The 230,686-nt window shown below is 61.5% G+C and carries 180 protein-coding genes, 1 tRNA gene, 1 rRNA gene and 1 pseudogene (2 of these 183 only partly in view); 80 read left to right on the top strand and 103 right to left on the bottom strand.

Translation table 11 applies throughout. From position 1 onward, the window contains the following. Nucleotides 1-1,266 carry the 5' portion of a pentapeptide repeat-containing protein gene (locus AC6H1L_RS01135; protein WP_497599717.1) on the bottom strand. It extends 51 nt beyond the left edge of the window, so the window shows 1,266 of its 1,317 coding nt (coding positions 1-1,266); it begins with the start codon at nucleotides 1,264-1,266; its stop codon lies beyond the left edge, outside the window. Nucleotides 1,267-2,432: 1,166 nt separating this feature from the next. On the opposite strand from AC6H1L_RS01135, the gene AC6H1L_RS01130 reads away from it, so the two are divergent. Then, complete coding sequence (locus tag AC6H1L_RS01130) at nucleotides 2,433-3,287, top strand: alpha/beta fold hydrolase (RefSeq protein WP_497599716.1); 855 nt, start codon at nucleotides 2,433-2,435, stop codon at nucleotides 3,285-3,287. 121 nt (nucleotides 3,288-3,408) lie between these two features. On the opposite strand, the gene AC6H1L_RS01125 is transcribed toward AC6H1L_RS01130, so the two are convergent. The 3 genes from AC6H1L_RS01125 to AC6H1L_RS01115 all read right to left on the bottom strand — a co-directional run bounded on the left by AC6H1L_RS01125 (nucleotide 3,409) and on the right by AC6H1L_RS01115 (nucleotide 7,781). Beyond that, nucleotides 3,409-4,122 carry a PQQ-binding-like beta-propeller repeat protein gene (locus tag AC6H1L_RS01125; protein ID WP_497599715.1) on the bottom strand — a complete coding sequence of 238 codons (714 nt, stop codon included), beginning with the start codon at nucleotides 4,120-4,122 and terminating at the stop codon, nucleotides 3,409-3,411. Nucleotides 4,123-4,651: 529 nt separating this feature from the next. Then, nucleotides 4,652-6,361: a DUF2357 domain-containing protein gene (locus AC6H1L_RS01120; RefSeq protein WP_497599714.1), complete on the bottom strand. Its 1,710-nt coding sequence runs from the start codon at nucleotides 6,359-6,361 to the stop codon at nucleotides 4,652-4,654. Beyond that, on the bottom strand, nucleotides 6,336-7,781 hold the full coding sequence (locus AC6H1L_RS01115; RefSeq protein ID WP_497599713.1) for an McrB family protein: 1,446 nt from the start codon (nucleotides 7,779-7,781) through the stop codon (nucleotides 6,336-6,338). Before AC6H1L_RS01115 ends, AC6H1L_RS01120 begins: the two co-directional genes overlap by 26 nt. Nucleotides 7,782-7,972: 191 nt before the next feature. Here AC6H1L_RS01115 and AC6H1L_RS01110 point away from each other — a divergent pair, with 191 nt between their 5' ends. From AC6H1L_RS01110 to AC6H1L_RS01090, 5 genes are all read left to right on the top strand, one after another. Further along, entirely contained in the window at nucleotides 7,973-13,291 is a 5,319-nt protein-coding gene (locus tag AC6H1L_RS01110) for a DEAD/DEAH box helicase (RefSeq protein WP_497599712.1), read from the top strand. Beyond that, nucleotides 13,288-16,191: a DUF8741 domain-containing protein gene (locus AC6H1L_RS01105; protein ID WP_497599711.1), complete on the top strand. Its 2,904-nt coding sequence runs from the start codon at nucleotides 13,288-13,290 to the stop codon at nucleotides 16,189-16,191. Before AC6H1L_RS01110 ends, AC6H1L_RS01105 begins: the two co-directional genes overlap by 4 nt. A gap of 121 nt (nucleotides 16,192-16,312) precedes the next feature. Beyond that, a complete protein-coding gene (locus tag AC6H1L_RS01100; RefSeq protein ID WP_497599710.1) occupies nucleotides 16,313-20,320 on the top strand; it encodes an Eco57I restriction-modification methylase domain-containing protein in 4,008 nt (1,335 codons plus the stop codon). A 355-nt stretch (nucleotides 20,321-20,675) separates the two neighbouring features. Further along, on the top strand, nucleotides 20,676-21,716 hold the full coding sequence (locus AC6H1L_RS01095) for a zinc-dependent alcohol dehydrogenase family protein (RefSeq protein ID WP_497599709.1): 1,041 nt from the start codon (nucleotides 20,676-20,678) through the stop codon (nucleotides 21,714-21,716). A 545-nt stretch (nucleotides 21,717-22,261) separates the two neighbouring features. Then, a complete protein-coding gene (locus AC6H1L_RS01090) occupies nucleotides 22,262-23,080 on the top strand; it encodes an SDR family NAD(P)-dependent oxidoreductase (RefSeq protein ID WP_497599708.1) in 819 nt (272 codons plus the stop codon). A 122-nt stretch (nucleotides 23,081-23,202) separates the two neighbouring features. Here AC6H1L_RS01090 and AC6H1L_RS01085 read toward each other — a convergent pair whose 3' ends face one another. The 19 genes from AC6H1L_RS01085 to AC6H1L_RS00995 all read right to left on the bottom strand — a co-directional run bounded on the left by AC6H1L_RS01085 (nucleotide 23,203) and on the right by AC6H1L_RS00995 (nucleotide 49,063). Then, nucleotides 23,203-23,763, bottom strand: coding sequence for a MauE/DoxX family redox-associated membrane protein (locus tag AC6H1L_RS01085; protein WP_497599707.1), 561 nt, complete (start codon nucleotides 23,761-23,763; stop codon nucleotides 23,203-23,205). A gap of 45 nt (nucleotides 23,764-23,808) precedes the next feature. Continuing rightward, a complete protein-coding gene (locus AC6H1L_RS01080; protein ID WP_497599706.1) occupies nucleotides 23,809-25,464 on the bottom strand; it encodes a hypothetical protein in 1,656 nt (551 codons plus the stop codon). 133 nt (nucleotides 25,465-25,597) lie between these two features. Continuing rightward, nucleotides 25,598-26,371: an ABC transporter ATP-binding protein gene (locus AC6H1L_RS01075; protein ID WP_497599705.1), complete on the bottom strand. Its 774-nt coding sequence runs from the start codon at nucleotides 26,369-26,371 to the stop codon at nucleotides 25,598-25,600. A gap of 34 nt (nucleotides 26,372-26,405) precedes the next feature. Next, nucleotides 26,406-26,720 carry a hypothetical protein gene (locus AC6H1L_RS01070; protein WP_497599704.1) on the bottom strand — a complete coding sequence of 105 codons (315 nt, stop codon included), beginning with the start codon at nucleotides 26,718-26,720 and terminating at the stop codon, nucleotides 26,406-26,408. 48 nt (nucleotides 26,721-26,768) lie between these two features. After that, the gene (locus AC6H1L_RS01065) at nucleotides 26,769-27,020 is read right to left on the bottom strand and encodes a hypothetical protein (protein ID WP_497599703.1); all 252 of its coding nucleotides are present in this window, start codon (nucleotides 27,018-27,020) and stop codon (nucleotides 26,769-26,771) included. Between the two features lie 479 nt (nucleotides 27,021-27,499). After that, the gene (cas6, locus tag AC6H1L_RS01060; RefSeq protein WP_497599702.1) at nucleotides 27,500-28,591 is read right to left on the bottom strand and encodes a CRISPR system precrRNA processing endoribonuclease RAMP protein Cas6; all 1,092 of its coding nucleotides are present in this window, start codon (nucleotides 28,589-28,591) and stop codon (nucleotides 27,500-27,502) included. Nucleotides 28,592-28,712: 121 nt separating this feature from the next. Next, on the bottom strand, nucleotides 28,713-29,450 hold the full coding sequence (locus AC6H1L_RS01055; RefSeq protein ID WP_497599701.1) for a hypothetical protein: 738 nt from the start codon (nucleotides 29,448-29,450) through the stop codon (nucleotides 28,713-28,715). Nucleotides 29,451-29,490: 40 nt separating this feature from the next. Beyond that, a complete protein-coding gene (locus AC6H1L_RS01050; RefSeq protein ID WP_497599700.1) occupies nucleotides 29,491-30,483 on the bottom strand; it encodes a DevR family CRISPR-associated autoregulator in 993 nt (330 codons plus the stop codon). Between the two features lie 71 nt (nucleotides 30,484-30,554). After that, on the bottom strand, nucleotides 30,555-32,459 hold the full coding sequence (locus AC6H1L_RS01045) for a hypothetical protein (protein ID WP_497599699.1): 1,905 nt from the start codon (nucleotides 32,457-32,459) through the stop codon (nucleotides 30,555-30,557). Between the two features lie 172 nt (nucleotides 32,460-32,631). Further along, nucleotides 32,632-35,214, bottom strand: coding sequence for a CRISPR-associated helicase Cas3' (gene cas3, locus AC6H1L_RS01040; protein WP_497599698.1), 2,583 nt, complete (start codon nucleotides 35,212-35,214; stop codon nucleotides 32,632-32,634). 12 nt (nucleotides 35,215-35,226) lie between these two features. Then, the gene (locus tag AC6H1L_RS01035) at nucleotides 35,227-36,306 is read right to left on the bottom strand and encodes a helix-turn-helix transcriptional regulator (RefSeq protein ID WP_497599697.1); all 1,080 of its coding nucleotides are present in this window, start codon (nucleotides 36,304-36,306) and stop codon (nucleotides 35,227-35,229) included. Between the two features lie 205 nt (nucleotides 36,307-36,511). Next, complete coding sequence (gene cas4, locus AC6H1L_RS01030; RefSeq protein ID WP_497599696.1) at nucleotides 36,512-37,147, bottom strand: CRISPR-associated protein Cas4; 636 nt, start codon at nucleotides 37,145-37,147, stop codon at nucleotides 36,512-36,514. Between the two features lie 284 nt (nucleotides 37,148-37,431). After that, nucleotides 37,432-37,734: a CRISPR-associated endonuclease Cas2 gene (gene cas2 / locus AC6H1L_RS01025; RefSeq protein WP_497599695.1), complete on the bottom strand. Its 303-nt coding sequence runs from the start codon at nucleotides 37,732-37,734 to the stop codon at nucleotides 37,432-37,434. A 31-nt stretch (nucleotides 37,735-37,765) separates the two neighbouring features. Continuing rightward, nucleotides 37,766-38,788: a CRISPR-associated endonuclease Cas1 gene (gene cas1 / locus AC6H1L_RS01020; protein ID WP_497599694.1), complete on the bottom strand. Its 1,023-nt coding sequence runs from the start codon at nucleotides 38,786-38,788 to the stop codon at nucleotides 37,766-37,768. 368 nt (nucleotides 38,789-39,156) lie between these two features. Further along, nucleotides 39,157-41,718, bottom strand: a complete 2,562-nt coding sequence (locus tag AC6H1L_RS01015) for a glycoside hydrolase family 31 protein (RefSeq protein ID WP_497599693.1) — start codon at nucleotides 41,716-41,718, stop codon at nucleotides 39,157-39,159. A 248-nt stretch (nucleotides 41,719-41,966) separates the two neighbouring features. Then, nucleotides 41,967-45,416 carry a malectin domain-containing carbohydrate-binding protein gene (locus AC6H1L_RS01010; RefSeq protein ID WP_497599692.1) on the bottom strand — a complete coding sequence of 1,150 codons (3,450 nt, stop codon included), beginning with the start codon at nucleotides 45,414-45,416 and terminating at the stop codon, nucleotides 41,967-41,969. A 129-nt stretch (nucleotides 45,417-45,545) separates the two neighbouring features. Next, nucleotides 45,546-46,556, bottom strand: a complete 1,011-nt coding sequence (locus AC6H1L_RS01005) for a carbohydrate ABC transporter permease (RefSeq protein WP_497599691.1) — start codon at nucleotides 46,554-46,556, stop codon at nucleotides 45,546-45,548. 2 nt (nucleotides 46,557-46,558) lie between these two features. Continuing rightward, nucleotides 46,559-47,572: a carbohydrate ABC transporter permease gene (locus tag AC6H1L_RS01000; protein WP_497599690.1), complete on the bottom strand. Its 1,014-nt coding sequence runs from the start codon at nucleotides 47,570-47,572 to the stop codon at nucleotides 46,559-46,561. A 120-nt stretch (nucleotides 47,573-47,692) separates the two neighbouring features. Further along, complete coding sequence (locus AC6H1L_RS00995) at nucleotides 47,693-49,063, bottom strand: ABC transporter substrate-binding protein (protein WP_497599689.1); 1,371 nt, start codon at nucleotides 49,061-49,063, stop codon at nucleotides 47,693-47,695. A gap of 637 nt (nucleotides 49,064-49,700) precedes the next feature. Between AC6H1L_RS00995 and AC6H1L_RS00990 the strand changes: the two genes are divergently transcribed. From AC6H1L_RS00990 to merA, 4 genes are all read left to right on the top strand, one after another. Next, the gene (locus AC6H1L_RS00990; protein WP_497599688.1) at nucleotides 49,701-50,714 is read left to right on the top strand and encodes a LacI family DNA-binding transcriptional regulator; all 1,014 of its coding nucleotides are present in this window, start codon (nucleotides 49,701-49,703) and stop codon (nucleotides 50,712-50,714) included. A 499-nt stretch (nucleotides 50,715-51,213) separates the two neighbouring features. After that, nucleotides 51,214-52,074: an aldo/keto reductase gene (locus AC6H1L_RS00985; protein WP_497599687.1), complete on the top strand. Its 861-nt coding sequence runs from the start codon at nucleotides 51,214-51,216 to the stop codon at nucleotides 52,072-52,074. Nucleotides 52,075-52,439: 365 nt separating this feature from the next. After that, nucleotides 52,440-52,595 carry a hypothetical protein gene (locus tag AC6H1L_RS00980; RefSeq protein WP_497599686.1) on the top strand — a complete coding sequence of 52 codons (156 nt, stop codon included), beginning with the start codon at nucleotides 52,440-52,442 and terminating at the stop codon, nucleotides 52,593-52,595. Next, complete coding sequence (merA, locus tag AC6H1L_RS00975; protein ID WP_497599685.1) at nucleotides 52,562-54,034, top strand: mercury(II) reductase; 1,473 nt, start codon at nucleotides 52,562-52,564, stop codon at nucleotides 54,032-54,034. The genes AC6H1L_RS00980 and merA overlap by 34 nt, the downstream gene beginning before the upstream one ends. 219 nt (nucleotides 54,035-54,253) lie before the next feature. Here the strand turns inward: merA and ulaA are convergent, their stop codons facing one another. The 3 genes from ulaA to AC6H1L_RS00960 form a co-directional block, all read right to left on the bottom strand. After that, the gene (ulaA, locus tag AC6H1L_RS00970) at nucleotides 54,254-55,681 is read right to left on the bottom strand and encodes a PTS ascorbate transporter subunit IIC (protein ID WP_497599684.1); all 1,428 of its coding nucleotides are present in this window, start codon (nucleotides 55,679-55,681) and stop codon (nucleotides 54,254-54,256) included. 129 nt (nucleotides 55,682-55,810) lie between these two features. Beyond that, on the bottom strand, nucleotides 55,811-56,083 hold the full coding sequence (locus AC6H1L_RS00965) for a PTS sugar transporter subunit IIB (protein ID WP_497599683.1): 273 nt from the start codon (nucleotides 56,081-56,083) through the stop codon (nucleotides 55,811-55,813). Nucleotides 56,084-56,118: 35 nt separating this feature from the next. Beyond that, complete coding sequence (locus AC6H1L_RS00960) at nucleotides 56,119-56,598, bottom strand: PTS sugar transporter subunit IIA (RefSeq protein WP_497599682.1); 480 nt, start codon at nucleotides 56,596-56,598, stop codon at nucleotides 56,119-56,121. 564 nt (nucleotides 56,599-57,162) lie between these two features. Here AC6H1L_RS00960 and AC6H1L_RS00955 point away from each other — a divergent pair. The 4 genes from AC6H1L_RS00955 to ptsP all read left to right on the top strand — a co-directional run bounded on the left by AC6H1L_RS00955 (nucleotide 57,163) and on the right by ptsP (nucleotide 60,722). Next, complete coding sequence (locus AC6H1L_RS00955; protein WP_497599681.1) at nucleotides 57,163-58,134, top strand: MerR family transcriptional regulator; 972 nt, start codon at nucleotides 57,163-57,165, stop codon at nucleotides 58,132-58,134. Nucleotides 58,135-58,216: 82 nt separating this feature from the next. Beyond that, nucleotides 58,217-58,618, top strand: coding sequence for a PTS sugar transporter subunit IIA (locus AC6H1L_RS00950; protein WP_497599680.1), 402 nt, complete (start codon nucleotides 58,217-58,219; stop codon nucleotides 58,616-58,618). Nucleotides 58,619-58,660: 42 nt separating this feature from the next. Next, nucleotides 58,661-58,960, top strand: coding sequence for an HPr family phosphocarrier protein (locus AC6H1L_RS00945; protein WP_497599679.1), 300 nt, complete (start codon nucleotides 58,661-58,663; stop codon nucleotides 58,958-58,960). Nucleotides 58,961-58,967: 7 nt separating this feature from the next. Then, on the top strand, nucleotides 58,968-60,722 hold the full coding sequence (gene ptsP, locus AC6H1L_RS00940; protein WP_497599678.1) for a phosphoenolpyruvate--protein phosphotransferase: 1,755 nt from the start codon (nucleotides 58,968-58,970) through the stop codon (nucleotides 60,720-60,722). 18 nt (nucleotides 60,723-60,740) lie between these two features. Here the strand turns inward: ptsP and AC6H1L_RS00935 are convergent, their stop codons facing one another. The 8 genes from AC6H1L_RS00935 to AC6H1L_RS00900 all read right to left on the bottom strand — a co-directional run bounded on the left by AC6H1L_RS00935 (nucleotide 60,741) and on the right by AC6H1L_RS00900 (nucleotide 72,595). Further along, nucleotides 60,741-61,478, bottom strand: a complete 738-nt coding sequence (locus AC6H1L_RS00935) for a response regulator transcription factor (protein WP_497599677.1) — start codon at nucleotides 61,476-61,478, stop codon at nucleotides 60,741-60,743. Beyond that, complete coding sequence (locus tag AC6H1L_RS00930; RefSeq protein ID WP_497599676.1) at nucleotides 61,423-64,206, bottom strand: sensor histidine kinase; 2,784 nt, start codon at nucleotides 64,204-64,206, stop codon at nucleotides 61,423-61,425. Before AC6H1L_RS00930 ends, AC6H1L_RS00935 begins: the two co-directional genes overlap by 56 nt. Before the next feature lie 318 nt (nucleotides 64,207-64,524). Further along, entirely contained in the window at nucleotides 64,525-65,565 is a 1,041-nt protein-coding gene (locus tag AC6H1L_RS00925; protein WP_497599675.1) for an ABC transporter substrate-binding protein, read from the bottom strand. A 190-nt stretch (nucleotides 65,566-65,755) separates the two neighbouring features. Continuing rightward, on the bottom strand, nucleotides 65,756-66,646 hold the full coding sequence (locus tag AC6H1L_RS00920) for an ABC transporter permease (RefSeq protein WP_497599674.1): 891 nt from the start codon (nucleotides 66,644-66,646) through the stop codon (nucleotides 65,756-65,758). Continuing rightward, entirely contained in the window at nucleotides 66,621-67,484 is an 864-nt protein-coding gene (locus tag AC6H1L_RS00915) for an ABC transporter ATP-binding protein (RefSeq protein WP_497599673.1), read from the bottom strand. Before AC6H1L_RS00915 ends, AC6H1L_RS00920 begins: the two co-directional genes overlap by 26 nt. Nucleotides 67,485-68,095: 611 nt before the next feature. Next, nucleotides 68,096-69,616, bottom strand: a complete 1,521-nt coding sequence (locus AC6H1L_RS00910; RefSeq protein ID WP_497599672.1) for a carboxylesterase/lipase family protein — start codon at nucleotides 69,614-69,616, stop codon at nucleotides 68,096-68,098. A gap of 336 nt (nucleotides 69,617-69,952) precedes the next feature. Further along, complete coding sequence (locus AC6H1L_RS00905; RefSeq protein ID WP_497599671.1) at nucleotides 69,953-70,834, bottom strand: PHP domain-containing protein; 882 nt, start codon at nucleotides 70,832-70,834, stop codon at nucleotides 69,953-69,955. 114 nt (nucleotides 70,835-70,948) lie between these two features. Beyond that, nucleotides 70,949-72,595 (bottom strand): ArnT family glycosyltransferase, encoded by a 1,647-nt coding sequence (locus tag AC6H1L_RS00900; protein WP_497599670.1) that lies wholly within the window; start codon nucleotides 72,593-72,595, stop codon nucleotides 70,949-70,951. Between the two features lie 406 nt (nucleotides 72,596-73,001). On the opposite strand from AC6H1L_RS00900, the gene AC6H1L_RS00895 reads away from it, so the two are divergent. Continuing rightward, nucleotides 73,002-73,601 (top strand): HD domain-containing protein, encoded by a 600-nt coding sequence (locus AC6H1L_RS00895; protein ID WP_497599669.1) that lies wholly within the window; start codon nucleotides 73,002-73,004, stop codon nucleotides 73,599-73,601. A gap of 402 nt (nucleotides 73,602-74,003) precedes the next feature. Then, nucleotides 74,004-75,290 carry a Bcr/CflA family multidrug efflux MFS transporter gene (locus AC6H1L_RS00890; protein WP_497599668.1) on the top strand — a complete coding sequence of 429 codons (1,287 nt, stop codon included), beginning with the start codon at nucleotides 74,004-74,006 and terminating at the stop codon, nucleotides 75,288-75,290. Between the two features lie 253 nt (nucleotides 75,291-75,543). On the opposite strand, the gene AC6H1L_RS00885 is transcribed toward AC6H1L_RS00890, so the two are convergent. After that, on the bottom strand, nucleotides 75,544-76,551 hold the full coding sequence (locus tag AC6H1L_RS00885) for a cation diffusion facilitator family transporter (RefSeq protein ID WP_497599667.1): 1,008 nt from the start codon (nucleotides 76,549-76,551) through the stop codon (nucleotides 75,544-75,546). A 32-nt stretch (nucleotides 76,552-76,583) separates the two neighbouring features. Further along, entirely contained in the window at nucleotides 76,584-77,033 is a 450-nt protein-coding gene (locus tag AC6H1L_RS00880; protein ID WP_497599666.1) for an ArsR/SmtB family transcription factor, read from the bottom strand. A 268-nt stretch (nucleotides 77,034-77,301) separates the two neighbouring features. On the opposite strand from AC6H1L_RS00880, the gene AC6H1L_RS00875 reads away from it, so the two are divergent. Both AC6H1L_RS00875 and AC6H1L_RS00870 read left to right on the top strand, forming a co-directional pair. Continuing rightward, nucleotides 77,302-77,688, top strand: coding sequence for an ACT domain-containing protein (locus AC6H1L_RS00875; RefSeq protein ID WP_497599665.1), 387 nt, complete (start codon nucleotides 77,302-77,304; stop codon nucleotides 77,686-77,688). Nucleotides 77,689-77,784: 96 nt separating this feature from the next. Beyond that, nucleotides 77,785-78,195 carry a GlsB/YeaQ/YmgE family stress response membrane protein gene (locus AC6H1L_RS00870; protein ID WP_497599664.1) on the top strand — a complete coding sequence of 137 codons (411 nt, stop codon included), beginning with the start codon at nucleotides 77,785-77,787 and terminating at the stop codon, nucleotides 78,193-78,195. Nucleotides 78,196-78,375: 180 nt separating this feature from the next. On the opposite strand, the gene AC6H1L_RS00865 is transcribed toward AC6H1L_RS00870, so the two are convergent. After that, nucleotides 78,376-78,813 carry a helix-turn-helix domain-containing protein gene (locus tag AC6H1L_RS00865; protein WP_497599663.1) on the bottom strand — a complete coding sequence of 146 codons (438 nt, stop codon included), beginning with the start codon at nucleotides 78,811-78,813 and terminating at the stop codon, nucleotides 78,376-78,378. Nucleotides 78,814-79,057: 244 nt separating this feature from the next. Here AC6H1L_RS00865 and AC6H1L_RS00860 point away from each other — a divergent pair, with 244 nt between their 5' ends. Further along, nucleotides 79,058-79,363 carry a hypothetical protein gene (locus AC6H1L_RS00860; protein ID WP_497599662.1) on the top strand — a complete coding sequence of 102 codons (306 nt, stop codon included), beginning with the start codon at nucleotides 79,058-79,060 and terminating at the stop codon, nucleotides 79,361-79,363. Between the two features lie 94 nt (nucleotides 79,364-79,457). Further along, nucleotides 79,458-80,084, top strand: coding sequence for an ATP-dependent Clp protease proteolytic subunit (locus tag AC6H1L_RS00855; protein WP_497599661.1), 627 nt, complete (start codon nucleotides 79,458-79,460; stop codon nucleotides 80,082-80,084). Here the strand turns inward: AC6H1L_RS00855 and AC6H1L_RS00850 are convergent. Together AC6H1L_RS00850 and AC6H1L_RS00845 are read right to left on the bottom strand one after the other, a co-directional pair. Then, entirely contained in the window at nucleotides 80,081-80,905 is an 825-nt protein-coding gene (locus AC6H1L_RS00850; protein ID WP_497599660.1) for a hypothetical protein, read from the bottom strand. The two genes, AC6H1L_RS00855 and AC6H1L_RS00850, sit on opposite strands and share 4 nt — an antisense overlap. A 26-nt stretch (nucleotides 80,906-80,931) precedes the next feature. Beyond that, nucleotides 80,932-81,912 (bottom strand): GAF domain-containing protein, encoded by a 981-nt coding sequence (locus tag AC6H1L_RS00845; RefSeq protein ID WP_497599659.1) that lies wholly within the window; start codon nucleotides 81,910-81,912, stop codon nucleotides 80,932-80,934. A 475-nt stretch (nucleotides 81,913-82,387) separates the two neighbouring features. On the opposite strand from AC6H1L_RS00845, the gene AC6H1L_RS00840 reads away from it, so the two are divergent. Next, complete coding sequence (locus AC6H1L_RS00840; RefSeq protein WP_497599658.1) at nucleotides 82,388-83,233, top strand: hypothetical protein; 846 nt, start codon at nucleotides 82,388-82,390, stop codon at nucleotides 83,231-83,233. Between the two features lie 90 nt (nucleotides 83,234-83,323). On the opposite strand, the gene AC6H1L_RS00835 is transcribed toward AC6H1L_RS00840, so the two are convergent. Next, a complete protein-coding gene (locus AC6H1L_RS00835) occupies nucleotides 83,324-83,773 on the bottom strand; it encodes a hypothetical protein (RefSeq protein ID WP_497599657.1) in 450 nt (149 codons plus the stop codon). Between the two features lie 594 nt (nucleotides 83,774-84,367). Here AC6H1L_RS00835 and AC6H1L_RS00830 point away from each other — a divergent pair. After that, nucleotides 84,368-84,763 carry an ArsR/SmtB family transcription factor gene (locus tag AC6H1L_RS00830; RefSeq protein ID WP_497599656.1) on the top strand — a complete coding sequence of 132 codons (396 nt, stop codon included), beginning with the start codon at nucleotides 84,368-84,370 and terminating at the stop codon, nucleotides 84,761-84,763. A 308-nt stretch (nucleotides 84,764-85,071) separates the two neighbouring features. On the opposite strand, the gene AC6H1L_RS00825 is transcribed toward AC6H1L_RS00830, so the two are convergent. The 4 genes from AC6H1L_RS00825 to AC6H1L_RS00810 all read right to left on the bottom strand — a co-directional run bounded on the left by AC6H1L_RS00825 (nucleotide 85,072) and on the right by AC6H1L_RS00810 (nucleotide 89,892). Continuing rightward, entirely contained in the window at nucleotides 85,072-86,298 is a 1,227-nt protein-coding gene (locus AC6H1L_RS00825; RefSeq protein WP_497599655.1) for a glycoside hydrolase family 53 protein, read from the bottom strand. Between the two features lie 160 nt (nucleotides 86,299-86,458). After that, the gene (locus AC6H1L_RS00820) at nucleotides 86,459-87,385 is read right to left on the bottom strand and encodes a carbohydrate ABC transporter permease (RefSeq protein ID WP_497599654.1); all 927 of its coding nucleotides are present in this window, start codon (nucleotides 87,383-87,385) and stop codon (nucleotides 86,459-86,461) included. Then, nucleotides 87,385-88,356: a carbohydrate ABC transporter permease gene (locus tag AC6H1L_RS00815; RefSeq protein WP_497599653.1), complete on the bottom strand. Its 972-nt coding sequence runs from the start codon at nucleotides 88,354-88,356 to the stop codon at nucleotides 87,385-87,387. Before AC6H1L_RS00815 ends, AC6H1L_RS00820 begins: the two co-directional genes overlap by 1 nt. 213 nt (nucleotides 88,357-88,569) lie before the next feature. Further along, the gene (locus AC6H1L_RS00810; RefSeq protein ID WP_497599652.1) at nucleotides 88,570-89,892 is read right to left on the bottom strand and encodes an ABC transporter substrate-binding protein; all 1,323 of its coding nucleotides are present in this window, start codon (nucleotides 89,890-89,892) and stop codon (nucleotides 88,570-88,572) included. 592 nt (nucleotides 89,893-90,484) lie between these two features. Here AC6H1L_RS00810 and AC6H1L_RS00805 point away from each other — a divergent pair. Next, nucleotides 90,485-91,624: a LacI family DNA-binding transcriptional regulator gene (locus AC6H1L_RS00805; RefSeq protein WP_497599651.1), complete on the top strand. Its 1,140-nt coding sequence runs from the start codon at nucleotides 90,485-90,487 to the stop codon at nucleotides 91,622-91,624. Nucleotides 91,625-91,903: 279 nt separating this feature from the next. Continuing rightward, entirely contained in the window at nucleotides 91,904-94,315 is a 2,412-nt protein-coding gene (locus tag AC6H1L_RS00800; protein WP_497599650.1) for a beta-galactosidase, read from the top strand. A gap of 15 nt (nucleotides 94,316-94,330) precedes the next feature. Here AC6H1L_RS00800 and AC6H1L_RS00795 read toward each other — a convergent pair whose 3' ends face one another. Further along, nucleotides 94,331-95,590 carry a glycoside hydrolase family 18 protein gene (locus AC6H1L_RS00795; protein ID WP_497599649.1) on the bottom strand — a complete coding sequence of 420 codons (1,260 nt, stop codon included), beginning with the start codon at nucleotides 95,588-95,590 and terminating at the stop codon, nucleotides 94,331-94,333. Nucleotides 95,591-95,815: 225 nt separating this feature from the next. On the opposite strand from AC6H1L_RS00795, the gene AC6H1L_RS00790 reads away from it, so the two are divergent. The 7 genes from AC6H1L_RS00790 (at nucleotide 95,816) to bcp (ending at nucleotide 103,125) form a co-directional block, all read left to right on the top strand. After that, a complete protein-coding gene (locus AC6H1L_RS00790; RefSeq protein WP_069801309.1) occupies nucleotides 95,816-96,229 on the top strand; it encodes a secondary thiamine-phosphate synthase enzyme YjbQ in 414 nt (137 codons plus the stop codon). 231 nt (nucleotides 96,230-96,460) lie between these two features. Continuing rightward, a complete protein-coding gene (gene nadB, locus AC6H1L_RS00785) occupies nucleotides 96,461-98,185 on the top strand; it encodes an L-aspartate oxidase (protein ID WP_497599648.1) in 1,725 nt (574 codons plus the stop codon). After that, nucleotides 98,178-99,020 carry a carboxylating nicotinate-nucleotide diphosphorylase gene (gene nadC / locus AC6H1L_RS00780; RefSeq protein ID WP_497599647.1) on the top strand — a complete coding sequence of 281 codons (843 nt, stop codon included), beginning with the start codon at nucleotides 98,178-98,180 and terminating at the stop codon, nucleotides 99,018-99,020. Before nadB ends, nadC begins: the two co-directional genes overlap by 8 nt. A gap of 207 nt (nucleotides 99,021-99,227) precedes the next feature. After that, a complete protein-coding gene (nadA, locus tag AC6H1L_RS00775; RefSeq protein ID WP_497601490.1) occupies nucleotides 99,228-100,286 on the top strand; it encodes a quinolinate synthase NadA in 1,059 nt (352 codons plus the stop codon). A gap of 342 nt (nucleotides 100,287-100,628) precedes the next feature. Then, on the top strand, nucleotides 100,629-101,306 hold the full coding sequence (locus AC6H1L_RS00770) for a TMEM175 family protein (RefSeq protein ID WP_497599646.1): 678 nt from the start codon (nucleotides 100,629-100,631) through the stop codon (nucleotides 101,304-101,306). 140 nt (nucleotides 101,307-101,446) lie between these two features. After that, on the top strand, nucleotides 101,447-102,433 hold the full coding sequence (locus tag AC6H1L_RS00765; protein ID WP_497599645.1) for an amidohydrolase family protein: 987 nt from the start codon (nucleotides 101,447-101,449) through the stop codon (nucleotides 102,431-102,433). 182 nt (nucleotides 102,434-102,615) lie between these two features. Then, nucleotides 102,616-103,125 carry a thioredoxin-dependent thiol peroxidase gene (gene bcp, locus AC6H1L_RS00760; protein ID WP_497599644.1) on the top strand — a complete coding sequence of 170 codons (510 nt, stop codon included), beginning with the start codon at nucleotides 102,616-102,618 and terminating at the stop codon, nucleotides 103,123-103,125. 91 nt (nucleotides 103,126-103,216) lie between these two features. On the opposite strand, the gene AC6H1L_RS00755 is transcribed toward bcp, so the two are convergent. Further along, nucleotides 103,217-104,050 (bottom strand): phosphate signaling complex PhoU family protein, encoded by an 834-nt coding sequence (locus AC6H1L_RS00755; RefSeq protein ID WP_497599643.1) that lies wholly within the window; start codon nucleotides 104,048-104,050, stop codon nucleotides 103,217-103,219. Nucleotides 104,051-104,625: 575 nt separating this feature from the next. Here AC6H1L_RS00755 and AC6H1L_RS00750 point away from each other — a divergent pair. Continuing rightward, complete coding sequence (locus AC6H1L_RS00750) at nucleotides 104,626-105,261, top strand: hypothetical protein (RefSeq protein WP_497599642.1); 636 nt, start codon at nucleotides 104,626-104,628, stop codon at nucleotides 105,259-105,261. Between the two features lie 105 nt (nucleotides 105,262-105,366). Further along, entirely contained in the window at nucleotides 105,367-105,921 is a 555-nt protein-coding gene (locus AC6H1L_RS00745; protein WP_497599641.1) for an acyl-CoA thioesterase, read from the top strand. A gap of 32 nt (nucleotides 105,922-105,953) precedes the next feature. Here the strand turns inward: AC6H1L_RS00745 and AC6H1L_RS00740 are convergent, their stop codons facing one another. Then, nucleotides 105,954-107,312 carry an MFS transporter gene (locus AC6H1L_RS00740; protein ID WP_497599640.1) on the bottom strand — a complete coding sequence of 453 codons (1,359 nt, stop codon included), beginning with the start codon at nucleotides 107,310-107,312 and terminating at the stop codon, nucleotides 105,954-105,956. 353 nt (nucleotides 107,313-107,665) lie between these two features. Between AC6H1L_RS00740 and AC6H1L_RS00735 the strand changes: the two genes are divergently transcribed. Beyond that, a complete protein-coding gene (locus AC6H1L_RS00735; RefSeq protein ID WP_497599639.1) occupies nucleotides 107,666-108,520 on the top strand; it encodes an SDR family NAD(P)-dependent oxidoreductase in 855 nt (284 codons plus the stop codon). A 104-nt stretch (nucleotides 108,521-108,624) separates the two neighbouring features. On the opposite strand, the gene AC6H1L_RS00730 is transcribed toward AC6H1L_RS00735, so the two are convergent. The 3 genes from AC6H1L_RS00730 to AC6H1L_RS00720 all read right to left on the bottom strand — a co-directional run bounded on the left by AC6H1L_RS00730 (nucleotide 108,625) and on the right by AC6H1L_RS00720 (nucleotide 111,983). Next, complete coding sequence (locus tag AC6H1L_RS00730; RefSeq protein WP_497599638.1) at nucleotides 108,625-110,796, bottom strand: putative glycosyltransferase family protein; 2,172 nt, start codon at nucleotides 110,794-110,796, stop codon at nucleotides 108,625-108,627. A gap of 233 nt (nucleotides 110,797-111,029) precedes the next feature. Further along, nucleotides 111,030-111,125: transfer RNA gene (locus AC6H1L_RS00725), tRNA-Sec, on the bottom strand. A 186-nt stretch (nucleotides 111,126-111,311) separates the two neighbouring features. Next, a complete protein-coding gene (locus AC6H1L_RS00720) occupies nucleotides 111,312-111,983 on the bottom strand; it encodes an HAD family hydrolase (RefSeq protein ID WP_497599637.1) in 672 nt (223 codons plus the stop codon). A gap of 209 nt (nucleotides 111,984-112,192) precedes the next feature. Here AC6H1L_RS00720 and AC6H1L_RS00715 point away from each other — a divergent pair, with 209 nt between their 5' ends. After that, nucleotides 112,193-113,545, top strand: a complete 1,353-nt coding sequence (locus tag AC6H1L_RS00715) for a phenylacetate--CoA ligase family protein (protein WP_497599636.1) — start codon at nucleotides 112,193-112,195, stop codon at nucleotides 113,543-113,545. Between the two features lie 166 nt (nucleotides 113,546-113,711). Here the strand turns inward: AC6H1L_RS00715 and AC6H1L_RS00710 are convergent, their stop codons facing one another. The 10 genes from AC6H1L_RS00710 to AC6H1L_RS00665 all read right to left on the bottom strand — a co-directional run bounded on the left by AC6H1L_RS00710 (nucleotide 113,712) and on the right by AC6H1L_RS00665 (nucleotide 130,063). Continuing rightward, the gene (locus AC6H1L_RS00710) at nucleotides 113,712-114,617 is read right to left on the bottom strand and encodes a CPBP family glutamic-type intramembrane protease (RefSeq protein ID WP_497599635.1); all 906 of its coding nucleotides are present in this window, start codon (nucleotides 114,615-114,617) and stop codon (nucleotides 113,712-113,714) included. A gap of 1,403 nt (nucleotides 114,618-116,020) precedes the next feature. Beyond that, nucleotides 116,021-116,485, bottom strand: a complete 465-nt coding sequence (ndk, locus tag AC6H1L_RS00705; protein WP_497599634.1) for a nucleoside-diphosphate kinase — start codon at nucleotides 116,483-116,485, stop codon at nucleotides 116,021-116,023. Between the two features lie 101 nt (nucleotides 116,486-116,586). Next, the gene (locus AC6H1L_RS00700) at nucleotides 116,587-116,940 is read right to left on the bottom strand and encodes a roadblock/LC7 domain-containing protein (RefSeq protein WP_497599633.1); all 354 of its coding nucleotides are present in this window, start codon (nucleotides 116,938-116,940) and stop codon (nucleotides 116,587-116,589) included. Nucleotides 116,941-117,169: 229 nt separating this feature from the next. Beyond that, the gene (locus AC6H1L_RS00695; protein ID WP_497599632.1) at nucleotides 117,170-120,277 is read right to left on the bottom strand and encodes a tetratricopeptide repeat protein; all 3,108 of its coding nucleotides are present in this window, start codon (nucleotides 120,275-120,277) and stop codon (nucleotides 117,170-117,172) included. Between the two features lie 24 nt (nucleotides 120,278-120,301). Then, nucleotides 120,302-121,579, bottom strand: coding sequence for a M16 family metallopeptidase (locus tag AC6H1L_RS00690; protein ID WP_497599631.1), 1,278 nt, complete (start codon nucleotides 121,577-121,579; stop codon nucleotides 120,302-120,304). A gap of 350 nt (nucleotides 121,580-121,929) precedes the next feature. Continuing rightward, nucleotides 121,930-122,964 (bottom strand): zinc ribbon domain-containing protein, encoded by a 1,035-nt coding sequence (locus tag AC6H1L_RS00685; RefSeq protein WP_497599630.1) that lies wholly within the window; start codon nucleotides 122,962-122,964, stop codon nucleotides 121,930-121,932. 494 nt (nucleotides 122,965-123,458) lie between these two features. Beyond that, nucleotides 123,459-124,574 carry a sigma-70 family RNA polymerase sigma factor gene (locus AC6H1L_RS00680; protein ID WP_497599629.1) on the bottom strand — a complete coding sequence of 372 codons (1,116 nt, stop codon included), beginning with the start codon at nucleotides 124,572-124,574 and terminating at the stop codon, nucleotides 123,459-123,461. Nucleotides 124,575-124,932: 358 nt separating this feature from the next. Continuing rightward, a complete protein-coding gene (locus AC6H1L_RS00675; RefSeq protein WP_497599628.1) occupies nucleotides 124,933-125,262 on the bottom strand; it encodes a hypothetical protein in 330 nt (109 codons plus the stop codon). Nucleotides 125,263-125,604: 342 nt separating this feature from the next. Further along, nucleotides 125,605-126,477 carry a heme NO-binding domain-containing protein gene (locus AC6H1L_RS00670; protein ID WP_497599627.1) on the bottom strand — a complete coding sequence of 291 codons (873 nt, stop codon included), beginning with the start codon at nucleotides 126,475-126,477 and terminating at the stop codon, nucleotides 125,605-125,607. A 754-nt stretch (nucleotides 126,478-127,231) separates the two neighbouring features. After that, nucleotides 127,232-130,063 (bottom strand): dynamin family protein, encoded by a 2,832-nt coding sequence (locus AC6H1L_RS00665; RefSeq protein ID WP_497599626.1) that lies wholly within the window; start codon nucleotides 130,061-130,063, stop codon nucleotides 127,232-127,234. A gap of 335 nt (nucleotides 130,064-130,398) precedes the next feature. Here AC6H1L_RS00665 and AC6H1L_RS00660 point away from each other — a divergent pair, with 335 nt between their 5' ends. Both AC6H1L_RS00660 and AC6H1L_RS00655 read left to right on the top strand, forming a co-directional pair. Then, entirely contained in the window at nucleotides 130,399-131,163 is a 765-nt protein-coding gene (locus AC6H1L_RS00660; protein ID WP_497599625.1) for a PIG-L deacetylase family protein, read from the top strand. 91 nt (nucleotides 131,164-131,254) lie between these two features. After that, nucleotides 131,255-132,493: an NAD(P)/FAD-dependent oxidoreductase gene (locus AC6H1L_RS00655; protein ID WP_497599624.1), complete on the top strand. Its 1,239-nt coding sequence runs from the start codon at nucleotides 131,255-131,257 to the stop codon at nucleotides 132,491-132,493. A gap of 20 nt (nucleotides 132,494-132,513) precedes the next feature. Here the strand turns inward: AC6H1L_RS00655 and AC6H1L_RS00650 are convergent, their stop codons facing one another. Together AC6H1L_RS00650 and AC6H1L_RS00645 are read right to left on the bottom strand one after the other, a co-directional pair. Beyond that, nucleotides 132,514-133,359 (bottom strand): methylated-DNA--[protein]-cysteine S-methyltransferase, encoded by an 846-nt coding sequence (locus tag AC6H1L_RS00650; protein ID WP_497599623.1) that lies wholly within the window; start codon nucleotides 133,357-133,359, stop codon nucleotides 132,514-132,516. After that, a complete protein-coding gene (locus AC6H1L_RS00645) occupies nucleotides 133,352-133,957 on the bottom strand; it encodes an RNA polymerase sigma factor (RefSeq protein ID WP_497599622.1) in 606 nt (201 codons plus the stop codon). Before AC6H1L_RS00645 ends, AC6H1L_RS00650 begins: the two co-directional genes overlap by 8 nt. A gap of 56 nt (nucleotides 133,958-134,013) precedes the next feature. Here AC6H1L_RS00645 and AC6H1L_RS00640 point away from each other — a divergent pair, with 56 nt between their 5' ends. The 7 genes from AC6H1L_RS00640 to AC6H1L_RS00610 all read left to right on the top strand — a co-directional run bounded on the left by AC6H1L_RS00640 (nucleotide 134,014) and on the right by AC6H1L_RS00610 (nucleotide 141,343). After that, entirely contained in the window at nucleotides 134,014-134,226 is a 213-nt protein-coding gene (locus AC6H1L_RS00640; protein WP_497599621.1) for a hypothetical protein, read from the top strand. Between the two features lie 102 nt (nucleotides 134,227-134,328). Next, nucleotides 134,329-134,604 carry a mycoredoxin gene (locus AC6H1L_RS00635; RefSeq protein ID WP_497599620.1) on the top strand — a complete coding sequence of 92 codons (276 nt, stop codon included), beginning with the start codon at nucleotides 134,329-134,331 and terminating at the stop codon, nucleotides 134,602-134,604. 474 nt (nucleotides 134,605-135,078) lie between these two features. Then, the gene (locus AC6H1L_RS00630) at nucleotides 135,079-136,581 is read left to right on the top strand and encodes a pyridoxal phosphate-dependent decarboxylase family protein (protein ID WP_497599619.1); all 1,503 of its coding nucleotides are present in this window, start codon (nucleotides 135,079-135,081) and stop codon (nucleotides 136,579-136,581) included. A 72-nt stretch (nucleotides 136,582-136,653) separates the two neighbouring features. Further along, nucleotides 136,654-137,838: a cysteine desulfurase family protein gene (locus AC6H1L_RS00625; RefSeq protein ID WP_497599618.1), complete on the top strand. Its 1,185-nt coding sequence runs from the start codon at nucleotides 136,654-136,656 to the stop codon at nucleotides 137,836-137,838. A gap of 531 nt (nucleotides 137,839-138,369) precedes the next feature. Next, complete coding sequence (locus AC6H1L_RS00620) at nucleotides 138,370-139,575, top strand: aminotransferase class V-fold PLP-dependent enzyme (protein WP_497599617.1); 1,206 nt, start codon at nucleotides 138,370-138,372, stop codon at nucleotides 139,573-139,575. A gap of 60 nt (nucleotides 139,576-139,635) precedes the next feature. Next, nucleotides 139,636-140,106, top strand: a complete 471-nt coding sequence (locus AC6H1L_RS00615; protein WP_497599616.1) for a hypothetical protein — start codon at nucleotides 139,636-139,638, stop codon at nucleotides 140,104-140,106. Further along, nucleotides 140,051-141,343: a WD40/YVTN/BNR-like repeat-containing protein gene (locus AC6H1L_RS00610; protein WP_497599615.1), complete on the top strand. Its 1,293-nt coding sequence runs from the start codon at nucleotides 140,051-140,053 to the stop codon at nucleotides 141,341-141,343. Before AC6H1L_RS00615 ends, AC6H1L_RS00610 begins: the two co-directional genes overlap by 56 nt. 85 nt (nucleotides 141,344-141,428) lie before the next feature. Here AC6H1L_RS00610 and AC6H1L_RS00605 read toward each other — a convergent pair whose 3' ends face one another. Further along, nucleotides 141,429-141,893 carry a hypothetical protein gene (locus tag AC6H1L_RS00605; protein WP_497599614.1) on the bottom strand — a complete coding sequence of 155 codons (465 nt, stop codon included), beginning with the start codon at nucleotides 141,891-141,893 and terminating at the stop codon, nucleotides 141,429-141,431. A gap of 400 nt (nucleotides 141,894-142,293) precedes the next feature. Here AC6H1L_RS00605 and AC6H1L_RS00600 point away from each other — a divergent pair, with 400 nt between their 5' ends. Both AC6H1L_RS00600 and AC6H1L_RS00595 read left to right on the top strand, forming a co-directional pair. Beyond that, nucleotides 142,294-142,704: a response regulator gene (locus AC6H1L_RS00600; RefSeq protein WP_497599613.1), complete on the top strand. Its 411-nt coding sequence runs from the start codon at nucleotides 142,294-142,296 to the stop codon at nucleotides 142,702-142,704. Nucleotides 142,705-143,113: 409 nt separating this feature from the next. Next, a complete protein-coding gene (locus AC6H1L_RS00595) occupies nucleotides 143,114-143,851 on the top strand; it encodes a ZIP family metal transporter (RefSeq protein WP_497599612.1) in 738 nt (245 codons plus the stop codon). 66 nt (nucleotides 143,852-143,917) lie between these two features. Here the strand turns inward: AC6H1L_RS00595 and dgoD are convergent, their stop codons facing one another. Next, nucleotides 143,918-145,132: a galactonate dehydratase gene (dgoD, locus tag AC6H1L_RS00590; protein WP_497599611.1), complete on the bottom strand. Its 1,215-nt coding sequence runs from the start codon at nucleotides 145,130-145,132 to the stop codon at nucleotides 143,918-143,920. 136 nt (nucleotides 145,133-145,268) lie between these two features. Between dgoD and AC6H1L_RS00585 the strand changes: the two genes are divergently transcribed. The 6 genes from AC6H1L_RS00585 to AC6H1L_RS00560 all read left to right on the top strand — a co-directional run bounded on the left by AC6H1L_RS00585 (nucleotide 145,269) and on the right by AC6H1L_RS00560 (nucleotide 152,162). Then, nucleotides 145,269-146,066 carry a FadR/GntR family transcriptional regulator gene (locus AC6H1L_RS00585; RefSeq protein ID WP_497599610.1) on the top strand — a complete coding sequence of 266 codons (798 nt, stop codon included), beginning with the start codon at nucleotides 145,269-145,271 and terminating at the stop codon, nucleotides 146,064-146,066. A gap of 324 nt (nucleotides 146,067-146,390) precedes the next feature. Then, nucleotides 146,391-147,485 carry a sugar ABC transporter substrate-binding protein gene (locus tag AC6H1L_RS00580; protein WP_497599609.1) on the top strand — a complete coding sequence of 365 codons (1,095 nt, stop codon included), beginning with the start codon at nucleotides 146,391-146,393 and terminating at the stop codon, nucleotides 147,483-147,485. Nucleotides 147,486-147,915: 430 nt separating this feature from the next. Further along, entirely contained in the window at nucleotides 147,916-148,944 is a 1,029-nt protein-coding gene (locus AC6H1L_RS00575; protein ID WP_497599608.1) for an ABC transporter permease, read from the top strand. Beyond that, nucleotides 148,941-149,729, top strand: a complete 789-nt coding sequence (locus AC6H1L_RS00570) for an ATP-binding cassette domain-containing protein (protein WP_497599607.1) — start codon at nucleotides 148,941-148,943, stop codon at nucleotides 149,727-149,729. Before AC6H1L_RS00575 ends, AC6H1L_RS00570 begins: the two co-directional genes overlap by 4 nt. 171 nt (nucleotides 149,730-149,900) lie before the next feature. Beyond that, on the top strand, nucleotides 149,901-150,890 hold the full coding sequence (locus AC6H1L_RS00565; RefSeq protein WP_497599606.1) for an LLM class flavin-dependent oxidoreductase: 990 nt from the start codon (nucleotides 149,901-149,903) through the stop codon (nucleotides 150,888-150,890). 291 nt (nucleotides 150,891-151,181) lie between these two features. Beyond that, entirely contained in the window at nucleotides 151,182-152,162 is a 981-nt protein-coding gene (locus AC6H1L_RS00560) for a S1C family serine protease (RefSeq protein WP_497599605.1), read from the top strand. A gap of 217 nt (nucleotides 152,163-152,379) precedes the next feature. Here the strand turns inward: AC6H1L_RS00560 and msrA are convergent, their stop codons facing one another. Then, on the bottom strand, nucleotides 152,380-152,931 hold the full coding sequence (msrA, locus tag AC6H1L_RS00555) for a peptide-methionine (S)-S-oxide reductase MsrA (protein ID WP_497599604.1): 552 nt from the start codon (nucleotides 152,929-152,931) through the stop codon (nucleotides 152,380-152,382). A gap of 288 nt (nucleotides 152,932-153,219) precedes the next feature. On the opposite strand from msrA, the gene AC6H1L_RS00550 reads away from it, so the two are divergent. After that, entirely contained in the window at nucleotides 153,220-153,549 is a 330-nt protein-coding gene (locus AC6H1L_RS00550; RefSeq protein ID WP_497599603.1) for a hypothetical protein, read from the top strand. Between the two features lie 62 nt (nucleotides 153,550-153,611). On the opposite strand, the gene AC6H1L_RS00545 is transcribed toward AC6H1L_RS00550, so the two are convergent. The 6 genes from AC6H1L_RS00545 to AC6H1L_RS00520 all read right to left on the bottom strand — a co-directional run bounded on the left by AC6H1L_RS00545 (nucleotide 153,612) and on the right by AC6H1L_RS00520 (nucleotide 161,195). Further along, nucleotides 153,612-154,541, bottom strand: coding sequence for a class I SAM-dependent methyltransferase (locus AC6H1L_RS00545; RefSeq protein ID WP_497599602.1), 930 nt, complete (start codon nucleotides 154,539-154,541; stop codon nucleotides 153,612-153,614). Nucleotides 154,542-154,841: 300 nt separating this feature from the next. Beyond that, entirely contained in the window at nucleotides 154,842-155,594 is a 753-nt protein-coding gene (locus AC6H1L_RS00540) for an SDR family NAD(P)-dependent oxidoreductase (RefSeq protein ID WP_497599601.1), read from the bottom strand. A gap of 236 nt (nucleotides 155,595-155,830) precedes the next feature. After that, nucleotides 155,831-156,451 (bottom strand): TetR/AcrR family transcriptional regulator, encoded by a 621-nt coding sequence (locus AC6H1L_RS00535; RefSeq protein ID WP_497599600.1) that lies wholly within the window; start codon nucleotides 156,449-156,451, stop codon nucleotides 155,831-155,833. A gap of 271 nt (nucleotides 156,452-156,722) precedes the next feature. After that, nucleotides 156,723-158,672, bottom strand: a complete 1,950-nt coding sequence (locus tag AC6H1L_RS00530) for a hydantoinase B/oxoprolinase family protein (protein WP_497599599.1) — start codon at nucleotides 158,670-158,672, stop codon at nucleotides 156,723-156,725. Nucleotides 158,673-158,820: 148 nt separating this feature from the next. Further along, on the bottom strand, nucleotides 158,821-160,851 hold the full coding sequence (locus tag AC6H1L_RS00525) for a hydantoinase/oxoprolinase family protein (RefSeq protein ID WP_497599598.1): 2,031 nt from the start codon (nucleotides 160,849-160,851) through the stop codon (nucleotides 158,821-158,823). Between the two features lie 122 nt (nucleotides 160,852-160,973). Next, nucleotides 160,974-161,195 carry a hypothetical protein gene (locus AC6H1L_RS00520; protein ID WP_497599597.1) on the bottom strand — a complete coding sequence of 74 codons (222 nt, stop codon included), beginning with the start codon at nucleotides 161,193-161,195 and terminating at the stop codon, nucleotides 160,974-160,976. Nucleotides 161,196-161,846: 651 nt separating this feature from the next. Between AC6H1L_RS00520 and AC6H1L_RS00515 the strand changes: the two genes are divergently transcribed. The 7 genes from AC6H1L_RS00515 (at nucleotide 161,847) to AC6H1L_RS00485 (ending at nucleotide 170,946) form a co-directional block, all read left to right on the top strand. Beyond that, nucleotides 161,847-163,424 carry an acyl-CoA synthetase gene (locus AC6H1L_RS00515; protein ID WP_497599596.1) on the top strand — a complete coding sequence of 526 codons (1,578 nt, stop codon included), beginning with the start codon at nucleotides 161,847-161,849 and terminating at the stop codon, nucleotides 163,422-163,424. Nucleotides 163,425-163,899: 475 nt separating this feature from the next. Further along, entirely contained in the window at nucleotides 163,900-165,276 is a 1,377-nt protein-coding gene (locus tag AC6H1L_RS00510; protein WP_497599595.1) for an MmgE/PrpD family protein, read from the top strand. A gap of 122 nt (nucleotides 165,277-165,398) precedes the next feature. Then, complete coding sequence (locus AC6H1L_RS00505) at nucleotides 165,399-166,385, top strand: thiamine pyrophosphate-dependent dehydrogenase E1 component subunit alpha (protein WP_497599594.1); 987 nt, start codon at nucleotides 165,399-165,401, stop codon at nucleotides 166,383-166,385. Nucleotides 166,386-166,433: 48 nt separating this feature from the next. Next, the gene (locus AC6H1L_RS00500; RefSeq protein WP_497599593.1) at nucleotides 166,434-167,411 is read left to right on the top strand and encodes an alpha-ketoacid dehydrogenase subunit beta; all 978 of its coding nucleotides are present in this window, start codon (nucleotides 166,434-166,436) and stop codon (nucleotides 167,409-167,411) included. Nucleotides 167,412-167,474: 63 nt separating this feature from the next. Continuing rightward, nucleotides 167,475-168,812 carry a dihydrolipoamide acetyltransferase family protein gene (locus tag AC6H1L_RS00495; RefSeq protein ID WP_497599592.1) on the top strand — a complete coding sequence of 446 codons (1,338 nt, stop codon included), beginning with the start codon at nucleotides 167,475-167,477 and terminating at the stop codon, nucleotides 168,810-168,812. A gap of 148 nt (nucleotides 168,813-168,960) precedes the next feature. Further along, nucleotides 168,961-170,130 carry an acyl-CoA dehydrogenase family protein gene (locus AC6H1L_RS00490; RefSeq protein WP_497599591.1) on the top strand — a complete coding sequence of 390 codons (1,170 nt, stop codon included), beginning with the start codon at nucleotides 168,961-168,963 and terminating at the stop codon, nucleotides 170,128-170,130. A gap of 30 nt (nucleotides 170,131-170,160) precedes the next feature. Further along, nucleotides 170,161-170,946, top strand: coding sequence for an enoyl-CoA hydratase-related protein (locus tag AC6H1L_RS00485; RefSeq protein WP_497599590.1), 786 nt, complete (start codon nucleotides 170,161-170,163; stop codon nucleotides 170,944-170,946). Between the two features lie 644 nt (nucleotides 170,947-171,590). On the opposite strand, the gene AC6H1L_RS00480 is transcribed toward AC6H1L_RS00485, so the two are convergent. Further along, the gene (locus AC6H1L_RS00480; RefSeq protein ID WP_497599589.1) at nucleotides 171,591-173,210 is read right to left on the bottom strand and encodes an aminotransferase-like domain-containing protein; all 1,620 of its coding nucleotides are present in this window, start codon (nucleotides 173,208-173,210) and stop codon (nucleotides 171,591-171,593) included. A gap of 392 nt (nucleotides 173,211-173,602) precedes the next feature. Between AC6H1L_RS00480 and AC6H1L_RS00475 the strand changes: the two genes are divergently transcribed. Beyond that, a complete protein-coding gene (locus AC6H1L_RS00475) occupies nucleotides 173,603-174,616 on the top strand; it encodes an NAD(P)H-dependent flavin oxidoreductase (RefSeq protein WP_497599588.1) in 1,014 nt (337 codons plus the stop codon). A gap of 93 nt (nucleotides 174,617-174,709) precedes the next feature. Here AC6H1L_RS00475 and AC6H1L_RS00470 read toward each other — a convergent pair whose 3' ends face one another. Both AC6H1L_RS00470 and AC6H1L_RS00465 read right to left on the bottom strand, forming a co-directional pair. Continuing rightward, a complete protein-coding gene (locus tag AC6H1L_RS00470; protein ID WP_497599587.1) occupies nucleotides 174,710-176,194 on the bottom strand; it encodes an acetate--CoA ligase family protein in 1,485 nt (494 codons plus the stop codon). Further along, nucleotides 176,195-177,190 (bottom strand): PAC2 family protein, encoded by a 996-nt coding sequence (locus AC6H1L_RS00465; protein ID WP_497599586.1) that lies wholly within the window; start codon nucleotides 177,188-177,190, stop codon nucleotides 176,195-176,197. A gap of 265 nt (nucleotides 177,191-177,455) precedes the next feature. Here AC6H1L_RS00465 and AC6H1L_RS00460 point away from each other — a divergent pair, with 265 nt between their 5' ends. Beyond that, nucleotides 177,456-178,445, top strand: coding sequence for an RluA family pseudouridine synthase (locus AC6H1L_RS00460; protein WP_497599585.1), 990 nt, complete (start codon nucleotides 177,456-177,458; stop codon nucleotides 178,443-178,445). A gap of 183 nt (nucleotides 178,446-178,628) precedes the next feature. Here AC6H1L_RS00460 and AC6H1L_RS00455 read toward each other — a convergent pair whose 3' ends face one another. Then, a complete protein-coding gene (locus tag AC6H1L_RS00455) occupies nucleotides 178,629-180,206 on the bottom strand; it encodes a phytoene desaturase family protein (RefSeq protein WP_497599584.1) in 1,578 nt (525 codons plus the stop codon). Nucleotides 180,207-180,985: 779 nt separating this feature from the next. Here AC6H1L_RS00455 and AC6H1L_RS00450 point away from each other — a divergent pair. Continuing rightward, nucleotides 180,986-182,230: a glycoside hydrolase family 3 protein gene (locus AC6H1L_RS00450; RefSeq protein ID WP_497599583.1), complete on the top strand. Its 1,245-nt coding sequence runs from the start codon at nucleotides 180,986-180,988 to the stop codon at nucleotides 182,228-182,230. Between the two features lie 57 nt (nucleotides 182,231-182,287). Here AC6H1L_RS00450 and AC6H1L_RS00445 read toward each other — a convergent pair whose 3' ends face one another. After that, a complete protein-coding gene (locus AC6H1L_RS00445) occupies nucleotides 182,288-183,181 on the bottom strand; it encodes an NAD(P)-dependent oxidoreductase (RefSeq protein ID WP_497599582.1) in 894 nt (297 codons plus the stop codon). A gap of 362 nt (nucleotides 183,182-183,543) precedes the next feature. On the opposite strand from AC6H1L_RS00445, the gene AC6H1L_RS00440 reads away from it, so the two are divergent. The 3 genes from AC6H1L_RS00440 to AC6H1L_RS00430 all read left to right on the top strand — a co-directional run bounded on the left by AC6H1L_RS00440 (nucleotide 183,544) and on the right by AC6H1L_RS00430 (nucleotide 186,936). Then, complete coding sequence (locus AC6H1L_RS00440; RefSeq protein WP_497599581.1) at nucleotides 183,544-184,386, top strand: SIR2 family NAD-dependent protein deacylase; 843 nt, start codon at nucleotides 183,544-183,546, stop codon at nucleotides 184,384-184,386. Between the two features lie 125 nt (nucleotides 184,387-184,511). Beyond that, nucleotides 184,512-185,837 (top strand): family 4 glycosyl hydrolase, encoded by a 1,326-nt coding sequence (locus tag AC6H1L_RS00435; protein ID WP_497599580.1) that lies wholly within the window; start codon nucleotides 184,512-184,514, stop codon nucleotides 185,835-185,837. Nucleotides 185,838-185,907: 70 nt separating this feature from the next. After that, a complete protein-coding gene (locus tag AC6H1L_RS00430; protein WP_497599579.1) occupies nucleotides 185,908-186,936 on the top strand; it encodes an N-acetylglucosamine kinase in 1,029 nt (342 codons plus the stop codon). A gap of 175 nt (nucleotides 186,937-187,111) precedes the next feature. Here AC6H1L_RS00430 and AC6H1L_RS00425 read toward each other — a convergent pair whose 3' ends face one another. Then, nucleotides 187,112-188,008 carry an amidohydrolase family protein gene (locus tag AC6H1L_RS00425; RefSeq protein ID WP_497599578.1) on the bottom strand — a complete coding sequence of 299 codons (897 nt, stop codon included), beginning with the start codon at nucleotides 188,006-188,008 and terminating at the stop codon, nucleotides 187,112-187,114. Between the two features lie 192 nt (nucleotides 188,009-188,200). Here AC6H1L_RS00425 and AC6H1L_RS00420 point away from each other — a divergent pair, with 192 nt between their 5' ends. Next, nucleotides 188,201-189,079: a hypothetical protein gene (locus tag AC6H1L_RS00420; RefSeq protein WP_497599577.1), complete on the top strand. Its 879-nt coding sequence runs from the start codon at nucleotides 188,201-188,203 to the stop codon at nucleotides 189,077-189,079. 88 nt (nucleotides 189,080-189,167) lie between these two features. Here AC6H1L_RS00420 and AC6H1L_RS00415 read toward each other — a convergent pair whose 3' ends face one another. Beyond that, on the bottom strand, nucleotides 189,168-190,028 hold the full coding sequence (locus AC6H1L_RS00415) for a 3-hydroxyacyl-CoA dehydrogenase family protein (protein WP_497599576.1): 861 nt from the start codon (nucleotides 190,026-190,028) through the stop codon (nucleotides 189,168-189,170). Nucleotides 190,029-190,443: 415 nt separating this feature from the next. Here AC6H1L_RS00415 and AC6H1L_RS00410 point away from each other — a divergent pair, with 415 nt between their 5' ends. From AC6H1L_RS00410 to AC6H1L_RS00390, 5 genes are all read left to right on the top strand, one after another. Next, nucleotides 190,444-191,799, top strand: coding sequence for a flavin-containing monooxygenase (locus tag AC6H1L_RS00410; RefSeq protein ID WP_497599575.1), 1,356 nt, complete (start codon nucleotides 190,444-190,446; stop codon nucleotides 191,797-191,799). Nucleotides 191,800-191,884: 85 nt separating this feature from the next. Further along, on the top strand, nucleotides 191,885-192,703 hold the full coding sequence (locus AC6H1L_RS00405; protein ID WP_497599574.1) for an SDR family NAD(P)-dependent oxidoreductase: 819 nt from the start codon (nucleotides 191,885-191,887) through the stop codon (nucleotides 192,701-192,703). Then, entirely contained in the window at nucleotides 192,703-193,296 is a 594-nt protein-coding gene (locus AC6H1L_RS00400) for a TetR/AcrR family transcriptional regulator (RefSeq protein WP_497599573.1), read from the top strand. Before AC6H1L_RS00405 ends, AC6H1L_RS00400 begins: the two co-directional genes overlap by 1 nt. Nucleotides 193,297-193,417: 121 nt before the next feature. Further along, nucleotides 193,418-194,203, top strand: coding sequence for an alpha/beta fold hydrolase (locus AC6H1L_RS00395; RefSeq protein WP_497599572.1), 786 nt, complete (start codon nucleotides 193,418-193,420; stop codon nucleotides 194,201-194,203). Between the two features lie 52 nt (nucleotides 194,204-194,255). Next, entirely contained in the window at nucleotides 194,256-195,623 is a 1,368-nt protein-coding gene (locus AC6H1L_RS00390; RefSeq protein WP_497599571.1) for a cytochrome P450, read from the top strand. A 27-nt stretch (nucleotides 195,624-195,650) separates the two neighbouring features. On the opposite strand, the gene AC6H1L_RS00385 is transcribed toward AC6H1L_RS00390, so the two are convergent. The 9 genes from AC6H1L_RS00385 to AC6H1L_RS00345 form a co-directional block, all read right to left on the bottom strand. Continuing rightward, nucleotides 195,651-195,797 (bottom strand): hypothetical protein, encoded by a 147-nt coding sequence (locus AC6H1L_RS00385; protein ID WP_497599570.1) that lies wholly within the window; start codon nucleotides 195,795-195,797, stop codon nucleotides 195,651-195,653. A 170-nt stretch (nucleotides 195,798-195,967) separates the two neighbouring features. After that, nucleotides 195,968-196,888, bottom strand: a complete 921-nt coding sequence (locus AC6H1L_RS00380) for an alpha/beta fold hydrolase (RefSeq protein WP_497599569.1) — start codon at nucleotides 196,886-196,888, stop codon at nucleotides 195,968-195,970. Beyond that, a complete protein-coding gene (locus tag AC6H1L_RS00375) occupies nucleotides 196,857-197,606 on the bottom strand; it encodes an HIT family protein (protein WP_497599568.1) in 750 nt (249 codons plus the stop codon). Before AC6H1L_RS00375 ends, AC6H1L_RS00380 begins: the two co-directional genes overlap by 32 nt. A 250-nt stretch (nucleotides 197,607-197,856) precedes the next feature. Beyond that, the gene (locus AC6H1L_RS00370; RefSeq protein ID WP_497599567.1) at nucleotides 197,857-198,333 is read right to left on the bottom strand and encodes a flavin reductase family protein; all 477 of its coding nucleotides are present in this window, start codon (nucleotides 198,331-198,333) and stop codon (nucleotides 197,857-197,859) included. A 96-nt stretch (nucleotides 198,334-198,429) separates the two neighbouring features. Beyond that, nucleotides 198,430-198,930 (bottom strand): YbaK/EbsC family protein, encoded by a 501-nt coding sequence (locus tag AC6H1L_RS00365; RefSeq protein WP_497599566.1) that lies wholly within the window; start codon nucleotides 198,928-198,930, stop codon nucleotides 198,430-198,432. A 67-nt stretch (nucleotides 198,931-198,997) separates the two neighbouring features. Beyond that, a complete protein-coding gene (locus AC6H1L_RS00360; RefSeq protein ID WP_497599565.1) occupies nucleotides 198,998-200,284 on the bottom strand; it encodes an adenylosuccinate synthase in 1,287 nt (428 codons plus the stop codon). Nucleotides 200,285-200,575: 291 nt separating this feature from the next. Then, the gene (locus AC6H1L_RS00355) at nucleotides 200,576-201,913 is read right to left on the bottom strand and encodes a zinc-ribbon domain-containing protein (RefSeq protein ID WP_497599564.1); all 1,338 of its coding nucleotides are present in this window, start codon (nucleotides 201,911-201,913) and stop codon (nucleotides 200,576-200,578) included. A 215-nt stretch (nucleotides 201,914-202,128) separates the two neighbouring features. After that, nucleotides 202,129-202,671, bottom strand: a complete 543-nt coding sequence (locus AC6H1L_RS00350; protein WP_497599563.1) for a M67 family metallopeptidase — start codon at nucleotides 202,669-202,671, stop codon at nucleotides 202,129-202,131. 105 nt (nucleotides 202,672-202,776) lie between these two features. Next, nucleotides 202,777-203,466, bottom strand: coding sequence for an HAD family hydrolase (locus AC6H1L_RS00345; RefSeq protein WP_497599562.1), 690 nt, complete (start codon nucleotides 203,464-203,466; stop codon nucleotides 202,777-202,779). Here AC6H1L_RS00345 and AC6H1L_RS00340 point away from each other — a divergent pair, their 5' ends adjacent. Next, a complete protein-coding gene (locus AC6H1L_RS00340) occupies nucleotides 203,467-203,655 on the top strand; it encodes a hypothetical protein (protein WP_497599561.1) in 189 nt (62 codons plus the stop codon). 213 nt (nucleotides 203,656-203,868) lie between these two features. Then, on the top strand, nucleotides 203,869-205,209 hold the full coding sequence (locus tag AC6H1L_RS00335) for an ATP-grasp domain-containing protein (protein ID WP_497599560.1): 1,341 nt from the start codon (nucleotides 203,869-203,871) through the stop codon (nucleotides 205,207-205,209). Between the two features lie 136 nt (nucleotides 205,210-205,345). Here AC6H1L_RS00335 and AC6H1L_RS00330 read toward each other — a convergent pair. Both AC6H1L_RS00330 and AC6H1L_RS00325 read right to left on the bottom strand, forming a co-directional pair. Further along, a pseudogene (locus tag AC6H1L_RS00330) lies at nucleotides 205,346-206,815 on the bottom strand (CUAEP/CCAEP-tail radical SAM (seleno)protein); the annotation flags it as partial. Beyond that, nucleotides 206,812-207,138, bottom strand: a complete 327-nt coding sequence (locus AC6H1L_RS00325; RefSeq protein WP_497599559.1) for an oxidative damage protection protein — start codon at nucleotides 207,136-207,138, stop codon at nucleotides 206,812-206,814. The pseudogene AC6H1L_RS00330 and the gene AC6H1L_RS00325, both read right to left, overlap by 4 nt. A 64-nt stretch (nucleotides 207,139-207,202) precedes the next feature. On the opposite strand from AC6H1L_RS00325, the gene AC6H1L_RS00320 reads away from it, so the two are divergent. Then, a complete protein-coding gene (locus AC6H1L_RS00320) occupies nucleotides 207,203-208,249 on the top strand; it encodes a methionyl-tRNA formyltransferase (RefSeq protein ID WP_497599558.1) in 1,047 nt (348 codons plus the stop codon). 29 nt (nucleotides 208,250-208,278) lie between these two features. On the opposite strand, the gene AC6H1L_RS00315 is transcribed toward AC6H1L_RS00320, so the two are convergent. The 4 genes from AC6H1L_RS00315 to AC6H1L_RS00300 all read right to left on the bottom strand — a co-directional run bounded on the left by AC6H1L_RS00315 (nucleotide 208,279) and on the right by AC6H1L_RS00300 (nucleotide 211,999). Continuing rightward, nucleotides 208,279-208,695, bottom strand: coding sequence for a response regulator (locus AC6H1L_RS00315; RefSeq protein ID WP_497599557.1), 417 nt, complete (start codon nucleotides 208,693-208,695; stop codon nucleotides 208,279-208,281). A gap of 443 nt (nucleotides 208,696-209,138) precedes the next feature. Next, on the bottom strand, nucleotides 209,139-209,645 hold the full coding sequence (locus AC6H1L_RS00310) for a universal stress protein (protein WP_497599556.1): 507 nt from the start codon (nucleotides 209,643-209,645) through the stop codon (nucleotides 209,139-209,141). 116 nt (nucleotides 209,646-209,761) lie between these two features. After that, nucleotides 209,762-211,072 carry an SLC13 family permease gene (locus AC6H1L_RS00305; RefSeq protein WP_497599555.1) on the bottom strand — a complete coding sequence of 437 codons (1,311 nt, stop codon included), beginning with the start codon at nucleotides 211,070-211,072 and terminating at the stop codon, nucleotides 209,762-209,764. A 240-nt stretch (nucleotides 211,073-211,312) separates the two neighbouring features. Then, nucleotides 211,313-211,999: a hypothetical protein gene (locus tag AC6H1L_RS00300; RefSeq protein ID WP_497599554.1), complete on the bottom strand. Its 687-nt coding sequence runs from the start codon at nucleotides 211,997-211,999 to the stop codon at nucleotides 211,313-211,315. A 345-nt stretch (nucleotides 212,000-212,344) separates the two neighbouring features. Here AC6H1L_RS00300 and smc point away from each other — a divergent pair, with 345 nt between their 5' ends. Both smc and rrf read left to right on the top strand, forming a co-directional pair. Then, a complete protein-coding gene (gene smc, locus AC6H1L_RS00295) occupies nucleotides 212,345-216,217 on the top strand; it encodes a chromosome segregation protein SMC (RefSeq protein WP_497599553.1) in 3,873 nt (1,290 codons plus the stop codon). 192 nt (nucleotides 216,218-216,409) lie between these two features. Further along, nucleotides 216,410-216,526, top strand: a 5S ribosomal RNA gene (rrf, locus tag AC6H1L_RS00290). Nucleotides 216,527-216,758: 232 nt separating this feature from the next. Here the strand turns inward: rrf and AC6H1L_RS00285 are convergent. After that, nucleotides 216,759-217,928: an aminotransferase class V-fold PLP-dependent enzyme gene (locus AC6H1L_RS00285; RefSeq protein ID WP_497599552.1), complete on the bottom strand. Its 1,170-nt coding sequence runs from the start codon at nucleotides 217,926-217,928 to the stop codon at nucleotides 216,759-216,761. Nucleotides 217,929-218,241: 313 nt separating this feature from the next. On the opposite strand from AC6H1L_RS00285, the gene AC6H1L_RS00280 reads away from it, so the two are divergent. Then, nucleotides 218,242-218,802 carry a GNAT family N-acetyltransferase gene (locus tag AC6H1L_RS00280; protein WP_497599551.1) on the top strand — a complete coding sequence of 187 codons (561 nt, stop codon included), beginning with the start codon at nucleotides 218,242-218,244 and terminating at the stop codon, nucleotides 218,800-218,802. A 78-nt stretch (nucleotides 218,803-218,880) separates the two neighbouring features. Here the strand turns inward: AC6H1L_RS00280 and thyX are convergent, their stop codons facing one another. From thyX to glnA, 4 genes are all read right to left on the bottom strand, one after another. Continuing rightward, a complete protein-coding gene (gene thyX, locus AC6H1L_RS00275) occupies nucleotides 218,881-219,801 on the bottom strand; it encodes an FAD-dependent thymidylate synthase (RefSeq protein ID WP_497599550.1) in 921 nt (306 codons plus the stop codon). Between the two features lie 381 nt (nucleotides 219,802-220,182). Beyond that, entirely contained in the window at nucleotides 220,183-220,413 is a 231-nt protein-coding gene (locus tag AC6H1L_RS00270; protein WP_497599549.1) for a helix-turn-helix domain-containing protein, read from the bottom strand. A gap of 264 nt (nucleotides 220,414-220,677) precedes the next feature. Beyond that, nucleotides 220,678-221,670, bottom strand: a complete 993-nt coding sequence (moaA, locus tag AC6H1L_RS00265; RefSeq protein WP_497599548.1) for a GTP 3',8-cyclase MoaA — start codon at nucleotides 221,668-221,670, stop codon at nucleotides 220,678-220,680. A gap of 392 nt (nucleotides 221,671-222,062) precedes the next feature. Next, complete coding sequence (gene glnA / locus AC6H1L_RS00260) at nucleotides 222,063-223,493, bottom strand: type I glutamate--ammonia ligase (RefSeq protein WP_297159391.1); 1,431 nt, start codon at nucleotides 223,491-223,493, stop codon at nucleotides 222,063-222,065. 449 nt (nucleotides 223,494-223,942) lie between these two features. Between glnA and AC6H1L_RS00255 the strand changes: the two genes are divergently transcribed. Next, nucleotides 223,943-224,821, top strand: a complete 879-nt coding sequence (locus tag AC6H1L_RS00255) for a hypothetical protein (protein ID WP_497599547.1) — start codon at nucleotides 223,943-223,945, stop codon at nucleotides 224,819-224,821. 115 nt (nucleotides 224,822-224,936) lie between these two features. On the opposite strand, the gene AC6H1L_RS00250 is transcribed toward AC6H1L_RS00255, so the two are convergent. Further along, complete coding sequence (locus AC6H1L_RS00250; RefSeq protein WP_497599546.1) at nucleotides 224,937-225,854, bottom strand: class I SAM-dependent methyltransferase; 918 nt, start codon at nucleotides 225,852-225,854, stop codon at nucleotides 224,937-224,939. Nucleotides 225,855-226,589: 735 nt separating this feature from the next. On the opposite strand from AC6H1L_RS00250, the gene AC6H1L_RS00245 reads away from it, so the two are divergent. Continuing rightward, complete coding sequence (locus AC6H1L_RS00245; protein ID WP_497599545.1) at nucleotides 226,590-227,642, top strand: FTR1 family iron permease; 1,053 nt, start codon at nucleotides 226,590-226,592, stop codon at nucleotides 227,640-227,642. 239 nt (nucleotides 227,643-227,881) lie between these two features. Here the strand turns inward: AC6H1L_RS00245 and AC6H1L_RS00240 are convergent, their stop codons facing one another. The 4 genes from AC6H1L_RS00240 to cofD all read right to left on the bottom strand — a co-directional run. After that, complete coding sequence (locus AC6H1L_RS00240; RefSeq protein WP_497599544.1) at nucleotides 227,882-228,283, bottom strand: PPOX class F420-dependent oxidoreductase; 402 nt, start codon at nucleotides 228,281-228,283, stop codon at nucleotides 227,882-227,884. Nucleotides 228,284-228,462: 179 nt separating this feature from the next. After that, on the bottom strand, nucleotides 228,463-229,485 hold the full coding sequence (locus tag AC6H1L_RS00235; RefSeq protein WP_497599543.1) for a TIGR03557 family F420-dependent LLM class oxidoreductase: 1,023 nt from the start codon (nucleotides 229,483-229,485) through the stop codon (nucleotides 228,463-228,465). Next, a complete protein-coding gene (gene cofC, locus AC6H1L_RS00230; RefSeq protein WP_497599542.1) occupies nucleotides 229,455-230,165 on the bottom strand; it encodes a 2-phospho-L-lactate guanylyltransferase in 711 nt (236 codons plus the stop codon). Before cofC ends, AC6H1L_RS00235 begins: the two co-directional genes overlap by 31 nt. A 34-nt stretch (nucleotides 230,166-230,199) precedes the next feature. Next, a protein-coding gene (gene cofD / locus AC6H1L_RS00225) for a 2-phospho-L-lactate transferase (protein WP_497599541.1) crosses the window boundary here: on the bottom strand, nucleotides 230,200-230,686 show its 3' portion. Its footprint extends 446 nt past the window's final position; the window shows 487 of its 933 coding nt (coding positions 447-933); its start codon lies off the right edge, out of view; the stop codon is at nucleotides 230,200-230,202.

Below are 230,686 nucleotides of genomic sequence, written 5' to 3'. Positions count from 1 at the left end.
GACCACAGCGAAGTAATCAGCGACGTAATCGAGGGAGAGGTAGTGGACGAGCCTGGCGGGGAAATGTGGGGCGTAGAGGATCACCCGTTGGGAAGAGGAAGCTTGATGGTGGTAGATCGCAAGCTCCTCCGTGGGGATAGTGCGATCGAGGGAGACCATGATCAGGGCCTTGGGCAGGACGAGATCGAGGATCGCAGGACCGTAATGAGGGTGAGTAACGGGTTGGCAGAAGGCGACCAGGGAGCCCAGGAGGGCCTGGGCGAGCAGGCCCTTGAGGCGCACGAGGGTCTGGAGCCGGGGAGCGCTGGGATTGGTGTAGGAGGAGGCGGCGCGGATCTGGGCATGGAGCTGGTAGAGCTGCTGGGGGGAGAGGCCCAGCCAGTCGGTGCCATACTGGAGAGCGGCCTTGAGGCGGTTGAGGAGGAGGAAGAGGGGGGCAAGGCCGGTGTGCCAGTCAGCCTGCAGGAGGGAGGAGATTTCCTCCTGGGAGAAGCCGGCCTGCTGCAGCAGTGCGCCAGCGGTGACCGAGGGGCGGAGGATGGTGGCCGAGAGCAGCCAGCGGCGGGCCTGCTCGCCGTAGAGGAGCTGGGGGGGACCATCGTCCTCGCTGATGTCGATCCAGTCAGCCTGGACGGTGTCGAGGTCGCGAGCGCCGAGGAGGGAGGCGCTGCCCAGGCGGGCGCCGGTGAGATCGGCGCAGGTCAGGAGGGCCCCGGTGAGCAGGGCCTGCTGCAGGTTGGCGCCGCGCAGGTTGGCGCCGCTCAAGGTGGCCCACCGCAGGTTGGCGCCGCGCAGGTTGGCTGCTTCCAGGCAGGCCGAACTCAGGATCGCCCTCTGCAGGTCGGCGTAAGAGAGGTCTGCGGCCTGCAAATCGGCGTTTCTGAGGTTCACGCGGACGCCCCGGAGGTGGCGCAGGCGGGCCTGGCGCAGGCGAGCGCGGAAGCAGTCGGCCTTGGCCAGGTTGGCCTCATCCAGGATGGCCTGGTCGAAGCAGACTCCCTCGGCGTGCGCGTAACTCAGCAGGGCCCCCTGCAGCTGCGAGCCGGTCAGATCGGTCGCGGCGAGCCAGCTCTCGCACAGGTTGGCTTCTGAGAGGTTGCAGTCTCTCAGAGAGGCGAAGGAGAGCATGTAGTTGCTGAGGTCAAGCTCGTGGAGATCAGCCTGGGGGAGGCTCAGGCGGTGACCGGCGCTGCCGCGGCTGTCGAGCCAGCGCCGGTGGGCCTGCAGCTGCTCCTCCAGCTCGGCTGGCAAAGGGTGAGTCGTCATCAGGCGTGCTCCTTGTGTTGTATCCGGTAGCGCGTAGGTCCTTCTCTGTAAGGGAAACGATGGCTCACAGGCCAAGATATAGCTAAAATACTGTGGCCAGCAGTCAGCTCTGGCCTGCTGGCATCAACCCGCCGTAGGAGCCTGAGCAGCCAGCCCTGGCGCTTCCGTACGCAGCCTCGCTCTATTGCTGATCGGGGGCTGGAGATGAACGCGACAGAAGCGGACACTGTCCGCCAGCTCGTGAAGTGTCCCCCCGGCACACTGGCGTTGTGCCTGGATAGACTGAGCGGGGCAGCTTCGGGGAAGTCCTCGGTCAAGCGCTCTGAGGAAGAGCCTGCCGTGGGGGTTCAACCTGGCAGCCAGTGCCTGAAGAGCAGGAATCAGACTGTTGCCACCTCTGGCGACAGGCGGGAGAGACTCACTCTCTCTAGCCCGAAGGGAAGCTGTTGCTCTAACAGTAACAGAGCTGCCGGTAGAACTTCTTACAGAGTAGCATCTAAAGTGACCTCTGTCAAGCCAACTTCATACGCTAATCTCTAAAAATTTATCTGCCATCTTTCTTATGTGGCCCCGCTCGTGTTGGCCCCGAGTGCTCCCTCATGAGCGAGCAGGTGACAGATCTCCTCAGCGGACCACCAGGCAGAGCGACCGTCATGGTCTCGGGCTGGGCTCCTTTCGAGCGAGGCTGGCCCCAGTCAGGAGGCTGGCGGCTCACGAGCGCGGCTTTGAGGTGGGGCAGCTCAAAGCGCTCGGGTAAGCGCTTCCCAGGAGGAAGCACGAGCGCCTGAGCACGGGGGAGCAGCCACGTAGGCCCATCAGCTCAGGCGTTTCTCAGTTCTTCCGGAATCATCGATACGTCGATGAGAGCGCCTTTTCGGCAACACCCCCGAGGGACGGGCCAGCGTCATTGCCCAGGAACCAGTTGAACGGATGGGCAAGCCCGAGGAAATCGCCGCCGCGGTCATCTGACACTCTTGGGAGGCCGCCGCCGGCATAACTGGGCACGCCCTGCTTGTCGATGGGAGCCAGACCAGACCATCGAACGCGCGCCGGCTCAGAAGAGCGCCTCCCAACGGACCCGGGCCTGCAAAGCTGCTCTCCTGCTGCCTGCCTGGTGAGATACAATGAGCGAGAATAATAAAAAAAGAAGAAGATAGGAGCCAACAATGGGTAGCGCATGGACGGAAGGCGACATCGAAGCCAACGCCATCCACCTCCACTATTCGCGCACCGGCGACCAGCAACGGCCTAGTATCCTCCTGCTGCATGGCATCACTGACAGCGGCCGCTGCTGGTCGCGCGTAGCCACCGACCTGGCGACCAGCTACGATGTCATCATGCCCGATGCCCGTGGACATGGGCAATCAAGCCTCTCGCCCGACGTCGTCTCGATCGCCCTGCTGGCCACGGATGCCGTCGCAGTCATCCGGGCCCTGTCCCTGGAGAGGCCCATACTCATCGGGCACTCGATGGGAGCGGTCACGGCCGCGATGGTCGCCGCCAGCTATCCAGACCTCGTGCGGGCCATCGTTCTCGAAGATCCGCCCCTGCTCGACTCGCCTGACATCCCGGCTCCTCCCTCGACCTGGCAGTGGCTCTTTGATCTCAGGACCCTGTCGCCCGAGGAGCGCCTGATCAAAGCCCGCGCACTGCAACCGACCTGGGCCGAAGAAGAGATCGGCCCCTGGGCTGCCTCCAAAGCTGAGGTACAGATCGCCGTCCTGGATGCGGCCCATGCGGCGATAGGTGCCTTTCCCTGGCGCGACGTCTTCCCCCGTATCCAGTGCCCCATGTTGCTGATCACCGGCGATCCCTCCCTGGGAGCCATCGTCACCGCTCCAGTGGCCCGGCAAGCTGTGGCCCTCACCCGACAGGGACAACTCGTCGAGATTGCGGGGGCCGGCCACAATATCCACCGCGATCGCTATGACCAGATGATGAGGGCCGTCAAGGCATTTTTGAGCAGGGTCGAGTATCCTGGCCCTCCGCCCGAGGCGGCGATGCCTGTACCATCACCGTAGGTGTGCCTCCAGCTTTGCTCGCCAGTTGTCAGGACATGGCCATCGTGCTGCCTGGCTTCACTGCTAGCTTGTAGAGGGCTTGAGCGAATGCGGCTGCATCGACTGCCCGGTAGGGAAATGCTCAAGGCTCGGGAGAGGAGGCCGGCAACAAGACAATTGAGGAGGGACGCATCGAGAGATAGGCAGTTGACTGTACCTCAGCCGCAACAGCCGTTTGCCAGAGCAGCTGCCCATCTCGCAGGCGAAAGGCGGACACCTCGCCGTTATTATCGCTGATATAGACCCGCCCAGCTGCTCCGATAGGCAATGAAAACCAGGTCCCACTGAGGTGAGAAGACCAGAGAAGAGCCCCGTCGGCGGGCTGATAAGCGGAGAGAATGCTGTCTGGGCCGCTCTTCGCGCCAACACAAAGCACCCTGCCAATCAGCGCTGCTACTGTCGGCCATTGGGCCGCAGAAGTCCCACCGACGGCTTGTTGCCAGAGGAGCCTCCCATTCCTTGCCTGCAGAGCGTAGAGGACCCCTTCGGTCGTACTGACGTAGACGCCGTCACGGGCGAGGGTAGGGGCGTGAGCAAGCGGGCCTGCGACCTGATAGCTCCACAAGGCCCAGCTATCGTGTGCCCGCACGGCCTGGACAGACGAGTCTGGATGACGATTCACATTGAGATAGAGTGTCCCTCTGGCGAAGGCAAGGGCAGCACTCCCTGAGACTGCATACTGACGGCGCACCTTGCCCGTCCTCGTATCGAGTCCGTAGATGCTTCCCTGGCTCACATAGAGCGTCGAACCGGCGAGCACTAATTGTGGAGGAAAGGTCGTCCAGAGCGATTGCATGCTCTCTCCTCTCTCCTTCATTCAGGTCAGAACAGCGGTCTCATGAGTGTCTGAGCGGACTCCTGGTCTCTGTTCACCTTTGTTATCTCGTGCAACGTCCTGCAGCTCCCCTTGTTTCCTCTCACCTATCAATGATACCAGGGTGAGCCATCAGTCACGGGTGTTGCTGAGGAGATTCCACGCCCTTCCCTGACAAGAGGGGGAAAGGAAGAGCGCGAACCACAAGCTGGCGTGCCCGAGACAGAAACCGGAGTTCTTAGGGGCGAGGTGGTACAAAGGGATGTGGGTTATTTGACAGCCTCACGTTCGCAGGGCCTGCATTATTGACGGCCTCTATACCATCTTGCCTTTCTTAATTTTAATATAGTTATCTTTTTTTCAAGATTATCAACCCAGCGGCCTTCCAGCTTCCCTGCTGCATATGAGCATCAGAGCTGAGGTACACTCGCTAGGAGTGCAAAACTGCTCACTCAGGGCGGTCACCGCCGCGATGGTTGCCGCTCCCTGGCTGGTGAGCTGGAGGCTTTTCTCACAGCTGGGCAGCCGTCAGCAACTCGCTGAGCTGTCTCCTGATCGCCTGTAAGCGCCCCTGGGCCAGTCCAGGGACCAGGGGAAAAGCCCTGATGTGTCCGTCGTCCTCCTCTTGTAATTCTGTGCCTGGGTAGAGGATAGAAGCACTGCTCACAATCCTTTTGCACTGAAGCTGAGCATCCCCAGAAGTACGCCTCAAATACTGGTATCTAATATTAATACGATAGCTGATCATCTTATTGATATCGTCTTCTCTGGCGTAGTAATGGCCGCTAGGCGAGCGCTGCCAGCGATATTTCGCGTCGAAAACCAGGACTCGCAGCGGTTCGCCCTGGCGATAGACCTCGATGGCCATATCGGGTGTTAGCGGGCCGCCGCTGGAGAGCGTTGAGACCAGGGCTGGCGCTGTCCCCACCGTTGAGGCATGAGGATAGTATGGCTCGTACTTAAAGACCACCTCCAGATCGTCCTTGGCCAGCACGATGCTAGCCACGTTCTTGCGAACCTCGAATTCAAAGTAGCGCTTCTCAACCTCGTAGAAGGTCGTATTCGAGACCAGGCGGTAGCCGCGCGCCTCCAGTAGCTCCACGGCCAGATGTGTGATCGTGAAGACGCTCCACATCTCGTACAGCTCGCTCACTCTGCGCTGGCCCAGCTCGTTGACGTAGCGTTCGGTGTTGACGACCATCAAGCGCTGCTGAAACTGCAGGTAGAGTTGAAAGAGGCGGCTGTAGGCGGGATGCTTGAGGAGCACCTGGGTGGCCTTGCCCGGCAAGACCGCCGGCTGCACCGTCTTGAGGAACGGCTCACTGCTCCAAAAAAGGCAGCGCTGCCGCATCTGTTGGCACTCAGCAATCACGCGCTGCAGACGCTCTAGCAGGGCGCGGTCTTCCTCATTGTGGTAGCGCTGGTAGATAGCCGCCCGGCGCTGAGCCTCAGCGCTGGCCCGCTCCTCGATCAGGCTGAGTCTGGCCGGGAGCTGCCTCTGAAGAAAGTGCTTGAGCAAGCGATTCTCATAGACGTCGTAGGAGAGCTGGCTCTCCTCTACCTGCCACTGCTGAGGAAGGTGACGCACATATCCAAATGGACGCTGCTCAGCAGGGAGTTCCAGAGAGGGGCCAGGCAGCGGCTGCGTCCCGCCGCCTACGTGTGCCAGCTCCTGCCAGCTGCAACGACGCTGCACCGGCTGCAGGCTGCAATGAGGCCGACGGCGGATGTGCAGCATCACGGGGCGGAGCTTCTCGATCAGAGTACGAACTTGCTTATAGTCATGTAAGGGGGAAGTCTCATCCAGGCGCCGGGCGAAGGCAGCCCGCTCAACGGCGGGCGAGAGCAGGCGAAACCACAGGTCCAGCGAGAGCGCTGCTAGCTCGCTCCTCATCTGTTCGTAGAGGCGCTGGCTCAGCTTCTGAGGAAAGACGCGCAGCCAGGCGCTGCGCGGCTCCACGCCGGGCGCGCTGGCTGTCAGGCTATAGAGACCGGCGTAGTGCTCGGGACGCCACTGCCAGAGGCCATAATGCTCAGTGTGGAGCGGCACCTCATCGATCTGCAGACTGAGAGGATGCGGCGCCGCAGGCGTCACCTTGATAATGTAACTCTGATACTCACGAAGGTTAAGAGCTGCATTGTCATCGTCAGGCGCAAAGCTGAGGGGCTGGCCGTTCATCGTCAGCCAGGGGGCATCAGCGCCAGAAGCTGGTGTAGCCATCGCGTTTCAACCTGCTTTTCATCTCCTCCAGGCGCTGGTGAGAGCGCGGCAACTGCTGATCGCGGGTCAGGGCCAGCAGCTCATTCAGCACACCCTCAATGACCTCCGTTCCCCGCACGCGCGGCAAAATGCGCTGCTTGATCTGCAGATCCAGTGCCGCCTGCGGCTCCAGCAGACCAGCGCTGTTGGCTAAATACAGCTCGATCTCGCGGACAACGCGGTAGCCTATGCCGATCTCGACCCGATTGAGGATAGTGTTGATGGCGCGCAGCAGCTCACGATAGCGGCTATCCGGTTGCTGGGCCTTGTAGCTCTGCCAGGTAAGGGCCGAAATAGGCACGGGGTCCGGCGGGACCCTGGGCTGCGGAATCTTGTCCAGATCGATCGAGAAAAATTCGATGGTGTTAGCGCGGTCAAGTACCTTATCGCTGATAGGCTGGGTGGTCTCATCGATATTGACGGTGCCCGTAAAGAGCAGATTGGGGGTTAACGGCAGCTCAGGCGGGATCGTCAGCCCTTGTCTTTGCTGTTTCAGCTCCTCGTAGAGACGTTGGCTCATCAGGGTGATACGCCGGTCAGTGGGGCGCTCCTCTTCGAAAGCACTGAGAAATTGCGAGAAGTAGTATTCAACATGCGCCAGGTTCATTTCGTCGAGACAGAAGAAATATAGCTCCTGCTCCTTAGCGCTGGCCTCTAGCAGAAAATCAAGGGCCGGCTCACTGATATAGCTGCCGCTCAAGGTGTTGAAGTATCCCAACAAGTAGCGATCGTCGTTCCAGTTGGGGCGCACGGCCAGCCGCAGATAGCGCTCGCGCGGTACCCCCAGGGCCTCCGCGTAGAACTGGCTTAGCTTCGATTTGCCTGTTCCCGAAAGGCCGGCAAGGATCACGAAAGGGCGCGTCTTCAGACAGATATGATAGTTATAGAGCGTCTCCTCATCGAAGTAGTAGCCTCTGGCAGAGACATAGCTGTGGATATGCTTGAGCAAAGCCTGCTCTTCTAGTCTTGATCCTCCCATTGATCCAGTAATAGCCTCCCAACGTGATTTTGTTAATGGAAAGAGAGAAATAGGACTGTAATTATATGACTGCACTTCTTCCGCGATCGCTTGCTCTCTGAGCAGTTTGCTCTCTGAGCTGGTCTGGTAGATATCGCCGTTCAAAGCGTTTAAGTTAGCGGGGTGGTTATAGCGCTCGATCACCGCGAGAGTGGCCGTCTGGGCTGGACTATTGACGGAGACGACGCTCAAGACAAGAGGCAACACGATCGGTGACGGCTCTCGCTGCATCACCAGGCAGTGATCGCCAACTTGCAGTGTGGGAGGAGCAACCTGCTGGATAGTGAGGCGCGCCTGCCCATCTATGATGGCCTGCAGAGAGCTGCTTGCCCTAGACAAGGAGAGCAGAAAGTATTTGCTCATGCGGGGCCATACCTCATCGGCTGAACTTGTCAGCAAAGGACCATTTGGACAGCAAGCGAACCAAACCAGCCCTATTCTAGGCCTGTGTCAGAGTCGACGTCAAGTGAGATGCTCATCGCTGGTAGGAGTTGTTTCTAGCCGGCCCTAAACGTTATACTAGGTACTACAGGCAAGCCCTCCAGGAGGTCACGATGAACATCTTCGAGCTGCGGGAGCATCTGATCAGCGACTACGCCTCCTACGTCCAAAGCTTTCTTCAGATTCGCGACCCCGGAATTCGATCCCACGTCACGCAGGAATTTGAGCGAGGGCTGCTCTGGCCAGAGCCGCTCATCCAGCTCAACCCGCGCTTCAAGCCGGGGGCCACCATCGACGAGCTGGTCGCTGAGGGCCTGCTCCATCCCGCCTGTGCCCGGATCTTCCGCCGCGGCAAGACAAGCCGGGAGCCGGAGGGGCAGCCGCTGCAGCTCTACCGCCACCAGGACGAAGCCATTCGCTTGGCGGTTCAGGGCCACAGCTATATTCTTACCACTGGCACCGGCTCCGGCAAGAGCCTGGCCTACATCATTCCGATCGTCAACTACGTCCTGCGCCATCGTAACCAGCCGGGGATCAAAGCCATCGTTGTCTACCCGATGAACGCCCTGGCGAACAGCCAGAAGGGAGAGCTAGAAAAATATCTTGGCCTGGGAACAGCCAATCACAACGTGCGCTTCCGGCGCTATACCGGCCAGGAAACCGCTGCCGAGCGAAGCGAGATCATCAATCATCCTCCCGACATCCTGCTGACAAACTATGTGATGCTAGAGCTGATCATGACGCGTCCGCACGAGCGCCCGCTGCTGGAGGCCGCCAGGCTGCGCTTTCTGGTCCTCGATGAGCTGCATACCTATCGCGGGCGCCAGGGTGCCGATGTTGCCCTGCTTGTGCGCCGCGTGCGCGACAGACTGACACCGCCCGGCGAGACTCTGCAATGTATCGGCACGTCAGCCACGCTCATTAGTGCTGAGCAGCACCAGGACCAACGACTCGCTATTGCTGAGATGGCCTCGCTGATCTTCGGTACCCCAATCCTGCCCGAGCATATCATCGGCGAGACGCTGGAGCGCGTGACTGAAGAGGTCGATACTTCCTCTGCGGTCTTTCGTAAGCGCCTGAGCGCCTGCGTCTGCGATCCCAAGCGCAGACCGCCTGAACGCTATGAGGATTTTGTGCGCGACCCACTGGCGATCTGGCTGGAGGAAACCTTTGGTATCGCCCGCCGCCCTGATGGCTACGTACGCGCCCAGCCGCTCCGCATCGCTGGCGAGGGCGAGAGCGCGGCGGCACTCCTGGCCCGCCTTACCGGCGCCTCGCCCGAGACCTGCGCCGCCAAAATCAAAGCCTGGCTGCTTGCAGGCTATGAGCAGGTGCGCGACCCTGAGACCGGCAACCCGCCTTTCGCTTTCCGGCTCCATCAGTTCATCAGCAAAGGTGATACTGTCTATGCCTCGCTAGGCCTTCCCCAAGAGCGCTACGTGACGCTGCAGCCTCAGCAATATGTGCCCGGCAGCCGCGATCAGCTGCTCTTTCCGCTGGTCTTCTGCCGCCAGTGTGGCCAGGAGTACTACTGTGTGCGCTGGCTGGATGATCAGAGACTGATCGCGCGCGATGTGCAGGATCAATATGAGCAAGAGAGCGAAGTTGAGAACAACGCAGAGGACGGTGGCGGTCGCAAGGCGAGAAAAGGCAAACGCGCCGGTCAGATCGGCTTCCTCTACCTGAGCCAGGAACGAGCCTGGCCTATCGCCCAGGACAAAATCGAAGAGCGCCTGCCAGACGATCTGAAGGAGGTCATCAACGGCAAAGAGCGCGTCATTCAGTCTGCCCGTAGCGCTGTTCCTCTGCCCCTCTATCTGCGGCCCGATGGCACCCTGGTTCGGCATGAAGGAGAGGGCTTCCTCTGTCACTTCATTCCCAGTCCCTTCCGCTTCTGCCTCTGCTGCGGGGTCACCTACAGCGTCTACCAGCGCAACGACTTTTTCAAGCTAGCCTCCCTCAGTTCGGAAGGGCGCAGCACAGCGACCACCCTGCTTTCGCTCTCGACGATTCTCCACCTGCGTGAGAGCGACCACCAGGCTGGTGACCAGTCCGAAGGCCAGCTCATGCCCGCCAAGCTGCTGAGTTTTACCGACAATCGCCAGGATGCCTCACTCCAGGCCGGGCATTTTAATGATTTCGTGGAGACGGTTCTCCTGCGGGCGGCGCTCTACAAAGCGGTCAAACGGGCGGGCGAAGCGGGTCTCTCGCACGACGACCTGACACTCAGGGTCTTCGAAGCCCTCGAACTGCAGTGGACGCAGTATGCTGCCAACAGCGAGGCGGCCTATACCCCCTACAGCATTCGCCTTAAAACCGACGAGGCCCTGCGTAACGTCCTCGGCTATCGCCTCTATCGTGATCTCCAGCGCGGCTGGCGCATTACCTCCCCCAACCTGGAAGAGTGTGGCCTGCTGATCATTGACTATCCTGATCTCCCCTACATCTGTGCTGATCCAGCGCTCTGGCAGGAGAGTCATCCGGCCTTACAGGCAGCCTCACCCGACGTGCGTCGCAAGCTTTGCCGTACGCTGCTCGACGAGTTGCGCCGCGGGCTGGCCATCAAAGTAAATTATCTGGACCCCCGCTTTCAGGAGAAGATCAAGCAGCAGAGCAGCCAATTCCTGGTACCTCCCTGGGGACTGGATGAAGATGAGGAGCTGCTCTATGCCAGCCGCGTCTTTGCTCATCCGCGCAGCCGGACCCATGAGCGGGAGTCGGTAAGCAATCGCTATCTTTCTGGCCTGAGCCGCTTCGGACGCTACGTGCGCCAGGAGTTGATGACGGCCCTGGGGGCTAACCTGCAATTGACGGCGGATGACCGGCAGCAGATTATTCGGCAATTACTTGCCGGCCTCTGCAAGGCCGGGCTTGTTGAAGCCGTGACCGAGGACGAGCGTGGCATGGGACCCGGCTATCAGCTCTCCGCCGCGGCCATGAGCTGGCGTCCTGGCGATGGCAGCATACCCTATCACGATCCGCTGCGCATCCTGGAATTGCCGAAAGATCAACCCATGCCCGTCAACTCCTTCTTCGTCAACTTCTATCGACGCTGTGCCGAGAACATCCATGCCCTGCAGCGAATCCAGGCCCAGGAGCACACAGCCCAGGTGCCGGCGGCGCGGCGCCAGGAGCGCGAGGAGGCTTTTCGCGAGGCAAAACTGCCCATTCTCTATTGCTCACCCACAATGGAGCTGGGGATCGACATCGCCGACCTCAACGTCGTCAACCTGCGCAACATTCCGCCAACGCCCGCCAACTATGCTCAGCGCAGCGGACGCGCCGGACGCAGCGGTCAGCCCGCTCTGATTCTGGCCTACTGCTCAACCGGCAGCTCGCACGATCAATATTTCTTCCGTCATCCTGAAGAGATGGTCAAGGGAGCGGTGACGCCGCCACGCATCGATCTGACCAACGAGGACCTGATTCGGGCCCATGTGCACGCCATCTGGCTGGCCGAAACAGGCCTCCCGCTGGGGCAGTCCCTCAAAGACCTGCTTGACCTCTCCGGCGAGCCACCGGCTCTGAGCATTCTGCCCCGGGTGCGTCAGCATCTGGAGGATCAGCAGGCCCGTGAACGTGCACGGGCGCGGGCGGCGCGAGTCCTGAAGACCCTGCACAAGGACCTTACGGAGGCGCGCTGGTATAGTGAGAACTGGCTTGATGAGGAGTTGGGTCACATTGCCCAGCGCTTCGATCAGGCCTGCGAGCGCTGGCGAGGCCTCTACCGCGCGGCGCTCTCGCAGCGCAACACCCAGGACCGCATTATCACCGATCCCTCTCGCAGCCACAGCGATAAAGAACGGGCCCAGCGCCTGCGCGCCGAGGCAGAATCGCAGCTCTTGCTGCTGACCAGTGGCGATCAAGGAGACGACGTCGATGTCGAACAATCTGACTTCTATAGCTATCGCTACTTTGCCAGCGAAGGTTTCCTCCCGGGCTACAACTTCCCGCGCCTGCCGCTCTCGGCCTATATTCCGGCGCGTCGCAGCAAGCAGCGCGATGAATATCTCTCGCGTCCGCGCTTTCTGGCGATTGCCGAATTCGCGCCGCGGGCCATCATCTATCATGAAGGCTCACGCTACGTCATTCATCGCTCGCTGCTACCGAGGCAGGCCGATGGCTCGGGCCTCATCACCTCGTCGGCCTACCTCTGCTCGCATTGTGGCTACCTGCACCCGCTGACCGAGGAGTGCAGTCGCGAGGTCTGCGATGCCTGCCGAAACCCGCTGGGCAGGCGACTGGATCAGCTCTTCCGTCTGCAGAACGTCTCAACCCGGCGCCGAGACAAAATCACCTCCGACGAAGAGGAGCGTTTGCGTCAGGGCTACGAGATCTATACCGCCCTGCGCTTCGCCGAGAGCCGCGGGCGCCCCCTGCGCCTGATCGCGCGCATAGAGAGAGGGGGCCAGACGCTGGGCTATCTGACCTATGGCCAGTCGGCAACGCTCTGGCGCATGAATTTCGGACGCCTGCGACGGCGCAACGAGGCCATGCGCGGCTTTGTGCTCAACAAAGAAACTGGCGAGTGGGGCAAAGAGGATGCCATTGCCAGCGATCCGACCGATGCCCTGGCGGCTGGCACTATTCGCGTTATTCCCTACGTCGAGGATACGCGCAATTGTCTGCTGTTGAAGCCAGAGCGCGAACTTGATGCGGCACAAATGGCCTCGCTACAGTCGGCACTCAAGAGCGCCATCCAGATCTGCTACCAGCTTGAAGATAACGAGCTGGCTGCGGAGCCATTGCCGCATGCTGACCAGCGTCAGCTTCTGCTCTTCTACGAGGCTGCCGAGGGCGGGGCTGGTGTCCTGCGTCAGTTGATCGATGTGCCCGAGGCCCTGGCGCGAGTGGCGCGCGAGGCCCTGCGGCTCTGCCACTATGACCCCGAGACGCTGGAGGATCAGCGCCGGGCCGAACGCGCTCGCGAGGACTGCGAGGCAGCCTGCTACTACTGCCTGATGACCTACGCCAATCAGCGTGACCATCGCCTGCTAGATCGCGCACTGATTCGCGATCTGCTGGCCGAGCTGAAAGAGTGCCGCGTCGTGCTCGTGGAGGAGACCGATCCCACGCTCGCCGCCGCTGCGGCAGGTGATTCATTGGCCAGGCTGCTGAATGAAGCCCGCAAGGAGGTCGAACGCGAGTGGCTGCGCTGGCTGCAGGAGCAGGGCTATCGCCTGCCGACGCGCGCCCACTGGCAGCCGCCACACTGCTCGGCGACCCCTGATTTCCTCTATGACGGGGGGCCTGGTGCGGCGGCGATCTATGTCGATGGCGAGGGGCCTGCCGGCGCTGAGCGTGCGACGCGCGACCTCGAGAGCAGTGAGGAGCTGCTTGATCAGGGCTATCTGGTGCTGCGCTTTGGGCCGCGGGCCCAGTGGGGCGCACTCTGTCGCCGTTATCCAAGCATTTTCGGGAGGGAGCCATGAATTACGCCGTCGGTTCGCTGGTCAAGGTGCGCGGGCGTGAGTGGGTGGTGCTGCCAGAATCGACCCCTGATCTGCTGGTCTTGCGTCCCCTGGGCGGTACGGATGAGGAGGTGACGGGAGTCTATCTGCCACTGGAGCCGGTTGAGCCGGCGCAGTTTGCCCTACCTGATCCGCGCCACTGGGGCGATCATCGATCCTGCTCCTTGCTGCGCGATGCCGTGCGCTTCGGCTTCCGCGCGAGTACGGGGCCCTTCCGCTCGTTTGCCCATCTGGCGTTTGAGCCGCGTCCCTATCAGCTTGTGCCGCTCTTGATGGCTTTGCGTCTCGATCCGGTACGCTTACTGATTGCCGACGATGTGGGTATCGGCAAGACCATCGAGGCGGGCTTGATCGCTCGCGAACTGTTGGATCGGCGCGAGGTGAGGCGCCTGGCGGTGCTCTGTCCGCCGCACCTGGCTGAGCAGTGGCAGGCTGAGCTGCGTGAGAAGTTCCACATCGAGGCGGAGCTGGTCCTCTCCAGCACGGTGGCCCAGCTAGAGCGCAAGCTGCCCGAGCGCGACCTCTCGCTCTTTGAGCACTACCCTTTTGTCATTGTCTCCCTCGATTTTATCAAGGCTGACCGGCGGCGCGATGAGTTTCTGCGCACCTGTCCCGAGCTGGTGATTGTCGATGAGGCCCATACCTGTGCCTTCCCCGGTCATGAGCACAGCGCGCGCCATCAGCGCTATCAGTTGGTCGCCGGGCTGGCGGCTGATCCGCGGCGCCATCTGATTCTGGCTACGGCGACACCCCATAGCGGTAAGGAGGAGTCCTTTCGCTCGCTGCTGGGCTTCCTGAAGGATGAGTTCAAGGATCTGCCGCAGAATTTGAGCGGGCGCGAGAACGAACGTCACCGGCTCCGTCTGGCGGAGCATTTTGTCCAGCGGCGGCGGGCTGATATTCGCTCCTATTTGCATAGTGAGACGCCCTTTCCAGAGCGCGATGAGGAGCTAAAAGCCTATAAGCTATCGGATCGCTATCGCCGTTTGATGCAGCAGGCCCTCAGCTATGCCGGTGAGGTTGTGCGCGACACCAGCGGCGGGCAGACACGGCGCCGGGTGCGCTGGTGGTCGGCGCTGGCCTTGCTGCGCTCGCTGGCCTCCAGTCCGGCGGCAGCGGCGGCCACCCTGCGGAGCCGGGCCCAGGTGGCTGGGGCGGAGAGCGTCGAGGAGGCCGACCAGATCGGACGCCATACGGTACTCGACCTGCTCGATAGCGATGCGACAGAGAGTCTGGATGTAGTCCCAGGCAGCGACTTCGAGGAGGAGGACGCGCATGAGGCGGATGCCAGCGAGGAGCGCAAGGTCCGGCGCCGCTTGCTGGCGATGGCGCGCGAGGCTGAGGCCATTACCTTCGCTCAGGATACGAAGCTGCAGGTGGCGCATCAGTTGATCGCTGATCTGCTGCAGCAAGGCTACCGGCCGATTGTCTTCTGTCGCTTCATTCCTACGGCTGACTATGTGGCCAAAGAGTTGCGCCAGCACCTGCCCAAAGGGGTGGAGGTCGCTGCCATTACGGGCCTCTTGCCGCCAGCCGAGCGCGAGCTGCGTGTAATGCAACTGGCCCAGCACGAGCGCCGGGTGCTGGTCTGCACCGATTGTCTGAGCGAGGGTATCAATCTTCAGGAATATTTCAATGCTGTGCTCCACTACGACCTATCCTGGAATCCAACGCGCCACGAGCAGCGCGAGGGGCGTGTCGATCGCTTCGGCCAGGCCAGCCCGCGGGTGAAGGTGGTGACCCTCTTCGGCGAGGACAACCAGATCGATGGGGTAGTGCTGCGCGTCTTGATCCAGAAGCATCGTGAGATCCGTTCGAAGCTGGGGATCTCGGTGCCGGTGCCGCTGGATACGGAGCAGGTGATCGAGGCCATCTTTGAGGGCTTGCTCTTGCATGAGAGCCTGACCAGCGCGCAGGCGGGGCAGTTGCTGCTGCCGGGCTTTGAGGATTTGTTGAAGGGGGAGCAGAAGAATCTCTACCGTGAGTGGGAGGCGGCTTCTGATCGTGAACGTCGCTCGCGGACACTCTTTGCACAGCATGGTATCAGGGTCGATGAGGTAGAGCGGGAGCTACAGGAGGTACGGGCGGCCATCGGGTTGAGCGAGGATGTGGAGCGCTTTACGACGCAGGTGCTGCAGGCGTACGGGGCTTTTCTGAAGCGGCCCGCTGGGGAGCCGGATGTGTTGGAGGTGGACCTGCGGGAGACGCCGACGGCGCTACGCGATGCCATCGATCTGCTGCGCTATGCCGGTCCCAATGGTCAGCAGCTGCGCATCAGTTTCAGGCGCATGGGTCTGCCGCGCACGCTCTATCTGAGTCGTACGCATCCGCTCATTGAGGGACTGGCGGCCTATGTGCTGGATACGGCTCTTGACCCGGTTGATGACGCTCAGAATCCACGCCTGGCTCGCCGCTGTGGGGTCTTCCGTACCAGTCGTGTGCAGACGCGTACGACGCTGCTGCTGGTGCGTCTGCGTTTTCAACTGCGGATGGCGACGCGTGGTAAGGAGGAGGCGCTGTTAGCGGAGGAGTGCCAGCTCTATGCCTTTCGCGGTGCGCCGGCGCAGGCAGCCTGGATCGAGGACGCTGCCGAGGTTGAGGCGCTGGCGCAGGAGCCTGCTGAGGCCAATCTGGCGCCGGAGCAGATTACGGATTTTCTGCAGCGAGTCATCGATGGTTACACGCAATATCTACTGCCGTACCTGGAGGAGCGGGCGCGGGAGCGGGCTGAGGCGCTGCGTGAGTCGCATCGGCGCGTACGGCAGGTGGCTTCATTGAGTCTGCGTCATCTGGCGGTTGAGCCGCTGTTGCCGCCGGATGTGCTGGGTATCTATGTCTATCTTCCGTTGCCGGCCCGCTAAGATGCGCATCTGGTTTGAAGGTGGTGTAAGGTAAGGCTGGTACCAGGCTAAAGATGATCCGTCATGCTCTTTTCTGAGCACAAGCGCTTGATTCCAGAGACGAAAGGCTGAGGCTCCCACTATGCAGCAACGGCAAGAAATGGTGTCCTCGACAATCGAGTCTGAGGGGGCTTTGCTGCCCCAGGATCTTCTGGCGCGTATCGCTCAGCAAGATGAGTCCCTGGGGGGCCTGAGTGCGGCTGATTATCATCGACAGGGTGAGCAGCTCAATGAGGTGATCAGTGATGCCTGGGCTCGCATTCGCCTCGCCTGGCTGCGCTTTCATGAGGCGCGGGCCCGTGCGCCGCAGGGAGATGATGCGCGGCTGACGCGCGAGCGCTGGCTGTTGCCGCTCTTCCGCGAGTTGGGCTACGGTCAACTGGTTGAGGCGCCTCCGCAAATGATTGGGGCGAAGAGCTATCCGATCGCTTATTTCTGGCAGCAGGTGCCCATTCATCTGGTGGGCTACCGGACCGATCTCGATCAGACGCAGCGTCTGCCGAGTGGTAGCCGGAGCAGTCCTTTTAGTCTGGTTCAGGAATGGTTGAATCGTTCGTCGGGTCATTTGTGGGGCATCGTCTCAAATGGGATGCGTTTGCGTTTGTTGCGGCGCAATGTCAGTCTGACGCGCCAGGCCTATCTAGAGTTCGATCTTGAGACGATGCTGAGCGGGGAGGCCTACGCCGATTTTGTGCTCTTCTGGCTGCTCTGCCATCAGTCGCGCTTTGAGGGCAAGAATCCCGCTGACTGCTGGTTGGAGCGCTGGTCGCGTCAGGCGCATGAGGAGGGGGTGCGTGCGCTGGAGCATTTGCGTGAGGGGGTGACGACGGCCATCAAAGAGCTGGGGCATGGCTTTCTGGTGCATCCGGCCAATCATGCTCTGCGCGAGCGCCTGCGCTCCGGCGAGCTGAGTGCGATGGGCTATTATCAGCAGCTGCTGCACCTGGTCTATCGGTTGATTGTGCTCTTTGTGGCGGAAGATCGCGACGTGCTGCTGCGGCCCGATGCCGCTGCGGAGGCACGCTCGCGCTATGTGAACTATTATTCGACGGCGCGGCTGCGTCGTCTGGCGCGCTGGCGGATGGGAACGCGGCATGGCGATCTCTATCGGGCGCTGCGTCTGGTGATGGAGCGCCTGGGCAGCGAGCAGGGGTGTCCGGAGCTGGGGCTGCCGGCGCTGAATGGGTTTTTGTTCTCGCGCGAAGCGCTGCCCGATCTGGCCGATTGCGAGCTGACGAATTATGCGCTGCTGGTGGCGGTGCGGGCTCTGGCGACGGTCCAGGATGAGCAGAAGGTTTATCGCGTGGTCAACTACAAGGATCTGGGGTCCGAGGAGCTGGGGAGCGTCTACGAGTCGCTGCTGGAGATGCATCCTTTCATCAACCTGGAGGAGACGAGCTTTGAGCTGAAGGTGGTCACGGGGAGCGAGCGCAAGACGACGGGGAGCTACTATACGCCGGGCGACCTGATTGAGTGCTTGCTCGATTCGGCGCTGGAGCCGGTGCTGGAGCGGGCGGCTAAGCAGCCTGATGCTGAGCGGGCCATTCTGAATCTGAAGGTTTGTGATCCGGCCTGTGGCAGTGGCCATTTTCTGATAGCGGCGGCCCATCGCATAGCGCGCCGGCTGGCGGCGGTGCGCACGGGCAGCGAGGAGCCGGGACCGGAGGCGCGGCGGCGGGCTTTGCGCGATGTGGTGGGGCATTGTCTCTATGGGGTCGATGTGAATCCGATGGCGGTGGAGCTGTGCAAGGTGAATCTGTGGCTGGAGGCGATGGAGCCGGGCAAGCCTTTTTCATTCCTGGATGCCCATATTCAATGTGGTAATAGCCTGATCGGGGCGACGCCGGCCCTGCTGCGCCAGGGCATTCCTGATAGCGCTTTTGAGAAAGTCGAGGGCGATGACCCTGCGATGTGCCGGGAGTACAAGAAGCTCAATCGGGCCCAGCGGGCAGGCCAGCTCGACCTGTTCACGCTGGATGCGCAGCTCTGGGAGGACCAGCACGTCATCGAGGAGAGCCTGACGCGCATGGAGGCGATCGGCGATGACGATGTCGAGCAGCTGCATCGTAAGCAGGAGGGCTATCGTCAGTTGCTGAGTTCGCGCGAGTATCAGCGGGCGTGCTGGCTGGCCGATGCCTGGTGCGCGGCCTTTGTCTGGCAGAAGCGGCGGACGGCTGAGCTGCCGTATCCGGTGACGGAGGGGATCAGGCGCAAGTTTGAGGAGGCGCCTGCGCAGGTGCCGCGCTGGATGAAGGCGGAGATTGAGCGCCTGCGTGAGCAGTATCGTTTCTTTCACTGGCATCTGGCTTTTCCGGGGGTTTTTCATCTGCCGGCGCCGGGCGAGGAGCCGGAGAATGCTGAGACCGGCTGGTCGGGCGGCTTCGATGTGGTGCTGTCTAATCCGCCCTGGGAGCATGCTGAGCTTAAAGAACAAGAGTGGTTTGCGACTCGTGACTCATCGATTGCTGAAGCAGTGGGGGCAGAGCGCAAACGGAAGATAAAGGCGTTGAAGGAAAGCAACTCAATTCTATATCAGCAATTTCTGGAGGCTAAGAGGCAAGAAGATAGTTTACGTCATTTCATTCGAGATTCTGGCCGCTATCCTCTCTGTAGCAGTGGGCGTATTAACACTTATGCTGTTTTTGCCGAGACCATGCGCCATTTGATTGCTCCGCACGGACGCCTGGGCTGCATTGTGCCCTCTGGCATTGCGACCGACCATACGACGAAAGAGTTCTTCCAGGCGATCATCTCCTCGCGCTCGCTGCTCAGCCTCTATGATTTTGAGAACGCTACTGGCATTTTCCCTGCAGTTCACCGGAGCTACAAATTCTGTCTGCTGACGCTGACGGGCTCAGCGGAGCCGGTCTCGCAGGGGGCGACCTTTGCCTTTTTCCTGCACAAGGTGGCGGAGCTGCAGGCGCCGGAGCGCTGTTTCTCGCTCTCGGCTGCGGATATTGCCCTGATCAATCCCAATACGCGCACCTGCCCCGTCTTTCGCTCGCGCCGCAATATGCAGTTGACGAAGGCTATCTATGAGCGCGTGCCGGTGTTGGTGAAGGAAGGCCCGCCGGAAGAAAATCCGTGGGGAGTGAGATTTCGCCAGGGTATATTCAACATGACCAGCGATTCACATCTCTTCCGCACGCGCGAGCAATTGGAGCGCGAGGGCTGGCGGCTGGAGGGGAACATCTTTCGTAGGGGGAAAGAGGCTTATTTGCCGCTCTACGAGGGTAAGATGATCAATCACTTTGATCATCGATTTGCAAGTTCCTTTGATGCTGTAGAAAAAGAAAAATTTAGAGAGACAACAGTAGATGAGCATCGAGATCCCTGCTACCTATCATTATCACGTTATTGGGTTTCGCTCTATGAAGTAGAGAAACGTCTCAAGGACTGGGAAAAGTATTGGATACTGCTATATCGGCGTATAGCACGAAGCTCTGATGCAAGAACCTATATCGCTGCGATTGCACCAGTGGCAGCCGCCGCAGATACCTCTCCTGTCTTACTGATCCCGGAGAGATTAATACGCTTAGTGCCATCATTGCTTGCTAACCTCAACACTTATCCCTATGATTTCGTAGTGCGTCAAAAATGCGGAGGCATTCACCTGGACTTTTATCTGGTCAAACAGCTCCCCGTCCTGCCGCCCGAGCGCTACAGCCAGCCGTGCCCCTGGGACAGCCATCTCACGCTCGGCGACTGGATCAAGCCGCGCGCCCTTGAACTGACCTACACCGCCTGGGACCTGGCCGACTTCGCCCGCGACTGCGGCTACGACGGCCCGCCCTTCTGCTGGGACGAAGCGCGGCGTTTCCTCCTGCGCTGCGAGCTGGACGCCGCCTACTTCCACCTCTACGGCATCGCCCGCGACGACGTCGACTACATCATGGAAACCTTCCCCATCGTCAAACGTAAAGATGAGCAACAATACGGCGAATACCGCACCAAGAGAGTCATCCTGGAAATCTACGACGAGCTGCAGCGCGCTAGCGAAACGGGCCAGCCCTATCGCACACGCCTCACGCCGCCACCCGCCGACCCCGCTGTCGTCCATCCGCCGCGCTCGCCTCTCGCCCAATCTTAACCCGGGTACAGATACCGACCCTGTCCGCCCGCGCTCTTCAGCGCCTGGCCCGGCTCCCAGGCCAGGCCGCCTGACCCGCGCGGGCAACCTGCCTGACCTGGGCCTGCCATTCCCACGAGACCACTGAGACAGGTCCAACTCCCAACCGCACGTGCTGCCTACCTTCTTCCGCATCATCCATATCGCTCCCTGCAGAATTCGCCAATCATTGACGAAGATTATTCTATTACCCTTCCCGACAGCGTCTCTATAATACCCAGCGGAAAAAGAGAGAAGCAAAGCAAAGACGCACTCCTCACAAAACCATTACCGAACATTCCTGTAGATGAGCGAGTAAGAGAAGGGAGAGATAGACGTGAAAGCAGCCATCTTTCGTGGTGCTGGCAAAGTAGTAGTGGAAGAGCGACCAGATCCAGTCATTCAAGAGCCGACCGACGCCATCGTCCGCATCGTTCGGGCCTGTGTCTGCGGCTCCGACCTCTGGTATTATCGCGGTATTGCCTCCCATCCCGAAGGTTCCATCGGTCACGAATTCATCGGCTTTGTCGAAGAAGTGGGGCCCGAAGTCAAGACCATCAAGCGCGGCGACTTCGTCATCGCCCCCTTTGCCATCAGTGATGGCACCTGTCCCCACTGTCGCGCCGGCTTCCACACGGCCTGCATGCGCGGAGGCTTCTTCGGCCAGGGCATCGAAGGAGTCGCCGGCCAGGCCGAGCGCACACGAGTGCCCCTGGCCGACGGCACCCTTATGGCCGTCCCAGGAGCGCCGTTCTCCGATGAAGTCCTGGCCTCGCTGCTGACCCTCTCCGACGTCATGGGCACTGGCTACCATGCCGCCGTCTCTGCCGAGGTCAAGCCTGGCCAAACCGTCGCCGTCGTCGGCGATGGCGCCGTTGGCCTCTGCGCTGTCCTCTCGGCGCGCCTGCTCGGGGCTGAACGCATCATCGTCCTCAGCCGCCACCCCAAGCGCCAGGAACTGGCTCGCGAATTCGGGGCCACTGACATTGTCGCCGAACGTGGCGACGCAGCAGTCCAGGCCGTCTTGAGCCTCACAGATAACGTCGGAGCCGATGCTGTCCTTGAATGCGTCGGCACCAACGAAGCCAATCAGACCGCCTTTGCCATCGCGCGCCCCGGGGCTATCGTCGGGCGTGTCGGCGTCCCGCACGAGGTCGAGATTCCTGCTGAGACGACCTTCTACCGCAATATTGGCATGCGCGGCGGTCCGGCTCCCGTCCGCGCCTACCTGCCCCTGCTAGTAGAGGCCGTCCTCTCCGGCCAGATTAACCCGGGCCGCGTCTTTGACTTCACCACCGACCTTGATCATATTGCCGAGGCCTACGCCGCGATGGATCAGCGCCGCGCTATCAAGTCCCTGCTCATCGTCAGTCAGTAAACCCACTGGCAGCGGCTCGCCTGGCAGGGGCCGCGGACCTTCGTGGCAGTCCCTGCGCTGCCATTCCGCTAGAGTGAATCATCTGGGTTTCCCCCTGACGAGGAGGGAGCAGCAGTAAGAAGCTGCTGCCCCTTCTCGCCCTGACTAACAGCCACCCTGCCCCCAGCCCTCAGCGGGCGCACTCGCGCCATAAAACAGCTCTGGCATAGGAGTGCAGCCCAGACAGCAGTGTAGCCCGCGAGCGCGCAATCGCATCGCGTATCCCTCAAGCGTATGCGCAAGACACTAAGCGGCCTCGGAGTGGAGCCTGCCGCATGGCCTGACATCGGTGAATGAGAGGCAGGAGAGAGCGCGGCGGGGTGGCCTCTTCTACCCCGGAGGCAACATCAGGTCAGGAGAGGAGGCTAACACTGGCTCGCATCCAACCTCGACTTGGGGATATGCTATCTATTGGTCCCACCTTCCGCCGGAACTCAACGGAGCGGAGTAGCCTCGGCAGTCTGGCTGAACAGACCATAGTAGCAGACAAGAAAGGAGTACCAGGAATGGCGATCCCCGATGTGAGCAACAAGAGTCTGGCTGAACTGATCTCACTGCGCGGGCGCAACGCCGTTGTTACGGGCGGCGCCCGTGGAATTGGCCTGGCCATTGCGGAGCGTCTGGCTGAGGCGGGGGCTGGGGTGCTGCTGGGCGACGTGCGGGCCGATGAGGGCCAGGCTGCGGCGGAGCACATTGCTGCGCGCTACCAGGTGCAGGCCCTCTTCGCGCCTGTCGATGTCACAGACAGCGACTCGGTACGCGGCCTGGCACAGCGAGCCTTGCAGGAGCTGGGCAGCCTGGATATCTGGGTCAACAATGCCGGCATCTATCCAAGTAGCCCAGCGCTAGAGATGCCCGATGAGCAGTGGGATCGCGTGCTGGCTATCAATCTGCGAGGGACTTTTCTGGGGGCGCGGGAAGCGGCGCGCTGCATGATCCAGGCCCAGCGCGGCGGCGTGATTATCAATCTGGCCTCAACGGCTGGCTATCAAGGAGGGGCCGGCCTGGCGCACTATGTGGCCTCAAAGCATGCGGTACGAGGCCTGACGAAGAGCCTGGCCATTGAATTTGGCCCCTACAATATTCGGGTGCTGGCCCTGGCTCCGACGCTGATCCGCACGCCTGGTATTGCCGAGCTGCGGCAAGAGATGGCGGCTGTCGGTGCACCGGACGTGCTCGGCGACTCTTTCGGTGAAAGCCTGCCGCTGGGGCGGGCGGGTGTCCCTGATGACGTGGCGCGGGTGGCTCTCTTCTGCGCCAGTGATCTATCGCTGTTGATGACTGGTAGCACACTGCTGGTGGATGCCGGCGCCCTGGCCGGCTAGTGTTTGCCTGTGAAGTGAAGCCCTCTGATAAAAAGCAGCCTGGTTCCTGCGGATGAGAAACGGCCATCCGCCTGAACCAGGTCCCTGCCAGCAAAGCTCTGCTACGGTATCGCCCGCTGCCATTACTCAAGAACCTGCTGCTTCCTGAAGCTGGCGCCAACCGTCCAGAGCGCCAGGGTGGTCACTAGGAGTGTCAGGGCCATCAAGGCGCCGAGCAACCCCAGCTGATAAGAGCGATCGACCAACAGGGCTGGAAACAACAGCCGGAGAGCTGGGGCAGGTGCCAGCCCTATTCCCAGAGCCACTGACCCTAAACCCGCATTGCGCAATAAAGAGCGAGGAAAAGAGCTGACCTCTCCCGGGCCGGCCTCTCCAAAACAGTGGCAAGCGAGAGAGAGATGGCGCCACCAGGCCGTTGCCAAAGCCCCAGAAAACACCAGGAGCAAGCTGAGCAGGGCGAAAGCCATCCAGCGTGTTGCTATTCCCAGCAGCAGGGCCAGAGCGCAACCTACCTCAACTGCGGGTAAAAGTCGCGCCAGTAGGCGAGCGAGGTACTCCGGCACAAGCTGAAAGGCCACAATAGTAGCGTAGAAGTGTTCCTGTATACGTATCTTCTGCAGTCCGGCATAGAGAAACAAAGCCGCCAGGCCAAAGCGCATAGCGATAAAGACGATGACCGGCATGCTACATCCCCTTTCCTCACTCTCTGGAGCGAGAGCGCCCGGAACTCAAGGAGTCGGGCTGAGAAGCTCATGCACTGTCCTGGCGCTCCGCGCGGTCAGAACGGCCAGGAAAACAACAGTAGCCGAGGGCAGTCCCCAAAAAAGCAGCCTTTGGAGCCAGGGAGGCAAAGCGAGATGGAACATGGATTCCAGCAAAGCCAGCACCAACTGGCGTGAGACTGGGTCAAGCCCCATCAGCGTCGCCGTACCGAGCGGAAGCAAGGTGCTTAGGGCCAGGCCCAGACCACCCAGCAGAAAAAGGAGGGCACTGGCCCGCTGGCTCCCTCCGAGGCTCACAGTGCGCATTGTCGCGCAGCCTGTAGTGACCGCAAGCACACTGAAGCCGAGGCCGCTGCCGACGAGGCAGAGGCCGAAAAGGCAGGCCAGCGTCAACGTGAGAGGCATCAGCGCCAGGGTCAGTACAAAAAGGCAGCCATTCACAAGAAGCAGAGGCAGCCCAACTGCCAGCGTGCACGACCACAGCAGAGTCACAGCCGTAGTCGGAGTCATTTGCAACAGAGAGCGGGCCTGCAGCAAGCGTTGCAGGGCAGGCAATCCCACCATACGCGCCACCAGCGCATCAAGGCTCAGGATCAAAGCCAATGCGAGAGGGAGCGCCAGCGGACCACTCAGGGTGGTGCGCCAGCAGGCGGCGAGCAGGAGAAAGGCTGAAATCACAATGCTGGAGAGGCGGCGCCAATCGTAGAGGGTATCCTGCCAGCAAAAGCCGACCAAAGCAGCTACAGCGGGAGACCCCAGACGCAAATTCCAGGCCAGCTCCCACAAGCTTCCTCCGCGCAAACGACTGCGGAGCGCTGATCCGCGCAGAGTCCCTTGACCAGAAGCGATCAAGGTGCCCTCCCAGCCAGCACGATAGCCGCGCTTGCCCACCAACAGGCAGGCCCCTCCCAGGAGCAACAGGGACCCGATCATGGCCGTCAATAGGGCCAGCGAGGCTAATGGTGGCAACGGAGCAGGCGAGGAAGCGGCTGCGCTCCCGGCGAGAGTCAAGATCAGATCTGTCAGGATAGTTCCAGGCCACACCATGCCCGTCGAGAGGAGCAGCGCTCTCAGATGCTCGCCGCCTGTGGGGAAGAGCGTCACAAGAAATAGCCCTAGTGGCAGGCAGCAAGAGCCGACCGCCACACCAATAATGAGCTGCCGCAGGCGACGCTTGCCGAAGTAGGAGGCCAGCCACAAGGTTAGCAACAGGGCGAAGAGCGTCGAACAGAGTGCCTCATAGAGGAGCAGTAAGCCGAGAGAGAGGAACAAAAGCGGCGAGAGATGTAGGGCTGCCAGAGCCAACACCCCCAACGCCAGCAGGATCATCCCTATACCGCGCAGGGTAGCGAACAGGCGCAGACTGGCGCGCATCAGGACGAATGCTAAGGGCACTGGAGCGGTCAACCACCATTCCAGATCGGGCCAATCCCAGAGGGCGGCTGGAGCCTGTACAACTTGCCAACTGAGACACAACAGCCATAGCCCAGTCAGGCCGCCCGGCAGAAAGGACGGCAGCACCCGACCCGCTAGAGTCGGCGGCAGGGCGAGCTTGTGCCCCAGCCACCAGCAGAAAGCCAGCAGGGCTAGCGCCAGAAAGCTGACAGTAAGCCTGTGGAAGCCGTGCTCTCTCTGGCGGTGCCAGCCCATCTTGCTGTACACATAGAGGAGCCTCCAGCCCTGATGTAGAGTTTCGGGCCAACTGGCTCTTCGTCTCGAGAAGAAGCCATCAGCGGGCAAAGTGGGCCTCCCGTGATCCTGTATACGCTAGCGCTTGACAAGGCCAAACAGAGCTTCACGATTCACTGTGAACTACCCCGTGATCAGAAGCAGTTAAAGCAAAGAAGACGGCTTCTAGTGAGGCTTCAGCTCCCTGGCTGGCCTGACGGCGTAGCTCTTCAAGGGCTCCATCGGCAATCACGCGGCCATGAGAAAGAATAATGGCGCGAGAACAGAGACGCTCGGCGACATCGAGCAGATGAGTCGAAACAAGGACGGCGCTCCCTTCAGCGCAGAGTTCGCTCAAGAGGAGTTTGACCTCACGGACGCTGGCCAGATCAAGGCCATTCAGTGGCTCGTCTAGCAGCAGCAGACGGGGAGAGTGCAGCAAGACGCTGCAGAGAGCAAGGCGGCGTCGCATGCCCTGCGAGTAGCTCTGAATACGGCGCTGGGCCACCTCGCGCAGATTCAAACGGGTGAGTAGCTGCTCCGCGCGCTGCTGGCAAAGAGAGCGCGGCAGACGGTGCAAAGCGCCTACTAGCTCAAGGAACTCGAAGCCCGAGAGAGTCTCGTACAGAAAAGGGTCCTCTGGCAGATAGCCCATGAACTGTTTCATCTCCTTGGAGCCCCAGGCAATCCGTCCGCCCATTCCTTGAATCAGGCCGGCGTCAGGCGAGAGCAAACCGGCGATCAGTCGCAGCGTCGTCGTTTTCCCTGCGCCGTTCTCTCCCAGCAGGGCTACCAGTTCCCCTGGATACAGGACAAAGCTCACCGCGTCCAGGGCTCGCAGACTGCCATAAGAGCGGCTGACCTTCTCCAGTACGAGCGCAGGCGATTCCTGATCCTTCACTGATCTTCTGCTCCTCTTTTTCTCGCATGCAATATCATAAAAAGGACGCGATATTCTGTAGCAAGAATACGAGCGCCAGGATAACTACAATGAGCCCAAGCAGGAATAAACCGGTATTGCCCGAGAGACCTCCCCTCTGAAGGCGCGCCTGGGGAAGCTGGCGTCTGGTGTAGGCCAGCCAGAGGGCAGCTAAGCCCAGGGCCAGCAAGAGAATGGGCAGCACCCAAGAAAGGACGCCGACGGCTCCTTTTAAGGTCCCCTGTGCTGCCGAGTACTGGAGAATAAGATTCACCAGGAGCAACACAAAGAGAATAATTGCTACCTGGAGCAAACGGTTACGCCATTGCATCAGAAACTCTACCTACCTTGCTGCTTCTCTAACGATGCCTGTTGAATCTCAAATCCGCTTCAGTCTAACCGAAGTAGCGGGCATTTTCAAGCCTGGCGCCACTGTCTGAACCAGAGCTGTGATCTGTTCTTGAGAGCTGACTGGTCCGCTGCCACGCACAATACCAGTAGCGTCAATGGCGATGCCCCAGGGCCTTCCCAAAATGCCGTAGCGGCGGCTGACCTGCCACTGCTTGGTCTCTTCTTCCCCAGCAGCATAGTGGCTGCCAGGCAGAGCATGAAGCACCATGAGAGCGGTCAAAGGCAAGGCGGCGCAAAGTATCCATACGCTGGCTCTCCCTGAGAGCTGTTTTGAGCCGTTGCTGTAGGGTAAGGACGCCTTCCTTGCTCTCCTGAATACTCACATGGGGAGGCCTCCTGCCAGGAGGAAACCGGAATCGTGACGCTACCTCCTTGATCCGCCGCCGTTCTTAACGGCAGCCACGCACCTTGTCCCATACTAAATGCCAAAATGATAAGCAACGTGCAAGGCTCAATTTGGGGCTAGACAGGGGCTTTTGGGGGGACAAGCCATTATAGTATTATGCTCTGCAATTAAAAATTGTTGTGCTTTTCGGGCTTATAAGGAATGAGCTGGCGCTCAGCAGCAGAGCAAGCATTGAGGCGCGGGCATCTGAGCCTGCCAGAGCCAGAGCTGCCTGTGGCAGAGAGATCCGCTGACTGAGGAAGTGAGCAGCCCACCCTACCAGGACAGGCCAGCTCTGACCGAATCAGATGCCTTCATCCATCATAGCCCCAACTAAAGGAAGCATGGGCATGACTCTGGAGCCAGGGGAAACAAGCCGTGGGGAGGCTGTCCCCCTTCACTGAACTGCTGACGCGATACCAGCCATCCCCCTTCACCACGTCCTTCCCCACGTGAACCAGCTCACCCCACACGAGCAGCTCCCGCAGCCCTGCCAGCTCGCCGACAAAGGTTGCTTGCCCCACCAAACCGCCAATAGGAGTGGCGCGTCGCAGGCGACGGGAGTAGCTGGGCATATCCTGCCAGCGAGTAGTGTGCTTCTCACAGCGCACCGTCGCCGCCAGGGCCAACAGACGCCCACGCTGGGCCGCCAGAGCGCGCGCCTCTTCCGCGTCGCCGTAGGCCTGCCCCAGTTGCTCCAGACGCTCAAGCAAGCGCTGCACGAGCGTGGCGAAATCCGGCTCTTTGCAAAGCGTGCCATGCCGTACCAGGCGCAGGGGAGTCAAGAAAGCCAACGTCACTCGTTGCTCCGACAACGCTAGCGCCCGCTGGCGCACGTCCTCCGCCCGCACAGCCAGCGTCGGCGTCGTCACCTGGCGCTCCCCGGCCCGATAGAGCTGCTGCCGTTCCCCGCTAAACGGATGGTAGGCCTCGATCTGTTCGATGCGGAACTCACCGCGCCGGGGAGGCGAGCCATTCTCTGGCAAAGGCCGTCCAAGCCCCTGGCGTTCCAGTTCCTGGCTGCTGAGCATAACGTAAGGCAGCAGCTCCACGCGCCGGCCAATGAGCGTCATACCAAACACGAGCTGCTCGCCCGGCTCGTAGCGTCGCCCAACCTCTAACGGCGGCTCCAGCACATAAGGACGCGGAATATCGCGCCCCCAGGGCTGGCCATTGAGGCGCTGCAGCGTCGGTGCCCGCAGATCATCAGCCGGCGCCAGGAGCGCGCTGACAGGACAAACCTGCAGGAGCTGACACTCCAGGCAGGTACGCGCCTGCTTGTTCATGCAAAAGCGACGCCAAATTGCCGAAAAAAGCGCGCCGCGCAGCGCCGTCCCTGGAGAAGCGTCCAGCTCCAACGGCGTCTCAACGCGCATGGTCCACAGCAGGTGATAGGTTGTCAGCATAGGCTCTCCCTTCCATGTCAGGAATGGCACATCCATAAGCGGAGCCTCTGCCCTTCCCTGGCCGGGACAGAGGACGGCGCTGCTCCAAAGCTGCCCCACTGGCCGCCTGCTCTTGCCTCTCTCACGACAAAGGCAGGCGGCGATACCAGCTATAGGCGTGTGAGGAGCGCCAGCGCTGATACGGAAGCACCACGTGACGGAGCACGCGGTCCCGGTTCAGTACTATGCGCTCATCAGTATAAATGTTGGCCTGAGCGAACGTCAGCTTCGGCCCGCAGTCATCGAGCACCTGCAGCGTTCCCTCAATGGGAAATGCCTCCTGCCGCGAAGCGGTCAACAGCAGGAAGGTGCCGGCGGGCAGCTCCGCACGTGGCTGAGGTGGCTCTACGATCTGGACAAAGCCGCCGCGCTTGCCCAGATAGTTCAGGCCAATCAGCAGCTCCGGCAGCACCGCTGCTAAAGGACTCTCTTCAGCGACCTCGCAGGCCAGGCGCAGGCTTCCATAATAGCTGACGTATTCACGATAGGCAATTGTCGGCTGAAAAGGATACTCTTTCTCCAAACGAGCGCGAGCGGCCTTTTCTGGATTGCTCTTGTCCTTCAACTCGCGGCGGATCTTGCTAAAGCCCTTGATGACGACCGCCTGCTCAGGCGGTTCAAGAGCGATGGGCAGATCGCGTAGAGAGGGGAACAGGCGTTCCCCTTCTGCCAGCCCACGAGTGCGGATCAGCGTACTGAGCAGAGCCATCTTGATGGCGAAGGGGGTCGGCACCAGCAGCGTCTGACCACCCGAGGATGTAGCGCTGGCCGGTCGCAACGAGAAAAAGGAGACCGGCAGGTATTGCGCGACAATCCACATTGGTCGTCTGCCTCCTTCCTAATGGAATATACCGACCGACCTAGGCCGAGGCCGCCTCGGGAGTAATGCTGTCGATGAGCGCGCGCATCTGCTGAGAGAACTCAGCCAGGGTGTCAAAGGTCTGCAAGCGCACATGCTGGGGACCATCGCCATTGAGGGCGCGAACAATGGCCGCTGCCTGCTCGCGGTAGGCCTGCGGCTCGTCGCTACCGCCGAGCAGCGGGCTGACCAGTGGCGCCGGCGTAGCGGTCTCGCTGGTGCTGATGAAGCCTTCCAGTGCCAACAGGTGGGGAAGCTGCGTCGAGCGCATCGCTCCGTTCAGCTCCAGGAAGCTATAGAGCAGGCTTTCCAGGAGTACTCGGCTGCGGCGCTGGCGTTCCTCGGCGCTGATAGCGTAGCTCTGCGTGATATCGTTGTAGCCCACGCGATTCAGTTCGACATGGCAGACCACGGCGTAGACGCCGCTAGAGGCCGGGCGATGAAAGATGCTCTGACCAAGATTGGCCCCTCTGTGCTCATCTCCCTCTTCCTTGCGGGCGGCTCCCGGTCCGCGCTCCAGGGCGTACTTGACGTGGAAGTAGCTATCGGTACGCACGCGCTCAGGTAGGGCCACCACCCAGCCGAATTCACAGACGGACTTGCGGGGGACCGAACGCCCGCCTTCTGTCACCAAAATCCCGCCAACGTCGTCCATGGCGCAGCGCTGCAATAGGGCATCGATGAGCGCCGCGCCTGTGTTGCCTGCTCCCTTGATGAAGTCGCTATCGGCATTGATGCGGTTGGCATCGAACTGCTGGCAGCCGGCGCAGAGGCTCAGGCCCTCCTCGCGGGCGCGGCGGTAGAAGTGCTCCATGAGCACGTGCTTGAGCATGTCGCCAGAAATGGCGTTGACGGTGTGCAGCAGACCGTCGTCGCCGACGATATCGACCATGCGCGTCTGAATCTGGTTCCCCTCGCCTCCCTCGTTGTTGAGGCTGTGCATGTTCAGGGTCATGCGGGCGGCGATTGAGAGCGAGATGGGCATGTTCGTCATAGTTTGCTCCTGCCTTTCTATTCTATCTATGATTGGTGATAACTGTGCTATCTACTACCAAAAGGTTGGGGTCACTGAGCCTGAGCGGCGGCTGTCTCTGTATCCTCTTCGCTCTGGCCGCTCTCCTCAGCCTTGCCCCAGCGGGCGTAACCGTAGGAGAGCAGCATCGAGGCCACCAGCTCGCAGGGATACTGGTCGAAGAGCGTCGTGAACTCGTCAATGTCGCTCGTCGTGACAGGGTAGCGCAGATGGTGGTGGCGGTAGTCCTCTGGACGCAAGGCATGTCCCAGCTTCTGCGCCAGTTTCTCCTCTTCGCGCGCCGTCTCGGCATTGTACTGCAGCAGGAATTCGCTGAGCGCCTGCATGAATTCGTCGCGGCGATGAATCTTGCGCAGCAGCTCCTGCCCCAGTCCGTAGCGCACCTCGTAAGGATAGTTGCTATCCTGGAAGCGGCGCCGCTGGGCGTTGACCGTGGCCTCACGAATGGCCGAGGCGATGCGCTGGAAGCCCTTATTCTGAAGAATGGGGCTTAGTTTCAGGTCCTGTGTTCCTTTTTTCGTTTCCATTGCTGCACTCTCCAATAATACAAGTTTGTCAAGTCCCTGGCTGGAAAACTGTCTCAGCCAGCGCTTTTCGTTTTTCTCGCGTTCCCGCTGTCGAAAAAGGTAGGGGCCATAGCTGGCTGCGAAGTACCAGAAGAGGCGAAGATCATGACTGGAAAGGAAATCGCGATAGATGCGCAGCAGCTCTAGCTCTTCGCTCCCTTCTTTCCCCTGTGATCCCTCGATGCGGTTGATGATGGCGATGTGCTCGTCGAGCAGGTCATCGATCTGCATGGCCTCGGCGACGGAGCGCGGTCGCGGAGGCAGCCATGACGGCAAATTGATGGTTGAGACATTCATCACCGCGTGAGCGCTGCCCATATCCTTGTAGAAGGCCACGTCAAGCCCGTGAGTGATACTGACCAGGGGAGGAAGCTCGTCCGGGTCAAGATTCTGGTTGCTCGCCAGCTCGTTGCGCCGGTGGTTCACCAGGACCTGGGCCAGGCGCAGCGCGGCCAGAATGTCCTGTTTGATGGCGGTGCTGGACCAGCAGATCTCACGGAACTTCTGCATGATGGCCCTGAGCGTCTCCAACTCCACCCTCTCGGGCAACACGACAAAGGTTTTGCGGTCCTTGCTGCCGCTGAGGGTATAGGGGGCGGCGCCCAGCATGAAGCCGCGAAACTTGACCAGTTCCAGCAGCCAGAAATTTTCCAGGCCGCCGACCGCCAGACGGTTGCTTTTAGGAGCATTGGCCCCCTTGCCGCTGGTCGGGTTGAGGAGCTGGACGGCGGTGGCCTGGGCCTTGCTACTGAGGCCCTGCTCCTTGGCCCACTTTTCCCAGGTGTGTTGTGCCTGCTCAACGTCGTTGAGCGGCGCGGAGAACAGGCGGAAGAGCAGTCGCACGGCAAACCATTGCTGCTCGGCGCTCAGGCTCACCCAACGCAGCGCCAGCTCGTTGAAGGTGTCGGCGACCTTCATGACGTTAATAGCTTTGTAGTGCTCCAGCTCGGGGCTGGGGCCGTTGCTGAGAATCTCTTGCAGCTCCGGCGTGGGATTGAGGCGCGCTTTGGGAGATCGCTTCTCCGGCGGCAGCTTGGCAAGCTGCGCCTGAAGCTGGCGCTGTTTCTCCTGCTCGGCTTCGTAGTCGAAGATCTCGACCTCGCTGAACGAACGGCCCTTCTTGGCCTGCCGCTCCTGCTGCTTGGCCGTGCTCAGCGGTCGCAGCAGGGCGAGGCGGTCACTGCTCGTCAGGTCGCTTTCTGCAACGGCAGGGAGCTGGATCAGAAAGCTCTGGCCGGCATCGTAGATCTCCGGCGGCTGCTCCAGACGACCCAGGCGCGCCAGGCAGAGCCGCATGAGGTCGGCCATGCCCAGGGCGAGCAGGGTGTCGGCGAATGTCCCGCTCGCTTTGTTGATGTAGAGCGTTGTCATACACTATCCTCTGTTAGGCGATTGTGCACTATTTTATAGAAAGAGCGAACAGCAAATGCTAACTTAGCAGGTATTTAGTACACTATCTGGCGCATGGTATGGACCTCTCTTCTTGTCCCCCTTTCCGGCGAGCGTACCGCAAAATGGTCAGGGAACTGACAAGCTAGCTTTGCTAGCGATAAGCGTCGGCGCGCTGGTCGGCCAGGCGCAGGGCGCGTGTCATGACAAAAGCCAGCCAGGTTTCGTACTGGGGTTTGTGGAGATCCAGCGCGGGCTGACTGAACTTCCCCGACGTGGCATGCTCTGGGAAGAGGTCGCCTTGCTCACACGCGGGCGCAATCAACTGCAGATTCGCGCGCCGGGGAGCGGCCTCGCGCTGCACCAGCTCCAGGGCCTGCCGCACCGCCTCCAAAGCCCCTGGCGCCAGCCTGGTGGCCCCATACTCATGGGCCCCTGTGGTATGATGATGGGCGATAGCATAGCAGGTAGCTCGCACCACTGGCGCATAGGGACTGGTCGGCGTTGTCGCCCCCAGACAATCCCCGATAAAGCGACGCGCCAGGGCCACGCTCTCACAGGCGTGATTGGGACGGCGTAGCGGTAGCTCCTGCTCCCACTGTCGCTCTTCGCGCGCCCGCACGTCATAGGTCGTCTTCGCGAAGAGATAATCGGCTGCCGGCTCCTGATAAGGCAGGCCTTTTTTCTCGTGATAGAGACGCTCCCAGGCGCGGGCCCAACGCTGCCAGCCTTCAGCAAGCTTGCCCAGATCATGCAACGCCAGCGCGAGCTGAATGGCCTGATCAATCGTGCCTGCCGCCAATCCCATCCGCTCCTCCAGGCGGCGCAGCCCATAGGCCAACTCGTGATAGAGACCGTAGTGGTAGGCGTTGGCCAGTCCCCCAATGTGCTCCTCGTAGCGCTGCCGCGAGACCGTCTGACCGGCCCCGCCTGAACGCCGCCGCTCCAGCGGTCGACTCTGGTAGCGCGTACCCTCAAGGCGCTGCTGCCAGCGTGCAGGCAGCGGCAGGCGTCCGTCGCGGAAGACCAGGCCGAGATCACGATCGTAGGTCACCAGCGCCTGCGGGAAGGCCAGCACCAACGCAGTACTGATCTGGGCCGGGTTGGTCACCGGCTCCCACGTATACAGCGGTTCGCGCCGACTATCGTCCTCACCCTGGGCCACCGTCCCGCCGCCTGTATCCATAAGCACCGCTTGTTTGCAGACCCAATCGAGGCCCAGGGCGGCGGCGCGCTCCTGCAACGCCTGCCAGTGTTTGCCCTGCAGCAGACTGGGGCGCAGCGTAAAGAGCTGCCATTGCCAGGGCGCCGTGACAATCTCCTCTTCGGGCGCATCATGCACCAGCATCGCCACCTGCAAATCATCGCGGATCAGCGTAGAGCGCACGCTGGGATCGGGTCGCCTCAAGCTGGCAACCATCTTATCAAGCAACTCTTGCCGTTGTTCCTCGTAACGCGCCAATAACTGGAGATCGCTCTCACAATGAACCGTGTCGAGCAGGCGGCGCTCCTCTTGAAAGCGCACTACCTGGCCGTCGTACTCGGCCAGCGCCTCCCAGGTGCGTTGACAAGGGGCCGGCTCATAGGGCAGCGTCTGCGGTTGGCCCTGATCATCGACGGGAAGCGGATAGATGAAGACCTGCCCCTGCTGATAGGGAAAACGCGCGCAGCGTCCGGCACGCTGGATCAGGCTATTAGCCGGCGATAGCTCGCTATGCAGCGTCTCAACTGAGATGTCAAGCCCCACCTCGACCACCTGCGTCGCCACCACGATCACATTCTCGCCCCGATAACGACCGCTCTTCTCGTCCCAGGCGGCGGGACCAAGCAAACGCTGGAGTTCCTCGCCCTGACGGCGCCGATCCTCATCGCTAAAGCGGCTATGCAGCAACTGCAGGCGGATAGGCTGACCGCGCGCTTGAATCAGCTCGTCGAGCTGGAGATACAGCTCCTGGGCTCGCTCGACACGGTTACAGACCACCAGAGAGCAGCGCTGATGATGCTCCAGGACCTGCTCAGCGCTGAGCGGCTCTGCGACGCGTCGAAAAACGCGCTGGCGTCCCCTGGCTAACGTTTCCAGCTCCGCATCGCTGGCCTCAATCACCTCGGCCTCGACCATGTGCGCCAGTTGCTCCACCAACGGTCTGGAGAGCGTTGCGCTCATGAAGATAAAGCGAGTCAGATCTTTGAGCTGACGCAACAGCTCGATCGTCGTCGTCAACGCGCCAAAGCAGCTCTGACCCTGCCGGTTCAACGGGTAGAGATGCGGCTCATCCAGAATAAGGTAGGCGCTGGCGAGCAGACCGACATTGATATTGGCACGCGCCCCATCGACGCTATAGGGCACACCGAGAGCGCTCGCCAGAAGCTGATCGATCGTGCAAGCCGTGATCAACGACTCGAACTGAGGATCATCGGGCGACTCGCCAGTCTGTAGGCTAAGCAGCGGGCGATCGAACTGGGCATAGCGCTGGCGCAGCGGCTCAATCAAGAGAGGGTTCAGCTCCTCCTCCAGCAACTGACGGCAGGTTCCCATAAACTGCGCTGCCAGCACCCGCATCGGCGTGACATAAAGCGCCTTGCTGGGCAAGGTTCCATCGTTGAAGGCGCAGCTTTGCAGGAAAGGCAGCAGCGCGGCCAGCGTTTTCCCTCCGCCGGTCGGGATGACCAGAATCACATTGCGGCCCTGGGCCAATACCTGTAGCACACGCTCCTGATAAGGGTAGAGAGTCTTCATAACGGAAACGGCTCACTCCTTTCTGTTCTGATCTGATGCCTCATCTGGTCGTGCGGGACGGCGGAAGAGATCCGGGTTGAGCCTGCCTGGCTCGTGGGCGGAGGCAGGTGCAGGCTGCAAACCATACTGCTGGCAGGCGCGTTGGACATGGCTGATCACCCGGGCGCGCAGCTCTTCCGGCTCTAATACCACGCAATCAGCACCCCAACCGCGAACCCACGGTTCGATCTCGACCAGATCGCCGATCAGGGCCGTCCACTCGCAGCCGTCGCGCGTCAGGCGAATTTCCTGCGACGGATGCCAGCGCGTCTCACGCACCCGCTTCACTACCTGGCTGCTGAAGTGCAAGCGCACCCTGACCGGCTCCTCATCGCCATACATCACGCCCCAGGCTCGTTGCAGCAGCTCCTCAGCCTTAAAAGAAGGGTCAGGGTCAAACGACTCGCTGGTCAGCTTCGCGTGCCGAATGCGCTCCAGCTTCAAGGTACGCAGAGCCTGCACGGCGTGACTATAGCCGAGCACATAGATGGTCCGCCCGATGGCCGATGGCTCCAGCAGGTAAGGATCGAAAAGCGTCTCAAAGCGGCTCTTGCGCGGCGGCTCATAGGTGAGTTGTACGCGCCGGTGCTGGACCCAGCCGCAGGCCAGTGCCAGAAAAATGGCTGAAAAATCTTCCCTTTCCGTGTCTTCCGTCAACAATAGGGCTGCAATCGTCCCCTGCTGCTCGCGCACGGGAGCGGGCAGGGCCTCTAGCAACTTGTGCAGGGCCATCGTCAGATGCCAGTTGCGCTCATCGCGCGTCTGGGCCAGGAGGCGGCCAGCCAGATAGAGGCCCACCGCCTCGGGATAGCTCAGTGAGAGCTGCAACCTGGGAATCACCGCCCCTTCCGGCAAAAACCAGTAGAGGCCCTCTTTCGTGATAGGCAGCAGGCCGGTTACCTGCAGCTCATTCAAGTACTTGTTCGCTGTGTCCTCATTGATGCCCAGCCGCTCGGCAATCTCGCGAGTGCGCCAGCGCCGCTGCGCCTGACTCTCGAACAGGTGAATGATCGCCTGCAGGCGATGAACCCGCTTCATGGTCTCGATATTCAAGGCAGCATCTCCTTTCCTTTCTGGTCTCGTCTCATCCGGTCTGAAGCGAGGCTTTGACACCGAGGGGCCTGCTGCCGGAACGTGAACCGGCCTGCTGCTCTGGGAGGAGTATAACCCGGCGATTCCGCTAAATCGTCGGAATTCTGGCCCTTTCCCTGGGAAGGCAGGTGTTTGCTGCTGCGCTCGCTCGCTCCTATCTACCTGCCTACACCACATCGTTGCAGAAGCGCCGAAACTCGCAGAGCGGGCAGCGACGCTGCTGCGCCGTGGGGGCGGGCAAGCTCTCTGTCTGCAGGCTCTGGCGGATCGCGTCCACCGTCGCCTCAACGCGGCGGCGCAGCGCGCTGGTCAACGGCACCGGCCTGGCCTGGCGCAGTGGAATGCTGTACAGGAACGCCCTCTTGACGGTAAGGCCTAGCTCTTCCTCGACCATGAGAGCATAAGCTGCTAGCTGCAGCGTAAAGTGAGCCTGGGTCTGCCGCTCTGAATCCTTGTATTCGACGATAGTCGCCTCACGCACCGAGGCAGTGAGCGAGGGTGACACAATCAGCAGATCAACGCGTCCCTTAAGTCCCAGCCTTCTGGAGATTAAGGGCTGGTGAAAGATCCGCTCGCCCTCACTGAGGCCGTAGCGGTGCAGGCTGCGGCGTACCTCATGGTGCAGAGCCTCTGCCCGATGGCTCTCCTTGCCGGCCTGCATAGCAAAGGTCAGCGGGCGAATCGTCGGCAAGGTGTAGCGGTAGTAAATCAGACGGGGACAGCAGGTATACTGCTTTAAATCAGTCACATCGAGCCAGCAGATTTCTTGCTCTTCCTCATGATCGACACTCTTCTCTTCCATACAGGCATGCCGCCGGGGACCCCTGGAGGAATCCAGAGGAGGAAGGCGGCTTCCTCCTTTCTCTATGGAGTTGACACCTTCGGCTCTCCTGATGTATCACTTCTCCTCGTGAGGCCAAGGGCACTGGCCGAACGGTCAGCAACGGCTTCGCCTCACCGGGCAGGGGAATGGGTCAACCCGGCCCGGTCACCGTGCACTGCTGTCCTGGGCGGTGGGCTGCCGTCAACCAGCCCTGAAGCCCGGGTCGATGCGGCTGCGGGCAAGTCCCTGGCTTGAGCCAGGCGTCACTGACCATCGTCCCCCTCGTCTTCTTTTGAATGATCTTTATCGAGTGAAACCGGCTCGGCGCGGATAATCACGCGGCGGCCAGCCCAGGCCCGTTCATCAAGAGAGAAGAGCTGAATATTCGCCCCATGTCGTCCCAGGCGCTGACGCATTTTGAGAAACAGCTCCCGTTGCTGACTGAGTGATAGCTCCCCGATAAAGGCGCTCTGCTGCAGGCGCTCCAAGCCATAGTCGAGGCAGGCATCGGCGATCTTCGTGCGTGTACCGTCATGAGGGATGTCATAAATGACCAGTGTGCGCATGGAAGAAACTTCCCTTCTCTTCTCCACCTGATTACCAACTAGCGACAAAGGGTGTATAGGTCTCTCGCTCGCCGCGCAGGAAGGAAGCTAGATGGCGGGCCTGCTGCTGGAGAATGAAGCGGAGAGCCTGGCGCTTCCCTTCATACAGCTCGCTACCGCCGTTCAGGCGTTCCAGCACCTTCTCAGCCACCTTGCGGCGCGTCTCAGCGGTCAGCAATCCCTCGCCATCCTGTTCCAAGGGCACGCGCCGATTCAACAATCCGACCAGTGTCCGATCAACCGTACACTGACGGAACTCCTCGATCAGATCGAGAACCAGGCTCGGTTTGCCGGGACGATCGGCATGGAGAAAGCCGGCATAGGGATCAAGCCCTGCCAATAGAATGGCTTGCTCGATCTGGGCATAGAGCACTCCGTAGCCATAGTTAAGGAGAGAGTTGAAAAGGTCGGTGGCTCCCCGCGTCTGGCGTCCGGGCCAGTGGAGTTGCTCGGGCAGAACATGCCTGAGACCTGTCCAGTAGTGCTGTGCCGCTCGGCCCTCCAGCGAGAGCAAAGAAGGGCGCAGCTCCGCAATTCCCTGTTTCTCGATGAGCAAGCCGTCTATCTCCCCAAGCAGATCGTGGATAGCTTGCGCCGACTGGTGTAGCTTCTGGCAAAGCTCCGGCTGCTCGTCTTTGCGGCTCCGTATGAAGTAGCGCAGCAGATTGATCTGATTCGCCAGTTTGCCCCGGGTAAAGGCCCGGGCAAGCTCGCATCCCTTGGCAGTGCTGAAAGCCAGCAGCTGCGCGCGGCGGGTGAGCACCGTGCCTGTTAGCCCAGCAGCGTAGAGTGAGGCGCTCACCATGCCATTTTTCTCTAAGAAATGGAGCGGAATCCCTTCCTCGCTGTAGAGCTTCACCACATCGCTGGAAATCCCAATGCCAGTATCAATGACCAGAATTTGATTGAGATGGATTAGAGGCACTTCCTCCACGACCTGTGACCCCCGAACCAGGCGAATTCTCCCCTGATGTTTGCTAATAAAGATGCCTTTCCCTTCCACAATCAGATTCATTGTTGTCCCATCTGTTAGACGCTGGTTTCTAGCATTTTTATCGGAATAATGAGGCTATTGTACTGCAGCTGTCAGGCCAAGCTGTCCTCAGCGGCAGCACGCTCTTATCCAGAAGAGTAGTGAGCGGATTCCGCTAAAGCGTCGGAATCCTGGAACAATGCTTGAAAAGACAAACAAAAGAAGAGTGTTAGCATAAAAGCCAACACTCTTCTTTTGTTGCTCTGGCCATAGCGAGGAAGGGGCTGATCAGACACCAGCGAAAATGCTAGTCGGCCCGCACTAATTGCCCGAGCGAGCAGCTAGCTGACTGCTCAGTCAACAGGGCGAGGCACTCGGTTAGCCAGGAAGGTCACCAGCTTCCCGGCAGCTCAAAACCGATCGGCAGGTCCCTCAGCTCTGTGCTCGCGCCTGGGATTGAGGGCTGTCTCAGTAGCCTTCGCTGCCAGGCGGATGCTAATCTCTTGAGCCTCGGCCTGCTCGCGCAGTGTCACCAGTAGGCGGCTTTCTTCCTGGTCATAGGACCACTCGACCGGGCTGGCGGGGGCACCGTTGTCGCTGCTCCATTCAACGCTACGCGGCGTCCGCTCAAGAGCGCGTAGCTCTAACACGATGCGCTGGCGCTGCGGCACAAAGTGGCCTTCTCGCGGACCGATGAACAGGCGGATCTCGTCGCCCTCGACCTCGCAGCTAATGCTCCGGCGAGCATACTCCCCCTGCTGATAGCCGTAGCCATCGCCGGCATCCTCATAGAGGTTGCTTGTGCCTCTTCCTTCGGCTGGATAGAGGAGCAGCGTCAGCGGGTCAGGTGGCAGTTCTCCCACAAAATTCATCTCGGGCCAAAGTGGCACGGCTGTATTGGCGCGCACATAGATCGCGGGTTGCCCAAGGGGGGCATAGGCCACGACGTGGGCCGGACCGCTGAAGCGCTGGCCGCTCCAGAAGTGGAACCAGGTGCCGGCGGGCAGATAGACATGGCGGTGACTGACAGCAGGACGAGTCACAGGGGCTATGAGCAGGGCATCGCCGCAGAGGGCCTCATCGTCGTAAGCCCAGGCGGCTGGGTCCGTTGGCGCGATCCAGAAGAGCGGGCGCAGCACCGGCGCGCCAGTGCGGTGGCATTCCTCGAAAAGCGTATACAGATAGGGCAGCAGGCGCTGCCGTAGCTTGAGCATCGCGCGACAGACCGACTCGTACGGCTCACCAAAAACCCACGGCTCTTGACGGCGCGTCTGTTTCTCCGAGTGGTTACGGCAAAAGGCCTGAAAGATCCCGAACTCTGTCCAGCGAGCCAGCAGCTCGCCGCTACAATCGCCGTAGAAGCCGCCGATATCGCTGCCGCACCAGCTTACGCCAGAGAGGCCCAGATTGAGCAGTTGCGGCACGCTCTGGGCCAGGTCTTCCCATGTTGAGGCGTTATCGCCGGTCCAAATCAAGGCATGGCGCTGAATGCCGGCGTAGCCGGCGCGCGAAATCACAAACGGGCGCTCACCCGGGCGCAGGCGTTGCAGCCCCTCGCGCGTCGCCTGGACCAGGAGCGAGCCATAAGCGTTGTGAATCTCGAGGTGCAGACGCGGGACCCCACCGCCGGGGTGAATCGTCTCGGGGGGCAGCGTCCCATGTACGGGAATAAAGACTGCCGGCTCATTCATGTCGGTCCAGATCCCGGCTACCCCGGCCTCGAGGAGCGGGCGATGCTGCTCCCCCCACCAGGCGCGCACCTCCGGGTTGGTCACATCGGGAAAGACACAGAGGCCTGGCCAGACTGCGTTCTTATAGTCCTGGTAATCGGGCGTTTTACAATAGACATCGCGCCGCTTCCCGTCCATATAGACCGTGTAATTCTCATCGACCTTGATGCCGGCGTCGACAATGCTCACCACATGGAAGCCCTGGGAACGCAGCTCGGAGAAGAGGCCGGAGGGATCAGGAAAGCGCTCCCGGTCCCAGGTGAAGACGCGGTAGCCGTCGAGCGCATCGATATCCAGATAGAGCGTGTCGCATGGAATATCGCGCGCGCGGAAGGTAGCCGCCACCTGGCGCAGCTCTTCTGCAGAAGCATAGCTAAAACGGCTCTGCCCGTTCCCAAGCGACCAGAGTGGCGGCAGAGGGGTGCGTCCGGTCAGAGCGGTATAGCGCTCCAGCACCGCCTGTGGTGTTGGACCGCAGAACACATAATAGATCAGGTCGCCGGTACTGGTCCCAAACCAGGAACGCCCTGGATGCTCATGGGCCAGATCGAAGGCCACGCGCCCCGGGTTGTCCACGAACAGCCCCCAGGCGAGGCCGTTGGCCAGCACCAGCGTAAAAGGGATAGAGACGTACAGATTGTTCTGGAAAACGCTGCGCCCAGGCGGAGGGTCCGTATTCCAGAAGAGCTGATAGCTCCCCGTCTTATCAAGGCCTCCGAAGCGCTCGCCGCAGCCAAAGTAGTGCTCCTCGGGCAGGTGCTGCTTATAGACACGCAGCGGCAAGCCGAGCGTCCCCACCACATTAGCCAGGGCCAGAGGCGCATCCTCAACGGGCTGTTCGAACCAGCCCATGCCAAACTCGGGATCATCAGCGGCAAAGACCCGCCCGTGCCGATCAGAGAAACTGATGCGCAGAGGGTCAAGAGAGAGGTGCGCCGTCGCGAGCGTTGTGGCCATGCTCACCCGTCCCGCCTCCGGTCCGCTAATGGTTACTTGGTCAAGCTGCCACTCCTGTTCGACCACCGCCGGCGATTCGTAGCAGCGGGGACGGCCATGCAGAAAAAGACCGACGCGGAAGAGGTCAGGCGCGAGGGCCGTCACCTCGACAGTGGCCGGGCCGCTGCGCAGGCAAAGGCTGGTGGCGTCCCGCTGGCAGATCTGCGCCTGACCCAGGGCTTGATAGCCATCTGGCCAGGCGGCGCTTAGGTGAGCATTGGTGGCTACTGGCTGTGCCCTCTCCATGAACGTGGGTTCCTTTCCACTCTGGTTGGTTCAATCAATAAAGACTTTATCGCTAGTCTTCGATTCACTACAGCACAAGTGTTGAACGCTGCTGCTCCGCAACGGCGTTCAGAGAACTGACTAAAACCAGGCCCCCCCGAAGGCGGAGCCAGCGCTCCGCGCTCCGAGCGGGGCCGCGCCAGGCAGGCCAGAACCAGTTGCGCAGGCCATTCACGAAGCCTTGAAGCTGATCCCTGCCATCCAGACATCTAGGCCTGATAAACCTCGATGCCGTTGACAAAGGGATTATCGGCGCTGCCCTGAGTGAAGGCGATCACGATCTGGCCGCTGCTCGTGGCCGTCACCGTAAACTGTTTCTGCAGAGCGGTCTTGTAGCCCGCCGTAGCGTAGACATCAAAGTTGCTCAGCACCGTTGTCCCATTGATCGCCACATTAAAGACGCGCTGGCCGGGTGCCTGGAAGGTCAGCTCAGCCCAATCCAGTTTCACGGTATAACGGGCTCCGGCGAACAGCCCGGTGAGGGTATAGGTAAAGGAGCTGTTCCAGCGGCAGGACTGCCAGACCGCCTGCGGAGCGGGATTGCTTACCCCACTGGTGTTGATCGCCGTCGAGGTATCGCTGTACTGATTGCCCTGGTTATAGCCCGTATCCGCCATGAAATTGCCCGTCGTTGTTCCACCGGCATTAATGGCGGTGATCAAAGTCCCCACCGGTGGCGGCGTCGGCGAGCTGGCTGGCTTCCAGATCTCGATACCGCTGATGAACGGATTATCGGCCTTCGCCGTCCCCTGCGTGAAGGCGATCACGATCTGGCCGCTGCTATTAGCCGCCACATTGAACTGGCGCTGCAGAGCGGTCTTGTAGCCCGCTGTGGCATAGACATCGAAATTGATCAGGGCCGGGCTGCCGTTAATCGTCACGTTAAAGACGCGCTGGCCGGGCGCCTGGAAGGACAACTCGGCCCAGTCCAGTTTCACCACGTAGATTGTGCCCGCCGTCAGACCAGGGATCGTATAGGTAAAGGAGCTATTCCAGCGGCAGGACTGCCAGACCGCCTGCGGGGCGGGATTGCTCACCCCGCTGGTATTGATCGCCGTCGAGGTATCGCTGTACTGGTTGCCCTGATTGTAGTCGGTGTCGGCGACAAAATTGCCCGCCGCGCCGCCACCAGCATTGATGGCCAGCACCAGCGTTCCCGAAGGGGCAGGGGTAGGTGTCGGCGTGCTCGTCGGCGTCACCGTCACCGTTGGGGTCGGCGTCGCCGTGCCGCCCGCGGACTGCCAGATCTCGATACCGCTGATGAAGGGATTATCAGCCCCGCCCTGAGTGAAAGCGATCACGATCTGGCCGCTGCTCGTGGCCGTCACCGTAAACTGTTTCTGCAGAGCGGTCTTGTAGCCCGCCGTAGCGTAGACATCGAAACGACTCAGCACCGTCGTTCCGTTGATGGCCACATTGAAAAGGCGCTGGCCGGCAGCCGTCCAGGTCAGCTCAGCCCAATCGAGAGCCACTGTATAGCTGCTGCCCGCGCGCAGGCCACCGATGGTATAGGTAAAGGAGCTGTTCCAGCGGCAGGACTGCCAGACCGCCTGTGGAATGGTCTCGGCTACACGACTGGTATTAATGGCCGTCGAGCTATCGCTATACTGATTGCCCTGGTCATAATCGGTATCGGCCACAAAGTTGCCTGCCGCACTGCCACCGGCATTGATGGCCAGTACCAGCGTCCCTGTCGGCGCGGGCTGCGGCGAAGGGGTCGGCGAGGGGGTCGGTGTCGGTAGCGGGGCCGTTGGCGAAGGCGCTGGGGTCGGCGTCCCCGTTGGGAAGCCACAGACCTGGGAGCTGGGGCTCCAGCCGGAGTTACCGCTGCCCAGCGTGATATTCCAAGAGCTAGCGCTCTCGCAGCTCTGGATACTGGCCACCGTCAACCCACTGGCTGTGACGTTGCTTGCCGAACCCGTAATCTGGCTCACCTTGTTCGAAAAGGCGAACTCAGCACCGTTGATATTGACTCCATTCATGTTCACGGTACTGATGGGGTTGCCACCATCGAACGAGATCGCCATATACTGGCTGTTATCGATCTCCACATTCGAGACCGTGAACGTCGCGTTCATTGCTCCGCTATCGGCCCAGAACATCAGAGCACCAAACTGCTGAATGCCCTGGTCGCCGATGCCCGCCGTCTGCCGGATCGTATCATTGCTCACCGTCGTCGTCCCGGCAAAGGGAGCGGTAGCATTCCCGAAGTCCTCATAATCGATCATGATGCCGCCACCGCGATACTGCGAGCCGGTCACCAGGTTGTTGGTCACACTATTGCCATTGCCGCCGTAGATCGCAATCCCGTTGGCCAGGTACGGAGACTGTACCGTATTGTGATCAAAGGTATTGTTACTATCGCCAGTGGCGGGCACGTTATCGGTAGCCGACCACATGGCCAAGCCATCATCGCCCGTACCGCGGACGATAGTCTGCGTCACACTAGAGTTGGTCACGTTACGGTGAAAGTTGATGCCGTCGGCCAGCACACTATCGATGCGGCAACCGGTAATCTTGAGGCCACTCAACGGGCCATCAAACCACATACCGACCTTAGTGTGTTCGATCCAAATGTTCGAGATCGTCGAGTTATTCAGTGTGCCGCCGATGCCGTTGTCCTGGAGGCAGTCGACGCGATTCGTAATCTGTCCCTCGATTGCGAAATTCGACAGTGTCACATTGGAGCTGGTGCGTCCATCGTAAGCGTCATAGCCGTAGACGCCAACGCCGGTGCCGTTGCTCCCGACGGGGGCACCCGTCAGCACCGTATACCAGGGACCAGCACCGGTCATAGTCACATTGTCGACCAGGATATGGCTGGTCACCAGATAGGTGCCCCTGGGCAGCCAAACCGTCTTGCCCTGGGCCGAGGCGTCACTCACAGCCTGCTGAATGGCGCTCGTCGCATCGACCTTGCCCGTCGGATCGGCATTGTAGGGCGGAGCAGTTACCGAGAGCGAGCCGGCAGGCTGCGTCAGAGGCGCGGGCACCTGCTCAAAGTCGGCCACATCGATAGCGTACCAGGGAGCCGTGTTCTCGGGATCAACTTGCAGTTTCACCGTTGTCCCCGCGCTCATCTGCGGCAGCAGGACATGCACCTCATCGAACTGATGATGCGCTGTACCGCCGGGCGTATCGTTCCAGTCATTCGCATTGCAGTTCGAGAAATTCGGCTGCCCGTAGAGCCAGCTATATTTCGAGGTCAACTGCAACTCCTGCGGCTGCTTCACCCCATTGATATAGATGCTCAGCGTCGCAGAAATCCCGCCGCCGCTGGCCGAATCGGGAATACTGTAGCGCAGATTCAGCGCATTGGCGGGCTGCGTTAAGGTAAACTGCACATATTGACCACTGGTCAGCAGCACTGCCTGACGATCGACAGCATCGGAGGCCAGGCTGCCGAGCGTAAAATCGGGTCCCAGAATACTACCGTTGGTAGTTGCCTGATGGGCCTCCATCTCCACATAAGGGAGCGTTGCCCCGGCGCCACCGGTCACCGCCGCGCTGCTGGCCCGGGCCGTCCCCGTCAGGTGTGGCAGCGTCAGCACCAGGCCCAAACTGCCCAGCACCAGCGCCAGGGTAGTCAGCAACAGGGCCAGCCGGCGGCTCCTGCCGCAGCGGAGCAAGGCGCTTGCTCGCCGCTGTACATCCTGCATCAGATACCTCCTTTCTTGTTAACAGCCCCGTTCCCTGGTAGAAAAAGAGAGAGCACACACCTGCCTTCCACCAGAGGCAGGCAGAAGGAGCGAAAAAGACCACCCTTCCCGGCGGTCCTCCCTCCTGATCTAGCCCTTCAGACCGGTCAGATTAACGCCCCGAATGATCTGGCGCTGGAAGAGCAAGAAAAGCACGATGGGGGGGATGCTGGCGAAGACCAGGCCGGCCATCAGGTAGCTAAAAGGCAAATTGGCGTTCAGACTCGACTCGTGATACAGCGCTACCAGCAGCGGCTGCAGATTGCTGTTCGAGAGCACCAGCAGCGGCCAGAGAAAATCTTTCCAGGAAGCGATTACCGTAAAGATCGTAATCACCGCCAGGGCCGGACGCGAGAGCGGCAGTACGATGCGCGTAAAGACCTGCCAGCTACTGGCCCCATCCAGGCGGGCCGCGTCAATCAACTCGCTGGGGATCGTATCAAAGAAGCTCTTCAGCACCAGAATATTGAAGGCATTGGCCGCTTCCGGCAGCCAGACCCCGGCCCAGGTATTGATCAGCGACACATGGATCAACGGCAGGTCGCTGATATTGACGAACTGGGGAATCAGATAAACGACCGAAGGCACCATCAAAGTTGCGAAGAAAGCGAACTGGATCGCCTGCTTACCCCACAGGCGCAGCTTAGAGAGAGCGTAGGCTGCCGTCGCTGAGACCAGCAACTGCAAGACCACTGCCCCGGCAGCCAGGATCAATGAGTTCCCCAGGTAGAGCGGCAACTGCAGAATCCGCCAGGCATTGCTATAGTTGCTCCACTGAGGATGAGCCGGCCAGAACGTTGGTGGCGTCTGAAAGATCTCCACATTTGATTTCAGCGCCCCGCTCACCATCCAATAGAGCGGGCCAAGAGTGGTCAAGGTAGCCACCAGCAGCAGCGAGAAGATCCCCCAGTAGAGCACGCGCACCAGCGGGCGCCGGAGCATCAAAGGAGAAATGAGCGTGCGCTCGCTGCTGACCAGCGTATCTGCCGAAGAGCGGCGCCCGCCGAAGCGGCGGCGCCAAGCTAGCCAGCGGCGTCCACCGACCGCCAGCGGCTCCTGTTCATCTAGCCCATGCAGTGCGTCAATGCGCTCCATCTCCATAGTCAGTCTCCTTGTAGCAGGCGGCTTGTCATCCGCATATAGACGAGAGCGAAAGCTGCCAGCACCAGGAACAACAACACGCTCAGAGCGCTCGCCTCGCCGAAATCCGCATTCTGGAAAGCATAGGTATAGATCAGCAGCAGAACGCTTAGTGTGGCATGCTGGGGGCCGCCGCCAGTGATCGTGAATGGCTCGATAAAGACCTGCATGGTCGCGATGATCTGCAGGACCAGCATCAGCAGCATAATAGGACGAATGCAGGGCAGCGTCACATGCCAGAGGCGGCGCCAGAAACCGGCGCCATCGATCTCCGCCGCCTCATAAAGCGAGGCCGGCACCCCCTGAAGGGCGGCCAGGTAGATCAACATCGTCGAGCCGGCAGCGCTCCAGGTAGCCACCACCACCAGACAAGGCAGCGCGGTCTGCGGATCTTCCAGCCAGAGCCGACCTGGCAGATGAACCAGGCTCAGCAGGGCGTTCAGCAGGCCCGAGTCGGGGTCATACATCCAGCGCCACAGAAAGACCGTCACGATCGGCGGCAACATCACTGGCAGATAGAAGGCCAGACGAAAATAGCTCTTGCCGTGGCGCATCTCGTTGATCGCCAGAGCCAGCACCAAAGGCACCAGGTAACCAAAGAGCAAGGCATAGCCAGTAAAGGCCAGCGTATTGCGCCAGGCCAGAGCAAAGAGGGGGTCGGCGAGCACCCGGCGATAGTTGGCCCATCCTACCCAGCTTGCGGGATTAATCATATCGACACTCTGAAAGCTCATCAGGAAGCCCAACACCACCGGGTACCAGACAAACAGAGCGAAAATCACCAGGGCTGGCAGCAAAAAGAGGTAACCCTGTGCCTGCTGCCGCAGCGCCCGAAGCCGCGGCGAGCAGCGGCCCTCACTGGGAACCGCGCGCCTCGCAGGCCGGGTCAGAATGGCTGACTCGCAAGGCGCAGAGGCCGGGACCGAGGCAGGAGCCGACGAGAGCGGCGATGACGAAGATGAAGAAGAAAGCGACATGCTGCACCCCTTCACAGGGCCGTGTGCGCGCAGAGGGAGCCTGCGGCTGAGGCCGCAACCGCGCTCTCTGCTCTACGCTCTGCACACGGCCACACGGACTGACGGATGAATCACGCGCGTCTACGACGAAGCCGACTGGTCAAGAATCTGCTGGAACTGGTGCGCGGCCTGGTTGAGCAGCGTCTCCGGGTCAGCCTTTGGATCAGTCAGAATTGCCTGCATCACCGGGTCGAGCGTCGCGTACATCTTCTGGGTCTGATTGCGTGGCTCCGGGCGGAGCTGCAGCTCGGCATTCATGAAAGAGGTATAGTTTTCCAAGGGGACCGTTGCATATTTGCGATAGAGGGCCGATAGCTGCTCCTGAAAGCTCCCCTGGAAGAGCACCGCGGTCGGCGCACCCACAGCCTGGCCGGCGGCGGCCTGCTGAGCCAGGCTCCGCTCAACGACCTCCAGATTGAAATTGGAATAGATCACGTAGTCGAAGGCCGCCTTGATCACCTCGGGGGCTGACTTCGGATTAAAGACCCAGAGATTGCCGCCAGTCAGGGCCGCATTGCCACCGTTCTGAGGCATCGGACCAATCCCGAAATCCTTCAAATTGGCCTGATACTGAGCCTGCAGCGCATTAAGCTGGTCCGGGGCCATCACCACCATCGCCACCTTGCCGGTCGCCAGCAACTGCAACGTATCGGCCTGCGTCAAGAGCTGCTGCTGCGTCATCGAGCGATCGGTGAAGCGCATAGCTTTCAGGAAATTCAGCACACTGACCCCCTGGGGGCTGTTGAAAACCGCCTTGGTGCCATCGGCAGACTCTAGATCGCCGCCAGCGGTGTACATCCAGTTGGTAAAGTGCCAGCCACCCTGGTTGGCCGTACTGGTTTCAGCAAAGCCGGCTACCTTCGAACTGGTGAGCTGTTTGGCGTAGCCACGGAACTCCTCCCAGGTCGTGGGAGGCTTATCGGGATCAAGGCCAGCCCCCTGGAACAGCTTGCGATTGTAAAAGATGCCAAGTACATAGCCATTCACTGGGATACCGTAGACACGATCGCCGCGCGTCACAATGGAGGCAATGCTTGGAATGTAGTCCTTGAAGGAGGGCCAGCTCCTGGCCAGATTGGTAATGTCGGCGACAGCATGCCGGGCGATGAGCAGAGGCGGCTCCGTAAAATAGCTTTGAATGCCGTCCTCTAGCTGGCCGGCGGCCAGTTTGGCAAAGTAGGTTGTGGGATCATAGGGGTCGTTTTTGCCGACAATGTGCTCATGGGGGTGGGCTTGCTCAAAATCTTTGACAACCTGATTGAAGACATAGACCGCGCCAGGGTTGGTCGACGGCGGGAGGGTGTTGACGGTGGCGGTCACAGTCGTGGTTGAGCTGCTGCCGCCGCCGCAGGCAGCCAGCAGCTCCAGGCCAACCACTCCGGCGCTCAACTCGAACGTACGCCGCAAGAAGCGGCGACGATTCAGCTGGGAGCCTGTGCCTTGCGTGCCCATAGGATGACCTCCTTATAAAATAGACAGAATATCCCTACGTCATGCCATACGGATGTCTGAATAAAAGCCGGCGCTGCTCATGGCATGACGGTAATCCCGGCCATAGCCAAAAGGACTGCTACATGCTGCGCCTGGCCGCGCTGGTCTGCCTGGGAAAGAAGCGGGAGTCAGAAGCGAGAGCGAGGCGCGGAAGAGGATGGCTCACTTACGATAGATGAAGCAAGCGGGGAGAGGCAACGAGCGCCATAGCTGAGCAACCTCCTTCAGCAGAACTGTCGTTGGCAAACGGTGGCAAGCGTTGGCTCTCGTCAGACGCTGACGAGCGAGTGTGAGCCGCTGCGGTCGTAAGGTTAACGTTTACTCTACATTCTGAGGAAGAAGGTAGCATAGAAAAAGGGGATTGTCAAGGGGGAAAGCGGGTACTCGTTTTCTTTTTCAATCAGGGCCATCAGGGCCGGTAAGACCTTTGATCAGGGACTGAGCACTGCTCATGACATCCTGCGCCTTACGTAGTCGGCGCGTTGACACAGCCCGGAAGGCATGGTACCATTGAAGTAACTTCGTTAGAGTTATCGTTTACCTTAGCAGGTCAGGGGAGGGGTTGCCACTGGAACCAAAACGACCAAAGCGCTTAACCATGGTGGAGATCGCCAGGCGCGCTGGCGTCTCTACAACAACCGTCTCCAAGGTCCTCAATCACCGACCCGGCGTCGGCGAGAAGACGCGGGCCCGCATCCAGCGTCTGATCGAGCAGAGCGACTACGTCCAGAACCACGCTGCACGTCATCTGCGCCAGGGACGCAGCGGCTTGATCGATCTGGTGCTGATGCGCCTGGAAGGCGGCTACGATCTCGGCATCATGCAAGGTGTGCAAGAGGTGCTTGAGCAGAGTGGCTATCGGCTGGTGGTCTTCGCGACCAACGAGGACGAGGCCACCGAACGGCTCTGGCTGCGGCGCCTGCTCGATCAGTCTAGCGATGGCGTGCTGCTCTTGCTCCCCTATGAGCGCGTCGGCATCGCGGAAACGCTGCTAGAGCAGGGGATTCCTTTTGTGGCTATTGGCGATCGCAATGAGCCAACGACGGCCTTTCCGACGATCGGGTCGACCATCTGGCTCGGCGGCTATACGGCCACCGAATATCTGCTTTCGCTGGGCCACCGACGCATTGGCATTATCACTGGCCCCCTGCATCTGACGACCTCACGTGCGCGCCTGGCGGGCTATCGCGAGGCGCTGGAGCAGGCCGGTATTCCTGTTGATCCGGCCCTGATCTGTGAGGGCAGCTATCTGCTTGGCGATGGCCTTCGTCAGACCGAGGCCCTGCTTGACCTGCCGGACCCGCCAACTGCTATCTTTGCGGGCAATGATGCCCAGGCGGCGGGCGTCTATCAGGCGCTCTACCGGCGGCGTATTCGTATTCCCGAGGAGATGAGCGTCATCGGCTTCGATGATGTGACCTATGCTGCCCATATGGCCCCGCCGCTGACGACGATCCGCCAGCCTCTGGAGGAAATGGGACGCATGGCAGCAGAGATGCTGCTGCGCTTGATCGCTGGCCAGCCCCTGGAGACGCATCATGTCGAGCTGGCCACCTCGCTGGTCATTCGCGAGTCCTGTGGACCCCCGCGCCGCGGGCCACTCGCTCGATAGGTGAGGAGCAACGTCTAGAGCGCCAGGGCGCTGAGTGGGCCGGCTGCGACAATAGGCATGTGCAGGCAGGCGGGCCTTTCCCTCGCCTGCCCTGGGCTTATGTTTGCCCGTTACTGTCTTGGTCAGGGTCCCTCTTCCTGACCGGCTTACTGATCTCGCTTGCTCCCCTCTTCTCTCTGTTCTGGCTTCGGTGATAGCACTGGCGGCTGTTCGGCTTTTCTGGGCGCGCTTGCCTCTAAAGAACACAGGAAGCGGAAGCGTGGCGGCTGAGATAGCGGCGCGACTGAATGAGAGCAGCAAGCAGGTCGCGGCTGAGAACGGATCGGCCTGCTCTGATTTGAAGAGAATCCGCCAATGTCTTGCGAGGATCTTCCTATCGCTGGCGGCTGCCGACTGGTTATACTCCCTGACTGGAACGCCCGCGAGCTGTATCCCTGACCATCACCACTGTCTACGAGTACGGAAACAGCTAAAGAGAGGAGGAAGCACCAGCAGAACGATGCAAATGCACCAGATGCATGCCGATATTCCCTGGGTGACTCTCAACAATGGCGTGCACATGCCGCAGCTTGGACTCGGAGTCTTCTTGACGCCAAAAGAGCAGACGATCGACAGTGTGCTTGCTGCCTTCGAAAACGGCTATCGCCTCATTGATACGGCCGCCGCTTATCACAACGAAGAGGAGGTTGGGGAGGCGATTCGCCGGAGTGGGCTGCCGCGCGAAGAGCTGTTTATTACTAGCAAGCTCTGGAATTCGGATCACGGTTATGACCAGGCCCTCAAGGGCTTAGAGACAAGCCTCAAAAAGCTGGGGCTTGATTACCTGGACCTCTATCTGATTCACTGGCCGCTCCCTATGAAGGGGTTGACTGTCCAGACCTGGAAGGCCTTAGAGCGGGCCTACAAAGATGGGAAAGTGCGGGCAATTGGGGTCAGCAATTTCAAGCCGGCCCATCTTGAGCGCCTCCTGCAGGAGAGCGAGATAGTTCCGGCGGTTCTTCAGATTGAGCTTCATCCCACGTTCACCCAGGAAGAAACCCGGAATTATGCTCGGGCGCATGGGATTCAAGTCGAATCCTGGTTCCCGTTGGGTGGGCAGCGCAGCAAAGACACGCTGCTGAATATGCCGCTGCTCACGCAATTGGCGGCCAAATATGGCAAGACTCCGGCGCAAATTGTGCTGCGCTGGCACATGCAGCTTGGTTTGGTGGCTATCCCTAAGTCGGTGCGCCCTGAGCGCATCAGGGAGAACCGCGAGATCTTCGATTTCGAGCTGAGCCAGGAGGACATGGCCGCCATCTCGGCTCTTGATACCGGGGTGCGTCTAGGCCCCGACCCTGACACCTTCGACGCCGAGTAAATGCGCTGGGGAGGGTTGCCGGCGACATCTCAGGGGCGCCGGCAGCCTTCTCTGTGAGCTGCTGGGATCGGCCAGGGGCGATCATTCTTCCTCATCCCCAAGCCTTAGTGCTGCCCTCCTCAGCTAATGCTGGCTCTCTTCCTGGTTCCCTGGCGCCATCGCCTTGGGTGCGCGAGCCGCCCGCCTGCCACGGCCAAGCGTCTCGGGAGCCATGCCAGCTCAGGCCATCCGCGTCTGCCTCTGCTCTTGACAGAGTCTCGCTTCCATAGCTATGATTAAGATATCCGAATAAGCAGATATGTTTTGCGGCCAGCGACCCTTACCAGGCTGGACCTGGCTCTGATCTGCGGGCGGAGATGGCTGTCTTGACCGAGGTTGTGGTGGGACGGGACGCGCGTGAGGGGGCGAAGCGCACGCTCAAGGTCAGCCACTATGTCGCTGGGCAGCTCTACTATCTGCTGCCGCCGAAAGGAGAGGCTTCCAGACGATGCCCGCGCCTGCCGCCGAACCCGATTTACTGATCCTGGGCGGCGGCTCTACCGCCTTTGCTGCTGCCCTGCATGCCGCCGACCTTGGCAAGAGCGCCCTCGTGATCGAAGGGCGTCTCATTGGGGGGACCTGTGCCAATCGCGGTTGTCTCCCCTCTAAGCACCTCATAGAGGCCGCTCGTCTTCACTATGAAAGCGCCTGGCCTCGCTTTACGGCGCTCACGCCACTGCAGCAGCCGGTCAACTGGGCCGCCCTTCTGGAGCAGAAAGACGCCCTCGTCTACACCTACCGCCAGCAGCACTACGAGCGCCTGCTAGAGGAAGTTCCCGGCCTGAGCCTGCTCGCGGGTCAGGCCCGCTTTCTTTCGCCCCACGAGATCGCGGTTGCCCGGCCCAATGGTGACCATCAGCGGCTGCGTGCCTCACGGATTCTCATTGCTACCGGCTCCCGTCCTTATCTCCCTCCCATTCCCGGTCTGCAAGACGTTCCCTATCTCACCAGCGACTGGTTGAGCACCCCTGACGATCCCTGGCAGACCTCGCTGCGCCAGCAGCCGCGCTCTCTGCTGATCATCGGCGGAGGGGCCATTGCTCTGGAGCTGGGTCAGCTCCTACTGCGCCTTGGCACCCACGTGACCCTGCTCGTACGCCGTCCGACGGTTCTCGCCGACTCAAGCTGGGAGCCAGAGCTACGCCAGGCTCTCACAGAGCAGTTGCAAGCCGAAGGGCTGCAACTGCTCACTCAGGTCCAGGTCCTCCGCGTTGGCGCCGGGCCTGCTGGGGTGGAAGTGACCATTCAAGACGGTGCTCAACAGCGCACCCTGGAAGCTGAGCGTTTGCTCATCGCCACCGGACGCCGTCCCAACAGCGAGCATCTGGCTCTGGAGCGTGCCGGCGTCGCGGTCGACGCCCAGGGAGCAATACGGGTTGATGCCACGCTGCGCACTACCGTTCCCCACATCTGGGCCGCTGGAGACGTCATCGGCACCGCCTGGGGCAACCAGTTTGCCACCCCTGTAGGAGCTGCCGATGGCCGGCTGGCTGCTCACAATGCCCTCTCAGGTGAGCCAGCGCGCCCTGTTGATCATCGCGTAATCCCGCGCTGCCTCTTCACTGATCCCCCGTTCGCCAGCGTTGGGCTGACCGAGGCCCAGGCCCAGGCTGCCGGTCTCGCTTGCGCCTGTCGGGTGCTGCCCGTGAGCCTCGTGCCGCGTGCCGGCGCTATAGAGGACAGGCGCGGCCTCATCAAGATGGTGATCGAGCGTTCCAGCCGCCGCGTGCTCGGTGTCTCGCTGCTCGCGCGCAATGCTGAAGAAGTCATTCACGAGGCAGCGATGGCTCTGCGCTTCGGGGCTACCCTGGAGGACTTCACCGAACTCATCCATGTCTACCCAACAATGGCCGAAGCCCTCAAGCTGGTAGCTCTCTCCTTTACTCGTGATGTGCACCTTCTCAGCTGCTGCGCCAGTTAGCCCGCGCCAGCGCACGGCACTGGCCGCGGGGTGGCTCGCGCCAACTGGGAACCCTGGCGCCAGCCGAAATGGTTCCCTCAGCCAGTTGAGTTGCTCATCTCGGGGTCTCTCAGCGCTCTGGCAGCAGCTTAACAAGCAGGGGCTGCCTGCTCGTCGTCCAGGGCCGGGCGAACAGGCAGCCCCTGCGCGCGTGTCTCTCTCTTCCCTTGCCACCCCAGATCAGACGGTCGTATCAGCAGCGGCCTGAGCCTCCTCTGCGGCCTCCTCCTGGGGTCCACTGCGCGGCGTAATGCGCAAGGTCACAAACGAGGCCAGGGCCAAAAGCACGAGGGCCAGCACCACGACAACGGCATAAGAACCAAAGAACCCCGCCTTTGCTCCCAGGCCTGTGATAATGCCAGCCAGGCAGAAATCGGTATCACCAAAGGTCGTATTGGCCAGACCGAACGACCCCATGAAAGCCAGCAGCAAGGCGGGCAACAGCGTAATCAGCAGCCCGTTAATGAATGAGCCGATGACCGCTCCTAGCCAGCCGCCAGTTGAATTGCCATAGACGCCCGAAGTGCCGCCATCAAAGAAATGGGGGACCATGCCAGGAATGATCAGGGCCAGCCCCAAAGGCCCCATCAGGAACAGCCCCACAATGCCACCCAGCAGACTCATAATAAAACCGAGCAGGACCGCATTCGGCGCGAAAGGAAAGGTCGTCGGGCAATCCAGGGCGGGCAGGGCATTGGGCACCACCTTCTCGGCGATGCCGCGGAAGGCCGGTACAATCTCGGCCAGAATCATCCGCACCCCCACCAGGATAATAGCGACACCAGCGCCGAAGGTCAGGGCCTGCGTCAAGGCGTACATAATATAGTTGCCGCCGCCAGCGGCCTGCGTCAGTGCCGCTGGCCCGGCGATAATCGCCAGCACCACATAAATGATCACCATTGTCAGCGTCGTCATCACCAGCGAATCGCGCAGGAACGCGAGGCCCTCGGGCACGGTCAGATCTTCTGCGCTGGCCCGCGGTGCCCCCAGGCGACGTACCAGCTTACCCACCAATCCCGAAGTGATATAGCCAAACGTATTGAAGTGACCTAGAGCAAAACCGGCGTCGCGCGTCACCTTGCGTGTGAACGGATGCACCAGCGCCGGCATCACGGTGCCAATTGTCCCCAACATCAGCGCTCCCAGAACCACCTGGTGCACGCCTGTGATCCCCGCGCTGCCCAGAACCACGGCCAGCACCGTTGCCATATAGAACAAATGATGACCGGTCAAAAAGACAAACTTCACGGGAGTCAGCCGCGCTAAGATCAGGTTGACCAGAAAACCGAACGCCATGATGAGCGCGGTAGGCGCGCCAAAAGCCTTCTGCGCTAGGCTGACAATTGCCTCATTGGTTGGTACCACGCCCTGCAGATGAAAGCCTGCCTGGACCATCGTCCCCAGAGGGGTCAAAGCCCCGATCAAAATATTGGCCCCACCGGTGAGAATCAAAAAGCCCACAATAGTTTTCAGTGTTCCCGCGATGACCTCGCTCGGCGGGCGGCGCAGCACTAACAAGCCCAACAGCGCAATCAATCCCACCAGCAGCGGTGGCTTGCTCAAAATCTCCGAGACAATGAACTGAACAACTGCGAGCACGATGTTCATTGTTCACCATCCTTCCTCTGGCTCGCCCGGAGGACTCTCTCCAGAGCGGCGCCCTGCTCTTCTGTCCTGCATTGGTAGGTCTGGCTGCTCTGGTCAGGCCAGTACGGCAAGCGCTGACTGGCCTGACCTTCATGAACCTTTCAAGAGAGGCAAAAGTTTCTCTTTCATCTCCTTTCGATCAACGTAATTTTTGATCACGACAATAGGGATGCCTCTATCGGCTAGTAAGCGAGCAAATTCGGCAGAGGTGACGATGATATCGGCCTGCTCTGAGCGCGCGGTCCCGATGTCGCTCACAACCACCTGAGCCTTAAGACCTGCTGCCCTGAGAACGTCCTCAATAGTCATGCGTAGGACCAGGCTGCTGCCGAAGCCCATACCGCAGACGGCTAAGATTTTCACAGTGCATTCCCCCTGATCGGCTCGTGCGCCCTCGCTCACTGAGCGGGCGACGCAGCGGCAATGATATCCATCACCTCCTCAGCGGAGGTACTGGCCTGGATTGCTGAGAGCGCCTGCTCATTCGCCAAGAGCTGGGTCAGCATAGTGAGCGCCTGCAGATGCTTCTGACGATCAACCGCGCCGAAGGCGATGGCGATGCTCACTGGATCGTTGTCCTCATTACCAAAGAAGACGGGAGGCTCCAGAGTCAACAGGCTCATACAGGGGCGCTTGACGCCATCGCTTGGGCGCGCGTGTAGCAAGGCCACGCCTGGCACGATGACCATGTAGGGACCATAGGTTTGCAGGGCCTGCTGCATGGCCTCAATGTAACGCTCCTCGATGGCGCCCTGGGTCAGCAGTAGCTGCCCAGCCTCCCGAATGACCTCCACGGGGTCGCTGGCCACAACGTGCAGGCGGATTGTGGCAGGCGTCAGCAGCTCTTTGAGCTGGAAAGGCTCATCGGATGATGTCACAGTCGATCTCTCCAGGATCGAAATAGCGAGCGAACGAGCGAGAAAACACCACGGCCATCTGCCTGATTCTGAGGCGCGCCTTGTCTCGGCTTTGGCCGGGTCAGGCCCTTCCCATGCTGCTGCTCCCTCTCTTGCCTCTAAACGCAGCTCATCTGCAGGTCGGCGCTGGAGCTGCACCAGGTACCAGGTGGGCGCCTCTCGCGGCTGGGACCTGGCAGAGCAAAGCACGGCAAGGCAAGGCGGGCCAGGACCCGGCGCCGATCCACGCGGCTGCTCGTAGCGCAGGGAGACGGAAGGGCCTGCTTGCTACTAGGATAAACTTTGCCGTCGTGTCAAAGTCAAGGAGTCGCGCCGACCTGATCGCAGAAAAGGGATCGCCCCCATTGAGAGAAGTCGCGGGCGGGATAGGAGCAATGCCGTGTGATCATGATGCGGAGCGAGAGCAGGTGAACCGAGCTGGGCCAACCAGGGCCGGCGCTCAGGATGCCTCAGCTCTCTGCTCAATTGCCTTGACCTTCACGTCGCGGCAAGGTTTATCCTAAAAGAAAAGCGCCTGTTCTCTCTGTGGATGCAGGTCAGAGCGCCTCCTCAGAGACGAGGAAGGAGGAGAGCAAGCCGGTGCTCAAAATCAGCGATTTTGCCAGACTTGGGCAAGTTTCCGTGCGCACTCTGCGCTACTACGATGAGATCGGATTGCTCAAACCGGTGCAGGTTGATCCCCTCACTGGTTACCGCTACTACGCCGTTGAGCAGCTCACGCGCCTTCACCGCATCCTGGATCTCAAAGAGATGGGCTTCGAGCTGTCTCAAATCGTGCACCTGCTCGATGAGCAGGTGACTCCTGAGCAGCTCCGCGCCGTCCTTCAGCAGCGGCTGGCGGAGGTGCAACAGACGATTGTCATTGAACAGGAGCGCCAGGCGCGCATAGAAGCTCGCCTGCAACAGCTCATGCTCGATGACCAGCAGGCTCACTACGACGTCGTGCTCAAGCGGATCAAGCCCCAGCTTGTAGCGACCAGTCGGACAACTGCCCCAACGCGGGCCCAGCAGCTGCACTTTGCCCGGCAGATGCTGCAGTTTCTCAAAGAGTGCGGCGTCAAGCCCGATGAGCAATGGCTCCTGCTCACCCCTGACGCCACAGGGGAAGGCGAAAGAAGCATCGTCGAGGTCGCCATTCCAGTGGAAGGGGCCTCGCTGGGCAACATCGTTGAGCGCAGTGGGGGCCACATCACTATTCGTGAGCTGCCCGCTGTGACCGCAGCGACCTTGCTCTATCGAGGCAGCCCCTACAGCCTGAGCGGAGTTTACCAATCGCTGGGGACCTGGATCGAGGCGCACGGTTATGCCATCGCCGGACCCTACCGTCACCTTCTCTTGCGGCAGGCGGATGAGCCAGAAGGCTGCCTGATCGAGGTTCAGCTGCCGGTCGAGCGCAGGGAGGGAGGAACGGGTCGCCTCTTCCTCCAAAATAGCAGGCGCATACCGGAGATAGAGAGCCTGGCGCTGGTAACCCGCGCCGCCTCGTCAGGCTCGTGAAGCAAGCAGAGAGGCTCTCGGGTCTCAGGTTGATCCAGCCCACTGGGTGCCTGCCGTCTAGCGTTGAAAGAGGAATGGCCACGTGATCGGTGTTGTGCTCGTTTCTCATGGCTCGTTAGCTGCCGGCCTAAAGGACGCGGTCGAAATGATCGCCGGCCCCCAGGAGCGCTTTGTGGCCATCGGCATGCCAGCGGGCAGCTCACTGGAGCACTTAAAGCGGCAGATTGAGTCTGCAGTCCGCGAGGTGATGAGCGATGGGGGCGTGCTCATCCTCATCGATATCCTGGGGGGCAATCCTGCCAGTGCCTCCTTGCAGTTGGCGCAACAAGGCACGCAAGTGATTTGCGGCGTCAATCTGCCAATGTTACTGGAAATTCTCGTGCAACGTGAATATATGAGCTTGCGCGATCTCACGCCCATCGCCATTCAGGCTGCAAAGGAAGGCGTGATCAATCTCACCCAGCGTCTGACTGACCGTGGCTAAGAGCCGGGTCAGCCCACGTGCTGAGTAGGAAAGGGGAAAGGTTTGGCTGCATCAACCGAAGTTGTTGTGGCGTACCGCGACGGCCTGCACGCCCGTCCGGCCACGCTGCTGGCCAAGACAGCGGCGGCCTTCTCATCGACGATCACCATTGAAAACCTTACCCAGGGGAGCAAGCCGGTGAACGCTAAAAGTCCGCTCACCATTCTGTCCATCGGTATTCAGCGCAACGATCGCCTACGCATTGCCGCCGCTGGAGAAGATGAGCAGGAGGCCGTAGAGGCCATCGCTCGGCTGATCGCCAGCAATTTCGGCGAGGCCGAGGGAGACGAGCGGCAGGAGTAAACCAGCGATGAAAGAGAAACGCATCCGTGGTGTTGCGGCCTCCCCGGGGATTGCGATCGGCCCGGTCTACCGCTATGAGCCGGTCCCGATCCACGTGGAGGCTGAGACCTGCCAAGACGTGTCGGCGGAGTTGGCGCGCCTCGAAGCCGCTTTGGTGGAAGCGCGGCAGGAGCTGCGTCTCTTGGCGGAGCAGGCAAGCAAGAGTGTTGGCTCCAAGGAGGCGGCCATCTTCTCCGCTCATGAACTCTTCTTGCAAGATCCCGAGTTGCTGCAACAGGTGCAGCAGCGCATCCGCCAGCGGCAGAGCGCAGCTTTTGCCTGGCAAGAAGGCTTTCAGTATTATATTCAGCAACTGGGAGCGATTCAGGACGAGTATTTACAGGCCCGCGTTCTTGATCTAGAGGACGTGGCTCAGCGTGTGCTCCGCCATTTGACAGGCCAGAGCGAACAGAGTCTGCAGCCCAGCGCGCCGGCGATCATCGTGGCGCGCGAGCTAACCCCTTCGGCGCTGATGCGCTGCCCGCGAGAAGCAATACTGGCCTTGTGCACGGCCCAAGGAGGACCGACCTCCCACGTGGCCATCCTGGCCCGGGCCCTGGGGGTACCAGCGGTTGTCGGTCTGGGAGAGGAGGATCTAGCCGCCTTGCGCAGCGGGCAGGTAGTGATCGTTGATGGCGAGCAGGGGCTGATCGTGGTTGAGCCGAAGGAGCACGAGCTGCTGATCTATCAGCAACGGCGCCGGCTGCTCCAGGAGCAGGCTCTGCAAGCAGAGCAGAGCAGGCTACTGCCGGCCTGTACCAGCGATGGGCGCTGTTATCCGGTGCGGGCGAATATTCAGGCGCCGGAAGAGGTGACCGAGGCGCGTGCCTGCGGAGCCGAAGGCATTGGTCTGCTGCGTACCGAATTCCTCTTTCTCGACCGCAGCCAGGCCCCCAGCGAAGAAGAGCAGCTAGCGGTCTATCGCGCTATCATTGAGGCGACGCAGCCGGCTCCCGTCGTCTTTCGTACCTTCGACATTGGTGGCGACAAGCCGGCTCCTTATCTCTCCCTGCCGCGCGAGCCCAACCCTTTTCTAGGTGTCCGAGGCGTGCGTCTGGGGCTGAAGCAGCCGGAGCTCCTGCGGACCCAGTTACGGGCCTTGCTGCGAGCTGGCGCGGGACGTGAGTTGCGCATTCTCTTTCCAATGGTTAGCTCCTTCGAGGAGATCGAAGCCCTGCATCAACTCACCCAGGCGGTCCGGGAGGAACTACGCCAGCAGGGGCAGCCTCTGGCTGAGCGCCTTGAACTGGGCGTCATGATTGAGGTACCGGCTGCGGCCCTGCTCACCGAGGCCTTTGCCGAAATTGTCGACTTCTTCAGCCTGGGTACTAACGATCTCACACAATACACGCTCGCTGCCGATCGGACCAACGAAGGCACGGCCTCCCTGGCTGATCCTTTCCATCCAGCCGTGCTGCGTCTCCTCCAGCTTACCATCGAGGCCGCCCATCGGCGTCAGCGCCGCGTGGAGATCTGTGGAGAACTGGCCGCCGAGCCCCTGGCGATCCCCTTGCTGCTGGGCCTGGGAATCGATGAGCTCAGTATGGTTCCCAGAGCGATCCCGCGCTGTAAGCAAGTGATCCGTCGCTGGACGCAGAGCGAGGCCCGCCAGGTGGCACTGCAAGCGCTGCAAATGCGTACCGCGGCAGAAGTGCGCTCGTACGTTCGCGCCTGCTCTACTGATGAGCTGGCTGCCAGAGCTGATGATGGGAGGGAGGCGTAGATGGGATGGCCTGCAAGCCTACCTTGATTCAAGATCGGGGTTCACGAAGCGATAGCCCACCCCTGGCTCAGTCAAGAAGTAGCGCGGATGGGCCGGATCAGGCTCCAGTTTCTGGCGCAGGCGATTGAGATAGACGCGCAGATACTCCACCTCGCCGCCGTACTCCGGTCCCCAAACGCGCTGCAGCAGCCAGCGATGAGTCAGCACCTTGCCGGCCTGGGTGATGAGCTGCTCTAGAATAGCAAACTCTGTGGGCGAAAGGCGAACCTCCTCGCCGCTGCGGCGCACGAGCCGGCGGGCTAAGTCTACCTCAACCTCGCCGAAGCGCTGCACTCCCTGGGCCGGCTCCGCTGGCGCCCTGCTTTCCCACTGTACTCGTCGCAAGACGGCGCGCACGCGTGCCAGCAGTTCTTCGACCCCGAAAGGCTTGGTCAGATAGTCATCGGCGCCCAAGTCGAGGGCGGCCACCTTATCGCGTTCGGCATCGAGCGCCGTTAGCACGATGATCGGCACCGTCGAGCGCTCGCGCACGCGTCGGCAGACCTCCAGGCCGTCCATGCGCGGCATCATCAGATCGAGGATCAGCAGATGCGGCTGCTCTCGTTCAAAAAGTGCCAGGGCCTCTAAACCGGTGGCAGCCTCCAGGACCTCGAAGCCGCGCACACGCAGATTGCGGCTAACAAAGTCACGCAAGGCCTGCTCATCCTCGGCGAGCAGAATGCGCCTGGCCTTCCCGATTGTTGCTGTCGCCATCATGGGTCTCACTCTCTTTTTCTGCGGCTCCCTCCTCATGCAGGGCCGTCAAGGCCGACTGTGGGGCCAGCGGCAACGAGAAGCACAGAGCCGTTCCCTGGGGGCCACTTTGAGCCCAGATGCGTCCTCCGTGGGCCTCTACGAAGGCCTTACAGATCGCCAAACCCAGGCCGGTACCGGCGGTATGCTGACGACGTCCCCGAGGAGCACGATAGAAACGCTCGAAGATGTGGGGCAGCTCCTCGGGAGCAATGCCCGGTCCGTCATCGATGACGGCCAGAATCAGCGCCTCTTCGTCGGCTGGACGCCAGGCCTTGATCTCGACCTGGCTCGCCCCATAGAGCACGGCGTTGTTAATCAGGTTATGGAGCACTACCTCAATGCGCCCTCGGTCCACCAGAAGCGGCGGTAGCTCTGCCGGAATCGCGACCTTTACGGTCGCAGAGCCTGGCGGAGTGCGTTCACAGACTGTCAGCACCAGCTCTCGGGGATCAACTGCCGTACACCGGAGCTGCAGCAGGCCGGCCTCCTGCCGCGAGAGGTCCAGGAGATTGCGCACCAGTTGCGTCAGGCGATCGGCCTCCTGCATGATGGTCTGCAAAAAATGCTGCTGCTCCTCTGGCGGCCAGGTGACGTCTGGCTGCAGCAGTGTTGAGGCATAGCCCTTAATGGCGGCCAGCGGGGTGCGCAGCTCGTGCCCGACCGCGGCCAGCAGCGTCGTCTTAAACTCATCAAGCTCGCGCTCGCGCGTGACGTCGCGTACCAGTAGGCCACGCCCGATTGTCTCGCCGCTTTCGCTCTGTACGGCGAAGAGCCGAAGCTGCAGGGCGCGGGCCTGGGTTCCCTCGCGATTCTCGATCAGGAACATGGCAGGCTCCGTCTGATTCAAGGCCCGTGCGCAGGCGGCGGCCTCGGCCCCGGTCGCCTTGAGGGCCTCATAAAAGGCCGCAATGGAGCGCCCCTCCAGGGCTGTCCGCGGCAGACCGGCGATGCTACAGGCCGCCTGATTGGCATAGAGAATCTGTCCCTCGATGCCTAACAAGAGCAGCCCATCCTGCATGCTCTCCATGATGGCTGCCAACCGTTGTTTCTCCTCTGTAGCTCGCCGATAGAGGCGTTCATTCTCTTGGGCGACTGCGCGTAGCCGCTCATCGCTGCGTTCGTAGAGTACGGCATGTTCCCAAGCGAGCGTCGCGTAGTTCGCGAAGGTTGACAGGAGCTGAATCTCATGCTCCTCGAAGAGGCGTGGCTCACGCCGGTGGACTACCAGCACGACGCTGCCAACGTGATGGCTAATGATGGGCAGCGCCAGGACCGCGCGGAAGCCATCCTCGTAGGCAAAGGAGGGCTGGCTGCCATCGAGCAACTTCTGTACAGGCTGGCCGCTGTGCAAGGCCAGCACTGCCGCCGAACTGACACGCTCGGGCGAAAGGGAGAGCTGGCGATCGTAGCGCTCGCTATGGCCGCTGCTTTGCAGTACCCGCAAGACCCCTTGCTCATCAGGCAGCAGGACCGCCACCGCCTGGACATCGACCAGGCGCTGTACTTCATGCATGATCTCCTCAATGACGGCGCGCGGATCAAGCGAGCGAACCACGGCGTTCGAGGTCTCTAGCAGCGTGTGCAGCTCGCTCAGCTTGCGCAGACCATCGCGCTCCAGACGAATCAACGAGCGGGCCAGATCGCCGATCTCGTCGCGCTGGCGGGCGAGCTGTAGGGTGGCCGTGGGGATTGCTTCGGCGCTCGCCGGCAAAGCCTGATGCTGACTGGCTAGCGTCTGTAGGGGGCGGATCACACGCAGGTGTAAGAGCAACCAGAAGAGCAGGCCGCCCAGGGTGAAGAGCGAGGCGACGAGTAATAGCCAGAGATGGAACTGATCGACGACGGCCAGCGCCTCGCTCGCCGGTCGCTCGACCACCACCGCCCAGCCGATCTTCGGCACCGGTACAGCACTAAAGAGCCAATCCTGACCGTCCGGTCCGGGTCCTGAACGGGAAAGGCTCTGGCCCTGCAGCGCCTGGACCGCACCCGGTAGCTCGCTGAGAACTGTCTCCAGCAGGCGCCTGCGCTCGGAAGCGGCCACCACGACGCCATTACTATCGATGACCGTGATCATCAGGTGCTTACTTTGTCGCTGCTGGGCCTGGACCACGTTAGCCAGTGGCAGGCTCAGCTCCGCCAGCGAGAAACTGGCAGCGACCAGCCCGCGCAGATGGCCCTGAGAGCGCACGGCCTGGGCAATAATGACGCCCGGGCTGGCGAGTCGGCTGGAGGCTAGTCCTACAATGCCTACCTCGAACGCGGGCTGATCGCTCTTAAGGGCCTGCTCAACGACCGTGGGCGGCGAGAATTCGGCTCCCGCCACAACATGGTCAGCCGGCCAGGCCACCAGTACTGCACCGAAGGGATCAAGCCAATAGACGTGATCAACATCGCTCCGGGCACCGTGCCAAGCCTGGAAGAGGCGTTCAAGCGTGGCAGGGGCTGCGCTCGGGGAAGCCAGTACCAGCCGGCCCAGGCTCTGTATCGCTTGCTCGGCCCCTAGCAGCTGCAGACTGGTCTCGCGGGCGATCTCCTCAGCCAGCGCCTGATCAGCAGCTTGAACATCGCTGCGCAGCCGCTGCTCAACGAGCATGTTGATCCTTGCTCCACCAAGCAGGACGACTAGCACGAAAAGGAGATAAACCGTGAGCAGACGCGTCAGTAGGGAGCGACGAACCACAGGCCGCATAAGCCTTTCTCCACGGTGAACCTGGGTGGCTGGCTTCTCGCTCTGGTCGTAGGTCACCCAGGTCCTGCGCCTTTTGCTGGGTCGTTTGGGGCGAAAAGCCCCTGCCATACCCCTCCTGTTTGTCCCTGCCCCCGTTGCCTTCGGGGAGGGCCAAAGGCTGACAGCCGGGGGCCTCCGCTCTGCGGAGAGAGGGCGGGAGGAGGCTCTGCCCTCTGCATTTTGCTTGTGCTCCTTCAAGCAGGGGCAGAGCCAACACCCCCATTATACTATGGTTGATCCTCTGGGTCTGTCTTGCATTCGGGCGGCTCTATTTGTCCCCTAGCTGGCCTTGCTGGCGAACTCGTTCGTGTAGGTGGCGCTCAAATCGATCTGCTTACCCTGTACTGAGGCATTCGACTGCTGCTCGGTGCTCAGCACGAACTCTGGTCCACCCGCGGGCATCAGGCCATCGGGGCTAAAGATTGCCAGCTGATTCCGCAGCGCCGTCACGTAGAGCTGCTTGTTGCCGGCATAGTAATCGGCAGGCATCATATCCGCGATCTGCTCCGCTGTGTGACTGTGAATCCACTTCAGCGTCTTGACATAGGCATTGACGAGCTTCTGCACCACATCCTTATGAGCATTCACATAGTCGTTGCGCATGAAGACGCAGATAAAGGGATAGGGGCCGCCAAGGGCTGCTTGCGTTGTCTGGGGCGTGCGCAGATCGACCAAGACCTTACCGATGCCGCTCGCCAGGATGCGAGAAATGGTCGGCTCGGTCGTCATGCCAGCGTCGATCTTGCCTTGCTGCAGAGCCGCGATGAAGGTATCTCCGGCTCCTACTGGGACGAAGTGGACCTGAGAGGGAGCGATGCCCACCTTATGGAGCAGCACGGTCGTCAGGGTCTGGGTTCCTGAGCCCAGCTCAGTGACCCCGAGATTCTTCCCTTTGAGGTCGCTCACCGAGCGGATCTGGCCAGCCTCGCGCGTGGCCACGATCTCGGCCTCACCCGGAGCGATGTCAAGTTGAACCACACACTCCATTTGCTTCCCTGCTGCCTGCAGCTCAATAGTGTGGTTATAGGAGCCGGAGCCAGCATCGACCTGGCCGGCTAGGACTTCGTCCTCAGCAGATTGGCCGGAAGCTTCATCGATGAGCGTGACGGCCAGTCCTTCCTGAGCGAAATAGCCGAGTCGTTGGGTCAGCATATTGGGCAAATAAATCTGCTTGCTCAAGCCGCCAACCATGATCTTGAGCTGGATCTTTCCATTGCTCACCGTTGGGCCGCTGCTGCTGCCGCAGGCGCTGACCAGCATGGCCAGCAAGAGCATGAGCACAGTGATGGGCAGGCGTAGCCACTGTCGCGTGACACTCATGGTCTTCCTCTTCCTTTTTCCTTTCAGAGATGGCCTTCATTGCTATCGGCTTGCTGCTAGTCGCTCAAGTGTCTGTCGCCTCTCTCGCGGGCGTGCCTGGCGGGCGAAGGCACGGGCAACGCTGCCCGTCCACTTCGGACAGGGGAAAACACGGGCGAATGCAGCCACCCCGGACCGGCTTGGCGCGCCCCTACAGAGTGACCTCGCTCAGGGAGGTCGGACGCCAGCGCAGCAGGCGTCTCTCTAGCGCTGTGATAATGACCTCGGAGAGGAGGGCAACGGCTGCGAGAATCAGCATCGCCGCAAAGACACCGTTGGCATTAAAGGTCGCGCCGGCATTTTGGATCATCAGGCCAATGCCCTCGATGGAGCCAACGAACTCGCCGACTACTGCCCCGACCAGCGCAAAGCTAAAGCTCGTGTGGAGACTGGCAATGATCCAGGTCAGTGCCGAAGGCAAGATGACCTCACGGAAAAGCTGCCAGCGATTGGCTCCGAGGATGCGAGCGTTGGCCAACAAGTTCCGATCGACCTCGCGCACGCCCTGGAAGGCATTGAAAAAGACGATGAAGAAGACCAGGACGACTGCCAGGGCGATCTTTGACTGGCTGCCCAGGCCCAGCCCGATGGCGAAAAGCGGCGCCAGGGTCACGCGGGGGATAGAGTTAGCAGCCTTAATGTAGGGGCCGAGCAGCTCGGCGAGAAAGGCGTTGCGACCAAGTAAGACGCCGAAGCTGATCCCAAGCACAACACCGATCAAGAAGCCAATCAGGGCCTCCTCCAGAGTCACAGCAATTTGCACCCAAAGTGGCCCCTGAGCGGTGCCGTGGAGCACCCAGGTCACAAGCTGCTGCCAGATCCCAGACGGGCGCCCCCAGAAGAAGGGGTCAATCAGGCCGAGGCGGGCCCCCAGTTCCCAGCCGCCGATCAGTCCCACCAAGAGCAACAGGCGCAGCGCCTGAATCAGCCAGCGCCGGCGCCGGCGTCGGCGCGTCAGGGTCGCCAGAATGGCGCTATCGGTCCCTGCCTCCAGATCGGCAGCGCCCTGCCGCTGCTCAAGAAGATTGCTTAGCTCGTTCATAGCTAATCATCACCTCGTCGCGGAGGTCCTCCCAGATATCGTGATAGAGCTGCACAAAGCGCGGATCGAAGCGGATTTCGGCCACGTTGCGCGGACGGGGCAGGTCGATAGGATAGATGCCCTTGACCGTGGCCGGACCGGCGGTCAGCACGCAGACGCGATCGGCGAGGGCGATCGCCTCTTCGAGGTCGTGGGTCACAAAGACCACCGAGGCGGAGAGCGCCGACCACAGCTGCAGCAGCTCGTTCTCCATCAGAGTGCGTGTCTGCACATCGAGCGCGCTGAAAGGCTCGTCCATCAGCAGAATCTGCGGCTCGTTGATAAAGGTCTGGGCGAGGGCCACGCGCTTGCGCATACCGCCCGAGAGTTGATGGGGATAGCGATCCTCGAAGCCGGCCAGGCCGACGCGAGCGATCCAGGCACGGGCCCGTTCCATCGCTTCCCGCTTGGGCACGCCGCGAAAGAGAGGGCCAGCGGCCACGTTGTGTAGCACGTCCTTCCAGGGGAAGACGGCGTCGGTCTGAAAGACGTAGCCAATGCGCGGGTCGTTGCCATGCACCTCCTCCCCCATGACCAGGACGCTGCCGGCACTCGGCGTATCCAGTCCGGCGATGAGGCTCAACGTTGTCGATTTGCCGCAACCGGTGGGGCCGATAAGAGCGCAGAACTCGCCTGGGGCCACACTCAGGCTCAGGTCGCGCAGCGCGGTATAGGTCTGCCCGCTGGGCGTCAGAAAGCGCTTGGTGACCTGACGCAGCTCAATCGCCGGGGGGGTCCCCTGAGCATCCCTGGCGCCGCTACTAAGAGCGTTCGCTACCTGTGATGGCGGGCGTGGCACAGGGGGCGAGGTGGGTGAGATCTTTCTCTGTGAGTGTTGCATTGCTGATATTTCTGACTGGCAGAGAAAAGGCTGTCTATGTCCAAATCACTACTAGCTAGCTAGCCAGTAAGCCAGTCGGCCAGCAGAATGGACGGCCAGCATGGTCATCCGACGGACCGACTGGCTCCGTTCTCAATGGCTCGCGGACACTTTAAATTTACCTGGTGATGCATAAATAAGGCATAAATAGGCCCCCAGCGGAGTTAAACGTTGCATAAATGCGCAGAGAGTCTGAGGCTCATGATGCCTGCCAGGCGCGCCAGAGGCCAGCCCATTCTCCTGGGTGCTGACCTCTGGCCTTGAAAAAAATCCGAGAGGGAGGCAAGAAGAGAGACCACAGAGAGTAGCGAAACTGGTCTCTGGCATCTCTAATCTGCTGTGCTGGAACCTGCTGTATCGCCGTCTGGACTGGTTAGCGATATCGGCAGGCTCCGGAGGAGGCGGACGACTCGCAGCGCGAGGTCCAGGCGTTACGTTAAATACGCCTTGCCTCGCGCTGACCTGCGGCACACTGGGCCTCTAGCCCGCTGTGGGGAACTGTTTATACGCTCGCCTGCCCTTTTAGCGATTCACGCTTCCGAGACCAGCCTGACCCCTTCCCACAGAGTCCGTAGCTCCCCTTGGGGGTCCTCGGCGAGAGAGGGGACCTCATCCCAGATCAGCGTTGCGCGCCGCTCCAGATCGTAGCGGGGCCAGTCGGGCAGCCCAGGGATCATCGGGTTTCCCTCGCGGATGAAAGCCGCCCACGCGGCATGCATCAGATCGGCCAGCGCCTGCCGGCTGGGAGCCGTCCCTGTAAACAGGCGTGAAAGTCCCACATCGAGCGTATTGAAGACAAAAGGAATATCCATCGCATGCGCGGCCCCCAGCGCGCCACCGAAAGCGGGTGACTTCCAATCAAAGCGGTACATCCAGACAGGTGCTCCCTGTCGAACCTGGGCTTCGGCTAAGCGAATAGCCGGAATCCGAAAAACCAGATCGCCCATGAGATCGATCCAGGCCAGCTCGGGTGAGCGATCCTCGCGCGCCGCCGTGTAAAGTGCGAGCACCTGCTGAGCGGAATCGCCGAAGAGCCGCTTGAGGAGCGCCTCATCGATCTGCGTCCCGCCACCCATCAGGGCGAACAGCCGCCATTCATCACGATTCGTTCCCACCAACACGGCCACATCTCTGGCTAAGCCCTGGGCCAGCATCGCCAGCGGATGCCGCGGCAGCGTCTCACCATCGATGACAGGGCTAAAAGCGCGGACGCCACCGAACTCCCGTCCCAGCTCCGGCTGAACCTTGAGCAGGGCCTCTAGCGGCACCTCAGCCAGGGCCTCAACCTGCGAGGGCTCCAGGCCAAGCTTGGCCAGCAGGGCCTGAGCCACGCGCGTGGCCTCGGCACCGGTGGGTAGATCACCGGCGGCCCCGCTTTGCAGAATCGCCCGCTGAAAGAGACCGTGCGCTGCGGGCATACCCAGCAGAGCCGCGATGCTCATGGCTCCTGCCGATTCCCCCATCACTGTCACATTTTCAGGGTCTCCGCCAAAAGCCTCGATATTCTCGCGCACCCAGCGCAGGGCGGCGATCTGATCGAGTAGCCCACAGTTGCCGCTGTAGCTGGAGCCAGCCCCAGCCAGCTCCTTAAGATAAACGAAGCCCAGGATTCCCAGCCGGTAATTGAGCGAGACTACTACGATATTGTGCCGCTCTGCAAATGACGTGCCGTCATACCACGGATCGGAGGCTGAGCCGATAGTGAAAGCGCCGCCGTGAATATAGACCATTACCGGACGCTTCCCCTGGTCCGCTGCAGGAGACCAGATATTCAGATAGAGGCAATCTTCGCTGATCGGACGCGGATCAACAACGCGCTCGGCGCCCATTGCTCCTACCATGCTGGCCCCCATCTCTGGAACCTGGGGAGCCATCGGGCTAAAGGCTATCGTCGGGCGCACACCCGCCCAAGGCTCAGGTGGCTCAGGTGCGCGGAAACGCCTGGTCCCCACCGGAGGCCGGGCAAAGGGGATACCCTTCCACACGCAAATGCTCCCTTGCTGGTAGCCCTGAACCTTGCCATAGCGGGTTTCGACAATGCATTGGCTCATGTTTCTACTCCTGCTCAGCGATGCAGATAAGCTGTAGTGTAGTGGTGGCCTCAGTGCCGCCAGGCCCCGCTTTCACAGAGGGCGGACTTTGCCGGCGCAGCTTTGTGGGCATCCCGCGAAAGCGCTGGTGACCGGCTTGCTCTCCTCCGTAGAGACATCAAATCAAAGAGGAGGTGGCATCGTGGCCATTATCATCTTATCACCTGTTCATCGCCGTTCCCGGTATCGCCTTGCCGGGCACCTGCCTTAAGGAGCCTTGCCCTCCTCATAAGGCTGCTGGGGGTGACGTGGACCTGTCAGGTGAGCAAAAGGACAGTCTCCTCTCTCCCTTTACCTTTAGCTGCCAGCGGCTGTCGTCTCTGACTCGACCACGATCCCTAGCCGCTCCAGTAGCGCCCGGCAGCGCCACGCCGGGTAACCGACAGGCAGGCGACCGGGGGGACCATGCGAATCCGAGCCAGCGCTCATGACCAGTCCATGACGCCGGGCATAGGCTTCATAGATAGCCTCTAGCTCTGGCTCGTGGGTGGGATAGTAGACCTCTAATCCATCGAAGGCGACCTCAGCTCGTACCCGATCCAGTAGCTCGGGGCTGTAGAACGTGAATTCTGCTGGCTCACGCAGGCCGCGACCCGGGTGGGCGATCAGGGCCAGGCCTCCACTACGGTGGAGCGCGTCGACTGCCGCGGCCAGATCCGCTTTGATCTCCCGATAGCCGGCGTCGCGAATCACGGCGAGGGCTTCCCTCCAGTTGGAGACATAGCCATGCTGCACCAGGAGGAACCCGCAGTCACCAGCGACTCGCAGCCGATTCCCCTGTGCTGCAAGGAGCCTCTCCCGCTCAGGAAAGGAGTAGCCGCGACGGAGCAGCTCGGCATAGACTTCCTCCGCATTAGCTCGCTGCCCCTCACGTACTTGCTCCACTAGCCGCCGCAGATCCGGCTGCTCAGGATCAAAGCCATAGCCAAGCACATCGGCCATCTGACCTTGCCAGGCAGCGCTGATCTCGACGCCGTTGAGAACGGTGACCCCCTGCTCCTTCGCCAGATGCTGCAAGTGGGCGATCGTATCCACCCGGTCGTGATCCGTGACAGCAATCAGTGTAAAGCCCCGCTCGCGGACATGAGCTAAAAGATCTGCCGCAGTCCAGCGCCCATCGCTCCAGGTCGTGTGCAAATGGAGATCGATCGAGGCCTCCTCAGAAAGGCGTCGCTGCAATTGATACCTCCTTCTCCTGATCTGACCAACAGAGCGGACCCCTCTCCTGTTTGTCCACAGCACAGGCGCTGCTCTGAAAGCCGCTTGAGTCTCCTGCCCTGCCAGCCAGGGTTGTTATACCACTGGTTGCACAATAAAGTAGTCTCCGTAGAGCGTCAGGCGATAGCGCCGGTTCTGCTGGGACATCAACGCGTGTAGGGCGGACTCGTACTCGCCACGTGGCAGCACGTAAGCGGCATGGCGATCGGCGTGGGTCGCCCAGTAATAGGGCCAGTAGCGAATATAGCCCGGCTGTAGCTGCTGATTGACAACCCCGCAGGTCATGCGCTCCTGGCTGAGAAAAGCCACCTTATAGCAGGTCCAATAATCGCTATAGAAGTGGGTCACCCCCAACTCCTCCAGCCGTTGTACAAAAGCCATATCTTGCTGATAGTACATCTGAGCCGTGGAAGTTTCACTAAAAGCCTGGGCTGTCCCAATACCATAGAAGAGCAGCAGCAACAGGAGCAGAGCGAGACAGAGGGCGCGACCGGGCTGGCGTAGCCTGGGAAGAAAGGACCACGTGGCCCGTGCACCCTGCCAGAGGGGCCAGAGAACCGCGGGGAGCGCAATCCAAAAAATGATCAGGTAGCGCCCATGAAGAGAGGGCCACTTGAGTGGCGCAAGACTGTGAATGAAGAGCACCAGGGTAATGGCCGCAGCCATCAACAGCAGCAGGCGGGCGCTGGCCCGCACCAGGTCAGCCTGCCTGTTGGCCTTGCCCTCCAGCCAGGAATGCCGTCCGAGGTGCCACAGATCCCAACTGGCCAGTCCCAGGGCCACGAGAAAGAGCAGCAAAAAGCCAGTCCCCCAGCCGAGATGGATCAACCGACAAGCCAGCGTAGGGGCACTGGTGGGGTCCCGCAGGACCGGCACTTCGCTGACTGGACAGAAAGGATTGCCGCTAATCGTGGGCAGAGAGAGCTGGATAGTGGCCTTGATCTGCTGCCAGACCAGGGCTGGCGTATAGTGCAGCGGTACCGGCCCTTGCTGCTGGGCGATCACAGCGCTGAGCGTATCAAGACCTGGTGGAGCGTGCAAATTGTAGGCCAGCAGCGGCCACATTCCCAGGGCCAGGCCGCCCAGCATGCAGACAACGGGTAAAAGGAGCACTAACTCACGCCAGCAGAAAATAACGATCAACAGAAAAGAGAGGGACATCAGAGGTAAGATAAGCATATCGCTCCAGAGGCCCAGACCCACCACGATGCCCCAGGCCAAATAGACCCCACAGCGGAGCAAGAAACGGCGCCGGGAGAGCCCAGGATCAGCGGAGAGCGCTAACCAGGTAGCAATCAGGAAAGCCAGTGTCCCGCAGAGCAGGATCTCCAGATAGCCCCCATAGGAGCGCAGCTGATAGGTGAGCATATAAGGCGAGCCAAGGCTCAGCAACGTCAGCGTCAGCAAGCCCAGCCCTGCTGTATACAGTGTTCGGGTCAAGAAATAGAGAGCCACCAGAAAGAGAGCAAAGAGCATTACCAGGCCAAGTCGTAGAGCAAGAAGCGATGATCCGAACAAATGAAAGAAGACGGCACCCAGATAAGCCTGAAGCGGTCCCATATAGAACGAGCCATACATAAACGTTGGGCGCTCACCCTGATAGGCAATATGGCGCGCCATCAGGCCAAAGATCCCCTCATCGCTATCGGTCCACGGCCAGTGCTGCTTGAGCAGCATCAGGCGCAAGCTGACCCCAACCAGGATCAGGCCGAGCGCGGCCAAGTTCCATCTCTCTACGAGAACCGATCTACGCAATTTCTCGCCAATAGTCACCATAGTTATGCACTTCGATAGAAGATATAATGGTAAAGAACCGATTTTGCCGTTGATGGTAGCATGGATAAAATGGGGTGTCAACCGACCAGAGACGGGGAGGCTATTCGCGGCGCGGCATAGTCAGAAAAGGAGCTACAGCAAAGAGAAGCGGCTGAAAGCTTCTGATCTGGCGACGATCACAATCAGCAAACGTCTGGCGGCCTTCCGGTGGAGGCCCGGCCATCGCTGCCAGGCTCAGGGGGCAAACCACGGCACCAGCCCTCGAGCGAGCTTGACAGAGGTAGTTAAGCTTAGAAATAGTGAGCAGTGCTTCCTTGCTTGTGTTGATCTCGATAAGGAAAGGGCGAGACCATTGAAGGAGAGCTTACTGGCGTGCGCTCGCTCCTGGGTCAAGGAGCATGCCGGTTCCCAGGTTCCCCATCTGCTAAGGGCAGAAGAATGGCTGCGGCAGATCAATCCGGCTGCCTCGGAGGCCATGCTGCTGGCAGCGCTGACCCACGACATGGAGAGAGCCTTTCCCGGGCCCGATAGCCCAAAGCAAGATCCCTCACGTGGGCCGGATGATCCCCTCTATCTCCAGGCGCACTCTGAACGCTCGGCGCGCATCGTGGGCGGCTTTTTGCGCGAGCAACAGGCACCAGCCGACCTGATAGAAGCGGTAACGGCCCTGATCCGCGTGCACGAGGTAGGAGGATGGCCCGAAGCCGATTGGGTTCAGGCGGCGGACAGCCTCAGCTTCCTGGAGGTCAACGTCCGGCCCTTTCTTAGCATGATGAGCAATAGCCGGGCTGGCTGGACACCTGAAGCTGTTCGCGCTAAGTTTTCCTGGATGTACACCCGGATACGGCTGCCGGAAGCCCGCCGCTGGGCCGAACCTCTCTATCAGCGGGCGCTAGAGCAACTGCAACGCCAAGAGGCGCGTCTGAAGCAGGCCGAGAAGCCCGGATCTTGAGCACTGCGAAGAGAGGCGTAATCCAGGCGACAGGCATCGTCAGCGCTTGCCGGGCCTGGACCTGATCCCCTCCCTCACGCCGGCAGGCTGGGAGGAAGAGCCTGCTGCTACTCCTTCCTGGCCTCGCTCTTGACCCTGTCTTTTCGGGAAAGCGGGGAGCGCAAGCGACTCTCACAAGTTCCCTCTCTTCAGGCTGGACTATGCAACGGCGGTCAGAAGCGCTCTCTCTGGCGAGCAAGAGCGCGTGAAGTACCTACCCGGCTCCTATCTTAGCCAGGGATCAGGGCCGCAACTGTCGCCCGCAATCTTCATCGGTCCCTCTTGCAGGGGAGGCACCCTCGACAGCACGCTCAGGATTGATTTATAAACATATATATCCATATTTTAGTGAGCATGAGAAGCATGAGCCGATCATCAGTTGAAGATACAGAGCCCAGCACGCAGCGGACAGAGCCAGCCAGAGGATGGCGCTATATCCTGCTCATCGTCATTCTAGGATCGCTCTCGGCCTTTGGTCCGCTCTCCATAGACATGTATCTGCCCGCGCTGCCCCTCCTCAGCCAGGACCTGGGGGCCAGCGCCTCGGAGGCCCAGCTCACCTTGAGCGCCTGTCTGGTTGGGCTAGCCCTTGGTCAGATACTGGCGGGTCCACTGAGCGACAGCTTTGGGAGGCGGCGGCCCCTACTGATTGGGCTACTGGCCTACATACTCGCCTCGCTCTGCTGTGCCGTAGCGCCATCGATCACGCTCCTGATTGGCTTGAGGCTGATCCAGGGCATGGCTGGCGCTGCGGGCATCGTCATCGCCCGCGCTACCGTGAGAGACAAATACAGCGGCATCCTCATGGCCCGCTTCTTCTCCATGCTCATGCTGGTCAGCGGCATCGCCCCCATCGCGGCCCCACTCATTGGGGGCCTCTTGCTTCGCCTCACGACCTGGCGCGGTATCTTTCTCTTTCTCACCCTGCTCGTAGTCCTGATCTGGCTGGCGGCCCTCCTGGGCCTACCTGAGAGCCTGCCGCCGGAGCGACGGCAAAGCGGCAAGCTGGAAACGACCCTTGGCACTTTTCGGCGCCTGCTCACAGACAGATCCTTCCTGGGCTACGCGCTCTCCTGCGGCCTCTCGGCGGCGGCCATGTTTGCCTACATCTCCGGCTCTCCCTTCGTCACCCAGGATATCTATGGCCTCTCGCCCCAGGCCTTCAGCCTGGTCTTTGGGACCAACGCCCTGGGCATTGCTATCATGGGCCAGATCAATGGGCGCCTCGTTGGGCGCATAGCGCCGCGTAAACTACTGGCCGGCGCCTTAACCGCCGTGGCAGTGGGCAGTGGAGGTCTCTTTCTGGCCGTAATCAGCGGCGTCGGCTTGATCGGCATCCTGCCCGCACTCTTCGTCGTCGTCGCCAGCCAGGGCATGGTTTTCCCCAATGCCGCCACCTTAGCCCTGACCGACCACCCCCGCGAAGCTGGCAGCGCCGCGGCCCTCGTAGGCTTACTCCAGTTTGTCCTTGGAGCAATTGCCTCGCCGCTGGTCGGCATCGCTGGCTCTCAGACGGCTCTACCAATGGCGAGCGTAATCGGCGTGCTCGGCTTCTCGGCCCTCCTCACCTTCTGGCTCCTCGGACGGAGGCAGCCACTAAACGCCGCCTCTTCTCTTGCTCCAGAAATCGAGCGCCTGGAGGGCCGCTGACCTGCCGTAGGCGCTCTCAATCTCGCCCGGGTCCCGCCATGACAGGACGGTGGAGAGTTGGAGAAGCGTGCCCGGGCCAGATAGACTGGCAAAAGTGGCATAAAAGAAGGGCGGGATCAAGTAGGCAGGCAGATGCTCTACCCACTTCCTGGCTCGGGCTTCCTCTCTCTCGGCCCTGAGCATCCCTTGCCTGCTCTGATCTCGCCTTCGCTCTTCTTCAAACGTCTTCAGTTCCTGCCTCGGCTGCGGGAGCCTATGCCTGACGCGCGCGTCGTGAGGGATCGAGACAGCAATAGAGGCTCTGGCCGTGGCAGCAGCTCTGGCGATCCTTCTCCGACTCGAACTGGATCGTAGCGTGATCGATATGGTACTTCTCCGTCAGCATCTGGGTCAGCGCCTGCCGGATCGAAGCGCTGCGGGACGGCGTGCCATCCTCAATGGTAGCATGGCAGGCCAGCGCAGGCATTCCGCTGGCGATCGTCCACACGTGCAGATCATGCACCTCGCGGACCCCCTCAACCTGCAGCATATCGTGCGCCAGTTGGGCAACTGAAAGGCCCCGCGGGGCCGCCTCTAGCAGAATATCGGTCGCCTCCTGAACGACCCGCCAGGCGCCAAAGGCCAGCAGCAGGGCAATGCCTACCGACAGCAGCGGATCAACTGCGCTCCAACCGGTCAAGAGCAGCACCAGGCCACCGGCGATCACTGCCAGCGAGGCCCCTACATCGCCGAGTACGTGCAATAAAGCTGCGCGCGTATTCAGATTATGCTGACTCTGGCGCTGCAGCACCACGCTGATAAAGAGATTGATGGCGATGGCGATCAGCGGCGTTACGAACATCGCCAGCGGCTGAACCTCAGCCGGGTGGCGCAGGCGCCCAATGGCTTCGATCAGAATAGCCACCGCGATGGCGATCAAGGTCACCGCATTAATCAGGGCCGCCAGGATACCAACGCGATGATAGCCAAAGGTACGACGCGCATTGGCAGGACGCTCCGCCTGCACTGCGGCAAACCAGGCCAGGCCAAGCGCAAAGAGATCCGTCACCACGTGACCGGCCTCTGAGAAGAGCGCCAGCGAGTTAGCCAGCAAGCCACCAACAAGCTGACTGAGCAGAATCAGCGTTGTCAACAGAAAGGCCAGACGGAGGCTCCGCCGCGGCAGATCATGAGCGTGGGCATGAGCGTGATGGCCCTGGTGAGAGTGATGCTCTTGGTCGCCCTGCCCACTTGCGCTGTGTGCAGGCATCTTTTCTTTCATGGCAGACTCTTCACAATGACCAGCATACATAGTTATGCGGATACCTCCACCCCATGTGAGACAGCGGCTGGCCCGCCCGCCGGCTCGCTCGCATGAGCCAGGCCCAGCTCAAGCAATTGACGCACATGGTCATCAATCAAGCGATAGTACACCACCCGCCCAGCTTTGCGCAACCCAACGATCCCATGAGTGCGCAGCACCCGAAGCTGATGAGAGATGGTCGTGTCATCGCGGCCAAGGCCGGCGGCCAGGTCGCAGACGCAAAGCTCACCGGCCGGCGCATGCAGCAGCGCAAAGAGCACCTGTAGACGCGTCGGATCGTTTAGAACGGCAAAGAGCGCTGCCGTGCGCATGGCACTCTCGAACGGCAGCAGGCTTTGACGCACGGCCTCCACCTGCTCTGGATGAATAGCCCGCACCTGACAGAGATCCGCCTCCTCAGCGCGCCTGTTGGCTGCGCACGCTCGTGGACGGGCGGTCATCGCGGCTCGCTCCTTTCGTATTCGAAAACCTGTACAGCTATGCAGCTTTCTTCTCTTACTACTATAACATCGATACCGCTTGCTTGCAATCCAAGAAGAGAGGCGCGGGAACCTGCACAGGACTGAAGGGCTATGGCTATGCTATGGTAAAGAATGGCTGCTTTGGAATTGCTCGCTTAAGCCGCTGGCTGACGAACCAGGCCAGCCGGGTGGGGCGGGCGATGGTAAAGCGCTATGAAAACGAGCGAGAGAGGAGGCAGTCCTCAGCATGCAGTTACTGATAGCCGCCCGCAGGCTGGCTATTTGCCAGCTTGCCCCTGATGATCCCTTACCGGCCTGGCTCTCGGCTGCTGAGCGCACAGCGTCATCTTTGCTAGCGTTAATCTGGACCCCTGATGAGCTGTCTGTCGTCTGTCCTCAAGAGTGGGTGCCCGAGGGGGTGCGCTGTGCCCCGGATTGGGCTGCGCTCAAGGTCGTGGGTCCTCTCGATTTCGCTTTAACGGGGATACTCGCCGCGCTGCTCAATCCTCTGGCCGCCGCCGCCATTCCGGTCTTTGCTCTGTCAACCTACGATACAGACTATCTGTTGGTTCGCGAGCCGCAGCTCGATGCCGCTCGGGCCGTCCTGCTGGCTCAGGGTCATGAATTCTTATAGTCTACTATCATGCCGTCATCAGGGGGGGGAGAAGGCGCCGCGGCGGCCCCTCTCGCTGACCAGGGCGGGGCCTGAAACTAACAGAGCGGTAAGCGCGTGATTCTCCCAGATGCTGTAGAAGCGAGCATCCAGGGAAAGCCGGACGAGGCCGGCTTCGGCAAGGAGGTGACTATCATCATGACCATCAGCCTGGAGCAGCTCATCATCTGGGTCATCATCGCGGCCATCGTAGGAGTGGTTGGGGAATTCATCGCGCGCCGTCATGCCCCTGGCGGCATTATCGGCGCTATTCTCCTGGGACTCCTGGCCATCTTTCTGGTCGATGGCGTCCTGCACTGGCATATTAGCGGCGAACCTTACCTGAACGGCGTTCCGCTCGTCACATCGGTGCTGGCAGCCGCAGTTCTAGTTTTTATCTGGAGCGCCTTCGCCTACCGCCGTCTCTCGCCCTACTACTATCGCCGCGGTAGCTATGTTCAGCGACCACGGCGCTGGTGGCGCGGCTAATGCGGTTCAGGGAGCAGGCGGCTCGCGAAGGCTACTGCTAGGCTGCCCCTGCCCCGGGCCTTGTCAATGAAGACCAACAGTCAAAAGCAGGCAAAGCAAGAAGAATGGAGGAGGGTGCTCGTGTTCTGTGCTTAGGCGAGCTAGCCCCCCTCTCTTTTCTACTCTATATTCAGGCTGAGGCTAGCGGCGCAGGCGCGAACGCTGCCAAGAAGCCTCTCCCAACTGTCCCGCCAGCAACAGCGAACTGAAACCTGCTACCGTCAGCACCTGCTGAGCTGCCAGCGGCTCGCCCTGTCCCGGCCTCTGCTCTCGACGGCCTGCAGCGCTGTGAACAGGGGCAGGCGTCCCGAAGCCGGTCTGGGAATGTCCGCTGTGAGCGGCCTCCGAGACCCCACGTAGCTCGGCAGCCACCAATTCCAGCAGCTCGGCCACCTCCAGATCAAGCGCCGCCGCCACGCTCTCCAGCACGCGCGCCGAAGGATATTTCTGCCCACGCTCAATTTCTCCAACGTAGATCTCCGAGAGGCCAGCGCGCTCACCCAGCTCGCGCATCGTGAGCCGCCGTTGCTGACGCTCTCGACGAATCACTTTCCCCAGCGTCTCCTGAAGATCGGCCATCCCCACGCTCCTTTCTGCTCTCCCCTTTGCTGGTTTCCGGGGAGTCTCTCTCATCTCTGCCACCTACGACAGCTATGCTCATAGCATAGCTGCCCGTCAGGCTATGCTAACAGCATCGCTTTTTGCTATCACTATATCCCCCCGCCTTGCTATATTCAAGGTGTTCCCTCCTTCCCATCTGTGGGGAGCAGAGGGACCCCGCCAAGATCAGAGCACACTGGAAACCGCAGAAAGGAGTGTGTCCATGCTGCCCCGTTCCTCATGCCAGTTCCTGTCATACACACAAGAGCATATCCTGTCAACACTGCATATTCCGATCGTCTATGAAGAGCAGCAGCCAGATCCCCCGCGCTGGGAGTATCGCCTCATCAGCCTGCAGCCACCCAAAGAGCCGCTGCTCTCCGAAGAGCGCCTGGCCAGGCTCGGGCAAGAGGGCTGGCTGCTACAGGCGATCATCGACGAACGCGCCAGCGGCAGCGGCTCCCAGGTGCACTACTACTTTGTACGCCGTCTGCTGAGTCCGGGGCGGGAGCTGATGGAAGGAGAATAGCCTGCGGCACCGCTGAATACAAAGGTTTGTGAACAGAAATGTGCAGAGGGCAGAATTCAGGCGAACATCAAAGGAAGAAGGAAGGAAGGTTACCATGAGTGCTACTCTCTACGTCCCCACCGTCATCGAGGCCACCGGACGCGGCGAGCGAGCCTATGATCTCTACTCGCGTCTGCTCAAAGAGCGCATTATTCTCATCAACGGCCCCATTGAGGAGCAAATGGCAGGACTGGTCATTGCCCAGCTCCTCTTTCTGGCTGCTGAGAGCAGCGAGCGAGAGATCAATCTCTACATCAGCTCACCGGGCGGCGTCATCACTGCCGGCCTGGGCATCTACGATACCATGCGCATGCTGCCCTGTCCCATCGCCACCACCTGTGTCGGCTATGCCGCCAGCTTTGGCACCATCCTGCTGATGGCCGGTGATCGCGGTCGGCGCCGGGCCTTGCCGCACGCCCGCATCCACCTGCACCAGCCGTGGACCGCCAGCGGCGTTAGCGGCCAGGCCAGCGATATTGAGATTCACGCCCGCGAAATGTTGCATACTCGCGATATGCTCAATGAGATCATCCAACTGCACACCGGTCAGCCGCTGGAGCGCATCAAACGCGACACCGATCGCGACTTTTTCTTGAGCGCCGCTGAAGCTGTCGAATACGGCATCATCGACGAAGTGCTGGAGCCACCGACCAAAGACTTCAAAACCTCGCCACTCCCTTAGAGTGGCTCGATGCGTACATAGTCGAGATCCAGCCACTGGCGCCCCGTCGCGATCGTGCCAAAGCGCAAGGTGCCGCGCGGCGTTGCAAGCGCGTACTGGTTGTCCACCCAGGCCACGAAGCCCAGTGGATGCGTCGGGGGTGCGGGAGCGGTAAAGAGGAGGCTGCCGTCGACAAAGAAGCGGGCCTGTGACGGTAGCCACTCAAGCGCATAGCTGTGCCAGGCTGTCAGCTCAACCTCCTCTAACAGACGCTCCTGAGCGCCTGTCAGACGCTGCAACCAGCGTGCCGCCGGACGCAGCTCGCCGCTAAGACGCCCCCACAGGGCTGCCAGGGCTGTGGGCAGGGCCGCGGCCAGAAAGCCCGGGCGTAGCGCATGCACCACCTGCGCTTTCCAGCCCCAGCCCGGCACGCCCGGCACCAGGGCCATGTTCGAGGGCGGCGAGGCATAAAAGAACCAAACCGCCTCGGGAAGCATGAGCACATCGCCACGTAGCGAAAACGGGTAATTCCAGAAGCCGAAACCAGCAGTCCCACGGAGCAGGCCGGGCGTTTCCACTGTGCTGGCCAGCGTCGCCGCCGCGTGGGAGAGGCAGGCCCGCACTTCCATGCGCAGCGGAGGGCGCCAGGGGAAGGCGCGCCGTGGCAGCTCCCCGTAGTCATCGATCTGCGCGTCGCTGTACTCCCCCTCGCGACTGGCTTCCAGCTCTAGCCGCAGACGCGATTGCTCCACGCTCAGGCGCCCACCCCCGAGACAGGTGCGCCGCCAGCGAGGATCAAGCTCACCGCTTTCCCGGCCTCTCGCCACAAAATCGTCGAACATAGATGATCTTCTATGCTTTGATCTCTTCAATTGAGCCGTAGGGACAGTTCGAGCAGCTCATCTTCCAGCTCTTGCCAGACCAGTTGTTCCGCCTGCAGATTATTGAGCGAGCGGCCCGAGCGGGTCGCCTCCATCATGACTTCCGAGACGCGGCGACGGAACTTCATAAAATACTTGCGCTGGATGCTTTGATCTGGCATGACCCGCAATTCGATGTCTTTAGGATCATAGAACTCCTGGGGGTCAAAAGCCAGAGCCAGCAAATCGGCATAATGCTGGATGAGGGTCAGGCGAGCCTGGGAGAGGAAATAGTAAGGCTGAGTGCTCGAAACCAGGAAGCAGCCGGCGACGCGCCCGGCGTAGAGAATCGGGTGAGCAGCGGCGCTGCGCTCGTGGGGATCGCGATGGGCAGGGATCAGCGAATGCTCCTCATCGATGTTCTGGATCGCATTCGGACGACACGAGCTGACCACGTAGCCCGAGAGCGACTCAGCACTTAAGAACATGGCCTTGTGCTCCAGCTCGCCTCCCCAAGGTGGCGTACCCAGCCCGAGCCACTCGCGTAAACTGCGGATCTTTCCCTCCTTGGGAGGCATGCAGCGCACTACACGCACGGCCATGCCCAAATGATCGGGATCGAGCTGTCCCAGCGCCTGCTGAAGAATCAAATTGCTCAGCGACCAGTAACGCATCGCCTCGGTCGTCGTCGCGCGGGCGCGGAAGATGCGCGCATAGAAAGCGGCAGGAATCTCAAGGGACGAGTCATCGGAAGGCGCCGCCACGAAATCCTCGAACTCGGCCTGAATCAGCTCCTGCAGCTGCTCGCGGTATTGAGGTAGCGCCTTAAGCAACAAGCGAAGGTTCTGAGGCCGGGGGTCGGAAGCACCGGAGGCCCAGCGATTCAAGGTAGTGGAGGTTACTCCCAATTCCTCGGCCAGGCGCTGTCTCTCGTGGCTATCAGCGATGATGGTTCCTAGCAGTTCGCGCCAGGTGCGTGGTTCATCCATAGCATGTTGCCTTGCTGCTGAATTGGCTCTTGCTCCGATCTTCCGTCATGATAACAGCTTAACGCCCGACCGTCAACTCTTCTGCCGCCTGAGCCTGTGCTCCGCGCCTGGTTCCTGTCGACCTGTCTCCGCTCGTCAGACAGCGAGCAGGGGCGCTCAGCTCGGCCCTACAAGACGCGCGAGCCTGCTCCTCCTGTCCCGCTTGCTCTCCCCCTGGAGATGGCAGTACAATAGAGGCACAGTGTCTAGAGATGTCTCTTCTTGAATCGTTGTATCTCTGAGCAGCCCTTGTAAGTGAATGACTCACGCTCCATCTGATCGCTCGCTCAAAGGAAGGTAGGGCCAGGTGAAACGAGCGATCAGACAGGGCGGGCAGGTAGAAGGCGGAAACCAGTCGGGCGCCCTGTCTGTCAGTCATTCAACCGGTCAGTAAGCCAGTTAGTGAGCCAGTCCATGCTCTGAGGGGAGGCGAGCCATGTACGCACGGCGAGCAACCAGCGATGAGGCGACAGAGATGCTGGTCGAGCAGAAGCTGAACGCCTTCGCACGCTTGCGCCCCGAGTTTGAAACCTCGTTCCTCTTTGTTCAGCAGGTACAGGGTCAGGAGCGCTTTGCGCGCTTCCCCGTCGAAATGACGGTGCGCTATTTCCATGCCCTCTGGATCTGCGAGTGCAAAGACCGTCTGTTGAGTGTCCCCAGGACCATCGAGCGTTACGAAGGTGAGCGCTGTCTCCGGCTCCTGCGCGCCTGGCAGGAGGAAGGCGAGACCGCTGAGGTGGTCGCTTTCTTGCAGCGGCGGCTAGATGCCATGCCCTTTGCCGATCTTACTCGCCAGATCCAGGTGATGGGCCGCCAGGCTCACGGAGAGCAGGAGGTATTGCTGCGCCGGCTGCGGCATGGCCGCGCCGTGCTGCTCAATCGGGTGATGAATCTGTTGCAGGCACTGGATGCGATCTTTGCCCTGGACGAGGAGGCCTTACAGGAGCAGGTGCGTGAGGCTTGCCGCCGCTATGGTCATGAGCCGGAGCAGATCGAGGCTCAATTGGCTGAGCTACGCTCGCCGCTCTATGCTTATGTCCCTCATCGCCTGCTGGCCCGCGAAAATATTCTGCTGATGAATCGCCTCGGGGCCAGCACCTGTGCTGATCAGGAGCGACGTCGCTGGGGGGAGGCTCGGCCTGCGGAGGAGGGGGGGCCGCGGGCCTTGGCCCTGATCGATGGATACCAGGACCTGACTTCGACGCGCAATCCTTTGCGCATGAGCCGGACTCTGAGCCAGCTCGTCGGCAGTGGCCTACTGCTGCCCACGGGAGCCGGCTGAAAGCGCAGGCGTTCAGCCTTGCTCCTGTTGCGCTCCAGGCCGGCGGAGAGGCCGAACGAAAGGGTAGAGCCTTGCCGCTGTGAGCTTCGCTTAGCGCCGCTGCCGGTCTCGGCCTCTCTCGCTGGTCTCTACTTCATCCAGCGGCTGAAAGATCAGGCCATCCGTCAACTCCTCTTCGCTGGCGCTGATCCGTTCGCTGCTTGTCCCTGCGGGCCTCGACCCGGCTATGGCGCTGAGAACGTGCCCAATCAGGGAGAGGAGCAGGCTGTAAAAGATGGTCGTGGCGATGGTGCCGAAGAGAAAGGCCACCGGCCCCACAAGGTCCAGCCAGCTTACGCCGCCCATTCGCACGTAGGAAAAGCCTTGCGGGATAGAGATGCCGTCGCTGAGAGAGTAGCCTGACTGCAAGATATAGTGGTAGGTATTCCAAAGCAGGTAAATCTCAGCCGCGGCGGTGACCAGCCCAAGAACGAGAATGAGTCTGGCGGCTAGCTGGCAGAGCCGCGCCATTTTTCCTTGAGCGAGGTGATCTTTCCACATGCGTTGTGCGCTTCCCTTCCAGGAGGAGGTAGGAGCTGCTCTCTGGCCCTGTTCGCCGGGCGCTGGCACGTCGCTCGCTCGCCTCGCCTCGTGCTGCAACGAGGCGGCGGCCAGCTCAGGGCTCCTGTGCGGGGCGGGTCAGCTCTGACCGCACTGCAGAGGCCTACTTCCTCCGATGCTGGAGAATAAGGCTGCCTCTCTAAAAAAAGAGATATGTCTCATCAGTCACAGATCTGCTGGTTGCGTCGCCTGTCCGGTCGGCGTAGTTATAGTATAGTACATGTTCCATGAGGCCGTTTTCCCTCTTCGCCTTTCTCTCCCCCTCTGACTCTCCTCTGATTGATTGACCAGGCCCGGCTTCCCGATCGCTCGGCAGGTCCGCATCCATGCTCGACCTGTCTCCTGGCCCCGTCCGATCCGCCTCCGTCGGTTCCCTTGACGGGCCTGCTGCCTGATGCTATCATCCCTCTATCAGCCCATACATATACGTAATAAATAATAGTCACAAAGTGGGTAATCAGGTAAGAACTGAGGCAGGGCAAGGATATGAGGAGCAGAGAAGGCGGGAACAGTGCAGGGGGCGCAGCACCGATCATGACAACGGCTGACCTGGGGGGGCAGCCTCGCCGCGCAGCGGAGGAGCTGCCGGGGCAAGGAGTGGCGCTGACGGCTGAGGTCGCTGAGCTATATGCGCGCTTCTTTAAGGTGCTCAGCGATCCGACCCGGCTGCGACTGCTGGCGCTGTTGCTGGAGGCTCCAGCTCAGGGGCGCACGGTGAGTGAGCTGGTAGCGGCCCTGGGGGCACCGCAGGGGCGTGTCTCAACGCACCTCGGCTGTCTGCGCTGGTGTGGGCTGGTGCAAGCAATACGCGAGGGAAAATATGTCTATTATCGTCTCTGTGATGAGCGTATTCGCCTGCTCCTAACCACGGCGGGGGCCCTTCTTCAGGAGCACGCGGCTAACATTGCTTCCTGCGGCGTTATTCGCTAGCGGCCAGCCCTCACGAGCAGGACGCCTGGATATGAGGAAGAGACGAAGCGGCCCAGGAGTAGCCGCCAGCCGAGACGGCGGCAACAGGCGGGAGAGAAGAGCAAGCGTGGAAGAAAGGCGAGCGGCTTTCTTCGCCTGGCAATAAGGCACAAGAAGAGAGGCAAGGAGGCAAGCGGCCCAATCCTTGAACCGGTTGCCGGTAGACTGGGCCGCTTGTGTGGGCGCGTCACATTGCGACTGTGTCGGTAGCGGTTGGGCTTGAGCACTCGGTCGTAAAGAGGGGAAGGGATGTTCTCTGCCTGGCCGAGCTACTCATAGCAACGGATCGAAGGCAAGGCCCGCCCCTGCCGATCGAAGAGGGTCAGATTGTCCCAGGCGTCGCCGGCCCCCGGCTCCCAGCCCACGCCAGGTATCCAGGCCGATTCCCAATAGACCAGCCCGCGCCCGCGACCCTGCGGCACCTGGTCCACAATGGCCCGCACGGCCCGAATATAAGCGAGCTGGCCTGCGGGTGTGGGCGGATAGCCCGGCAGGAGCGTTGTCTGCGCATTAACAATATTCGGCTCGCTGTCGCCGTCGGTCAAGGTCCAGGGATAGGCCGTCTCCACAACCACCAGGTCCTTGCCATAGCGTGGCGCCAGATCGTTGAGGTTGGCCTGCAGCGCTGAAAGTGGCCCATGCCACCAAGGATAATATGACAGCCCAATGACATCGAAATCCACCCCCTGGGCCAACACATGGTCGAAAAAGTAGCGACTACCGGCGTTATCGCCGCCTCGATCGATATGGACCATCACCTCAATAGCGCGGCTGGTATCGCGCACAGCGGCGATAGCGGCCTTCAGCAAGGTCGCGAACTGGGGCCATCGCTCTGTCCCATTCACATAGATCTGGCCCTGGGGCCAAAGCATCCCCGCCGTCACCTCGTTGCCCGTCTGCACTATCTCCGGCAGCGTGCCCTGACGGGCCAACGCTCCCAGCACCGAGCGCGTATAATCATAAACCGTCTGCGCCAGCGTCGTCAGGTCCTGGCCCTGCCAGCTCTGGGGCGTCGTCTGATGGCTCGGATCGGCCCAGAAATCGGAGTAATGGAAATCAAGCAAGAAATGCAGGCCGGCGGCCTTAATGCGGCGCGCCATCGTCAAAATGTGCGGCAGATCGTTGTACGGAATCGGCGGCTGGACCCACAGCCGTTCTCGGATAAAGGTGGCGCCGTGGCGGGCCACGATCTGCTCAGCGGGCAAGACGCGACCCTGATCAGAGAAACGTTTGCCGATATCCTCCAACTGTTGCAGTGTCGACAGATCGTGACCCAGGACGCGCGGCCGGCTGCCACTGGTCTGCCTGGGGGTGGGCAGCGGTGCGGCCAGGGCCGCTGGTAAGCCCTGGCTGAGACCCAGGCCACTGCCAAGAGCTGTAGCCGCTGCCAGTTGGCCAAGAAAGCGCCGCCGACTCAGGCTCAGTCTGGGCACAGGCCGCGCGCGCAGCTCAGCTCGCCCTTCTTCAGAGAGAGGCGTTTGCTTCTCAGGGTGCATAACTGCCTACCTTCCTTGATGACATACGATCACGATCAGGCGGTGAAGATGCATCCTGCGCTGCCGTTGCAGAAGGTCTCTCACGCGCGCAACAGACCGGCAGCCTTCACCGCCAGCCTCAATCAGAGCGGATCGACAGCGCCTGGCCGGCCGAGAACCCCTAAGAGCGCAGGCTCCCAAAGGTCAGGCCTCCTTGCCAGTAGCGCTGCAAAAAGAGGAAGCCGATAATTAGCGGAATCACCGAAATCAGCGAGCCGGTAATCACCAGCGTGTAGAGAATGCGCGACCCGCTGAAAGCCTGAGACAGCTGATTCCAGTTGGCCAGACCAACGGTCAGCGGGTAGTAGGCTGGGTTATTAGTCACCACCAGGGGCAGGAAAAAGTTATTCCACGTGCCCACAAAACTCAGCAGCAGGACCGTCACGAAGCCGGGAGCCAGCAGCCGCAAAGCAATGCTCCAAAAAATGCGCCACTCGCTGGCGCCGTCGACGCGCGCCGCATCCAACAAATCATCGGGAAGCGCCTGCTCGGCATAGACGCGCATGAGATAGACCCCGAAGGGGGTCACCAGCGAGGGCAGGATAATCGCCAGCGGCGTATTGACCAGGCCGACCTTGCTCAGCAGCAAATAGGTGGGAATCGCCAGCGCCGTATTGGGAACCATGATCGTGCCCAGAATAATGGCAAAGACCAGTTCGCGCCCCGGAAAAGAGAGCTTGGCGAAGGCATAGCCGGCCAGCGTAGCGATCAGCGAAGCCCCCAAGGCACTGACCACAGCGTAGTAAGCCGAGTTCGTCAGCCAGGTCAGAAAGATCCCATTATCGTAGGTAAAGACGTCGTGCAAGTTCTCCAGCAGATGAAAGTCTGGGGCGAACCACAACCCGAAGGTTGAGAACAGCTCATCGTTTGTCTTGGTCGCCGAGACCACCAACCAGAAAAGCGGAATCACAAAGTAGATCAGCATCAGTACCAGGAAAAGCAGCACCAGACCGCGCAGCGTCCAGCCCTGGCGGCGCGCTCCCGCGCGTGTCGCCGGCTGCTCCCTGGTGGCCAGGCGGCCAGCCGGAAGCGATCCAATGTGAGCCATCAGCGTTGCCCCCTACGGTAGGTCACCAGCATAAAGATGTAGGAAAAGACGAAGACCACCGCGCCGAGCACGAACGAGACGGCGGCGGCGTAGTTATACTGCTGGTTCGTAAAAGCCAGGTTGTAAGCGTACAGGTTCGGCGTATAGTGGTCCTGAATCAGATTAGGCACAATGGCCGCCATGATCTGTGGCTCGTTAAAGAGCTGAAGCGTGCCAATGATCGAGAAGACCACCGTGAGCACAATGGCCGGGGCAATCAGCGGAATCTTGATGCGGCGCGCGATCTGCCAGCCGCTGGCGCCGTCGACGCGCGCGGCATCGTACAATTCCGGCGGGATCGCCTGCAGAGCTGCGTAGAGGATCACCATGTTATAGCCAGTCCACTGCCAGGTCAGAATGTTAGCGATCGATGGCAAGAGACCGGCGGCAGTCAGGAAAGGCGGCGGTGGCCAGTGCAGCAGCTCCGCCAGTTGAGCAAAAGGACCGATATGGGAGCTATAGAGATAGCCCCATAGCAAAGCGCCGATCACACTGGGGATCGCATAGGGCAGAAAATAGCCCAGGCGAAAGATCGTCTTCAGGCGCACAATCTGGCTATCGAGCAAAAGCGCCAACAGGAGAGCAAGCCCCAGCATCAGCGGCACCTGGGTGAACAGGAGCAGAAGGACATTGCGCACTCCCTCCCAGAAATTGCTGTCGTGCACCACCTCCTGATAATTCACCAGGCCCACAAAGGTAGTGCCGCCGATCAGGCGCTCCACAAAGAAGCTGGTCCACAGTGCATAGAGCAAAGGCACCAGCAAAAAGAATGAGAAGAGCAGCAAGAACGGAAGCAGGAACAGATAAGGCGTAATCACGCGTCGGCGCCAACGTCGCCAGAGCCGCAGGGCACCGTGGGCGCGGCTGGCGGGGACCAGCTCCTGCATCTCGATTACCTGCTGCGTCGCTTCAAACTGACTCTGCTTTGCCATATCTTGTGACAGTATCATGATATGTATACAGCTAACCTTTCACACGGGCGAGGAGAGCAGAGCACAGAGGGGAAACCGGCCTGCGTGCAGGACTGAACTGGTAAGCCGCGCCGAGAGGGGCCGCAGCGCGCCTTTGGCCTGTCATGAGCCGGTGTAAAGCCCGGCCGGCCCCATCCCGACGCCGGCTCGCGGCGAAGCCTCGATCTGGCCTGCTCACGCGATGACCGTGAAGCCCTGCGAGCGAGCGTAAGCCACGACCGCATTCTGCGTGTTATGCATAGCCTGCTCAAAGGAGATCTTACCGCTCACCGCTGCCGCTAACTGATTCTGCAGTTGCGAGAACACATAATCCTGGAAGGGACTCCACTGGAAGGAAGTATTCACCTGCTGAGCGGACTCCACAAAGATGCGGTTCACCTGCTGACCGCCATAGAAGGTATTGGCCGTATCGAAGCTGGGGTCCTCAAGAGCACTCTTCTGAGCGGGGAAGAGATAGAGCTTCTGCGTCAAAATCTTCACCGACTCAGGATTCGTGTTCAGCCACTTCACAAACTCGGCGGCCTCTGCTGGATGCTGACACTGCGTCGTCACAGCGTCGGTCGAGCCACCCCAGTTAGCCGAAGCATGCTCACCGGGATTCCACTGCGGCAGCGGAGCCACGCGCCAGAGACCGGCGGACTTCGGCGCGAAGCCTTCCAGGTCCGAGGGAGCCCAGGCCGCCGTGATCCAGGTCGCCAGCGTCCCGTTTTGCAGAGCGGCATACCAGTCGTTGTTCCAGTCGGCGGCAGTGCTCACGGCGCCGCTCTTGACCAGGTTGCCCCAGTAGTTGGCTACCTTGAGCGCAGCGGCGTCGTCCAGATGGATTTTAATCGTGGTCCCGTTGACCTCGAAAGGCTGAGAACCGGCCTGCCAGAGCAGCGAAAAGAACCAGGGGCCATCACTAGGGGAGAAGTCGGTGATGTAGATTTTGGGATTGGCCTTATGGAGCTGAATAGCCTCCTGCGCGTACTGGTCCCAGGTCGTAGGAACCGGTAGGTTATACTTCTTGAAAATGTCCTCACGGTAGAGCAGGCCCATCGGGCCGGTGTCCTGGGGGATGGCGTAGACTTTCCCGCCGCTTGAGACCTGGGCCCAGGTCCAGGGTACGAACTGATCCTTCACATCGTTGGCCCCGTACTGCGAGAGATCGACCAGCTTGCCGCTGAGAATGTATTGGGGGAGATAGGCGTACTCAATCTGAACGATGTCGGGAGCGCCCGAGCCAGCCTTGAGAGCCGTCGTTAGCTTGGTGTATTCCGTACCGCCCGATCCGACGTTCTGCCATTTGATCTTGATGTTGGGATGGCTCTTCTCAAAGAGGTCAATCGCTTGCTGGAGATTGGGCACCCATGACCAAAACGTGAGAGTGACTGGCCCGGAACTGGCGGGCGTACCACCACAGGCCACCAGATAGCTGCTGATGCTGAGCGCCAGGAGCAGCAGCAGGCCGGCCTTGGCCATCCCCCTGGCACGGCAAAATAGGAGACCGCGGTTCATCTTCTCGTTTCCTCCTTGACTGCACTGTAGGAGCTGACGCCTGCTGAAGACACCGCAGACGCGATCAACCGAGTGACCGATTGACCGGACCGAGCGACATTGGTTCGTTCATGCGCCCTCTCGGCACTGGCACTGGCCCTCTCTCTTCCTTACCTCCCCCTTCCGCTGTGATCCGTCCATCCGCCTGTCCCATCTGCCTGTCCGTCCATGCCGTGCGTCCCTTCACGGCTCATGCTGTTCTTGCAGCTCGCGACGCGAGCGCGAAGACGGGGCGCCGGCTTCCTGCCAGGCCGACCGACCTGCTTGACCGCTCCCTCCCTCACCTGACTGGCCTGACGCTGGGCTGCTTGCTCATTAACCACTCGATCAGTCAGCCAACGCCTGGGGTGCCTGGCTCTGCCTCCCCAATTCGGGGTGCCAGCGCTGACGACCTCTGGCCGCTCTTCTCTTCAGCCCGGAGGGGAAGGTGGAACGGTCCACACGCGAAAAGTATAGAAGATGGACCGGTCCATGTCAAGGGTGAAAGGCGTCTACTTGACATGGACCGGTCCATCTTCTATACTCTAAGCGAAGAGAAGAGGACAGACATTCGATGAAAGAATCGCGCTTTCAGCAGCAGCCTGCCCAGCCTGCGGCGGTCAGGAAGGGGCACATGGTCACGATTTATGATATTGCCAAAGCGGCGGGGGTTGCCAAGAGCACTGTCGCCAATGTCCTGAGCGGTAAAGGCAAAGTCAGCGAAGCCACGCGCGAGCGTGTACTTTACTATGCTCGGGAGCTTGGCTATCGGCCCAACTTGCTCGCGCGCAACCTCTCACAGCACCGAACCTTTACCATTGCCCTGATTCTGCCCACGATTGCCAACCCCTTCTATCCCGAGATCATGGAAGCCATCGAAAGCATTCTCCGTCAGCGGGACTATCAGACCCTCTTCTGCAACACGCACGGCGATTTTGCACTCGGACGGCAGCAGATGGAGCGACTGATGAGCCGCTGGGTCGATGGCTACATTATCATGGGGTCGAGCATGGACATAGCCGACATTACCCACTATTTCCACCAGGGAGTGCCTATTGTACTCTGTGACTGGCAAGAGAACGAGTCACCGGTAGGCATTCCCCAGGTGACAGTTGACTTTTACCGGGCAGGGCAACTGGCTGCAGAACATCTGCTAGCCCTGGGACATCGGCGTATTGCGGTCATTGTAGACGAGCCGCAACAGCATCTACGCTTAGAGGGCTTTCGCACAACGCTACAACAGGCGGGCCTGGAGCTACCGCCGGCGCGTATTGCCCTGGGTGACTCCTCACTAGAGAGCGGCTATGCAGCCGCTCGCCAACTTCTCAGCCCTGATCAGGAGCTGGCATTGCCCACAGCGATCTTTGCGACCAACGACTGGATGGCTCTCGGGGCGATGGAGCTTGTCCTTGATCGCGGGCTGCGTGTGCCCGAGGATATCTCGATTATCGGTCTTGACGACATTGTCGTCTCTGCCCATTTGCGCCCGCCCCTGACGACCATCGCCATTCCAAAAACGCGCCTGGCACAGGAGGCAACGGAGCTGCTGCTGACTCAGATAGAAACGGGAGGCGAGGGGCAGCGGCCTGAATCGTCGGCGGCTCGCGAGGGCGCTGATGGTGCAGCCCAGCACGAAGAAGAGACGGCCCCGCTGCGTCTGGTCCCACCTTATCTGGTAGTGCGCCAGTCCACCGCGGCCCCTGCTTCTTCCTAGTCGGCAAGCTTTCTAGCTGCGCCTGGTCTGTCGGGCTGCTGGGGCCGGGTGCCTGCCTGTACGCCTGTTTATCTGTGGTTGCTCGTCGGACTTTGGTCGCCGTTGTCAGCTAGACAACTATAGTTCCTGACAACAGATCAACATGACGAAATGAGGCCGGCCCTGGTAGCGAGCCACGGGCGCTCAAGACAGGGGCCGGCCCTTCTGGGAGTGCTCAAATATGAGCGAGCCAGCCAGCTAGCTCGTAAGTAGGAGCGAAGAGCAGGAGGGAAAAGCCCATTGTCCGCCACATCCTTACCGTCGTACCTATCCACTGATGATCATTCCTACTATCAGCTTGATCTGCGAGCCTCTGCAACAGCAGAAGAGGCTCAGTGGCAGCCGCGTCTCCTGGCGCGCTCGCCACGTGGAGAGACGCTAGCTCTCGGTCAGTTCTATCTGCTCCGCAATGGGAAGCCCTGGCTTCCTGTGATGGGCGAGTTCCATCCCTCACGCTATCCGCGGCGCTACTGGCGCGAAGCCTTGCAGAAGATGCGCGCCGGCGGCCTATCCGTGGTCTCGATCTACGTCTTCTGGATTCATGTCGAGGAGGAGGAAGGTCACTTTGACTGGTCGGATAATCGCGATCTGCGGGCCTTCGTGCTGTTATGCGCTGATATGGGACTAGAGGTTCTGTTACGCGTGGGGCCGTTTGTGCATGGTGAGTGCCGCAATGGAGGGCTGCCCGACTGGCTCTACGGGCGAGCGATCGCTGTGCGCTCTAACGATGAGCGCTATTTGTTCTACGTGCGGCGCTACTTTGCCGAGGTCGCGCGTCAGGTGCGGGGTCTCTTTTTTCAGGATGGGGGGCCGATTCTCGCTGTGCAGCTAGAGAACGAGTATATGCATGCCGGCGCGCCCTGGGAGCTGACCTTTCGGCCCGGCAGCGAGTGGGTACCGCGAGGGAGCGATGGGCCTGCCCATCTGGAGCGCCTGCGTGCTCTGGCCCGCGAGGTGGGTCTAGAGGCGCCGCTCTACACCTGCACAGCCTGGGGCGGGGCCGCGGTGCCCGCCGAAGGCTTTTTACCGATGCATGCCGCCTATCCTTTCACGCCCTGGGTCCCTGACCCTGCCTTCGAGCCGGTGCCGAGCCGCGAATTTCTCTTTCGCTCGCCGCAGCAGCCAGCAAGCGACTGGTGGCGGGCTGGAGCTTTCCGCTATCCGATAGAGCGCTATCCCTATGCCTATTGTGAGCTAGGGGCTGGCATCCAGATGACCTATCTTCATCGTCCGCTCGTACCGCCCGAGTGTACGCAGGCCCTGGCCGTAGTGGCTCTGGGCAGCGGCTGCAACTGGCTCGGCTATTACATGTATCATGGCGGATCGAACCCGGCGGGCCGTCATGGCTTCCTCAATGAATTTACCGTCCCCCGCCTCTCCTATGATTTTCAGGCGCCGCTCGGTGAGTATGGTCAGCTTCATGCTTCCTATCATCATCTGCGTCTCATCCATCTCTTTTTGGAGCAGTTTGGCAGTCAACTCGCGCCTCTGCCCGTGGTGCTCCCGCCGGGAGCGAGCACTTTGGAGCCGCAGGAGACCGGCGTGCTGCGCTATGCGGCACGTGCGCAGCAGGGGCAAGGTTTTCTCTTCGTGAATGCCTATCAGGATCACGTCGAGAGGCGCGATGTGGAGGGAATTGTCCTGGAGGTGCTCCTGCCACGGGGGCGGCTGCGCCTGCCGCGCGAGGGCAGCCTGAGACTGCGTCAGGGGGTGAGCGCGATCTTGCCCGTAGGATTGGAGCTGAGCGGCGGCCTGCATCTGCGCTATGCCACTGCCCAGCCGCTCACGGTTCTGCAGCAGGCTGACGGGCGAACGACCGCGGTCTTTTTTGCTCCCGAGGGGCTTGAGCCTGAGTTTGCGCTGACGCGAGAGAGCTGCCGCGCTCTGACGGTCCAGGGTGGGCGCAGGGCAGAGGAAGAGGAGACCCTCTATGCCTGGCCACAGCCTGGCCTGGGAACACGTCTGGAGGCGACGGGAGCTTCCGGGGAGACTGTGGAGCTACTGGTTTTGTCTCAAGAGGAGGCTCTGCATTGCTGGAAAGTGAAGCTGGCCGGCCATGAGTATCTGCTGCTCACGGAGGGCGAAGGAGCAGCCTGGGTGGATGCTGATCCTGCTGAGGCGCGGCTTACGGTCTGCTGGCAGGGAGAGGCCCAGCTTGATCTGTTGAGCTATCCACGTTTACCCGTCTCGCTCGTGGCTTCGGGCTTGCTGGAAGACAGGGGCGCGGCGGGACTGTTCTGGCGCTACCGTCTGCGGCGCTCTCCCTGGAAGGCGCGCTGGTCGCTGGAGCAGCCCGAGCCGCAGGTGGTGCGCCTGCGCCTGGCAGCAGAGGCCCTGGAGGGGGTGCGCGATCTCTTTCTGCGTGTGGACTGCGTGGCCGATGTGGGGCAGGCCTTCGTCGATGGGCACCTGGTGGCTGACTACTTTGGTTCCGATCTGCCGTGGGTGATTGGGCTGAAGCGCTTTGCCCAACCGGGGCGCGAGCTTGAGCTGATCCTGCGCTTTACGCCGTTGCGGGCCGATGCGCCGGTCCTGCGTTACTTCGCCAGGGAGCGGCTCCCCTTGCCGGCCAGCGATGGCACGCTACCGGTGACTGTGCGGGGAGTTCAGCTAATGCCTGAGTATGGAATCGAGCTGCCCTGGCGCGCGTGAGTCTGCCGACATGGCTCACGCCGCTCCATTGGGCAGCACCGGTAGCAGCGCGCGCCAGAGTGTGCCCGGCTCCCACGTCGCGCGATACCAGACGGCGATCTGTAAATAGGCATGGGCGCTGCTAAACTGGGGCGTCTGCTGCAATATAGCGCGAAACTCGCGAATGATGCGTAGCAGATTGGCGGCGGTGTGGTACCAGATGGCGTGCCTGACCCCGTTGCTATCGGTGTAGACCAGATGGGCAGCGTAGGGGTCGTTCAGGTTGCTGGCCTGCTGGTCGATCTGGTTGGCGGGAATACTCTTAACCAGGGCCACGGCGTCGGCGTAGTTGATCCCTCCGTCAAAGATCCAGTGCCCATCGGCGGCCTGGTGCCAGCCTGCGCCATAGAGCGGAAACTCCCAGACAATGCGCGGCAGCATCTGGGGCATGGTCTTGAGCGCATAGGCCAAAATCTGCTTAAGCCAGGGCACGCTTACGGTCGGTCCCGGGGTGAAATAGGACTGGTCCAGCGACATGATCACGAGAAAATCGGCGCAGTGCCCTAGCAGCGACCAGTCTTCAAAACCGTTGAGGTTGTAATAATCGTCGCGGTCGGCCACCTTGTGAATGAGGGCGATGCCGTAGGGCTTGTTGATGGCCTGCATGGCCTTCCAGACCAGACGGTTATAGTCCGCAAAGAGCTGCTGAATCTGCGGATAGGTGCGATCGGCTCCCTCCAGATCCATGATCACCCCGTCGTAGCTGCCCTGCTTGACGACGTTGACGATCGCCTGAATATAGGCCGGCTGTTGAGTGGCCGTCTTAATGTAGTCCGACTGCTGCCGGGCTGTCCAGCCGTTAGCGTCGGTCTCCATTGTGACCGTCAAGTAGGCTTTGCCTCCCTTGCTATGGATCAGGCGTACAACGTTCTCCATGCTGAGCGTCCCCGCCTGGCAGTTATTGCTCTCGCCGTTCATGAGCTGCCCTGTCAGGGGATTCACCCAGCCGCTGCCGACGAGAGCGGCATCAGGGTTAATGTCGGCGGTCTGCAGGTATGCCTGAATGCCGCGCTGGCAGTCGCGCCCGACGATCCAGCCGAGTGAGGCCAGCTTCCCATTGAGCAGTGGAAGGGACTGCACGGTGCTCTGATTCTGTTGTTGCAAGGTTACATCGCTGCCGGTCCAGAGAAAGCTGAGTGGAGCACGTGCGCGCACGGCCCCCATCAGCAGCGTCAGGATAATCGCCAGGGCGATCAGCAGGAAACCGGTCAGCACGCCGCGCTTGCGCTGCTGCATGCCACTCCCTCTCTGTTGCCACTGCTGGAGAGCTGAACCACTCTGTTTCAGAGCGTACCATATTCGCTCTCCCAAAAGAAAGAGCCTGGCCGAAACGGCTGGATTGTCCGCTGCCGGCCCCGGCACTATACTAAAACGGAGCGACTCGCCAGCGGGACGCGCGGGTCAGCTCGTAATGAATCGCGGCTAAGCGATTGCTCATCAGCTATACGGCAGGAGGCTCCTGTGAAGTCACATACGGCCTATCTTACCTTCCACACCAGGAAGCGCAAGGAGATTATTCCCATCACTGACCAGGTTGAGCGTATCATTCGCGAAAGCGGCATTCAAGAGGGGTTGGCCCTGGTTTCCTCGATGCACCTGACGGCTAGCGTGATTATCCAGGACGAGGAATCGGGCCTCTGGCGCGACATCATGGAGTGGGCCGAGCAGGTGGCTCCCGAGCGGCCCGACTACCATCACCATCGCACTGGCGAGGATAATGGCGATGCCCATCTCAAGAATCTCTTGATGCATCTGCAGGTGGTCATTCCTATCACGCGCGGGCGCTTCGACGCCGGTCCCTGGCAGCGCCTCTTCTACGTCGAGTTCGATGGCCAGCGCGATAAGCGCGTCATTGTCAAGGTGATCGGTGAATAGTCAGGCTTCTTCTTCGCATCCCACAGGGGGATATGTCTGGGCTGGGGCCAGATCACAAGCGCGCTCGCGCTTTCGGCGCGGCGCTTCCCCGGCCCCTTGTTTTCTGACCACTTCGCTGGTATACTTGTTAGCAACACGGTTGGTGTATTTGATACACCTTTTTCTTTTTTGAGGCCAGTTAGTGTAAAATTTACACTTAATGGCTACGGACCGCAACAAGAAGGGACCATCATGGCGAGCTGCCAGAGATATGATGTTGCCATTGTCGGCGCTGGCATCGCCGGCCTAACCGTGGCTCTCGGCCTGCCGTCCGACTGGCGCGTAGCCCTCCTGACCAAAGGGCGGCTGGGGGAGAGCAACACGCGCTACGCGCAAGGAGGGCTAGCGGCGGCACTGGGGCCGGACGACAGTCCTGCCCTCCATTACGCAGACACCCTGGCGGCGGGGGCGGGCCTCTGCGATGCCGCAGCTGTGCGGCTCCTTGTCGAAGAGGCGCCAGCAGCCGTGCGCTGGCTCATTGAGCTGGGCGTCCGTTTCGATCGCGCGGCGCCCGAAACGAGCACCGAGGTCACAACTGCTGACGGCCTGCTCCTGGGTCAAGAAGCGGCGCATTGCCGGCGGCGCATTCTCCACGCGGGTGGCGACGCCACAGGAGCCGAGATAGAGCGGGCCTTGCTAGCGGCCCTTATGGAGCGCCGGCATGTCACCATTTACCCCGACACTCCCGTCTGCGCCTTGCTACTCGACGAGACTGTCGCGGGTTGCCGTGGCTTGCTGGCCCTTGATCCGCAGGGGCTGCCCATTGTTGTCGAAGCGCGCGACATCGTCCTAGCCTCCGGTGGGGCTGGCAACCTCTGGGCCTACACCTCCAATCCTGCCGGGGCCACTGCCGATGGTCTGGCCCTGGCCTGGCGCGCTGGGGCAGCCTTAGCCGACCTGGAGTTTATCCAGTTTCATCCGACCGTGCTCAAGGTGAACGGCACCACGCATCTCATCTCAGAGGCCGTGCGCGGCGAGGGGGCCTATCTGCGCAACCATGCCGGTGAGCGCTTCATGCTGCGTTACCATCCTCTAGCCGAGCTTGCCCCGCGCGACGTGGTGGCCCGGGCCATTCTGAGCGAGATGCTGGCCGAGGGCACAGATTGCCAATACCTCGACCTGACCCATCTTCCTGATGAGCGGATGTACGCCCGCTTTCCCACCATTGCCGCCCTCTGTCGTCGTCACGGCCTGGACCTGGCCCACGACCTGTTACCCGTGGCGCCGGCGGCTCATTACTGCATGGGCGGTGTTCTGGTGGACCTGCAGGGGTGCAGTACGCTTCCACATCTCTACGCCGTCGGCGAGGTGGCCTGTACCGGCGTGCATGGTGCCAATCGTCTTGCCAGCAACTCTTTGCTTGAAGGACTGGTTTTTGGGCGCCGCCTGGCTGCCGTGCTTCGCGGCGAAGCGCCGGCCCACAGTTCGGGGGCCGGCGGACGGCAACAGCGCGAGTTGAGGCTGTCGCTCGCCACGGCTCAGGCGGAGGATTGGCCCCTACCGCCAGACTGGGTCGGGCCGGAGGAGCTGGCGCAGGCCCTGCAGCGCGAGCTACGAGATCTGATGTGGCGCTCGGTCTCGCTCTATCGTGATGAGGATGGTTTGCGGGAAGCCTGGCGCCAGCTTCAGCAGCTACGCGCCCGCTTTGCAGGGGCTGCCCGACCGCGCGCCCCGCGCGAACCCTTGGGGCGCCGCTGGCTGGAGACCCTTAACATGCTTGATAGCGCAGCCCTTGTCATTCACGCTGCCCTGGAGCGGCGCGAGAGTCGAGGCAGCCACTGGCGCCGCGACTATCCCCAGCCTGATCCCTCGCTCAACGGCGTCAGCCTTGTTCTGCGGCCCGCTCCTGCTGGGCAGCGCGCCGCTGAAAGCACTAGAGACAGGACTCTGCAGCCCAAAGGAAGACCGTATGTCTGAACTCCCGCTTGACCTGATCAGACAGGCCCTCCTCGAAGATGGGGCCTATCGCGATCTCACGACCTTATGCACCGTGCCCGCCGAGGCCCAGGCGCAAGCCGTTCTGCTGGCGCGGCGCGAGGGGGTCATCGCTGGTCTCGCGCTTGCGCTTGCCGCCTTTCGCCTGCTTGACGAGCGTGTCCAGGCAGAGGCGCGCATCAGAGAGGGGGAGGCCGTTACTGCGAATCAGGTGCTGGCCTCTCTCAGCGGGCCGGCGCGGGCCTTGCTGAGCGCTGAGCGCGTGGCTCTCAACTTCCTCGCTCATCTCTCCGGCATTGCCACCCTTACCGCGCGCTGCGTGCACGCCGTGGCTGGAACCGGTGTGCGCATCCTTGACACCCGCAAAACCACGCCCGGTTTGCGGGCCCTCGAAAAGGAGGCGGTGCGTCTGGGAGGGGGCCACAACCATCGCTTTGGTCTGAGCGATGGCATTCTGATCAAAGACAACCACATCAAGGCCGCCGGCGGTCTGGCGGCTGCCATTGAGGCTGTGCGCCGCCAGGTGCCACATTTGCTCAAGATCGAAGTCGAATGCGAGACCCTTGAGGAGGTTCGGGCCGCCGTGGAAGCCGGAGCTGACGTGATTTTGCTCGACAACATGGATCTAGAGCAGTTGCGCCACGCAGTAGCCCTGGTTCGCTCCACGGCGCCCGGTGTCCTGCTGGAGGCCTCGGGCGGCATTGGCCCTGATCCTGAGCGTCTGGCCGCCGTTGCCGCCACCGGAGTTGACTTCATCTCCCTGGGGGCACTGACGCACTCTGCTCCCAGCCTGGACGTCGCTCTAGAGTTTCTCTAGCCGTTGCCTTTTGCCTTTGTCTTTGTCTGCAGCGTTACAGGCGAGCGTCTGAAGAAGCGAAAGGAAGGAGAAGCTGATCCTATGGCTCTGCGAGTAGCCTGTGAAACCAGCCAGGAGAGCCGCATTCTACCCTTGCTGCATCCCGCTGCGCGCGATCAGTATGCGCATGGGGGGCGCGCCGACCAGATCCCGCGCCGCTATGCCGAGATGGATGGGGCTGAACTGGATCGGCGCATCAGCCAGGCTAAGGCTGCCCTCGGTCGGCGCCTGCTGATCCTGGGGCACCACTATCAGCGCGATGAGATTATCAAGTATGCCGACCTGCGCGGCGACTCCTTCAAGCTCGCCCAGCAGGCGGCGGCGCGGCCCGAGGCCGACTACATCGTCTTCTGCGGCGTCCACTTTATGGCTGAGAGCGCCGATATTCTCAGCGCCCCTCATCAAATTGTCATTCTGCCCAATCCGACCGCTGGCTGCTCTATGGCCGATATGGCGAATATCGCCGAAGTCGAAGAGTGTTGGGAGACCCTCAACGATGTCTTAGGCGATGAGGCCGATCTTGTGCCGGTCACCTATATTAATTCGGCGGCCAGCCTCAAGGCTTTCTGTGGCGAGCGCGGCGGTATTGTCTGTACCTCCAGTAACGCCCGCAAGGTCATGGAATGGGCCTTTAGCCGCGGGCGGCGCCTGCTTTTCTTCCCCGATGAGCACCTTGGGCGCAATACGGGCCTCGCCTATGGCATTCCAGAGGAGGAGATGATCGTCTGGAATCCCAAAAATCCCCAGGAGACGCTTGACGATGAAGAGCGCCTACGGCGCGCGCGCCTGATTCTCTGGAAGGGCTACTGTTCGACTCACATGCGTTTCACTGTGGAGCAGATTGCCAAAGCGCGCGCTGAGTATCCCGACATCACTGTCATTGTCCATCCCGAGTGCCGGCGCGAGGTGGTCGCAGCCGCAGACCTCTATGGCTCGACGGAATATATCATTCAGCAGATCGAGCGGGCTCCGGCGGGCAGCAAATGGGCCGTGGGAACCGAAATCAACCTGGTCCATCGTCTGGCCCAGGAGCATCCCGACAAGCTCATCTTCTGCCTCGATCCGATCGTGTGCCCCTGCTCAACCATGTACCGCATCCATCCGGCTTATCTGGCCTGGGTTCTGGAGGCGCTTGTCGAAGGCCAGGTTGTCAACCAGGTAAAGGTAGCGCCCGAGATAGCCCACTGGGCGCGCGTGGCTCTCGATCGGATGCTGGCGCTCAAGTAACGGCTGCGCCGCCTTCGGCCCAGCAGGCGCGCTCAACAAGGTGCATCACTGCAGAAAGCGTGCAGGTCAAAGGCCTGACCTGCACGCTTTCTTGGCGATCAGGCTGCGTACTGGTCTCTTTTCCACTTCTTAGGACCTGCCTCTCTTGCCAAGGAGCGCCGCCTGCTGCTATGCTAAGGAAGCTACAAGACCGGCATTGGCTTGTTAGAGATGCCTGCGGCGCTCAACAAGCTCGTGTAGGCTACTCGCCAGCCTGGCGGTAGCGACAGACTCGCGATAAGGGATAACGATGGAGAATGACACAGGCGTAGCGCAGAGTTTCTTCTTGTGAGGGTGAGTATAATGATGACAAGGAGAGATCAGAAGTCTGGCGATCTCCTGGCAAGCAAAGATCGTCTGAGCGCATTGAGCGATGGCGTCGTGGCGGTCTCTATGACCCTGCTGGTTCTTGATATCCGCTTGCCGGACGGCCTGAAGGCGGCGACCTTTAGCGCCGCCCTCCTCGACCTTCTCCCGCGCTTCTTCATTTACACTGTAACCTTTGCTTTGTGCTCCTCCTACTGGTACGGTCAGCATCGCTTAATGGATCGGATGAGGGTGGTCGATGGCGGCTTCTCTGCATTGTGCTTGCTCTTTCTTTTTTTTATTACCCTGTTGCCGCTGGTGATGAGCACCTTCGGGCGGTATCCAACTGAGCCGCTGGCGGTCATGCTCTATGCACTTGATCTGGCCTGTTGTGGCCTGTCGCTGGTGCTGCTGACCTGGTACGCGGTCTTTCACCGCGGACTGCTTGAGCCCGACGTTGGGCCCCAAATATGGGAGCATGCGCTCTATTATGGCCTGCCCGTCTCGCTGCTGCTGTTGTGTCCCCTGCTGGCGCTGCCCTTCTCTCGCCAGGTGTTTCCAGTGCTGCTTTGCTGGTCGCTGATCCCGGGAGTGATTGGCCTGACGCGCTTGATCGGACGCCGACGGCTCCTGCGGCTGCGCAAAGAGCCAGGGAAGTCTGACCAGCGGGAGTGAGACCTACCCCGCGAGCGGCGCCCCCTCATGCCTTCGCCTGGCTCCGAAAGCTGTCTCTGGAAGGTCAGCGCTATGATCAAAAGAGAGAGGTTCAGGCCAAGGCCTGCCGGCCTGCTGGCTGAGGCACAAGGAGGAAGAGCATGAAAATCATCGCTCTTGAGGAGCATTTTCAGATCGCTGAGATCAATCGCGCGGCGGCGAAGTGGCTCCCCGCACAGGGTGGCTTCCGCCCTGTAGGCTATCGTCAGCCTGAGCGCGAGCTAGAGGACCTCGGTGAGGGACGGCTGCGGGCTATGGACAGCATGGGCATCGACCTGCAGGTCCTCTCTTACACCGCCGTGGCCCTGCCTGAGCTCCCTGCCGCGGAAGCTGTGCCGCTCATGAGGGAGATCAACGATCGGCTGGCTGCTGCTATCCAGGCGCACCCTGATCGTTTTGCCGGCTTCGCTACTCTGCCCTTGACTGATCCCGAAGCGGCGGCGCGCGAGCTGGAGCGGGCCGTTTCCCGGCTGGGCTTCAAAGGAGCTATGATCAACGGGCGCGTTCAAGGCCTCTTCCTGGATGATCCGCGTTTTCGCCCCGTATTGGAGGCGGCGGAAGCCCTTGACGTTCCCATCTATCTGCACCCGGCGCCGCCTCCCGAGCCCGTGATTGAAGCCTGTTACGCGGGGCTGCCCGCCAATGTCACTAGCGTCTTTGCTACGGCTGGCTGGGGTTGGCATCTGGAGACCGGCATTCACGCCCTGCATCTGATCCTGGCCGGCGTCTTCGATCGCCATCCGCGCCTGAAAATGATCCTTGGCCACTGGGGCGAGATGATCCCCTTCTATCTCGCGCGCATCGATCAGACGCTGACTCCGGCTGCTACGCATCTGCAGCGGCCAGTAGCTGACTATTTCTTGGAGCACTTCTACGTTACTCCCAGCGGTATGTTTACCCTGCCGCCGTTGCTGCTGACGCTGCAGATCATGGGGGCCGATCGTATCCTGTATGCCGTTGACTATCCCTATATTCAGGACAGGCAGGCGCGGGCCTTCTTGGAGCGGGCGCCGCTCAGTCCGGCTGATCGTGAGAAGATCGCTCATGGCAATGCTGAGCGCCTGCTCAAGTTGGGTGGGGCTGCTTGAGCCGGGGGTAGAGAGGTGCTGCGCTCCTGGCCTGCCGGAGCAGCGGGCAAGGCGGCGAACCTTGCCCGCGACAGCATGGCGGTGGTACTGTGTAAGCAGCGCCTCGGGCGTCGATCCGGAGTTTGGTCTGTCTGCGGAGAGCGCCCAGGGCCATTATCTTCGTGCAGACGAAAGGATCAGCGATGAGCGAAACGATAGAGCGTGTCCTCCTGGAGGAGGGCCAGCCTGCGCCCGATTTCACCTTGCCCGTCGTGGGCGGCGACGAGACAACTGGCGACCAGCTTCATCTGGCCGACCTGCGCGGGCGTGTGGTGGTGCTCTACTTTTATCCGCGGGATAATACTCCTGGTTGCACGACGGAAGCCTGCAACTTCCGCGATATGCACCCTGAGTTTCGCCGGCGCGGCATCGCCGTGCTAGGGATCAGCGCCGATGCCGTCGACTCGCATCGCGACTTTGCCGAGAAGTATCACTTACCTTTTCCCTTGCTGTCTGACGTTGGGGCCGCTGTGGCGCGTCAGTACGGAGCTTACGGCGAAAAGACCCTCTACGGGCGCAAGTATCTCGGCGTCCAGCGTATGACCTTTCTTATCGACCGCGACGGGATCATACGCAAGGTATGGCGCAGCGTCAAGCCCGATGGGCATGCTCAGGAAGTGCTGCAGGCTATCGAGCAGCTTCAGCTTGCCTGATGGCCCGCGGCAAGGGAGGAGCAGGGGCTGCCGCCCTGGTTGAGCCTGCTGCTCCTCCTCCTGGCTGCCGCTGGGAGTTGGCGGCACTACTCTACTGGAGCTGTTCGGCAGGGCAGCGTACCTGGAGCTGGCGCTCAAGGCGTTGCAGTGTGCGAATGTCGCGCAGTCCCTCGACCAGGAAGACCAGTCGCTCACAGAGCGTGGTGCCGTGGAGGCTTATATCTCGTAGCGAAGAGACAAAGCCCCAAAGGAGCATGAACCAGCGCTGACTGACGTTGTCGCCTGCCTGTTCCGACGCTGTCTCCTCTGGCTGACGTGCTCCTGCCGCGGCTGCCAGACCGCTCAAGAGATCGTGCTGCAGTCGCGCGAGATGACAGCGAAAGTAGCGCTGCCGGCGCCAGAGGCGCCGGGCTTCCTGCGTGTCCCAGCAGGCAAGGGCCTCGATGCTCGCCTTTGTCAGAGCGTTGGCCTGCTGGCCGAGCAGCGTAATCCGCTCAAAAAGGGCGGCGACGGGTAGCGGAGTCAGGGCGCTGCTCGAACGCTGGACCTGGATGCTCACTGCTGGCGTGGCGCAGGCCTGGAACCAGAGTAGCAGACGGGCCAGCTCGCGCGCCTCATCGGCAAGCTGTAGCAGCGTCGCCACAAGGAGCGGTAGCGAGCAAACCAGGCGCCGCCGGCTCTCGCTCTGGACGACATGGCCATCCGGGGCGATCAGTAGCTGGCTGGCCTCCTCCTCGATACTGTATCCCAGAGCGGTTAGCCGCGGATCGCCTTGCAATAGAGCGCTCGCGAGAGCCAGATCAACGGTCGCGATCGCTGTCAGCGCCAGCCTGAGCCGCTCGCTCGTGAGCCTGCCCAATTCAATCAGCCGTAGCCATAGCGCTTCAACCGTTGATAGTGAATAGGAGCTATCTATCTCAGTCATTGCTGTTAGTGTCCACTAGCTGCCCATGAATTTCTCTCCTCTGGCGAAGACTCTTCGCCAGATGGTGATAGATAGATGGTGAGGAGCACACTGGCTGACCACACCCCGCAGCAGTGAGCGGAGCACGACTTGCCGTGGTCAGCCACCCCTGGCCATCGATACCACTGTTAGAGAAAATAGTCTGGGTTGTTCTCAGCAAGGACACAGAAAGCCTTTCCTCTCTCACGCTTGCGGCACAAGACAACGTTGCGCCGGCCTGGTGGGCGAACAAAACCCCGTGTTAAGGAGACTGAGCACCTGGCTGACCGCTCCCGATCAGCCCCAAAAAGCAGAGGAGAGGACGTTATCATCGACGTAAAGCGGTACAGCGGGGAAGGCCGGCCCAGCCCTGGCCTCAAGTAGCAAGGAAGGTGAGAATTGGGCCAGTCATCTGGCTTGGGCCTGGCTTGAGCTGATAAAGACTGCTATAATAAGGCGGCGCATCAGGCCAGGCCAGACCAGACCAGACCGCTTCCAGGCCGTTTCCACGCCGATCACCAGTGTGCCAACAAGCTGAAGTGGAGGGCTGCCCAGCGATGAAATATGCGATCAAATTCCTGTTCGTAGGATTGAGTCTTTCACTCTTACTGGCGACTGTTTTGAGCGCCTGCAATCTCTTTGGGGAGACTGCGAGCACCCCAACACCCACGCCCACAGCGACGGCCAGGCCATCCGCGGGAGCTGGGACCAATCCGACCAGTATGCTGGTCAGCTATCGCGGAGATGGCTACCTCATTGGCTACCCTCGCGGCTGGAAGGTTGACACCAGCAAGCCGGGCTTTGTGACCTTCTCTGATCCCGCGGGCATTGCCTATCTCTCGGTCCATGTCCAGACCAACCCCAATGGCCTCATCTCGGCCCAAGATCAGGTTACTGTTGGCCTGCAGCTCTTCCGCTCGCAGGTCACTCACTATCAGCCGGTAAGCGTCGACCCGACCACCACTGTAGCTGGCGAGCGCTGGAGCCAGGGGGCGGCAACCGGCGACCTGCGTGTCCAGGGCCAGCCCAATCCGGTTCTGGTTAAAATCGTCGTCTTGGCCGACAATCATCCGGCAAACTCTCCTCAGACCCGCGGCTTTACCATCGCCTATGCCACTGCCCAGCAGGTCTTTGATCTGGCTGAGGAGGGAGAATTTCAGCCGATGCTCCAGTCCTTCACTTTTACAAGCTGAGTGAGACCCAGACTGCGCGCCAGGCTTTCCACTCCTGAGCATGGGCATGGGAAGCGTGACCAGCGCTCATTAACCTAATGGAGAAAGACGGAGCGAAAGGAGCATATGGAGCTGTTCGATAAGGCTAAGGAGCGAGCAAGCTCACCGCCAGAGATCGACAGAAGTCAGGGACACACCATCGCCTACTCACGAACCACCAGCAGCCGTCTCATGGGCGTCCTGGATGCCAACGCCAACGGCAATGTTCACGGCGGCGTCATCATGCGCATGGTCGATGAGGCGGCGGCGGTGGTTGCCATCAAGCATTCACACCGCAACGTAGTCACAGCGCGAGTTGAACGTTTTGACTTTCTTGCGCCGGCCTATCTAGGAGACGTCGTCTCAGTACACTGCGAGCTGCAGTATGTGGGGCGCACCAGTATGGAAGTAGGTGTACGTGTCACAGCGGAGGACCCCCTGACCGGCGAGGTCCGACACGTCGCCAGTAGTCGCGTCATCTATGTGGCGCTTGACGAGCACGGCAAACCCACGCCGGTCCCGCCGCTCGTTCCTGGCAATGAAGAAGAGCGCGCCATCATCGAGCGCGCTCGCCTGCGCCGTCAACGGATGCAGAAACTCGAAGAGGAACTGGCAAAGCTAGAAGAAGGTAGCCCTGAATGAGGGAGGGCCTGGCTGGGCCAGGCTGGACTAGACTAGGTATCACGCGCCTCGGCCTGACCCCTGGACGACGCTGGCGACGATGCCTCTGCTCCAGGCTGCTCATCTACGAAATGGATATCGTGCAGGAGCAGGCGTACGATCGCGCTGCCTAGCAGAACCAGGCTCCCAATGCCAGAGAAGAAGGTATCCACAGGGCCGAACGTCAGGCCGAACACGGCGCCACGGAAATCGTGCAGGACTGTGCTCACCAGGGCCCCAGCCAGGGCCGCACTCAGAACTGAGGCCAGGCTACCAGCCGGTGTGAGCACCGCTGTCACCCGCCCCACAAACTCACGGGCCGTCAGCCGCAACACCAGCGGCTCGACGGCCACATTGACAGCGATCCAGGTTGCGCCCACCAGAAAGATCAAGCCGAAGGCCGGCCCTATGCTCGTCATGCGAGCCAGCAGCAGCGTAGTCAGCCCCAGCGCACAGGTTGCCCCCCAGAGCAGGCGTGGTAGCCCAAGGCGATTAGCAATGAGCCCCGCGATCAAGGCCCCGGCAATAGCCCCCAGACCAAGCACCGTGCCTAGCGGACCGTAAAGGTTGGGCTGAGCATGCAGGTTATCGGTGACAAAAAAGATAGCCAGGGCATTCAGTGCACCAAAGGCGCTCATGCTCAAAAGGCTGGCCAACAGAACGGCCAAAAGCCCACGGTTGCCGATCAGGACATGCAAACCGGCGCGGAAGTCCTGGCCGAAGCTGATAGGCTGGTCACTCTCTAGAGACTTCTCAACGGGAACGCGGATCAGGGCGATTGTGAGAAATGAGACGGCGAAAGAGAGAGCATCGGCGATCACTGCCCATTGGATGCCGAAGTTAAAAACGAGCAGGGAACCGATGGCAGGCCCCACGATAACAGAGAGGCCCATCGTTGCCTGACTCAAGCTAGTAGCCCGCGCCAGATCCTCCGGCCCCACAATATCGCCGATCAGGGCCAGGCGCGCAGGATTAAAGAACTGACCACAGCTCTGGTCGAGGAGCACCACAATGTAGGTCGCACCAAGCTGCCAGCCAGGCGGTGGCTCCAGCGCCCCAAGAAAAGGCAGGGTAGGGAAAAGAGCCCAGGCCAGGCAGCCGGTTAAGGCCATGCGCAGACCATCGGTGCGCAGCATGGTCAGTCGCCGCGACCAGCGATCAACAAAGACGCCGGCCAGGGGGCCGATGATCGCCACTGGCACATATTCAGCAATAAAGACACCGCTGACCGCCACGGGGGCCCAGGAGCGTCCCCGTCCCAGATCATTGGCAATCCAAAGCACAAGCGCTGCTCCCAGAATCACATCGCCCAGGTTGGAAATGGCCTGGCCAAGCCAGAGCAGCGCGAAGTTGCGGTTAATCAGGACTTTCATCTATAGTCAGGCTAACCACGCTGAGCGTGCTGCAAGAGAAGAATGCTCTTGAAATGACCCCGCACGCCAGCGCTACTATTAACAGAGGGGCCTGTTGCCCCTGGCGCCGGGCGCGGCGAGAGCTGCCGGCTCCCTGAGCCAAGCCGACAGCGATGCGGCAGCGCGGGCGCTCTCGCGGCGGCTCTTCATCCTGCTGCCTGCCGACCCCCTCTACAGCGTGTCACAGCAAGAGCGGCGCTGTCAAGGTGAGCTGCGCTCTGAGGCCGGCAGAGGGAGGAACCAGCGAGAGGCAGCGGGGGAAGCAAACCGGCCCTATGCTCTTGTGGAAGGCGAACACGAACAGGAGGATTCTGTTGGCATATCACTATCGTGGAAAGACAGCTTTGATTACGGGGGCTTCATCCGGTATTGGGCTGGCATTTGCCCATGCCCTGGCCGCGCGCGGCATGCATCTCATCCTTGTAGCACGTTCCGAAGAGCGTCTGCAGCAGCTAGCCAGGGAGCTGAGAGAGCGAAATGGCATCCAGGCCGAAGTCATAGCGATCGACCTCAGCCGTGAGGGGGCAGCAACGCAACTGGCCAACGCCGTGCAAGAGCGTGGCCTCAGCGTTGATCTTCTCATCAACAACGCCGGCTTCGGCACCTATGGCCCCTTTGCCGAGCAGTCAGCCGCGCGCGAGCATCAAGAGATCATGCTCAATGTCACAGCACTTGTCGATCTCACCCATGCCTTCCTCCCCCCGATGTTGGCCCGAGGGGAAGGAGCAATCATCAATCTGGCCTCGCTGGCGGCCTTTCTGCCTATTCCCCACATGGCCGTCTATGCCGCTACCAAAGCCTTCGTCCTCTCCTTCAGCCAGGCCCTATGGACCGAATATCGACACCAGGGACTACGCGTGCTGGCTGTCTGTCCTGGCCCCGTTGCGACCAACTTCTTTGCTGTCATGGGCACCTCTCAAGAGGGCATGCCCGGCCTGGTCCTTTCCCCTGAGCGGGTCGTGACAGCCAGCTTGCGCGCTCTGGAACAAGGGCGCAGCCAGGTTGTCCCTGGTCTGCTTAACAAGCTCATGGCCTTCAGTACGCGCCTGGTCCCGCGGACGCTGGGGGCGCGCGTCGCCGGCAACTTCCTGCCTCGTCGCTCGCAGCCTGGCAAGCCAGCAGTGGGTAGCAGCCCCCTTCCCTCAAGGCCGGGGCCAGAGCCACGCTAAGTCAAAGGCAGCTCGAACACCGGCGTGCTCCAACCAAACAAGGCGACAGGGATAGACGGGATGAGACTCGGCCCTCACTATCCCTGTCGCGTGCTGATCGCTACTCACTCGCGGCCCACCGGTGAAGGTAGCTGCTCCGCTAGTTCTGCCCTTGCAGGAGAGCCGGCTGCGGCAGCGCCTGGCCCACCTGACCGGCGCAGGAGCAGGTGAGGAAGGCGTCCCCGTCGATAAAGCTGCCATCCGGCCAGCCAGAGGAGCAGCGCCAGAAGCCCGAGGCCTGAGAGGGCCGCGCCGCGCAGCACAGAAGCGGGCCGGTAGAGATAGCTAAGTGTATGCGTGCCCGGCCCGATGCGGATCGCAGGCATCAGGCCCCCAAAGCTCTGTACAGGCACGCGCTGCCCATCGAGCACGGCGATCCAGCCCGGGTAAGCTGTCGTGGCCACCACCAGATAGCCGCCGGTCGCGCTGGTCACGCGGAAGCTCTGTTCATCATCCTGCAGGCGGAGCAGTTGGATCGTCGCTGGCAGGCGCTGATAATGGGCCAGGCTGGGTGGCTGACCATCAGATCCAGGACGGAGCAGATAGGCCGGCCCAGCGTCAAGACTGTTGCGGTAGAGAAATGTCCCATCGATCTCACCGATGAGGAGTAGATGACTATCGTGTAGCGGGCGCTTCGAAACCAGCACCGTCACATGGAGCAAACCGAGCAAGCGCGGGTCGGGGTGCACATTGGGACCGTCGTAGGGAATCCGCTGCTGATAACCGGTGCCGTAGTAGCCGCCGGCGCGATCCATGTACTGAACGTAGGCCCCAATCAGTAAGGGATCAGCGCCATCAGCTAGACGCAGCTCTAGTTGCGCCGCGATCAATTGCGGAATGTTTTCCTGAACGCCGTAGACGCGCCCAGTGCCGGCCAATTGCTGAGCGACCAGCGCGACCCGCGAGGGCGTCGTGATCAGGCTCACCGAGCCAACCTGCGAGTAGTCCTGATCGAGCAGGACCAGATTCGTTGCGACCAGGGCCAGCAGAGCCATCCCCGTAGCCAGACCTGCCAGCCGGCTGAATCGCTGGAGGGGCTGCGTCAGACCGGCGGCCCCCAGACCAGCCAGGAGGGCAATGCCCAACAGACCCAGGAACCAGATACGCGCCAGACCGCGGAAGCGATCGAAGTCGGGCAGCAAGTGCTGAACCACGTGATAGACTTTCGACGCCTGCCCCATTGCCAGACTGGCTACCAGTATCACGCCCAGAGCCAGTAGCCAGGCTTTGCGCACACGGCTGGCGATGCCGAAGACCGCCAGACAGAGTACGCTCAGCCCTGGGGCGATCATGCCTTCCCAGGTCAGCCACCCGAGTGGCGGCTCATCGACGAGTGCGTGGAGGAACTGCGTTAGACTGATTTGATCCTTAGTATGTAAAGCATAGGCGCGCGTCGAGTAGCGCATCAGCTCCCACAACGGCCAGAGATGAATGGCGGCCAGGGCCACGCCCAGCCCGCAGGCCAAGAGCAGGCAGCCAGCAGAAAGCAGAGCCGGGCGCCAGCCGCTCTGCCAGACCTGCTGCACCAGAAGCCAGAGCGAGACGGTGCCCAGCATCAGCAGGCCATAATAGGCCATCTGAGGATGGCCAGCGAGCAGCGTCATGGCTACACAGACGGCCAGAGCTGGCCCCCAGCGCAGCGGCTGACGGACGGTTGCCCAGGCGGCCAGGGCCAGCCAGGGGTACCAGCAGACCGTTTGCATAATGGTCACATGTCCGGCTCCCAGGTGACTGATCAGGCGCGGGGTCGCCATATAGCTGACGGCTGCCACAAGCGCTGGCCAGCGCGGCAGCCCAAGCGCCCGGCGCGCCAAGAGCAGTGTCCCCAACCCAGCCCACAAGAAATGAAGAGTCATCAAGACAAAGAAGTAATTTCGCAGCGAGAAGAAATGCACCAATTGCGTTGGAGGGTAGAAAAGAGCAGCCAGGGGATCTGCACCCAGAGGCAGGCCCCCGCCGAAATAGGGATTCCACAGCGGCAAGCGATGGGCCTGAGCGACCGTGCGCTGGAGCTCCAGCGCCATAGGCCAGTGGCTCACCACGAGGTCGCTACCGGGCCAGGCTGCGACCAGCTCATCACCGTTCACTGGAGCAGGCCATTGCATCGCCAGTGCCACCAGCAAGAGCAGGGCCACCTGGCCAATGCCGATCAGCCAGCGTCGCAGCCGTGGTCCACATTCCTTAGCTCCCCCAGATACTGGCAGCAGGTGCCGCAAAGATAGCCGAAGATAGCACATAGCTTTCGAGGCCTTTCTTCTTCCAGGCTTCTTTTTCTTAAGAGAAGACGATAAGAAAGGGGTAAGTGTTCCTCCGCAGGATTCTGAACGACCTGGAAAGAGAGTGGCATCAGAAAGTGACAAAACTGGCTAGGGAAGGGAGAAGACGGACAGCGCTGGCCAGAGCTGTAGGGCGCACACGGTTGAGAGCAATTCCGCACACGCCAAGCGGCGTGGGACAAGATGAGAAGGGACAGAGGTGTATGGGAGTCGAACCCACCAGGGACCGCGCGCAGCGACCCCCCAACCGTTTTGAAGACGGCGAGGCCCACCGGGACCCCTACACCTCCATAGCCAGACACTGGCGGGCAGAGCGGGAGAAACAGGCCAGCATTCTCCCTCATCCCGCCTGAGAGTATAACCTATTGCCGTATCCTCTGCAAGCCCATCGGGCCTTGCCCCTCATCGCGAATCGCGAGAGCAGGCGAGCGGCCAAGAAGAGTAACGAATACAATCCGAGGCGAGGAGGAAGCTCCTCAAGAGGCCGGGACGAGGGCCCGCAGACGCTCCACGTTCACCTCTGTCAGGGAGCGCACCACCAAATCGGCCTCGCGCAGGGCCTCTGGCTCCCGAGTCGTGGCGACTGCCAGGCAGCGCATGCCCGCGGCATGGGCCGCCTCGATGCCGGCCACAGCATCCTCAATCACCAGGCAGGCGGCAGGTGGTACCTGCAGCGTGGCGGCGGCCTTCAGAAAGATATCTGGGGCTGGCTTGCCACGCTCTACCGTTTCTCCCGAAATCAGCGCCTGCAGGTAGCGCTGCAGTCCCAACAGCTCGCTGATGAGCGCGATATTCTCCGGTGGCGTTGACGAGGCCAGGGCCTGAGCGATGCCGGCCTCATGCAGCGCCTCCAGCAGCTCTAACGCGCCTGGCAAGGCCAGACCCGTGGGATTCTGGCGTAGGATCTCACGAAAATAGGCTTCCTTGCGCTCCGAAAGAGCGCGCACGCGTTCAGGGGGCATCTCACCCCAGAGCAAGGGAATAATGCGGTCGTTGCGCATCCCAAAGGTCGCGCGGAAATCCTCCTCACTCAGCGTCCACCCTTCCTCATGAGCCAGGCGCTGCCAGGCCCGGAAATGGGCCTGTGCACTATCGATAATCACCCCATCCAGATCCCAGATCACGGCCTGAAGGCCCTGTTCAGCCATAGATAGACTCCTGCTCCTTCCTCGTAAAACAGATGGAATAAGGGGGGAAAGCAGCCGGGCGCGCCCTCCCTGCGCGCGGCCTTCCCTCAGTGGCGTTCCGCCAGACATGATACCATATCACCTGGCCCGCCCGTCCAGGTGGGCCAGTGCTCTCGCTCACATAGACGCTCGCAGAGAGCAATGATAGAATAGTGGCGGAGGTGCTGCCCATGAGCGATCGGAAATATTTCAATGAAGAGATCGAAACCCTGCCCCGCGAGCGCTTGCGCGCGCTCCAGTTAGAGCGCCTGAAAGCCGTTGTCGCTCGTGCCTATAAACAGAATGCTTTCTATCGTCGCCTCTATGATGAGGCTGGAGTCAAGCCAGAAGATATTAAAAGTCTCGAAGACATTCAAAAACTGCCTTTTCTTGAAAAGAAGACCGTACGCGCGGCCTATCCCTATGGTCTGGCAATGGTCCCGCCGGGAGGCGAGCAAGGGGCCTTGGAGGTTCACGCTACCAGTGGCACCACGGGCAAAAGCGTGCCTGTCTTTGCTACCCGGCGCGATCTACAGAACTGGGCCGAGCTAAACGCTCGTGAGCTGTGGATGGTTGGGCTGCGGCCCGGCGACATCCTCCTGAACTGCTACGGCTATGGGCTGCCGACCGGCGGCTTTGGCTTCCACTACGGTGCCCTGGAGATGGGCGTAATGGTGATCCCGATGGGCTCGGATGCGCGCCAGTATGAACGTATCTTTGAGTTCATCACCGATTTCGGCGTCACTGCCATGTGTATGACCCCCTCCGTTGGTCTGTATCTGGGGCGCAAGGCGCGCGAGCTAGGCATCGACTTCTCTCGCACCAGACTACGTATTGGCCTCTTCGGGGCTGAACCCTGGCCTTGGGAGACGCGCCTGAAGCTGGAGGAGTACTTTCACATCACGGCCTACGACGAGTTTGGCATGACCGAGTTTCTCGGACCGGGCATGACCTGCGAATGTGAGCAGCGCAACGGCATGCATGCCTGGGCCGATGCTTTCCTGGTCGAATGTATCGACCCCGAAACTGGCGAATGGGTGGAAGAGGGCCAGGAGGGAGAGCTAGTCTGGACCTGGCTCACGGGCGAGGGCACAGCCATGATTCGCTACCGCAGCCGTGATCTCTCGCGTCTATGGTGGGAAGAGCGCTGCGCCTGCGGGCGCACACACCCGAAAATCGGCGCCATCAAAGGGAGAACAGATGACGCCGTCTCCATCCGCGGCCTCCTGGTCTTTCCTAGCCAGGTGGAGGCGGCCCTGTTGCGCTTCCCCGAGACTGGCACCAACTTTCGCATCATTGTTGATCGCCGCGATGGGCTGGACACCTTCCTACTCAAGGTTGAGGTCAAGGAGCGGCAACTGCTGGAGCAGAGCGAGCGCTGCCAAGAGCTGGCCCGAGCGATGGCTGAGGCTGTCAAATCGGTTACCGGCAATACGCCCAAAGTCGAGTTAGTGCCGCCTGATAGCCTGCCGCGCGCTACCGGTGGCGAGTCGAAGACTGCCAGCGCCCGGGTAGAAGATCGTCGCAAGTTGCCTTCTGCCTGATGTCTGATGGGACAAAGGCGCCGGAGCAGCCAGCTATCCTCTGGGCCTGGGCCGGGAAGCCTGGAGAATCAAGGCCCAGGCCGGGAGGCCGGCAGCAGGTTTTCCCGAGGCGTGGGGTGGCCTGCTCAGGTCCCTGGCTAGCTGGTTGCACAGCTCTCACCCACCGTTAATGCAGCCGGCCCACCATGTAGAGCAAAATGACTGCGGCGCTGATCCCGTTATTGAGTATGTGCAGGAGCAGGCCGGGATAGATGGAACCACTCCACCAGCGCAATAAGGCCAGCAGTAGGCCGATCACGATCAAGACGGGCAGCGAGCCAAGATCAGCGTGGGCCAATCCGAAGACCAGGGCGCTCACTACGATGGCCCAGCCAGTCGCCAGGCCCCGGCGCAGACCAGGAAAAACGAAGCCGCGAAAGAAGATCTCTTCGCAGAGGGGAGCCACAATCACCGCCAGCACCAGCAGAACTATAGTGGTCAGCGGAGCCAGGCGACTGCTTTCCAGAATCACCTGATCGTTGGTTTGCAGCGGCAGATGTAGGCCCTCAAGCAGGGCCGAGTAGAGACTGTTGACTACATAGAGCAGGGCCAGAAAAGCAATCACCAGCCAAAGAAAGAGCGGGCGAAAGCGACGCAAGCCCAGGGCGTGCAGTACGGCCCCAAGAGGGACGCGTTTCCCTTTAGCCGCTGGCGGCGCAAGGAGTGGGGCGGCCTGACTGTCACTATTACCTGCGGTCGTAGCTGGCTCCGCGGGCTGTGGCTCGGCCTGGCGGCGCAAAGCACGACGGGCGAAGAAAAGTGCAACCAGGAAGAAAGCTCCCTCTACAATCAGGGTCGAAAGGAGTGCCGTCAAGGCCCCGGCCAAATCCTGTTCTAGCGACAGCGGCCTCTTCGGACTGGGCCAGCGGCTCCCCTGGAGCTGGCTGCCCAGTGCCAGCAGCAGCCAGGGCACCAGGGGGATGAGTAGCGCAAGCCAGGTCTCACGGAACGACCAGGGCGCGGGTGCCTCCTCTGTTTTCAGGGGCGGGCGGCCTGGCAGAGGCCGCCCTTCAGGGTGCGATGAGAAACTCACCAGATCCTCCCAGCTCGGTCGAAGTTGCGTAGCTATCAAGAAGCCAGGCCCAAGGTCAGGAGAGCCAGTCAGCCAGCTAGCCAGCACCTGCCCGGGCGGCTGATCACGCGGCCCTCCTCCTGTGGACCACAGGCATGCTGGCCTCCTGGCCAGTATAGCGGATGCCTCCCCCTTCTGCAAGCAGCGTCAGCGGTGCTTTTCGGTCTTCAAGAGTAAAGATATTATATTTCTGGCTATTCGGGTAAAAAGAGAGTGGGGTCCTCTTTGCCTGATCTTTTGCGCATCATCAACTTGACAAGGCAGCCCTTTCCGCAGTAGGATGAGACCACTAGACCGGCGAGGCAAAAGCTTGCCCGGGGGAGCAGCCACCTCATCTGTCGCGGATTGTGAAAAGCTACTCCTCGTGAAGCCTATGTATGGGTGGAGGCCCTCCCTCGTCGGCAAGGTGGTAGAATGTCTGTCGCACGCTTTCTCAAGGTTGTTAGCCAGCAGAAACGTATTCGTTGAGAGGAAGGAAGGGATTCTTGGCAGGTACACTTGACAGCAATCCAGCCAACAGCCCAAACTGGCGCAAGCATCGTAACGGTTGTCCATTCTACCGCGAACGCTGGTTCCCTGATAGCGACATAGAAGCGGGCGAGCCGCTCTATCAGGTGTTCTGCATGAAGGGTACCCCTCCGCTCACGCTGGAAGAGCAGAATCGCTGCTTACGTAGCAAAACGTGTTGCTGGCGGCTGGCGGAGAGGGCAGAAAAGAAAGAAGCCGTCAAAGGGAAGGGAACTCGGAGGAGCAGCCCCAGCTGATCGGCTGAGCGGTTGGTTATGTCTACCCATCTCCTGGCTATCTCAATACGCTATTCCCCGTTCAGCTCGCCCCAGACTCAGTCAAGCTCGGCTCGGGTGCCTGCCCTTGCCGCCGGCCTCTCCGCCTCTCGATTTGCCTGCTTGTTTCCTTAGCTTGCCGTCCCTGGATCAGTATGGTGTAGTGTGGTGTGCACCGTGCCTGCGAGCCAGAGGTCAGGTACTGCCTGGTGACTCGCTGATTATCCAGCGCAATCGGGCCAGCGTGATAAGCTTCCCGGGGGAGGATATTCTCCTTTCCCACTCCACACCTGCGTCTCCGGTCTACCGGTGAGGCCGGAGAGGGTTGCCCGTTCTTCATTCGAGCAAGCAAACAAACAAGGGAGAGGAGAGCAAATAAGACGAGAGGATAAGGCAAAACAGCGCTCTGGATAGAGCCAGAGCAGAGCTGCAAAAGCAGCTCCAGCCAGCGCATGGCAGGCAGAGCGTCCCGAGCCTGAGCGTTGCCGGTCTGCCGGTCGCGTCGCGCTTGGCCAGCCAGTTGCAGGCAACGAGACAGGCTAGCTCGCTAGAGGACAGAGGAGATCAGGAGCAGAAGCCCACTCACTGATTCTCCTGTTCCTCGTAGAGCCAGGGCTCAGTGACCAGCCGATAATCGAGCAGCTCCTCCGGCTTAAAGAAAAGGCTGATTTCGCGAGCCGCGGTCTCGGGACCATCTGAGCCATGAATGATATTGTAGCCGATCTCAAGAGCGAAATCGCCGCGAATCGTACCAGGAGCGGCCTCGGCGGCGTTTGTGGCCCCCATCATGGTGCGCACCATCTTAATGGCGCCGCGGCCTTCCACCACGCCGACCACCACGGGGCCGGAAGTAATGTGCTTCACCAGGCCAGCGAAAAACGGTTTCCCCTTATGAACAGCGTAGTGCTCCTCCGCCAGGGCGGGGGACATCTGCAGCATCTTCAGGCCCACAAGCTTCAGTCCCCGCTGCTCAAAGCGGCTAAGAATCTGCCCGATGAGACCGCGCTGGACCCCCTCGGGCTTGATAATAATCAGTGTTCGTTCCATCGTCTACGCTCAGAACTTCCTTTCCAGCAAAATACAGACAAGCTCAAAGGATGCAGAGAACCAGCAAGGCAAGGCAAGACAAGACAAGAAAGGAAAAAGGTCTACTGGCTCGTCACCAGCGGAAGAATCTGGCGACAGGCCTTCTTCATCTCCAGGCGCACCCGTCCGAGATTGGGAGAGCGGGTCTGCTGAGTAGTCACCACGAGGATCAGGTCGCCCACCTCCGCCATCTGGATCGTCCCCTGTTGCGTTTCAATTATAGCATGGCGAATCTCGCCCTGGTTAATTTGCTTGGTATAGGTGCTGAGGGAGCCAAAGGCGGTAGCGGACAGGGCACCAATCATTTCCTCATCCTCGCTATGCAACGTTCCACTGACGATCAGCCCGTCCTTGCCTACCAGGATCACGCCTGAGACCTCATCAAGCTCGGTCAACCGCTGTAGAATCGTCTCCACTGATGACTCCTTTGGATGGTAGCTAGATTCTTCTTCTCTGAGCTGAGAGTTGCTCACCTCAACGCCAGAGCGCAAAGCCCATCGTCTTTACTTACCTGCTTTCTGCCTGGCCAGGCAGAGGCGTACCGGTCTGGCACGCCTGATGGACCGGGGGGCCAGAAGTAAGTGAAGCGTGGAGGAGGCGAGGCGGAGCAGCCCTGACTCTCCTCCCCTCCCCTCCTCCGCCTGACTAAGAGGAAGTCCCCTGCCCCTTAGCCCGGCGCGTCATGGTCAGGGCCTTATTATAGGCCTCCATTGCTTGCAGGTACTCGCCCTGGCGCATATAGGCGTCGCCAAGGACGCGGTAGCCGGGCGCATATTTTGGAGCCAGCTTCAACAAGGCACGTGTATTACTGATGACCTCGCCCAGCAGCTCCGGCTGATTGCGAATGACAATGCGATACTCCTGCATCGCCTCATCGTAGGCGCCGGCGAGCTGGTACTGGTAGCCGCGGATCAGGTGCTCCTTGTAGTTCACCTCGCCCTCCTGCGAGCTGCGGGCTGTCCCTGTGCCGGCGCTGGGCGTGCCTGAGCCAGAGGCCTCGCGACCAGCGGGGCGGGCTGGGGCGGAGCGCCCGCCTGGGGCCTGGGGACGGGCCTGAGCGGGCTGAAGGCGGAAAACCGGGCGCTTCATTGTGGTCTCCAGCTCGTCCTCCAGCAGAGCATCGGGCCGATAGCTCGGCAGAGAAGGACTCTGGCCCTGGGAGGGGCCTTGTTGAGCAGGGGAGGAGCTTGGACCTGGTGTCGCGGGCCAGAGCGGCTCAGGAGCCTGCTTCGGCTCCTCGTAGCGCGAAGGCTGCCCTAGCGGCGCGCGAACCGTTTCTTCTAGCTCGGAGGCGGATGGCGGTACTGTAAGCTGCCGCTGCTCCTCGTGAGTCAAGCGCGACGGCTGTTCAGAGGCTGGAGCGGCGGACTGGGAGGGTGTCCCTTGCTGAGCAAAGTTTGCCAGCTCGCCGGGTTGCAGTGGCACGAAGCCCTGAGCATAAAGCTGCTGCTCTAAGTCCTCCAAAGTGGTCACCAGCCGCTGTTCGGCAGCAGGTGGAGCGCTGCTCTGCTCGGCTGAGCGCTGACTAGCGCTGGCAGCCAATTCTGCCAGCCATGAAGAAGCAGACTGCCCCTGGGACTGAACTGCAGGCGAGGGCGCCGGCTCAGAGCGTGAAGCCGGGACCGCAAAAGCAGACGACGGCTGACTCCCTGCCGCAGAGTCCGCGGTCCCCTCGGAAGCCGTCGACCAGCCGGCAAGCTGCTCAAGCCAGGGAATACCGGCCTCCGCTTGAGCAGTACCCTGCGGCGAAGCGGAAGGCTGGAAGGGCGGAGGAGAAGAAACAGCTGACTCCTCGCCCCAGATCGAAGCTGCCGGAGGCGCCGGTGTCGTGCTGGCCCTAGAAGAAGCTGCCGGCTCTTCTGGCGGCCAGAGTGGTCCAGCGCTGGCCTCCTGACTCTCAAAAGCGCTGTGGCTGGCCTGTAGCTGCTCCAACCAGGCCGGCTTCTCCATCGGAGTCGAGAACCCTCCACCGGCCAGCTCGTCCCACATAGCTGGGGACGAATAAGCAGACCCTGAAGCAGCATAGTCCTCTTCAGCAGGGGCGTGGGCCGAGGACTCAGCAAGCCCCTCCTGCTCCGAGCGCGTATAGCTCTCGGCCTCAGCAAAAGCCGGCGGAGCGGCAGACTCCTGCCGACTCTCATCGGCAAGCCCGGCACGCTCTCCCTCCTGTTTGGGCCCCTCTGGCTCGCCCCAGACCGCTCCCCGTGGGCTGGAGACGGAAGGAGATGACTCTGATGCCGACTCCTCCATTGTCTCTGCTCCCAGAGACTTCAGCCACTCCGGCCATCCCTCCTCCGGATCAGCCCCGGCCTGCATGAAGGGGAAGATCTCTTCTTCTGCCTCCTGGTGCTGCTCCGATGGCTGTTCTGCCGGAGCAGTGGAGGGCTGAGACCACGCGACGTCAGGGGCCTCCTCAATAGGGGTCCGATCCCCAGCCTCCTGAGCCATCGCGGCTTCCGCCGAGGGCGAGGGCGCCGGAGAAGGCTCAGGCGGAGGAGTTGGCGAAGCAAGCGACCCCGAGGGCTGGCGGTAGAATGGCGTATCGAGGGCATCTAACCAGGCAGGGTGGGCAGGGGCCTGATCAGCCGGCAACCCCAAGTCCTCCTCTGGAGCTGAAGCTGCCGCTGTCGCCGATGACCAGGAAGGCTGCTCCTCCCAAGAAAGCCCCTGCTCTCCAAAGGAGAGATCGGAGCTAGAGAGAGGCCAGGATGGCGAGCTAGAGCGCTGGACCTCGCCGCTGCTGGCAGCCTTGGGCGCCTCCGGCTGCTGTGAAGACAGTGAGGGAGGGGCGGGCGTTGGAGAAGCAGGCGGGGGGGTCGTCAGAGCCAGAGGATAAGGGTCGGGTGTCGTCCAGCCAAAGATCGGCTCGTTCTCCTCGCTCTCCTGCCCCTGCTCTTCAGGCAAAGCCGGCCCAGGCCTGGGCGAGGCTCCCAGGGCAACCGAGGAAGAGGAAGCCGCGGACCGTCCAGGAGGAGGGATCAGAACCGCATCCTTGCGCACCAGGGCCAGGAACGGATCATCGGGAGAAGCTGCCATCAGGTCGCCAAACAGCTCGCGGGCCATCGTCATCTCAGGATCAAGGGCCTCGGCGCGCTGGAGCAGCTCGCGGGCGCGGGCCGGATTATGGGGGAAAGTCATATGGGCCAAAAGCAAGAGGGCTTTCAGACAGCCAGGGATCTCCTCCAGCAAAGCCGTCGCGATCTGCTCGGCGCGCTCATAGTCGCCGTCGCGCCAGCAGGCTTCCAGCAGACCAGTGCGCGCATCAAGGCGATCAGGGGTAGCGGCGAGCACGGCCTCCCACTCTTGAATCGCCTGGAAGAGCAAATCGCCACGCATATAGAGGCGAGCCAGCCCAGCGCGCGAGAACATAAAGCCGGGCTGACCGCTGCGAGCGCTCAACTTATTAAACTCCTGACGGATCTGGCTATTGCCCCGGCTCAGCTCATACGCCTGCTGATAGCAGTCAAGCGCCGTCTCCACATCCCCCATGCGTTCGCTTGTCAGCGCGCGGTTGCAGTAGGCGAGTACATTTTCTGGGTCGTTGGTCAGAACCCAATCGAACGTCTGCTGGGCCTCTGTCAGGCGATTCTGGGCCAAATAGATCTCCCCGAGGAGGCGATGAGCCTCTAGAGCATGAGGGAAATGCGAGAGCACATACTGACAATGTTCAAGAGCCTCCTCGATGCGCCCGGCGCTCAGGGCGTCCTCCGTATACTGCAAATACTCACGCAGCGTAGACAATGTTTTCAGCATAGAACCTGGTCTCCTCTTCCCGCGTTAGGCAGCTGTGAGCAACTTCTGAAAATGGTCAATCTGTCGAGGGTCCTCGGGGCCAATCAAGGCCAGGCGGCGCCATTCGGGGGCGAAGCACGTGCGCGCTACGCGCTGAAGGTCCTGGGGAGTCACGGCCTGAATGTGGCGGATCATCTCATCCACATCGACCACACGGCCAAGCAAGCATTCCTGACTAGCGAGCCAACTAGCGACCTGCTGAGTACTTTCCAGCCCCAGAATCAGACCGCCACAGACATAGGCCTTAAAGCGCTCCAGCTCCGCCGCAGAGACGGGCACCTCACAAAGCCTGTTGAGCTCCTGCACAATAGCGCGCAAAGCGGCCTCCGTCTGAGAAGGATCGACCCCTGCGCTCACAACCAGATTGCCCGTCTCGTAGTAACTACTCGTATAACTACCGATATCGTAGGCTAGCCCGCGCTCCTCTCGAATGCTCTGAAAAAGGCGCGAGCTCATCCCCTCACCCAGGATGGCATTCAACAGCATCAGCGCGTAATAATCAGGAGAAGAATGAGCAACCCCCAGGGTGCCTAGCGAAAGATTCGTCTGCTCCGTCTCCTTATAGACCACAGCCACGGGCGGCACATCCCGCGGCGGCGGGCAGGGCGTCCAGGTTCGTAGCGGGCGCGGCTCCCAATCGCGAAAGAGCCACTCGATCAGCTCCTGTACCCGCGCGTGGTGGAAGTTTCCTACCACGCTGACCACCAGGGCATTCGGACGATAAAACTGCTCCAGGTAGGTCAACATATCCTGACGACTGATCGTGGCCACCGTCTCGTCGCGTCCCGCATCGTCGCGCCCCAGTGGCAAACCGGGCCACATAATCTGGTCCAGCAAAAGGCCTGACCACTCCTGTGGGTCGTCGCGTGTCGCGCTCAACTCCTCGATGATCACCTGCCGCTCCTTCTCGATTTCCTGGGGATCAAAGAGCGGATGCCGGATCATATCGGCGAGCACCTCGATCACCACATCCAGGTGCTCGCAGGGAACACGCGCGGTATAGCTGGTTAGCTCCTTCCCCGTGCTACCGTTGAAGACTCCCCCTACCCCCTCGATCGTTTCCGAGAGAATACGAGCGCTTGGATAGTTTTTTGATCCTTTAAAAAGCATATGCTCAATAAAGTGAGATATGCCGGCCAGGTGATCCGGTTCATAGCGTGAGCCGGCGGCAAAGAAAAAAGCGATGCTGGCCGAGCGGATGCCCGGCACGCACATCGTCAGCAGACGCAAGCCATTTGGCAGCGTAGTTCGCTCGTATTGCATCGATGCAAGCGTTTCTTACTGATTTGAGCCGCTAAAGAGCCAGTGAGAAAACAGGCAGGTGAGGCACGCCCGAGCGGCTTCTCTTGAGAATGATACCCCCTGTTGCCAGACATTATAGACCGTTTACAGGTGTGTCGCAACAAGGCAATAGAAGAAATTAGGCAGACTAGCCCATCTGGGTACAGTCGGCAGGAGGAGGACCAACAGAGGGCCAGGAGCCAGAGAGCGCGAGCACACACGAGGCTGGGACCGGCCCCAGGGCCAGCGGGCCAATCCCAGCGCTGAGCAAGCTACCTCTCATGTTCCCTGATCATTGCCCTGAGTGCGGCTGCGCCTCTGCTCAAGGTTGCTCAGATCAAACCAACGTCGTCCGCCAGGCGACCGAGGTCGCCCAAGACGCCGCCCTCATGCCCATGATGGTGATGATGGTGGTGGTGGCCATAGTCGTTTCCTTCGAGCGAGCGCTCCAGGCCGTGGAGCAGCATCTCCCCACCAATCACAGCCGCTGCGCCGCCCAGAGCACCCATCGCCAGCTTACCCCCATCGCTCTGGAGGAAGCCACCAGGACCGCCCTGCTGATTGGGCGGCTGCTGGACGGCGGTGGCAGGCACCGGAGCGACACCGGCCAGACTTGTGCGGCAGCCTGGACAATTACTGGTGCCCACGGGAGAAATGGCCCAACAGACCGGGCACCGCAGCACTAGCGGTGCCTGCGGTGGGTAGGCTCCAGGAGAAACCACATTGGCCGGGTTGGGTGCTGGTGAGCCGGCGTTAGGATAGGCTCCGTACTGACCTGGAGCCTGCGCCGTAGGGGCAGCATAAGCGGCAGGTGAGCCAGCTCCTGTGGCATAAGGATTAGCCCCTGCTGGACCGTTCCCCGCCGGTGGTACCGGGTACGGTCCCGCCGTCGTCACTGGCGGTGGAGATGCGGGCGGCGGCGAAGTCGCGGCCACCGCAGCGTTTAGCTCTGTCCCGCAGGCACTGCAGAATCGAGCACCGCTCTGCTGCGCCTGGCCACACTGAGGGCAAAAGCGCGGCGTTGCAGGCTCTGCCAGAGAAGCACCGCAGTTCGTGCAAAAGGCATGCTGGGCAGCGACTTGCGCATGACAGTGCGGACAGAGCCGGGAGGACGGGGCTGTCACTGCAGTGGGCGCTGTCGGGCGGAGAGCATTGCCGCAGTGAGAGCAGAAAGCGGCCCCTGGTCGCACCTGACCACCGCAGCGTGGACACCATGCTCCTCCATTCACTGCTGCCGCCGCTGGCCCGCCGGCGATCACGGTAGACTGCTGTAGTTGCTGTGGCTGCGCCTGTGGCACGGGTGTGCCACATTGCGGGCAGAAACGCTTACCGCTCACATCAGTACCACAGGTTGTACAAGGTTGCATGCGCCGAAATCTCCTCTCAGACAGAAGCAAGCGCTTCGTAGCAAACTCTCGTCTCTTCCTGTCACTCTCTCGCAGTCTATCACAGGGCCGATCCTCTCGTCGAGAGAGGGGCTGAACTGGTCTGGTCGCCGCCTTCATTGATTGAAGAAGAAGGCCAGCGACCCAGAGGATGGATGGCCTGCCTGAAGGGGGTGAAGAGAGGGAAACACAGAAGAGCCTGGGCCGTGATCTACATGCTGGGCGGCCACTGCCGGGGGAAGGGGGGCATACGAGCCTCATAAAGAACGAAGGGCATGGGCCAATTCGCAGGCTTACCCATGCCCCCTTGAGCGAACAAAGAGAAGGAGCGATCCGCTCTTCTGACAACGAGCCACTAATCCTCTGCTTTTTTGCTCTTCTTGTTGATTATTATTACTTTACAGCCACAGCGATCGCAGAGCAGGCAGGCTCGCGTGGCGAGAGCGGGCCGGCACTCCACTCCAGTGCTTCAGTGCTCAAACGCACTCACGCAAAGAGGCATTGCCGCTAAAATTCCGCAACTTCATCAGCGCCACCACCTCAAGCTGACGGACGCGCTCGCGCGAAATGCCCAGTTCCTTCCCGACCTCCAACAGAGTGCGGCTGCGTCCATCGCCGATGCCGTAACGGAGCGTGATCACAGCGCGCTCGCGCGGTGTAAGCGTTGACAGAGCGCGATGCAACTCCTCGCCGAGCAAGTGCCGTGAAGCGGTCTCAGCGGGAGCGGGGGCAGTACTATCCTCCAAAGTATCGGCCAGCGAGTGACGGGCCTCATCGTCAACGGGGGCATCGAGAGAGACGGGTTGCTCAATCACGCTCAGCAGATCGATAACTTCGTTGACATCAATATTGCAGGCAGCGGCAATCTGCTCAGGCTCGGGGTCGAGGCCGCTCTCCTGAGAGAGCTGAGCGGCAACGCGGCGAACTTTACGCAAGCGGGTTGCAACATGCTCAGGTAGATGGATCAAGCGAGACTGCTCGCCGGCGGCGCGGCTCACTGCCTGGCGAATCCACCAGGTGGCATACGTACCGAAATGACAACCGCGACGGTAATCGAACTTCTCGGCGGCGCGCATCAAACCAAGGTTGCCCTCCTGAATCAGGTCAACCAGGGGGACGCCGGTGCTTGTATAACGGCGAGCGATAGCAATAACCAGGCGCAGATTCGACTCAATCAGCTTGCGGCGAGCCAGCTCATCCCCCTCAGCGGCGCGGCGAGCCAGCTCAAGCTCCTCCTCGTGGGTCAACAGACCCAGGCCACGAATATCGCGCAGGTAGCTCTGAAAAGCATCTTCAGAGCCAAGAGCCTGGCGCACATTGGAAGAGCGACGCTCAGGGACCTCATCCGTCAGATCGGCCTCAGCGCTCTCCAATTCCAGCTCATCGCTGCTCTCCAGCAACGGATCAAGGGCCAGATCGGCAGCGGCCTCGCTCTCGGGGAGGGCGGCCTCGTCCTCACCCGTGGCCAATAGAGCGGTCTCGCCTTCTATCTCCAGCGTGGCCGTCTTGCGACCTGCGCGCCGCCTGACTGACTGGCTGGCCGGTCGCGTCCTGCGGCCATCGCGTACAGGATCTGCAGCAGCTATAGCCATGATTCCACGCTCCCTTCGGGAAACTCACCGACAAAAACCAGCTTGCCGGCCTCCGTTCGGCCTCGTGGTCGGCATTTGGTGCCGGGTCGGCCCATTCCTTCCTGGCATCCATCCAGCGGCTTCTATTCTACCTGGAACCCAGGTTAGTCAGCATCAGGTGTTTACCTTAAATTCTCTCAGGTTCTAACCGTATCTTCTCCCTGGCCTGGCTGCTCGCCTCCCCACTGGCCGGGCGGCCTCTCCCTCTCCAGACTGACGCTCTAAAGACGCCTGCCATGACCAGAATAGGTAGCAGCAGAGGAAGCAGATAGGCAGCTTGTCGATCTGGGCCTCTGGACAGATGAGGGCGCTCACTGGCTTAGTCCCGCTCGGGATCAAGGGGGTCTTCTACTCCATGACCCCGATCGTAGAACGTTTGCAGGACATCGCCCGGATGCTGCTCATAGGCTGGGCGTTTGCGCCACTGCTCATCTCGCGCTTCGGCTGCGCTCATCTTGAGGATCAGACTCCGGCCCTGCCGTCCGGCAATGGCTGTATAGGGATAAAAGCGGTCTGTCCAAAAGAGCAGCGGCCCCCGGCGCACGCGGACGCTTTCAGGATAAACTGCCACTACCTGGCCTAGGTGATGCTCATCTGCGCTATAAACCTTCAACCCTTTATCAATATTAGAAGCACTCCAGGTCGTCATAAGGCTCTCTCCTCATCTCCTCTCCAGGATGGCATGACTCTGAGACTGCAACGCCCATCCCTATTACGCCCCGCTGCCGGGGAAGCGTTTCAGTCCATCAGCGTATCAGAGCAGAAGAAAGAGACGGGGGGAGGAGCACGCTCGAACGATCGCCCAACTGCCTGCAGCCGCTGACCTCATCGAGCATGATGTAGACGATGGGGGTGCTGTCTCTCACGCCCGGGGCTCTCGGCCTGCCGGTCCCCGACTTCTACCCCTGGCGGCAGCGCCCCCAGGCCTGGAGGAGCTACTGCTGAAAGCTCATGGGCACCGGCAGGCTGGAGGAGACGTACAGCCTGGCTACTACTCCCAGTAAGTCGTGACCCGCCAGTAGCGCCGCGTCGTCAGATTATCTCCTGGCTGGCCATTTGTCGCCGCCGCGTAACCGGCAAACTGCAGATGGCGTAAAACCTGCAGGAGCACGGCGGGACGTTGATAGGTTGGACTGAGCCGGTAGCGCTGAGCCAGGGCCTGGCGAATCTCGCTCAGCGTCAAGGCCTGCGCCTCCTCGGTAGGAAGGATAGTAAGAATACGCTGCCCCAGCTCTTTCAAGGCATTCTGATGGGCCTGCTGCTCAAAGGCATTAGCTCGCGCCTGTTCCGAAAGCTGCTCTGCGCTTCTGGAGCCGCGGGCAAAGGTGGCCTCGATGCGACAGAGTGAGTCGCCGCGCTTCATACAACTCTGTTCGTAAATGGCAACCTCCTCCCCGTAGCGCTCGGCTGCTCCTTCAATGGCTCCCAAGAGAACAGAGCACAACTTCCGCGGACTGTCGTAGATCAGCACAACGCTGCGCTCATGCGGGGCGAATTCATAGTTGAAGAGGGGTGGCGTCAGACCTGCCGCAGTCTTGCGCAGACGACTATGGACATCGCGCATCGTCAGCAACAGATCATAGGCGCTATTGACGCCAGAGAGAATGTACTTGCACAGATGACCGGTAAGGCTGTTCAGGATAAAGTAGCGTCCGTATTCGCGCAGAAGCTGATCAGGCGAAAGACCGCTCAGACGGCTGGCTACTGCCACACCTTCCAAGAGAGCACTATCCTCGTAAAAGCGACTGACCAACGGCGTGGCACTCGGCGACTCACCAATGGCCTCACGATAGGCACTCAATAGGCCACCGCCGAAACGCTCTCCAAGATACTTTTCCCAGGTGGTGAAAATGAGACCATGCATACGGGGCCTCCCTCTTTCCTTGGCCTGATTCCGCCCCACACCCTACGAATAGGGGCAGAGACGGGCTGGCCTGGCTTGCCTCCCCAACTCAGTGGGTGCCTCCCAGAACCAGGCTGCATAAAGACAATACGCAGCATGCTTGCTAGTTAGATCTAGTTAGATCAAGACATAGGCCACAGGTACCAGTACTTTTTATGTGGCTCATGATTAACAGATAGTAGAAGCCTCTTTAGGAGTAAAGCTCTGCTGTTGATAGTAGCTCTTTCCGGGCGTGGCGAACAGCCAGGCATTGGCCGGGATAGACGGGAGCAAGGCGCGCTGGCTCTACTGGCCTCGCATGGATATTTCTCAACTGCAAAGCGCGACTGACTCTAGATCTTCATTACATCTCAACGCGATATTCACCGAGATCGCAGCTCGACGCGTCTATCGTAATGGCTGGGGTTGACAATGGGAGGCAATCCTTGGGGGACGAAGACGCGACGCGATTCTGCAGGCGGGTTTGTCGTGGGGAAAAGGGAGGGAGGGAGAAGCGCGGCCCTGAGCGCTCTCCCTCCCTCTTTCTTTTTTAATGTTCATGAACGGCATCCCTATAGACCGGTTCCCGTCTAGAAGCCACTAGAGCCGACTGTGGCCGATCGGCCAGCAGCGGGGGAAAACGCAACCGTCTCCAGAAGGGGAGAAAGAAACCTCTGAGCCGGGGGTAAAGTCCGGCTCAGAGGGCTCCAACTGATTGATTCTCGCTCGCCGCGGCTCAGTCCTGGCGATGGATAGTTTTCAAGGCTTCGACCTCCTGGATCAAATCGACCCACTGATCCAGGGCGGCCTCGCGCTGGGCCTGCAGATTATCAAGCTGCTGGCGCAAGGCCTCCGACGTATGCACGCGCTCTGTCAAGTGGCTATAGAGGCGGGTCACGATATCGGAGAACGTCCCATTCTGCGTCACCGGCTGAGCCTCCAGGCGGTCGCTATCGTAGACCTGGCGCTCCTGAAGCTTATCCAGCTCGTAGCGGAAGAGGCGCGCGATGCGCTGCTCTGTACTGCGGGCCAGACCACTGCAGATGGTGTCGAGGATCGGAACCATTAAGCGGCGCGCCTGCTGAATGATCTCCTCGGCCTTGCCCTGAGCATTGGTCAGGCGATAGAGGGCGCCCACGGCTGGATTCTCGCGCGTTGGAGCATACTTCTCCTCATTGAGCAGCTCGCCCAGGGTCACATAGAGACAGATATCGCGAGCCTTCTCGCGAATGCTGCGCTTCAGCTTATTATAGGCCTTCTGGATTTCATCCAGCTCGCCGCCAAACTCGCCCAGCGCCACCCGATTGATATCGAGCGAGCCATCGACTTCCTCTTTGTAAGCGATCGGCATCAGGAAGGCCTCGGCCAGGGTGCGCGCCGGATCGTTCAGCTCGCGCTCCAGGGCCATACACAGACTCTGGCGCAGAGCCTTAATCAGACCCCAGCCATCGATATCTGTCCAGCGGTTGCCGATCTCCATCGCGGGCGAATCGTCGGGGCGGCGATTGCCGACCTTGATGTAGTGATCAAAATGACCCTGCGTGATGCGGATCTTGACGCGCTGGGCGGCGCGCTCGTGGGCTGTTTGCAGGACGCGCTGAAAGACACTCTTTTCGCTGCTAATGGCCGCGTCGAACTGGCGTAAGGCATCGTTCCAGGCCTCCAGCATGGCGTTCGTGCGGCGCTGCAGATGCTCAAAGCGCGCGGCGCTGCGGCGAGCCTGGCGTGAGCGCATCTCCTGCTGCAGCTCCTGCAGGTCGTGGCTTTCGACGCCGAGCTGACTCATTTGCTCCCAACACAAGTCTTCGGTCAATTGCAGGGCCATTGCAAGCTGCGTCTCGGCGTGGCGCAGTTGCACCTCATAGCGGTTCTCTGTTAAGAATACCTGTAGATCGTGAGTCAGCTCAGGTAAGCCGCTATACTGCAACATGGCTTCATGCTGCTCGCGCGTCACCTGTTCGAACTCCTGAGCGCTGGTCGTAGGCGGCAGCGCAGGAGCCAGCTTCAGTAGCTCCGGGTAGACGCCAAGCAAGCGCCCTGCGTACTCGCGACCTTCCTGCTGTCGCTCCTCATCCAGGGAGGTGCCGGCCAGGCCCAGCGTAGCCAATAGGGCATCCAGGGCGCGCAATGGATAGAAGAAATAGTTATGACGTGGGCCGTGGCGGTGGTAGCTGGCGTAGCCGGGGGGCAGCTCACGCAGGAAGGGGCGCAGGCTACCAAGGGCCTTCTCCTGGCTGGCTGGCGAATTAATCTCATCCCAGTGGGTGACTACCAGGAAGAGCATGCGGCTTGCCACGTCGAAGGCGCGGTTCTGTAGGACGGCCTGCCGCACCTCCTCGAAGATGCGTTGAATGCGCTCATCGTCGCCAAAGCGGTTATTCCCGATGACCAGCAGCAGGGCATCGACCTGCTTCAGCTCCTCGCGCAGCATCAGATCGTGATAGATCTGGCCGGCGGCGCCACCTGGCAGATCAACCAGCACGCTATTAGGTGGCAGCACCGAGCGGGGTCCCGCATGTACACGGTACTCGACATAGTCGATGACGCGCGTCAGACGTGGCTCCTCGCTATCGCGAGCTGGCTCCTCGATATAGCGGCGGCTCTCAGTTTTCCAGCGTTCGCGCGGCACCACCTCCACATGCGGCTGATCATCCTTCAGATAGGTGTCGCCAAAGGCCTCGCTGGCTTTCAGCAGAATATTCAGCTCGTTAGCCAGGGCTTCACGCATCTTCTGGGTCGGAGCCGTTTTGATAGCCTGCTGCGTCTGGCTGAGTAAGTGACCGAAGGCGGCCCGGGTCAAGAAATGCACATGCATTTCCTCTGGCTCATCGTCGCGGCAGAGGCGCACGCGAGTACGCACGCCGGTGACGGCGCCGCCGGCCAGGCGCGGAAAGATATCCTGGCCGATGAGAGCGGCCAACAGCGTGCTTTTGCCGGCCCCGGCGTGACCAACCAGCTTTACGGTATATTCGCGAGTATAGTCCAGAGCGCGCGCCGCCTCGGCGATATGATGGCGCAGGCGCAAGGCTTGCTGCGACTCAATCTGCTGGATCTGCGGACGTTCCAGCAAGCGAGCGCAGGCTGAGGCGCGCTGGAGCTGCTTTTTCCAGGCATTGATCTTTTGGGCCTTATCAGGGAGGTTCGCAGGGAAATAAATATCGATCTGGCCGATTTGCTCCTCCAGGCGCTGGAGCAGGCTATGGATCTCGCCGGGGGCAGGAGGTGGGGCTGCCGTTGGCGCGCTCTTGCTGCTCTCCCCCTCCTCTTCCTCTTCTCCCCCTTCCTCTTCTTCATATTCCTCGTAGTCTTCTTCCTCTTCTTCCTCCTCGTCATAGGTCTCAGGGGCTGCCGTCGGAGCCGAGGTCGCGCCAGGCTGAGCAGGGGCCACAGCCCCCGGTGCCGTGGTGGCGGGGCCTGATGCTGCGGGCGCCTGGGCAGCGTTGGGCGGCGGATAGAGACGTGTCCCGCAGATATTGCAGAAGGGTGCACCAATGGGCACGACGTTATCGCACTGGGGACAGGTCATTAATTGTTGTGGTTGCTGTTGGGCCTGTCTAGTAAACTGCATACGTCTTTTTGTGTACTTCCCTTCCACAGATTTTGACCGTTAAGGTGAGATAGCATTGAAATAGGATGCTTTCATGTTAATAGATTTTTGCGGCCCCCGGCCCTCTTTAGCATGAAAGTACCACCTGGCCTCTAGAGCCGGCTGCCCTGTTGGGGGATAGGGAAGAGCTTTTTTGGAAGGACGCGCTCTTTAGGACAGCGGCGCCTGGAAGTAGGCTCTCCGCTGGCCGGCGCGGCTAAACGCTGGCTCAGCAATAGGCAGAAGGAGGCAAGCGTGATACAATAGGGGCCGGCTTCCCCAATGCCTTGGGGGGTCCTAGAGGAGCGTGTCTTGTGATGCAAGGACAACAACCAGAGACAGTGATGGCACAGAGAGAGCAAGCAAAGCGGGCGATGGTGATTGTGGCCCATCCTGATGATGCAGAGTTCGGCTGTGGGGGCAGTGTGGCGCGCTGGGTGCGTGAGGGCTGGGAGGTCTACTATGTCATTTGTACCGACGGAGGTGGCGGAGGACCGGACGAGGCCCAGGATGTGAGCGCGGAGGCGCGTCAGCGTATGGTCGAGACGCGCAAGGCCGAGCAGCGAGCTGCCTGCCAGATCCTGGGGGTCAAAGAAGTGATTTTCCTTGACTACCCCGATGGCCAGCTCCAGCCGACGCGCGAATTGAAGCGCGATCTTGTGCGCCTGCTGCGTACCTATCGTCCCACACGTGTGGTCTGTCAATCGCCCGAGCGTTCCTGGACGCCGGCCCTCTTGCTGGGCCGCTATCACCCGGATCATCTGACTGCCGGGCGCATGGCGCTGGAGGCGATCTATCCCGCCTCGCAAAATGCCTGGGACTTCCCCGAGCTGCTAGCCGAGGGGCTCCAACCGCATCGGGTCCGCGAGATCTATATTGTCGGGGCGCCGGTCCTCAACCACGCCGAAGATATCTCCGAGACCATCGAGCTGAAGTTACAGGCGCTGCGGGCCCATGCCAGTCAGGTCGGAGAGCACTTTGAGCAGGTAGAGGAGCGCATCCGCCGTGGGGCTCAAGAGTGTGGCGCGCGGCACCAGTTGGCCTATGCCGAAGAGTTTCACCGCACGGAGAATGCACGCTAGAGCAGGCTAGTCCGTGTTCCTGCCGGGGCAAGGCTGGCCGGGAGAGGGTTGCTGCAAAGCAGAAGCAGAAAGGAAGAAGAGGACGGTGTCTATGCAGGAGTTCAGGGATGTCGTTGTTGTAGGAGGAGGGCCGGCGGGACTGGCCGCCGCCGAGGCTGTGGCGCGTCAGGGAGTCGGGGTGCTGGTGCTGGAGCGGCAGAGCGAGATCGGCTATCCGATCCATACGAGTGGCGGAAGCTGGATTCAGGATATGCAAGAGCTGGGTGTACCAGCCCAGCTCTATCATCCGATCCCCCAGGTCTTTTTTCTCTCGCCGCGGCAGGAGGTGGCGCTACGCTATGATCCGCCGGTGGCCTGTGTGCTCGATGTGCGCGGCCTCTATCAGCATCTGGCGGCGCGCGCTATTGCAGCGGGGGCGGAGCTGCGCCTCCGCCATGTGGTCGACCAGGTGCTGCTAGAGGAGGGGCGCGTGTGCGGCGTCACTGTGCGTGACGCCTGCGGACGCCGTCTGACGATCAGGTCCAGGGTGACCATCGATGCCAGCGGTATGGCCCGTCATATAGCCGTGAGAGCGGGACTCGCTAAGGCCTTTCGGCGCTACGGCTATGGGGCGGAGTACGATCTTTATGCGCCGCATTATCCTCAAGAGGAGCTGTACTTGCTGATGGGGAGTAGGGTAGCTCCCAGTGGCTACGCGTGGGTCTTCCCGCGCGGGCAGGGGCGGGTCCGCGTAGGGGTCGGCGTGATTCATCCCGACAGCGACGACGATGCGCGCTCGTATTTGGGTTATCTCCTGCACGAGGAGCCACGCCTGCGTGACAAATTTCGCGGCGCCAGCCCACTGGAGTATCATACGGGGCTCTTCCCAGCGGAAGGCCCGGCGGAGCGCTTCTCCTGGGCTGGCCTGCTGCTGGCTGGCGACGCTGGTGGCCAGGGGTCGACGCTGGTGGGTGAGGGCATTCGCTTCGCCATCTACGCCGGGCGCCTGGCCGGAGAGATTGCTGCGGAGGCTATCAAGGAAGACGACATCTCTGCGAGCTTTCTGGAACGCTTCGATCAGCGCTGGCGGGCGCGTTTCGGGCGCGAGATGGAGCTAGCCTATCTGATCAACCGACACATTGCCGCCTACGGTGATGAGCAGTGGGATGATGCCTTGCGCCTGCTCAGACACCTGACGCCGGCCCAGTGGGCCCAGGCCATGCGCGGCGAGTTCACGGCTGGCCTGCTTATGAGCATTGTGGCGCGCAGCCCGCGACTCATCGCCAGCGGTGGTCGGCGCCTGATCGGGCGCCTCCTTGAGCGCCTGGGCCAGGGAGCCAGCGCGAACTGATGGCAGCGGAGGCCAGCAGGCTACTCGCTGGCGAGGTCTGCGGGTTGCTCCACAGGAAGGGCGGGCCGGCAATGTCGACAGGGGCGGTAGCCGAGGCGCGCCGCCTCCTCTGGAGAAGACAGAGGCTGGCGATGCTCCTGAGCGATACGGCGCGCATGATAACAGGTCGGAAGGCAGTAGATATGGGTTACCGTGCTACCGAGGTAGCGCACCCCTCTGGTGGCGAGTTGCTCCAGCAGGACCAGATCGACCCCTTCGATCTGTAGCAGCGCGCGCTTATTGAGCGAGCCGCCCAGGCTGTAGTTACCGAGCTGATAATTACTGCGTACCACGCGATGGCAGGGGATCAGCAGCGGAATGGGATTGCGCGCCAGGGCGTTGCCCACGGCGCGCACAGCCCGCGGCTGCCCGATCTCGCGCGCAACCCAGGCGTAGGGACGCACCTCACCGGGAGGGATCGTCAGAGTCGTATAGAGGACTGCCTGTTCAAAAGAGCTGCAACCGCGCAGATCGAAGGGCAAGTCTAGCGTCTGGCCGCGCTGTAAGGCTGGCTCAATCTGCCTGGCCCAGGCGGGCGCCTCGTCAGGCTCAAGCGGAAAAATGCACCGGCCAAACGCAGCGCGGAAGCGGGCCTCAAAGTGAGCGGCGTCCTCGGCGCAGTCCACCGCCGAGATTCCTCGCGCATTCAGGGCCACAAAGACAGGCCCGATCGGAGACGAAAGGCGCAAGTAGCCGTCGGCCAACCCAACAGAAAACAGAACGTGAGAGCGTAGGCCTGGTGGAGGGAGAGCCTCCCGCTGGGGGGTACGCAACTCGCGGACCAGTCTTCGCGCTTGAGAGAGGCTGCAAGACTGTCGCTCAGTCATAGAGCACCTCACGGGCATGATGTTCGGCAAGCACCTGACGTAGTTGCGCCAGGCCGCGGTGTACTCTGGCTTTGACTGTGCCCACCGGCTGGTTAAGGAGGCGTGCCAGCTCCGGGTAGCTTAGTCCCTCAATATGTCGCAAGATAACCACTTCACGATAAATCAGCGGCAGGGTCAGCAGCGCCTGCTGAAGCAGATGCTGGCGCTCGCGCGCTTCCACACGGGCCTCGGGACCTTCGGCGGGCGCGCTCTCCGGCTCCTCTTCCGGGTCAGCGCCTCTCTGTTCCAGTGAGACGCAGAAAGGCGAGCGATGCCGCTTACGTAGCCGATTGCGTGCCACGTTGAGCACGATCTGATAGAGCCAGGGACGCAGTGCCAGACTGCGTACCTGCTCGGCGGAATAGCTTGTTAGCGCCTGATAGGCGCGTACAAAAGCGTCCTGAGTAATCTCCTGAGCCTCTTCATAGTTGCCACTCAGACGCAGAGCAAAGCTAAAGAGACGCTGCTCATAGTAGAGTACCACCTGTTCAAAGAAGCTGTCAGGGCTGGTGAGCAAGCCATGCAGTAGCGTCTGTTCATCAAGATGGCTCATGGGCATCGCCTGCTCCCGCTCTCGGCCCGCCTCGGTCTCGTGCCGCGACAGGAATAATCGTCTTGAGTGAGTGCATGCTGGCAGTGGGGATGAATGCCAACGCTATCACTGCTCGTGCTGGCCTCCTCTCCTTCCTTCGGCTGCTGTTCCCTCGCCTCTACCTTGCTCGCTCGCTCGCTCTTCTGCAGGTCTGCTTTCTACCTTGTGCTCTGCTCCTTATAACACCGGAACCGCAGCAATGGTTGCAGCGCCCCACAACGGGCGAGTGGTCCTGATGGTCAGGCGCAGGAATAGATGAGCACAGTGGGCTTGTTTCTATAAAGTGTAACCCGGGATTCCCCACTCCACTATCATCGCATTCCCAAGGAGCTATCTCAGTGGAAAGACACGCTACCGCTTCGACTATTGCCCAACAGCAAATCAAGGTATATGCGACAAGCTGGTGTGGTGATTGTCGCAGAGCAAAGCGCTGGCTCGACGAACACCACATCGCCTATGACTACATCGATATAGAAAAAGACGAGCAGGCCGCGGCCTACGTCATGCAGGTCAATGGGGGCCTGCGCAGTGTTCCGACCATCGTCTTCCCTGATGGCACCATCCTCGTAGAACCCTCGAATCGCGAGCTGGCGCAGAAATTCGGCCTCAGCTGAGGTCGGCTCGGCTCAACCACGCCGAACCAGCCAGCTCGGCCCACAGCCAGCGTCAGGCCGCTGACCTTTCGCCTCGCTCCTCTCCACTCACGTGCGAGAGCAGGCAGCGGCAGACGCTGGCCTGTCTCTCCCTCCCTCGCTACTTACTTACTTGCTTCCTTCCTTCCTCTTTCCGTCACGAACCTTTTGGCGCGCTTCGCCCAGAAGCGCGCCAGCTTCTGGGGTCTCCCCCGGCTCGCCAGATGTGATAAGATCTAAACGATCATGCCCCGCCACCCTGCTGTGACTGGACGCGGGAGAGGCCCCAGGTTGCTCCCTGGCGAGCCAGATCCCCGACAGGCAGAAGCGACCCCTGGCGCTCCTCGGCGCCCCGGGCCGAGCTGGGCAGCGGCCTCCAGGCGAGGAAGCGGCCAGGTAGCAGCGAGCGGCGAGACAGACGATCGAAGTCGAGAGGAGCAAGCAAGAAAGCTGGCTATGGAAGAGAGAGAAGAGCAGAAGCGAACGACCCTTGATCCCGCGCAACAGGAACAGGCCACCGGCGACATGGACCCGGAGAGCTTTCGCCTCTATGCTCATCAGGTCGTTGACTGGATCGCCGATTATCTAGAGCACGTCGGCGACTATCCTGTCTTGGCGCGCACGCAGCCGGGCGACATCCGGCGAGCCTTGCCGGCTCAGCCGCCACAGCAGCCGGAATCGATGCAGGCCATCCTGGCCGACTTTGAGCACATTCTCCTACCCGGTATCACCCACTGGAACGCGCCGGGCTTTATGGGCTTCTTCGGCATTACGGGGTCGGGCCCGGGCATCCTTGGCGAATTGCTCACCGCAGCCCTTAACGTCAATGCCATGCTCTGGCGCACCTCGCCGGCGGCCACCGAACTAGAGCAAGTAGCGCTTGACTGGCTCCGGCAGATGCTTGGTCTGCCCGGCCCACTCTTTGGGGTCATCAATGACACCGCTTCTGCGGGTACCCTCTATGCCCTGGCGGCAGCTCGCGAAGCCCTCGGCGATCTGCAGATTCGCCAGCGTGGCATGAGCGGGCGCCCCGAGGTACCGCGCCTGCGCTACTACGCCTCGCAGGAAGCTCACTCCGCCGTCGATAAGGCTGGCATTGTGCTGGGCGTTGGCCTGGAAGGCCTGCGCAAGATCCCCGTTGACGACGACTATCGCATGGATGTGGCCGCCCTGGAGCAGGCTATCAAGGAAGATCTGGCGGCTGGCTGGCGGCCCTTTGCCGTCGTAGCGACAGTAGGCACTACGTCCACCACTAGCGTCGACCCGGTGCCAGCTATTGCCGACCTCTGCGAGCGCTATGGCCTCTGGCTGCATATTGATGCCTCGTATGCCGGCTCCGCTGCCCTCCTGCCGGAGTATCGACATATCCTGGCTGGCTGCGAGCGGGCCGATAGCTTCATCGTCAACCCTCACAAATGGCTCTTCACACCTCTGGACTGCAGTGTCTTCTTTACGCGCAAGCCTGACATCGTTAAGGCCACCTTTAGCCTGGTGCTGGAGATCCTGCGTACCGACGAGGAGGCCCCCAACCTGATGGATTACGGCATCTCGCTCGGGCGGCGCTTCCGTGCCCTGAAGCTCTGGATGATCATGCGCTACTTCGGGCAGGAAGGACTGCAGGCCCGGCTGCGCGAGCACATTCGCCTTGGGCAGCTGTTGGCCCAGTGGGTTGATGAGGCGCCCGATTTCGAGCGCCTGGCCCCCACCCCCTTCAGTACGGTCTGCTTCCGGGCTCATCCGCGTGGCCTTGACGACGAAGCGCAACTGACCACTCTGAACGAACGCCTGCTTCAGCGCATCAACAGCGCTGGCCACTATTTTCTCTCGCATACCCGGCTGCGTGGCAGATACAGCCTGCGGGCCGCTATCGGTAACCTGCGCACCACCGAAGCGACCATACGCGGACTCTGGCAAGAGCTGCAGGAGGGACTGCAGGCCGAATTAGCCAGCCTTTCTTAATGGCTGCTAGCGAGAGCGAGTGCATCAGGATAGGACAGGACAAGACAGGAAAGGAAGGAGGCGGAAGCCAGTATGAGCCTGCGGCATCCGGGGCTGCGCGGCGACCTGATCTATCTCGACTATAATGCGACCACGCCGGTCGATCCAGCCGTCGTCGACGCCATGCTGCCCTACCTGCGCGAGCACTTTGGCAATCCCTCCAGTGCCCATAGCTACGGCTGGGTGGCTCACCAGGCCATTGAGCGTGCACGGAGCGAGGTGGCCGCTCTGCTCGGCTGCGCGCCGACGGAAATCATCTTTACCGGGGGCGGCTCTGAGAGCGACAACCTTGCCATTCGAGGCGTGGCCCTGGCGCGGCGAGCCCAGGGCGACCATATCATTACCCAGGTTACCGAACATCCGGCGGTACTCAACACCTGTCGCGCTCTGGAACGGCTCCACGGCTTCCGCGTTACCTATCTCCCTGTCGACGAGCACGGGCGCGTCTCTCCTGAACAGATTGAGCGCGCCATTGATCGGCGCACCGTGCTCGTCAGCATCATGCATGCCAACAATGAGACTGGAACTCTGCAACCGCTGCCGGAGATCGCTGCTGTCGCGCACCGCTACGGCGCCCTCGTGCACAGCGATGCTGCCCAGAGCGTCGGCAAGATTGCCATCTCTGTCGCCGACCTGGGCGTAGATCTGCTGACGGTGGCTGGGCACAAGCTCTACGCCCCCAAAGGCATCGGCGCCCTCTACATCCGGCGCGACCTCGGCCTCAACCTGGAGCCGATCCTCTACGGAGGAGGGCAGGAGCGTGGTCTACGAGCCGGAACCGAGAACGTAGCCGCCTGTGTAGCGCTGGGGGCCGCCTGCCGTCTGGCGGCGGAGCGTCTCCCCTCAGAGAGCGCGCGGCTGCGGCGCTTGCGTGATCTGCTCTGGCAGCGCCTGCGCCAACACCTGGGCGATCGCATCCAGCTCAATGGCCATCCCGACGAACGCCTGCCCAATACCCTCAACGTCAGCATCAACGGGGTCAGCGGCGAAGAGGTTCTAGCGGCTACGCCCGAGGTGGCTGCCTCAACCGGCTCGGCCTGCCATGAAGGCAGTGCCGACCCCTCGCCGGTACTCCTGGCAATGGGCCTGGCTCGCGAGCGGGCCTTGGGCGCCCTGCGTCTGACACTGGGACGCTGGAGCAGCGTCGACGACGTCGAGCGGGCCGCTGTCTCGCTGTTGCGCAGCATCGATGTGCTGACGCGCAATGCGCGCCCATAGAGAAGCTCAAGCTTTTCCTGTCAGACTGCGTCGCTTATCTCCCCCCGTGAGTCGCGGCCCCTGAAGGGAAGGGGAGACAAGCAACGACGGATCTGCTATACTCTGGGCTGGCGGTGGAGAAGCCCGAAAGACCGCTCCTATGCGGCCAAGCGCCGCGGGCGGAGACAGGGCGGCCTGTTCCCTACCTGTCTGCCTGCCTGCCTGAGCCCTGAGTATGCGAGGCGAGGATCGCCAGACTAGAATAGAAAGAGAAATCGCGCACGAAAAAGCTATAGCGCGGGCAAGACCCTGCTTCGGCCACGCTTGAGCTGGCCTGCTCGGCCCAAGCGGCCAGCGGTCCGCTCTGGCGCGTGGTCTGTCTGCAGGCTCTCCACAGCAAGGCTCGCCTTGCTCTGGCTCCTGTCAGTGCCTCAGCACAAGATCATCGAAGCGAGGGCAAGAGCCGGGCTGGCTCAGCGGCTGTGGCTGAGCGCTCTAGCGTCTAGAGACCTCGCCCGCGCAAGACAAGACACCAGCAAGGAGCAAGCAGCCATGACCACGGATGCGTCGCGTGTGCCGTATCCTGCGCCGCCTGCGGTAGAGCATCCAGAGCTAGAGACCTACCGACGAGAATTCCCCATTCTCCAGCGCAAAACCTATCTTAATAGCTGCTCATTAGGGGCCCTTTCGCAGCGCGGCATGGCGCGCCTGACTGAATTTATGGAGCGCTGGAACGAATGGGGCGCGCACGCCTGGTACGAAATCTGGCTGGGCGAGCTAGAGCAGGCGCGGCGCCAGTTCGCGGCCATCATCGGCGCGGAGCCGCACGAGGTTGCCATCGCCCCCAATGTCTCTGTGGCGCTAGGGGCCATTGCCAGCGCCTTTGACTACCGTCAACGGAACAAAGTCGTGCTGGCCGATATGGACTTTCCGACTCTCGCTTACCAATGGCTGGCCAAGCGTCGCCTGGGCGTCGAGTGCGTCTTTGTCGAAAGCCCCGATCGCATCTACACGCCGCCGGAGCTGTTCGAAGACAAAGTAGACGAGCGCACGTTACTGGTAGCCACCTCACGCGTCTTCTACACCAGTGGCTACATCCAGGATGTGCGCGCTGTGGCCGACATCGCCCACAAGCAGGGGGCCTATCTCTTGATCGATGACTACCAGGGCACGGGGCAGATCCCCATCGATGTCGAGGCGATGGACATCGATATTCTGGTCAGCGGTACCCTCAAATGGCTGATGGGAGGCCCGGGCCTGGCCTTCATCTATATCCGTGAGGGGCTGCTCTCACAGCTAGAGCCGACGCTGGCTGGCTGGTTCGGCCATCGCGAGCAATTCCAGTTTAAGACGCGCGAGCTGGCCTTTCGGCCAGATGCAGCGCGCATGGAACTCGGGACGCCAGCGATACCCGCGGTCTATGTGGCCAATGCCGGCATGGAGATTGTACGCGAGATCGGTGTTGAGACCATCTGCGAGCGCACGCGCTATCTGACCAACGATCTGATTGCGCGGGCGCGGGAGCATGGCTGGCGCGTGCATGCCCCGCGTGAGCCGGAGCGGCGCAGCTCGATCGTGATGCTAGAGATGGAGCAGCCCGAGCAGATCGTTGCCGAGCTGATCAAACGCAACATCATTGTCGATTCGCGTCCGGGCCTCGTGCGGATCTCTCCTTATTTTTACAATACGATCGAAGAGAACGCCATCGTGATCGCGGCGCTCGAAGAGATTCTGGAAGAGCGGCGCCGGAGCGGCTAGAGTCAGGCTGTGGAAGAACAGAACGAAACCAGGTTCTGCGAAAGTTCGTTGTATTTCTGTATGCAAGAGTCAAGCAAGCAAGACAAGCGCGAAGAACACGAGGAAGGGAGGAGAGCGATGGTCTGTCCTGAATGCCATACCAGCTGTGGCCCGGAGGACCAGCGTTGTCCGGCCTGTGGGGCCGAGCTGGTCATACCGGTCTCGCGCAGCCTGGTGACCAGGCCGCGGCCAGCTCTGGCGCCACGGCGGCTGCAGTGGCCGGCCCTGCTACGTGGCCCGGTGCAAGGAGTCGCTGCCGGTGTAGGAGCGCTGGCCGTTGGGGTGGGCCTGGAGCTACTACGGCGCCGTCTGGCGGCCCTGTTGTCTCGCTCGGCAGGCTCAACGCGCCACGCTGCCCAGGCGCTACCGCTGCTGAGCGATCTGAAGCGGCTGGGGCCACTAGCGCCAGAGAAGGCGCCCAAACTGCCACGAGGCTATGAAATCCAGGAAACAGTTATCTACGTCGAACGGGTTATTCGCCGCCGCTCATGAGGTGCCGCGCCTGCTGCTGACACTGGCGCTCGGGTGGTTCCTACTCCTGTCAGCCGCCTGTGCCCCCAGCAGCGGCATTCTGGCCGGCGGCGCCTGGGAATCAACTGGCCTGCAGCATGAGCATATCCGGGCGCTGGCCGTGAGCGCGACTGATCCGGCCCAGCTCTATGCTGGCGATGCCCGCAACGGCATCTTTGCCAGCGATGATGGCGGCCAGCACTGGCAGCCGCGCAATCAGGGGCTGCCCTTGCCCCTGGCTGTCAACGCCCTCAGCTTCGATGCTACAGAGCGCCGCCTCTACGCCGCCACTGACCACGGTGTCTTTGTCAGCAGCGATGGCGGCGGGCACTGGCGGACGGCGAGCGCCGGACTGCCGACCGATAGCTGTACGGCGCTGGCCTTTGACCTGGAACGCGCGAGCGTCCTCTATGTCGGCACGGCTCACCACGGCGTCTTTGTCAGCAGCGATGGCGGGGAGCACTGGCAGGCGGCTAATCGAGGATTGCCGTCGGGTTCTCCCATCAACGACCTGGCCTACGTCAGCGATCAGGGGCAGCTCTGGGCGGCCACCGTCGGCGGCATCTATCGCTCCGACAATGGTGGGCAAAGTTGGCGCCCGCTCAGTCGGGGCCTGCCCGCGAATATCACTGTCTATCGCGTACGTCCAGCGGCCCTCAGTGGAGGAGAGCCAAGGCTTGTCTTCGCCGGCACCGACCAGGGTATCTTTCTCTCACATGACGACGGAGCGAGCTGGCAACGCAATAAAGAGGGACTGGCACGCCTCAGTGTGCGTGCCATCCTGATCGACTTTCGCACTCCAACCACCCTCTACATTGGCACCAACATCGGCGTTCTGCGGAGCAATGACAGCGGGCAGGTCTGGAGCGCCATCATCGGTAGCGGCGGCCTCCCCAAGAATCGGCAGGTCTATGCCCTGGCCCTGGGCGCCAGCGACTATGGCCAGCTCTTCGCCGCTGTAGACGACGTCTATGTCTTCCCTGGCAGCAGCGGCGGCTGGAACACGAACGCTGTTGTTCCCCTGCTTCTAGCGATCGCCTTCTTTGTTCTCCTCTATTGGCTGACGCGCAGCAATCGACGTCATCGGCGTGGGCTGCTGCGCGCGGCGCAGCCCGCAGCGGAGCACAATGAACAGCCCAGCGCCCAGCAAGCCGGGCACAACCAGCGGCTGCCATCTGCTCGTCAGCAGAACAGGGACGCGCCTTTGGACCGCAGCTAGCAGCGGCGCACAAGAGGCGCTCTCCCTTCCTGGCCAGCTAGCTAGCCCCTTGCCTGCCAGGTCCAGGGACCGTCGGCTCGGGAGCTTAGGGGTGATGGCTGCCGATATATGCCACCAGCAAATAGATCAAATACAGCAAAATACAGACCAGGAGAATAGCCCCATAGCAGGTCAAGGTCCAGGCGCGACGCGTGTTGAGGGCCTGACGGAGCTGCTCCTCCATATCAGGAGGATCGAACTGAATATGTGGAGCCAGCTCACGCAGCCGTGGCAGCATCGCGCGGAAATCGCGCACATTACTCATCCCCTCAGCCAGCATTACCGTCTCATTCTCATCAAGATCAGCCAGCAGGATCAGCCTGGAGGGGTTAGGATCGCCCGGCATCAGAATCAGACGCTGAATCTGCCCCAGAGGGACGCGCGTCTCTTCGCCCTCCTCGCGTTTCACTACCACCAGCTCCTCTGGATAGAGCTGGATCTCCTTCCCCAAACCAAAGCGGACCACGCTGACAGGAAGTGCTCTGCCCTGTTCCTGTTCGCTCTCGCTCATATGTTCCCTGTATACGTACATCCTGATAGCTGGCTCGCCCTGGCGTCGCCATCCATCCCGCCTCCTTCCTTCTACCGCGGGCTGTAGCGGACCAACAACGTGCGGGCAGCATGGTCACGGCGCGCGCATCAGAGCGGCAGGCTGGCAGCATCGCACAGCGGCGGGCTGCCTTATCTGAAGGCATTGTACAGCATCGACGTCGGCCCGTCGAGGCAAAGCGCGCATCTTCCCCTTGCGCTAGCGCAACACTATCTTGACATGCATCTATCAAGAACACTACAATCTTGAACGGGATGTGTTGAGCAAAGGGGAAGCATCACCAGATTTGCAGGGTGTTGTCTGTATCCTGTTCTGGAAGAACAGGCAACAGACCTGCTTTCATAAGCGAGAAGGTAGCGACATGGCGCAGGTTGGCCTGCTGGAAGATAATCCGCGCATTGCAAAGCTCTGCGCGACTTTTCTAGACTTTGCCGGTCATCGCGTCGTGCATTACCGGCATCCACGCGAGTGCCTGGAAGCACTGCGCGTAGAGAAACCCGCTGCGGCGGAAGCTGACGGGCAAACGCCCGAGGCCCTGCCGATCGATATCCTGATCCTTGACCTCTACATGCCCGACATGGCTGGCGAAGACGTCCTTCGTCAACTGCGGGCCCATCCACACACCCGCGATCTCCCGCTCATTCTCTGCACCGCCGCTCCAGCCAGCGAGATCGAACAAGCCAAAAGCATCGCTCCTCGGGCGATCGTCGTTGAAAAGCCCTTCAAACTCCAGACCCTGACCGCTGCTATTGAGGCCCTGATGCGCTCGTAAGCCGCCCCAAGAGGGTCCACCTGAGCGGGTAAGTCCAGGCGAACGACTGGCCCAGCGCCATCAACTGAAACAGGCGCTCTCATCAGCATCGCACCATCCCCGACGAGTGCTGCTGAAGCCCATGCCGGGCGCTGGCGCCGGGGGCCTGCCTGGCCTGCTTGCTCACCCGCCTCTCCTCCGTTCCCTCCTTCCTCCGGCGGCCCGCCTCTTTCCCGTTTTGTCAGGCAAGCAGGCGACTTTCGCGACCAACCGCATCAGAAATGCATTGCTTTGAAAAGAAGAAATATGGTATGACTTTAAAAAAAGGCCGGAGGAAATGGCCGGCGAACAAGGCACTGCCAGCGCCTCGCAAGAGCGCCGGGCCTTGCGCGATCAGCCGCTTTCCTGTTGCTGAGGAGGAACAAGCCGGATGGGGACACTGTTGCTCTCAATCATCGCCTTCTGCTCTACCTGTGCGGGCGGAATCGTGGCCATGAGGCAGCGTGAGCAGCTGCAGCGGGTCATGGCTTTCGCTGCCGGCGCGCTCGTAGGTCTGGCAACCTTTCAGTGGCTGCCGCGCCTTTTTAGTGTGCTGTCCCTGTTGCCGGGCGAGCGTTTTGCCGCCTTCATCGCCTTGGCCTGCGGCTTCTTCACCTTTCATCTGCTTGAAAGGCTGGCTCTGCACTGGCAAGAAAGCCGGCGCGAGCTTGCCGCAGACGGTCCTGCTCAGCCCCTCCTGGGGGTGGTCTCCGTCCTGCTCTTCTCGCTGCACCGCCTGCTAGAAGGAGCCACCATCAGCCTGGGCTTCCTGGTCAACCCGGCGACCGGGCTGTTGCTCGCTGGGGCTATTGTTCTCCACAACCTTATCGAGGGCCTCAATGCCGTTGTTCTCCTGCTGGCCAACCACAGCAGCCATCGGCAGGCGCTCGCCTGGTTACTCTTCTTTGCCTGTACGCCCTTGCTGGGAACCCTGGCGACCATCTGGCTTAGCTTGCCGACCGTGCTCCTACCGCGCTATCTGGGCTTCTTTAGCGGCTTTCTGCTCTATCTGGGCGCCAGCCATCTGCTGCCTGTGGCCCAGCGTCCTGGAGAACTCTGGTCGCTACTGTGGACCCTGGCCGGAGCCGGCACGGCCCTCATCATGACCGTGCTGCTCCAGCCACTCTAAAGCGACGCAAACCTCCTCATCCGTGCCTCCTGAGAGCTACCATCGCCGTGAGTGAGACGAATCCTGCTAGGCGGACGGAGCAGGCGGCTGCTCAGCAGCGGAGGACGTTGGCCCCTGTGCCTGGAGCGGTGGCTGGACCGCTTGGCGCAGGTGCCAGTTTTCCGCAAAGAGATTAAAGAAAATGCGCTGGCGCGGGTGAGCGGCAACAAAGGCCTGATCAAGAGTGACCCCCAGACCCGGCCCCTGCGGGAGCGAGAAATAGCCGTCGACCACCTCGGGGTTCCCCGGTGCTGCCTGCTTCACCCACTCCTCATTGAGATCGTTGAAATGCTCCTGAATCTTAAAGTTAGGCATGACCGCGGCCAGATGGAGGGCTGCCGCCGTCGAGACCGGGCCGCCGACATTATGAGGAGCCACCAGCAGATAGTAGCATTCTGCCCAAGCAGCCAGCTTGCGCACCTCCAGCAGCCCGCCGCAGTGCGTAATATCGGGCTGGATAATATCGGCAGCTTGCAGCTCAAAAAGCTGGCGGAAATCGTAACGTGTATGCAGGCGCTCACCAGTCGCGACCGGAATCGTCACCTGCTCGGCCACTTTCTTGAGAGCCGCCAGATTTTCTGGCGGGACCGGCTCCTCAATCCAGGACGGCTTGAACGGGGCCAGCTCACGCGCCATCTCCACGGCGGTCGCCGGATTAAAGCGCCCATGCATCTCAATCAGGAGCTCCACGTCTGGGCCGACCGCATCGCGCACTGCCTCCACCAGGGCCACCGCCTTGCGCTTCTCGCTCGGCTCCAACTCGTAGAAGCCCGAGCCAAAAGGATCAAGCTTCAAGGCCCGATAGCCGCGCTCAATCACGCGGCGCGCCGCCCGATGGAACTCCTCTGGCGTGCGCTCGACCGTATACCAGCCATTCGCATAGGCCTTAATGCGCGTGCGGACGGGTCCCCCCAGCAGCTCGTAGATCGGGCGCCCCAGGGCCTTGCCGACAATATCCCAGCAGGCGATCTCGATGGTGGCAATGGCCGACATGGCAATCTCGCCGGCCCGCGCATAGTCGTTGCGATACATGCGCTGTACCAGATCCTCGATGTGGCGGGGGTCATGGCCAAGCACATGATTAGGCACAGCCTCGGCCAGGTAGCCCAACAGGGCATCCGTATGATTGAGCATGCGCACCTCACCGACCCCCTCCAGCCCCTCATCGGTAATCACGCGCACAAACGTCAGATTACGCCAGGCTGTGCCCATCACATGGGTCTTCACATCGACGATTTTCATGGCAGTACCCGCTAGCTCCTCCAGAGGTGATCGACTGGAAACGCTGCTGTGATGCCCAAGCCATCAGGGGACGGCTTGACAGAAGCCTTATCCTATATTATCATACCGTTAAATTGTATGACAATTGTGGAGGCAGATGGCAAGAACCTTCCGTTCGCTCAGGCGGCAGAACCTGTCTGCGCAGGTCGTGCGAGAGATCGGGTTAAGCATTATGCGTAAGGAATTTCAGCCAGGAGACGCCCTCTTGAGCGAACCAGAGCTGAGCCAGCAATTCAATGTCAGCCGTCCGGTCTTGCGTGAAGCGCTCAAAGTGCTGGCGGAGAAAGGGCTGATTGAAGCGCGACCGCGTACGGGCACGCGCGTGCGTCCCCGGACGGACTGGAACCTGCTTGATCCTGATGTGCTCACCTGGCAGTACGAGGTGGGGCCTGATCCAGCCTTCTTGGAGGCGGTCTGTGAAGTGCGCCTCATGTTTGAGCCGATGACGGCGCGGCTGGCGGCCTCGCGCGCGACTGCCGAAGAGATAGAGACCATCGAGCGAGCGTGTGATCGGCTGGAAGAGCTGGTCGAGGAGGCAGAGCCATATATTGAGGCCGATTTGGCCTTTCACAGTGCAATCTGTGCCGCGGCCCATAATGAGCTGTTACAGCGCATTGTGGCCACGCTGGCAGCCCCGCTGCGGGCCAGCCGCCTGATAACGGTGCGCCTGCCAGGCGCTAATCGGCGCGCCATGCCGCTTCACCGGCGCGTTGCTGAGGCCATCCGCCAGCGCCAGGGACTGGCCGCTGAGGAGGCCATGCGCGATCTCATTGTGCTGACCACTGAAGATGTTCACCGGGCCTTCGGCTACATCGACACAGGTCCCGACCTGCTGCTGAGCACTTGCCTTGACGAGAGCGAGACGCCAGCAGCCCCGGCAGAAGGAGGTGAGTGACCCCTACCTGCGTGACCCGCATCAGTCTTCCTGGTTCTGGCTATTCATTAGATAGATAAATATCTATCTATCCAAGATGAAGCGCGCACCTACCGAACGAGGCCGTAGGGAACCGGGAGAAAGGCCAGCAAGGAAGGAAGGCAAGAAAGAAGGAAGACCGCCGCTGACCGATGCTACCAGCACAGCGACTGGAGCGAAGAAAGCAAGCCAAGAGAAGAGCAAGGAGGAAGCTCTCCTTGTCAAGTTTCGTCGCTCGCTCGGAGTGAGCCTTTCCAGGTCATCGCTCTGTCTGTCAGGCGACTAGAAGGAACTGGAGGTCCAGCCGTGGCAGGATCAAGCTTCTCAGCCTATTTCGAGCGTCTTCCTCTCAGACGACGGCGTCTGCTGCAGACCGCGCTAGCCGGTGGGGCCGGGGCAACGCTGGCCTCGGCGTTGGCGGCCTGTGGAGGTCAGCCATCGAGCAGCTCGCCCACAGGGGTAGCGGGCAACTTTCCCAGCCATCCCAAATGGAACTTTGTTTTCATCAACCACGTCACCACCAACCCCTTCTTCGTTCCCACGCAATACGGCATTCAGGACGCCTGCGCCCTTGTCGGCTGTACCTATCAGTGGACAGGATCGGCCAACAGCGTCGTGAAGGAGATGGTTGACGCCTTCAACGCGGCCATTGCCGCCAAGGCCGACGGAATCGCTGTCTCCATCATCGACCCCACCGCCTTCGACGATCCCGTCAACCGTGCCCTGGATGCGGGCATTCCTGTCGTGGCCTACAACGCCGACGCCCCAGCCGGGAGCAAGAACAGGCGCCTGGCCTACATCGGTCAGGACCTCTACCAATCGGGCTACCGCATGGGGCAGCGCATCGTCTCCCTCGTAGGCAGCGGCGATGTCGTTGGCTTCATCGCCACGCCCGGCTCTCTCAACATTCAGCCGCGCATTGACGGAGCCAAGCAGGCCATTCTTGACTCCAAGGCGCCCATCAACTTTGTCGAGGTTGCCACGGGGGCCCAGGTTGAAGAGGAGCTATCGCGCATTGAAGCCTATTATCTGGGCCACCCCAACATCAAAGGCATGTTTGCCGTCGACGCGGGCAGTACCCAGGGCGTGGCCCAGGTGATGGAGAAATACAACCTGGCGGCCAAAGGAGTGCACGGCGGCGGCTACGATCTCTTGACCAAGACTCTCCAGGAGATCCAGGCTGGTAACCTCGACTTCACGATTGATCAGCAGCCTTACCTGCAAGGCTTCTACCCGGTCATTCAGCTCTTCCTCTACCTGCTCTCAGGCGGCCTGATGGTGCCTTCCGACACCGACACGGGCCTGCTCTTTGTCACCAAAGAGAACGTTGGTCCCTACCTGCGCACCCAGACACGCTTCGAGGGTAGCTCGTCCAAGGAGCAACTCGTCCCGCGCTCGTGATCTAAGCCGATCACTACGCCAGGGGGGCCAGCCGGCTGCTACCGGACCGGTGCCAGTAGAGCGGTCGCCTGCTGCTTGGGTGGCCCCTTCCTGGTTGGCTCGCGGCTAACAACAGAGTAGGCTGCATGCAGGCGGAATCTGTAAGTCTGGCGCGCTCGCTGGTGCTTCACTTACGCTGGCTTAGGGAGCCAGCGTAACGGGCGACAGATTTTTCTTTCAGAAGAGAGGCGAGAAAACAGCGGGGGCTTACAGATTCGTTCTCTTTGAGACATACTATTACTGCCCGCTCCTGATCTGGAAGAAACGTCGCCTCGTCTATCCGTGGGGTGGCCCCGCGACGAAGAGCAGGTAGGACACAGCACAGGTGGTAAGGCGGGCTGGCAGGAGGCGCTAGGACAGAAGGCAGTACACAACAAGAAGGAGCATCGCAATGGCCGAGAAAGTTCTTTCTGCCCCGCCGCTAGAGGCGAAGCCGGAACCGACGCCGGAGCGGCCCAATCGCTGGCTACGGCTAGTGCGTCTCTTCCTGCGGCAACGCGAAGCCAGCATTGTAGTAGTGGCCGTAGCCCTCGTCATTTACTTTCAGCTCTCCAACCGGGCTTTCCTCTCAGCGCAAAATGTCAGGACGCTCTCCCAGTTTGTGGCGGCGACCGCCATCATCTCCGCCGGTGAGGTCATGCTACTCATCTGCGGCGAAATTGATCTCTCGGTGGGTCAGGTCTATGCGCTGGCCCCCTTCATCATGTACTTTGCCAATCAGGCTGGCCTGCCGCTCGTGGTGGGGCTGATCCTGGGGCTGATTGTCTGTGCGCTCGTCGGGCTATTCAACGGCCTGATCACGGTCGTGCTCAAGGTGCCCTCTTTCATCACTACCCTGGGTACGCTCTTTCTGATCAATGGTCTGACACTGACCATCTCGCAGGGCTTCCCTGTCTTGACGCCCTCAGAGGGCCTGGTGAATGAGGTGCTGGGCCATGCCTCCTACTCGGAAATTGTTTGGGCCATTGCCATCACGATCGTAATGCAGATCGTGCTCTCCTGGACACGCTGGGGGCTGCACACGGTGGCGACCGGCGGCAACCTGCTGGGGGCTAGCGAGGTAGGGGTCAATGTGGCCCGCATCAAGATCGGCAATTTTATGCTTTGCAGTGTGCTCGGCGGCTTTGCCGGAACTTTGGAGGCCTTTCGCATTACGTCGATCGATCCGCTGGCGGGGGGCACCGATATCATGTTTCAGGCGGTGGCCGGGGCTGTCATCGGTGGCACGGCTCTCACGGGTGGCCTGGGGACGATTATCGGGGCCTTCCTGGGCACTCTGGTGCTCTCGATCTTGCGCGATGGCTTTACCCTGCTCGGCGTAAGTGCCTTCACCTTCGATATTATCCTGGGAGCGGCGATTCTCGTGGCCATGATTTTGAACGTTCGCCTGCGACTATGGCGAGAGGCAGGGCGCGAATGAGTGAGTCGACAACGACAGAAGTGATCCGTACGGAGGGACTGGTCAAGCGCTTTGGGGCGGTGACGGCTCTCAATGGCGTCAGTCTCTATCTGCGTCGGGGTGAGGTCCTGGGCCTGGTCGGCGACAATGGCGCCGGTAAGTCAACCCTGATCAAGATTCTGACAGGCTTCCTGCAGCCAGATGAAGGCCGCATCTTTATCGATGGGGTAGAGGTCCGTCTGCGCTCGGTCTCTCATGCGCGTTCCCTGGGCATCGAGACTGTCTATCAGGATCTGGCCCTCATCAATGAGTTAAGTGTCTATCATAATATGTTCCTCAAGCGCGAATCGCTGCTAAAACCTTTCCCTCTGCTCAATAATCGGCAGATGCGTCGCCGGGCGCGCGAGTATCTGGAGAGCATGGGGGTCAACATCCCTTCGGTTGACACTGAGGTGGCACGGCTCTCAGGGGGGCAGCGGCAGTCGATCGCGATTGCTCGCGCAGTTTACTCGCAGGCGCGCATCTTGCTGCTTGATGAGCCGCTGGCGGCAATGGGGGCTAAGGAAGGCAGCCTGATTATGAATCTCATTCGCACGCTCAGGAACGAGGGCCAGGTCTCGATGATTATGATTGCTCACAACTATGCTCAGGTCTTGGAGGTCTGCGACCGGGTCAACCTGCTTCAGCATGGGCGCATTGTGTTGGATAAGCCAGCGGCCCAGACCTCGGTTGACGAGCTGACTGAGCTGGTGATGCGCGAGTACCGGGCGGGAGTCAACCAGCGGAGACAGCCGGCGGCCGGGTGAGCGAGCGCGGTGGTGGTCCATTGAAGGGGCTTCCTCAGCTTGACAGCGCGGTTGCGCGGGTGCTATGGTGCACGACAGGAGAGGGCCTCTGTTGGGGCTGCTCTCCTATTGCACAGGAGCTGGCGGCCGCTGAGACCAGGCGGCTGCCAGACTAGCGAGGAGGGAAGACCTATGCAGCAACAGAGCACCGCTTTGGCTCATGAGTCTGGGGAAGCTGAGCGGCCAGCCCGCGAGCGCGTGGGGTTAGCGCTCTTTGGGCATGCCGGCGCAGCGCATATGCTGACGAGGCTACAGCAGGCAGAGAAGGCCGGCGTACGCCAGTTCTGGATGACACAGCTGCCAACCACGGTAGACACCCTGACGCTGTTTGCCGCGGCTCTGGTGCAGACCCAGAGCATCCGCCTGGGAACGGCAATCGTGCCGACCTACCCGCGTCATCCCCTGGTAATGGCTCAGCAGGCCTCCACGCTGGAGGAGCTGGGGCCGGGGCGCCTGCGCCTTGGAATAGGAACGAGCCATCGCCATGCCATTGAAGGGGTCTATGGCTTCTCAATGGTTGAGCCTCTGGAGCAGTTGCGTGAGTACCTTACCATTCTGCGAGCGGCGCTCTGGGAGGGGAGAGTTGATTTCCAGGGACGGTTTTACACGGCGCACGCCGCCTTTGCTCAGCCACGGCGCGTGCCAATTCTGATCTCCGCACTGCGCTCGCGGGCTTTCCGACTGGCTGGCGAACTGGCAGACGGCGCCATTTCGTGGATGTGTCCCCATCCCTATCTGCTAGAGAAGGCCAAGCCAGCTCTGGTCGAGGGGGCGGCCTCGCGCGGGCGGCCCGTGCCGCCCTTGCTGGCTCATGTCCCCGTGGCGCTTGGGACCGACTGGGGGCAGGTGCTGGCAGCGGCGCGCAACTCTCTGGGCTTTTATACGCGCGCGCCTTTCTATCGCAATATGTTTGCTGATGCTGGCTATCCCCTGTCCGATGATGGCCTTCTGCCCGAGGAGCTGATCAAAAATCTGGTGGTCTGGGGGGACGAGGCGAGCGTGGCGGCTCGCCTGCGCGAGCTACTGGCGCGTGGCCTCGATGAGCTGGTCGTCACACTGGTGCCGCTGGTTGACGATCGTCGCGAATTGGAGCAGCTGATGGCCCTCCTGGGCAGCCTCTAGTCAGGGGGCTTGACAGAACGCCCAAGCGGCCTCTCAGGCAAGTGATGCGTTCCGACTCCGAGCCAGGCGCAGTACAGGATGTGCCTGGCTCGGGTGCTGTTCTGGCGGGTTGTTGTCGCTGAGCCAGTGGGTCGCCACTGCCTCCGTCTGTGTCCGGGCTGAGGTCGAACCCGACGCACGCTCTGCCCCTTGAAGCATGAATGTGGTACAATAGAGAGCAATCTCATTGCTTCGCGGCCTCGCACGCTCGGCGAAACATGGGGTTCCACCGCAGAAAGCGCGCTAATCACTATGATGGAAACAGAAGAACGCGATGCACAGGCCCTTGATGCCTATTCTCGCGCCGTTACAACTGCAGCGGAGCGTGTCGGGCCGGCGGTCGTACGAATTGACGTTGAACGCGGCGGGCTGCGCTGGCCGTACATGTCTCCCGCCTATGGTGGCCCTGGCTTTGACGCGACCGGCCTTGGCTCTGGCTTTCTCTTTGCCTCCGATGGGCAGGTGCTTACCAACGCTCACGTTGTCGAAGGAGCGCGGCGCATCCGCGTGACCCTGGCCGATGGGCGCTCCTTTGATGCTGGGCTGGTGGGAGCTGACCCTGACGCCGATGTGGCTCTGCTCCGCATTGGCGCCGACCATCTACCGGTCGCGGAGTTTGGACGGGGAAAGCTGCGCGTCGGCCAACTTGTGATTGCTGTGGGCAATCCGTACGGCCTGAACTGGACCGTAACCGCAGGAGTAGTCAGCGCTCTCGGGCGCACGCTGGAGGGACGCGGCGGGCGCCGCCTCACGAATCTGATTCAGACTGATACCCCCATCAACCCGGGCAACTCGGGCGGTCCGCTGGTGGATAGCAGCGGGCGGGTTGTTGGCATGACGACCGCGATGGTAGCCCTGGCCCAGGGATTAGGCTTCTCGATTCCTCTGGAGACGCTCCAGGGGGCCATTGCGCGCATCACGCGCAGCAACACGGCGCGGGCGGGGAGTGTGGCGCTGGGCGTTGGGGGGATGCGCATTCTGCTTGACCCGGCTCTGCGACGCAGCGCCCAACTCAACCAGGTCAGCGGCATGGAGCTGCTGGAGGTGCACCGCGACAGTCCCGCCGAGCGGGCTGGTCTGCGCCGCCTTGATATCATCGTAGCCGCCGACGGCGAGCCAGTCACCGAACCGCGCGATCTGCAGCGCATTGTCAGGCGCCATCTGCCTGGCGAGCGCCTCATCGTGACCTTCCTGCGCGATGGCAAGCTGCGCCGCGTGACAGCCGTCCTCTAATCGTCACCGTTGCGCACCGTGCCGTAGTGCGTCGCGACCTTTTATTCCCGCGCCTCAGTCTGTGCTGCTCCTGATCTCCCGCCCGGCAGCTCAGAACCTGGCCCCGGGCGTAGGCTGGCTTGCCTTCTTCTCAGGCAGGCAACTGCCAGCCTGGCCGGGGGCGGTGTTCTCGCCTTCTCTTCACAGCTCTCGCCTGACCGGGCGCGTCTCTGCCTGATCAGCCCTCCCTGACTACGGGTGCGTACTCCTTCAGCAGTTTCTGCACCTTGGGCGCAATGACGATCATGCAATATGGCTGATTAGGATGGCGATCGTAGTAGTCGCGATGGTAGTCTTCGGCGGGATAAAAGTTACTGAACGGCACGATCTCAGTAACGATCGGATCGCGATAGGTATGGGCCTGTTCCAGGGCCTCCTTTGAGGCCAACGCGATGCGTCGCTGCTCATCGTTGTGATAGAAGATGGCCGAGCGGTACTGCGTTCCAACGTCATTCCCCTGACGGTTGAGCGTTGTCGGATCGTGCATGTGCCAAAAGATCTCTAGCAGCTGCTCGTAGGAGATGACCCGCGGATCAAAGCGGATCTGCACCGCCTCAGCGGCGCCGGTCTGGCCCGAGCAGACCTGCTCGTAGCTGGGGTTGGGAACCCGTGAGGCGGCGTAGCCCGGCGTAACGCTTACTACCCCTTTGACGCGCTTGAAAACCGCCTCGGTACACCAGAAGCAGCCCCCAGCGAGGGTTGCCAGCTCCAACTGATCATGATCGCTCATGGCGAAAGCACCTCGTCTCTCTAGCTAGTAAGTAAGTTCTGTTGCGTCCCTGTACTGTATCACAGTGACCAGGGCTATCACAATCCCAAGCATACAGACAGACAGACAGGTACCCACAGGGCCGGCTGTCACCGGGCTGGCGAAGCTTTGCGTGAGTATCTACAGAGAGCGTTCATTTTCATAAAGCCTGCGGGAAAGCGTCCATATAGAGTGTGGATGGTCCAATAGGGTCCCTAAGATGAAACAGAGCATGCATGCGCACCATGAAGAACAAAGGAGCGAAGCACTATGCTGCCACTGCTCATCATGATCCTCTGCATTCTCTTGCTTGGCGGCCTGGTGGTGCTGTGCTATCTCTACCTGCGCTGCGGCCTGGGCCGGCCACGCCTTACCGACTTCAGTCAGTGGCGTGGGCGTTGGCCTGGCACGGGAGACGCCCGTAGAGCAGCCGCGATGCCGGAGCCGGCCCAGCCAGGAGGAAACGATGAGAGCTTGCTGCTGGCCGTTGACGTTGTCACCGAGACCAGCCGACAAGCTCGCCTCATCGCTTTTCTCCTGCTCAGTGGTCTGCTCCTGAGCATTCTCCTGTTGCTGCTGACCCTTGGCGCCCAGCCCTAAGCTGAACGAGCTGCGAGCAGCGCGAGTCGGGGCCAGGCAAAAGAGCCAGAACGGCAAAGAGCCTAGGCGGAGGAGGCCGCTGGCTTCTGGCCCCAGACGGTCACCAGCGTCCAGAGGGCGCAGAAATCGTCTTGCTGCATCTCGGCGAGAGCCTGCTGTATTTGTCGCTCCAACTCACCTTGTTGGATCAAGCCGGCGCGCAGCAGAAAAGGACGAATCAGCTCCAGCCCCATCATGCAGTCCTTAAAGAGGCTATAGTAGGCGGGAGTATCGATCGACCAGTCGATGGCACTGGCATGGAGGCGCACATCCTGGAAGCCGGCCCGGCGCAGCAAGCGCGGCAGCACCGGCGTAATACCGACATGGCGCCCATCCGGCGAAAAGCTCTGTCCAGCCAGCTTCAGGGCCCGTGTTCCCAGCTCATGCAGCGCACTAAGCGTCGGGCTGGTTGTGAGCGACAGCTCCCCCTCGGTCAGGCGCAGCACGCCACCCGGCTTCAGCAGGCGGTAGCCTTCGGCTATCAGGCGTGGCCAGGCCGCGGGCAGCATAAAGCCGGCGAGCAAGCGCCCATTTACCAGATCGAAGGAAGCGTCGGGGAAGGCCAGTGGCTCCATGACATTCATCACCTGAAAACTGGCGTTGGCCAGGCGGCGCGTTTGAGCCTGAGTGGAAGCGTACTCTACCACTGCCGGGCTGATATCGACGCCGATCACCTCCGCCTCGGGATAGGCGTAGGCCAGGTCCAGTACCCAGCCACCTGGCCCACAAGCCAGATCCAAAACCCTGGCTGTGGGAGGCAGCGCCTGGCCTTCCGGGAAAAGGCCGCCCATCCCTTCAGTAATGATGCGTTCCTGCATTGTCAAGCGGGCCAGCTCGCCTGGATTCTCAGGATCGATCACATAAGTATGTTGACGCGAAGAAAACGCCTCAGCGGGCTTATGCTGTGCGGATTGCTCGGGTGAACCGTTCATCGTCTGCGTATCCCTCATCATGGCCTGGCGCGGCAGAGGCAGGGCTGCTGTTGCCGCAGCTCAGACGGAGCAGCAAGGCTACCACGCCTGGCCTGCCCTTGTGAAGCAGCCTCCCCTCTTGCCTGCCGTTCTCGCTATGCCCTTATCAGGATAGCATCATCGCGGCCTCTAGGCCAAACTCAGCGGTTGCTAGGAGGGAAGAGCCATCAGTCAGCGGACCGAAGAAGCCTGAGCGCGGTGGCCGGGCAGAAACTGCCAGCGTACCGCCGCGCTCGTCGGAGCAGGAGCCTGGCCGCGGGAGGAGCGAGAAGCGCGATGCCGCTAATCCATCAGCATCCCGCCGTTGACATCCAGGGTCAAGCCGGTGATCCAATTCGAAGCAGGGGAAGCCAAGAAGAGAATCGCCTCAGCGATATCGCGCGGATCACCCAGGCGACCCAGAGGAGACATATCATCGCGGTAGGGGTGGCCAATCGTCATATCAGTCCAAACGGGACCGGGGGCAACCGCATTCACATAGATGGCGTGGGGAGCGCCGGCCTTCGCCACCCATTTAATAAAGGAGTGAACGCCGCCTTTAGCAGCCACATAATGCGGACCAGAGATCACGCCGCCCACCTTTGCGGCGACCGAACCCACACAGACAATTTTGCCATAGCCACGAGCCTTCATATGGGGATAGACCGCCTGTACACACAGGAAGGTCCCCCGCAGATCAATGGCCAAGACCCGGTCCCACTCCTCAACAGTCATCGCCTCCAGATCCGTGCGCGAGACCACGCCGGCGCAGGTCACCAGAATATGGGGAGGACCAAGGCGGGCCACAACTTCATCGATGGCCTGGCGCACCTGCTGGGCATCAGACACATCGCAGTGCAGGCTCAGCGCGCGCTGGCCCAGAGCTTCCACTGCCTGCACTGTCTCCGTGCACGGAAGCACATCCAGAGCAGCGACACTGGCCCCTTCACGGGCCAGCACCCGGGCAGTGGCCTGACCGATGCCCCGGGCCGCACCGGTCACCACCGCCACCTGACCACTCAGGTTGATCCGATCGCTAACAGGAGCTGCTGCCATAAATAACCGCCTTTCGCTGCATCGCTTACTTGTCTGATTGCCTTGATCGCATCAACACAGCGTTGACATCGTCCAATGCGCGGCAGCCTCAGCGAAGACTCATCTCCAAGCCCTCGCCTCTTCTGTGCTCCGCCGAGGGGCAGATTAGCCGTCACAGCCGTCTACTTGTCATCCAGCAAGAGGATCGGCGAGCGAACGGGCGAGGAACGCGACTGGCCGATGTCACTCACGAGCGCTCAGCCAGCTTGCGGGCTGGCAGGAGTCTCCGCAGCCTGGTTCTGGACCTCGCCCGGCCCCTGCGCGATTCCGCGCAAGAAGATCGAGCTAAAGATCGCTGCGATCTCCTCGGGGGAAAGCCGCCCCTCGGGGTTGAGCCACTGGTACGCATAATTATGCATACCCAGGAAGCCCAGGCAGGTCACCGAGACATCCAGGGGCCGAAACAGGCCCTGCTCGATACCACGCTGCAGAGCCGCGCGGATATAACCCTCGAAACGCTTGCGCTTCTCCCGAATCGCCGCCGCGCGCTCAGGAGAGAGCGCCCGCCACTCATTCAAGAAGACAGTCACGTAGGGCCGATAGTCCGCGATGACGCGCATCAGAATACAGCTCAGCGTGCGCAACGCATCGCGTGGGTCCATCTCGGCGCTCAGGCGCCGCTCTGTCTCTTCCAGCAAGGGATTAATGAACTGTTCGTGCACCCAAAACAGAAGTTCATCCTTGCTCTCGATATGGTGGTAGAGGCTGGCCTTGCCCAGCCCCAGCGCCTCAGAGAGATCGCGGACACTGGTACCGTGGTAGCCGTGCCGGGCGAAGAGCCGGGCAGCTACCTCGATGATATCGCGCTTGCGCGCCACGGGAATCCTCCTCTCTCAGGGCGGGGCGAGAGGCAGGGGGCCGGCCTCTGCTCCCTTGACACAAATCTGTCAGTCACCATCAGCGTGCCCCAAATCGATTTTCAGCACAGCAGCAGGCAAAGGCGGCTTGAGTTTAGGGAGGATGGAGAGGAACCGCAGCCGGGACGGAAGCCGGGGCCGCAGATCGCAGACCTCGAATGCTCCTGCAGATCGGAAAGCGCTGGCCCATAAGTCCCACCTTTCACATGCAGTACAGATTATAGAACGCCTGTCAATGGTTGTGGTCAGCGGCTGCACGCCGACACGCCTGTGTTGCCTCATAATCGATCTGGAGTCCCTCGGGATCATGATAAGGGTCGCCCCGAATCACAACGCCGTACAGCTCTCGTGCTGCCTCAATGCTGATATACTCATCGCGCACATCGCGCAGAACCCGCTCAGGGGCACGCTCCAAGGGATTACCCCAGCCACCGCCGCCGTTGGTCAGATAGCGAAACATCGTGCGCGGGCGAGTGCGCCAGACTGGGACGCGAGCGAAGTGGAAGTAACGTCCCTGGCGATCGAGCGCGTGCGTCTCGGGATTGAGCACGCCGGCGACAGGGGTCGCCTGGCGATAGACCGCAGCATCAAAGCCGACCAGCCCAGCCCGTTGAACCTGCTCATAGGCCTCTGGCTCCCAGACCCAGACCGCTCCGACAGCTCCGTCCTTGCCGCCGTAGACACCAAAGCCGCTGGGGGCCTTCGTATGCAGCGGCATCGAATAATGCTCGGCCTCGGTCAACCAGAGCGTATCTTTGACCACTGCCGCCCCGCCGCGGTGCTGACCAGCGCCGGCGGTATCGGTTGCGTACTCCTTGCGCAGCACCACACAAGGGAAATCGGATTCAATGGCCTCAGTCGCCGGGTCAAGATTATTCGCCAGATAAAACACCATGTAACTGTCAGCGTCGCCATCCTTGGTTGCCCCCCAGGGACCATGCTCGCCACCGCACTGCGCCATTGTCACCCAGGGGATGCCGTTGCGCACGCCGTTAGCATTATGAATATTGAGCGAGCAATAATCACCGCCGACCGCGTTCGGCCCTAGGGCGTCCTTCAAGGCGCGGAAGATGGCCAACAGCAGCGGCTGCGTGCTTTCCCAGTAAAGGAAGATCGCCCCGTCGGGAGGCATAGCGCTGAAGAAGGTACCCTCCGGCAAGACAATATCCACGTTGCGCAGTGTGCCCGACGTAAAGGGACTACGCGGGTCCAACAAATACTTGAGAGCGACCGCCACCGCCGTCTTGGCGTCCAGCCAACCGCCATTGATGCTTGTACGGGCCTGCCGTGAGCTGCCACTCAGATCGACCTCCGCGCGATCGCCGCGAATACGCACCTTGACTTTGACATGGTACTCCTCACTGTCGTCGATGCCGTCGCAGTCGATGAAATCCTCACCCTCGAATTCGCCATCCGGCAAGCGAGCCAGCGCCTGGCGCATAGTCTCCGCCGACAGATCGCAGGCGTAGCGGATCGCACCCAGATAGCTTTCGACCCCATAGCGCTGGATGGTCTCCAGCAGCAGATTCTCACCCAGGCGCAGATTTTGGTAGATCGTCTTTATGTCCGGCAGCATGAGGTTGCCGAAGCGCGCATTATCGAAAATCAGGCTCCAGGCCGACTTAACCGGGCGGTCACCGTGATAGAGTAACTGTGGCCCGATGACCAGGCCATTCTCATAGACGTTGCGCTTGGTGCCGCTGAAGCCAGCCGGAACTACGCCGCCCATATCGAGCATGTGCGCCTGCAGATTGACAAAGCCGACCAGGCGGCCTTCGAAAAAGACCGGGCGGATAAAGCAGACATCGTTAACGTGGGTGCCGATACGGTAGGGATCGTTGCACATCAAGACATCGCCCGGCTGCAGATTCTGCGGCCCGAACTCCTCGACAGCATTGCGCACCGCATCGGTCATCGTGCCCAAAAAGAGCACCAGGCTATTACTCACCGCGGGCGTCGGATAGTCCAGCTCTGGTGGACCAGCAATCGTGCTTGCGAAATCATACCAATCGCGCAGAATCACTGAAAAGGCATTAGTCAGCAGGCCGGTGCACATATGCTGCACAATATAGCGCAGGCGGCTGGAGAGCACCGTCGCCGTAAAGCGATCGCAGTGGTAGCGCGCGCGAAAAGCATCCTCGTCCAGATCCTTGATGAGCACCGGTGACTCAACGCGCACCATCGTAGGGACCTCCTCAAGAACTATCCAGAGTACAGGCGATCAGTTGATGACTAGTCGAACGGAGCCAATGAGCCTGACAGCGGGCAGAGACCGGCAGTGAGCGAGCGAGCGAGATAGCCCCTGCCCGCCCAGGTGGAGCACAAGCGCCCTAAGAAGCGGCTGGCTCGATCACAATCTCCCCCCATGAGCCAACGCGAGCCACCTGCCCCGCGACCACGTGAATCGTTGAGGTCGGCTCGCGGATAATGGCCGGGCCGCGCACAAGCGCCCCACTGGTCAGGTGATCGCGCTCATACTCTGCGACCCGCAGCTCACCATTGCCGAGATAGCGCAGCGTCGTCCAGCGCTCGGGAGCCACCTCATGCGGCTGGCCCTCTCCCAAGAAGGGATATTCTACCTTCTGCGACGGTACCACGACCTGTACGCGATAGGTCACACTCTGGACCGGGATCGCCTCAAAGCGATTCCCCGAACGCTGCTCATAGACGCGATGGAAATTCGCGATCATCGTCGCAATTGTCTCGGCAGTGATCTCGCCAGCGGGGACCTCCACGAAAGGCGTCTCCCAGGTCTGGCCGAGCAGGCGCCCGTCGAAGCTGCGCAAGATCCGCACCTGGCTCTTGTCGCCTGGAATACGCGCCAGCAGTTTTTCCTCCATGGCGCGATAGATCTGGGCAATGGTCGGGGCGACTTCTGGCGTCAAAACCATGTAGGCGCTGCGGCTGTCGGAGTAGACCAGATCGGAGCTAAGCAGACCAAGCGCCGAGAAGAAGCCGGGATAGGGAGGAACAATCACCCGCTTGGCCTTGATCTGCTCCAGGATGGCCGGCAGGAAGAGGGGGCCGGCGGCGCCATAGGCGATCAGGCTATAATCACGCGGATCGATCCCTTGCTTAATCGTAATATCCAGCAAACCCTCAGCGATATTATTCAGGCCAATCTTATAGGCGTACTCGATGCGCTTCTCCAGGCTCAACGAAGTTGGCAAGCGTTCGAAGGCCGCGCGCGCCAGATCCACATTGAGGCGCATCTGCCCCCCAAGGAAGCGCTCGGGGTCGAGAAGACCGATCAGCAGGCAGGTATCGGTCAGAGTTGGAGCTGTGCCGCCCTTGCCATAGCAGGCCGGACCGGGATCGGCGCCGGCGCTCTCCGGTCCGACGCGCATCTCACCGGAGGGAGAGATTGAAACAATGCTTCCGCCGCCAGCGCCAATGCTCGCAATCTCGATCGAAAGAGCATTCACCAGCAGGTCATGCTCCAACTCGAAGGTCGCATTGACCACCGGCTGCCCGCGTGTGACCACGCTGATATCGCAGGAGGTCCCCCCGATATCGCAACAGATCAAATTCTCCTCGCCGATCAGACGCCCGAAGTGGGCGCTAGAGACTGCTCCCGCGGCAGGCCCGGCGAAGACAATGCGGAAAGGCTGCTCCATCGCAATCTCTGCCGGACGCAACATCGCAGCGCAATCAGCGAAATTCACCTGACCGGAGAAGCCAGCTTCACGCAATCCAGAGAGCAGATTGCGCGAATACTGCGAGAAAATGATCTTCATCAGCACGTCAATCAGCGTAGTCGAGGCACGCGCGTACTCCTTGGCCAGAGGAGAGACCTCCGAAGAGATCGAACAGGGGATATCGCCCAGTTCCTCGCGCACCAGCTCGCGCAGACGAATCTCATGCTGAGGGTTCACATAAGCGTTAAGCAAGCAAATAGCGACGCCCTGAACGCGGCACTTTCTGAGAATGGCCAGTTGCTCGCGAGCCTGAGCCTCATCGAGTGGGATCAGCACACTACCATCAGCAGTGATGCGCTCACTAATGCCACGGCGCAGATAGCGAGGAACCAGGGGAGCAGCAGCATCACCGAAGGGGCGGCGCCAGCCAGGATCGGTCAGCGCATCGAGAGGACGCCATGTCCGCCCCATGTCCAGGATGTCCCGATGTCCTAGCGTCGTCAGAAAGGCGACCTTGGGAAGGCGGCGCGTGATAATGGCATTCAGGCCAACCGTACTGGCGTGATTGAAAATCGGTTTACTGGCGATATCGAGCAGGCGCGCGCCTTCGAGCACTGAGCGCTCCGTTTCCAGGGCATTAGTAGGGACCTTGGTCACCTTGATCGCGTGGTCATCAAGGGCCACAACGTCGGTGAACGTGCCGCCAACATCGACTGCAAGCATAGAAAGACTCCTCAGAAGAAATACTGAAGCGAGGTGACTCTACTTTCAGTGAAGTCTGTCGATCAATCAGTCAATCAGTCAGGGTGCAAGGACGACACTCTGCTCACCATGAGCAAGCCCGGCTAGAGGGTCTCGGAGAGAAGCTGAATGGAGCCGAGGCGGCCCCAGCGCTCGCGCTCAAGACTATAGAGGCAGTCCTGGCATTTGGTAACGAGCCACCAGCCGCCTTCACTGAGCACGGGGTAACGCCGTAGGTGGTGGCTGCCACACTCAGGGCATTGGCCCTGAACAGGCTCCTTGTGGACAAAGAGGAAAGGCTCACTGGACCGTGGGTAGACGCTCATACATAGACCTCCCTTGAACGAAGGCCGCACGTCCTCTCTGTGCGGGCCAGGCCAAACGAGACCAGGCCAGAAAGATGCTACCCTGACGTCGACGCTCACACGTCTGCTCTCCAGGGGAGCAGCCTGCTGGCGAGCTGCACTGCGCCAGGTAGCAACGTCTACTGTGGGCGCGTCGCCGCTATGCGACCGACCAGTCGGTTGAGAGTATAGCATAGGCGAAGTACCCCCGTCAAGGGTCTATCGACCATAGCACTTTTCGAAGTCGTTACGCATCAGCCTTTAGTGAAATATCAATGCCAGAAAAACTCTACTCCGCTGCGATCGTAGACCGCAGCAAACATACACTAGCTCTTGACGACAAATTGCAGGCTATGTTATACTTCCGCCAAACAGACCGATTGGTCGGTCGGTAGAGAGCGCATGCTTGCTTGCCGCGCTTCCCGCGCCCAACGCGTGACGAGCAAGAAGCGGCCAGATTGGGTTTTATCGGCAGGCAGCCAGACAGATAGGCGCTGCCATGTGTTATGAGGCCTTCGCTATTTCTCCGCTTTGGCAACCTGGAAGGAAGGTGCTTGCCAGGCAGGTATCAGCGCGCGAAGGGGCGATCTACCTGCTGAGCTGGGGCCTGGCGAGCCGGCAAAGGAGCGCGTCATGACCTTCAATTTCAGCAGTGTGATTGAGCACTACGCAGAACGGCATCCTGAGCGCGAGGCCATTATTTACGAAGGGCGGCGGCTCAGCTATGGTCAGCTTCAGGAGCGCTGCGAGGCGCTGGCCTGTGCTCTCAAGGGGCATGGTCTGGAAGCTGGCGATATTGTGGCTATTCTCCTCAAAAACTGCCCGGAGTTCTTGGAGACCATCATTGCTGTGAACCGGCTGGGGGCCGTAGCACTGCCGGTTAACTGGCGGCTAGTAGGCGAAGAGCTGGTCTATATCCTCAATCACAGCGAAGCCAAGCTCCTGGTAAGTGAGCGCGAGTTTGCTCCTGTCGTGGAGGCGGTCCGCGGGCGCTGTCCAGGTCTGCGCCATATCGTTGGCGTAGGGGAGGACATACCGGCGGGCTGGCTGGTCTACGATGAGCTCCTGGCGGCCCGCCGGGGGCAGCATCTGCCAGCGGCAGAGGTAGGGAGCGATGATCTGCATCGGCTGATGTATACCTCGGGTACGACGGCCTATCCCAAGGGGGTCATGATCTCCTATGGCAACCTCTATTGGAAAAACATTGCTCAGATCACGCTCTTCGGGATTACGGCGGCGGATCGTACGCTCATCGTGGGGCCACTCTATCATGTGGGCGGGCTGGATCTGCCAGCGACCTCAGTCCTCTATGCGGGTGGCAGCGTAGTTATTTTGCGCAAGTTTGAGCCGTTAGCCCTGTTGGAGGCTGTGCAGCGTGAGCGCGTCACCAATATGTGGCTGCCGCCATCGATGATCAATATGCTTTTGCAGGCCGAAGGCATCTGGAATTACGACCTTAGCTCGGTGCGCTTCATTATCGATGGTGGCGAGAAAATGCCCATCCCGCTCATTGAGAAGTTACTCTCGCTCTTCCCCCAGGCCTGGTTTGCTGACGCCTACGGCCTGACCGAGACGGTCTCGGGCGATACCTACCTCGACAAGGCCAAGACCATTGAAAAGATCGGCTCGGTCGGCAAGCCCTGTCTCCATCTGGAGCTACGCATTGTGGATGAGAACGATCAGCCATTGCCGCCGCGCCAGCCGGGTGAGATTGTCCTGCGCGGCCCGAAGGTCTTTAAGGGCTACTGGAAGGACCCGGAGGCCACGGCGGCGGCCCTGCGCAATGGCTGGTTCCACACTGGTGACATCGGCTACCTTGATGAGGAGGGCTATCTCTACATTGTCGATCGCAAAAAGGACATGATTATCAGCGGTGGCGAGAACATTGCTTCGCTCGAGGTGGAGCGGGTGCTTTATGAGGACCCGCGCGTCCTGGAGGCGGCGGTCGTGGGGATGCCTCATCCGCGCTGGGGCGAGGTGCCGGTGGCCTATGTGGTGGTGAAGCCGGGCCAGACGGTGACCGCTGAGGAGCTGCGTGCGGCCTGTCAGGCCAAGCTGGCCCGCTTTAAGGTGCCGCATCATATCTTTTTCATCGAGGCGCTGCCGCGCAATCCGTCGGGCAAGGTGCTTAAGCGGGAGCTACGCTTGCGCGTCGCTGAGGACGTCGCGGCCACAGCCAAGGGGGCCAGTTCCAATCAGTCGGCCAACTAGCTGACCGCCTGGAAAGAGGCTTGCCCTGGTCTGCCTGCTGGCTTGTCCGCTAGTGCTAGTGAATGTGTCATGGGCCTATCCGGGCAGCCGGGGCGAGTCTACAGCCTGCCTTGCTCACGGTTGAGCGAGCGAGAGCACGAGCAAGCAAGTGAGTGAGTACCCAAGGAGAGGAGGGTGTCGGTCAACGACCCCTGTGGCTTGAGCCAGGGGCTTGCCCGCAGCCGCATCGGCCCAGGCTTCGGGACTGGTTGACAGCAGTCCTCTGCCCTGCGGGACAGCAGTGCACGGTGGCCGGGTTGGCCCGCTCCCCCCTGTATGGTGAGGCGAAGCTGTTGCTGACCGTCCGGCCAGTGCCTGTAGCCTCGGGAGGGAGGGTACGTCTGGAGAGCCGAAGGTGTCAACTACATAGCGAGAGAAAGGAGGGAGCCGCCTTCCTCCCCTGGATGAAGCCAGGGGGCGCCAGCGGCATGCCTGTATGGAAAAAACATTGAGCACAGAGCTTGCGCGGTTTGTGGCCGGTCTGAGCTATGAGGCGCTGCCCGCCCAGGTGATTGACAAGGCCAAAACATGTCTGTTGCATGGTCTGGCGGTGGGTCTGGCAGGCTCCGAGCTGGAGTACGCCCATATCGCCCGCCGCCTGGTGGCACTGGCCGAGCCTGGCACTGGCGAGGTCAGCGCGCCTGTGATCGGTTCGGCGCTGCGGGCGAGCCTGGCCGGGGCAGCGTTCGCCAATGGAGTGATCCTGCACGGGCGCGTTCAGGAGGATACGCATGGGACGGCGCACCCGGGTACCATGATTATTCCCGCGCTGCTGGCAGCGAGCGAGCTGCGTCCTGTTGATGGGCGGGCCTTCCTGACGGCGCTGGTAGCTGGCTATGAGGTCTTGGCGGCAGTCAGTCGCGATTTTACCGCTTTGACGACGCCGCGTGGCTTTCGTGCCAGTGCCATCTATGGGGTCTTTGGGGCAGCGGCTGCGGCAGGGAAAGCGCTGGCCTTGAGCGTTGAGCAACTGGCGGCGGCGCTTGGCTTTGCCTCAGCCTTTGCCGGTGGTACGACGCAATCGTTTGCCTCGGGTACGATGGAATGGCACTTTGAGAACGGTGTGGCAGCACGCAACGGTCTGCTTGCTGCCCTGCTGGCACGCGAGGGAGCGCGGGCCTCGGCTATCGCACTGGAAGGGCCAGCCGGCTTCTATCAGGCCTTTGCTGGCACGCGCGAGGGGCTGGAGCGCGTGGTGAGTCATCTGGGAGAGACTTGGGAGATCCTCAATGTCACCTTCAAGCCCTATCCGGTTTGTGCCTTCAATCAAAGCCCGATTACGGCGGCGTTGGCGCTGGTACGGGAGCAGGAACTGTCTCCAGAGGCCGTCGTGCGTATCGAGCTTGAGATGAATCCCTACGAGGCCAATTATCCAGGTATGGCCTACACTGGGCCATTTACGACGGTGGAGCAGACGCAGATGAGCGCTCCCTTCTGTGTGGCCTGGGCTCTGGCTCATCGCTCGTTCTCGTTCGCTGCGCTTACTCGCTTTGATGATGAGGCCACGCACGCTCTGATCGGCAAGCTAGAGATGCGCGCGCGTCAGGATTTGCCGCCGCTGTCACTGCGTCTGGCTGTTCATCTTGTCGATGGGCGCACGCTGGAGCAGGAGCTGCGCGTCGATGCCAGCTACTATGCCTGGGACTTTGCGCGCGAGCTGGAGCTGATCAAGGAGCTGCAGCCTGATTTGCCGCTGACCCCAGAAGCGACCCAGCGCCTGATTGAGTTAATTCGCTCGCTGGAGCAATGTCAGGATGTGCATGAGCTGACGCGCCTGCTGGCGGTGCCGGCTCCCAGTTCCGTGAGCAGCTAGGGTGATGCTGCTCTGGTCAGGCAGGCGGGTAACGCTGGCTAGATGCTGCAAGTGCTCTCTGGCCCTGGTTGCCCGTCTGCCCTGAGCAGTCAAGCTTGTTTGGATTGGAGAGGAGGCGAGGCGTGCCTACTGAGCAACTTGATGGGGGTCTGGCGCGTCGCCTGCTGACGACGATGCTGACTATTCGGGCCTTTGAAGAGGCGGTACGTGATCATTTCGCTGCCAGGCATATTCCCGGCTTTATTCATCTCTCTATTGGTCAAGAGGCGGTAGCGGCAGGGCTGGCCAGCGCGCTGGAGCGCGACGACTATCTGTATGTGACGCATCGGGGGCATGGCCATGTTATTGCCAAGGGAGCTGATCTGAAGCGGGTGGCGGCGGAGATCTTCGGCAGGGCGACCGGCTATTGCCGAGGCCGCGGCGGCTCTATGCACATTGCGGCCTTTGAGGTAGGGGTCCTGGGTGCCAATGGAGTGGTCGGGGCGGGCTTGCCCCATGCGGCGGGCGCGGCCTGGGCCTTACAGTTGCAGGGACGGCGGCAGGTGGCGGTCGCGGTCTTCGGCGATGGGGCCGTCAATACCGGCCTCTTTCACGAGACAGCTAATATCGCGGCTCTCTGGCGCTTGCCACTCCTCTTGCTCTGCGAGAATAATGGCTACGCCGAGTTTACGCCCCTCAGTGTACATGCGGCCGTTGAGAGCGTTGCCGAACGGGCGGCTGCTTATCGCTTGCCGGCCTGGCGGGTGGACGGGCAGGACCCGCTGGCGGTGCGTGCTGTGGTATGCGAGGCGCTCGCACGGGTCCGCGCCGGTGAGGGGCCGGCTCTGGTCGAGTGTCTGACGTGGCGGGTGCGTGGACACTACGAAGGTGATCCCCAGCGCTATCGTTCGCCTGCCGAGCTACAGGAGGCGGCGGCCCATGATCCTCTCCGCCTCTTCTCTGAGCGTCTCCGGCGCGAGGGCCTCTTAAGTGAGGCCGAAGAAGCAGCCTTAGTGGCCCAGGCCCGTAAGGAGGTGGCAGAGGCCATTGCCTATGCTCAGGAGTCGCCTTTTCCTGATCCCGCCTCAGCCTTAGACGATGTGCTCTCTCTGCCGTCAGAGGCGGGCTAAGCTAAGCCAGGTTACTACTCTGGGTGAGCGAACAAAGGAGCAGTTGCTGTGGCGGAAAAACGCTACGTGCGTGCGGTCAATGAGGCTCTACGTGAGGAAATGGAGCGTGATCCGGCGGTCTGCCTGCTGGGCGTCGATGTCGGAGCGCCTGGTGGTCCCTTTGGGGCCACACGCGGTCTGCAGGAACGTTTTGGACCGCAACGTGTGCGCGACACGCCGATCAGCGAGGCGGCGATCGTAGGTCTGGCTATCGGCGCTGCCACACTCGGTCTGCGCCCAGTCGTTGAAATCATGTTTATGGATTTCCTGGCGCTGGTCATGGATCAGCTCGTGAACCAGGCGGCCAAGATGCGCTACATGACCGGAGGACAGGCCAGGTTGCCGCTAGTGGTGCGCACCCAGACCGGTTATCGCGACAGCGCAGGCCCGCAGCATGCGCAGAGCCTGGAGGCCTGGCTAGCCCATGTGCCGGGCCTCAAAGTAGTCATGCCCTCTGGTCCCTATGAAGCCAAGGGGCTGCTCAAGGCTGCGATCCGTGATGACAATCCGGTGATTGTGGTTGAAAACCGGACCCTCTACGCTCTGGCCGAAGAGGTGCCGGACGAAGACTACGTCTTGCCGCTGGAGCGCGCTGCCGTCAAGCGGGAGGGGCGGGATGTGACCATTGCGGCCATTGGCATTATGGTGCGTGAGGCGCTGGCAGCGGCGGAGGTACTGGCCGAGCGCGGGATTTCCTGCGAAGTCATTGATCTGCGCAGCGCCAATCCGCTTGACCTGCAGACGGTGCGGACCTCGCTCGAGAAGACCAACCGCCTGGTGATTGCCCATAGCGCCACACGCTGCGGTGGAGTGGGGGCTGAGCTAGCGGCAGCCCTCGGTGAGGAGGCCTTCTATCTACTAGACGCGCCCATCACGCGCGTTGGCGCCGCCTTCGCTCCAATCCCTTTTTCACCACCGCTGGAGCAGGCGATTGTCCCTGATCGAACGGCTATCATGGCCGCTGTTGAAGGCGTACTGGCCCCCTGACCTCAACGGCTTCTACCTCTGAGCGGTGCAGGTTGGCCAGGCAAACATTGTTAGGGAGCAGCTATGAGTGAGGCAAGCGAGGGAGCGCAGATCGAGGTCATCATGCCTCGCCTGGGCCTGACCATGCAGGAAGGCACGGTTGTCCAGTGGGTCAGGCACCAGGGCGAGCGGGTCAACGCTGGCGAAATCATTTGCACAATCGAGACCGAAAAGATCACCCATGAGATCGAGGCTCCCAGCAGTGGCTACTTGCAGATTCTCCAGCCCGAGGGAGCAACGGTCGCTGTGGGGGCAGTGATTGCGCGCATTCTTGCCCGGCAAGAAGAGGTGACGGGGGAGGCCGCCCGACCTCTCTCCGGGCGGGCGGCTGGCCAGGCACAGGAGCAGCAGCCAGGCGCCGTGGTGACGGCTCCTCCGCAACAGGAGACTGGGAGCGGAGACGGGAGAGGGCGGCTTGAGATCTCTCCTGTGGCCTTACGCATGGCGCAGGACCTGGGCGTACCGCTAGAGCGCGTCCAGGGCAGTGGTCCGCGAGGGCGCATTCACAAGGCAGACATTCTGCGCGCCTGGCAGCAGCTCCGCTCGGAGAGCAGCCAGCCAGTGGCCACCGCCTCGCCGAGTGCGCCGGTTGCTCCAGCGGGAGCCTCGACTCAGGACGTCGCGCGCCGATCGCCTGGTGAGACGGAGCAGGCGCGGGGGCCTGCCTATGACCGTGAGCCGCTGACACCTATGCGTCGGCGAATCGCCGAGCATATGCTGAGCAGCCTGCAGGGGACGGCCCAGCTCACACTGATGATGGAGGCCGATGTAACAGAAGCTCTCCGCCTGAGAGAAGAGCTGCAGCAGGAGCAGCAGCGCCTTGGGGGAACGGCTATCACCATTACCCATCTGCTGATCAAGATCGCAGCCTGTGCCTTGCGCGAGCATCGCCGCCTCAATGCGGCCCTTGTAGGGGACGAGATTCGCCTGTATCGAGAGATCAACATTGGCGTCGCTACGGCCCTTGAGGATGGTTTGCTTGTGCCGGTGATCCGGGAAGCTGACCGCAAGAGCCTCGCTGAGATCAGCGCCGAGCTGCAGGCTCTCGCCGAGCAGGCCCGCCGTGGTCGCCTCCTGCCCGACGCGCTGACGGGAGCGACCTTCACGCTCACCAATCTGGGAGCGCAGGGCGTTGACTACTTCACTCCGATCCTGCCCCGGGAACAGGGTGCCGTCCTGGGCGTGGGACGCATATGCGAGCAGGTTCGGGCCAGCGCTGATGGCTTCCAGCGCTATAGTCGACTGGGTCTCAGCCTGACCTTCGACCACCGTCTGATCGATGGCGAGCCGGCGGCGCGTTTCCTGGCACGGATCAAATACCTGCTGGAGCATCCTGCGACGTTGCTCCTCTCTGCCCACTGACGGGGAGGAAAAGGCGCTTCTTGCCACCAAAGGGAGCCTCTCAAGTGGCGGGCGGACAGGCGGGCGTGACCAGAGACTAAGGTGAGCAGGCTCACTGTCCGGCGCGCCTTGAGCCATCCCATCCTATCTTGCACAGGGAGAACAAACGATGGATTTTCAGACCTCAGAAGAGCATACCCTCATTCGTGAGAGCATACGGCAGCTCGCCAGCCGTTATGGCCTGGAATACTGGCGCGAGAAAGATCGCCAGCATGCTTTTCCTGAAGAACTCTGGCAAGAGCTGGCGCGGGCCGGCTGGTTGGGAACCATTATTCCCGAGCGCTATGGGGGGGCCGGCATGGGGTTGCTGGAAATGGCAATCGTAGTAGAGGAGATGGCCGCCAGTGGCGCAGGGGCCACGATCGCCCAATTGTTCATGATGACGCCGGTTTTTGGGGCCTTGACCATCCTGCGCCACGGTTCGGAAGAGCAACGTGAGCGCTACCTGCCGGCGCTAGCGCGCGGCGAGTTCGATTTCAGCATGGCTCTCACCGAGCCGGATGCTGGCAGCGATACCCTGGCCACCAAGACCCTGGCACGCCGTCGGGGCGATGAATATATCATCAGCGGCCAGAAGGTCTGGATCTCAGGCGTTGATCGCGCCGGTGGCATGTTGCTCGTAGCGCGCACCACGCCGCTGGAGGAGGCCCCACGTCGCACCTTTGGCCTCAGTCTCTTCCTGGTTGATCCGCGCTCTCCGGGCATCAGTCATCAACCGCTGGAGAAGGTCGGAACACACTGCGTGACCTCAAGCATGGTCTTCATCGATGAGCTGGTTGTCCCCAAGACGGCGCTCATTGGCGAGGAAGGCGAAGGCTGGCGATACCTGGTTGATACGCTCAATAGTGAGCGCATCGTCACAACGGCAGGTTGTGTCGGCGCCGGGGACCTGGCCATCAGGCTGGCTGTTGACTATGCTAATACCCGCGTCGTCTTCGGGCAGAAGATCGGTCGCCATCAGGCCATTCAGTTCCCGCTGGCCCGTCTGAAAGCGGAGATCGAAATGGCCCGCCTGATGAACTATAAGGCTGCCTGGCTCCTGGATCATCACTTACCCTGTGCGACGGAAGCCAATATGGCCAAGATGGTCGCAGCGGAAGCCGCCTTTAGCGCCTGTGATCAGGCCATGCAGACGCTGGGCGGTTATGGCTTCTCGACAGAGTATCATATCGAGCGTCTCTGGCGCGATGTGCGCCTGTTCCGGCTGGCTCCGATCAGTCAGGAAATGGTCCTCAACTACATTGCTCAGCATGTGCTTGGGCTGCCACGCTCGTATTGAGCAATCGGGAGCGCAACAAAGGAGGGAAAGATGAGTTACCGTTATCTGCAGCTTGAACGCCCGCAGCGGCAAATAGCCCAGGTGACCATTGCGCGACCCGAGCAGCTCAATGCCATTGATCGGGCTGTGCTCGATGAGCTGAGCCAGCTCATCGATGAGCTGGAGCAGGAGCGCGAGCTGCTGGTTGTCATCCTGACGGGTGCCGGCGAAAAGGCCTTTGTGGCTGGGGGCGATGTCGCCTATATGGCAGCGATGAGCATGGCCGAGGCCCGCCGCTTTGTCTACGCCGGGCAAGAGGTGCTGCTGCGGCTTGAGCGCAGTAGCAAAGTGAGCATCGCCGCCATCAATGGCTATGCTCTTGGGGGAGGACTGGAATTAGCCCTGGCCTGTGATCTTCGCCTGGCCGCTGAAGGGGCCCAGCTCGGATTACCGGAAACCTCGCTTGGTCTCTTGCCAGGCTGGGGCGGCACGCAGCGCCTGGCGCGCCTGCTCGGGCCGGGCCTGGCTAAAGAACTGATCTTCACGGGGCGGCGCGTAGGAGCTGAGGAGGCGCTGCGCTTGGGCCTGGTCAATCGTGTTGTACCGCGCGAGCGGCTCTTAAGCGAGGCGCAGGAACTGGCGCAGCACATCGCGCGCAACAGTCCAATTGCAGTGCAGCAGGCCAAGCGGGCTATCAATCAGGGACTACAGACCTCCCTGGATCAGGGCCTGGTCATCGAGGCGGAGGCCTGGCTTGTGCTCTTCGCTACCCATGACCGCCAGGAAGGCACGCGCGCCTTTGTGGAGAAGCGCGCCCCACACTTCACCGGCGAGTAACAGCTAGCCAACACTCAGGAAGAGAGAAGAAGGCTCCTCACCCTGTCCACAGTGACAGGTAGCGCCCACGGGCCTTCGTCCTCTTCCTCTCCCCCTCTCCTCTTCTCGCTCCTCTCCTTCTCCAAGGCAATCTGCAAGCTCTCTGTCGCCCTGCTGACAGGCGTAAGGCGAGCTGCAAGCCTCACTCATAGAACAAGTCGCTGCTCAGGCTCTTGGTGCACCTCTGATCCTTGCTCAATCTCCTTTCCACACCAACGGTCCCCTGACCGGTCTTGCCGTTGCTGGTTGGGTGATCGGCTGCATCTGTCGTATGGGGATTCCTTGCTTTGCTCGGGCCGCAGCCGATGCAGAGGAGGCCTCCCGACCTGGGAACCGGCAGCGCGCATAAAAGATCCGCGCCTTCGCCGTCTGCCGGTCTGGTCTGGTCTGATCTGATGGCTCCGAGGAGGGAAGCCCTGGGAGAGCAGAGCAGCGGCCAGCCCTTGCCAGCGCTTGACCCTGATGGCGCTTCCCTCCCCTCGTAGGCGTAGGGGCTGGTCGGGAGAGAACAGCTGTAACTTGCTCACGCCTCGGGCGGCAAACGCCCCCGCTAAGCAAGCAGGTCAGGAAGCCTGGCTAACCAGGCCCCTTCAGGCTCGCGGACCTCAAACCGCGGTGAAGAGATCTGGGGAAGCGCGACCCTGGCCGGAGCCCCCCCCGTGGAGCAGCGCCCTGAGCGTCGACGAGAGGCGCTTGACCCCCTCGCGCAGTTGCTCTGGCGACTTATCCGCGAATGTCAGGCGCACGCTGGGACAATGTGGCTGACCGTTCTCCACACGGAAGAGCTGTCCAGGGACCAGCAGCAGACCGCGGTCAGCGGCTTTCTCAACCACCTCGTATTCCTGGAGCTGCGGTGGCAACAGTAACAGCAGATTGAAGCCCGCCATCGGCACGGTCCAGCGGCACTCAAGCCCGGCCAGCTCCTCTTCCAACAGATTCAGAAGCGCGTCGCGCCGCCGCCGATACTCCTGCCGATAGAAACAGAGCTCCTCTTCGAAGGCTGGATCACTCAGGTGCTCGAGCAGTGCACGAGCGAGGGGCAACGAAGTGCCACGAGCGAAAGCCTGCTTGCCCTCGACCAGACGCGCCAGGATGGGGGCCGCTGCCACAATGCAGCCGAGGCGCAGAGTCGGGAAAATCAACTTATTGAAACTCTTGAGATAGATCACGCGCCCCTCGCGGTCAAAGCTACGCAGAGCGGGCGGAGGCTCACAGCCCGTCTCAGAGTAGAATAGCTCGCTGCAATAGTCGTCCTCAACGATCAGGAGATTGTAGCGACAGGCCAGCTCAACCAGGCGCCGGCGACGCTCACAGGACATCGTCGCACCGGTAGGCGAGTGAGCCGTTGGCACCACACAGAGTAGACGAGGACGGGCCGCCGGAGCCTCAAGCACCTGCTCCAGCAAATCGAGGCGCAGCCCTTCCTCATCGACAGGAATCGGATGGCAGGCCGCACGCTGCTGCTCAAAGATGTCCAGTGCCGCCAGATAGGCAGGTTCCTCAATAAAGACCGGGTCACCCGGCGACAACAAGACGCGCGCGACCAGATCCAGCCCTTGCTGATTGCCGCTCGTCAGCAGAATCTCTCGCGGCTCAGGTTGAAAACCGAAGCGGGTGAAATATTGGCAGAGATAGCTGCGCAGGGCCTCATCGCCCAGCGTCGAGCCATATTGCAACACCTGTAGGCTGGAGGCCTGCCTTGCCTCCTCGGCCAGAAGCCGCCCCGCGCGCGCCATCGAGCGCTCCCAGCGCTCGATCGGGAAGAGACTGACGTCGGGGTAGCCGCTGCTTAGATTCAGGATGGTCGCAGGATCACCCCAGCGCTCTAGAGCACGTTGGGTCAACCATTGCAATTGACCGGCCCGGCTGGCCTGTGGTGAGAGGCCCCCCAGCCAACCAGCAGCCCAGTCGAGTCGCTGACTGGTCGTGGCCTGGGCCTCGCCTCCAAAAGGGGCGCGCGCGCGGGCCAGAGCTGTCAACGGCGAAGAAAGAATATAGGTACCGCGCCCGACATGACCACCAATGACTCCCTCAGTGGCGAGCAAATCGTATGCTTGAGCAACCGTCGTCGTGCTCACGCCCAGCTCCGCCGCCAGCCGGCGCACCGGAGGTAGCTGCATCCCTTCGGTTAGCTCTCCTCGTACAATGGCACTTTTGATCTGTTCGGCAAGCTGCTGATAGAGCAGAGTGCGCGTGCTCTTGTCTAGTGAAAAAGTAATGCTCATAGTCCCTGGCTTCGTCCTAACTGCTACTTCATGGGAAATACTATAAGCTATAGATGGGATTCATTTCGCTATTTGGAGCCTTTAAGGATTGTATAGCCTAGTATATGCGAATCCACAATCCTTGTCAATTCAGCAGTTTGCCGCTCTCTCCCTTACGCAAGGGAGAGATTGTACACAGAAGACTATCATCAGATGATGGGCAGCAGCCAATTGCAAATGATTGTATATATTAACGATACAATTATGGCAATCAGGTATCAAGTGATTGTCCGGAGGAAGGAGGGAGCAAGCGGCACTGATGATATAATATCCTCTGCCGGCCAACGAAGGCAGGTGCGAGGAAGAGCCTGCCATGCCATCCTCAACCCGGTCGGCGGAAGGCGGGAACCCACTTGACATTGCTACCTGAGCGCATCCAGACGCGCTTTACCGAGCTAGTCAACATTCGCTATCCGATTGTGCAGGGAGGCCTCTCCCACCTCTCGTTTGCCGAGCTGGCGGCAGCGGTCTCCAATGCTGGTGGCCTTGGCCAGATCGGCTGTGCCTGTTTTACCACACCTGAAGAGCTACGCGCTGAGATCCAGAAGGCCAAGCGTCTCACAGACAAGCCCTTTGGCGTCAACTTCCCCATTGGTCACATTCCCCTGGAGCCGTTCCTTGACGCGGCCCTGAGCGAAAAGCCGGCGGTAATCAGCATCACCGGGGGCAATCCAGAGCCACTGCTCAAGCGTATCCAGACGAGCGGCGTCAAAGTGCGCACGATGGTTCTTGTAGCCGGGGTACGAGCAGCGCGCAAGGCGGAAGCCCTTGGGGCGGACGCCGTGATAGCCGTTGGCTTCGAGGGCGGGGGACACCTTGGGCGCGACGATATTGGGACGCTCGTTCTGACTCCGCGCGTGGTAGAAGCGGTCAGCATCCCCGTGCTAGCCAGCGGTGGCATCGCTGACGGGCGGGGACTCGCGGCGGCTCTGGCTCTCGGAGCTGAGGGGGTCGAACTGGGCACGCGCTTTGTCGCCGTGCGTGAGAGCAACGCCCATCCACACTATCAGCAAGCCCTACTTGAGGCCCAGGAGACAGACACCATGATTATTGAGCGCAGCATCGGGCGTCCGGCGCGCGTCCTCAAGGGGGGAGTCGCCGAGCGTATTCGCCAGGTTGAAGAGGAGTTAGAGCGCGAGGGAGCCGGCGCCGAGGAGCGCCTACGCCGATTACTGCCGCTCATCAGCGGAGCCGTCAATAAGCGAGCTGCTCTCGAAGGAGTTCTTGATGAAGGCTTTGTCTGGGCTGGTCAGGTGGTGGGTCTCATCCATGACATTCCGACTGCCCAAGAGCTGATTGAGCGCATGGTGCGAGAGGCCTGGGAGATCTGTCAGCGTCTGCCCGGTCTCTTTACCTCCCCCCGCTGAATCAGCAACTGCAGGCGAATGAGAGAGCGCGCGAAGTCGGAGACCTGCTTCCCGACCTCGCGCGCCCTGCCCGCAGCTTGCCTGTACCCTGTCTCATCCATCTGTGCACATTCCCGATTCCTGGTCCTGGTCGGCGGTACGGGCGACTGCGGCCATACGCGTCAAGAACTGGCCGATCTCGGCCAGAGCGGCCATAGCGCGACAGGTGATCTCGATCGACTCGTAGTAAGGAAGGCCCTCCTGGCGTAGGAGCTGGAGGGCCGGGATATCCTTATCGTAGCGGGCGTAGATCGTCTGAACCAGAACAGGCTTGCCGTACTGGCGTACAAGGCGGCCCAACTCGCGGGCGGCCTCTTCCTCGCGCGCGCCGAAGGCCTCCGAGAGCAGCCAGCGATAGCCGCCGAAGAGACCTGTGATAATGACGCCATCGACATCAGGATCGGCCAGACAAATTTCGCTCAGGCGGGCGAAGGCCAACGGGTCCTCATCGGCGGCGCCTGCGACATCGATCGGATTGGTCGCCGTTGCTCGGGCGGGCAGCAGTGCGCGTAACCGCTGCTGGGTTTCCTCCTTGAGAATGGGCACCTCCAGACCACAGCGCAGGGCCGCATCGCCAGAGGCGACCACGCTGCCGCCGCCGTCGCCCACGATCGCGATGCGCCGACCCCCTTGGGGCGTTGGTGGTTGCAGGGCCAGGGCGCGGGCCACCGGATACAGCTCATCTGAGCGAATGACGCGTACCACGCCGCTGCCAAGCAGAGCGGTGTCATGATCGGGGCGCACAGTTGCCAGGCTGCCAGTGTGAGCCAGAGCGGCGCGTACGCCAACTTCGGTGGCCCCGCTCAGCAGGATCACCACCGGCTTATAGCGTCCCTGCCGATAGAGCTGCTCGGTTACCTGCCGCAGCGTCTGCTCATCAATGGCCTCAACGTAGCCGGCAATGACCTTGGTCTCAGGGTCGTTGGCCAGATACTGCAAGTACTCAGGGAAGCCTACATCGGCACCATTCCCCATACTCAGGAAAGTGGTAAAGCCCAGCCCATCAAGCTGAGCTTGAGCGTAGAGATACATCCCGAGATTCCCACTTTGGGAGACCAGGCCGATCGGTCCCTCTGGCAGCGGGAAAGCCATGCCCAGGGCGTTGAGCCGGGCGCGCCGCACGTAGACGCCCATGCAATTGCTGCCAAGGATACGGATACCATGTTTGTGGCAGCGGGCGACCAGCTCCATTTCGAGGGCCCGGCCCACGGGGCCAGTCTCGCTAAAGCCGGCCGTGACGATCACGATGCCCTTGACGCCATGCGCAATGCAGTCGTCGACAGCGGCGGGCACGTGCTGGAAGGCGGTAGTAATGATGGCCAGATCGACAGGATTGGGTACAGCGCGCAGGCTGGGATAGGTACGCTGACCAAGGATCTCGGGGGCGCTAGGCGTAATCAGGTAGACCTCGCCCGGGAAACTCGCCAGTAGCTGGCGGGCGGCGACATGGCCCCACTTCTGGGGCGCGCGCGAAGCGCCGATGATGGCGACAGAGCGCGGGTGCAGCACTTCCTCAAGCGTGTACAGCCGGTTGCTCATTCAGCCCTCGTTCTTAGAATCGTCATCGGTATCGGGTGGCCCCTGTTCGCGCTCACGTCGCAGCAGCTCCTCAACGCTGCGAATGAGCACATCCGCGCTCGGCAGGGGGCCGGTGCCGGCGGGATGGTCGAGGTTGGAGGAAGGCCCGCGAGCTGTGTCCGTCTCGGGTGGCTCCTCCTCGTCCTCATCCTCATCCTCCTCGTCTGTCAGGGCTTGAATCTGTTCTTCCAGACGGCGCACATAGGCGCTGGCCTCGGGATCGCGCGCGACTAGCGCGGTGATCTGCTCCTCAAAGCGAACGGCGTCCGCCTGGATCTCATTCAGGTCGAGGTCGAGGGAGAGGAGGCTGTTGACGTAGGTCAGCAAGGCCGCAGTCACCTTGATATTGGGAGTGGCGGCCAGGTAGTGAGGCGCTGCCGCCCACAGGCTGGCTGCGGGAATGCTGGCGCGGCGGCAGGCGTCCTGCAACACGCCGATCATGCCGGTTGGCCCTTCGTAACCAGAGCTGTGGATGTCCAACTCGCGCAGTCGCTCCTGTAGTTCAGGCGTTGACGAGCTGCCGGTGATAGGGACGGCCAGCGAGTGGGGGATGTCTGCCAGCATGGCCCCCAGCAGAATGACCTCCGAGACGTGGAAGTGGCGACAGATCTCCAGGAAGCATTCGGTAAAGGTGCGCCACTTGAGTTGTGGCTCCACTCCCAGGTAGAGGATGATGTCGCGCTCTTGCTCGGGAAGACCGTGGGCAGAGAACTGGTTAACGGGCCAGATCAGGGAGCGCTGCATGCCGTCGACGATGCGCACGATGGGCCGCGTCTCGGTGAAGACGTAAAAGTCTTCGCTATCGATTTCGGCAATCTTCACCGGCTTCCAGCGATCGATGAGAAATTTGATGGCAGTCGTGGCTGAGTCGGCGGCGTCGTTCCAGCCAGCCAAGGCGGCGATCAGCACCGGGTTGCGTAGTTGCAGGTGTTCGCGATAATACTGGATCAGAGACATGCTCGTACCTCTCTCTGCCTTCCCTGGACCGTATCCTACACATTCTATCATGTCGCGGAAAGAGAGGGCAGTCTCTCTTGCGGCGACTGGCCAGCTTGCCTGGCCACAGGCTGGCTCTTGCTCCTCCCGCTCGCCAGGGCTATAATACCCTGGCAATGCGGCTTCATAGGACGCGCTTGCCGCACTGGTGGCCAGGGCTGGCCAGATAGGTAAGATGGGGCAGGCTGGCGCTCTATGAAACCGGCTTGAGGAGGCGGTTTCTGTAATGGAGTTCGACCCGGGGATGATCCTTTACCAGGATCATCATATGTTGGCAGTGAATAAACCGGCGGGTGTGGTGATTCATCCAACGTATAAGCATAGTGATGATACGCTCTGGAATATGCTGCTCTCTTATTTAGAGCAACAGGGGCCAGAGCAGTGGGAGCCGCCGGAGCTGCCCGATGAACCAGGCTGGGAGCGGGCACCCGAGGCAGTGCGCCTGATGCTGCGTGAGCGCCGTGCGGCGCGCCTGCGTAAGCAAGAGGGACCGCTGCCCAAGCCAGTGTTGCTGCATCGGCTCGACAAGGATACATCAGGGGTTGTGCTCCTGGCGCGCACGGAAAACGCCCGCCGCTATCTGGGGCGGCAGTTCAATGAGCATCGGGTCGTGAAGCGCTATCTGGCGGTGGCCTTCGCGGGGGCTCCTGCCTGGACACGACCACTGCAGCCGCTACTAGTGCGTCGCCTCACGGAGGATCAGCCGCGACTCTCTGAGCCAGACGTGAAGGCGGAGGATGTGCCGGCCTCGGCGGCTCTGGCAATCACTGGCAGCGAGCCGGAGCCGCTGGTGCTGCCGGTAGGGAGCCTGTGGTTGCTGGATGGTCCAATTCAGCGTGATCCCCAGGATCGTCGGCGCTGTGTGGTAGGACCTGCCGGTTTACCGGCGCAGACGGTGCTGCGTGTGCTGGCGCAGCACGGGCGGTTTCTCTTCTTGGAAGCGCGTCCGATTACGGGACGGATTCACCAGATTCGCGCTCATTTGGCCTCTCTGGGCTATGCCCTAGTGGGTGATCAGACCTATGCTCCTGCTCCCCTGGAGGGAACGCCCCAGGCGGCTTTGCAGCGCCAGTTTCTGCATGCTTTCAGTTTGACAGTACGGCGCTATCCCGATGAGGTGCCAGTGACTTTCGTGGCGCCGTTGAGTGAGGAGCTGCGTCTCTGGTTAGAGGCCTATTTCCCCGCTGCCCTGGCGCTGATTGCTCGCGATCAGTAGCCAGACCGCTTCAATGAATGAGTCCCCCGACCTGGTCAGGGGGGATTGGAACCCCCATCTTGATCTCTCTATCTCGTGCCTGTTGCTTGTATGTGGATGCCGCCGGAGGCCGCCGCGGCGGCATCGCTTCTTTTTTCTTGGGGCTGCTCTGAGGTGTAGGCCGGCTTTTTCGCTGGCTGCTGGCTAGGAGGCTGGAAGGCTTTCTCCCCAGTCCCGTAGCAGGGCCATAGCGGCGTTGTGGCCGGGGGCGCCCATGACACCGCCTCCGGGGTGGGTGCCTGAGCCGCAGAGGTAGAGGCCGGCTACGGGGGTGCGGTAACGGGCACACTCGGGCGTTGGGCGCTGACCAAAGAGCTGGCCGGGGGTGATCTCTCCGTGAAAAATGTGCCCCTCGGTCATGCCGTAGCGCGCCTCGATGTCCGCGGGACTGAGAACTTGCCGAGCGATGATGGCATCGGCAAAGTTGGGGGCGAAGGCGCACATCGTGGCAATGACGCGCTCGGTCATTTCCTCTTTCACCTCCTCGCTCCAGGTCCGGCCTTGCAGGTGATAGGGGGCATATTGGCAGAACAGGGAGATCAGATGTTTGCCTGGTGGTGTCAGTGAGGGGTCGGTAGCCGATTGCATGTAGGCCTCAATGTAGGGGTGGCGCGACAGCTCGCCGCGGAGGGCATCCTCATAGGCTCGCTGTACCCAGTCAGGGGTTGGAGAGATCTCGCATGAGCCTGCGTGCTGAAGGCCTGGTTCGCTGCCTGGCAGACACGAGAAGCTGGGAAGCTCCTTGAGGGCGAGATTGATTTTGATGACGGGGCTTTCTGTCTTGAAGCGTTTGATACGGGCCAGGAAAGCGGGATCAAGGCCAGCATCGGCACAGAGTTGTAGAAAGGTGCGTTTGGGGTCGGCGTTCGAAAGGATGGCGCGGGCGCGTAGCTCCTCGCCGCTCTCCAGGCGTACGCCTTCAGCGCGTCCGTTGTGGATGAGGATGCTGGCAACGCGGGCACCGGTGCGGATGATGGCGCCGTGAGCTGTGGCGGAGGCGGCTAGTGCAAAGCTGATGCGTCCCATGCCTCCGCGGACGTAGCCCCAAAGACCGCGCTGGCCATTGACTTCGCCAAACATGTGATGCCACATGACGTAGACGGACCCAGGTGTCTTTGGGCCAATGAAGCTGCCAATGACTCCTTGGCCGGCGAAGGCGGCTCGCACCTGGTCAGATTCGAAGTACTCGGCAAGTAGGTCGTAGAGGTTGCCAAACATGAGTTGGCTGTAGATCTCTTCGTCTTCGCCACGAAAGCGCGCTGCCAGTTCGGCAAGCGTGGGCGGCTCTTCCAGGAGTAGTGGAGTGAGGATTGCTGAGGCACGTTCGAAGAAGTGTAGAAAGCGGGGATAGGCGGCGGCATCGCGCGGTGAGAAGCGCCGGATGTTCTCGGCGGTGCGTTCGCTGCTGGCGCGAATGAAAAGATAGCTGCCGTCTGGGAAGGGGACAAACATCTGCGGATCTTTGATGTAGGCTTCAAAGCCGTAGCGCGTCAGCTCAAGGTCGCGGATGATTTCCGGTCGCAGGAGGCTGACGACGTAGGCGCAGGGGGAGACTTTGAAGCCTGGGAAGGGTTCCTCAAGGGTGCAGGCTCCCCCTACTCGGTCGCGCTGTTCGAGGACGAGGACACGCTTGCCGGCTCGTGCGAGATAGCCTGCGGCGACTAGACCGTTGTGCCCGGCTCCGATGATGATCACGTCGTGGTGGTGCGACTGCTCTCTCATGGGGTGCTTCTTCCTGCCTTTCTGCTGGGCTGGCTGGGCCGGCACGCTCTGGCAGGCGCTCAGTGCGCTGAGGCCTTGTTGCTAGGGATGATAGCCGTTGGCTGGTGCTGCGTCAAGTTGGTCCGCTCTTCTGATGATGACAGGCAGGCGATATTTGGAATTCCTATAGCCAGAATATCGCCTGCCTGTCACCTCGATGACGCAAGGTGGCTCTGGCCACGGCTCTCGCCCTACTCAGTGGCCTGGATGGGAAAACAGCAAACCACCTCTCAGATTGGAGGTCCGCCGCGGGGGAAAAATCGCGCTCGGAGGAGAGCCGGCGCGCGGAGGAAGGGGTGAGTGATCAATCAGCCCACGGCGTGAAGAGAGGGGGAGGCCCGCCATGCCGCTTGAAGGGCCGGGTTGGGTTCCTGGGGCTCATGACGCCAGCTCGCTTTATTTCTGTAGCTCTGGCGCATTGTTGTGGGGGGCCGCTTGCACTATCGGCTGAGGGCGTCGCCTGGCACTGCTGCTTTACCTCGACTATTTGTGTTCTTATAGCCATGAGCTACACAACTGAACGAAAGACCAAAACACAAAACGCCAGACCCTCGGAGAAAGCAACACGGAGCCGGAGACAGAGAAGCAGACGAGAGAGAAGGAGGAAGCAACCCCTTTCTCTCACTCTGTTACCCACAGGAATGTACACCGTCCCAACCCTTCGAGGGAGAGTTATGCTAGACACGAGAGAGTACCCAGACCATTTCTACCAGCCGTTATACTCAGGGCGACCGGGAGCGATGAAGAAAAAGAATACGCTTAAGAAAAGCAATCAAAACGTTATCTATATCGCTATATGTGCATTAATGCTGCTTCTAGGAGCATGTGGTCAGGCAAGCGAGGGAAGCGCCAGCCAGCAAGCGGCCACTGGCGCCGCCGTCTCACGTCCGGCTGCGACCCGGCCAGACTGGCAAGGGCGCGACCTGGAAAGCGACCGCCACCTGCTGGCTCGGGCCCAGCAGATTCTTGCTGGCATGACCCTTGATCAGAAGCTCGGCCAGCTCATCATCGTCGAATACCTGGGCCATGACTACCAGGACAGCGGACTGCAAGAGATGATCCGCGACCAATACGTAGGCGGCTTCATGTACCAGGAAAGTAACCACAATTTTGACCCACCCTACGACAGCATCGGTGCCGTAGCCGCCTTCTCGCAACAGGCCATGCAAGACGCCAAGATCCCCCTGCTGATCGCCACTGACCAAGAGGGAGGACTAGTCAACCGACTCTACAGATTCCACGGCCCCTTACCCTCAGCGGAAGCAATGGCAGCAACAGGCAAACCCTCCTATGCCTACCAGCAGGGAAGCCAAGCCGCCGAATGGATGCGGCAGCTTGGCATCAACAGCGACCTGGCCCCTGTCGTAGACGTCCACAGCGTCGACCCGCCGGTCCTAGAAACGCGCATGTTTGGTAGCGACCCACAAACCGTAGCCACCTACGCTGGCGCCTACTTACAAGGGCTGCAGGAACACCAGGTCGCCGGCTGCCTTAAGCACTTTCCCGGACTCGGAGCCATTACCTCAGACCCCCATAACGGCCTGCCAGTCGTCAACCGCGACTTGGCGACACTCAACCGTATCGATCTAGCCCCCTACCGCATCATGATCCCTAAGTACGAACCGGCCATGATCATGGCGACCGACGTCCTGATGCCAGCCATCGACCCCCAACTGCCAGCGGAACTATCGCCAAAGGCCATCGATGGCGTACTCCGCCAACAGCTCGGCTACGACGGCGTCGTCATTACCGATGGCCTCTACATGCGAGGAATCAGCGAGCGCTGGTCACTGAGTGAAGCAGCCGTCATGGCCATCGAAGCCGGAGACGACCTTATCGAAGGCCCCTACACGCCGAGCCAGGTCGCCGACGTTGTCAACGCCCTCAAAACCGCTATCGAGCAGGGGAAACTGACAGAGACACGCATCGACCAATCCGTCGAACGCATCCTTCTCCTCAAGCTACGCTACGGCATCATCCACTAAAAGAGCCAACAAAGCGAGGGGGATGCGTTGAAGATCCCCTCGCTTTGTTGAACCTTCTCAAGCCAGCCCCGCGGACTCATCAACCGCGCGAGCCAGAGCCGTCCAGTCCTCCTCACCACGCCCCCGAGCCACACCACTGAGCAAGCGATCGTGTACCAGGCTGGCCAGCGGCATAGGAACCTGGGCCTGATCAGCCGCATCCAGCACTAAACCCAAGTCCTTGAGCGCCAGGCGCTGGGAGAAGCCGGGGACAAAGCGACGCTCCGCGATCATCCACCCATAGTTCTGGTAGACCGAGCAAGCGAAAATCGTCTGGGCCAACATCTCCACAAGCGCAGTACGCTCAACTCCCTGCTTCTCAGCCAGAGCCAGGGCCTCAGCCAAAGCCTCCAGAGCCGAACCGACCAGAAAATTGGCCGCCAGCTTCACAACATTGGCCAAAGCTGGCTCGTCCCCGAAGGGAAAGATCGCCTGGCCAAGCACCTGGAGCAAGGGCAGAACCCGCTGCCTGGCCACCGGCTCCCCCGCCAGGCAAATCCAAAGCTTCCCAGCGGCAGCGGCATCAGGCCGCCCGACCACCGGAGCCGCCACATAGGCACAGCCGCGCTCTGCATGCAAACGCTGCATCCGACGGGCAATGGCCGGTGAGACCGTGCTCAACGAAACATGCACGCCACCAGGAGCCAGACCAGCCAGCAGGCCATCGTCCCCCAATGTCACCGCCTCCAAAGCCGCATCGTCCGCCAGCATCGAAAAGACAATCCCACCAGGCTCCGCCAGATCACGGGGACGCTCGACACGCTGCGCCCCCTCGGCTACAAGCTCCTCCGCCCGCGCAGGCGTACGATTGTACACACGCAAGCGATAACCAGCACGAAGCAAATTGCGCGCCATCGGCAGCCCCATCCGCCCCAAACCAGCAAAGCCTAGCACGCCCGGACCCTCAGTCACCGTACGCAAACCTTCCTTTCCTGTCTCATGACCTCACTCCCGCCGGTTGAGCCAGCGCCTGAACCAGACCAGGCCACGGCTCAACCACTACACAAGGGCAGGTGGCAAGTAAACAGGCCACCAAAAAGCATCTTACCATTACAAAGGCCAGTCTGGGGATCAACCGCCAGCAGCCGAGAAGATGAGCGAACAGGCCCCCTTGCCGCCTCACCCGCAGCCCCGGCAGAGCTGTCTACCTCCCTTGCAAGAAAGCAGCCGACGCCATACATTATGATAATGGCGGAAACCAGAGACGACGGGAAAAGGAAAGAACCCCGCCGCAGCAACAGATCACCAGCATAAGCAGGCAGGCAAAGAGAAACATGGAACAGAGCATACCCCAAGAACTCCGCCAGGCTCTACGCCAGGCGAGAAAGATCGCAGCCCTGACAGGAGCAGGCATCTCAGCCGAAAGCGGTATTCCCACCTTCCGAGACGCGGGAGGACTCTGGACGCGCTTCAAACCAGAAGAACTGGCAACCCGCGAAGCGTTCGAACGCAACCCACGCCGCGTCTGGGAGTGGTACAACGAGCGACGCCAGAAAGCCGCCAGCGCTGAGCCTAACGCCGGCCACCGGGCCCTGGCCGAAATGGAGCACTTCGTCGAAGAAGTTACCATCATCACCCAGAACGTCGATGGCCTTCACCAACGCGCCGGCAGCAGCCGTGTCCTCGAACTGCACGGGAACCTTTTCCGCACCAAGTGCCTTGCCCAAGGCCACCCCGCCGAACCAGACCTGACCAGCAAGGACGACGTTCCCCCCCGCTGCCCCCGCTGCGGCAGCTACCTGCGACCCGACGTTGTCTGGTTCGGCGAGCTTCTACCCGAGCAGACCTACTACCAGGCCCTCCAGGCCGTCCTTAGCTGCGATGTCCTCCTGGTAGTCGGCACCTCCGGCATCGTCGAACCTGCAGCCTCACTGCCTCACACCGCCCTGCGAGCAGGAGCCACCGTAGCCGTCATCAACCCCGAAATCACCCCCCTGCTGGAAGAAGAGACCACCTACGGACTCAAACCAGGCCGACTCTACGACCTGCGCGGCAAGGCAGGCGAGATTTTACCAGCCCTCGTCAACGCCACCTGGAAAGCACCCGCCCAGGTGGACCCGCCCACCCCCAGCAGCGAGAGCAACCCAGGCAGCCCCCCCAGCCGAGACCGGGACTAGCACCCAGCAACAAACGAGCAGGCGACGGGAGGGCTGAGGCCAGTGGAACTAGACAGCATGGTGTATACTGGAATCATCTAGTTGTCTAGATCAGTTTGAACCCAGGGGGAGGAAGACAGCACACCGTGGCCCGCATCAAACTTGCCTACATTGGAGGCGGCAGCACACGCGCCGCCGGCACAATGGCCTCTTTCATTGCCCAAGGAGAGCACTTCAACGGCTCCGAAATCGTCCTGATCGACCTCAACGAAGAACACCTCACCATTGTCCAGACCATCGCCCGCAAACTAGCACGCGCTCGCGGCCTGGACCTGACCATCACCACCACCACCGACCGGCGCGCCGGACTACGCGACTGCGACGCCGTCCTTACCAGCTACCGGCCAGGAGGCTTCGAAGCCAGGCACCTTGATGAGAGCATTCCCCTCAAGCACGGCATCATCGGCCAGGAGACCCAAGGACCAGGCGGCTTCTTCATGGCCCTACGCAGCATAGCCGTCATGCAAGACATCATCGCAGACATGGAAGCCGTCTGCCCACGGGCACGCCTCTTCAACTACACCAACCCCATTAACATCATTTCAGAAGCCGTGACGCACCACAGCGCCATTCCCACCATCTCCTTCTGCGAGGGGCCAATCATGGACGCCGCCCGTTTCGCCCGCTACGCCGGCCTTGACCCCACCAGACTCAGCGTACGCTTCCGCGGCCTCAATCATGGCTCCTGGGGGATCAACCCGCGCTATGACGGTCAAGACTTTCTCCCACTACTGGAGGAGACCTATGAGCGCCTGCGCCGCCAGCATCCCAAAGGCGAAGAAGAGAGCGCGGACCCCGAACTCCGCTACACGCTGCGACAGCTCCGCCTGGCAATCACCATGCAAGCACTGCCCAACCACTATCTTCAGTACTACTACTACAAGGATGAACTGCTAGCCGAGCTGCAGGCCAAACCCACCACCCGCGCCCAAGACATCATGGCCAGCGTCCCCGACTACTGGGCCCACTACCGCGAGCAAGCCGAACAAGATGTACCGGCACTCGACCCAGCACGCTCGCGCGGTGGACTGCACGAGCTAGAGCTAGCCATCGACGTCATGGACGCGATCTACAACGACCGCGGAGAACTCTGGTACGTCAATGTCCCCAACCAGGGCGCCATCCCTGGGCTACCCGACGACCGCGTCGTTGAACTCGTCGGCTACGCCGACCGTCATGGCGTCACCCCCCTCGTCCACGAGCCACTGCCAGCCCACCTGCGAGGCCTGATCAACCAACTGGCCGAATACCAGGCCCTCACCGCTGAAGCGGCCTGGCGCGGCAATCGCCGCGACGCCATCCGCGCCCTGGCCAGCCATCCCCTCGTCCTCTCACTGAGCAAAGCAGAAGCCCTCTACGACGAGATGGCCGCCGCCCACCGCGCCTATCTCCCCGAGCGCCTCCTGCGCTAACCACGAATCCTGAAGACAGGAGAAGCTAAAAATAGCAGAGCAGAAAAGACAGAATGAGGAGAGAAGGACCATGAGGGACTGCGTCCTCGCAGTCGACGGAGGCAACACCAAGACCCTGGCCCTGGTCGCCACCCTTGACGGCCAGATCCGCGGCTACGGGCGAGCCGGCTGCGGAGACATCTATCACGCGCCCCCAGGAGCAGAAGCTAGAGAGCACGAGCCAGCCGCCCTGCAAGAAATCGAGCGAGCCGTCGAGACAGCACTGAAGCAGGCCGGCAGCACTCCTGCCAACCTGAAAGCAGCTATCTTCAACCTGGCCGGAGCCGACTGGCCGGAAGACTTCGCCCTGCTTGAGGCAGCCATGCGCGCCCGCGGCTACGGGGAACAGCTCCTGATCCAGAACGACGCGCTAGGCGTCCTGCACGCCGCCTGCATAGGCAGCCCCACCAACAGCGGCGTCGCCGTCATCTGCGGGACCGGCGCCGCCACAGGGGCCAGAGGACCCGACGGGCGTACCTGGCACTCCAGCCATTGGCAGGACAGCGTCCAGGGCGCCAGCCAGCTTGGCCACCGCGTGCTGACCGCCGTCTTTCACGCCGAACTCGGCATCACCCCCCCGACAACCCTACGCGAACGCGTGCTTACCTACTTCGGCGCCAGCAGCGTCGAAGAGGTTCTGCACCGCCTGACGGCGCGCCTTCCCCAACAGACACGCCCGATTGGCGGACTGGCTGCTGCCCTGCTCGATGAGGCCGAGGCAGGAGACGCCACGGCCCGGCACCTGGTCACCGAGCACGGTAGCGCCCTGGGCGACTTCGCCAACGTCGCAGCCCGCCGCGTCGGCCTGGAAGGCCTCCCCTTCCCCCTCGTCCTGGCCGGCGGAGTCCTGCGCCATCCCTCACCCCTACTGGCCGAGGCCATCATCGCCCGCGTGCACAGCCGCTCGCCCGAGGCCCAACCGACCCGCCCACGCTTCGAACCCGTCGTCGGAGTGCTCTTCAGCGCCCTGGAACTGGCCGGAGCGCGCGTCGATGAACAGCTCATCGCGCGGCTACAGCCAACACTGCCACCAGCCAGCTTCTTCGACACGCTTGGCTGACTGGAGCCGGCAGTCTGCCGCCACCGGCCAGCCAGGCCCCAAAACGGAAGGCTTCACCCTGCTGCTGGGGCAGCATACTCATGAGCGCACTGTCCTCCCGCCAGCTTTCCCCCCCCGCGGTGGACAAGGTCACCCAGGCCCAGATCAGGCGTAGCATGTTGCCGCTGAGAGCAGCTCAGCTGAAAACCATTTGAGCGACTGGCGTATGGGCGAGCAGCTTCTGAGCGTTGCGCCACAGAATTTTCTCGCGCACCTCTGGAGAGAAATAATCCAGCGCCTCGAAATCGCGCAGCCAGCGCTGAGGCGTAATGAACGGATAATCGGAGCCAAAAAGAATACGATCCTGCAGGCGCGTGGCCGCCTCACGCAGCAGCGACTGCGGGATATACTTCGGCGACCAGCCTGACAGATCATTAAAGACATTCGCCTTATGCTGCAAAATAGCGATCATCTCATCATGCCAGGGCCAGGAAGGATGAGCCCCAATAATCGTCAGGCCAGGAAAATCAGCCGCCAAAGCATCCAGATAGATCGGACGAGTATAATCCAGCTTAATCCCCATACCCCCAGGCATCCCCGCCCCCAGACCGTTGGTTCCCGTATGGAAAAGCGCCGGCACCCCCAGCTCCTGAATCTTCTCCATCAGCGGATAGAAGGCACGATCGTTCGGATAGAACGCCTGCACCCCGGGATGAAACTTCACCCCGGCCAACCCCAAATCTTTGATCGCCCGCTCCACCTCCTTAATCGCCGCCCTCCCCTTGTGAGGATCAACACTAGCAAAACCGATGAACTGGCGCGGATAGCGCCGCACAATCTCGGCAATATAATCGTTCCCCAAAGGCGGCAGGCCAGTGGCCGTCTCAGCATCCCAGGCCAGCAGCACCCCAACCATATCCAGCTCTGCGTAGTCAGCAGCCATCTGCTCAATATCCTTCAGCTTGACCTCGGTTCGGAAGAAGCGCTCAGCGGCGCGGGCATAGGGGCCAAGGGTCACCTCAATAAACTCAGTCGTTGGCAAATGCACATGAAAATCGATAGCGCGTGGCATGAGATCAACCTCCGCAATCACTGCTCACCCAGACGCTCCAGCGCGTCTGAAGCCATCTTCCCCTATTGTACCATAGCTGTAGCCAGGCAAAAGAGACGAGCATGGCCCACGCAGCGGGCCCCCAACTGGCAGCATCGCTGAATTGACAATCGCCCCCACTCCCCCTATACTTGTCTGCAGGCTCACCCAGGAAGAACCAAAAGGGACGTGGCTATGTCGTTCACCGAAGATGAACTGCAATCCTTTAACACCATCCTTGAGCGTCGCCTCACCGCCCACCGCCAGGAAATAGAGCGGGCCTTTGAGCAGCGGCTTAGCACCCTAAGCCGCGACTTTGACCAGCGCCTTGCCCAGCTCCAACAGGAGCTACTGCGCACCCTGACCCACAAGCTCAACGACCAGCAGAACGAACTCAACATCGCCCTCAGCCAGAAGCTTGGCACCCAGCAAACGCGCCTGGTTCAAGCTCTGGGCCACGAAGTTGAGCAGCGCCAACAACAACAGCAGCAACAGATCGAAAGCGCCCTGGACCGCCTGCTTGCCGCCCAGCTCATGGGCATCGAACAACTGCTGAACCAGCTCCTCAACCAGCGCCAGGCCGGTCCCAGCGAGACCCCCACGGGCAGCTCACCCACCACAGCCGAACCGACCAGCAGCGAGCCGACCTCCCCACCTCCTCCCGAATCCATCGAAGTCCAAACTGAACTTTCCTGGGACGACCTCATGGAAGCCATCGGCAGGGCCCTGGATGAGCGCCTGGAGCGCCTCTACAGTTCGCTGCGTGAACTCAGCCGCAACTGGGAACAACACCTGGCGGTCCAACGCGCCCATGCCAACGCCGTCGAACCCTATCACGACAACCAAACGACCTTCCAGCAGGTCTTCCAGAGCATCGAGCGGCTAGAGCAGCTTGTCGAATCCCTGCAGGTCGCCATGACGGCCAACCATGCCCTGCTCTCGAACCGCCTCTACCACCATCAGCATCTCCCCCTAGAGCGGGCCCACCCGAGCAGCCAGCAGCTCCACCGGGCCAGCCCCCCACCAGGACCGGAGCCGCGCATCTCGCTGAGCGAAGAGCACGAAGAAGACTGAGCTGCAGAAGTGGCCAGCACACGACACGAGCGGCTGGCCACCTTTCTCCCCCACCCCACCCTGACCGCCGAAGCGAAACGCCCTCCCGTCAACTATACTCATAGAAGCCGCGACCGCTCTTGCGGCCAAGCATCCCCGCAGCCACCATACGACGCAAGAGCGGCGGCGGAGCATAGAGCGGCTCCTTGTACTCCTCATAAATCGCCTCAGCAGCCCACAGAGTCGTATCCAGGCCCACATAATCCAGCAGCGTAAATGGCCCCATCGGATAGCCACAGCCCAACTTCATAGCCGTATCGATATCATCGCGCGAGGCCACACCGTTCTCTAGCATACGGATGGCCGAGAGCAAATAAGGAATGAGCAAGAAATTCACAATGAAGCCGGCGGTATCCTTAGCCAGCACCGGCGTCTTGCCCAACGACTCGGCGAACTGGCGCACCGTCTCGATAGTCTCGTCGGAAGCAGTAATCGGCCTCACAATCTCAACCAGCTTCATGACCGGCGCCGGATTAAAGAAATGCAGCCCGCAGACTCGCTGCGGACGCTGCGTTACCGCCGCCATCTGCGTGACACTGAGCGAAGACGTATTCGAGACAATCAGAGCCTCCGGCCTGAGCAACCGATCAAGAGCCGTAAAGAGGCGCAGCTTTTCTTCCATACGCTCGACAATGGCCTCAATCACCAGGTCACAACCGGCCAGCTCCTCCAGGGCCACCGTACCACGCAGCCGCCCACGGTACTCCTCCACCTGCTCACGGGACACCTTGCCCTTGCGCTCTAGCATCTCCCAGGCGTCAAAGATACGCTGAAGACCCTTCTGTAACAGCTCGTCAGTGACTTCCCGCACGACGACGGTATAGCCGGCCTGGACGCAGGTCTGAGCAATGCCGCTGCCCATCAGACCACAGCCAACGACACCAACAGTGCGAATCGTTGCCACTGTCATCAATACCTTCCTCCTCTCACAGCAAACAAAGAACAAGAAAGAGGCAGACTGACTACCTGGCCGCCAGCCAACCAGTCAGGCACCGCAGCAGCGGCGCCCCGAGCCGGCAGCGCCTCACTTACTATAGCATGTCGCCCCGGTCCCGAGACAAGAGCCACAGCTTCTTGACTTTTGGTCAAATTTGAATTATATTCAATAACGGGCGGGGCAAAGAAGGCAAGTGAGCCGGGCGCCGTCGGTTCAGCCGCCCACCGCAGGCGAAGCCGAACAGAGCGGGACAGGGAACGAACCGAGCCAACGCGCCCGCAGGCAGATCCGCGCAGGAGAGGGCAGCCTGACGCTCGGCCCGACCGGGCCGGTCAAGGGGTTGACCGGTGCGGTGCAGCAAGCCGTCACCACCAAAGGAGGAACTCGCATGGCATCGCGCTACTGCATCATCGGCGCTGGCTACTCAGGTCTCGGCATCGCCCGCGCCTTTCAGGAAGCCGGGATCGCCTTCGACATCTTCGAGCAGAACGACGACGTTGGCGGCAACTGGCTCAACGGCGTCTACGATGCGACGCACATTATCTCCTCACGCAACAGCACCGGCTACGAAGAGTACCCCATGCCGGCCAGCTACCCCGACTTCCCCAGCCGGCAGCAAGTGCTTGACTACCTGCGTGCCTACGCTGACCACTACGGACTCCGACGCTACATTCAGTTCCGGCGCCGCGTCGAACGCATCGAGCCGCTCGACCAGCGCGGCCTGAGCGGCTGGCGCGTCACCCTTGATGACGGGCGCAGCCTCGAATACCGCGGGGTGATTGTTGCTAACGGCCATCACTGGGATCGGCGCTACCCCAACTACCCGGGAAGCTTCAGCGGCAAAACCCTGCACTCGAAAGATTACAAGAATGCCGATGACTTTGAAGGCGAACGCGTCCTCGTGGTAGGAGCAGGCAACTCGGGCTGCGACATCGCCGTGGAAGCCGCCCTCTGCAAGCGCATCAAGCAGGTAGCCATCTCGATGCGTCGCGGCTACTACTTCCTGCCCAAGACCATCGCCGGCATTCCCGTGGCCGAAATGGAGATGCCCTGGATGCCGCTCTGGCTGCAGAAGCTCATCATCAAGGCGGCGCTGGCCCTCATTGTTGGCCCTAACTCGCGCTATGGGCTGCCCAAACCGGACCACGATCTCTTTGACCGCCATCCCATCGTCAACTCCCAGCTGCTCTACTTTATCCGCCACGGCCTGATCGCCCCCAAGCCGGACATTGCGCGTCTCGATGGCAAGCAGGTGCACTTTGTGGACGGCAGCAGCCAGGAGTTCGATACCATTGTCTGGGCCACGGGCTTCAATGTCTCCTTCCCCTTCTTAGACCACGGGCTCTTTACCTGGGAGCATGGCTATCCTCGCCTGGTAGCGCATCTGATGGCCCCCGATGTGGCCAACCTCTACATCTTCGGCCTCCTGCAGCCACGTGGCGGCGCTGGCCCGCTCATCAGCCGCGGCGCGCGTCTGCTGGTTGAGTTGATCCAGTGCCAGGAGCGGCTTGATGTTCCCATCGCCAATCTCATCGCTCGCTGGGAGCCGCCCTCGGCCCGCTACTTGGTCGGCGTTCAGGAGACCATGCGCTCCATTGAGCGGCTGCGCCGCCGGCTCCGACGCCTGGCGCCTCGGGGCAGTCAGCCTGGAGGCTTCAGCCACGACCAGAGCCAGCCGCGCCCTGCCTCGGAAGCTGCTCCCGGCTACGCCGTACCCGCTGCTGGCCATGCCAGCCAGTCCTGAGCGTGTGAGCGGCTGAGGAACAGCAGCGGGGCCCGCCACGCCATCCTACCTACCTACGCCAGACAAGCACGGAGGAGGAACGATCATGCAAAGCTACCAGCGTGGCCCATTGGCCGGCAAGCGCGTCCTGGTCACCGGTGCCGCCGGCGCCATTGGCAGTGCCACCTGTGCCGAGCTGCGTCGCCGGGGAGCACGGGTCGTCGGCCTGGACCGGCGCGGCGGTGAGGGCATCATCCAGGCTGACGTTACCAGCAGCGAGGCGGTTGAGCGCGCCGTCGCCCAGGCCATTGAGGAGCTGGGAGGGCTGGATATCCTCATCAATCTGGCCGGCATCGGTCTGCCCCAGGACGCCGGCGCTCCCCCAGGTGAGGACGTCGCGCTGACCCTGGAGGTCAATCTGCTGGGACCCTGGACTGTGACCGCCTATGCCCTGCCCGCTCTGTTGGCCTCGCGCGGGCGTGTTATCAATGTGGCCTCCGGTCTGGCCTTCGCCACTGTTCCTTTCGCTTCTGCCTATGCTGCCAGCAAGCGCGCGCTGGCAGCCTGGTCGGATGCCCTGCGCATGGAATATGGCAGCCAGATCGGCGTGACCACTGTCTATCCGGGCTACGTGCGTACGCCAATCCATGCTGCTGCCGAGGCTGCCGGCCTCTCGCTGGCCGATCTGGTGCGTGAGGAGCCGCTGGAGGCCGTCGTACGTACCCTGGTGCGCTGTTGCAGCGGGCGCGTGCGCCGCGATGTGGCCACTACGCGCCTGGGCGCTCTTGAAATCGGCCTGGCGCGCCATCTGCCCGCTTTGGTCGATCTGGTGATCCTGCTGCGCCTGCGCCGCCTGGCCCGCGCCCATCGCTACGACCGCTCGCCGCTGGCTCAGCGCATGATCAAGCGCTGGGGGATCACCTGATGCTGCACAAGCAGAAACGGAAAACACGTCGCGAGCGCCTGATTGAAGTCGGCCTGGATCTCTTTAGCAGGCATTCCTACGATGAGGTAGCCATCGACGATATCGCTGCTGCGGCCAATATCTCTAAGGGCCTGCTGTACTACTACTTTCCGACCAAGCACGATTTCTATCTGGCGGTGCTGCGCCACAGCACGAATCAGCTGCTAGAGCTGACGGAGCCGGATGCTTCGCTGGAGCCGTTGGAGCGCCTGCGCGTCGGCCTGCTGGCCTACTTCACCTTCGCGGAACTGCACGCGCGTACCTACATCGCGCTGCTCCGGGGGGGCGTCGGCGTCGACCCGCAGGTTGCGGCCATTCTCAATCATGTACGGCAAACCTACGTCGAGCGCGTCCTGCAGGGTCTGCCGGAGAGTGAGCGCCACTTACCTGCCCTCCGTCTGGCGATCACCGGCTGGGTCGGCTTTGTCGAGGCCTTAAGCCTCGCCTGGCTCGCGGAGCGCCAATTGAGTAAGGAGCAGCTCGCTGAGCTTGCGATTCGTACGCTGCTGGCAACGATCAACAGTCTGCACGAGTTGGGCAGTTCGCCGCGCTGAGTGACCGCGCCTGGGCCACGGCGTGGCGTGGGGCGGTGCGGCGACGTCTGTCGCTCGATCACGTCCGTCCAAGCGACTGAGCGTCTCTTTTGCTTGCACTTTCTGAGGAGGGACACGGGCAATGGCAGCCTTTCAGACACGCAGCCAGGTCATCACTGTTGATGGCACCCCGGTGCGCTACGAATATGCCGGCGAGGGGGAGCCGGTGGTCTTTGTGCATGGCCTCTCCGGCTCGACCAAATGGTGGGCCAGGAACATCCCGGCCATCGCCCAGCACTATCGCGTCTATCTGGTCGATCTGCCTGGCTTTGGCGCCATGCGACGCTTTCGCCGCCAGTTCCATCTGTTGCAGGCCCCTCACTGGCTTGACCGTTTCTGCCAGACGCTGGGCCTGGAGCGCTTCTCGCTGGTTGGCCACTCGATGGGGGGATACGTCTGCATGGCTCTGGCCGCTCAGCGCCCGGAGCAGGTGAAGCGCCTGGTTCTGGTCGCCTCGATTGGCATCCCTTTCGAGCGTTCTGTGGTCCAGCTTCTGTGGCCTACGGCGCTGGCTCTGGCCCGCACTACGCCAGCTTTTTGGCCAACCTTGCTCTACGATGGGGTCCGCGCCGGCACCTTGATGATTTTGCGCGCCGCTCACCAGATTGTGGCTCTGGACGCTCGCCCGCTTTTGCCAACGCTGCGTACTCCAACCTTACTCATTTGGGGGGCCCAGGATGATCTTGTTCCGCTCGCTTTTGGGCGCCAGCTCCATGCCTCTATTCCGCAGGCTCGCCTCTATGTAATCGCGCGCGCTAATCACATCTGTATGTATGATCAGCCGCAGGTCTTCAATGAGGCTCTCCTGGCCTTTCTCCAGGGCCAGGAGGTTGGCGAGCTGGCCTCGGCGACTGCCGCGGCTTCTTAGCTGCTCTGGCTTGTTTGTCTGTCTCAGCTCAGGGAAGGGGGAATAGCGACTTATGGTGCAAGCGCCTCAGGCGCCGGTGAGACGCCAGCCGGCCAGTCCCAACTTGCGGGAGATTCTGGCTCTGCTCTCGCGGCGCAATCTGCCGATGACTTTTCTGCGGCTCGCTCGCAAATATGGCGATGTTGTCCATGTGAAGGGGGGACCGCTGGAGATCTTTCTGCTGAGCCACCCGGAAGACATCCGGGAGGTGTTGGTCGTCCAACATGCCAATTTCCACAAGGGGCAGGGGGTCCAGATGACTAGCCGCATGCTGGGCCAGGGCCTGTTGACCAGTGAGGGCGACTTCCACAAGCGGCAGCGCAAGTTGATCCAGCCCGCTTTTCATCGCCAGCGCATTGCGGCCTATGCCACAACGATGGTTGAGGAGGCCTCCCGCCTGGCCCGCTCCTGGCAGGATGGGGCGGTTGTCGATATGGCCGAGGAGATGATGCGCCTGACCCTGGTGATCGCTGGCAAGACGCTCTTCAATGTCGATGTGGAGCGCGAGGCGAGCACGGTCAGTCAGGCGATGGCTGTGGCCATGGAGGCGTTTATTAAGATCGGCCTGTCTCCGTGGGCGGAACAGTTGGAGCGCTTGCCGCTGCCGATCCGTCGCCGCTTCTACCGCGCCCGCGACGAGATGGACCGCGTCATTTATCGCATCATTGAGGAGCATCGCCGCAGCGGCAGGGATCAGGGCGACTTGCTTTCCTGGTTGCTCCAGGCCCATGATGAGGAAGGCGCCATGAGCGATGAGCAGCTCCGCGATGAGATGACGACGCTGCTGTTGGCTGGCCATGAGACGACTGCCAATGCGCTGGCCTGGACCTGGTACTTGTTGGCCCAGCATCCCGAGGTGGCTGAGCGCCTGCGCCAGGAGGTCGAGCAGGTCCTTGGTGACCGCTTGCCGACCGCCGACGATTTCTCTCGCTTGACATACGCCGAGTGGGTGCTGGCGGAGTCGATGCGGCTCTATCCTCCGGCCTGGAGCATCGATCGTACGGCGATCCGCGACTGCGAGATCCGTGGTCTGGCTATCCCCGCCGGGGCCCGCATTATCATGAGTCAGTACGTGGTTCACCATGATCCGCGCTTCTACCCTGAGCCGGAGCGCTTCTTGCCCGAGCGCTGGACTCCCGAGGCCCGCGCTGCTCGTCCGAAATTCGCTTACTTTCCTTTTGGTGGCGGCCCACGCCTCTGCATCGGTGAGCCGTTCGCCTGGATGGAGGGCGTGCTCGTGCTGGCGACCTTGATCCGCTCCTGGGAGGCCGAGCTTCTGCCTGGGCAGCGCATTGAGCCAGAGGCCGCTGTGACGCTCCGTCCGCGCTATGGCATTCGCATGCGCTTGCACCAGCGCCAGCGGGCGCCGGTCACTGTATGAGTGATGCGATAGGGGGTATCTCGCGACTCAGCGTAGCTCGCAGCCGAGCGAGCGGTTGAGGGCCACCCATCCGGTGGCGTGGCAGGCCCGCACCGGATGGGTGGTCACGTTGAGGGTCACATAGCACGCAGGCTGGCTAGACGTTCTCTCCTGCGCCCTCTGAACATCCTCCATCCGCTTGTCCTGGCTTGTCTTGGCTGTCCTGACCTTGCCCCACCTTCATGTTGCCCCACCCTCCAGCGAGAGCCGGAGGGTGGGGTCCCCCCTTCCGGGATTTCCTCCCACCTCCCGCCTTCGCTCCCGGTCAGCACGGCAGGGGGCTGCGCTGCGGGGCTGCTATCGTATCACGACCTTTCTCGAAACTCGTTTTTTGCAAGCCGCAAGGGGCGAGTTTCGAGGGTCAGAAAGGCTCGCACCGCTTGCGCCGGCCCTGGGTCCGCTCCAAAGATGATGGTATAGTGGTTGAGGCTGGGAAACTCTAGCAGCCGAGCCTGGGGGATGTGCGCAACCATCTCTTTGGCGGCCTCCTCGGTCAGAAGCTGGTCATCCGGCGCCAGGAGGCCTGCCCCGGCCCGCAAGATAAGCGTCGGGGCCTGCACGCGCTCCCACTGCTCCGCGGGGCGCGCTTCGCCTGCTCGCTGCCCCTCCTCAAGAATTCCTTCACGATAGACGCGGGAGCGTACGCTGCCGTCGGGTAAATGCTCAACATCGTGTTCAAGATAGCGGTCGAGATAGACATTCCACCAGGGTCCGAGAAATGGCAATCCTTGCAGGCGCTGGCGGTAGTCCTCAAAGGAGGCCACCGGTGTCCCCAGGCGCGCGATGGAGGCCCTCAGCCAGGCCGGCTGCTCCTCGGGCTTCTTCCAGGGCAAGGGGGCCCCGGCATCGATGAGAATCAGTTTGCTGACGCGCTCTGGACGCCAGGCGGCATAGTACAGGGCAATCAGGGCCCCAAGCGAGTGGCCCAGGAGGGCTGTGCGCTCTAGTCCCAGAGCCGTCAGGAGCTGGTCAAGATCCGCAGCATGGATCGGTACGCTGTAGCCCCGCTCCGGGCGCTCGCTTCTGCCTCGCCCGCGCAGGTCGTAGGCAATGACGCGGTGGTTGTCAGCCAGTGCGTCGGCAAAGGCCTGGAAGCAGAAGGCGTTGGCCGTCAGCCCATGCAGGCAGACGACTGGCGGCCCTGCTCTTCCCCACTGGACCACATGGAGACGGAGTCTTCCTGCGGGGACGAGTTCATCCCGCACGGGTTCGATCAGGGTAGGCATAGGTGCCCTCCTCGCGACAAAATTGTTCCCATTTACCTGCTGTGGCCGCGAGCCAGGAGATCCCTTCCCGCTGCCGAACCTCCTTCCGCTGCCAGCCCCGCTGCTGTTGCTCGGGGCTGAGGCTCTTCCAGAAGACTTCGTAGATCACTTGTCGATAGCAGTCTGGGTCTGGCGGGAAAAGCAGCGCTTGCCGGCTGTCTTCGAGATAGAAGTAGTGTCCCCGCTCTCGGTACCAGCGGCGGATGTCCTCTTGCTCCCGCACTGGCCGGGCCAGGGAGGCCACTGGCTGCAGGCGCTGCTGGTAGCTGACCACGCCGAAGGGAATGCAGTGCAGGTGGGCATGGAAGACGGTTTGGCCAAAGACGCCGTGCTCCCAGAAGAGCAGGGGAGCATACCAGCGGGCCGCAAAACGGCTCACCAGGCGCTTGAGTGCCAAAAGCTCGCTGTCGAGGATGGCTGGTACGGCGCCGTAGCAGGCATAGTGTTCCTTGGGAATGATCAAGAGATGCCCCTCAACCACGGGGGCATGATCGGCCACTACGAGGAAAGCCGGCGTCTCCTGCAGAACCGTGGTGAGGGCTGAGCGCTCGCAAAAGACACAGGGGAGGTTAGCGGGCGCTGGAAGGGAACCCCAGGCTTGGGCGGGGGACGGGAGGGGGTCAGCGTTCTCCCTCTGCGGGAAGGCGCGGAGCTGGTGATCCTCATCGTGTGACGACATCAAAAGGCTCCTTCTCTTTCCTCCTTGTCATGGACTCGCTTGCTTCCTTCATGAGGCCCGATGTATTGGCCGGTCTCTGAGCTGATCCCTGCGACCAGGTCAGGCAGGCGGGCTGGCGCAGGCAGAAGAGAAAAGCGTCGGCGCTCCGCTGCACATCGGCAGGGGAGCGCCTCTCTGTCTCCTCCTGTCCCCATGCACTCGCTGTGCTCGCGCCACCGCCGGAGCTCAGCGGTCGAGGGCTGGTCTATGGCTAGCCGGCATGGCGAAAGCCGGTCTCGGCCATCGTCAAGGGCGCTCCCTCACGCTGGACTCCGGCTTCGACCACTTCGGCCACCAGCACCGTTGAGTCGCCAGCGGGCACGGTATGGCGCACCTCGCAGGCGAGCCATCCCAGGGCCTCTTCGAGAATCGGGCAGCCTCCCGGCCCCGGGTGGAAGGCGACTCCTTCGAGCTTGCGCGGATCGCGCAAGGCGGACTTGCCTAGCTTGCCCGCTAGCTCGCGTGCCCCAGACGGCAGTACATGAATCACAAAGGTCCGGCTGCGCAGGATCATCGGGAGTGAGCGCGAATCGTTCTCTACTGAGACGGCCACGAGTGGCGGCTCAAAGGAGACCTGCGTCAGCCAGTTCGCCGTGAAGGCGTTGACTTCGCCTCCATCAGCGCAGGAGACGGCATAGAGGCCATAGGTAAATAAGCGTAGAACATGCTTTTTGGCAGCCAGATCCATAGGGCAGCGCGCTCCTTCTTCTTCCTTGCTGTCGTGTTGTCGCTCTATCTTGCTTGCTTGCTTGTCCTCTTGCTCTCTACTCGGCCAGCAACCACGTCATGACGGCTGCTTGATAGCGACCACGCGCCCTCTCGTCATCGCCTGCAGCTCGGCAGGCGTAAGGGCGAAGAGCGCTGAGGGGGTGCCCGCCGCCGCCCAGATCCGCTCATAGCGCAGCAGATCCTCATCGATAAAGGTCTCTAGTGGCTTCTTATGCCCGACTGGAGGTACTCCACCGATTGCGAAACCGGTCCATTCTTTGACAAAGTCGGCATCGGCCCGCTCGATCGGCTCACCGACCAGCTCCCCTAAACGCCGCTCATCGACGCGATTGGCTCCGCTGGTCTCTACCAGGATCGGGCGCCCACTCTCGCGACCTCGGAAGACAAGCGATTTGACAATCTGCCCCAGCTCACAGCCAACGGCACGCGCTGCCTCGCTGGCCGTGCGCGTCGAAGTGGGGAGCTCGATTACTTCGCAGTGGAACCCCCCCGCCGCCAGGGCCTCTTGCACTCGGCGCGCCGCCGGACTCAGATGCGCAAATTGTTCGCTAGACATCGATTCCTCTCCTCCTGCTCGCTTCGCGGCTGCTCGCCGCCTGGTGCCGGGCTGATGCCTCTCCCGCTCAGGCCAGCACGTCTTGCAGCTGGATGGTGCGCCCGCGCTGCGGGCTGACCGAGATCATGGCGATCGGGGTCTCAAGCAGCTCTTCCAGACGCTTCAGGTAGTGTTTGGCGGCACGCGGAAGATCATCGTAGTCGCTGATGCCGCTGGTGCTGCATTGCCAGCCTTCGACCTCTTCGTAGACAGGCTCGCAGGCTGCCAGGTCGTTGAGATTGGCTGGCAGGCTGTGGATGGTCTTGCCATAGAGGCGATAGGCGGTGCAGATTTTGATGGTGGGGAAGGTGTCTAGCACGTCGAGCTTGGTGATCACCATCGCATCCAGGCCGTTGAGTTGGGCCACAAAGCGCCCGGCCACGGCATCGAACCAGCCACAGCGCCGAGGTCGCCCCGTGTTGGTCCCGTATTCGTGACCACGGCGGCGCATCTCTTCTCCCACTTCGTCGAACAGCTCGGTTGGCATCGGCCCACTGCCAACGCGGGTGATATAGGCCTTGTAGACCCCTACCACGCGGTCAATGGAGCGCGGCGGTAGGCCGGCCCCGCTCGCTGCATTCGCCGCCAGCGTCGAGGAGGCCGTGACAAAGGGATAGGTGCCGAAGTCAATGTCGAGCAGCGCTCCTTGAGCCCCTTCTAGCAGAATGGTCTTGCGCTCAAACAGCGCCTCGTGCAGCATCGCCTGAGTGTCAGTGATATAGGGACGCAGCCGCTGGCCATATTGGAAGTACTCGCCGTGGATCTCCTCCAACGAGAGTGGGGGCTGACCGTAGATCTGCGTGATCATGCGGTTCTTTTGCTGCAGGATCGTTGCCAGCTTGCTGCGGAAGGTGTCCACGTCAAGCAAGTCAGCCATACGGATTCCGCTGCGGGCGTGTTTATCGACGTAGGCCGGTGAGATGCCGCGCTGCGTGCTGCCGATCTTCTCCTCGCCGCGCGCTTCCTCCTCCAGTCGATCAAGCAGAAAATGGTAGGGCATCACGACATGGGCCCGCTCGCTGATATAGAGCCGCGAGATGTCCACTCCCTGCCGCTCTAGCTCCTCCATCTCTTCCAGCAAACCTCGGGGATCAACAACTACCCCGTTCCCGATAATGCAGGAGGTTTGTGGGTAAAGAATGCCTGAAGGGATGAGACGGAAGACAAATTCTCCCTTCTCATGGACAACGCGATGGCCCGCGTTGCTTCCTCCCTGGTAGCGAACCACGAAGTGCGCCCGCGCCGCCAGCTCATCGACTATCTTTCCCTTCCCCTCGTCTCCCCACTGGGCGCCAATAACTGCAACTACCGCCATAGCACTGCTCTTCCTCTTCTTCTGCTTCCTGTTTGCTTGCTCATACTTTCCTGTATCCAGGATACCACCCCTCGCCCACCATCCTCAACTGGACCAACCGTTCTCACCCGCTCCCAGCCACTCAGGGCCGCTCCTTCAGAACGAGCTTGCGAACGACCGCTGCCTGTCTCGCTGCCCTCTCTGGGCCTCCACTCCCTTGCAGCTCAACCCGCGCCCGGCTTCTCCGCGTCCCTCTCTCCTCCAGGCCGGCCCGTCGCCTCTAGCTAGCGGCCTGGCCCTCCTTCTGCCCGCTCAGACAAATTGGAAAGTGGCGAGCATCGTGGCGAAGTATTGGTCATTGACCTGATTGAACTGGCCACTTGGCGCCTGAATCTCGATCAGATAGGCCTTGCCCTGATAGACGGTGGCGTAGACCTGGATATGATCTTGACTCTGTTGCTGATAGTCGGCAGAGGCGGCGCGCCAGGTCGTTCCGCCGATCGTTGTCGTTGTTGTCGGGCTGACGTTGGTCGCCCCGGGCAACTGCGCAATTTCATTGGCTACGAGCTGATCAGGCGTCTGATTGGTCGGCCCCGGCGCCTTGAAAGAGGCGGTGATCTCACTGCTGTCGGGGCTGGTAAAGCGAATGCCTGTACCGTCGGGCGTAGAGCTTTGGCTCCAGTTGCTCGGGTACTGCGTGGTGAACCCTTCGTTGCGGCACTGGTCACACCAGGCAAAGCCGGGATTGGGTGGCGGCGTCGGCGAGGCCGCTGGCGAGGGCGTCGGCGTCGGACTGGGTGTCGGACTGGGCGTCGGTGTCGGACTCGGCGTCGGGCTGGGCGTCGGACTGGGCGCCGCTGTCGCTGTTGCTGTCGGCTCCGCCGCCGTCTGGGAGCCTCCTCGCATCCAGACAAAGGCTCCTAGCAGGATCAGCAGGAAAACGACCACCACGGCCCCTACTGCGGTCACTACGATCCAGGTATTGCGTTGCTCCGGCCCACCCCCCGGCTGTGGACGTGATGGGGGAAAGCCTCCAACCTGGGTCTGGCCCGGCACGACGCCCCCTGGATAGGTACCAGGGGCGGCAAAGCCGGTCTGGCCCGGCTGGTAGGGCGGCATGCCCGGATAGGAGGCTCCCACGCCTGGATAGGGCTGCTGCACTCCTGTGCCATATGGTGGCCCGCCGGCTGGCGCCTGATAGCCTCCTGGCGTGGCCGGAAACCCTCCTTGCAACGGTTGACCAGGCTGGCCATAGCTACCGAGGCCAGGGCCAGCCGCTGGCATGGCTTCTGTGGCATCTTGATAGAATTCTGTTCGCTGGCTCGGCGCCGGAGTTCTCGGCCCCGCTGGGGCGTTGGGGGCCATCGGTTCCGTCGCCCAGGGCGAGGCCGTGCCTGCCCCCGGCGCCATGCTGCCTGCGCCTGGGCCTCCACCTGGCCCCGCCATGTAGGACCCCGGCGGCGGGGAGGTCCCCCGGCTATAGCCCTGCACGAGTCCGCTCCTCGACCCCGGTGGTGGCGGTGTCCCCGTCATCTGCGTCGGCTGCGCCGGCGATCCCGGGGCTGTGAGCGCTGCACCGCATTGCCCACAAAATGCCTCATCTGGCCCCACCTGGCTGCCGCACTGCGGACAGACACTGTATTGAGACATTGAGTCCGTAATCCTCCTGGGTAACGCTGTTAATGCTGCCTGTTTGCTTGTGAGCCAGCCTCTCGCGATTTCTCCCTGAGTGTAGCAGATCTGCCAGGAATTTGCCAGATGCTTCCCCTTTTGAGTGAGCCTGTTCCCCTCTCCTGCCTACTTCACCCTGTCCACCTTCTGAGCAGGCCTTCCCCAAGCTCCGTCGATGGGTACTCTTCCCTTCCTTACTCCTCTCGCAGGACAATTGCCACTCGCCGCAGCCCTTGATCGGGATCGTGATAATAGGCAAGGAGACGCTGCCAGAGCCAGCGCCTGCACTCGGCTTCTGCCGCGAGATCCCCTGCTCTGGCCTGCTCCAGGTGCCGGCCGTAGGTCAAGGGGCCGCAGAGAATCAGCCAGATCCAGGGAATCTGCTCCTCCTGATTGACGCGTCGCATGGTCTCGCAATCTGTCTGGCTGGCTCCATATGGCCCCCGGGGATGGCTATGGTAGACGCCGATGATCTGGCCCGGAGAGGCTAGCTCTTGCTGGAGCACCTCCTCCGGTGCGAATTCGAAATAGAGTGGCGACTCTGCGATATTGCGCAGCGGGCACACGGCGACAATGTGCCAGTTTCCTTGTGCGTCAATCTGCCCCGTGAGCAGTCCGCAGGCCTCGATCTGCCTTCGGTTCCAGGCATCGCTGAGTAAGGCTCGCTGGGCCTCACGAGGAAGGACGACCACGCCCCTCCTTGATCCTGTCTCTCCCTTCGGCATCTCTTGCAGCATGCTCTTGTCTCCTCTCATACTGATGACAGGGATGCCTCCCGCTGCCTGGAGATGATAAGGTACTGCTGCAGGGTCTGGCAAGCCTCTCCGGCCGGACCGAGGATGCTAGGGCCTCCCTTTCGCTGGCGCGAAATCGTCTCCTCCCAGGTGCTGCAGCTCTGCGATGGCTGCAACCCTCCTGTCTGGCTGATAGTGGCCAGGCTGCTGCCACCCTTGCTCGGCGTGCCGGCCCTGATGCACAAAGACGGTGGTGAGCCGCTCCCCGAGCTGGGCCTTGCAAGCGGCCAGCAGGTCCAGTCGGTCATCGATCGCCACATAGTGCTCGCCTGGATAGCGTCGCATGGTTTCGTCAAGATGACGCTCCTTGTGATCATAGATCAGTACCCGTCCGCCAACGGCCTCGGCCAGATGGCTGCTGGCGATCTTTTCAGCCTGGAAGAGGTGATCGCCGTCGGAGACGATGACCGTTAGTCCGAGGCGGCTCAGATGCTCTAGGGTCTCCAGCGCCCCTGGATATAGGGCCGTGGCAAAGGGATAGTCTTCAAAGAGCGCGCGCGCTTGCTGGTAGATCCCTTCTGGCAGTTGCTGCGGCGGGGTCTGCTCTCGCAGGCGTCTCAGGGCCTGGGGAATGTCAACGACGCCACTTTCATGGCGCACTGCCTCGTACAGACTCCAGAAACGCTCTGCCAGCCTCTCCCCAAGTACGGCCCGCAGCTCACGATCAAGGTCGGCCTTGACATGGTCATTGTTGAGTAGGGTATTATCGACATCGATCCAGAAAACAAGGTGCGACATATGTTCCTCCTTGGGCTGTTTGGGACCTGCCCGCTCGGGCGGCGCTGCCAGGCCCCGCCTGGTGGTCACCAGCAACCAGGTTCCAGACGTCTGAGCCACCTCCACGGTGACAGCTCCCCGGCGCCGCTCTGGCTCCCCCCACCGCTGGCGCTGGCTGGCTTGATGCGCTATAATGCAGAGGACCGCTGATGATCTACACGGCGCCGTTCTCGCTCCCCACTGTCCTCTCAGGCCGACCAGCGTGAGCCAGGCCAGCCGTCCAGCTCGCGTCAGCCGCGCTGGTCAGGAATCACAGCGTTGGGCTATCCTTGCCCTCGCTGCACAGTGCGGGAACGAATAGATTCCTTGGCTCACTCACCGAGCTTTTCGCTCTGTTTTTCCGAGAGATAGGCAACGCATACGATGAATAGCCAGTCACTACAGTCACTGTCGCTATCGCAGCCGCAGACGGAGGCGCGTAAACGGGTGCTCCTCCTCATGACTCCGGCGACCTACCGCGGGGGGGCCTTCGCTAGTGCCGCTCGCCGTCTTGGCCTGGAAGTGGTCGTCGGCCTGGACACTCCGTCTGGTCTGGTAGCAAGTTGGCCGGCGGAAGTGCTGGCCCTTGACTTCAAGGCCCCGGAGGAGGCAGTAGAGCGCATTGTCTCGTTTGCTCGCGAGCGACCGCTACAGGCTGTGCTCTCGGTGGATGACAGCGCCGTCGAGCTGGCAGCACTAGCCAGCGAGGCTCTGGGCCTGCCCTGCAATGCGCCCGCTGCTGCTGAGGCGGCGCGCGATAAGTATCTGATGCGCCAGCGCATGGCCGCGGGCGGCGTCCCTTGCCCGGTCTTCCGCCATTTCCCCTTGACGGCTGACCCCGAGGCCTGCGCGCGCATGGTCAGCTATCCGTGTGTGCTCAAACCCCGGCGCCTCTCGGGCAGCCGCGGCGTCATTCGGGCCAATACACCAGCGGAATTCGTCTCGGCTTTCCACCGTCTCAAGCGTATCTTGCTGACGGAGGGCTTTGACGAGCAGTCCACCGGTTTTCTGGTCGAGGACTTCATTCCTGGCTTCGAAGTGGCCCTGGAGGGTCTCTTGACCGGCGGACGCTTACAGGTGCTGGCCTTGTTCGACAAGCCAGACCCACTCGACGGGCCCTTTTTCGAGGAGACCATCTATGTGACTCCCTCGCGCCTTCCCGGCGCCGTTCAGGAGGCGATTCGGAGCTGCGTTGAGCGGGCGGCGGCGGCCATCGGCCTGCGCGAGGGTCCGGCCCACGCTGAGCTGCGGGTCAATGAGCAGGGGCCGTGGATGTTGGAGATCGCTGGCCGCTCGATTGGTGGGCTATGCTCGACTATCCTGGAGTTTGGGGCGGGCATGTGCCTGGAGGAGCTGATCTTGCGGCATGCGCTGGGGCTGGAGCTGCCCTCGCTGGAGCGCCGCCCGGAGGCCGCCGGTGTCATGATGATTCCTATCCCCAGGGCGGGCATCCTCAAGGGCGTCTATGGCGTTGAAGAGGCCAGGCAGGTTCCGCTCATTACTGGCGTTGAGATCACGGCTCCCCTCAACAATCCGCTCGTGCCCTTGCCAGAAGGGGCCAGTTATTTGGGCTTTATCTTCGCCCGCGGCGACTCGCCCGCCGCGGTAGAGCAGGCTCTGCGTCGCGCTCATGGCTGCCTGCGCTTCGATATCCGCCGTGAACTCCCCATGCTCAATGCTGGTCTGTTTCCGTCCACCTCACCCACAGGCCCAGGCCACCCTTGAGCGCGAGCTGCTCCGGGTCCGCTTCCCGGCGCTGTGGTGTGATACGGGGCGGCCTTGCCTAGTGCCCCGTACCACAGCACCTGGAAGAGGTGCAGCTCACCGCCTGCTCCTGATCAGTTTCGCCACAGCACGCATTGAGATGGCTGCGGATCGGCTCTGCGCAGCAGAACCAGCTTTCGGTGAGGCGTGGCGGGTGCCTTGGCTCTCCATAGCGCTTCCGGGCCGCCGCGCGATCGAAGGGGCGCCCAGCAACGGCCAGCGCCTCCTCCTTGATCTGGAAAAAGGTCTCGACGGGGTCCCATCCCTGCTGAGCCCCTTCCTCGGCGAGAGCGGCTACGCGCTCTTGCAGTTCGTCCATTCGTGGATCAGGATGGCGCCAGCGATAGCTGTAGGCTGTCTCATCCAGTTCCCCCAGCCAGGCCGGCCTCTCTTCGCTCTCCAGGAGCGCCGAGCCGGGCGGGATGAGCAGACGAATCGAAAAATGCACCGGATCAACCTGTTCCACAAGATGGCGCGCCTCAAAGAAGTCGAGCAGCGCAAGGTAGCTTTCCAGGGTCTCCCACGGCGAGAAGGGCAGGAGTGACGGGCGCAGCGTGATCCCCACTTCTTCCATGAGGGCAAAAGCTTCGACCGCATCCGCGGCGCTGTGGCCCTTGCGCAGGCGACGCAAGACCTCATCGTTGAGCGACTCGACAGCCGAGACCACAAAGAGACAGCCCAGCTCGCGCAGTTCGGGCAGCAGATGGCGATGCTTGAGCAGGTGCTCAATCTTGATGGTTGCGTCGAAGGTCACTGCGGGAAACTCTCGATGGAGCGCCCGCGCTATGCGCAGCGCATGGGTCGGTCCATTGAAGAAATCGGGGTCCCCAAAGGTGATATGGGTCGCTCCTTGCTCCACCTGGGCGCGGATATCCGCTAACACCACTTCCTGGGGCACCGCAAAGAAGCGCCCGCGGTAGACGGGTGTGATCGGGCAGTGCAGGCAGGTATGTTTGCAGCCGCGCGTTGTCTCGGTGTAGCCGGCCAGATGGGTGCGCCCGTTCCATTCCAGGCGGGCATAGCGCTGCAGCTCGGGCAGGCCATGCCGCTGCGGCACAACAAAGGTCGGTCGCTGTAGCCAGGCTCCTACCCGCCGCTCGCGCGTCCGTACCCCCGGTACTTCGGGCAGCTTGCGCGGGAGACGGCCCGGGTCTGGCCGCTGGCCGTCTGCCTCTCTGGCCTGCTCTTCTCGCTCCAAGGCTCTCACCAGCGCGAGCAGCGGCTCCTCATATTCGCCGCCTAGCACAGCATCGGCCAGGTCGCGCAGCAGGTAGTCCGCATTGAGCAGGGCGTAGAGACCATAGAAGCAGAGATAGACTTGGGGATGAATGGCCCGAATCCGACGAGCCAGGGCCTCCCCCAGGCGCAGCGCTGTATGCATGGGGACCGAGATCGCTACCAGGCGGGCCGCCCGGATCTCCTCCTCCGCCAGTGGCTCGACGGCGCAGTCAATGGCCCGGGGCTGATAGCCGGCCTCGCGCAGGCGCGCCTGCAGCGTGGCCAGGGCCAGCGGCTGATGCCCCAGCTCGTAGCAGGAGAGCAAGAGGATGGCACCAGGTGCTTTCATTTCTTGCGCGCTGGTCCGCCGCCCTTGCGGCCTGGTCCCACGCCAACCCCGACATCTTCGGGAATCCAGCCCTCCGGCTTCTTCTCTTCCTGACTCCCGAAGAAGAATTCTTCCATTTGTTCGCGCAGAAACTTGCGCGCTTCGGGATCGGCCAGGTTCAGCCCGTAGTGGTTGATCAGCAGCGTGCGCTGGGTCTCCCACATGCGCCAGGCTTGCTCTGAGACGTGCTCGTAGATGCGCTGACCTAGCTCTCCTGGCAGCGGCGGTTTCTCTAGCCCGGGCAGTTGGCGGCCCAGCTTGACACAGTTGACCATTCGTGGCATGGTAGATACCCCACGCTTTCCCTGAAAATGCTGTCTGGCTACATGGTATCCAATGCTGAGACCAATGTCAAATGAGAGAACCGGGACTGTACCGCCCTCCTCGCAGGGGCCACGCGTGCTCTTCTTTGGAATGGAGGGGGTCTTCTCTGCGCTGCCGCTGCAGGCCCTTCTGCGAGCGGGCGTGACGGTCTGCGCGCTCGTGGTGCCTGCAAGCTGGCGCCAGGGCCCCGCGGACCAGCCCAAGGGGCAAAGGCCACCCCCGCTGCGGCCCCTGCTGGCTCCCACCTCTCGGCATGGCGCCCGCCCGCTCCTGCCAGTGCTCAATCGTGCGCTGGCTGTCTCACCGGTTGCTCTGGCGCTGCAGGCTGGTCTGCCTGTCTGGGAGGTGTCCCGTCTGCAGGCGGAGGAGGCCATTGCCACCCTGGCCGCCTATCAGCCCGATGTCCTCTGTGTCGCCTGCTTTCCCTACCGGCTGCCCGTTCCGCTGCTGACGCTCCCACGTCTGGGGGCCATTAATCTGCATCCGTCGCTGCTTCCTGCTTTGCGCGGACCAGAGCCGCTGTTTTGGGTGTTTCGGGAGGGACTCAGTGAAACGGGGGTGACTGTCCATCTGCTGGAGGAGCGCCTGGACGCCGGCCCGATTATTGACCAGGAGCGCATCGGGGTGCCTGATGGGATCACCTACGCTGAGTTGGAGCGTCGCTGCGCGCTCTGTGGGGCCCGGCTTCTGGTACGGGCGGTCCAGGCTCTTGCTGCGGGCACCGCTCGGAGCTATCCCCAGGATGAGCAGCGGAGTAGCTACCGTCCGGCCCCGTCTCCGGCGGATCTGCTTGTCCCTGCCTCGGATTGGCCTGCCCGCCGTGTCTATAACTTCATTCGTGGGGTGGCCTCTTGGGCCGGGCCTCTCCCCGTCACGAGTCAGCAAGAGATGCTCTTTGCCAGCGATGCGCTGGCCTGGTGGGACCCCAGCGCCGGGCGCCCTCTGACCTCTCTCCCGGGCGCTCTCCCGGCGACCGAACGGTTGCTTCCCTGCGGCAGCGGCCTTGTCCACCTGCGCCTCGCCTCTGGCGAGGCTGCTCACGCTGTCCCTGCCTCTCCTGAGCAGTCCTGAGACGCAAGCCGCTTCGCGGGAGAAGCCGCTCAGCGCGCTGCGGGGCCACTCCCGAGCAGGCGCTCGATCGTTTCAAGCAGCTCATCAAGTTCCAGGGGCTTGCTCAGCCCCACGATCTGCCGCTGCCGGATCTCTTGCTCAGGGAGACGGGCACTGACCAGAATCGTTGGAATCGAGGCCAGGTCTTCCATCGTCTGCAGCTGGTCAAAGAGTTCAAGGCCATTCATTCCCGGTAGCTGATAGTCGAGAATCAGCAAGCCGGGCTTAATTGAGCGCATGGCCTTGAGCGCCTGAAAGGCGTCATGGACCAGCAGCACGCGGTGCGGGGTCTCTTGGGAGATTGCTTGGACCAGGAAGGCGCCGATACCGTCATCATCTTCTACGATGAGAATCGTTTTTGCCCCGGCCTTCTCTTCCGGCAGCTGCTCCTCACGCTTGTGTGACATAGGCTCATCTCACAATCAGTGCACGGCGCAAGAGCCTATGGCTGCGCGGATCGCCTGCCACTCCCCGGGGGCCTTCTGGTGGAGTGGTGCCATCTGTGCCGGCTCTTTTCGCCCGGAATGGCGCGCCCTATTTCGGTCTCTACCGAAATTTCCGAGCGCTTTACGATTATATCACGCTGCGGCAATCCTTCCAGAGCCAATTTCACCGGTAATGGCCACTCTACAAGCCGCTCCACGTCTCTCTGTTTGCGTCACGCTCCTCTGATCGGTTGGTACCGTCGGATGGGGGAGCCGACGGCGGCCTGCTTCAGCAGGCGCCGCTGTGCGCGGCTGGCCAGGGCTGGTCTGCCTGGAAGAGGCCTTCAGAGTCTTTCACGCCCGGCGGGGGCCTGCTGTTTCAGTCCCTGCTGCCTGCCTTGTCTGGCTCTCTTTCGTTGCCCTGCTCAGGCAAGGCCCTCTTTGCGGGGTGCCAGTGCCCCGCGGAGGAGCAGGACCGGACAGCCCGCATGGTCCAGCACAAAGCGCGCTACGTGGCCTACCGAGGCCGGCCCATGCTCGGGCTCTCGTTCGCCACGCGGTGAACGCGCGCACAGGATGATCAGGGTGGCCCCCCACTCCTGGGCACAGCGTACAATCTCTTGCTCGGCTCGCCCTTCACGCTGTAGTAGCTCGGCTCCACTCACGTAACGCGCCCCTTCCTGTAGGATCTCCTGCGCCGTCTCGCGCTCCACCTGACGCAGTTGCTCCTGTCGCGCGCGCGGCAGGTGGGGAGGGCGCAGAAAGCGCTCCCGCCGTCGTTCTAGCTCCCCCAGCGGGCGCGTATCGATGACATAGAGCAGGCCCACTTGCAGCCGCTGCTCGCCAGCTGAGGGCCAGAGTTGCGCGATTGCCTGTCCCAGCAGCTCGGCATTGACTCCGTCGAGACAGCCCAGTATACGTAAGGTAGACACAGCCAGAACCTCCCTTCGGTTTTGGGACCTTGGCCACTGGTGGCCTGCAGGCCACGGCGGGCGCAGGACCCGCTCTGTCTGCGGCTGACGTCCTTCCCCTCTCGCTCTTCATCGCTTCAGAGCAGCAGCCAGATCAGGAAGGCTCCCACCAGCAGCATCGGAGGAGTCACCAGGATACCTACCTTGAAGTAGTCCAGGCCGGAGACCTCCAACTGCCGTTGACGCAGAATGAGCAGCCAAAGCACGGTCGCCAGTGAGCCGACGGTGGTCAGGTTCGGCCCCAGGTCGCAGCCGAAGATGGTCGCCGCGACAAAAGCGAGCTGGGTCGTCGGAGCAAGCTGGCCGTGCAATGCCTGCAGTGAGGCACTCAGGACCACAGCCATCGGCACATTATTGATCAGATTCGTCCCGAGCGCGGCTCCGAGTGTCCCCACCAGTACCGCTCCCAGGGTGCTCCCTCCCGACAGGTGGAGCAGCAGCTCCCCAAAGAGGCGCGTCAGGCCGGTCTCTTCGACGGCCTGGACGATGATGAACATGCCGGCGATAAAGCCAAAGAGGGACCAGGAAATGTGGCCGGCTAGCTCGCGTGGTCTGAACTGTTGCCAGCGCAGCGCTCCTACCAGCAAGAGGGCCGCCCCCGCCAGGGCAACACAGGAAAGGGGAAAGCCACTGGCTGAAGCAAGGACGTAGGCCACCGCTACTGCGATGAGCACTAGACAGCAGTAACGGAAATAGCCCGGCACTTTGATCGCTTCTTGGGGCGAGGGCAGGCGCTTCAGGTCAAAGCTTCCTCGCACCTCACGCCGGTAGAGCCAGCAAAATACCCCGACGTTGATGGCGATCACCGCTAACGCCGGTAGCCAGAGCAGGCGCAGAAAGGTCCAAAGGTCAAGCTGAAAACGCGAGAGCACCAGGATGTTGATGGGGTTGCTGACCGGCAGCAAAAAGGAGGCTGTGTCTGCAATAAAGGTACAGGCAAATAGAAAGGGAATGACTGGCAGACGCAGTCGCGTTACCAGGGTGTAGACTACGGGCGTCAGGATCAAGGCGGTGGCGTCATTGGAGAGGACCAGTGAGATCAGGCTGCCGATCAGAAAGACGTTGAGCAGCAGCAGTCGCGCTCGCTGGCGCGCCAGACGTGCGGCGACAATGGCTAGCCAGTCAAAGAGGCCGGCCTGATCAGCGAAGGCCGATAAGGCCATCATACCGAGAAAGAAGAGAAAGACATTCCAGTCGCCCAGCAGTGTCTGAAGTGCTACCAGGGGACTGATCAGGCCGAGCAGTAGCAATAAGGCGGCGCCAGCCAGGGCAATCAGCGCCTCGTTCCAGCGGAAAGGGCGCGTCATGATGCCGACCAGCGTCAGCAGGGCAATCAGCGTTGTGAGCAGCGTCCGGGTCAGTGCCGGCAGCGGAACCAGAAAGAACATGGGTGAGCGCTTGCCAGGTGATTCCGACGGGCGGCCCCGGGCCTTCCTATCCCAGTCGCTTCCCGTCTGCGTAGCGAGCAACGCCGTAGCGCGCAGGACCTGAACCCGCGCGCCGCGGCTAGGAGCGCCAGGCCTTGAGCCTGCTGGCTGTTGATAGCCGCTCCTTTTGCCTGCAGGATAGCAGACGGCCAGGCTCAACGTCAAGCCAGGCTCGCCCTGGCCTCTGCCCTAGCCCGCACCTCAGTGCCGTTGCACAGGTGGCTGTGGCTCGGGCGGCCCCGATCCCGGTGGTCTTGCTGGCCCAGGCTTCGTCGGCAGGCGCAGGGCTGGCGCGAACGATCCCGGTGGCAAGACCGCCGGCGCCGGTTGCGCTCCACCGGTCGCCGCGATGGGCTGGCGCGTGGGCTCTTTTCGCCCCCGGCGTCCCCACAAGCTGATCCCTCCTCCCACGGCTATGGCTGCCCCTGGCAGGCTGATGGCTGCGCCAAGAGGCCAGTCGTTCTCGTAAAAGCCTTGGGGATGCTCTCGATAGAGCGTACTCGTGAATGCTTGGGTCACTGTCCCATTGAGATCGTAGAGCGTCAGGGCGACAACGGTATAGGCCTGCCCGACGAGGTGGGTCCCCATGCGGGCCTGGACATCAATGGCCGTGCTCTCGTCGGGACGATAGACTAGCCCGACCAGCATCAAATCTTTCAGGGTGGCTGTCCCCCTAATCGGCGGCGTGAAATCTTGTTCCCTCACCAGATAGAGGGTGGGACTTCCTGCGAGCTGTAGATAGCCCTCATGGGTCTGCGGGTCTGAGAGATAGTGGGCAATTGCGGCCCGCCCACTACTGCGGTAGGTCACCTGATGCGATTGCCAGCCTACCAGCAGACCCAGGCCCACTACCAGTAAACCAGTCAGACAGATCAGCCAACGCAGCATCTCTCCTCTCTCCTCCTGGCGCTCCTTTTCATCTTCAGCGAGCGGCTGCCTTGTCCACCTCGGCCCTGCTCTTTGCCAGGCGCCCGGTCAACAGGCAGGGTCCTTTCGCAAAGGAACTCCATAGAGAGAAGTATATCCTATCCTCTCAGCAGGTGCCTCTGCCGAGCGCAGCCTAGCGCTGGCTTCCTGACAGCCCCGCCTCCCTGGCGTCTTCTCATCTTCCACCCCAGCCAGCAGAGAGGGCCTGGTCCCCGTCCTGTGCTCTCGACGGCAGGCCCGCGGCTATGGTATCATCGGGAACACGACACACGAGAGCATCGTGGTACCACAAGCCAGGAACAAGCGGTGTATCTGAAGCGTCTGGAGCTACTCGGCTTCAAAAGCTTTGCAACGCGTACCTGCCTTGAGTTCAGTCCGGGCATTACTGCCGTCGTTGGACCCAATGGCGCCGGCAAGTCCAATATTGCCGATGCCATTCGCTGGGTTCTCGGTGAGCAAAGCATGCGCCAGCTCCGAGGCAGGAAGAGCGAGGATATTATCTTCGCCGGAGGGCATGGCAAGGCTGCCCTCGGCATGGCCGAGGTCTCGCTGACCATCGATAATAGCACCGGCTGGATGCCCTCGGAATACAGCGAGATCACGGTGACGCGGCGCAGCTACCGCTCCGGTGAGAACGAATATTTCATCAATAAGCAGAAAGTACGGCTCAAAGACGTCTTACTGCTTCTGGCCCAAGCTCGCATCGGCCATGACTCCTATACTGTCATCGGGCAGGGCCTCATTGATGCCGCTTTAAGCTTGCGCCCCGAGGAGCGGCGGAGCCTCTTCGAGGATGCCGCAGGCATCCGCCCCTACCAGGTGCAGCGCGCCGAGGCCGAACAACGCCTGCGCCAGACGGAGGCCAACCTGCAGCGCCTCCATGACATCGTCAATGAGATCGAGCCCCGTCTCGGACCGCTCGAAGAGCAGGCCAGACGCGCTCGGGAATATGCGCGCCTGCAAGACGAGCTGCGTCAGGCACTGGTGGCCTGGTACCACCTGCAGTGGCACCGGCTTGAGGCCGCCGCTGCGCGCGCCGAGGCCGCTGAAACTGAACAGGCAGCACGCCTGCGGCAGCTAGAGCAGGCGCTGCAGGAGGCTGAGCGCTTGCGCAGCGAGCTGCTGCGCCTGCGCCAGGAGGCCCAGCAGCAGATTAGCGCTGCTCGCCGTGCTGCTGGCGAAGCTACAGGCCAACTGCAGCGCCTGGAACGCGAACTGGCGGTCGCTGAGGAGCGGGTGACGGGCATGCAGCGCCAGCGTGAGGAACAGCAGCGCCAGGAGCGTCAGCTCCGCGAACGCCTCATCGCCACCGAGCAGCGTCTGACCGATCTGGAGGAGGCACGCGAGCAGGCACGTGAAGCCCTCGATGAGGCGGCTCAGGCCCTTGCCTCACTAGAGGCGACGGTGGCCCAGGTTCAGAAGGAGTATGAGCTGGATGAGCGCCGTCTGCGGGCGGCCCAGAACGACCTGATCCAGACTCAGGCCCGTCTTGGGGCCGCTCAGACCGAGCTGGGACGCCAACAGAAGCACCTGGGAGAGCGCAATCGCACATTGGCGACACGCCGCGAGGCTGTGGCCCAGGCTCAGCAGGCCTTGCGCTCTCTAGAAACGCGCCTGGCTGAGCAGCGCTCGCAGCTTCAGGTGGCGCGCGATGAGGAGCAGCAGCTGACGCAGCGCAAGCAGGCGCTGCAGCGCCTGCAGCAGGAGGCCCAACAGGAGCTAGAGCGCCTCAAAGGCTTGGTGGCCGAAGCTGAGCGCACGCGGCGGACGCTGGCCGACCGTCTGGCTATGCTCCGTAACTGGCAGCGCGATCTCAGCGGCTATAGCGAGGGCGTGCGCGCCCTCCTGCGTGCCCCGCGCGAACAGGTGCCGGGCCTGATCGCTCCCCTGCCGCGCCTGCTCCTGGCGCCAGCCGGGCTGGAACGTGCCATTGAGGCAGCGCTCGCTGAGGCCCTGCAGGGAGTCGTCGTCAGCACACGCGCCGAGGCTGAGCGCTGCCTGAGTTACCTGGAGCACCAGCGTGCTGGGCGCGCCTTGCTGCTCTGGCTCCATGAGACGTCACCCTCTCCTGGTTCCGTAGCCTCGCCGGCGGCGCTTCCCCCTCAAGCTGATCAGGAGCGGGCCGCTCTGGAGCGGCTCCTTGAGCAGTCACCTGACCTGCGCCCGGGGGTGCTGGGCCTGGCCTGGCAGTTCACGGAGTGTGAAGACCAGTACCGGCCTCTCTGCTATCGCCTCCTCACAGGCGTCTTGCTGGTCGAGGATCTCTCGACCGCCTCGCGGCTCCAGGCTCAGGCTTCAGCCTTCTCTTCCTGGGCGGGGTGTCCCCTGCGCGCCCTGGTGACGCGTAAAGGCGAGGTGCTCTCTCTGCAGCAGGGCTGGCTGAGCGGCGGACACGCCCAGGGCGAGCAAAGCGGCGGCCTTCTCCACTATGAACGCGAGCTACGCGAGTTACCGGCTCAGCTCGAGGCCCAGACGGCCCACATCGACCGCCTCAATGGGCTGCTCAGCGAGATCCAGCGGGCCCAAGAAGGGCGGCGCGCCGAACAGGCTAGCCTCGATCGTGAACTGCAGAAGAACGCGGCCCGCCTGCAGGAGCTGAACCGGGCTCTGGCGCATAGCGAGCGTGAGCAGGAGCGGTTGCAAACGGAGCTGAAGATGGCAACCTCGGTTGAGCAGCAGCTTGCGGCGGAAATTGCCGGTCTGGAGCAGGAACTGCAGGCCACGCGCGAGCGTGTCCAGGCCCATGAACGCGCTCAACAGGAGCTGCAGGGCCTGGTGGAGGAGTTACAGGCCCAGGTTGAGGAGCGCGCCGCCGTCTACCGCCGTCAGCAGGAGGAGCTGGGGCGTCTGCGTACGCAGATGGCCGTCAAACGCCAGGAGGCCAAGACGCTGGAACGCCAGGTGAGCGAGGTTCAGCAGCAGCTACAGGAGCTCCGTACTCAGCTTGACCAGCAGCAGCTACGCCTGCGCCAGGCCGAAGAGCAGCAGCAGCGCTTGCGCGAGAGCATTGCCCGCCAGCAGGGCGAGCTAGAGCAGGCCCGTGAACAGGCCCGCCAGGCGGGCCTGCGCGTCCAGCAGCGCGAGCAGGCCCTGCGCGAGTTGGAGCAGCGCCTCGCAGCCAGTGAGCAGGAGCTAGCCGCCTTGCGCCAGGAGCAGAGTCAGTGTGAGGTCCTCTATCGGCGCTGCCTCTTGGAGAGCCAACGGGCTCGCGATGCCCTGGAAGCTCTCCAAAGCCAGCTTCAGGAGGATCTGGGCCTCAATCAGCCCCAGGAGTTGAGACAGCTGCTCTCTCAGCTTGCCCCCCCGTCCGCAGAGGAGGCCGAGCGCGCAGAGCACGAGGAAGACGAGGAGGCAAAGCTGCGTCGCTTGCGTCGCCAGATTGAGCAGACTCGCAGCCGTCTCAAAGCTCTCGGTGGCTGTGATCCCGATGCCCCGCGCCAGTATGAGGAGGAGCGACAGCGCTTTGAGTTTCTCAGCTCCCAGATCGCCGATATGGAGCAGGCTGCCGAGCAACTGCATACCATCATCGGCCAGCTCGACGCTACGATGACGCGCCAGTTTGAGACCACCTTCGAGGCGGTCAATGCTCGCTTCCGCGAGCACTTCCGTACTCTTTTCAATGGCGGTCAGGCGCGTCTGGAGCTGGTGACCAGCAAGGGAGGAGAGCGCTCTTCGGAAGGCGCAGAGGGTCGCTCTGCCGGCAGACATAGCCCCAGCAGTCAGGCTGCCCGGAACGGACACGGGGCCGCGCCAGAGGAAGAACCGGCCAGCGCTGAGGAGGCGGCCAGCATGGCCCGGAGCGGCCTCCCCTTCGGGGTTGAGGTCATTGTCCAGCCCCCCGGCAAGAAGGTGCAGGATCTCTCACTGCTCTCAGGTGGCGAGCGCGCCCTGGTCTCGGCTGCCTTGCTCTTTTCGCTCCTGGAGATCAATCCACCCCCGTTCTGTCTCCTGGACGAGGTCGACGCCGCTCTTGATGAGTCCAACGTTTCGCGCTTCTGCGACATTCTGAAGCGCTTAGCCGAGCGGACGCAGTTCATCGTCATTACGCATAATCGGGTCACCATGACCGCCGCTCAGGCCATCTATGGGGTCTCGATGGGCAGCGATAGCGTCTCGCGTCTGGCTTCGTTGCGTCTCAGCGAGGCGGAGGCCGTGGTCGCACGCCAGCGCTCTGGCTGAGTGAGGCTCCCCTCCTGGCCTTGATCCTTCTTCTCAGGCGGCGGTCAGTGCTCACCGGCGAGTGCCGGCCCCGGCAGGGTATCGGCCCACCTCTCTCAGGGTTGATACCGCTGCCGCTTCCCTCTTGACAAAACTGGCCTCGCCATGCTACTATACCTTACGCCAAGTGCAAACGCCTGTGAGGGCAGGCGAATCGGCGACTCTAGCGGAGAGGAAACACCCGTTCCCATCCCGAACACGGAAGTTAAGCTCTCCAGCCCCGATGATACTGCGGGAGTGGTCCCGTGGGAAAGTAGGACGTCGCCGCTTCACCTGCCCTCATGGGCATTATCTGTTTCGCCCAATCCCATACTCCTGGTGACCAGCCTGACTCCCTCCCTCCTTCCTTCTCTCTCTTCGCTGCCGGCTTCCCATCTTCGCCACCTGGCTTCCGCTCGCCCTGGCCAGCATGGATGAGAAGGGCGGGCTAACGACCGGGTGGACTGGCCGCAGAGCTGGGCTTGCCATTCCCCTGCTCGCCGTGCCCCGCCCGCCCTCTGAGCTATGAGGACCAGGCTCGTAAGATCCCGGCCACCCTCTCTAGTTCTTCTTCGGTATTGTAAAAGCCTGTCGAAAGGCGGAGGGCCTGTCGCTCAGGAATGCTCCGAATGAGCACATTGTGTTCTTGTGCCAGGCGACGGACCACCGTTTCCGGTTCCGCTCGCTCAAAGGTCAACGAGAGCAGGCCGCTCGCTCCCGGCTGGGGTGTGAGAATGCGCACCCCCGGAACGTCGCTGAGGAGGTCGGCGGCGTAGCGATTGAGGGCCGCAATTCGCTCCTGGAGCCAGTGGTGTCCGACCTCTTCGGCCAACCAGCGCAGCACCCGACTCTGTCCCACCAGAGCCGCGGTCTGCCTTCCGCCTAGCTCAAAGCGCTGCGCCGTCTCGTGCAGCTCCCAGGCGCCGCTTTGCTCGTGCTTGAGCGAGTAGTAGCCAACATAGGTCGACTGCACTTGACTTAAGGCTGTGCGTCTCACATAGAGGCCCCCTGTGCCGTCTGGACCGCATAGCCATTTGTGCATCGGGAAGGCGTAGAAGTCGACGTCTAGCGCCTGGACATCGACGGCGATCGCCCCCGCGGCTTGCGCTCCATCGATCAGCACAGGCACCCCGTGACGCCGCCCCAGGGCTGTTACTGCGCTCACATCAAAACGGGCCCCGGTCATATAGGAGACGTGCGAGAGCACGATCAGGCGCGTCCGCGGCGTAATCAGCCGGGCGATCTCCTCCACTGCCGATCGTTCCCCTCGCTCCCCTAGATCGGCGATCCGCAGGCGTATTCCGTAGCGATCGCGTAGCTGGTAGAGTGGGGCCAGCGCGCTGATATGCTCGTGGTTGGTCGTAATCACTTCATCGCCTTCTCTCCAGTTGAGACCAAAGGCGATGATGTTGAGCCCCTCGCCGGTGTTGTCCGTCAGGGCGATCTCTTCTTCGCTCGCGTTGAGCAGCGTGGCACAGCGCTGTCTGGCCTCTCGATAGCAGGCCAGTAGGGAGGCCTGGGCTTCCGCTCCAAGACGTCCCTGGTGCCATTCCTCCTGGAGCCGCTCATGCATGGCTTCAACCACACAGCGTGGCAGCGGCCCAAAGGTCCCTGTGTTCAAATACGTATGCGCCGTCGTCGCCGGCATGGCTTCACGAATCGCCTGGAGCCTCTGTACACCAGAATCGCGCAAGGCCGTACTCCTTTGCTTTGCTCTGCTCGCTTGGCTTGGGAATCTCTCTGGCCTCCCTCCCTTGTATCGATCAATTTCTCTGCAAGGGAGGGCAAACACCCACATTATATGACAGGCAGCCGCCAGAGCGGGTCAACAGCCATGCCTGCCCGCTGCCTGTTGCCTGGCCCGCCAGGGGCGCGCTATTATAGGCGAGGGGGACGCTCCTGGTCTTGCTGGGTGGCCTCATCCAGGCCACTGCGCCTTGGGCAAGGCAGACCAGGGGCCCACAACCAACCTCACCAGCTACATCATGACGAGGGAGTGAAAACACGTGCGCGTTCGCGAAGCGCGACCTGGCGACCTGCCGCAACTCAGGGATCTTCGGCAGCTCGCGGAGAGTATCGACGGCTGCCTTTTTTCACGCGCCGCTTGGGACGACTGGCAGGCCAGTCTTGGTCAGGGTGAGCCAGGCCCGGCCCTCTTCGTCTTGCTCGATGATGACGATGACCTGAACACCTGGGGGCAAGGGGGAACGCTGGAAGGGCTGGAAGGAGAGCTGATCGGCTATACGCTGCTGCATCTCGTGCGCGATGCAGAGGGCTATCACTTGCGCTGCGAAGGCACGGTTCACCCGCGCCACCGCCGTCGCGGCGGGGGGAGGGCGCTGCTCATCTGCGCCCTCAACCGGGCCCGACTGTGGGGGGCAGAGCTAGAGGGCGAGAGCCAGCAGCACGGGCAGCCCCTCTGGTTCGAAGTCCTCTTTCCCCAACGTGATCCAGCCGCGGCACGGCTCGCGGCGCGCTGCGAATTGGAGGCCGTCGCTGCCACCACCAGCGCGGGACAGCACGCCGCCGACGATGGTCTCCGACTCTATCGCCGTCCACTCCTCTAGCCGGCTGGCGGCCAACTCGCAGGACCAGAGCGCGCCGCGCCGCTCTGGCTTCCGTCTGGCCTTGTCCTGCGCGCGGGGCTAGACCTTCTCATAGGGTGTGCGCACGCTATAGGTGCCGTCCGGCAAACGTTCCAAAGTGTAATCGCCAAAGAGGATCGGATCGACCAGCGCCAGACAGACAAAGATACGGACCAGCAGCTCCCGAATCTCAATCTCGGCATGTGGGGCAGTGCGCTCCTCGATCACATGACGCCAGGCCCGCGCATTGGCCGTCACTACTAGCGGCGCCTCCGTCTCGTTGGGCAGCAGCGAACGTGAGCACTGTTGCACTCGCTTGCGCAGGTCGGTCCGGGCCTCCGCACTCAATAGGGGATCACCGGCCTGCTGACGAGTCAGCAGGTACTCGCTCAACTCGGCATACTCCGCCGCGGCGCGCTCGATGCGCTGCAAAAAGAGCCGATGCAGATGCTCATCCTGCCGGTACTCGGGACGCTCGACAAAGCGAAGCGTCCGACCATCAACAAAGCGCTGACTGGTCTGTGAATAGCTGAAACCGGCGCGATGGCGGATCAGCTCGTGGGTCAGACTGCGCGAGACGCCGTAGACAAAGAAACTAAAGGTGGCGTGCTCCAGCACGGAGCCGTGACGCGATGCCTTCAGGTGATCGAAATAACGGTGAGCCTGGGCATTGAGGGTACGCCGCGGGCCAAAGCTCAGATAGCACGTCTGCCCTGCTACCTTGCAGAGCTGGGCGCCGTCGGGCAAGATGGTGGGATCATGCACATACTCGCTGAAGCGATAGGCGGAATCAAAGCCTTCGAGAAAGGGAGCCAGACCCTGCAGGTTCGTTTGCGGACGGGCCAGCAGCACCACCCCCGGGGCGGTCAAATAGGGAACGCCGGCGGGGGAGTGCTGGACTGGCACATGGATCGCCGCAAAGCCCGCATGCAGCTCGCCCTGCAGCTCGTGAAACAGCTCCTCGGCAGATCGCTGCGTCATCGTGTCAACCACTCTCCTCTCTTCCAGGATGCAACCTGACAAACCTCTCTGATCCTGCCGGGGTGGGCAGTGCGGAGTCGAGCGCGCCTGCGTCACATCGGCGCCAACCACTCAACCTGCAGACAGCCCCTGACAGGAAGTCGAATCCATCCCGATAGGGAAGCGCCAGACAACAACCTTGCTGCTGACAGAAAGCGCCAACCACTCGCCTCCTGGAGCAGCCTCGGTTACAGCACGCCGCCAGTCCGGCAGCGTACTCGTGCCTGCCAGATACACAGGTAGCAGGTGCCGTGCCAACAGTCTACCACATCCTGCGAAGGGGAGGCAGCGAGAGAGAGCAAGGGGAGCAGCGAGACTACCCTTCTTGTGCTGGCTGCTCGCTCACTCGCGGTCACGGGGAGGAGAAGCGGGGGCTGATGAAACCAGCGGAGTAGCCAATAGGGCCTCCAGCGTTGCACGGCGGATGCGGTACGCTTGACGCCGGCCACGGTGAGGCAACGTAATAGCCTCCAGCATGCCCGTTTTAATCCAGCGCCGCACCGTTGTATCATCTACCCGCAGTTGGCGGGCTACCTCGCGCACCGTGAGCAAATCGACAGCTTCGTGTTCCACAGAGCCTCCTTCCTGGCGGCTTCGAGTGCGCTCCCCAACCCATTGACAGGCTTGCCGGGCAGGGCTTCACAGCTCCCCCGATGGAGAGCCTTCTCCCCTACCCAGCCCCGACAAACAATAAAAAGGAGCTAATCTCGCATGATCAGCACTCGAAGACATACCATGTCTATTTGCCTATTTATTTAGAGAGACGAACATCTCCCTGTGAGGTAACGCGCCGAGCATCTGCGGGCAGCACCCCTGGCACGGGCGAGAGAAACATGTTTAGCCACCAATCATGGACATCGTGCGATTGGCTCTCTTGAAGCGCGTATCGCCAATATAGTGCTTCAGCTCCTTGTGCCAGACGGCGCGGCGAATGATTTCCGTGAGCTCCTCATCGGATGCCCCCGAGCGGAGCGGCGTGCGCAGATCGGTCTCCTCGGTGGCAAACAGACACGTGCGCAACTGGCCATCGGCGGTCAGGCGGATACGGTCGCAGGTAGCGCAAAACGGCTCGCTGACCGGATTAATGAAACCTACCTCCCCGATGCCGTCGCTAAAGGTATAACGCCGGGCTGTCTCTGACGGATCGCCCTGAATTGGCACCAGCGGACCATACTCGGCCTCAATGATGGCCTTAATCTCGGCGCCGGTCAGAATGTCCTCCTTGCGCCAGATCTGGTCGGCATCAAGAGGCATGAACTCGATCCAGCGCACCACATAACCTTTCCGGCGCGCCAGACGCACAAAATCAAGGACCTCCTCTTCTGTGAAGCCGCGCATCGCCACGGCATTAATCTTAATCGGACGGATAGACGGGTACTTCTCAAGCTCCTCCAGGCCCTCCAGCACGCGATCGAGTTGATCGCGACGCGTCAGACGGGCAAACTTCTCACGCACCAGCGAATCCAGGCTGACGTTGATACGCGTCAGACCGGCCTCAGCCAGCGGGCCGGCCAACTGCTTCAGCAGGACCCCATTCGTGGTTAGGCTGAGGCTGCGCAGCCCCTCGATCTGGCGGAGCCTGCGCACCAGCTCCGGCACATCGCGGCGTACCAGTGGTTCGCCTCCCGTCAGGCGGATCTGCTCAATGCCCATGCGCACCGCCAGGCGAGCCAGCCGCTCAATCTCTTCATAGGTCAGAATCTCTGCCTTCTTCAGCCACGGCAGGCCCTCGGCGGGCATGCAATACGTACAGCGGAAATTGCACTTATCCGTAATCGAGATGCGCAGATTGCGAATGCGCCGGCCATAACTGTCAATCAGTGGGTCCATAGAGCGCCTCTCCAGACAGAGCGAGGATGGCATCGTACCGCGCGGGTAGGATAGACATTCCATTATACCATCGCGATCAGAACATAGCCAGCCAGGCACTCCAGTTTTGCTACCTGGCCAGTCAACGGTACCGGGACAGCTCTTTCCAGCGGAGACAACGAGCAAGGGACAGGCGCGAGTGGAGCGAGCGAACCTGAGCCCGGCTCAGGAGAAAAGGAGGAAAAGAACAGGATGGGAGGAAAGACCACAAGACCCAGGAGACTGAGCCTGGCAGCTCCAGGTCGTGTTCTCCCATCTCAGCCAGCCGCTGGCCTGCCTGGTCAGACACGACCTGAATGAGTGGACCAGTCCCCTGGGTCTGTTCGCTCGTGCGTACGATCAGCTCAGAAGGATCAGGCGTCGTAGTAGAGGGCGAATTCAATCGGCACGGGGCGCATGCGCACCTCGTTGACCTGAGCGCGCTTCAGCTCAATATAGTGTTCGAGCACGTCGGTCGTGAAGACGCCTCCCTCCAACAGGAAAGCGTGATCGGCCTCCAGAGCGTTGAGCGCCTCCTCCAGCGAGCCCGGAACCGAGCCGATCTCGCGCAGCTCCTCCGGGGGAAGGTGATACAGGTCACGATCGATCGGTCCGAAGCCGTGCTCGCTGGGTTCGATCTTGCGGCGGATACCGTCAAGGCCAGCCATCAGCAGGGCAGCAAAAGTCAGGTAGGGATTGGCCGTCGGATCGGGCGGACGGAATTCAATGCGCTTGGCGGAAGGACAATCTGTATTCGGGATGCGCACAGCGGCGCTGCGGTTGGCCTTCGAGAAGACCAGATTGACCGGAGCCTCAAAGCCGGGCACCAGGCGCTTATAGCTGTTAGTGGTCGAGGCGGCAATCGCCAGCAGCGCGGGAGCGTGCATCAACAGACCACCGATATAGTAGCGCGCCGTCTGCGAAAGCCCCGCGTACCCCTCGGGGTCATAGAAGAGCGGGCGCTCATCCTTCCACAGGCTCTGGTGAACATGCATGCCGGAGCCGTTATCACCGAAGATCGGCTTCGGCATGAAAGTTGCCGTCTTCCCGTGCTTGCGCGCCGTATTCTTCACCACATACTTATAGATCATCAGGTTATCGGCGGTCTTGACCAGCGTGTTATAGCGAATATCGATCTCACACTGACCGGCGCCGCCGACCTCATGATGCTGGGCCTCGACCGGGATGCCCAGCTCCTCCAGCGTCAGCACCATTTCGCTGCGCAGGTCCTGCAGCGTATCGCTGGGGGGCACAGGGAAGTAGCCCTCTTTGGGGCGCAGGCGATGGCCCAGGTTGACGCCGCCGTTACGGCCATTATTCCAGTGCGCCTCGTCCGAATCCACCTCGGCATACTGCACGTTCTGGGTCGAGGTGAAGCGCACGTTGTCAAACACGAAGAACTCGGCCTCGGGGCCAAAGTAGCTCACATCAGCAATCCCGGACGAGCGCAGATATTCCTCGGCCTTGCGCGCAATCGTCCGCGGATCGCGGGTATAAGGCTGCTTGTGCGCGCCCGGTCCTGGGTGGGCAACGGTGCAGATGAGGCTCAGCGTGGGGACGCTGGTAAAGGGGTCCATGAAAGCCGTATCTGGATCGGGGATTACCAGCATGTCGCTGTCGTCGATGGTCTGGAAGCCGCGGATGCTTGATCCGTCAAAATACTTCCCCTCGACAAAGGTCTCCTCATCCAGCTCGTGCAAGGGGACGCTGAAATGCTGCCAGGTGCCTGGTAGATCCACGAATTTGAAGTCTACCATCTTGGCACCGCGCTCCTTGGCAAATTGCAGAACTTCTTCAGGTGTCATGCCGTCGAACTCTCCTCTTTACTGGTCTCTCCCCAGCCTCTTTGCCGGACACGCCTTCGGCTCTCGTTGCCACTCCGTGCTCTTGACTGACTTCTGACTGCTCGTCGCTAATTTCTATCCTGCTGAACTGATAACTGCTGGCGCGCCGTGTGCTCGGCAGCGCCTTCGCTTCGGGGCAGCCGCCTCGCTTCGCTTCGCTTCGTTCCCTTCGTTCTTACTTACTTATCGCACCGCTTTCCTCCGCCGTGGCCCGGTGGCTCGCAGCTGAGGCTCAGCTCCCCTACTTGCTTTTATGATACGTCCCCCTTGCTGCTGAGACTACGGGCACTTTGTCTGAAAGCAAGGCGCTCTCTTTTGGGCGATTTGCCCAAAAAGAAAGCCCCTTGTCCTACTGGGGCTGAACAGCTATGATACACAGCAGGTTTGCTTGTTAAGGAGAGCTTGCAGCCATGCCCTGGTTCGCTAATGACCGTTTCGATGACCACGATGAAGCAGACCCGGCCTCTGAGCTCACCATTCCCGACAGCAGCTATGATCTTGCCGATCTGGCTGGGCTGAGATCTGCTGATGAGCCGACCGAGCCATCAAGCTGGCAGCAGAGTGAGACCGCCTCGCCCAGCCTGCCCAGGGCGCGACCGACGCGGCGGCTCTCTACCCCTTTGCTCCCCTGGCTACCCTCTGAGCCTGAAGCTGAGGGATGGCAGCCGCCGCCACCTCCCCCTCAGCAGAGCCGCGCCCGCGGCTGGCTTCCCCTTGGCACGTTCCTGCTAGGGATGCTCTGCGGGGCCTGCGCCCTTCTGGTCACACTCTTCCTCTTCCTGGGCGCTGACCGCCCGCCGCTCGCTTCAGCGCCTCCTGACAGGAGTGAGCTGGTATTACAGCTTTCCTCGGCCTATCTCACTGCGCTCGTGACGCGCAGCCTGCCCCAGGTCGGTCTGCCGGGCCAGGTCAGCCATGTGCGCCTGACCCTCCAGCCAGGTGCCCTGATTGAGGTCATGGGCGATGAAACGTTGACGCTGCTTGGAGTCTCCGTCACCCGCCCCCTCACCTTGCAAATCCAGCCCCTGACTTCCGCCTGTCACTTGCAGGTCCATCTGCTGCATGCCGATTGGGGAGGATTACCAGTAACCTGGCTGGCTGCCCCCCTGGAGGCGCGCCTCAACGAGCTACTGACCCGCCAGCCGGCGCCTGCCGGTCTACCTTCCGGTTTCCGCTACTGCGCCGTGGCGGCTCGCACAACAGCCGACGCTCTCTGGATTACCTATAGTGCAGAGCCAACGGCCCTGCGGCCATTGCCCGCTGACCGGAGACAGGCGCTCGCGCTTTAAAACCAGAGGGGCTTGTGCAAGACAAGGGCCGAACAGAGCTGGCGTGGTGAGATCTAGCCAGAGCGGCGATCTGGCCCCGCTGGCTCTGCCATCTGGTCACGGTGGCCCACCTGCCTTAGCGCTTTTGTCCATAGGCCACGGTAAAGTGATAGCTGGTGTGCAGCTCGTTGCACTCGCGCTGCATGGTTTGGAGCAGGGCTACGAAGGCCTCGCGCGGAATTTGAAAGCGCTGACTCACGCGCTCGCTGAGGGCCACAAATGTTTCTCGGAAGTCCAGGGCAATCAGCCGTCCCAGCGATCCACCCCACTCTCCGAGAGGGACAGCGATGACCTGCTGCTCAATGGCGCTCAGGCCGGCGTCTTCAAGATAGCGCCCCAGTGAGTGGGCGATAACACCATGACCGTCGAGACCGCGCGCTGCAAGGTATTGGCCGATGAGGGTAAAGACCTCTTGAGTGGCCGGACCGGCGGGGGCCACGTCTGGACCACCTTCAACCAGTTCAATCCAGCCCCCGGGGGCCGTGACACGGGCGAGATCCCTGACTAGCACCGGCCAGCAGGTGATAGGCAGGGAGAGCGCCATGAGACGCTGATGGACGAAATCAAAGCTGTCGTTGGCAAAGGGGAGGCCATCTAGAAGGTTAGCGCGCACAAAACGAAAATTGGAAGGTGGAGAGGTAGTCTGCTTGATCTGCTCGATGTCCAGGCCAACTACCAGCGCCTGGGGAAATTCTTGACAGAGTTCATAGGCCCACTGGCCTGTTCCACAGCCCGCGTCAAGAATGCGACGCGGCTTGCTCACCGGAGCCAGATAGTTGGCTCGCAGAACCGCTCGCAGGGCATAATGCTGGAGATCTAAACGATCAATCTCCCGCACGTCCTTGGGCAAAGGCAGCGGATAAGGCAAGCTGTAGTCTGCAGCAGGCCCCTTTGGAGAAAAGGAGCCACTGCTCAGCCGTCCTGCGGCTGGAGCCGACTCACCCTCCGGCTCTGGATCGCTCCCCCCTCCATGCTTAAAGAACCACCAGGGCATGGTTCCTCCTTTCTCACATGTCGCTCTCGGCTGACGCTCATATGGCTCGCTCGCAGTGGCTGGGTCTTGATTGGGCCAGGCCTGGTCTGTGTCATCGTTGGTCCTTCCCTTTCTCCCTGGACAGCGGTCTCTGGCGGTTGCTGCTCGCTCTTGCTCGTTCCGCTTGCCCGCCTATGGCCCGTCTCGACGGGTAAGAGTGAGACGCGCGAGCAAGACGCCAGAGGCGAAGTCTCCCCAGGGCATCCTCGCTGTGTGCATTTTTGCTTCGCCTCAGAACAGAGGACGGCCTACAAGTGGACTGGCCCGAGCCATCTCGCAACGGGCACCGCTCTTCCCAGCCTAAGCAGGCTTGGCAGGGCGAGGCCGGCCCGAGGGCGGGCGCAGTGATCCTTTCTTTCCTTTCCTTTCCAGGCATCCCTTTGCCTCTGCCTGAAGGATGCACGGCTTTGGCTCAGAACACTTCTCAGTTTAGAAAAGAGGAGATGAATATGTCAATTCGAATATATGGAGACAGGACGTTGGCATCAATTTTAACGGATTTTTAATGCACGCCTCGGTAATGGTGCGGAGCAGCGCGGAGAATCTCGGTTTGCCCCTTGACAAAATGGATTAGGCCATGCTAATATCCGAGTGCAACACTAAGATATTAGCCTGGCCTAATATCGAGAGAGAGTAGCGGGTCGACAACACGAGGCACGTCACAACTGGGTAGAAGAGACGAAAGGACTTGCTGGAGTGAGGTACATCCAAGCCTACTTTACCGGAAGCCTTCTACAGCGAATCATACGTGTAGTACTCTTGGTAGCCGGACTGGCAGTCGTGGCCGCCCTTGTCTGGCAGGGCATTACGGCGGAGGGCAACCCTGATCCGACCACGCCGCACCTGAGTCCGGGCGCTGCTATTTTAGATACTGGCCTGTTGGTGTTCCGCGAGGGGCTAGAAACCATCCTGGTGCTGGCGGCGATTACGGCCAGCATGATGGGCAAGCACGAGAAGTATCGCCGTCCTATCGCCGTTGGAGCTGGTTTAGCCCTGCTGGCGACGCTGATCACCTGGTTCGTCGTCGTTGGAATTCTCAGCAGCGTCAATGCCCCTGAGCTGCATATCCAGGCTGCTACTGGCCTGCTGGCGGTCATTGTCCTGCTCATTATCATGAACTGGTTCTTCCACCGCGTCTACTGGACCGGCTGGATCTCCTTCCACAACCGTCGGCGGCGCAGCCTGCTGAGCCTGGGTGAAGACGAGGAGGCACGGATTGTCTGGGGCATGGTGGTCCTGGGCTTCACTTCGGTCTATCGTGAGGGCTTTGAGGTCGTGCTCTTCTTGCAAAACCTGCGTATGCAGGTCGGTTCAGAAATCGTTCTCATTGGCGTCTTGATCGGCCTGGCCTTCACGGCAACGGTTGGGGCCCTGACCTTTGTGGCTCACCATCGCCTGCCCTACAAGCGGATGCTGGTGCTCACGGGTGTGATGCTGGGCGTGGTGCTGATTGTAATGGTGGGCGAGAGTGTTCAGGAAATGCAGCTTGCTGGCTGGCTCAGTACTACCCCCGTTCCCTTGCCCATTCCCGACTGGATGGGTCTCTGGTTCGCGGTCTTCCCCAACGTTGAGGGGCTGGTGGCTCAGGCGCTGGCGGCCATCCTGGTTATCGGGTCCTACTTCCTGGCCGAGTATGTCCGTGTCTGGCGTCCGCGCCAGCGCGGTGAGCAGCCCGCCTTGCGGCCCGAGGCGCCCCCGGCTGTCGAGGTGGCTACCCCGGCTGCCTCGGCTACGGAGGCCTCTTCGTGAGGCGTACGTGATGGCGGGAGCCTGAAGGCAACAGCCTCCCTACCATGCCACGCGGGAGGCCAGGAGAAGGGTTCTGCGCGCCCATCCTCTCCTGGCCTCTCTGCGTCTGCCTTTCCTTCCCTCTCTCTTATCGTCCCTGTTCTAGCATGCCAGGCAGCGGCAACGACGGTCTCCCCACTATCCAGACGGGGCCTGCTACGCGGCGCTCTCGTCCGTCGGGTCGGTCGGGGGCCCCTCTCTCAGAGGTGTTCGACCACCTGCTCACAGGTGAGCCGCACGGTGACGCGTTGCTCTTTGCTGAAGCGCTCCATCTGCTGGCGCGCGGCTTCCTCGCCGTCGTAATGCCGCGCCAGGCGATAGATGTCCATCTGAGCCACTGCCGGATCATCGATCAGGCGTACTCGACCGCTGATCGTCACATAGCGATAGCCGTCTTCGACACAGAGCGAAACGCGCGGATCACGGCGCATATTCCGCTCCTTTACTCGTCCCACTTTGGTATTCATGAGGATTTCGTCCCCATCGAGCAAAAACCACATGGTGGTTAAGTGCGGCGAGCCGTCGGCATTGACCGTGCCAAGCACGCCAAAGCGAGGCTTCTCTTGGAGAAAAGCGCGAGCGCGCTCCGAGAGCGACGCCATTGCTTTTGGTCCCTCCTTTTCTCCTCGGTATTGCTCCTGTCGTTCTCTGACACAGAGCCGGCTCCTCGGCTCTGGTCTCTGGCCAGGTGGGCCAGATAGGGAGCGAGGAGCCGGGCGTTGGCTCATTGGACGGTGCGCGTCTGCGTGGCGCAGCGCTGCGGCTGGAGTGAGCTGGGCGGCTATTGTGAGGAAGCCTGCAGGCGCGAGGCTGACGCCGGCTGATGCAGAGCAGGAATCACTGCCTCACCATAGGCTCGGATAAAGCTGCTCTGGTCGCGCCCAACGTTATGGACATGCACCTCATCGAAGCCGAGGTCAAAGAAGCTCTGGATATGGCGTCGGTGTTCCTCCAGGTCGGGGGAGATCAGTACGCGGCCCTGGAAGTCTTCGGGGCGTACCAGTTGGGCGAAGGCCTCAAAATCCTCTGGGGAGCGGATATCCTGCTTGGGGGCCTTGATGCCGCCGTTGGGCCACTCTTTGAGAGCGTTATTGACGGCCTCCTCATAGGTCGGCGCCCAGGAGACATGCAGTTGCAGCAGGCGCGGCATGGTGCTCGGGTCCTTGCCGGCCTCGCGCGCCCCCTTTTCGAAGCGCTCTAGCAGCATCTTGAGCTTCTCTGGTGGAGCTGCCGGCGTGATGAGACCATCGCCTAGCCGCCCGGCGGTCTCCGCCGCTTTGGGGCCAGAAGCTGCGACCAGAATGGGAGGCGGCGTCTCTGGGCGCGTGTAGAGGCGGGCGCTCTCCATGCGCAGGTGTTTGCCACTATAGCGGACCTTCTTGCCGCTGAAGAGCAGCTTAATGATTTCGATGGATTCGATCATGCGCTCCAGGCGAACCGGCGCTTCGGGCCACTCGCCGCCGACAATGTGTTCGTTGAGGGCTTCGCCTGTACCGATCCCTAGCCAGAAGCGCCCGGGATACATAGCCGCCAGGGTGGCGGCGGCCTGGGCAATGATGGCCGGGTGGTAGCGGTAGGAAGCGCAGGTCACGCCCGGACCAAAGGTCAGCTTCTTGGTGGCCAGTCCGAGGGCTCCCATCCAGGACCAGACAAAGGGACTGTGCCCCTGGGTCGGCGTCCAGGGATGGAAGTGATCGGCGGCCATGACGCCGCCGAAGCCCGCTTCCTCGGCCTCCTGGCACCAGCGCAGGAGATCGCTCGGATGGAATTGCTCTAGTGCTGCCGAATATCCAACGACTGGCATGATGTCATCTCCCTGAGACAGTGCGAAAGCCTCGCGGTTGCCTGGCCCTCGGCCAGGGACGACCGCCGCAGGTCCTCTACGGTGTCGATATCGAGAGCCAGCCCAGGACTCTCATAGCGAGTATAGGGCAGGTGGCGTAGCTGTGCGGCTTCGCTATAGCGCTGCAGGCTCCGCTCCCCAAAGAGATAGGGCAGCAGCAGGGGAGGTCGCAGCAGCAGGGCATTGGTCCCCTGTCCATCATGAGCCGGCGCCAGCACAATCGGATAGTGCTGGGCCTGCTCCAGCAGGGCCTTGATCTCCTCTGCCTGTAGGAGCGGCAGGTCAGCCGAGATCGTGAGGAGGGCCGCGACTCCCTCGGCCCGCAGCCGGCGAGCGGCGGCCTCCAGGGCGCCATTGTGGCCCGCTTGCTCCTCGGGCCAGGCTTCCGCTCCCCAGGCCGCAGCGCAGGCCCGTACCCGCTCGTCAGCGCTGACCACGACAATCCTGGAAAGCAGGTTGCTCGCTTGCAACGTGGTCACCACGTGATGGAGCATGGAGAGCACCAGGCGGGCGCGCTGGGAGGGAGTCAAATGCCCCGCCAGGCGCCCCTTAGCGGCAGCGAGCCGCTTCACAGGCACCAGTGCCCCGCAGCGGTGCAGGGTCCCAGCGGCTTGCGCTGCTCCTTGCGCTTGTGTCGCCACAGTTATCGCCACTCCCGAATTGCTCGTTCTCAAACTAGACGGCGCACGCGCAGGCGCGCAGCACCTCGCGCGCCAGACGGGCCTTGGCCTCCTGGTCGCGCATGATTGTATCGGTCGCCAGCACACGCGGGCCAAGGGCTTCGATAGCCGGAGCGAGCGCCGCATCTTGCTGGTCAATGACCATCACATCTAAAAAGTCAGCGTAGCAGCGGGCCACGCCCAGCGCCGAGACCTCATGTCCGAGGCCGCGCAGCAGCTTATCCGCCGGCCCCTTGATGGGGGCACCGCCCACGATGGGGCTAATGGCGGCCACAGTGGCAGAGGTCGAGCGCAGCGCCTCTCGCACGCCGGGTAGGGCCAGGATGCTGCCAATGCTCACAATGGGATTACTCGGGGCCAGCAACACAGCCTCGGCCTGACGGAGTGCCTCCAGAACGCCCGGGGCCGGCTGAGCCTGTTCGATGCCGACGAAGACCACTCCCTGCACCTCGTCCATGCAGCGCCGCTTGACCATATATTCT

Source organism: Thermogemmatispora argillosa (assembly GCF_059696725.1).
This window is presented reverse-complemented; position numbering and strand designations above follow the sequence as displayed.

Coding starts and splice junctions, on each gene's coding strand:
- AC6H1L_RS00550 (WP_497599603.1), top strand. CDS start 153,220: ATGCTGCCACTGCTCATCATGATCCTCTGCATTCTCTTGCTTGGCGGC.
- dgoD (WP_497599611.1), bottom strand. CDS start 145,132: ATGAAAATCGTCGATGTGAAGACCCATGTGATGGGCACAGCCTGGCGT.
- AC6H1L_RS00920 (WP_497599674.1), bottom strand. CDS start 66,646: ATGAACGAGCTAAGCAATCTTCTTGAGCAGCGGCAGGGCGCTGCCGAT.
- AC6H1L_RS00645 (WP_497599622.1), bottom strand. CDS start 133,957: ATGCCCATGAGCCATCTTGATGAACAGACGCTACTGCATGGCTTGCTC.
- thyX (WP_497599550.1), bottom strand. CDS start 219,801: ATGACGCAGCGATCTGCCGAGGAGCTGTTTCACGAGCTGCAGGGCGAG.
- AC6H1L_RS00680 (WP_497599629.1), bottom strand. CDS start 124,574: ATGGCTATAGCTGCTGCAGATCCTGTACGCGATGGCCGCAGGACGCGA.
- AC6H1L_RS00565 (WP_497599606.1), top strand. CDS start 149,901: ATGCAGCAACAGAGCACCGCTTTGGCTCATGAGTCTGGGGAAGCTGAG.
- AC6H1L_RS00885 (WP_497599667.1), bottom strand. CDS start 76,551: ATGAAAGAAAAGATGCCTGCACACAGCGCAAGTGGGCAGGGCGACCAA.
- AC6H1L_RS00740 (WP_497599640.1), bottom strand. CDS start 107,312: ATGAAAGTCCTGATTAACCGCAACTTCGCGCTGCTCTGGCTTGGCCAG.
- AC6H1L_RS00525 (WP_497599598.1), bottom strand. CDS start 160,851: ATGCTTGCAGTCGATGTTGGCGGCACGTTCACCGACGTTGTGGCCCTT.
- AC6H1L_RS00625 (WP_497599618.1), top strand. CDS start 136,654: ATGAGCCTGCGGCATCCGGGGCTGCGCGGCGACCTGATCTATCTCGAC.
- bcp (WP_497599644.1), top strand. CDS start 102,616: ATGAGCGAAACGATAGAGCGTGTCCTCCTGGAGGAGGGCCAGCCTGCG.
- AC6H1L_RS00460 (WP_497599585.1), top strand. CDS start 177,456: ATGGAGTTCGACCCGGGGATGATCCTTTACCAGGATCATCATATGTTG.
- AC6H1L_RS00250 (WP_497599546.1), bottom strand. CDS start 225,854: ATGCCCTGGTGGTTCTTTAAGCATGGAGGGGGGAGCGATCCAGAGCCG.
- AC6H1L_RS00925 (WP_497599675.1), bottom strand. CDS start 65,565: ATGAGTGTCACGCGACAGTGGCTACGCCTGCCCATCACTGTGCTCATG.
- AC6H1L_RS00355 (WP_497599564.1), bottom strand. CDS start 201,913: ATGTCTCAATACAGTGTCTGTCCGCAGTGCGGCAGCCAGGTGGGGCCA.
- msrA (WP_497599604.1), bottom strand. CDS start 152,931: ATGAGCGATCATGATCAGTTGGAGCTGGCAACCCTCGCTGGGGGCTGC.
- nadA (WP_497601490.1), top strand. CDS start 99,228: ATGGATGGGGCTGAACTGGATCGGCGCATCAGCCAGGCTAAGGCTGCC.
- AC6H1L_RS00665 (WP_497599626.1), bottom strand. CDS start 130,063: ATGCAGTTTACTAGACAGGCCCAACAGCAACCACAACAATTAATGACC.
- AC6H1L_RS00935 (WP_497599677.1), bottom strand. CDS start 61,478: ATGATGGCGACAGCAACAATCGGGAAGGCCAGGCGCATTCTGCTCGCC.
- AC6H1L_RS00620 (WP_497599617.1), top strand. CDS start 138,370: ATGACCACGGATGCGTCGCGTGTGCCGTATCCTGCGCCGCCTGCGGTA.
- AC6H1L_RS00855 (WP_497599661.1), top strand. CDS start 79,458: ATGAGTGCTACTCTCTACGTCCCCACCGTCATCGAGGCCACCGGACGC.
- AC6H1L_RS00595 (WP_497599612.1), top strand. CDS start 143,114: ATGGGGACACTGTTGCTCTCAATCATCGCCTTCTGCTCTACCTGTGCG.
- AC6H1L_RS01120 (WP_497599714.1), bottom strand. CDS start 6,361: ATGGCTACACCAGCTTCTGGCGCTGATGCCCCCTGGCTGACGATGAAC.
- AC6H1L_RS00465 (WP_497599586.1), bottom strand. CDS start 177,190: ATGTCTCTGATCCAGTATTATCGCGAACACCTGCAACTACGCAACCCG.
- AC6H1L_RS01105 (WP_497599711.1), top strand. CDS start 13,288: ATGAATTACGCCGTCGGTTCGCTGGTCAAGGTGCGCGGGCGTGAGTGG.
- AC6H1L_RS00850 (WP_497599660.1), bottom strand. CDS start 80,905: ATGTTCGACGATTTTGTGGCGAGAGGCCGGGAAAGCGGTGAGCTTGAT.
- AC6H1L_RS00755 (WP_497599643.1), bottom strand. CDS start 104,050: ATGACTGAGATAGATAGCTCCTATTCACTATCAACGGTTGAAGCGCTA.
- AC6H1L_RS01010 (WP_497599692.1), bottom strand. CDS start 45,416: ATGCAGGATGTACAGCGGCGAGCAAGCGCCTTGCTCCGCTGCGGCAGG.
- AC6H1L_RS01110 (WP_497599712.1), top strand. CDS start 7,973: ATGAACATCTTCGAGCTGCGGGAGCATCTGATCAGCGACTACGCCTCC.
- AC6H1L_RS00750 (WP_497599642.1), top strand. CDS start 104,626: ATGAAATATGCGATCAAATTCCTGTTCGTAGGATTGAGTCTTTCACTC.
- AC6H1L_RS00845 (WP_497599659.1), bottom strand. CDS start 81,912: ATGGATGAACCACGCACCTGGCGCGAACTGCTAGGAACCATCATCGCT.
- AC6H1L_RS00385 (WP_497599570.1), bottom strand. CDS start 195,797: ATGGAGGATGTTCAGAGGGCGCAGGAGAGAACGTCTAGCCAGCCTGCG.
- AC6H1L_RS00315 (WP_497599557.1), bottom strand. CDS start 208,695: ATGTCACACAAGCGTGAGGAGCAGCTGCCGGAAGAGAAGGCCGGGGCA.
- AC6H1L_RS00530 (WP_497599599.1), bottom strand. CDS start 158,672: ATGGTGCGCGTTGAGTCACCGGTGCTCATCAAGGATCTGGACGAGGAT.
- AC6H1L_RS00320 (WP_497599558.1), top strand. CDS start 207,203: ATGTCAAATGAGAGAACCGGGACTGTACCGCCCTCCTCGCAGGGGCCA.
- AC6H1L_RS00485 (WP_497599590.1), top strand. CDS start 170,161: ATGAGTTACCGTTATCTGCAGCTTGAACGCCCGCAGCGGCAAATAGCC.
- AC6H1L_RS00830 (WP_497599656.1), top strand. CDS start 84,368: ATGACAACGGCTGACCTGGGGGGGCAGCCTCGCCGCGCAGCGGAGGAG.
- AC6H1L_RS01015 (WP_497599693.1), bottom strand. CDS start 41,718: ATGGAGAGGGCACAGCCAGTAGCCACCAATGCTCACCTAAGCGCCGCC.
- AC6H1L_RS00335 (WP_497599560.1), top strand. CDS start 203,869: ATGAATAGCCAGTCACTACAGTCACTGTCGCTATCGCAGCCGCAGACG.
- AC6H1L_RS00675 (WP_497599628.1), bottom strand. CDS start 125,262: ATGACGACCTGGAGTGCTTCTAATATTGATAAAGGGTTGAAGGTTTAT.
- glnA (WP_297159391.1), bottom strand. CDS start 223,493: ATGACACCTGAAGAAGTTCTGCAATTTGCCAAGGAGCGCGGTGCCAAG.
- AC6H1L_RS00345 (WP_497599562.1), bottom strand. CDS start 203,466: ATGTCGCACCTTGTTTTCTGGATCGATGTCGATAATACCCTACTCAAC.
- AC6H1L_RS00835 (WP_497599657.1), bottom strand. CDS start 83,773: ATGTGGAAAGATCACCTCGCTCAAGGAAAAATGGCGCGGCTCTGCCAG.
- AC6H1L_RS00480 (WP_497599589.1), bottom strand. CDS start 173,210: ATGAGCATTACTTTTTCACTAGACAAGAGCACGCGCACTCTGCTCTAT.
- AC6H1L_RS00255 (WP_497599547.1), top strand. CDS start 223,943: ATGCCCTGGTTCGCTAATGACCGTTTCGATGACCACGATGAAGCAGAC.
- AC6H1L_RS00795 (WP_497599649.1), bottom strand. CDS start 95,590: ATGCAGCAGCGCAAGCGCGGCGTGCTGACCGGTTTCCTGCTGATCGCC.
- AC6H1L_RS00655 (WP_497599624.1), top strand. CDS start 131,255: ATGCAGGAGTTCAGGGATGTCGTTGTTGTAGGAGGAGGGCCGGCGGGA.
- ulaA (WP_497599684.1), bottom strand. CDS start 55,681: ATGAACATCGTGCTCGCAGTTGTTCAGTTCATTGTCTCGGAGATTTTG.
- AC6H1L_RS00515 (WP_497599596.1), top strand. CDS start 161,847: ATGACCTTCAATTTCAGCAGTGTGATTGAGCACTACGCAGAACGGCAT.
- AC6H1L_RS00825 (WP_497599655.1), bottom strand. CDS start 86,298: ATGCACCCTGAGAAGCAAACGCCTCTCTCTGAAGAAGGGCGAGCTGAG.
- AC6H1L_RS00570 (WP_497599607.1), top strand. CDS start 148,941: ATGAGTGAGTCGACAACGACAGAAGTGATCCGTACGGAGGGACTGGTC.
- AC6H1L_RS00605 (WP_497599614.1), bottom strand. CDS start 141,893: ATGAGCGAGAGCGAACAGGAACAGGGCAGAGCACTTCCTGTCAGCGTG.
- AC6H1L_RS00305 (WP_497599555.1), bottom strand. CDS start 211,072: ATGTTCTTTCTGGTTCCGCTGCCGGCACTGACCCGGACGCTGCTCACA.
- AC6H1L_RS00660 (WP_497599625.1), top strand. CDS start 130,399: ATGCAAGGACAACAACCAGAGACAGTGATGGCACAGAGAGAGCAAGCA.
- AC6H1L_RS01050 (WP_497599700.1), bottom strand. CDS start 30,483: ATGACGAACATGCCCATCTCGCTCTCAATCGCCGCCCGCATGACCCTG.
- AC6H1L_RS00375 (WP_497599568.1), bottom strand. CDS start 197,606: ATGTCGTCACACGATGAGGATCACCAGCTCCGCGCCTTCCCGCAGAGG.
- AC6H1L_RS00540 (WP_497599601.1), bottom strand. CDS start 155,594: ATGGCAGCAGCTCCTGTTAGCGATCGGATCAACCTGAGTGGTCAGGTG.
- AC6H1L_RS00995 (WP_497599689.1), bottom strand. CDS start 49,063: ATGGGCACGCAAGGCACAGGCTCCCAGCTGAATCGTCGCCGCTTCTTG.
- AC6H1L_RS00510 (WP_497599595.1), top strand. CDS start 163,900: ATGGAAAAAACATTGAGCACAGAGCTTGCGCGGTTTGTGGCCGGTCTG.
- AC6H1L_RS01100 (WP_497599710.1), top strand. CDS start 16,313: ATGCAGCAACGGCAAGAAATGGTGTCCTCGACAATCGAGTCTGAGGGG.
- AC6H1L_RS00340 (WP_497599561.1), top strand. CDS start 203,467: ATGTTCCTCCTTGGGCTGTTTGGGACCTGCCCGCTCGGGCGGCGCTGC.
- AC6H1L_RS00745 (WP_497599641.1), top strand. CDS start 105,367: ATGGAGCTGTTCGATAAGGCTAAGGAGCGAGCAAGCTCACCGCCAGAG.
- AC6H1L_RS00875 (WP_497599665.1), top strand. CDS start 77,302: ATGCAGTTACTGATAGCCGCCCGCAGGCTGGCTATTTGCCAGCTTGCC.
- AC6H1L_RS00910 (WP_497599672.1), bottom strand. CDS start 69,616: ATGAGCCAATGCATTGTCGAAACCCGCTATGGCAAGGTTCAGGGCTAC.
- cas3 (WP_497599698.1), bottom strand. CDS start 35,214: ATGAAGACTCTCTACCCTTATCAGGAGCGTGTGCTACAGGTATTGGCC.
- cas4 (WP_497599696.1), bottom strand. CDS start 37,147: ATGGAAGAGAAGAGTGTCGATCATGAGGAAGAGCAAGAAATCTGCTGG.
- nadC (WP_497599647.1), top strand. CDS start 98,178: ATGTCTGAACTCCCGCTTGACCTGATCAGACAGGCCCTCCTCGAAGAT.
- AC6H1L_RS00350 (WP_497599563.1), bottom strand. CDS start 202,671: ATGCTGCAAGAGATGCCGAAGGGAGAGACAGGATCAAGGAGGGGCGTG.
- AC6H1L_RS00730 (WP_497599638.1), bottom strand. CDS start 110,796: ATGTGCTATCTTCGGCTATCTTTGCGGCACCTGCTGCCAGTATCTGGG.
- cas1 (WP_497599694.1), bottom strand. CDS start 38,788: ATGAATCTGATTGTGGAAGGGAAAGGCATCTTTATTAGCAAACATCAG.
- ptsP (WP_497599678.1), top strand. CDS start 58,968: ATGAAAGAGAAACGCATCCGTGGTGTTGCGGCCTCCCCGGGGATTGCG.
- AC6H1L_RS00430 (WP_497599579.1), top strand. CDS start 185,908: ATGAGGGACTGCGTCCTCGCAGTCGACGGAGGCAACACCAAGACCCTG.
- AC6H1L_RS01125 (WP_497599715.1), bottom strand. CDS start 4,122: ATGCAATCGCTCTGGACGACCTTTCCTCCACAATTAGTGCTCGCCGGT.
- AC6H1L_RS00600 (WP_497599613.1), top strand. CDS start 142,294: ATGGCGCAGGTTGGCCTGCTGGAAGATAATCCGCGCATTGCAAAGCTC.
- AC6H1L_RS00395 (WP_497599572.1), top strand. CDS start 193,418: ATGGCAGCCTTTCAGACACGCAGCCAGGTCATCACTGTTGATGGCACC.
- AC6H1L_RS00690 (WP_497599631.1), bottom strand. CDS start 121,579: ATGCAATACGAGCGAACTACGCTGCCAAATGGCTTGCGTCTGCTGACG.
- AC6H1L_RS00985 (WP_497599687.1), top strand. CDS start 51,214: ATGCAAATGCACCAGATGCATGCCGATATTCCCTGGGTGACTCTCAAC.
- AC6H1L_RS00455 (WP_497599584.1), bottom strand. CDS start 180,206: ATGAGAGAGCAGTCGCACCACCACGACGTGATCATCATCGGAGCCGGG.
- AC6H1L_RS00420 (WP_497599577.1), top strand. CDS start 188,201: ATGTCGTTCACCGAAGATGAACTGCAATCCTTTAACACCATCCTTGAG.
- AC6H1L_RS01000 (WP_497599690.1), bottom strand. CDS start 47,572: ATGTCGCTTTCTTCTTCATCTTCGTCATCGCCGCTCTCGTCGGCTCCT.
- AC6H1L_RS00630 (WP_497599619.1), top strand. CDS start 135,079: ATGGAAGAGAGAGAAGAGCAGAAGCGAACGACCCTTGATCCCGCGCAA.
- AC6H1L_RS00865 (WP_497599663.1), bottom strand. CDS start 78,813: ATGGCCGATCTTCAGGAGACGCTGGGGAAAGTGATTCGTCGAGAGCGT.
- nadB (WP_497599648.1), top strand. CDS start 96,461: ATGGCGAGCTGCCAGAGATATGATGTTGCCATTGTCGGCGCTGGCATC.
- AC6H1L_RS00380 (WP_497599569.1), bottom strand. CDS start 196,888: ATGCCTACCCTGATCGAACCCGTGCGGGATGAACTCGTCCCCGCAGGA.
- AC6H1L_RS00720 (WP_497599637.1), bottom strand. CDS start 111,983: ATGGCTGAACAGGGCCTTCAGGCCGTGATCTGGGATCTGGATGGGGTG.
- AC6H1L_RS00930 (WP_497599676.1), bottom strand. CDS start 64,206: ATGCGGCCTGTGGTTCGTCGCTCCCTACTGACGCGTCTGCTCACGGTT.
- AC6H1L_RS01055 (WP_497599701.1), bottom strand. CDS start 29,450: ATGTGGATTGTCGCGCAATACCTGCCGGTCTCCTTTTTCTCGTTGCGA.
- AC6H1L_RS00360 (WP_497599565.1), bottom strand. CDS start 200,284: ATGGCGGTAGTTGCAGTTATTGGCGCCCAGTGGGGAGACGAGGGGAAG.
- AC6H1L_RS01045 (WP_497599699.1), bottom strand. CDS start 32,459: ATGACAACGCTCTACATCAACAAAGCGAGCGGGACATTCGCCGACACC.
- AC6H1L_RS00990 (WP_497599688.1), top strand. CDS start 49,701: ATGGTGGAGATCGCCAGGCGCGCTGGCGTCTCTACAACAACCGTCTCC.
- AC6H1L_RS00815 (WP_497599653.1), bottom strand. CDS start 88,356: ATGGCAAAGCAGAGTCAGTTTGAAGCGACGCAGCAGGTAATCGAGATG.
- AC6H1L_RS00685 (WP_497599630.1), bottom strand. CDS start 122,964: ATGCAACCTTGTACAACCTGTGGTACTGATGTGAGCGGTAAGCGTTTC.
- AC6H1L_RS00575 (WP_497599608.1), top strand. CDS start 147,916: ATGGCCGAGAAAGTTCTTTCTGCCCCGCCGCTAGAGGCGAAGCCGGAA.
- AC6H1L_RS00300 (WP_497599554.1), bottom strand. CDS start 211,999: ATGCTGCGTTGGCTGATCTGTCTGACTGGTTTACTGGTAGTGGGCCTG.
- AC6H1L_RS00370 (WP_497599567.1), bottom strand. CDS start 198,333: ATGGATCTGGCTGCCAAAAAGCATGTTCTACGCTTATTTACCTATGGC.
- AC6H1L_RS01090 (WP_497599708.1), top strand. CDS start 22,262: ATGGCGATCCCCGATGTGAGCAACAAGAGTCTGGCTGAACTGATCTCA.
- AC6H1L_RS00410 (WP_497599575.1), top strand. CDS start 190,444: ATGGCATCGCGCTACTGCATCATCGGCGCTGGCTACTCAGGTCTCGGC.
- AC6H1L_RS00805 (WP_497599651.1), top strand. CDS start 90,485: ATGAAAGAATCGCGCTTTCAGCAGCAGCCTGCCCAGCCTGCGGCGGTC.
- AC6H1L_RS00715 (WP_497599636.1), top strand. CDS start 112,193: ATGAGCGATCGGAAATATTTCAATGAAGAGATCGAAACCCTGCCCCGC.
- AC6H1L_RS00770 (WP_497599646.1), top strand. CDS start 100,629: ATGATGACAAGGAGAGATCAGAAGTCTGGCGATCTCCTGGCAAGCAAA.
- AC6H1L_RS00495 (WP_497599592.1), top strand. CDS start 167,475: ATGAGTGAGGCAAGCGAGGGAGCGCAGATCGAGGTCATCATGCCTCGC.
- AC6H1L_RS00810 (WP_497599652.1), bottom strand. CDS start 89,892: ATGAACCGCGGTCTCCTATTTTGCCGTGCCAGGGGGATGGCCAAGGCC.
- AC6H1L_RS00615 (WP_497599616.1), top strand. CDS start 139,636: ATGCAAGAGTCAAGCAAGCAAGACAAGCGCGAAGAACACGAGGAAGGG.
- merA (WP_497599685.1), top strand. CDS start 52,562: ATGCCCGCGCCTGCCGCCGAACCCGATTTACTGATCCTGGGCGGCGGC.
- AC6H1L_RS00890 (WP_497599668.1), top strand. CDS start 74,004: ATGAGCCGATCATCAGTTGAAGATACAGAGCCCAGCACGCAGCGGACA.
- AC6H1L_RS00650 (WP_497599623.1), bottom strand. CDS start 133,359: ATGACTGAGCGACAGTCTTGCAGCCTCTCTCAAGCGCGAAGACTGGTC.
- AC6H1L_RS00400 (WP_497599573.1), top strand. CDS start 192,703: ATGCTGCACAAGCAGAAACGGAAAACACGTCGCGAGCGCCTGATTGAA.
- AC6H1L_RS00695 (WP_497599632.1), bottom strand. CDS start 120,277: ATGCTGAAAACATTGTCTACGCTGCGTGAGTATTTGCAGTATACGGAG.
- AC6H1L_RS00365 (WP_497599566.1), bottom strand. CDS start 198,930: ATGTCTAGCGAACAATTTGCGCATCTGAGTCCGGCGGCGCGCCGAGTG.
- AC6H1L_RS00610 (WP_497599615.1), top strand. CDS start 140,051: ATGAAATCCAGGAAACAGTTATCTACGTCGAACGGGTTATTCGCCGCC.
- AC6H1L_RS00390 (WP_497599571.1), top strand. CDS start 194,256: ATGGTGCAAGCGCCTCAGGCGCCGGTGAGACGCCAGCCGGCCAGTCCC.
- AC6H1L_RS00860 (WP_497599662.1), top strand. CDS start 79,058: ATGCTGCCCCGTTCCTCATGCCAGTTCCTGTCATACACACAAGAGCAT.
- AC6H1L_RS00235 (WP_497599543.1), bottom strand. CDS start 229,485: ATGCCAGTCGTTGGATATTCGGCAGCACTAGAGCAATTCCATCCGAGC.
- AC6H1L_RS00440 (WP_497599581.1), top strand. CDS start 183,544: ATGGAACAGAGCATACCCCAAGAACTCCGCCAGGCTCTACGCCAGGCG.
- AC6H1L_RS00560 (WP_497599605.1), top strand. CDS start 151,182: ATGATGGAAACAGAAGAACGCGATGCACAGGCCCTTGATGCCTATTCT.
- AC6H1L_RS01130 (WP_497599716.1), top strand. CDS start 2,433: ATGGGTAGCGCATGGACGGAAGGCGACATCGAAGCCAACGCCATCCAC.
- AC6H1L_RS00545 (WP_497599602.1), bottom strand. CDS start 154,541: ATGATGAGGGATACGCAGACGATGAACGGTTCACCCGAGCAATCCGCA.
- AC6H1L_RS00415 (WP_497599576.1), bottom strand. CDS start 190,028: ATGACAGTGGCAACGATTCGCACTGTTGGTGTCGTTGGCTGTGGTCTG.
- AC6H1L_RS00450 (WP_497599583.1), top strand. CDS start 180,986: ATGAAGAAAAAGAATACGCTTAAGAAAAGCAATCAAAACGTTATCTAT.
- AC6H1L_RS00470 (WP_497599587.1), bottom strand. CDS start 176,194: ATGAGCAACCGGCTGTACACGCTTGAGGAAGTGCTGCACCCGCGCTCT.
- AC6H1L_RS01005 (WP_497599691.1), bottom strand. CDS start 46,556: ATGGAGATGGAGCGCATTGACGCACTGCATGGGCTAGATGAACAGGAG.
- moaA (WP_497599548.1), bottom strand. CDS start 221,670: ATGGACCCACTGATTGACAGTTATGGCCGGCGCATTCGCAATCTGCGC.
- AC6H1L_RS00840 (WP_497599658.1), top strand. CDS start 82,388: ATGTACGCACGGCGAGCAACCAGCGATGAGGCGACAGAGATGCTGGTC.
- AC6H1L_RS00520 (WP_497599597.1), bottom strand. CDS start 161,195: ATGAGCGTCTACCCACGGTCCAGTGAGCCTTTCCTCTTTGTCCACAAG.
- AC6H1L_RS01115 (WP_497599713.1), bottom strand. CDS start 7,781: ATGAGCAAATACTTTCTGCTCTCCTTGTCTAGGGCAAGCAGCTCTCTG.
- cas6 (WP_497599702.1), bottom strand. CDS start 28,591: ATGCTGACAACCTATCACCTGCTGTGGACCATGCGCGTTGAGACGCCG.
- AC6H1L_RS01070 (WP_497599704.1), bottom strand. CDS start 26,720: ATGCAATGGCGTAACCGTTTGCTCCAGGTAGCAATTATTCTCTTTGTG.
- AC6H1L_RS00670 (WP_497599627.1), bottom strand. CDS start 126,477: ATGCATGGTCTCATTTTCACCACCTGGGAAAAGTATCTTGGAGAGCGT.
- AC6H1L_RS00405 (WP_497599574.1), top strand. CDS start 191,885: ATGCAAAGCTACCAGCGTGGCCCATTGGCCGGCAAGCGCGTCCTGGTC.
- AC6H1L_RS00490 (WP_497599591.1), top strand. CDS start 168,961: ATGGATTTTCAGACCTCAGAAGAGCATACCCTCATTCGTGAGAGCATA.
- ndk (WP_497599634.1), bottom strand. CDS start 116,485: ATGGAACGAACACTGATTATTATCAAGCCCGAGGGGGTCCAGCGCGGT.
- AC6H1L_RS00880 (WP_497599666.1), bottom strand. CDS start 77,033: ATGACCGCCCGTCCACGAGCGTGCGCAGCCAACAGGCGCGCTGAGGAG.
- cas2 (WP_497599695.1), bottom strand. CDS start 37,734: ATGCGCACACTGGTCATTTATGACATCCCTCATGACGGTACACGCACG.
- AC6H1L_RS00585 (WP_497599610.1), top strand. CDS start 145,269: ATGGCAAGAACCTTCCGTTCGCTCAGGCGGCAGAACCTGTCTGCGCAG.
- AC6H1L_RS01085 (WP_497599707.1), bottom strand. CDS start 23,763: ATGCCGGTCATCGTCTTTATCGCTATGCGCTTTGGCCTGGCGGCTTTG.
- AC6H1L_RS00325 (WP_497599559.1), bottom strand. CDS start 207,138: ATGCCACGAATGGTCAACTGTGTCAAGCTGGGCCGCCAACTGCCCGGG.
- AC6H1L_RS00240 (WP_497599544.1), bottom strand. CDS start 228,283: ATGGCGTCGCTCTCGGAGCGCGCTCGCGCTTTTCTCCAAGAGAAGCCT.
- AC6H1L_RS00820 (WP_497599654.1), bottom strand. CDS start 87,385: ATGGCTCACATTGGATCGCTTCCGGCTGGCCGCCTGGCCACCAGGGAG.
- AC6H1L_RS00765 (WP_497599645.1), top strand. CDS start 101,447: ATGAAAATCATCGCTCTTGAGGAGCATTTTCAGATCGCTGAGATCAAT.